Raw genomic sequence first — 230,686 nt, 5'->3', positions numbered from 1 at the left:
AATGACGGCGACACTCGAAAAGTGGAACGCCTGACGGAAGAGCAACGCGCGTGGATTATCGACTACTGCAAATACCGGTTGGGAATCGAAACCGATTTGAAAACCCAGGATGATGTTGAGCGGTGCAGTAAAAAGTAAGTCCCTCACCCCCCACTCCATCATGGAAGCCGGATAACAATGAACAACCTAAAAAGCACAATGATGCTCGGTGGCCTGCTCGCTCTATCGTTTGGCGCTCAAGCCGAGCAATCGCATTTGGACAGCGTCATCCAACAGGGCCAACTGCGCGTGTGCACAACAGGCGACTACAAACCCTATACCGTCAAAGCCGAGGACGGCGAATACTCGGGCATCGACATCGCCATGGCCCGCTCGCTGGCCGACAGCCTGGGCGTCAAGGTCGAGTGGGTGCAGACCACATGGAAAACCCTGATGCCCGACATGCTCGCGGGCAAATGCGACATCGGCGTCGGCGGCATCTCCGTCACGCTGGAGCGCCAGAAAAAGGCCTTCTTCAGCACCACGCTGGACGTCGACGGCAAAATCCCGCTGGTGCGCTGCGAAGATCAGGCGCTGTACCAGACCGTTGAGCAAATCAACCAGCCTTCGGTTCGTTTGGTCGAACCGGCCGGCGGCACCAACGAAGCCTTTGTTCACGCCTTTCTACCCAACGCGCAATTGCGCCTTCACGACAACGTGACCATCTTCCAGGAGCTGCTGGACAAGAAGGCTGACGTGATGATCACCGATGCTTCGGAAGCGCTGTATCAGCAGAAACTCAAACCCGGTCTGTGCGCGGTGAACCCGAAGCAATTCATGCAGTACGGCGAAAAGGCTTACTTGCTGCCGCGTGATGACATGACTTGGAAGTTGTACGTCGATCAGTGGTTGCACTTGGCCAAAGTCACGGGCAACTACCAAAAAGTTCTGGGCCAATGGATAGCGACACCCGAGCCCAAATAACCGCACGTACACCATCCATGTAGCAGTTGGCGAAGCCTGCGTCCGACTGCGCAGCAGTCGCCAACCCAAAGCACACGACACATCAGGCATAACGCAAAACGGCGGAAACACTTCCGCCGTTAATCGTCGTGCAACAACCCCGAACTGTACTCGCCGAAGCTGTTGCCGAGCGCACTGCCATGGAAATTCATCTTATTGGGGTTGTTGGTAGGCCCCGGACCAAAACCGGCAGACGGCAGGGTGGCTTCCGAATATTCGCTATGGGTGCTTGCACCCGAACAGGCGCTCAACAGCAACGCACCACCGATCAGTACGACTTTTAAGAGATTCGAGATCATTTTTCAGTTCCCTGTGGGTTCGAAGCGCGGTGACCTTAGGTCGTCATCCTATGCCGCAAGACCAACAGGAATTATGAAACTTTGCTGGGCGACAGCGTTGGTTCAGGTACTGATTGCTTGAGGCAAAAAAGGGGGCTCCCCAGACAAACTGTTAAAAGAGTAACGTCCTACACGACTCTGGGAATTGTCCGTACACTTGTCCATTGCTGCGCTTTTGTCACGAGGCCTATAGTCCACCCAACGCCAAAATGGCGTGTCGGGTTTGGCGACTCGATGGCAATTGAACTGAAACCTTCGAGCATTTTCGGAGCGTTTCGGAACGCACTTAGCTGCCTGTTTTATGGTGGCTGTGCGCGGGAGACCTTAGGGTCTGCCGGTTTCTCCATTGCCCGGTTCGCCAACCCGCGTACGGCTACCACCCATTCGTTTGGCGACGATTGAGTAGTAGTTCTTCTCGAATTAATGGAGCGTCACATGAAAGAATTTATGGCTTTAACCAGCAACGCCGACGACCTTCCCTCGCTGTATGTAAACACCACCCAACCGCTGCACTCACTGCTAAGCACCGCACGCTACCGAATTGGTGCGGTAACGCAGATTCTGGAGAACCTCGCAATGCGCGGCGACATCACCACGGATTCGGTGATACTCAGCGACTTTGCAATGCTTTGCTGCATACCCTTGCGCGATGGCTGCGATGTTCTAGATGTCGTTGCGCGACGTATGGATGCTGAATCGTCCTGACGTCATAACGAGGCGCCCTCCTCGGACGCCTCGTTGACCCATCTATCTCGTTCCTCGACTTCCTCCACACGCCGCCGTGAAGAACCGCTGCAAGACTCGTCTAAGCCCCCACACCCGCCCCGCTCTCCCAAAAAACCAGGACAGATTTATTTACTCGTAGCGATCCAGTCGATTCCCTCTTATGCCGTTGTTCAGATGCCCTGACAACGGCAGCAAGACTCGCCTAAGCCCCACAACCCCAATCCTGATAAACTCCCCACCTCCCAGCCTCACCCATCTCAGAACCGCCAATGCCCCCAATCACCGCCACACCCGCCTCGCTCTCCCGCCGTTTCTCCGTCGCCCCGATGATGGATTGGACCGATCGCCATTGCCGTTTTTTCCTGCGCCTACTCTCCAAGCACGCCCTCCTCTACACCGAAATGGTCACCACCGGGGCGCTGCTCAACGGCGATCACGACCGTTTCCTGCGTCACAACGAAGCCGAACACCCGCTCGCGCTGCAACTCGGCGGCAGTGTGCCGCTGGACCTGGCGATGTGCGCGCGCATGGCGCAGGAGCATGGTTACGACGAGGTGAATCTGAATGTTGGCTGCCCGAGTGATCGGGTGCAGAACAATATGATCGGTGCCTGCCTGATGGGGCATCCGCAGTTGGTGGCGGATTGTGTGAAGGCGATGCGCGATGCGGTGTCGATTCCGGTGACGGTGAAGCATCGCATCGGGATTAATGGGCGGGACAGTTACGATGAGTTGTGTGATTTCGTCGGCACGGTTCGGGATGCCGGGTGCACGAGCTTTACGGTGCATGCGCGGATTGCGATTCTGGAGGGGTTGTCGCCGAAGGAGAACCGCGACATTCCGCCCCTGCGTTATGACGTGGCGGCGCGGTTGAAGACGGATTTTCCGGAGCTGGAGATTATTCTCAACGGCGGGATCAAGACGCTGGAAGCCTGTCACGAACATTTGCAGACGTTCGACGGCGTGATGCTGGGCCGTGAGGCTTATCACAATCCTTATGTGATGGCTGAGGTGGATCAGCAACTGTTCGGCAGCACCGCGCCGGTGATCAGCCGGGCCGAGGCGCTGGCGCAGTTGCGGCCTTATATAGCGGCGCATATTGATGCGGGCGGCTCGATGCACCACATCACTCGGCATGTGCTGGGGCTGGGCACCGGGTTTCCGGGGGCGCGCAAGTTTCGGCAGTTGTTGTCGGTGGATATTCACAAGGCTAAAGAGCCTTTGGTATTGCTGGATCAGGCGGCGGAGTTGCTTGAGGGGCGTTAACGGTCGCTTGGGTTGAACCTGTGGTCTGATTTGGCATCGTATTTACCGATACCGCGCCCCGCCTTTCAAACAGCCGTTTTCCGGATGTTGCCGCTGGGGCCCTCGATACGTACGCGCACCCTTGAGTGGCTGTCAGCGCTCGGGTAATGTCATTAGACCCATAGGACAGAGCACGCCCATGACTTCCAAGCTGGAACAACTCAAACAAATGACCACCGTGGTTGCCGACACCGGCGACTTCGAAGCTATCGCTCGCGTTAAACCCGTGGACGCTACCACCAACCCTTCCCTGCTGCTCAAAGCGGCGGCCATTCCCGCTTATGCCGAGTTGCTGAACGCTTGCGTCAGCGACTGCAAGGGCGATGTGGGCCTGGCCAGCGACCGTTTTGGCGTTGCGGTAGGGCAAGAAATTCTGAAAGTGATCCCCGGCCGTATTTCCACCGAAGTGGATGCGCGCCTGTCGTTCGACACTGACGCCGTATTGAAGCGTGCGCACCGTCTGATCGAGCTGTACGACAAGGCCGGCATTGGCCGTGACCGCGTGCTGATCAAGATCGCTTCCACTTGGGAAGGCATCCGCGCTGCCGAAATTCTGGAAAAAGAAGGCATTCAGACCAACCTGACGCTACTGTTCTCGTTCGCTCAGGCAGCGGCTTGTGCTGACGCCGGGGTATTCCTGATTTCGCCGTTCGTGGGTCGCATCTACGACTGGTACAAGAAGGCCAACGGCAACGACTACACCGGCGCGGATGATCCGGGCGTGCAGTCGGTGACACGCATCTACAACTACTACAAGGCCAATGACTACAAGACTGTGGTCATGGGTGCGAGCTTCCGTAACCTGAATCAGATCGAGCAGCTGGCCGGTTGCGACCGTCTGACCATCAGCCCGGATCTGATTGACAAGCTGGCGGCGGATACTGGAAAACTGGAACGTAAATTGGCACCGGGTCATGCCGGCGAAGCTCGTTTGAACTTGAATGAAGCGCAGTTCCGTTGGTTGTCCAACGAGGACGCGATGGCGACCGAGAAACTGGCTGAAGGTATTCGTCAGTTCGCTCGCGACCAGGAAAAACTCGAAGCATTGCTGCAAGCCAAGCTCTGATCCAGTAAGAGCAAACGCAAAAAAGGGCGAACCCTCACAGGTTCGCCCTTTTTTGTGCGCGGTCGCTTATGGAATCAGTGACGCTCGAGGGCGTTCACCAGATCATGAAACGCTTCACGATTGGAGTCGTTCAAGCCCATGAGGATCTTGTGTGCTTCGAGCACTTTGATCCGCACCACTTCTTCGGACTGATCCTGGTCCGGCAGGTCGGTCAGGCACTCAGGGCACGGGATCGGGCGGTCAACGATGTTGAACACTTGCTCGAAGCCCATGGACTGCAGCAGACGGGTGATGTCTTCGTGGGTGGTGACGACGGTCGGCAGCAAGCCGACCTTTTGCCGCGACAGGATCGACAGCTTGGCCAAAAGGCCAAGGGTGGTGCTGTCGATGCTGCGGGTTTCGGTCAGGTCGATCACGATTGCGTTGAAGTTCAACGCCGTGAAGATCCGCTCAATAGTCGCATCCAACGCCGAACACAGGGTCAGGCGAACTTCACCGACGAACTTCAGGACGAAGGTGCCATCCTGCTCGGCGAACTGGATTCTACCGGTACTCATTAAAGATTCCTGCTCAACACCAACAGGGCGATATCATCCGGCATCTCCCCTAGCGTGGCCAATCCAAAAACCTGCCGCAGACCATCCAGGCTGCCGCCCGCTGCCTTGACCCTTTGGGGCAAAGCCGCTTCTTTTTCTTTGAGTGTAGGTTCTGGCAAAAGGTCCAGAATGCCATCGGACATCAGCGTCAGGCTGAACGTCGGCGGCAGCTCCAGTACGTGGTCTTCGTAGGTGGCTTCATTGAAGAGGCCCACCGGCAGACCACGCCCTTCCAGATAACGAACACTGTCTGGCGTGTACAACACAGGCAACGGCAAATGACCACCGATGCTATAGGTCAACAAACCTGTCTCCTCGTCGATGACTCCACCGACCATTGTGACGTGTTTACCCAGCTTACAACTGATCAGGCCTCGGTTGATATGACCAAGGACCTCTGAAGGCTTGAATTCCGGCAATGTACCGCTGCGCTTGGATTCAAACAGCAAGCGCGTGGTCATGAACTTCAGCAGCACGGTAACGAAGGCTGAAGAGGCGCCATGACCGGAAACGTCCGCCAGGTAGAAGGCTACCCGACGTTCGTCGACCCGAAAGTAGTCGACGAAATCACCCGACAGGTACAGCGACGGGATGATCTGGTGAGCAAACTGGAACTCGTCGATGGTCCAGGGGCTGACCGGCAGCATGTTCATCTGCACCTGGCGACCGGCGTTCTGGTCTTCCTGGAGCAGGTTCAGGCTGGCGGCGAGCTCGCGGTTGGCCTTTTCCAGCTTCTCGCGGTAGCGCTGGTTTTCCAGCAGCAGGCGCGCACGATCCAGGGCCCGGCGCACAGAGTGCTCGAGCACAGCCAGATCTTCGAGAGGCTTGATCAGGTAGTCCGCCGCGCCCAGGCGCAGGGCCTCGACCGCGTCGTTCATCACGCCGGCGCCCGAAACCACGATCACCGGGGTTTGTGGCGACAGCTCGGTGACCTGGCGAATGAGTTCGAGTCCGCCCATCTGCGGCATGCGCAGATCGCAGATGACCAAGTCGGGCTTGTCTTGCTCGAATACCTGAAGACCCTGCTGGCCATTGCTGGCCTGCAGGACACTGAAACCACTGTCTTCCAAGTAGGCCGCGAGGCTCGCGCGCACTACTTCGTCATCATCGATTATCAGCAGCGTGGCACTGGTTTTTGGCATGTGGGCAAACGGCGCCAGAATTAGGTTGGCGTAGCAGGCAGGGGCTTTGTCCCGGCTCTCACTACTGGATTCGCTTTCTAGCCTCTCTACTGCACTGTTTTCGAGCGTTTGCCCTACACACAGGTACACCAGAGGTGCCCTTCTAAGGCGCAGACGGTACTCCCATCCGCGGGGCGTTTCAAGCTCACGCCGATGGTCGCTTGACGTCTTTCGATTTCAAATCACCGGGAGTTATAAGAACAGGCAAAACCGAAACGTAATGGAAGGTTCAAACCCATGAATCAAACCGGTCCCGGAAGCCAAACGAAAGAAGGCGGCCAACTGGCCGCCTTCTTCGTTTTACCGGTCGAGATCAAAAATCGTCTTCGACCTGGCCGTCTTTGACTTTGAATTCGCGGTTCTGCAAGTACGCATTGCGGATGAAGATGTACTTGTCGCCGCTGATCAGCTTCTCACTCGATAGCAGACTGGCGCGGGTGTCGACGATGTTCAGGCCGAAGATCGAGTTACGCACAGGCACGTCGTTGATGTACCGATACGGACCGGTGTAGCCGTCGACATACTTGGACGGCGCGTCACGCAGAGTGCTTGGACCCAGAAGCGGCAGCATCACGTACGGGCCGCTGCCTACGCCCCAGTAGCCGAGGGTCTGGCCGAAGTCTTCGTCATTGCGTTGCAGGCCCATCTTGGTGCCCACATCGAAGAAACCCAGCAGGCCGAAGGTGGTGTTGAAGATCAAGCGTGCGGTGTCGACGCCAGCGGCGGCCGGTTTGGCCTGCAAGATATCGTTGGCGAGGTTGGTGACATCACCGACGTTGCGGAAGATGTTGTGGATGCCGTCTTCAAGGAACTGCGGCGTCACGAACTTATAGCCCTGGGCCAAAGGCTTCAGCGCATAGGTGTCGAGCACATCGTTGAACTTGTAGATCGGGCGGTTGATGCTTTCCCAAGGATCGTCTTCCGAGGCTGCCTGGGCAACGAACGGAACCAGCAATACGCTGGCAAATACACAAAACTGAGCTAGATGATTGCTCCAGCGCATAGAAAAACTCCTTGGATTGTACTGGCGTGGGCGCTTGGCCCAAGCGTTAAGCGGGCTAGTATAAGACGGAAAAGCCGCTTAAGGCAGCACCGTGCGAGGCAGCCTACGGATCATTCGTGATGATTGTGAGCGATTCACATCAGTGTCACTCAACTGTCACCGTCGCCCCCTAGCCTTGAGGCTATTTCAGGGACGTTGATATGCCGCACGCCGAAACCTTGCCCCACATTGCGCCCAGCCTGACCGCCGTCCTGTTCGGCCTCAGTGGTTGCCTTGTGGATTTCGGTGCCCGCACACGCGCGCACGGCATCCCCTCTGCCATACACGCCGAGGCCACGCCCGGCGCGCTGGATAGCCTGCGCAGCTTGCAACATCAGCAGATTCCCTGTGCCTGGCTCGATGAACTCCCCCCTGCCCTTAGCCATTCCCTGGCCGCTGCCTTGCCTTCATGGATCAAACCCTCGCAACACCGCGAAACAAACAATCCATGGCCGGCACCGCATGCCTGTTGGCAAGCCCTAATGACGTTGAATGTCGAACGACTGGAGGGTTGCGTGCTGGTCAGCGGCGAACCGCGATTGCTGCAAGCGGGGCTCAATGCCGGATTGTGGACGATTGGGCTGGCGTCCTGCGGCTCACTCTGCGGCCTGGCACCCAACGACTGGCAGGCGCTGACTCAGCAGGAGCGGGAATTCAAACGCGGCAAGGCAACGGTGCAACTGTTCGGTCTGGGCGTGCATTCGGTGATCGATCACCTCGGTGAACTCGACACCTGCCTGGCCGACATCAGCCTGCGTCGGCTCAAGGGCGAAAAGCCCTGATCGAGATCATGCAGGTTGCGCGCGAGTGGATTAATCTAAAGGTCAAGCCATAGACCTTTGGCGTGCTGCTGCGGTCTATGCCAGTGCCTATCGATAAAAGGAAGAACGCCATGCCTGCCCGCGAACTGCAACAACAGCTCAATACTCTGCGCGAGCAATTGGAACAGAATCCACCGCTGACCGAAGCCGAGCGCGAAGACCTGCACGCGCTGATGCAACAGATCGAACTGGAACTTGAGCTCGAAACCAAAACCAAGGACTCCAGCCTCTCCGACAATGTGAACCTGGCCGTCGAGCGCTTCGAAATCGAACACCCAACCCTGGCCGGCACCTTGCGCAACATCGTGCAAGCCCTGGCCAATATGGGGATCTGAACCCATCAGATACAAAAAAGCCCCGCTAGTGATAGCGGGGCTTTTTATTGTCTGCGACTTGCAATGCAATCCCCTGTGGGAGCGAGCCTGCTCGCGAATGCGGAGTGTCAGTCACCATTGATGTTGAATGTGCTGACCTCTTCGCGAGCAGGCTCGCTCCCACAGTGGTTCTTTATTGGCGGACCAGACGGTGGTTTGGCAGTTGAACGGTTTCAGTACTGCGATACGGGTTGATGTCCAACCCACCGCGCCGCACATACCGCGCATACACCGTCAATTTCTCCGGTTTCAACAACCGTTGCAGGTCGAGAAAAATCCGCTCCACGCACTGTTCATGAAAGTCCGAGTGCTGACGGAAGCTCACGATGTACTCCAGCAAACTCGCGTGATCCAGCGCCGCGCCACGGTATTCCACCGCCACGCTACCCCAGTCCGGCTGACTGGTGACCGGGCAGTTGGATTTGAGCAAATGGCTGTGCACGCTCTCCTCCACGATGCGCGATTCATCGCAACGCAGCAGTTCCGGGCGCGGGTGCTCGTAGTTGCTGACGCTGATGTCCAGATCATCAATGCACACGCCCGGCAACGCCACAACGCCTTCAGCTTCGACGTCCTTCAGGCTGCGAATCCGCACGCCGACCGGTTTACCGGCAGCGGCCGACAGGTCTTTCGCCAATGTCGATTCAAGGCTCGCGGTGTCGGCAAACGGCGTCTGGTTCAGGGAGTTGAGGTACAGCTTGAACGACTTTGATTCGATGATATTCGGCGAATCCGCCGGGATACTGAATTCGCCAATCGCCACCACTGGCTTGCCGGACGGCAACAGCCACGACAGCTCGAAGCAGTTCCAGAAATCCACGCCCTTGTATGGCAGGGTTTCAGCCGTCAGGCCCAGCTCTGCCCATTTCGCGGTGCGCGGGATCGGGAACAGCAAGGACGGCGTGTAGGTGGCGATGTATTCGCTGGATTTGCCCAGCGGCGAGTGTTCGGCTGCGGGATGCATGGCGGAAACCTGACTGAAGAATCAGCGGATTCTACCAGCCTTTGCTCCCGCCTTTGAGTGCTTACTGACTGACAGTCATCTTGCCGACCATGCCAGCCTGGTAATGACCGGGGATGTTGCAGGCAAATTCCAGGTTGGTGGCCTTGGTGAAGGTCCAAGTCAGCTCGGCGGTTTTACCCGGCTCGACGAGCGCGCTATTGGGGTCGTCGTGCTTCATTCCATGCCCCATACCGGCCATGGCGCCGTGGTCCATTTCCTTCATGCCTGCAGGCATCAGCATTCCGCTCTGCTGCATCTTCATCATTTCCTGCTGATGTTTGGCATGCATTGCCGCGTCACCGAGGTTGAATTCGTGCAACAACTGACCTTTATTCACCAACACAAAACGAACCGTCTCACCGGCCTTGATATCAATCGCCTTGGGCGTGAACGACATGTCGCCCATGACAACTTCAATGCTGCGAATCACCTTGGCCGCCGGGGCCGGCTGGCCGAAGTCGTAGGTATGCGCCGGGGAAGCCCACGCCGGCGAGCTCAGCGCCAGCAAACACACGACGCGCACCAGTGATTCGCGCAAAAACATAGTCGTACTCCAACAAGATGAGATTCAGCCTGTGGAAAACTCTAAACTGCTGCGACTGCCCGCAACCTGACGGTCAGATTACAACTTTGTCAGGTTGACCTGTATTAACGCCGCCCACGGTATAAAGCGTTCGTTCCATTTGCCTCGAGTCGCCCATGAAACTGCTGATCGTCGAAGACCAACCGAAAACTGGCCACTACTTGCGCCAAGGCCTGACCGAAGCCGGTTTCAATACTGAACTGGTGGCGGACGGCAGCACCGGCCAACAATTGGCGCTGACCGGCGATTACGCGCTGTTGATCCTTGATGTGATGCTGCCCGGTCGCGATGGCTGGCAGATTCTGCAAGCGGTGCGCGGTGCCGGCCTCGACACGCCGGTACTGTTTCTGAAGGCGCGAGACGAAATGCTCCTGCGCAGGCAAGGCGAAGTCCTGCCCAAGTCGTTGATCGCGTCCCAAGTCTGGGACATGAATTTCGACAGCGACACCAATGTCATCGAAGTGGCGATCCGTCGTTTGCGCCTGAAGATCGACGATGAATTCCCGAACAAGTTGATTCACACCGTGCGCGGCATGGGTTACGTCCTTGAAGAGCGCCCCGCTTGATGCGCCGACTTTCGTTAAGCAGCCGTCTGGCGCTGCTGTTTGCGGCGTGCACCGCCGTGGTGTCGCTGTTTGCCGGGGTGTTGTTCAGCCGGGCCAGTGAAGCGCATTTCGTTGAACTCGATCAGCAGTTGCTCGACGGCAAGTTGATTGGTTTGCGTCGGGCACTTCATGACATTCAGTCGAGTGAAAGCGAAGTCAAACTGGCCGATGAATTGAGCCGCCAGGCTGATCTGTCGCTGCGGATCACCGGCAGCGACGGCAAGCGCTGGTATGACAGCTCGACGCGCCTGCCCCAGGCATTGCCGACCCAACCGGGCTTGTCCACGGTGAGCAGCGAAGGTACCGACTACCGCGTCCTCAACGCTCCGTTGTTCCTCGACAAACCTGACTCGCCGCAGTTGACCTTGCTGCTGGACATCACCCATCACCAGCACTTTCTGCAACGCATGCAGCACCTGATCTGGCTGACAGTCGGTTTGTCAGCATTGGCCACCGCCCTGCTCGGAGCCTGGGCCGCGCGCAGAGGGTTGCGGCCGTTACGGCGCATGAGTGCGGTTGCCAGCGGCGTTTCAGCGCAATCGCTCAATGCACGCCTGCCCGAAGAAAACATGCCGCCAGAACTCGCGGAAATGGCCCACAACTTCAACGCCATGCTCGGACGCCTCGACGACTCTTTTCAGCGGCTCTCGGCCTTCTCCGCCGACATCGCCCATGAATTGCGCACGCCGCTGTCGAACCTGTTGACCCACACCCAGGTCACCCTCACCCGTCCACGGCCCATTGAGGATTACCGCGAAGCACTGCACAGCAATCTCGAAGAGCTGCAATGGATGGCGCAACTGGTCAACGACATGTTGTACCTGGCCAAGGCTGACCACGGGTTATTGATGCCCAAGCGCGAACCGCTGGAACTGGCGGAAGAAGCGGATCTGTTGCTGGAATTTTTTGCGCCGTTGGCGGAGGACGCTCAGGTCAGGTTGAGTCGTGAAGGCAGTGCTCGCATGGAGGGCGATCGCAGCATGTTGCGTCGGGCGCTCTCCAATTTGCTGGACAATGCGTTGCGGTTTACGCCGGTCGAAGGCGAGGTTCGGGTGCAGATTGTTGATCAACCTAAGGGGTTGAGCCTGACGGTCGAGAATAGCGGCGACGGAATTGACGGGGCGTTGCTGCCGCGTTTATTTGATCGCTTCTACCGGGCTGATCCGGCGCGCCAGGAAGGCAGTAGTGAACATGCGGGATTGGGGTTGGCAATCACTCAGTCAATCATCCGCGCCCATGGCGGGCAGATTCGTTGCGAATCGGAAAACGGGTGGACCAGGTTTGTAATCGAATTGCCGCGAACTTGATCGTTCCCACGCTGCGTGGGAACGATCATAAGTGGCTTACGAATACCGCAACGCGGTAGCCGGCTCGACTTTCGCCGCACGCCATGCAGGGTAAACGGTGGCGAGAAAGCTCAGAATGAACCCGGCAGAGCAGATCAACACCACATCCGCACCCTGCAGTTCGGACGGTAGGTTACTGACGAAGTACACGTCTGAACTGAAGATGTGCTGCCCGCTGACCCGTTCCATCCAGCCCACCAGTTCACTGACGTTCAGCGCCGCAAGCACGCCAAGCACACCACCAATCAACGTACCGACAACCCCGATCACGGTGCCCTGCACCATGAAGATCGCCATGATCTGCCGCGGCGTAGCGCCGATGGTCCGCAGGATCGCGATGTCCGCGCCTTTGTCGTTCACCACCATAATCAGGGTTGCGATGATGTTGAACGCCGCCACGGCGACGATCATCAGCAACAGCAAACCGATCATGGTTTTTTCCATCTTCATTGCACTGAACAGACTGCCCTGTGTGTGAGTCCAGTCATCAGCCTTGTAAGCGGTGCCCAGCCCGCCAGCAATATCGCTGGAAACCTTCGGCGCAGCGTACAAATCCTTCACCGCCAGACGCACGCTTTGCACTTGATTCGGCGCCCAGTGCTGCATCTGCGCGGCATCGGCCACGTGGATCAGCGCCATGGAGCCGTCCAGTTCGGCGCCAACCTTGAACACTCCAACCACGTTCAACCGCTGCATGCGCGGGGTGATGCCGCCCGGTGCAGTGCTGACTTCAGGCACGATCAGGGTGATCTTGTCGCCGACGTTCAAGCGGAAGCGGCGTGCCGTGATCTCGCCGATCACCACGCCGAACTCACCCGGCTTCAAGGCATCGAGACGACCCTGAACAATGTGCTGGGCAACGATCGACACCTTGCCTTCCAGCGCCGGATCAACGCCACTGACCTGGATCGGCTGCATCGTCCCCTTGTAGGACAGCATACCTTCCATCTCGGTGAACGGCACGGCGGCTGTCACTTCGGGATTCTTCATGGCGGCGGCAGCGACGGGCTGCCAATCGTCGATCGGATTGACGCCGACGATAGTCGCGTGAGGCACCATGCCGAGGATGCGGGAGCTCATTTCGCGCTGGAAGCCGTTCATCACCGACAGGACCACGATCATCGCCAGCACGCCCAAGGCGAGGCCGATCATCGAGGTCATCGAGATGAAGGAAACAAAGCGATTGCGGCGCTTGGCGCGGGTATAGCGCGCGCCGATAAAGATCGATAACGGTCTGAACATTCGCTGGGCACCGTATAAAAATAAAAGACCCGACGTACTGTTCAGTACGCCGGGTTTCGGTCAATCAGATGGGCGTCAGGTAACCTTCCTGCAAATGCAGGACGCGATCCATCTGGCGAGCCAGGTTCATGTCGTGAGTCACCACCAGGAACGCCGTGCGCATCGAGGTGCTGAGTTCCAGCATCAAATCCTGAATGCCTTGGGCGGTGTGGGAGTCGAGGTTGCCGGTCGGCTCGTCGAGCATCACCAGGCCTGGCTTGTTCACCAGGGCACGGGCGATGGCCACCCGTTGACGTTCGCCGCCGGACAGTTCGGCCGGCTTGTGTTCCAGGCGATGACCCAGCCCTACCCGCTCCAGCAACGCTGTCGCACGTTGACGCGCTTCCGGGATCGCAGTCTTGCCGATCAGCAGCGGCATGCAGACGTTTTCCAACGCGGTGAATTCGGGCAGCAAATGGTGGAACTGGTAAACGAAACCCAGCGACCGATTGCGCAGCAAACCGCGAGCCTTTTCGTTCAGCGCCGACAGCTCTTCACCAGCCAGCCAGACGCTGCCCTTGGTCGGTGTATCGAGGCCACCCAGCAGGTTGAGCAAGGTACTTTTGCCCGAGCCCGAGGTACCGACAATCGCCACGCGCTCACCCGGATGCAGCTCCAGTTGCAGACCGGCCAGAACCTCTACCGACTCCGGGCCTTCCTCGTAGGATTTGCCCAGGTTGCGGCAGCTCAAGATTGCTTTATCACTCATGCCCAACTCACTCATAACGTAGCGCCTCCGCAGGCTGGGTGCGCGCAGCACGCCAGGCTGGATACAGGGTGGCGAGGAAACTCAGGACCAACGCGGCGGCGCAGACCATCAACACATCCTGGCTCTGCACTTGCGACGGCAGGTAATCGATGAAGTACACGTCGGCGTTGAGGAACTTGTGCCCGATCAGCCCTTCGAGGGCCGAGATCGCGGCGCTGACATTCAGCGCGGCGAAGATCCCGACCACGGCGCCGATCAGCGTCCCGACCACACCAATGACGGTGCCCTGCACCATAAAGATCGCCATGATCGAACCCGGCGTGGCGCCAAGGGTGCGCAGAATCGCGATGTCGCCCTTCTTGTCGTTCACCACCATCACCAACGTGGAAATAATGTTGAACGCAGCAACGGCGACGATCAGCAGCAACAGCAAACCGATCATGGCTTTTTCCATCCGGATCGCCTGATACAGATTGCCGTGGGTGCGCGTCCAGTCGCGGGCATAGAAATGGTCTTCGCCGAGTTGCTGAGCGATGCTCCACGCCACGCGTGGCGCCTGGAACAGGTCGTCGAACTTCAGGCGGATGCCCTGGACCTGATCCGGTTTCCAGCGATTCAGCTTGGCCAGATCCTGCAGATTGGTGATGCCCAGATAGCCGTCCAGTTCACCGGCGCCGACATGGAAGATGCCGACCACGGTAAAGCGTTTCATGCGCGGGAACATCCCGGCCGGGGTCACGGTGACTTCCGGTGCCACAAACGTCAGTTTGTCGCCGATCGCCGCACCCAACTTGGCCGCGGCTTTGTCACCGATGACGATGCCGAAGCTGCCCGGCGCCAGGTCGTCGAGTTTGCCCTGCTGCATGAAGTTATCAATGATCGAGACCTGCCGTTCCAGCGCAGGGTCGATGGCATTGAGCAGGACTTTGGAGACCTTGCCGTTGTTGGTCAGCAAACCCTGCATCTGGGTAAACGGCGCCACGGCCGTCACCTGCGGGTTCTGCTTGACCCTGGCGGCCAGGCTTTGCCAGTCGCTGATCGGTTCACCGGACTCGATGGTCGCGTGGGGCACCATGCCCAGCACGCGGGTGCGCATCTCATGATCGAAGCCGTTCATGACCGACAGCACCACGATCATCACGACCACGCCAAGGGCGAGCCCGATCATCGAGGTCAGGGAAATGAATGACACAAAATGATTGCGACGCTTTGCACGGGTATAACGCGTGCCAATAAATACGAAGAGAGGTCTGAACATGTCGGGGCTTGTTCGGAGGGAAAAGGAACGTCCTTGTGGCGGGGGTCGATAACCAGCTTTACACTCAGACCACCGCCGCTACCATGGGTTCGCCATGTCGACATTAGATGAAGAAGATCGCCGCGAATACTACCGTATCGAGGACACGATCGCACTGGAAATTCGGCCCCTGTCCGCTCCCGAAGCCGCAGGCCAGGAAGTGTTGCAGGATGCTTCCCCTCTGTTCAACTTGCTCAGCGAACTGCACCTGAGCGAATTCGAGTCACAGCACCTGTTGCGCCAGATCAGTGAGCGCGACCGGAACCTCGCCGCATTCCTGAAATCCCAGAATAAACGCATCGATTTGCTCAGCCAGGTGATCGCAATCACTGTGCTCGGGCAGATCGGCGAGCCGCAGCCGGTGATCATTTCCGAAGGCGGGATCGAGTTTCAGCATCCGACGCCCATTGCCGAGGGCGCCCACCTGTCGGTCAAACTAGTGCTAATGCCGCAAGCCCTCGGACTCTTATTGCGAGCTCGCGTCACTCATTGCGATCGCAAAGGCGACGGCTATGACGTCGGTACCGAATTCGAGTACCCGACCGATGCCCAGCGCCAATTGCTGGCTCGCTACATTTTGCAGAAGCAGGCCCAGGAACGACGCCTGGCCCGCGAACAAAACGAATCAGGCATTTAATTTAAGGAAGAACCGTGACTCTCATCTACGGCCATCGCGGCGCCAAGGGCGAAGCACCGGAAAATACGCTGACCAGCTTTCAGCAATGCCTCAAGCACGGCGTGCGCCGCTGCGAACTGGACCTGCACCTGTCCATGGACGGCGAGTTGATGGTTATCCACGACCCGACACTCAAGCGCACCACCGACCGTCGCGGCAAAGTCGTCGAACACACGGCGGCTGAGCTGGTGACCTACGATGCGCGCACCGGCGGACCGGGCTGGATTAAACCGTGCCCGATTCCAACACTGGAAGAACTGTTCGAGAAATGCGATTTCGAGCACTGGCAACTGGAAGTCAAAAGCGCTTCACGCACCCGCGCCGCGACTACGGTGCTGGCGATTCGCGAAATGGCTCAGCGTTTCGGCCTGCTCGACAAGGTCACGATCACCTCGAGTTCACGGGAAGTATTGAAAGCTGCGCTGGACTTCGTGCCGGATGTGTCCCGCGGATTGGTGGCCGAGTACGCCTGGCTTGACCCGTTGAAGGTCGCGCAAAGCTATGGCTGTGAGATTCTGGCGCTGAACTGGACCCTGTGTACGCCGGAACGCCTGCAGAAGGCGCAGCGTCAGGGGCTGCATGTGTCGGTATGGACAGTCAACGAGCCCGCGCTAATGCGCAGACTCGCCGACTTCGGCGTTGACAGCCTGATTACAGACTTTCCCGGTTTGGCCAGCGCCACGCTCGAGAATTGCTGAAATCGGTCTCCCCGGCCGGCTCAGGCCACCGGCCGGAGCCACTCAAAAAAGCCGGTTGAGGCCATCGTACGCCGCTACCCGATAGGCTTCAGCCATGGTCGGGTAGTTGAACGTCGTGTTGACGAAGTACTTCAGCGTGTTCAGTTCGCCCGGCTGGTTCATGATCGCCTGACCAATGTGAACGATCTCCGACGCCTGATAACCGAAGCAGTGAACGCCCAGCACTTCCAGGGTTTCGCGATGGAACAGAATCTTCAGCATGCCCTGAGGCTCGCCGGCGATCTGTGCACGCGCCATGCCCTTGAAGAACGCCTTGCCCACTTCGTACGGCACCTTGGCCTGAGTCAGCTCCTGCTCGTTCTTGCCGATCGAGCTGATCTCCGGAATGGTGTAGATACCGGTTGGCACGTCGTTGACGAAACGCCAGCTATGGTTGTCAACGATGCTGCCAGCGGCCGAACGCCCCTGGTCGTGAGCGGCACTGGCCAGGCTCGGCCAACCAATCACGTCACCGGCGCCGTAGATGTTCGGCTTGCAGGTACGGTAGGCCTCGTCGACTTCGATCTGGCCACGGCTGTTGACCTTCACGCCGACGTTTTCCAGACCCAACTGGTCGGTGTTGCCGGTACGACCGTTGCACCAGAGCAAGGCGTCGGCCTTGATCTTCTTGCCGGACTTCAGGTGCAGGATCACGCCGTTGTCCACGCCTTCGACGCGGTCGTAGTCTTCGTTGTGGCGAACCGTGATGTTGTTGTTGCTGAAGTGATAGCTCAGGGCCTGGGAAATTTCCGAGTCGAGGAAGCTCAGCAACTGACCGCGGTTATCCACCAGTTCAACCAATACACCCAGACCGCTGAAGATCGAAGCGTACTCACAACCGATCACGCCGGCGCCGTAAACAATCAGTTTGCGCGGGGTGTGGCCGAGGCTGAGGATGGTGTCGCTATCGTAGATACGCGGATGGTGGAAATCGATGTCCGCCGGACGATAAGGACGCGAGCCGGTGGCGATGATGATGTGCTTGGCCACCAGTTTTTCGACCACGCCATTGGCGCAAACCACTTCAATGGTTTGCTCGTCGGCGAAGCTGCCGGTGCCGAAGAACACGTCGACGCGGTTACGGGCGTAGTAGCCGGTGCGCGATGCGACTTGTTTGGAGATGACTTTTTCGGCGCTTTTCAAAACGTCCGGGAACGAGAACCAGCGTGGCTCACCAATGGCCCGGAACATCGGGTTGGTGTTGAACTGCATGATCTGCCGGACCGAGTGACGCAGTGCCTTGGACGGGATGGTGCCCAGGTGAGTGCAGTTGCCGCCGACCTGGCGACGGCTATCGACCATCGCCACCTTGCGCCCTGCTTTGGCGGCGTTCATTGCCGCGCCTTCTCCCGCCGGGCCGGAACCCAGCACCACCACGTCGTAGTTGTAGACAGCCATGCATACTCCTCAGAACAGGCCGCGGCGCCCTCGGCACCTGCGGCTAAATCACGCCGATCTGCGGCGTGAAGGAACAATTTGGGGCCAGTGCAGAACCCGGACACAGTCTATATAAGCGTCAACGCCGCGCACATTAACCCTTGGTCGCGTCGTAGGCTAGTTTTGCCTGCACTACAACGCCAGTCTTTGCTGCTTGAATCGCCGTGATCACTCGGTTTTTCCGTCACTCAGGCGTTCAAAAGCCTGCGTGGTTCGTGTGACGAAACCTGTATCGGCACGAATCACAAAGAATGCACCGATGTCATGTTTTTCTGCGTAATCCCAACCCTGTTCAGGCCCCAGAATCAGCAACAGCGTCGATAAGCCATCGGCCATCAACGCTGAAGGATGAATCACCGTGACTGACGCCAGGGTGTGTGAGACCGGCGCCCCGGTGCGGGCATCGAAGGTGTGGGAATAACGCCGACCGTCCTGCTCGAAATAGTTGCGGTAATCGCCGGAAGTGGAAACGCCGTAGCCGTCGACGGCGATGATGCGCTCGGCCACTTGCTGGTCGTCGCGGGGTTCTTCCAGGGCGACGCGCCACGGTGAACCGTCGAGTTTCTTGCCGGCGGCCTTGAGTTCGCCGGTGGCTTCGGCGAGGTAGTTGTGGATGCCCATTGCTTCGAGTTTCGCGGCAATCGTGTCGACTGCGTAGCCAGCGGCGATGCTGTTGAAGTCAACCTCGACCGCGGCGTCCTTGCACAGCTGATCGCCGTCGATACGCAGGTGCTGGTAACCGACTCGCTGCCGCACTTCGGCCAGCGCTTGGGCCGCGGGGATTTTTTCCTCGCGAGCCTGCGGGCCGAAACCCCAGAGGTTAAGCAGCGGTTCCACCGTCAGGTCGAAAGAACCTTCGCTTTGTTCCGACAGACGCTCACCGACGCGCACCAGTTTGAGGATCGGCGGGGGCATTTTCTGACAGCGGTTGGCGGGTAGATCGTTGAAGCGCTCGATGTCGGAGTCGCTGCGGTAAGTCGACATTTGTTGATCGACTTCAGCAAGGATCTTTTCGACCTGAACACGGACCTCGGTCGGGGCGGGAAGCCCGGCATGGCGCAGGTACTTGATCGAATACGTGCTGCCCATGGTCGGGCCGCCGAAGCTTTCCATGGAATCGCCGTTGCCGCAGCCTGAAAGGACGCCGAACAGAAAAATTAAAACGCCTTGCCACCTATTCAACAATCCCCACCCCCCCAGGCATTCCCTGACACAACGCCAAGGCCACCCATTATGCTCCCACAGGTAAAAAAGATCGTTCCTACGCTCTGCGTGAGAACGATCACCGCACAAACAAAAACGCCCCGACCAAAGTCGGGGCGTTTTCATGTGCAGCTAACGCTTAGCGCGGGAATGCAGGCGGGTTTACACCGGCCATGTCTTCCATCACGCGAACCACCTGGCAGCTGTAACCGAATTCGTTGTCGTACCAAACGTACAGAACAACGCGGTTGTCTTGGCTGATGGTTGCTTCAGCATCCACTACGCCTGCGTGGCGCGAGCCAACGAAGTCGGTGGAAACCACTTCCTGCGAATTGACGTAGTCGATTTGCTTATGCAGATCGGAGTGCAGCGCCATGTAGCGCAGGTACTCGTTCATCTCTTCACGGGTGGCGGCTTTCTCAAGGTTCAGGTTGAGAATGGCCATCGACACGTTTGGCGTCGGAACGCGGATCGCGTTACCGGTCAGCTTGCCGGCCAGCTCAGGCAGCGCCTTGGCAGCAGCGGTGGCAGCACCGGTCTCGGTGATCACCATGTTCAACGCGGCGCTACGGCCACGGCGATCGCCTTTGTGGAAGTTGTCGATCAGGTTCTGGTCGTTGGTGTACGAGTGAACCGTTTCAACGTGACCGTTGATGATGCCGAACTTGTCGTTGACGGCTTTGAGCACCGGCACGATGGCGTTGGTGGTGCAGGAAGCCGCGGAAACGATCTTGTCATCAGCGGTGATTTCACCGTGGTTGATGCCGTGAACGATGTTCTTCAGCTTGCCTTTGCCAGGCGCGGTCAGAACAACGCGGTCGATACCCGGGCAAGCCAAGTGCTGGCCCAGACCGTCGGCGTCACGCCATACACCGGTGTTGTCCACCAGCAGCGCGTCTTTGATGCCGTACTGGGTGTAGTCCACTTCAGTCGGGTTTTTCGCGTAGATAACCTGGATCAGGTTGCCGTTGGCAGTAATGGTGTTGTTGGCTTCATCAATGGTGATGGTGCCATCGAACGGACCATGAACCGAGTCACGACGCAGCAGGCTGGCACGTTTGACCAGATCGTTCTCGGCGCCCTTGCGGACAACGATGGCGCGCAGACGCAGGCCGTCGCCACCACCAGTTTTCTCGATCAGGATGCGCGCCAGCAGACGGCCGATACGACCGAAGCCGTACAGAACAACGTCGGTGCCTTTGCGGGCGGAAACATTTTGCTGACCAACGACGTCAGCCAGTTCTTCACGGACGAACTGCTCGGCAGTGCGGCCATTGCCTTCAGCCTTGAACTTGACTGCAAGCTTGCCCAGGTCTACCGAAGCAGCGCCGAGCTTGAGCTCGCTCATTGCCTTGAGCAGCGGGAATGTTTCGTGGACGGACAATTCGCTGTCATCAGACTGACGATGACGAGCAAAGCGGTGAGCTTTGAGAATCGCAATGACTGAACGATTGATCAGGCTGCGGCCATAGATCGAGCTCACCACGTTGTTATTGCGGTAGAGCTGACCGATAAGCGGAATCATCGCTTCTGCGAGTGCTTCACGGTCGATCCATTCACCAAGACACTGGTCGGGCTTCTGAGTCACGGGAACCTTCCACATGTAGGGGCAGAAAAAAGGGGCTACATTATGCCGCCGAGTGCCTCCCGTAGCAATGCGCGCCTGTCGCACGGCCAGTAACAAAATCCTCTTCAAAAAAATCACGCATGGCTCAAACCCAATGAAACCGCGGCCTGCAGCGCAGTCATTTTTTGGTAGACAACACCGTCTTGTCTGTAACCCTCCGTAACACTCGGTCGTTTTGCCACTACATATTCAGTCATTTTTACTAAAAAACGGGCCGATTTTGTCTTTACCACTACATTTTGCCCAACCTGCGTAATAGACACAGTCTGCAACTGACAGGCGGCACCCGGGACCGTTACAATTACCGACTTTGTCGCAACGCTTGGAGCTCAACCTTCCGTGCCCGTTCTGCGTCTACCGCTTCTCCCTGCCGCGGCAGGTAAACAGCACTGGGGCAACCTGCCCGGTGCCGCCCTGAGCCTGGCCATTGCCGAGGCCGCCAGCGCTGCCAAGCGCTTCACCCTGCTACTGACTGCCGACAGCCAAAGTGCCGAACGGCTGGAACAGGAGCTGAGTTTCTTCGCCCCGGATTTGCCAGTGCTGCATTTCCCGGACTGGGAAACGCTGCCCTACGATCTGTTTTCGCCGCATCAGGACATTATTTCCCAGCGAATCTCCGCGTTGTATCGATTGCCGGAGCTGAGTCATGGCGTTTTGGTCGTGCCTATCACGACGGCTCTGCATCGCCTGGCACCGACCAAATTCCTGCTCGGCAGCAGCCTGGTGCTGGACATCGGCCAGAAGCTCGATGTCGAGCAAATGCGCACCCGGCTTGAGGCCAGCGGCTATCGCTACGTCGACACTGTCTATGAGCATGGCGAATTCACCGTGCGTGGCTCGTTGATCGACCTGTTCCCGATGGGCAGCAAACTGCCTTTCCGAATTGACCTGTTCGACGACGAAATCGAGACCCTTCGTACCTTCGATCCGGAAAATCAGCGCTCCATCGACAAGGTTGAAACGGTTCGCCTCCTGCCAGCGAGAGAGTTCCCGCTGCAAAAGGATGCGGTCACCCGCTTCAAGGCGCGCTTCCGCGAGCGTTTCGATGTCGACTTCCGTCGCTGCCCGATCTTTCAGGATTTGAGCAGCGGGATTACACCGGCCGGTATCGAGTACTACCTGCCGCTGTTCTTCGATGAAACCTCCACATTGTTCGATTACTTGCCGCAGGACACGCAAGTGTTTTCCCTGCCCGGCATCGAGCAGGCGGCGGAAAACTTCTGGAACGACGTGCGCAATCGTTATGAAGAGCGCCGCGTCGATCCGGCCCGCCCTTTATTGCCGCCAGCCGAGTTGTTCCTGCCGGTGGAGGATTGCTTCGCTCGCCTGAAGAACTGGCCGCGCGTGGTCGCCAGTCAACAGGACGTGGAAACCGGCGTCGGTCGCGAGCGCTTCCCCGCTCGGGAGCTGCCGAACCTGGCCATCGAAGCCAAGGCGACTCAACCGTTGGCGGCGCTGGCAGGCTTCCTTGATGAGTTCCCCGGTCGCGTGCTGTTTACCGCCGAGTCGGCGGGCCGTCGTGAAGTGCTATTGGAGTTGCTGGAACGCCTGAAGCTGCGACCGAAAACCGTCGACAGCTGGCCGGACTTTGTCGCGAGCAAGGAGCGCCTGGCGATCACCATCGCGCCACTCGACGAAGGATTGGTACTCGACGATCCAGCCTTGGCCCTGGTCGCCGAAAGCCCGTTGTTCGGTCAGCGCGTGATGCAGCGCCGCCGCCGCGAGAAACGCGCCGACGCCAACAACGATGCCGTGATCAAAAACCTCACCGAGCTGCGCGAAGGTGCGCCGGTGGTGCACATCGATCACGGTGTCGGTCGCTATCTCGGGCTGACGATTCTGGAAATCGATAGTCAGGCCGCCGAATTCCTGACCCTCGAATACGCCGAAAACGCCAAGCTTTATGTGCCGGTGGCCAACCTGCATCTGATCGCCCGATACACCGGCAGCGACGATGCCCTGGCCCCGCTGCACCGCCTAGGTTCCGAGACCTGGCAGAAAGCCAAACGCAAAGCCGCCGAACAGGTGCGCGACGTGGCCGCCGAGTTGCTCGACATCTATGCCCGCCGCGCCGCTCGCGAAGGTTATGCGTTCGCCGACCCGAAAGCCGATTACGCGACCTTCAGCGCCGGCTTCCCGTTCGAAGAAACTCCGGACCAGCAAACCACCATCGAAGCCGTGCGCAGCGACATGCTCGCGCCGAAACCGATGGACCGTCTGGTCTGCGGCGACGTCGGTTTCGGCAAGACCGAAGTGGCGATGCGCGCAGCGTTCATCGCGGTACACGGCGGTCGTCAAGTGGCGATTCTGGTGCCGACCACCCTGCTCGCCCAGCAGCATTACAACAGCTTCCGCGACCGCTTCGCCGATTGGCCGGTGAGCGTGGAAGTGATGAGCCGATTCAAGTCGACCAAAGAAATAAATGCTGCAGTCGCGGATCTGGCCGAAGGCAAGATCGACATCGTCATCGGCACTCACAAGCTGCTGCAAGACGACGTAAAAATCAAAAACCTGGGGCTGGTGATCATCGACGAAGAGCACCGTTTCGGTGTCCGTCAGAAGGAACAGCTCAAGGCCCTGCGCAGTGAAGTCGACATCCTTACCCTGACCGCCACGCCGATTCCGCGCACGCTGAACATGGCGGTCTCGGGCATGCGTGACCTGTCGATCATCGCCACGCCGCCGGCCCGTCGACTGTCGGTACGGACGTTCGTCATGGAGCAGAACAAGAGCACGGTCAAAGAGGCCTTGCTCCGTGAGCTGTTGCGTGGCGGTCAGGTCTATTACCTGCACAACGACGTGAAGACCATCGAGAAATGTGCCGCCGACCTCGCCGAACTGGTGCCGGAGGCGCGGATCGGCATTGGCCACGGGCAGATGCGCGAACGCGATCTCGAACAGGTGATGAGCGACTTCTACCACAAGCGCTTCAACGTGCTGATCGCCTCGACCATCATCGAGACCGGCATCGACGTGCCGAGCGCCAACACCATCATCATCGAGCGTGCCGACAAGTTCGGCCTGGCGCAGCTGCACCAGTTGCGCGGCCGGGTCGGTCGCAGTCACCACCAGGCTTACGCTTATTTGCTGACGCCGCCGCGTCAGCAGATCACTCCCGATGCGGAAAAACGTCTGGAAGCGATCGCCAATACACAGGACCTTGGCGCGGGCTTCGTACTCGCCACCAACGACCTGGAAATCCGTGGCGCCGGCGAATTGCTCGGCGATGGTCAGAGCGGGCAGATCCAGGCGGTCGGTTTCACGCTGTACATGGAAATGCTCGAGCGCGCAGTGAAGTCGATCCGCAAGGGCGAACAACCGAACCTCGATCAACCGCTCGGCGGTGGTCCGGAAGTCAATCTGCGGGTACCGGCGTTGATTCCCGAGGACTATCTGCCGGACGTACACGCCCGACTGATTCTCTACAAACGCATCGCCTCGGCCACCGACGAGGAAGGCCTCAAGGACTTGCAGGTGGAGATGATCGATCGTTTCGGCCTGTTGCCGGAACCGACCAAGAACCTGATGCGCATTACCGCGCTGAAATTGCAGGCCGAGCTACTGGGCATCAAGAAAGTCGACGGCGGCCCGCAAGGTGGCCGAATCGAGTTCGCGACGCAAACCCCGGTCGACCCGCTGACGCTGATCAAGCTGATCCAGAGCCAGCCCAAACGCTACAAATTCGAAGGCGCCACGATGTTTAAATTCCAGGTGCCGATGGAGCGCCCGGAAGAGCGCTTTAATACTGTAGAGGCGCTGTTTGAGCACCTCATTCCGAAAACTGCTTGAAGGACGCCGCATGCGCCTGTTTCGCTCACTGATCCTGTTGATGACCCTGGTTGCGCCGACGACGTTTGCCGATGACCTGTACCAGATAGAAATGATTCTGGTCCGCCAAAACGCCGTGCCCGCAATCGTCAGCCGCGCCGCACCGGAAGACTGGGCTGCCGGAGCTCAATCCATCAACCCCGACAGCCTGCGCACACCGAGCCTCAATGCCGAAGTGGAAAAACTCACCGCCAGCAATGAATACACGGTGTTGCTGCACAAGGCCTGGCAACAGACTCTCGGCGAAGAAGCCAGCAAAGTCGCGATCAGCGAGGGCAAAGAACAGTTCGGCCAGTTCCCGATCGAGGGCACGCTGAGCATGAAACTGGGACGTTTCACCGACGTCGACGCCGACTTCTGGGTCAACCAGATCGACGCCAACGGCATGGTCACCGCCAGCGAACGCATGAAACAGGAAAGCCACACCAAGAACGGCCAGCTGAACTTCCTCGACAACGGCCATCTCGGCCTGCTGATCAAGATCACCTCGCTGACTGCCCCTGCGCCTCGGCCAGTCCCCGATGAAATTCCGGACTGATTGAGTCCTTATGTCAGCGACCCTGAGCAAACCCCTGGCACCTTCCTGGGTCAGCCGATTCAAGGAACAGAGCCTGGAGCGTGGCCGCCGCTACGCATTGGAGAACCGCGTCAGGATCGTCGAGGCCGGCGACGCCACGATCATTGCCGCCTGCGAGGGGTCTGGCGGTAACGTTTACCGTCAGACCATTCGCCTGCGCGAGTCAGCCAAAGCCACGTTGCTGATGATCGATGCCACCTGCACCTGCCCGGTGCACAGCAACTGCAAGCACTGCGCGGCGGTGCTGCTGAAAGTTCAGGAAACCCTGGCTTATCCCGCTGCGGCGCAAGACGCCGAGCTACTCGAGAAACTTCAAGCCGTACTGGAAAACCGCAGCCCGAAGGCGCCGCCGCAAGTGCTGGTGGATAACGTGCAACCGGTACCGCGCCTGTGGCTGGCAAGCATCGAGTTCAGCGCCTTCGAACCGCGCAACGGCAAGATGCAGCGTTACATTCAGCATCGTGCGGCATTGTCTTTCAGCTATCTGGATGAATACGTTTCCGGGCAGAAGAACGCTGACATCCTGATTCGTCAGGAGACGCAAACATTACGGATAAAACGTCACCCGGAAGTCGAACAGACCTACAGGGAACAGCTGCGAATCCTCGGCTTCAAGATCGCCACCCGGCAAAGCAAGGCCTTGCCGGAAAGTGCGGGCGAACTTTTCGAGATGGTCAACGACAGCGCCTGGCTGACCTTCACCCTCAATGAACTGCCGAAGCTGCGCATTCAGGGCTGGGAGTTGCAGATCGACGAAGACTTCGGTTTCGACCTGACTGCCGTGGACGATTGGTACGCCACCGTCGAACAAGCGCCGGAGCGTGACTGGTTCGACCTGGAACTGGGGATCATCGTCAACGGCGAGCGGCTGAGTCTGCTGCCGATCCTGTTGAACCTGATGCGCTCCCACACCGAGATCCTCAACCCGGAGCGACTGGCCCGACGTCGCGACGACGAGTTGATCCTGGTGAACATTCCCAACCGCCCGAACTCCGAGTACGGCCCGCTGCAAGTCGCCCTGCCCTTCGGCCGATTGAAACCGGTGCTGGCGACCCTCGGCGAGTTCTACCTGCAAGGGCCCGGCGAAACCACGCTGCGCCTGAGCAAAGCCGATGCCACGCGACTGAATCCGCTGGAAGACTTGCCGTTGCTTTGGGAGGGCGGCGAGCAAATTCGCACCTTTGCCCAGCGGCTGCGGGACATCAAGGACTTCACCGCGACCGCACCGGAAGGCTTGAACGCGACCTTGCGCCCCTATCAGGTGGAAGGCTTGAGCTGGATGCAGTCGTTGCGACAACTGGAAGTCGGCGGGATTCTCGCGGACGACATGGGCCTGGGCAAAACCCTACAGACCCTTGCGCACATTCTCAGTGAGAAGAACGCCGGGCGCCTCGATCGGCCGTGCATGGTGGTGATGCCCACCAGCCTGATCCCCAACTGGCTGGATGAAACAGCGCACTTCACGCCGCAACTCAAAGTGCTGGCGCTGTACGGCGCCAGTCGCAAAAAGCATTTCGACACGCTGGCCGATTACGACCTGATCCTGACCACCTATGCGCTGCTGCCCAAGGATGTCGAACGCCTGGCCGCGCAGCCATTACACATACTGGTTCTGGACGAGGCGCAATACATCAAGAACCCCAACAGCAAGGCCGCCCACGCTGCCCGCGAATTGAATGCCCGTCAGCGTCTGTGCCTGAGCGGCACGCCGCTGGAAAACCACCTCGGTGAACTGTGGTCGCTGTTTCACTTCCTCCTGCCTGGCTGGCTCGGCGACGTGAAAAGCTTCAACCGCGATTACCGCGTGCCGATCGAAAAGCGCGCCAGCGAAGTACGACTTCAGCACCTCAACGGTCGGATAAAACCGTTCCTGCTGCGTCGAACCAAGGAACAAGTGGCGACCGAGTTGCCGCCGAAAACCGAAATCATCCATTGGGTCGAGCTCAACGAAGCCCAGCGCGACGTGTACGAAACCATGCGCCTGGCCATGGACAAGAAAGTCCGCGACGAGATCACCCGCAAGGGCGTGGCGCGCAGCCAGATCATCATTCTTGAGGCGTTGCTGAAACTGCGTCAGGTGTGCTGCGATTTGCGCCTGGTCAACGATGCCACCCTGCCCACTCGCGGCAGCACGTCGGGCAAGCTCGACAGCCTGATGGAAATGCTTGAGGAGTTGTTCGATGAGGGTCGGCGGATTCTGCTGTTCTCGCAGTTCACTTCAATGCTGTCGTTGATTGAAGACGAGCTGAAAAAACGCGGAGTCGATTATGCGCTGCTGACCGGGCAGACCCGCGACCGGCGCACACCGGTCAAAGACTTCCAGAGCGGCAAGCGTCAGATCTTTCTGATCAGCCTGAAGGCGGGTGGCGTCGGCCTGAACCTGACCGAAGCCGACACGGTGATTCACTATGATCCGTGGTGGAATCCGGCGACGGAGAATCAGGCCACTGACCGGGCGTATCGCATTGGTCAGGAGAAACCGGTGTTTGTCTACAAGATGATTGCCAGGGGCACGGTGGAAGAGAAGATTCAGCATCTGCAGAAGGAAAAATCCGACCTGGCGGCTGGCGTGCTGGATGGGCGCAAAACCGGGGACTGGAAGTTGCAGAGTGATGATATTGAAGCGTTGTTTGCGCCGTTGCCGGATAAACTCGAAAAATAGCGGCGACTGTAAGATCGCTATCGCAGGCAAGCCCCCACGGGAAGTCACTGAACCTGTGGGAGCGTGGCTTGCCCGCGATGGGGTCGCCTCGGTTTTCCTGAAAAGACCGGGTATCAGAACTTGGGATCAGGCAATGGCGCAAACAACGCCTCAATATCACTCTGCTCAAGCTTCCATCCACCCGTCGTCCCACCTTCAAGCACCGCCCCGGCCAGCGCCGCCTTCTCCTGCTGCAGCGCCTGTATTTTTTCTTCCACCGTGCCACGCGCAATCATCTTGTAGACGAACACCGGCTTATCCTGACCGATACGATAAGCACGGTCCGTCGCCTGGTTTTCAACGGCAGGATTCCACCAGGGATCGAAGTGGATCACCGTGTCCGCCGCTGTCAGGTTCAGTCCTGTCCCGCCTGCCTTGAGACTGATCAGAAACAACGGCACTTTGCCGCCCTGAAAGTCTTTGACCGGTGTGCGCCGATCCGTCGTTTCACCCGTCAACAATGAATAACCGATCCCTCGCCGCTGCAATTCTTCCTCAATCAATGCAAGCATCGACGTGAACTGCGAGAACAACAAAATCTTGCGGCCTTCGCTGAGCAACTCCTCGAGCATCTCCATCAGGCCGATCAACTTGCCGCTGCCCGCACGAAGTGCTTTCGCCGTCAGGGGCATTTTGATCAGCCGTAGATCGCAGCACACCTGACGCAGCTTGAGCAAGGCGTCGAGAATGATGATCTGGCTACGCGCAACACCGCTTCGGGCAATTTCGTCACGCACCTTCTTGTCCATCGCCACACGCACGGTTTCATAGACATCGCGTTGCCCATCGCTGAGTTCGACCCAATGCACGATCTCGGTTTTTGGCGGCAACTCGGTGGCGACCTGTTCTTTCTTGCGGCGTAGCAGAAAGGGCTTTATCCGGGCTGTCAGGTGCTGCATCCGTTCGCTATTGCCGTGTTTCTCGATCGGCGTGCGGTAGTCGCGATTGAAGGTTTTACTGTCGCCAAGCCAGCCGGGCAACAGGAAGTGAAACAGTGACCATAGCTCGCCGAGGTGATTTTCCAACGGCGTGCCGGACAGGCACAAACGCTGCCGGGCCTCCAGATCACGGGCAGCCTGAGCGGCTTTGCTGAGCGGATTTTTGATGTTCTGCGCTTCATCGAGAATCAGCACGCTCCAGACCTGAGGCTGCAAAACCTCAAGATCACGCGGCAACAACGCATAGGTGGTCAGCACCAAATCGTATTCGGCAAGGTTGCTGAAGTCCTTTTTCCGAGTGGCGCCATGCAGCGCCAAGACTTTCAGCTGCGGGGTGAAGCGTGCCGCTTCGTCGAGCCAGTTGGGAATGAGGCTGGTCGGCATCACAGCGAGTGCCGGAAGATCGAGTCGACCCGACTGCTTTTCCAACAGCAGATGAGCCAGGGTTTGTAGCGTCTTGCCCAAGCCCATGTCGTCGCCGAGGATACCGCCGACCTCCAGCTCACGAAGGGTTTGCATCCAGTTCAGGCCTTCAAGCTGATAAGGCCGCAGTGCGGCGTTGAGGCCTTGAGGAGCAGCAACGTTTTGCTGAGTCGATTCACGCAAGCGTTTTGCGAAACTACGTAAACGCTCGCCGCCCTGCCACACTAATGGCAGGCCTTCAAGCGCACTCAAGCGCGCCGCATCAGGGCCACTCAAGCGCAGCGAATCACCGCTGGTCGCGTTTAAATACAACTCACTGAGCGTAGCCATTAACGGCTTGATCCGTCCGAGGGACAGCGCGACTTTGATGCCAGGTTTGGCACCGAGTTGACCACTATTGAGATCGATCAGCACCTGATCGTCATCGTCGCGCAAGGCCAGGTTACCCGGATCCATCAACTGCGGTTGCCTGCGCAACAGTTGCAACAGAATCGGCAGCAAACTGTGTCGCTCGCCATTGACCACGACACCCAACTGCAGATCAAACCATTCGCGCCCCGGAGATTCCTCGACATCGGCATACCATTCATCTATAGGCTGCAAATTGAAATGAAAGCCCTCGTTGATACGGATCTGCCAATTTGCCTCTCTGAGCGCCGGGACCCCGGACTGCACAAAAACCAGCCAAGCCGAGTCGTCCGGCAAATCGAACATTTCGCCTGCACTATCGGGTAGCGCATCACTTTTACGGGTGGCCTTTTTGAAGCCCTGTTTTTGCAAGGCTTGGCGCAAGGCTTTTTCAGCCACGGGTTTGCGTTGAATGCGCTGGGTTTCGGTGCCGGACAGTATCAGTACTTCTGAGGATTTTTTGTCCGCCGCCATGTGGCCGTTGTAGGTAAACGCCAATGCCGCGCGATGCTCGGGTTCGTACTTCCAGTTCCTGTAACGGTTGGTGCTTGCAAGCGCCAGGAAGGCTTGGGGTTCAACGTCGTCGACGATCCGCTCGGTCAATGCATGCGGTGGAGGCACGACTCGAGTTGCAGTACTCATCCGATGGCTGAACTGCATGGCCTGACGTGCGGGAATGTCAGGGGCCAATGACAGATGACAGGCCAGCTTTTCATCTAGCTCGCTTAGCAGTGGCCCAACCGCCATCCGTTCGCGGTCCAGGTAGTACAAAGGTTCCAGCGCCAGAATCGTTTCCTCAGGCGCTTCGTCACTACGCCATTGAGGACGGAAGCTGCCGCTGGCTTGCTCGGTCCAGGCAAACTGCGCAGACCTGCTCTTTCCAGCTACCAGCGGCTGCAATTGTTCGAAGTCGAGATACAGGCGTGAGGTTTTCAATGCCAATTGAAGAACTTCGGCACCACTGCTGCCTTGCAGGGGATAGCCGCTGTAAAACGAATGATGGGAGTGGACGGCGACCAGCAATCTTGCGATTCGCAGATCAAGCTCCGACAGATAGCCGGGCTCTCGCATCAGTGCGTCTGACGGCGAGTACACAGATTTGATGTCCTGCAAGCGGCCATCCTTGAGCTGACGAGCCTTGTAAATTTCCAGCAACCACTTGCCTGTAGTGGACGTTGCTTTGAGTTTGTAGACCCAGCACGTGCCGGTGCTCTGCGCAGTCCCATCGCGATCCGGAACGTCGCGAGGAATATCATTGAGCCAGCGCTCCAAGTCGCGATTCAGTTGAACCGATGCAGTGCTTTTGAACGAGTCCACGGGGAGTTCTTGCAGGTTGTAAAGCACGGTTGCGCAGTGTTTGCAATTGATCACCACTGGACACGAACAAGAGCAAACCAGCTCAAAATCACCATTCGTGTCTTCAATGAGTTCAATGGCTTGTTCGTAGATGTTCCCTTGGGAACCCTTGCAGATTGCGAGAACCAAAGCGTCCTCGATTTCGCGGATCTGTACCCGGCTTTCTACAGCGTATCTGCGAGCCTTATCCAGAGCGCGATGACTGAACGCCTCCGCCCACGGCAGCTCATGAAGTTGCTCAATAATTGCCGACATAATATCTACGCTTCTGAAAGTGACTGTAGTTCGCAGGTATCAAGACTCAGCCTTTAAGCACCCGAGCCAACGTCGACTTCACCTTGCCCATCCCGTCATGCAGCGCTTGCTCGATCTCGGCCATGGTGATCACTGCCGTCGACTTGCCCGCTGCCGGGTTTACTACCAGCGCCAGACAGGCGTAATCCAGTTCCAGCTCGCGAACCAATGCCGCTTCAGGCATCCCGGTCATGCCGACGATGTCGCATCCGTCGCGCTCCAGTCTCGCGATTTCAGCGACGGTTTCCAGCCGTGGCCCCTGGGTGCAGGCGTACACGCCTTGGCTGGCAAAACCAACGCCTTCAGCCTCCAATGCCGCGATTAGCTGCTGACGCAGGGCTTCGCTGTAGGGATAGCTGAAATCGATGTGGGTAACTTGTTCGAGATTATCGGCGAAATAGGTGTGTTCGCGACCACTGGTGTAGTCGATCAATTGATGCGGTACGCAGAAATATCCGGTGTCCATCACGGCATGAATCCCACCCACGGCGTTGACCGCGAGAATCGCTTCGGCACCGGCCTGCTTCAGCGCCCAGAGGTTGGCGCGGTAGTTCACCTGATGCGGCGGGAAACGGTGAGGATGACCGTGGCGCGCGAGGAACAGCACTTCCTTGCCGGCGTACTCGCCAATCTGCACTTCAGCCGAAGGCGCACCGTAAGGGGTGTCCACCGCCAATGATTGACGAATGCTCAGGCCTTCGAGTTGAGTCAGACCGGTGCCGCCGATAATCGCGTAAACCGTCATAACGAAAAGTCCTCAATCAATCAGTTGAGCTTCTTTGAGCGCGCCGACCGCTGCGAGCCAGCGCGGGTCTTGACGGTATTCAGTGCTGGCGTACGACTGGCCGCGCATCCGCGCAATGCGCTCGGACGGCTTGACCTTCAGACGCTGGGCGGCGCTCAGGGCCAACTCAGCGGCCGCGCGATCGTTGCACACCAGACCCATGTCGCAACCGGCGGTCAGTGCCGCTTCGATACGACTGGCGGCATCACCGACCACGTGGGCGCCTGCCATGGACAGGTCATCGCTGAAGATCACGCCGTCGAATTGCAGCTCGCCACGCAGGATGTCCTGCAACCAGCGGCGGGAGAAGCCGGCAGGCTGGGAATCGATTTGTGGATAGATAACGTGGGCCGGCATGATCGCAGCCAATTGCTTGCTCAGTCGGCTGAACGGCACCAAGTCATTGGCGCGGATTTCGTCGAGGCTGCGCTCATCAACAGGGATCGCAACATGGGAATCGGCCTCGGCCCAGCCGTGACCGGGAAAGTGCTTGCCGGTGGCGGCCATGCCGGCGCTGTTCATGCCGCGAATGAAGGCTCCCGCCAGCAACGCTGCACGCTCGGGATCACCTTCAAATGAACGGGTGCCGACCACAGCACTGCGCTGGAAGTCGAGGTCCAGCACCGGAGCGAAGCTCAGATCGAGGCCGACGGCCAGCACTTCAGTCGCCATGATCCAGCCGCACTGCTCGGCGAGGTACTCGGCATTCGGATTGTCAGCGATGGCGCGCATGGCTGGCAGTCGTACGAAGCCCTGACGCAAACGCTGAACCCGGCCGCCCTCCTGGTCGACTGCCAGCAGCAGATCGGGGCGAATGGCGCGGATTGAGGCGCTCAACTCGCGCACCTGGCGGGGGTGTTCGATATTGCGGGCAAAAATGATCAGCCCGCCCACTTCGGGTTGGCGCAACAATTGGCGATCTTCAGCCGTCAACCAGGTACCGGCGACGTCCACCATCAACGAGCCTTGCAGGCGAGCAGTCATAGAGATTCCTTGATAACGATAAACCCGGTTCGCACGCAATCGCCGCCATGGGCAATGCCCGGCAGGTCGGCGATACAAATGGGGAGCGGGTTCAGAACGAGAGTCGGCATGGGCGGCTAGCTTAGCGGATGTCAGCTGCCGCGCCCACCCGTGTGCGGTTAAACCTTGGCGGCAACCGGGGTTGATTTGCTGCGTGGACGCAACTGCGCGGTGGCCATGGCCGCATCGGTCACGCCGGTTTCGGCGCGCATGCCCGCTGCCAGGAACGGCACCATCAGACGCATGACTTGCTCGATCGAGGTGCTCACACCGAAGTCAGTCTCGGCAATCGCGCGCAAGGCCTTGATGCCGGACATGCTGAACGCAGCGGCGCCGAGCATGAAGTGCACACGCCAGAACAGCTCAATCGGCGGAATACGCGGTGCAGCTTCGTTGACCAACATCATGTAGCGGCGGAACACCTTGCCGTACATGTCTTCCAGATAACGCCGCAAGTGCCCTTGGCTCTGACTGAAAGCCAGACCCAGCAAACGCATGAAAATCGACAGGTCGTTGCCGCTGCGTGGCTGGACCACCAGGGCTTGCTCGACGAGGATTTCCAGCAGCTCTTCAAGCGTCGGCTTGTTCTCCGGCTTGGCTTGACGCCGCTCCAGCTCTTTATCAAGGCTTAAGCAAAACGGCCCGAGAAAGCGCGAAAAAACTGCCTGAATCAGCGCCTTCTTCGAACCGAAGTGATAGTTCACCGCCGCCAGATTCACACCGGCCTTGCTGGTGATCAGACGCAATGAGGTTTCAGCAAAACCTTTTTCCGCGAACAATTGCTCGGCAGCATCAAGAATGCGTTCAACGGTTTCCGACTGGGCCATGGCTACTCCGCCTGACAAACACTTGTTTGAAACATACGTTTCAGCCCAGGCCTTGTCAAGCCTGACGGTTCGTTTTGGGAATGGTCAGTCAGCTATTTAACCATACAACTCGCAAGCGTGAATCAGCAGGCTTATCGACCGTCTGGCGGCCAGCAAAAAAAGGGGCATTGCCAAGACCGTTCCACTGTATATAATCCCAGTCACTGTATAAAAAGACAGAGCGATCAATATGCTAAAGCTGACGCCACGCCAAGCAGAGATTCTGGCCTTCATTAAACGCTGCCTCGAAGACAACGGCTACCCGCCCACCCGCGCGGAAATCGCTCAGGAACTGGGTTTCAAGTCGCCCAATGCGGCGGAAGAACACCTCAAGGCGCTGGCCCGCAAGGGTGCAATCGAGATGACGCCCGGTGCTTCCCGTGGTATTCGCATCCCCGGCTTCGAAGCCAAGGCCGACGAGTCCACCCTGCCGATCATTGGCCGAGTGGCTGCCGGTGCTCCGATCCTCGCCCAGCAGCACATCGAAGAATCTTGCAACATCAACCCGTCGTTCTTCCATCCTCGCGCCGACTATCTACTTCGGGTTCATGGCATGAGCATGAAGGATGTGGGCATTTTCGACGGTGACCTGCTGGCAGTGCACACCACCCGCGAAGCCCGCAACGGCCAGATAGTAGTAGCGCGGATCGGCGACGAAGTGACCGTCAAGCGTTTCAAGCGCGATGGCAGCAAGGTCTGGTTGATTGCCGAAAACCCTGAATTCGCCCCTATCGAAGTGAACCTGAAAGATCAGGAACTGGTGATCGAAGGCTTGAGTGTCGGCGTCATTCGCCGCTAAAGGAGGCTTTATGCAGTTCCCACACACATCACAGCAAGCCCAACTGCCGTTATTCGAGGCTTTCATGGTGCAGCCATTGGCGCCGATCCTGAAAGACGTGGTCGAGTCCCCCTGGAGCGCCGAGCCCGAAGTCTTCAGTGAGCTGTCGCTGCGTGGTGCAGCCGGGAACTGCCTGAACCTTCTTGCACCGATTCTCAGGGAACTGAGCCAGGACCAGGACGCGCGCTGGCTGACGCTAATCGCTCCGCCCGCCAGCCTGACCCAGGCCTGGTTGCGGGACGCCGGCCTTAACCGCGAACGCATCCTGCTGCTGCAACCGCGCGGTACTCAGAGCGCCCAGCAGTTGACCTGCGAGGCCTTGCGCCTGGGCCGCAGCCACACGGTGGTCAGCTGGCTCAACCCATTGAGCACAACTTCACGGCAACAGTTGATCAGCGCCGCCCGGATCGGGGACGCACAAAGCCTGAATATTCGATTGGGTTAACTGACAAACAAAGCGCGCGTTGAACAGCGCGGGGCTTCTCCAAGGATAGAGAAGCCAACCTGTAGCGATATCAGCAAAAACCTGACGGGCGGGATCAATGAAGAACCCGAGACTCCTCATCCGTATTGAAATCGCCTTCAACCAAGCGTCCGGCCATCTGAACGCCGACGCTCAACATCGCCTTGGCGACTTCCACGTGCTGGCCCTGCAGGAACGCTTTGGCATCCTCGGAGAAATCCAAAGTAACCAGAGAACCCTCGTCCTCAGCCCTGCGCAGCTCAATACGGCCGTCTGGTAACTCGACGATTTCTAGAAAGGACGTTGGCATAAAGGTCTGTTCTCCACGAAAGGCGGGGATTATATAGGCATCGGCCAGGCTTCGCTCGGGATCTTGACCAGATGCCATTACAAAGAGAAAGGTCCGACAGTTCTCATCCCTGAACGGACAACCCTCCGGGCCATCCATTATTCCGCTCAATCCTTCAGCACTCGTTCAAACCTTCGCGAAACCGAATCGCCAACCCTTTGAGGTTCTGACGCCAGCTCTCCAGCTCTTCCCGGCTCAGCTCTTGTGGAGCCTCTTCTTCATCCAGGTTAACGGCCAGGATCAGCGGCTGCGTCACGTCACCTTTAGGCTTGTGCGGCGCTCGTGGCGGCTGAAACAGCGCAGCGTGGGCCGCAAGCAGTTTGGCCAGCCAGGTTTCCGAATTATTGGCCAACTCGACCATCTCGGCCATTTCCGGAATCGCGATGGCTTCAAGCACTTCGCGAGTCAGCAGCAACTCTGCCCGAGGCGCATTGGCCTGAGGCAAGCGATAGAAACCGGCGATTTCATGGCACAACCCCAGCAACGCACCGTACAGGTGAAACAAGGCCGACTCGCGTCCGGCCTGGATCAGCGCCAGGGAGTTCATCGCCCGCCCCTCTTCGGCTCTGGCGAGCGCTTCCAGCGACAGGCCGGCGAAGTAAACCTTCTGGTTGGTACGGGTATAGAGTTCGTGGGCCATGACGGCAGCCTCCACAACGAAATAATTGCTTCACGCAGGTCAGACAGTGTCGTGGATCAGCTCCGCTTCCCGCAAGCACAAAACAAAAAGGCCGCATGAAAACCCGAGGGTTGTCATGCGGCCTTTTCAGTACAGCACCTGTTAAGCCTTAGCGGTCTTCGCCGGGCGCTTGTCTTCAACTGTCCACTTGCCGCCGTCGTAGTACGCTTTCCAGCCAGTCGGCTTACCGTCGACTTCAGTCTGTACGTACTGCTCTTTGGTTTTACGGCTGTAACGGATCACAGCAGGCAGGCCGTCTGGATCTTTCTTCGGCGCTTCGCAGAGGAAGTGGTACTTCGGATCGATCTCATCCTTGTGCGGCACAATTTCCATGACCAGCGGAGCACGCGTCTCGCGGTTTTTCGGGAATTGACTGGCCGCCAGGAACAGGCCGGAAGCACCGTCGCGCAGGATGTAGGTGTCGTTGACCTTTTCGCATTTCAGCTCAGGCATCTTCACCGGATCCATCTTCGGCGGCGCTGCATCACCGCTTTTCAGCAGTTTGCGGGTGTTCTTGCACGTTGCATTGGTGCAACCGAAGAACTTGCCGAAACGGCCGGTCTTGAGCTGCATCTCGCTGCCGCACTTGTCGCATTCCAGGCTCGGACCTTCGTAGCCTTTGATGCGATAAGTGCCCTCTTCGATTTCGTAGCCAGAGCAATCCGGGTTGTTACCGCAGATGTGCAGCTTGCGCTTCTCATCCAGCAGGTATGCGTCCATCGCCGTGCTGCAGATCGGGCAGCGATGCTTGCCACGCAGCACCAGCGATTCCGATTCACCCTCGTCGTCCGCCGCGATTTCGTCGCCCGGCACCAGGTTGACCGTGGCCTTGCAGCGCTCTTTCGGCGGCAGGCTATAGCCCGAGCAGCCGAGGAATACGCCGGTCGATGCGGTACGAATCTGCATCGGACGACTGCATAGCACACACGGAATGTCAGTCATCACCGGTTGGTTGGCGCGCATGCCGCCTTCGGCGCTTTCGGCTACTTCAAGTTTCTTCTTGAAATCGCCGTAGAACTCGTCGAGCACGTTTTTCCAATCGCGTTCGCCCTGAGCCACGTCATCGAGGTTCTCTTCCATGCCGGCGGTGAAGCCGTAGTCCATAAGATTGGAGAAGCTTTCGGCCAGACGTTCGGTAACGATGTCGCCCATCTTTTCCGAGTAGAAACGACGGTTGTGCAGCGCTACGTAGCCACGATCCTGGATGGTCGAAATGATCGCCGCGTAGGTCGAAGGACGACCGATGCCGCGTTTTTCCATTTCTTTAACCAGGCTCGCTTCCGAGTAACGCGCCGGCGGCTTGGTGAAGTGCTGGGTCGGATCAAGCTTGATCAGCTTCATCGCGTCGCCCTGAGCCATGTCCGGCAGCACGTCGTCATCGCCAGGCTTGGCAATTTGCGGCATGACGCGGGTGTAACCGTCGAATTTCAGGATGCGCCCCTTGGCGCGCAACTCGAAGTCACCGGCACCGACGGTGACAGTGGTCGACAGGTATTGGGCCGGCAGCATCTGGCAAGCAAGGAACTGGCGCCAGATCAGCTCGTAGAGCCGCTCAGCATCGCGCTCCATGCCCGACAGCTTGCTTGGCTCGGTATTGGCATCGGAGGGACGAATCGCTTCGTGAGCCTCTTGTGCGCCTTCCTTGCTGCTGTAGACGTTCGGGGTTTCCGGCAGGTACTTCTTGCCGAACTCGCCTTCAATATAAGTACGCGCCATCGTCACGGCATCGACCGAGAGGTTGGTGGAATCGGTACGCATGTAAGTGATGTAGCCGGCTTCGTACAGACGCTGGGCCATCATCATGGTTTTCTTCACGCCGAAGCCCAGGCGGTTACTCGCAGCCTGTTGCAGAGTGGACGTGATGAACGGTGCCGACGGCTTACTGCTGGTCGGCTTATCTTCGCGCTTGACGATGCTGTAACTGGAGGCCTTGAGCTTCTCCAGCGCGGTCATGGCCTGGGCTTCGTTGAGCGGTTTGAAGGCTTCGCCTTTCTCGCGAGCTACGTCAAAGCGCACGGTTGCGCCCTTGGCGGTGCCGAGGTCGGCGTGAACTTCCCAGTACTCTTCCGGGTTGAATGCGCGGATTTCACGTTCACGCTCAACGACCAGCTTCACGGCAACCGACTGCACACGACCGGCGGACAGGCCACGTGCCACCTTGGCCCACAGCAGTGGCGAAACCATGTAACCCACCACGCGATCGAGGAAACGACGCGCCTGCTGGGCGTTTACACGGTCGATGTCCAGCTCGCCCGGCTTGGAGAAGGCTTCCTGAATCGCCTTCTTGGTGATTTCGTTGAACACCACGCGCTTGTAGCGGCTGTCATCACCACCGATGGCTTCGCGCAGGTGCCAGGCAATGGCTTCCCCCTCGCGATCCAAGTCGGTTGCGAGATAGATGGTGTCAGCATCTTTGGCGAGCCGGCGTAGCTCTTCGATGACCTTTTCCTTGCCCGGGAGGATCTCGTACTTGGCTTTCCAGCCATGATCGGGATCGACACCCATGCGCGAGACCAGCTGCTTGCGCGCCTTCTCTTTTGGCGTGAGCACCGGACCGTCACCCGCAGCGGCCTTGCCGCGCTTGGCGGCTGGCTCTTTGCTGGCGCTAGCCGAACCGCTGGTGGGCAGGTCTCGGATATGGCCGATACTCGACTTCACCACGTATTGGTTACCCAGATACTTGTTGATGGTCTTGGCCTTAGCCGGGGATTCCACAATGACCAGCGATTTGCCCATGGATCAGAAAATTCCTGAATTCTAGAAGTGAAAGGCGGTTGGCGCCTGACGCGGCACCGCTATATATAGTGGCTACAAGGTGAGGTCAAGCGCAGGCTCTTGCGCGCACTCAGCTTATGGCTTGGAAAAAAGGCTCGGTTCGGCTTGCACCAAAGCAAAGCGGGGCACCTGTTCGCCGTCAACCTCGACCGACTCCAGGAACATGCTCAAGGGACGCACCCAAAAGCCGTAATCGCCATACAGGGCTTGGTAGAAGACCACTTCTTCTTCGGTTTCCGAATGCCGAGCAATACTGAATACACGGTACTGCGGACCTTTGTAATGTTGGTAGAGCCCAGGTTGTATCGGCATGGTTTGGCCCTCGCTCAAATCTTTTCAAAATAAAAACAAAAATAAATTCAGAAAAACAAAAACCGGGGCACTTGGCCCCGGCTTCCTTCAACGAAACGCTTAAACGCGTTCGAAGACGGTGGAGATGCCTTGGCCGAGACCAATGCACATGGTGGCTACCCCGAAGGTGCCGCCATTTTGCTTCATCACGTTCAACAGAGTGCCGGAGATACGTGCACCGGAGCAACCGAATGGGTGACCCAGGGCGATCGCGCCGCCGTGCAGGTTAACCTTCTCGTTCATCTTGTCGAGCACTTTCAAATCTTTCAGCACTGGCAGGGCCTGTGCGGCGAAAGCTTCGTTAAGCTCGAAGAAGTCGATATCGTTAATGCCAAGACCCGCGCGCTTCAGTGCTTTTTGTGTGGCCGGTACTGGACCATAGCCCATGATTGCCGGGTCTACACCTGCCACCGCCATCGAACGAATCACCGCCATAGGCTGAATGCCCAAGTCCTGTGCACGCTGCGCCGACATCACGATCATGCACGAAGCACCATCGGTGATTTGCGACGAAGTACCAGCTGTCACGGTGCCGCCCTTAGGGTTGAACGCTGGCTTCAGAGCCGCCAGGCTTTCAAGGGTAGTTTCCGGACGAATGGTTTCGTCGTAGTCGAACAATTTCAGGAAACCGTTCTCGTCGTAGCCCTGCATCGGGATGATTTCGTCTTTGAACTTGCCTTCCAGTGTCGCCTTGTGAGCGAGCTGGTGGGAGCGCACGCCGAAAGCGTCCTGTTGTTCGCGAGTAATGCCGTGCATTTTACCCAGCATTTCAGCGGTCAAACCCATCATGCCCGAGGCTTTCGCCGCGTACAGCGACATGTGCGGGTTCGGATCGACACCGTGCATCATGCTGACGTGACCCATATGCTCGACGCCGCCAACCACGAACACGTCACCGTTGCCGGTCATGATCGCTTGCGCAGCAGTGTGCAAAGCGCTCATCGACGAACCACACAGACGGCTGACGGTCTGGCCGGCAGCGGTGTGCGGGATCTGAGTCATCAGGGACGCCATGCGGGCGATGTTCCAGCCCTGCTCCAGGGTCTGGTTCACACAGCCCCAGATCACGTCTTCGACTTCGCTCGGATCAACCTTGACGTTGCGTTCCAGCAGTTTACTGATCAGGTGCGCCGACATGTCTTCGGCGCGGGTGTTGCGGTGCATGCCGCCCTTGGAGCGGCCCATCGGAGTACGACCGAAGTCGACAATCACGACGTCTCTAGGATTCAAGCTCATATATTCACTCTCACTCTAGTTGGGGGCGCTTAACCGAAGAACCGCTGGCCGGTTTTGGCCATTTCACGCAGTTTTGCGGTCGGGTGGTACAGCGCGCCCAAATCAGCGTACTGGTCAGCCAGGGCAACGAACTCTGCAACACCGATCGAATCGATGTAGCGCAGCGCACCGCCACGGAATGGAGGGAAACCAATACCATAGACCAGACCCATGTCGGCTTCGGCAGCGGTTTCGACAATGCCGTCTTCCAGGCAACGCACGGTCTCCAGGCACAGCGGGATCATCATCCAATTGATGATGTCTTCGTCGGTGACTTCACGCTGGTCGAAGACGATCGGCTTGAGCACTTCCAGTACCGACGGATCGGCGACTTTCTTCTGCTTGCCGCGCTTGTCGGTCTCGTAGGCGTAGAAGCCCTTGCCGTTCTTCTGGCCCAGGCGCTTGGCTTCGTACAACACGTCGATAGCGGAACGACGATCGTCTTTCATGCGATCCGGGAAGCCTTCAGCCATCACGTCGCGACCGTGGTGGCCGGTGTCGATACCGACCACGTCCATCAGGTACGCCGGGCCCATTGGCCAGCCGAATTTTTCCATGACCTTGTCGATACGGACGAAGTCCACACCGGCGCTGACCAGTTTGGCGAAACCGCCGAAGTACGGGAACAGCACGCGGTTGACCAGGAAGCCCGGGCAGTCGTTGACGACGATCGGGGTCTTGCCCATTTTCTTGGCGTAGGCAACGGTGGTGGCAACTGCCAGCTCGCTGGACTTCTCGCCACGGATCACTTCTACCAACGGCATCATGTGCACCGGGTTGAAGAAGTGCATGCCGACGAAGTTTTCCGGACGCTTGAGGGCTTTGGCCAGCAAGGTGATGGAAATGGTCGAGGTGTTGGACGCGAGGATGGTGTCCTCTTTGACCTTGTCTTCCACTTCAGCCAGAACAGCTTGCTTGACCTTAGGGTTCTCGACGACCGCTTCAACGACCAGGTCGACATGACCGAAATCACCGTAGGACAGGGTCGGACGAATGCCATTGAGCACTTCGGCCATTTTCGCTGGGGTCATGCGACCTTTATCTACGCGGCCCACCAGCAATTTGGCAGCTTCAGCCAGACCTTGCTCGATGCCGTGCTCGTTGATGTCCTTCATCAGGATCGGCGTCCCTTTGGAAGCCGACTGATAAGCGATACCGCCACCCATGATGCCGGCGCCCAAAACGGCAGCCTGCTTCACGTCTTTGGCAATTTCGTCGTAGGCCTTGGCCTTTTTCTTCAGCTCCTGATCGTTCAGGAACAGACCGATCAAGCTCTGCGCGGCAGAGGTCTTGGCCAGTTTGACGAAACCGTTGGCTTCGACTTCCAGCGCCTTGTCGCGACCGAAGTTCGCGGCTTTCTGGATAGTTTTGATCGCTTCGACCGGTGCCGGGTAGTTCGGGCCCGCTTGACCGGCCACGAAACCCTTGGCGGTTTCGAACGACATCATTTGTTCGATGGCGTTGAGCTTGAGCTTTTCAAGCTTCGGCTGACGCTTGGCCTTGTAGTCGAACTCGCCTGAGATGGCGCGCTTGATCAGCTCCAGAGCAGCTTCCTGCAGTTTCTCGGGGGCAACCACTGCGTCGACTGCGCCGACTTTCAGCGCGTCTTCAGGACGGTTTTCCTTGCCGGCGGCAATCCATTCGATGGCGTTGTCGGCACCGATGATGCGCGGCAGGCGCACGGTACCGCCGAAGCCCGGGTAGATGCCCAGCTTGACTTCCGGCAGACCGATCTTGGCCTTGGTGGACATGACGCGGTAGTCCGCCGCCAGGCACATTTCCAGACCGCCACCCAGGGCGATGCCGTTGATCGCGGCGACAGTCGGGACGTTGAGGTCTTCGAAATCGCTGAAAATCTTGTTGGCTTCCAGGTTGCCAGCAACAAGCTCTGCATCCGGCAGCTTGAAGTTTTCGACAAATTCGGTGATGTCGGCGCCGACGATGAACACGTCCTTGCCACTGCTGACGATCACACCCTTGATCGAAGCATCTGCCTTGATGGTGTCTACGGCCTGACGCAGTTCGTTCAGGGTTAGACGGTTGAACTTGTTGACGGACTCACCCTTGAGGTCGAATTTCAATTCGACGATGCCACTTTCAAGAGCCTTAACCGTGATGGCTTTACCTTCGTAAATCATCAACTGATCTCCACGATATGGAAGCTGAACAGTACACGTCGGACGCAGGCGAATGGCTCGGCAAGGACGTTTAAGTCAATGCTACGCCCATCCACCCGGCACACCCGCCAACGCGATAGTCGGGATTCTGTAGGAGCGGTCTGTAATACAAACGCTCAATTCATACGCCCGTTTGATTTGGGTACGTCACCTTCACGGAATTTCCGACAATTGTCAATCGCCCAAAATACTGGTTGAAACGCGACTTTCCGGTCATTTCCGTACCGCGAAGCCCTGCAACACGCGGCTGCATGTGAGGTCATTCATAGGATCAATAGTTAGAAAAGTCGCCCTAATTCGCTGCAGCCTTTGTTTAAAAAGCTACGCTGGCGGGACCTTGAGGAAAAAAACATGAACGCTTTTGGCGAATGCCCAGCGTAAGATCAGCGCCACACAGAATTACCGGCCTGCCTGGCCAACTCCAGCCCGATGATGTCGGGCTTTTTATTGCTTGTTTGCCAGACGTTTCGCGCCATTGCGGCGCGAAATTTCCGCGATTTATGCCAGCGCCTTCAGCACCGCATCAATATCCTCCAAAACCGACGCTTCGCCCTTCTCGCCCCAATACAACGTGATCATCTGCTTGTCTGCTTCGACCTTGTAAACGTTGTCTGGCAACTTTTCGAAATGAATCAACAACGTAGGCTCCTCGCAGACCTCCTGCCATTGATTGACCCACACACCCGGCGCTTTTTGCCAGTAACTCCAGCACGCCGGCCGATTGCCACGCCGCGGTCGATGGTATTGGGCGCAAGGGCTCGGCGGCTCCTTGCTCAGCCAGTGCGGCCAGTCCTGAGGCGCCAGTTGCATCGCCAATCCGATGCGTCGCGCCTCCATGCGCAGGGCCATGCGGCCGCTCTGGTGGCGCGACGGTCGCAACCATGCCAGCGGACTCAGTACCACCAACAGGATTGACACCACTATCCAGACCGTCATATCTGTACTCCCGATTCTTGATGAGCGCATTGAGTCACTTTGAAAACAATGCGCTTGAAACCAGCCATACTTACCAATATTGCAACCCTCAGGAGGAGCACCTCATGCCCTACAACCACATTCTGGTCGCTGTAGATCTAACCGAAGAGTGCGATCCTGTAATCCACCGCGCTCGCGAACTGTCGGTGAGCAACGGGGCAAAATTGTCCTTGGTGCACATTGTCGAGCCAATGGCCATGGCCTTTGGCGGCGACGTGCCCATGGACCTGTCACAACTGCAACAACAGCAGTTCGATCAGGCCAAGGAACGCTTGGATCGGCTGATCGTGAAGTATCCGGAACTCTCCAAAGAATACAGCCACCTGACCTACGGCCAGCCACGCCAGGAGATCCACCACCTGGCCAAGGAACAAACCTGCGACCTGATCGTGGTGGGCAGCCATGGCCGACACGGCCTGGCATTGCTGCTGGGTTCAACCGCCAATGACGTGCTGCACGGTGCGCCCTGTGATGTGCTCGCGGTGCGCCTGATCAAAAGCTAAACCACAGCGCCTACGAAAAGCCCGGCGCTCATCACTGAACGCCGGGCTTTTTTATAGCAGGATCAATCAGGCATCCAGCTCGGCCCAGCGCTCGACCATTACGTCGTGCTCAGCCTGCAACTGCTCCAACTGAGCGATCACTGCAGCGGTCTCGGCAGCAGGACGCTGATAGAAACCGGCATCGGCCATTTGCGCCTCAACGGTAGCGATCTGCTGCTCCATGGCTTCGATCTGACCCGGCAACATTTCCAGCTCACGCTGCAACTTGTAGCTGAGCTTCTTCTTCGCCACCGGCGCTTCGACGACAGCAGCAGCGACTGGCGCCGCTTCGGCCGTCACGACAGCGGAGGTCAGGTCGGCTTTGCCAGACTTGCTCTCGGTCACGCCCAGCAGGCGCGGCGAGCCGCCCTGACGCAGCCAGTCCTGATAACCACCGACGTATTCACGAACCTTGCCTTCACCTTCGAAGACCAGGGTGCTGGTGACCACGTTGTCGAGGAATGCCCGGTCGTGGCTGACCATCAGCACGGTGCCGTTGAAGGTCAGCAAGACCTCCTCCAGCAACTCGAGGGTTTCGACGTCGAGGTCGTTGGTCGGTTCGTCGAGGACCAGCAGGTTCGCTGGTTTGCTGAACAGTTTCGCCAGCAGCAGACGGGCACGCTCACCACCAGACAGCGCCTTCACCGGCGTGCGGGCACGCTGCGGGCTGAACAGGAAATCGCCGAGGTAGCTCAGCACGTGGCGGCTCTGACCATCGATATCGATGAAGTCGCGACCTTCTGCGACGTTGTCGATTACGGTCTTTTCCAGGTCCAGCTGATGGCGCAACTGATCGAAGTAGGCCACGTCGATGCGCGTCCCCTCTTCCACTGTGCCGCTGGTTGGCTGCAGACCGCTGAGCATCAGCTTCAGCAATGTAGTTTTGCCGGTACCGTTGGCGCCGAGCAGACCGATACGGTCGCCGCGCTGCAGGACCATCGAGAAATCCTTGATCAGGAACGGGCCGCCCGGGTGAGCGAAGCTCACGTTATCGAGGACCATTACCTGCTTGCCAGACTTGTCAGCCGTATCCAGCTGAATGTTGGCTTTGCCGGTGCGCTCACGACGCTCGCTACGCTCGTTGCGCAGGGCTTTCAGGGCGCGTACGCGGCCTTCGTTACGGGTCCGGCGAGCCTTGATGCCCTGGCGGATCCAGACTTCTTCCTGGGCCAGTTTTTTGTCGAACAGCGCGTTGGCGGTGTCTTCAGCGGCCAGGGAAGCCTCTTTGTGGACGAGGAAACTGGCGTAGTCGCCGTTCCAGTCGATCAGGCCACCGCGATCCAGTTCGAGAATGCGGGTCGCGAGGTTCTGCAGGAATGAACGGTCGTGCGTAATGAACAGCACGGCGCCCTGGAAATCCTTCAGCGCTTCTTCGAGCCAGGCAATTGCACCGATGTCCAGGTGGTTGGTCGGTTCGTCGAGCAGCAGCAGATCGGGTTCGGAAACCAGAGCCTGAGCCAGCAGGACGCGACGACGCCAGCCGCCGGACAGTTCGGCGAGGGTCTTGTCGGCCGGCAACTGCAGACGGCTCAACGTGCTGTCGACCAATTGCTGCAAACGCCAGCCGTCACGGGCTTCGAGGTCGTGCTGGACGTGCATCAGTTTGTCCAGGTCGGCGTCGGTGACGATGTTCTGGCTGAGGTGGTGATACTGCGCGAGCAGCTCGCCGACACCGTCCAGACCTTCGGCCACCACGTCGAACACGGTCCGCTCGTCGGCTACCGGCAATTCTTGCGGCAATTCGCCAATCTTTAGGCCAGGTGCGCGCCAAACGGAGCCTTCATCAGGCTTCTGGTCGCCCTTGACGAGCTTCATCATGCTGGACTTGCCAGTGCCATTGCGGCCGATGATGCACACCCGCTCACCACGGGCGATCTGCCAGGACACCTTGTCCAACAACGGCATAGCGCCGAAAGCAAGGGACACATCGCTGAATTTGAGCAGGGTCATGAGCTTCTCCAAAAACCGGGCGCGCATTCTACCTGACTTGAGGCTTCAGAAGGCCGGCAATTTCACCTTCGCGACACTCTGCATGACAAATGTTGCGAACTGATGCTGACAGGCCGGCAAAGCTTTCGCCCGCTGCCGGCAAAAGGCTAAGCTACAGACAATTCAGTGCAGGCCATGCTCGCACTTGTCATGATTTCTCTGCCCGGACGTCTCATGCGCAGTCGCCTTTTCAGTCTTTTATCCTGTTTTCTTCTTTCTGCCACTGCCGTTCAAACCGCCCAGGCGGTGGACCTGTCCACCCAACGCCAGTATTACGATGAGGCCAAGCGTGCCCTCGCCAAGGGGGATACCGGTCCTTATTTCCGTTACAGCCAGGCCCTCAGCGATTACCCGCTGGAGCCGTACCTTGCGTATGACGAACTGACCGCTCGCCTTAAAAGCGCTAGCAATGCCGAAATCGAGAAATTCCTCGCCGAGCACGGTGACCTGCCCCAGGCCAACTGGATGAAGTTGCGCTGGTTGCGCTGGCTGTCCGAACGCGGCGACTGGGCGACCTTCGTCAAGTACTACGACCCCAAGCTCAATTTCACCGAACTGGACTGCCTGAACGCGCAGTATCAGATCGGGCATAACCAGAAATCCGAAGGTTACGCCAACGCCAATAAACTCTGGCTGACCGGCAAATCCCAACCCGCCGCGTGCGATGCGCTGTTTGGTATTTGGGCCGCCGAAGGTCAACTGACCGAGCAGAAACGCTGGGAGCGCGCCAAGCTTGCCGCCCAGGCACGCAACTATCCGTTGGCCAACAGCTTGGTCAACGGACTGACCACCCTCGCCCCTCGCGGTCGTTTGCTGGTGGAGGTGGCGCAGAAACCCGAACTGCTCAACGCTCCTTCACGGTTCATTCCGGCCGACGAGCCGATGTCCGACGTGGTCAGCCTTGGCCTGCGCCGTCTGGCGCGGCAGGATCCTGACCGGGCGATGCAGATGCTCGATAGTTATGCCAGCAGCATGCACTTCTCCCGTGACGAAAAAGTGGCGATCGCCCGTGAAATCGGCCTGTCCCTGGCTAAACGGTTCGACAGCCGCGCGCTGGACATGATGACTAAATACGACCCGGAACTGCGTGACAACACGGTGTCCGAATGGCGCTTGCGTCTGCTGCTGCGCCTGGCCCGCTGGGACGATGCCTATCAGTTGACTCGCCGCCTGCCGCCGGATCTGGCGACCACCAACCGCTGGCGCTATTGGCAGGCCCGCAGCCTGGAACTGGCGCAGCCGCAGAACCCGGAAGCGCAGACGCTTTATAAGGACCTCGCCCGCGAGCGTGATTTTTACGGTTTCCTCGCGGCGGATCGCTCGCAGCTGCCCTACTCGTTGAACAACAAACCGCTGGTGCTAAGCCAGGCGCTGATCAACAAGGTCCGCAATACCCCAGGCGTGCGTCGGGCGCTTGAGTTTCATGCTCGCGGACAGATCGTCGATGGTCGCCGCGAGTGGTACCACGTCAGCCGCCACTTCAGCCGCGACGAAATGGTCGCCCAGGCGAAACTGGCCTACGACCTGAAATGGTATTTCCCGGCGATCCGCACCATCAGTCAGGCGAAGTACTGGGACGACCTGGACATCCGCTTCCCGATGGCCCACCGCGAAACCCTGGTGCGCGAAGCCAAGGTTCGCGGCCTGCATTCGAGCTGGGTGTTCGCTATCACCCGCCAGGAAAGTGCCTTCATGGCCGACGCCCGCTCCGGCGTTGGCGCCAGCGGCCTGATGCAACTGATGCCCGGCACCGCCAAGGAAACCGCGCGCAAGTTCAGCATTCCACTGGCCTCGCCGCAGCAAGTGTTCGATCCGGATAAGAACATCCAGCTCGGCGCCGCTTACCTGAGCCAGGTCCACAGCCAGTTCAACGGCAACCGCGTCCTCGCCTCCGCCGCCTACAACGCCGGCCCGGGGCGCGTGCGTCAGTGGCTGCGCGGTGCGGACCACCTGAGTTTTGACGTCTGGGTGGAAAGCATTCCGTTCGACGAAACCCGTCAGTACGTGCAGAACGTGTTGTCGTACTCGGTGATCTACGGCCAGAAGCTCAACTCACCGCAACCGCTGGTGGATTGGCATGAGCGCTACTTTGACGATCAATGAGCCTGCTTTGAAGCGCAGACAAAAATGCCCGCATCGATTGATGCGGGCATTTTTTTTGGGTGCTCTACTTGGTCGATTACTTAGTCGGTTACTTGGTCGGTTGGTACATGGCGCCCATCACTGAACTGCAACGCCGCCAACCGCGCATACAGCGCGTTGCTCGCAATCAATTCCTGATGCGTCCCCACCGCCACCAGTTTCCCTTGGTCCATCACCGCGATCCGGTCAGCGTTTTTCACCGTAGCCAGCCGGTGGGCGATGACCAGCGTCGTGCGGTTTTTCATCAGGCTCGGCAGGGCTTGCTGGATCAGGTGTTCGCTCTGGGCGTCGAGGGCGCTGGTGGCTTCGTCCAGTAGCAGAATCGGCGCGTCCACCAGCAATGCCCGGGCAATGGCCAGGCGTTGGCGTTGACCACCGGACAAACCGAGGCCACCGTCGCCAAGGTGGGTCTGGTAGCCGTTGGGCATTTGCTCGATGAAGTCGTGGGCGTAAGCGATTTTCGCCGCTTCCTGAACCTGGGCCAGGGTTGCCGTCGGGTTGCCGTAGCGGATGTTCTCTTCGATGCTGCCAAAGAACAGCGCCGGGGATTGCGAGACCAGGGCGAAGCAGCGGCGCAGGTCCAACGGATCGAGTTGAGTCAGCGGCACGCCATCGAGCAGGATGCGTCCTTCGGCCGGGTCGTAAAAGCGCAGCAGCAAGTCATACACCGTCGACTTACCGGCACCGGACGGCCCAACCAACGCGAGGGTTTCACCGGCATTGATCGTCAGATTCAAACCATCGACCGCATAGCTTTCGGGACGCGACGGGTAGGAAAAGCGCACGTCTTGCAGCACCAGGTCACCCTTTACCCGTTCAGGCAAGGTCACCAGGTCAGCGGTCGGTGGCCGGATGATGTTTTCCGAACGCAGCAATTCGGCTATCCGCTCGGCGGCGCCGGCGGCACGCTGCAGTTCGCCGATCACTTCGCTCAATGTGCCGAATGCGCTACCAACGATCAGGCTGTAAAACACAAACGCCGCCAGCTCGCCCGCGGAAATTCGCCCGGCGATGACATCCATTCCGCCGACCCAGAGCATCACCCCGACGGCGCCAAGCACCAGCACGATCACCAGGGTAATCAGCCAGGCCCGCTGGAAGATCCGCTTGCGAGCGGTGTTGAAGGCCTCCTCCACCGTTGCGGCAAAGCGCTGCTCATCCTGGACCTGATGGTTGTAGGCCTGCACGGTTTTGATCTGGCCCAGGGTTTCGGAAACGTAGCTGCCGATATCGGCAATCCGGTCCTGGCTCAGGCGCGACAGGCTACGCACCCGACGGCCAAAGATCAGGATCGGCGCGATCACCAACGGCAACGCGACCACCACGATGCTGGTGAGCTTGGGGTTGGTGATGAACAGCAGGACGATCCCGCCGATCACCATCAACAGATTGCGTAAAAACAGCGACAGCGAAGAGCCGATCACCGATTGCAGCAGCGTAGTGTCAGCGGTTAACCGCGACTGAATCTCGGAGCTGCGGTTGTCTTCGTAGAATCCTGGGTGCAGATAAATCAGATGGTTGAACACTTGACGGCGGATGTCCGCGACAACGCGCTCGCCTATCCATGAGACCAGGTAAAAACGCGCGAAGGTGCCAATCGCCAGCCCGACCACCAGCAACATAAACAAGCCGATGGACTGGTTGAGCAAATGCGGCGACTGGGTCATGAAACCCTGATCCACCAGCAGGCGAATCCCCTGCCCCATGGACAAGGTGATGCCCGCCGTGACGATCAATGCGAGCAAGGCACCGACGGCCGGCCAGCGATAAGGCGCGATGAAACGCAGGGCCAGGCGCATGGCGCGCCGTTGACGGGATGAGAGGATGGAGATCATTCGATGGCGCAACCAGTAGGGTTTGACGCGATCAAGCCTACACCGGTCGATGGGATTGAACGCTGTAAATCATAATGAGTCAGGTTAAATATGACCGCAAAGACTAGGTCCTAGACGGTATTGGTCTAAAGTCCGGGTGGCAACACCGCCGGATTTCTGGTGGACTGATGTGACCGCCCTTGGAAAGATCGCAGGGAGTTGTCACAGCCCGGTCACCTGGCGGTTCTACAGTAAGCACACAACCTGATGAGGAGACAGGCCATGTCCTTGCAAAACAGCAGCGAAGACAAGATTGAAGTGATCCGCACACAGCCAGACCAGTCTCTGGGTTGCTCAATTATCGATAAGGATGGGCGCGAAGTACCGATCACTGAAGGCATGATCCAGGACGCTTGCCGCGAACTGGAACAGCGATTGGTCAAGCCTGCCGAACAAAAGTGATATAGCCACCGTCTTCTTGACCCGGCCTCTGATGGCCGGGTTTTTTATGGGTGCCTTTTGAGGGTGCTGCGCACCCAATCGCGGGGTTCAGACAGCCGAAGCACCCAACGCCACCACGATCTTCTGCAATGCCGGCGAATCCCCATCGATCTGCACCGCCAACCCGTCAATCTCACGCCGCAGCGGATAATGCTTGCGCAGTGAATCGAACGCCGCACGCTGTTCGTTCACATTGCCTACAAGGCTGCGACGGAAATCCGCATCGTCGCGGCGCGGGTCGTACACGCCACGGCACAACATGGCCAGCGACCAGGCCGGATCGCTGTTAGCGTTCAAGGTCACTTGCGACAACCAGGGCGTCGGCAGCAAATCACTCAAGCTGACCTGGGCCGGCTGCCCAAGAAAATCGCAATAGGCCTGATAAATCTGCGCTGTCCCACGCTGTCTGCCATCGAGGCTGTAACCGGCAATGTGCGGCGTCGCCAGCACACAGAGTTCGGCCAGTGCCACATCGACCTCAGGCTCGCCTTCCCAGACGTCCAGCACTGCTTGCAGGTCTTCGCGTTGCAGCAGCACCTGGCGCAGCGCGGCATTGTCCACCACCGGGCCACGACTGGCGTTGATCAGCCAGGTACCGGGTTTGAGCTGGCTCAAACGGTTTTTATCGAACAGATGCCAGGTCAACTGGGCGCCATGTTTCTTCAACGGCGTGTGCAGGCTGATGACATCGCACTGCTCGATGATCTGTTCGAGGCTGACGTAATCGCCACCTTCAGCGGCTTGTCTTGGCGGATCACAGACCAGCACGTTCCAGCCCAGACCTTGCAGGACCTTGACCAACCGGCCGCCCACTTCACCGGCACCGACGACGCCGTAGGTGCGTTGAGTCAGGTCGGCGCCTTCGATTTCGGCCAGGGTCAGCAGACTGCCGAGTACGTAGTCGACCACGCCCCGGGCGTTGCAGCCGGGTGCGCTGGACCAGGTGATGCCGGCCCGCTGAAAGTAATCCAGATCCAGGTGATCCGTGCCGATGGTGCAGGTGCCGACAAAGCGTACCTTGCTGCCTTCGAGCAACGCGCGGTTAACGTTGGTCACCGAGCGCACCAGCAGCACATCGGCCTGTTCGACGGTAGCGCGGTCAATGGAACGTCCCGGCACCCGGCGGATTTCACCGAAACCTTCGAAGAAGGCATCGAGCAGCGGGATATTTTCGTCGGCAACAATCAGCATGGCAGGCTCCTTTGGCGGATCGGCAGTGTAGGCGGAGATAGAGGTGATGGGCCACCGGGGATGCAGAAACATTCAAAATCCGATTACAAATCCGCAACACAGGACTTTTCCTGACCACTGCGTCAGGGCGTAGAATGCGCCGCCTTGCGCATCAACATCTTTGGACGTTTCGCCCTTGAATTCCGTGACTGACCGCCCCGCCGCTACTTCCCTAACCCGCCCGGCCCGGGTTCGCCTGGAGCTGAAAAACCTGCTCGGCCTGGCCTTGCCGATCATGATCGCGCAACTGGCGACCACCGCCATGGGCTTCGTCGATGCGGTGATGGCGGGCCGGGTCGGGCCAATGGATCTGGCGGCGGTTGCGCTGGGCAACTCGATCTGGGTGCCGGTGTTTCTGTTGATGACCGGCACTCTGCTGGCTACTACCCCGAAAGTCGCCCAACGTTTCGGCGCTGGCACCCACAGCGAGATCGGCCCGATCGTGCGCCAGGCACTGTGGCTGGCATTGGTGGTGGGCTTGATGGCGACCGGCATGTTGTTCAGCGCCGAACCGATTTTGCACATCATGAAGGTCGATCCCGAATTGATCGGCCCGTGCATGCAGTACCTGCATGGCATCGCCAGCGGTTTGCCCGCCGTCGCGTTCTACCATGTGCTGCGCTGTTTCAGTGATGGCCTGGGGCGCACGCGTCCGGCCATGGTGTTGGGTCTGTGCGGGCTCGCGCTGAACATTCCGCTGAACTACGTCTTCATCTATGGCCACTTCGGTGTGCCGGCCATGGGTGGTGTCGGTTGCGGCTGGGCCACGGGGATCGTGATGTGGGTGATGGCCCTGGGCATGGCCGGGTGGGAGCGCTGGGCCCCGGCGTATCAGTCGAGCCAGTTGTTCAGCCGTTTCGACTGGCCGCAGTGGTCGGTGATCAAACGCCTGCTGGGCATTGGCCTGCCGATCGGCATCGCGGTGTTCGCCGAGTCGAGCATCTTCGCGGTGATTGCGCTGCTGATCGGCAGCCTCGGCGCGACAGTGGTGGCCGGGCATCAGATCGCGCTGAACTTCAGCTCGCTGGTGTTCATGATTCCTTACTCCCTTGGCATGGCAGTGACCGTGCGGGTCGGCCAGGCGCTCGGCCGTCAGGAGCCGCGCCAGGCCCGCTTCGCCGCCGGTGTCGGCATGGGCACGGCGCTGGCCTATGCGTGCATCTCCGCGAGCATGATGCTATTGCTGCGTGAACACATCGCAACGATCTACACGTCTGATCCGACTGTGATTCATGTCGCGGCGATGCTGATTGTGTATTCGGCGCTGTTCCAGTTTTCCGATGCGATCCAGGTGACGGCTGCCGGCGCATTGCGCGGCTATCAGGACACTCGGGTGACGATGATCCTGACGCTGTTCGCTTACTGGGGGATTGGTTTGCCGGTGGGTTACGCGTTGGGCCTGACCGATTGGTTCGGCACGCCGAGCGGCCCGAGCGGGCTGTGGCAGGGATTGATCGTGGGCTTGAGTTGCGCGGCGCTGATGCTGTCGATCCGCCTGACGCGCAGTGCACGCAAGCGGATCCGCATCAGTCAGTCGGCGGGTTAAGCGAGTTTCTTGCGGATCCAGTAGAGGTAGGTGCCTGCCTCTTCGTGCTGCGCCACCAGTTCGTGGTCGAGAAACACGCAGAACTTGGGAATGTCGCGACGGGTCGACGGGTCGGTGGCGATCACCTTGAGCAGGCCGCCGGGCACCAGGTCACGGATGTGCTGGTGCAGCATCATCACCGGCTCCGGGCAGTTGAGGCCGGTGGCGTCGAGGGTGCCGTCAACCGGCGTATCAATCATTTCACTCATGATTCACTCCTGAAACTTGCCGGCATTGTCGCGCATTGCCGGGTGTTCGGTCATCTTTGGCGTTACACCGATCCCTGTGGGAGCGAGCCTGCTCGCGAATGCGGTGTGTCATTCAACATAAATGCCGGCTGATCTATCGCCTTCGCGAGCAGGCTCGCTCCCACATTGGTCCCTGTGTATCAGCGGGATTTCGGTTTCTTTACGTCGATCCGGCGCAGGTGGCAGGTCACTTCTTCGCGGTCGTGATACAGCTGCTTGCAGCCGATCTCGACCCGAATGCCGCGTTCCTTGAACCCGTCGGCAATGCGCTCCAGCAAACGCTTCACTTCGGCGTAACGCTGCTTCATCGGCAGTTTGAGGTTGACCACCGCTTCGCGGCAATGCCCCTCGCCAATCCATTCTTCCAGCATCGCGGCGTTGCGCGCCGGTTTCTCGACGATGTCGCAGACCATCCAGTCCACCGGTTGCTTGGGCTTGAAGGTGAAACCGTCAGCCATCAAGTGTTGCACCAGACCGGTGTCCATCAGGCTTTCGGCCATCGGGCCGTTGTCGATCGCGGTCACCAGCATGCCGCGGTTGACCAGTTGCCAGGTCCAGCCGCCGGGAGCAGCGCCAAGGTCGACGCCAGTCATATCACTGTGCAGACGCTCGTCCCACTGATCGCGAGGGATGAAATGGTGCCACGCCTCTTCCAGTTTCAGCGTCGAACGGCTCGGTGCTTCACGCGGAAACTTCAGCCGCGGAATGCCCATCGGCCACATCGCCGAGTTGTTCGACTCGGCCAGCCCCATGAACACTTCGCGGCCACTTTTGAAGGTCAGCAGCAGGCGCGGTTTATGGGCATCTTCAACCAGTTTGCCAGCGGCCATCAGCGCCTTGCGCAGGTGGCCTTCGAACTTCTTGCAGAAGTTCGACAGTTCCTTGCCATCGTTGGTGTCGACCATTTCCAGCCACAGGCTGCCGCACAGCGGGAAGTCCGCCATGTGCGCGAGGATCACGCTGATGCGGTCGGTTTCCGGCAGATCAATGAAAATCCCGCGAGCCCACTGGCGAGGGAAGATCAGATCGGCGAAACGCTGACCACGCATCAGGCGCTGGGCGCCGTCTTCTTCGGTGCAGATGAATTCGGCGCAGGCGCTGGCAGTCTTGGCCTTGGCATAACCGGCCACGTTCAGCCGCGCGGCGTGTTCGGAAATCTCGGAACAGACTTCGCTTTCGAAGCCCGGCCGGCAATGCATAAAGAGGGTGTTCATTCTTACTCCTGGGCAGATGGCGAGAAATTCAACCACTGCGCGATGCCCAGACTTGCGTTGAAGCAAAGCCTGTCACGAAAACGGGCGCATGATAGCCGAGTTCGGAACCTCGGACTTGTCGATAGAGTCCAGTTATTAGCCAGCTACTTAAAACAGGGCTAGTTTTAATGCTCTGTCCGTCCCCTCAGTCCGTAGCCGTGCGGACTCAAAGGAGTCATTTCAATGCCGTCCCTCGATAGCCTGAAAACCCTTAAAACCTTACAAGTTGACGACAAGACCTATCACTATTTCAGTTTGCCGGATGCCGCCAAGAGCTTGGGCGATCTGGACAAGCTGCCAATGTCGTTGAAAGTGTTGCTGGAAAACCTGCTGCGCTGGGAAGATGAAAAAACCGTCACCGGCGCCGACCTCAGGGCGATTGCCGCCTGGCTCAAGGAACGTCGCTCCGACCGTGAAATTCAGTACCGTCCCGCGCGGGTATTGATGCAAGACTTTACCGGTGTTCCCGCCGTGGTCGACCTCGCCGCCATGCGCGCCGCGATGGCGAAGGCTGGCGGCGACCCGCAGCGAATCAATCCGCTCTCCCCCGTGGATCTGGTCATCGACCACTCGGTGATGGTCGATAAATTCGCCAGCGCCAGCGCCTTCGAACAGAACGTCGACATCGAAATGCAGCGCAATGGTGAACGTTATGCGTTCCTGCGCTGGGGCCAAAGCGCCTTCGATAACTTCAGCGTGGTACCGCCGGGCACCGGCATCTGCCACCAGGTGAATCTGGAATACCTGGGGCGCACGGTCTGGACCAAGGACGAGGACGAGCGCACGTATGCCTTCCCGGACACCCTGGTAGGCACCGACTCCCACACCACCATGATCAACGGCCTCGGCGTACTCGGCTGGGGTGTCGGCGGGATCGAAGCGGAAGCGGCGATGCTCGGCCAACCGGTGTCGATGCTGATCCCGGAAGTGATCGGCTTCAAACTCACCGGCAAGCTCAAGGAAGGCATCACCGCCACCGACCTGGTGCTGACCGTCACCCAGATGCTGCGCAAGAAAGGCGTAGTCGGCAAATTCGTCGAGTTCTACGGCGACGGCCTCGCCGACCTGCCACTGGCCGACCGCGCGACCATCGCCAACATGGCCCCGGAGTACGGCGCCACCTGCGGCTTCTTCCCGGTGGACGATATCACCCTGGACTATCTGCGTTTATCCGGCCGCCCCAGCGAGACCGTGAAACTGGTCGAGGCGTACAGCAAAGCCCAGGGTCTGTGGCGCCTGCCGGGACAGGAACCGGCGTTCACCGACAGTCTGGCGCTGGACATGGGCAGCGTCGAAGCCAGCCTTGCCGGGCCGAAACGCCCACAGGACCGGGTATCGCTGCCGAATGTTGCGCAAGCGTTCAGTGACTTCATCGACCTGCAATTCAAACCCACCAGCAAGGAAGTCGGTCGTCTCGAAAGTGAAGGCGGCGGTGGCGTCGCGGTGGGCAATGCCGATCTGGCCGGTGAAGCCGACTACGAATACGACGGCCAGATTTATCGATTGAAAAACGGCGCGGTGGTCATTGCCGCGATCACCTCCTGCACCAACACCTCCAACCCGAGCGTGATGATGGCCGCCGGCCTGGTGGCGAAGAAAGCCGTCGAAAAAGGCCTCAAGCGCAAACCGTGGGTCAAGAGTTCGCTGGCCCCAGGCTCGAAAGTGGTCACCGACTACTACAAGGCGGCCGGCCTGACCCAGTACCTTGATGAACTGGGTTTTGCCTTGGTCGGCTACGGCTGCACCACGTGCATCGGCAACTCCGGGCCATTGGCGGAGCCGATCGAAAAAGCCATTCAGGCTGCCGACCTAACCGTCGCCTCGGTGCTGTCGGGCAACCGCAACTTTGAAGGTCGCGTGCATCCGCTGGTGAAAACCAACTGGCTGGCCTCCCCGCCGCTGGTCGTCGCCTATGCGCTGGCCGGCACGGTGCGCATCGACATCAGCAGCGAGCCTTTGGGTACCGATAAAGAGGGCAATCTGGTGTATCTGCGGGACATCTGGCCAAGCACCAAAGAGATTGCCGACGCGGTGAACCAGGTCAACACCGCGATGTTCCACAAGGAATACGCCGAAGTGTTTGCCGGCGACGAGCAATGGCAGGCGATTGAAGTGCCGCAAGCGGCGACCTATGTCTGGCAGGACGATTCGACGTACATCCAGCATCCACCGTTCTTCGATGACATCGGCGGGCCGCCGCCGGTGGTCAAGGACGTCGCCGGTGCCAGAGTCCTCGCGCTGCTGGGTGATTCGGTGACCACCGACCACATCTCTCCGGCCGGCAACATCAAGGCTGACAGCCCGGCAGGCCACTACCTGCGCGAGAAAGGTGTGGAACCACGAGACTTCAACTCCTACGGCTCGCGTCGCGGCAACCACGAAGTGATGATGCGCGGCACCTTCGCCAACATCCGCATTCGCAACGAGATGCTCGGTGGCGAAGAAGGCGGCAATACGATTTACATTCCCACCGGGGAGAGGATGCCGATCTACGACGCGGCCATGCGTTATCAAGCCTCGGGCACGCCGCTGGTGGTGATTGCCGGGCAAGAATATGGCACCGGCTCGAGTCGTGACTGGGCGGCCAAGGGCACCAATCTGCTGGGGGTCAAAGCGGTCATTGCGGAAAGTTTCGAACGGATTCACCGCTCCAACCTGGTAGGCATGGGCGTGTTGCCGTTGCAGTTCAAGCTGGATCAAAACCGCAAGAGCCTGAACCTGACCGGCAAGGAGACGCTGGATATTCTGGGTTTGACCGGCGTAGAGCTGACGCCGCGGATGAACCTGACGCTGGTGATCACCCGTGAAAACGGCAGCCGCGAGAAAGTCGAGGTGTTGTGCCGGATCGATACCCTGAATGAGGTGGAGTACTTCAAATCGGGGGGGATTTTGCATTACGTGTTGCGGCAGTTGATTGCCTCGTAACAGCCTGCTGACACAGACACCGCCTTCGGGCGGTGTTTTTGTTTGGGCCGCGAGCGCCCCTATAATCCCGCGCCTCTATGTAGCAGCTGACCAAAAGACCAAGGACCTCACATGATTGCCCTGCCATGGATTTATCTGGCTCTCCTCTCTACTGGCTATGGTCTGGCACTGATCTACGGCCAACTTGGCTGGCTGGCCGGCATCTCCGTTGCTTTGCTGCTGTTCGCCGGCTTCGCAGTTCGCCAACAAAAGCTCTCCATCGCGTGGCACCTCGGTCACGCCTTATTCATTGTCCTGGCCCTGGCACTGGCGATGCACTGGCTTCCCGGTTTCTACAACGGTCGCGCCATCGACCCTCAGCGATTCACCGACGATGCCGTACCGTTTTCCATGTACCTGAATCTGGACAAATCACTAATAGGCTTTTGGCTATTACTGGTCTGCCCGTGGATTGTCGGCCGCCGTTCGCTGCGCCTTTCCATTTATGCCACTGCTATGGCGCTGTCCCTGAGTGCCGTGTTGGCCTTGGGTGGCGCGCTGTTGCTGGGCGTGATCAGTTGGGCACCGAAGTGGCCCCATCAAGCCTGGTTATGGGCGCTGAACAATCTGCTGCTGGTGACCCTGGTCGAGGAAGCACTCTTTCGCGGCTACATCCAGGGCGGTCTGACCCGGCGCTTTAAAAACCTGCCCTACGGTGAAAACCTCGCCCTGCTCCTCGCCTCGCTGCTGTTCGGCCTGGTGCATGTGGGCGCCGGCTGGCAATGGGTGTTGCTGGCGAGTCTGGCGGGTGTCGGCTATGGTCTGGCCTACCGTTTTGGTGGCTTGGGTGCGGCCATCGCCACCCATTTCGGCCTGAACCTGCTGCATTTCGGGCTGTTCACCTATCCGATGCTGGCTGGGTAACAACGCGGGACTAAACAGGCGGGTCTCTGGCTGTACCTACATCCAGGACTGGCTGGACGGATCTCGATGCGCCTCCTTCAACGCCTTCGAAGTATTGGGTGGTCAACAGCATTGCCAGAACGCCGGGACTGGCTTTTGTAAAGCCGGACTAATGCTTCAATCACATATCCTCGTGAAGGGCTGGCTCGCCAACCCTTGGCCAAGCTGTTGCGCGTGGATGCGAAGCTCCGGGACTGCAATTGCCTCCCAATACTTTGCTTTGAGCATCGGGCCGATATAGTGCAGCCCGCGTAACGAATCACCGCCCGCCGTAAGGAGCTGGTAATGCTCATCCACCTCAAGTCCCATTTTCTGTCGATCCTGCTTGATCAAGCCATCATGTAGCAATTGATTGAGAATAGGCTGATCCACCGCTGCAATATCGTAGCTCGGGCCGGTTCCATTAATCAGAGCGCCGACCTCGATGCTACTTACGCCTTGATGACCTCTGAGCGCTACATCGATCCGAAGGCCCGAACAGAATTTCTCTCCCCCCCTTACCCTGCCAGCCAGTTGAACAACCTGCCCCGATTCGATCAGCTGCTTAATGCGGCGCTCGGAGGCTGGTGCCAGGCGGTGGCGGTGGATATCCCAGTACGGCACGACCCTCTGCAGGAATTTGCCCCGCTCTGTGTCTGAAAGGTTTTTCCATATGGTAGCTGTGTGAGGGCGAAGCTCATTAAGCATATCCCGCCAGTCGCCGCCGTCCGCTTCACGAGCCTTTGCTTCTTTGCGCGCAGCACGGGTATAGGCGCGTATGGTCATGGGGAGGGAGGCAAGCCAGGACGGGAATCCGCTGGTGCGTGGCGGCTGGGGATCGAAGCGGTGACCGAAAGGCAAAAGACCACGGCGGGAAATCATGTAGACCTTGCGGCCCGGGTTACAGCTGGTCAGCCTGAACACCGCATCGATAGCGGTATGGCCCATCCCGAGGACAGCCACTGGAGCGTCTCGGTCAAGGGCGTCGATGGCGGCGAAGTCCAAGGCATTTACCACTTGGCTGCTGACTGCGACTTGGATTCCAGCTGGCAGTTTCGGGGCAAAGTGACCTAGCGCCAGCACAACCTTGTCAGCCATCACGTCTTCAGCGTTTTCCAGTTGCAGCCGGTAAGGTTTGCAGTCAGTAGAAAGATGTACGGCATTCACTTGCGCATTCACGATTGAAATGACACCGGGGTACTGATCCATGGCGTCCTTTAACTTCTGCTCCAGATACTCGCCATACAGCCGGCGCGAAATGAATGACTTGGCGTTGAAGGCTGGATCCAGCTCTTCGCAAAACGCGACGAAATCGTTGGGTTCATCAGCAATGGCGCTCATATTGCCTGCTGGAACATTGAGCAGGAGATTATCGTCATCGTAGCGATAGGCAAGGCCACGACACGCCTGACTGGTTTTCTCGATTAGCAGAATGCGCAGCCCCATTGCCGGGTTGGCTCTAAGCGTGTTGATGGCTGTGAGAGTTCCACTGAAACCTGCGCCGACGATGGCGATGCAGCATGCAGGAGAGGTAAAGGCGGTCATAGGTATTGGACATCCGTGTGGGCAAACCAGTCGAGGCACCCGCCAGTGTGCAGGCACCGTCAATCATCCTGGCGTAGAGCTGCAATGTGGGAGCTTTCGAGAGAAAACATGTCGCAGATTGTGATTTAATACAAAAAATAATCAAGCCCAATGATTTAAATAGAATTTTTCATATTCGCCCACATAAATTGCGTATTGCGACAAGGGAAATTGTCCATGTTAAACCCTGATCTTCTTGGATTGGACGCGCCCGTGGTGTGGGATACGCAGCTGGCATTTCTCCATCTGAACCAACTCAATCAAGCCGATACCAAGCGCACAGCCGAACGGCGACTGCACGAACTGGCGCTACTTCCTCCCGAGCTGACCGCGCAAAGCCTCAGCGATGAGTCAGGACGACAGCCGACGCCCTCGGTCCTGGCTTCGGATATGGAAAAGGCGCGCACCAAACGCAAATTGGTGCTTTTCGCCCAACTGCTCCGCACCTCTAACGGTGCGGATTTTTTGCACGCCAACGATGCCCGCGGCGCTCGCTACTGGTTGCCACTTGGCATTCATCCCGTTGACGCGCAACAGCTCACCGATGCGCTGCAACGCCTGCAAGCGCACATCGCCAAGCCCATCACCCTCTTTCCAAGCGGTCGACTGGTTGCAGTGTGCAGACACACACGTGCACCAGCCAATGTCGAGCTGGGACTGTTGAGTTATCCGGCCGTGCAGGATGAAAGCAATCAAACCGGGACTGTCGATTCGCTGACGGTGCGCACACCACACCTCAAGCGCCTTGAAGCTGAAAGCCTGCAGATTATTCGCGAGGCTGTCGCTGAGGCCGAGAATCCCGCCATGCTCTACTCCATGGGCAAAGACAGTGCGGTGATGCTGCACCTCGCCCGCAAAGCCTTTTTCCCGTCGCCACCGCCCTTCCCGCTGCTGCATGTCGATACGCGCTGGAAGTTTCAAGAGATGTACAGGTTTCGCGACTTCATGGCGCGGGAAAGCGGCATGGATCTAATCGTGCACATCAACCCGGACGCCATCAGCAAAGACATCAATCCCTTCGATCATGGCTCGGCACTGCACACCGATATCACCAAGACCGAAGGGCTCAAGCAAGCGCTGGATCAGTACAAGTTTGACGTCGTGTTTGGCGGCGCGCGCCGGGATGAAGAAAAATCCCGGGCAAAGGAACGCATTTTTTCGTTCCGCACCCAAAGCCATCAGTGGGATCCGAAACAGCAACGACCCGAGTTGTGGAATATCTACAACGCACGCAAAAACCAGGGCGAGAGCATTCGCGTCTTCCCGCTCTCCAATTGGACAGAACTCGATATCTGGCAATACATCTACCAGGAAAACATCCCGGTGGTGCCCCTGTACTTCGCCAAAGAAAGGCCCGTCGTCGTGCGCAACGGCATGACACTCATGGTTGACGATGGGCGCATGACCCTACTGCCCGGCGAAAAGATTGAAGTCAGACACATCCGCTTTCGCACCCTTGGCTGCTATCCCCTGACCGGGGCCGTGGAATCGAATGCCACCACCGTCGCCGACATACTGCTGGAGCTGCTCGGTTCCAGCAGTTCCGAGCGACAAGGGCGAGCCATAGACAGTGACAGTTCAGCCAGCATGGAAAAGAAAAAAAAGGAGGGCTATTTCTGATGGCACCTAAAGCTCAAACAACAGCCACCGCCATGCCCTCGACCATTGAGGCCTACCTTGAACAGCAACAAGGTCAGGACTTGCTGCGTTTTATAACCTGCGGCAGCGTGGACGATGGCAAAAGCACCCTGATCGGACGCCTGCTATGGGACGCCCGGCAACTGACTGACGATCAGTTGGCAGCACTGAAAAACGAATCAAAAAAATATGGCACCCAAGGGGCCGAGATCGACTTCGCCTTGCTGGTCGACGGCCTGTCGGCAGAGCGCGAACAGGGCATCACCATCGATGTGGCCTATCGATATTTTGCCACCGCCAAGCGCAAATTCATCGTTGCCGATACGCCGGGCCATGAGCAATACACGCGCAATATGGTCACCGGTGCTTCAACCGCAGACGTGGCCATCATCCTTATCGATGCCAGGCAAGGGGTGCTGACGCAGACGCGGCGGCACGCTTACCTGGCGTCGCTGATGGGCATTCGCCAAGTGGTGCTCGCGATAAACAAAATGGACCTGGTCGGCTTTGACCCCAGCACCTTTCAACACGCCGTCGACACGTTTCAGGCGTTCGCACACACACTGGGCTTTGAAAGAGTCACCCCGATCCCGGTCAGCGCGCTCAAGGGCGACAACATTACGCAGCGCTCGGCCAACACACCATGGTATTCCGGGCCAACACTGATGGGCTGCCTGGAAACGATCGAGGTCAACGCTCCCGAATCCGAGCGTCTGGTGTTTCCGGTGCAGTGGGTCAATCGACCTGATGCTTCGTTCCGCGGGTTCAGCGGCTATGTCGACGAGGGGAAGGTCAGCGTTGGCGATGAGGTTCGCGTCACCCTCTCCGGGCAAACGGCGACCGTGACCGAAATCGTCAGTATGAGCGGCCCGATGCAGGAAGCGCTGTGTGGCGATGCGGTGACCTTGAAACTCAGCAAGGAAATTGACGCCTCCCGGGGCGACATTATTTCCCTGAGCCAACGCCCGCTGGAAACGACCGACCAGTTCGAAGCAACGCTGGTGTGGATGGATGAAGAAGCTGGCCTGCACGGCCGTAATTACGACATAAAATTAGCCACGCAGTGGGCATCTGCATCGATCACGAACATCAAGTATCGGGTAGACATCAATACCCTCGCCCATGATGCCTGCAAGCAGCTGCTACTCAATGACATCAGCGTATGCACGCTGGCGCTCAGTAAACCGCTGGTCTATGACAGCTATCAGCACTCCAGGACCTTAGGCAGCTTTATTCTGGTTGATCGCATCAGCAACGCCACGGTGGCAGCGGGAATGATCACCCACAGCCTGCGGCGTGCGCAGAATGTGCATAAACAAGTGCTGTCGATCACTCGCGAGAACCGCGAAAAACTCAATGGCCACAAGGGCAAGGTCATCTGGTTTACCGGCCTGTCCGGCTCGGGCAAATCGACACTCGCCAATGCACTGGAGGTCGAGTTGCACGCAAGTGGCTATCGAACCTACCTCCTCGACGGTGACAACGTTCGCCAAGGACTCAACAAGGATCTTGGTTTTACTGATGCAGACCGCGTGGAGAATATTCGGCGCATCGCCGAAGTCGCCAAATTGATGATGGATGCCGGGCTGATTGTCATGACCGCGTTTATTTCACCGTTCCGCCGGGAACGGCAAATGGCGCGAGAGCTGATTGGGGAAGAGAACTTTGTGGAGGTGTTTGTCAGCACGCCGTTGGAGGTGTGTGAGGCGCGGGATGTGAAAGGGTTGTACAAGAAGGCGAGATCGGGGCAGTTACCTAATTTGTCGGGGGTGGGGAGTCCGTATGAACCGCCAAGGGAGAAAGACCAAGCGGTCAACATTACGGATCTAGACTTGGGGGAAAGCGTGCAAAAACTGACCCACATAGTGATTGAAGAAAAGCCCCGTTAATGCATTTCTTCAATCACTGATATCAGTACGTCATTGATGGGGGCAGTACTCACGTCAAAGTTAAGTACTGCACCTTTCGTTGTGTAACGTAATGCTTACTTAACAACCAACTTTGTTGGCGTTGCACAAGCAACAGTCGCACCATCGCGATACATGACGACAGATAAAGTATACTCACCAACAGCCAACGAACCGGCATCCGCTAAAAAATCAAATCCCGACATTTCATATTTTGGCTGCTTTTTTTCGGCTGCAACATCTGTTCTCAGCACTCGTTTATCTGTCTTAAATAAAACTTTTGCACCTTTATTATCAACAATATAAACCCCCATCTCCTTCGGGGCCGTCCCTGTAGAACTATCTGCTGCCCAGCCCCTAAGCGAAAGGGAACCTGGTTTAACTGCAACAATAGAGTTCGTATTTTCGTTTATAGCGTCTATCCAGCAATCATTTGAAACCACTAAATTTTTGCTATCTGCCTTGTCCGAGCAGCCTTGCATGCCAGCCACGGCCAATACAGAAACAAAAATCATGCCCGACAGCTTTTTAAAACCCATATATCCCTCAACCTGCATAATTTAATCCTGACCTTCCAATAAAATCGACAAAATTTTCAATCAGATACAAACCGCACCAACTTAAAGCCCCATCCAACGACAAGGAGACCTCGTTATTCTCAAATATTTGACAGAAAAAAAGCAGAATCTTCTTCAGGTAAAAACCTTCTAGAAAATTCAAAGTTCGGCATCAAATAATAATCTTTTACCCGATGTGTTTTTTCTGCATCCATGAGTCTATTAACAGAGTGCCGTTTAAACTTAGATGATATATCAAGTGCCGCCTCCATTATCCTTTCTCTAAGAAATGACTCTGGAGATGTTTGATCTACAGCACATAACAATTGTGTCAACTCCGGAATCAAACTCTGATTTGAAAATTGACGTTCTGGTGACGCTGTATTGATACCCAGTATTTCTTTGATGCCACTAAATGCATCCGTTTTAAGTTGAGGATGGTCATAAGCCCTCGCAACGATAGCCTTCTCCCCAAAAAATACGGCCCATGGACTTACAATTCGATTGTAATCGAAAGATCCTAAGTGAGTTTCAAAAAAGGTATCAAAACTCTCCCCATAAAAATAACCCAGTCGCAGCCAAAGCAGAAAGGTACTTTCAATTTGTGCGATCTGAGCCCTCACATAAATGATAATTTTGACATCATAACCTTTAAGTGCACGAGCAATATTTCTAACAAACTCGCCGTTCGCAAAGCAAAATTTTTCACTGCTTATCAGCATCGTTGGCTTTTGACTTTCCTCAAACTCACGTAAAAGTTGTGAGTACATAGATACAATTTCGGGACTGAACTCATCTTGCCAAAGTACCACAAGGTCTTGATGGCCTGTTTCTTCAAGTCCTGTCAGCGGATACAGGACTCCCTGACTAGCTATCTCCTCCCGGTGAAGCATCATGGAGTCCTGGATAGACGTAGTTCCGGTCTTCCCAACTCCTATATGGATAAATATCTTCTTCATGATTAGACCGTTTCTACGTTGTATTTAGCACTTTTTACTACAGTGCAAATAACCCTTTCAATGCCATGCGCAATTGTTCCGTCGGCCAATCCGTCCTCAAGCTCAAATAATGACTTCTCAATTGAGAGGATAGACTCGAGCGCTTCAGGCTTAAACCAGAACATTGAGCCTGCAGCAAACTCGCCATAGCTAAAATCGAGACCAAGCGCGGATGAGACCGTGGCTACGACTTCACTACTAAACGTCATATTATGATCTGTATGCGGAATCAGATACTTCTCTGCGGCTATCAAACCGAGGGCTGGCTGTTTGCTAAAACGCTCAATAATTTTCGCAGTTATCACACTAGAGCCGAGTAATGCATCCAATAGTTCATGCCGAATTTTATCGCCATCTTCTCTGTACACACTGCGTTTCGAGTGTATCTTGCATACAGCAACATAACCCATATCCTTGATGGTTTTCAAAACCTTCAAGAAGGGCAATATGTCACGCCCACGATTTTCCACCAGTTCTATATGAGCATCCGGGTAGTCTTTAGCCACTTTCAACCCGAAAGCGGATGAAGTAACGGTGACATACAGATCGAAGCCAGTTTCGGCAAGCGAATCAAGGTACCGTTTGATGTCGCCCCACAGTTCTTCATAATGCAGATGGAGAATAACCGCACAATCGTTCTGCCGCGAAGAGCGTTTATAGGCCAACCGCAAAACTTTAGTATGGTCGTACTCTGCCAACACATCGTAAGTAGCTTGAAGGTATCCATAACCAAACTTTCTATCTGGCTCCAGATGAGTCCCCTCTGCCCACTCGTTCCAAGCATTTACAAAAACCAGCTTTTCGTCCTTGGAGTACTTAGAGTTATTGAATACATTATTCGTTATCGATGAAAGCCATTGCTTATATCGAAGAAGACTAAAGCCGTGAAAAATATGGCTATTATTCTGTTTGCGCGCGGTATTATCCCAAGAGAGCATTGCGGCTCTGAAAAGTTTATAGTCCGGCTCTTTAGCGGCTACGGCATTAGCAACAACTTGCTCATAACTGAAAACATTTCCATTAAAATCCGGATTAATCATATTCAGTTCATGTCGAACATCAGTACTACTCACTGTATGAGGAGGAAACTCGACAGATGCATCAAAACCATACTCGTCAGGCGACTTTATGCCAAAGCTTTGAGCGCACACCAGGTACAACCCAGGAAACCCATTCTTCTCAAGCTCTTCACGCCATATCTCGGCTGTCTTCCTCATATTCGGGATAATACTTGCACGATAAATAATCAGTAGCGGTTTACCATCTACCTTTATGTAACGATCATCCTTGAAATACTTTAACAAGTGACGAATAAACTCCAGAGAATCTTCATCGCTGTGGTGCTGCGCAATAAGAATATCGTTTTCCTGCCCATCCCAGCGACGCGACCAGTTTTCATTAGCCCAAGTAAAGCAGAATGGCATGTCAACTTTTGGATTAGCGAGCATCTGCTCCAGTGGTTTATCCATGAGAATCGTTCCGGCAAACCAGTAGAAATAATAACTAAATCCGTGGACACCGTATTCTTTTGCCAAGCGAGCTTGTTCTTCCATCGCTTCAGCCACGCGCAGATCGTAATACCCAGAATGAATAGGATAGTGGGGTTGGTAGTGCTCTACATAATTAGGATAAGCTTTTGTGACATTGGTCCATTCCGTAAACCCCTTCCCCCACCAAGCATCGTTCTCAGGAAATGGGTGAAATTGAGGTAAGTAGAAGGCAATGAGTTTTACAATCGGGTCAATTGTCGGGTTATCACGATGTTCAACAAACTGATTCTGTGTCGAGTCAAACTGAATACGCGGTATCAGGGCTGCAGGTTGCTGAGAAATGCTTAGTGCAGGAGTACTTTGTTTTTGATACTGCAACTCAAGACGAGCTCTTTGCGCATCTAAATAATACTTCCACTGTTGGTATTTTTCTGAATCCTTAAATATAAACGGAAGTGCTTTGTATACTACGCTCTTGTGCGCCAAGCGAGCGTTCGTTGACAGAGGTAATGATCGCCATATACCTCGAGCAACCTTCACGATGGATTTCTTTATAAAAATATACGGCCGGGTCATTAAATTCAACCGGAAAAACCGCAGCGGCGCAGTCAAATACCACGAACTACTATTAAGAATTCTTTCATTATGGAACCGTATTTCTGCGTTTGCATTCTTGAGAGATTCAATTTCCTGCCAAGCACAATAAACCTTGCTTTCAAGATCCGACACTTCATATTTAAGCGCCGCACAAGCGCTCTCTAAATGAGCAACATGTTGCGTCCGAGCAGCCACTTCAACGTTTAACTGCTCATTCAGCATCGATAAATCATTATTGGCTTCAATACTTTTCATATACTCGCGACTGCTTCGCGCCACCGTGGTTTCCAAGATTGCTATTTCCGCCAAATATTTCTCATTGTCCAACTGCATTGATGCCAGTTCAAGCCTCCGCTCTTCGATTTCAGCTAAGAGGTTATCGCGATACGAAAAAGCACTCTTGACGTCCGCGCCCAGCATCAAAACTTGTTGGTTGTAATCGGCGTTTTCGCCTGTAAGTTCCGCTATTCTAATATTCGACGCTTCTAGCTTTTGTTGCGCCTGGAATAAGTTACTTTCCAAAGCTGAACGCTGCATCACTGCTTTCTCAAGAACTGAGCCATTCTGTTTTAAGCTAGACTCCAAGACCGAATTTGCCTCGACGCTCTTCCTCAAAAGCGCTTCTTTCTCATCTAACTCTACTTCACGATCTTCCAATTCTAACTGATGTTTTTTTACTTCTGCGATCACCGATATCAGTTGACTCTCAAGAGCAATTATTTCGTGCTGACTATTTTCACTGGCAACACTTTCGACTGCAACCATCTGACTCAGAGCAACGATTTGTTGATCGCGCTCGGTCACAACCCGATCAAGCTCGCCAATCCGATCGGCACGCTCAATTAATTTATTTTTTAGATTACCGACATCGTCTTCATATAGAGCTACCGCCTCATTAAGACTGGCAATGTGGCTATCACGCTGGGTAACCGCTTGATCAAGGTTATCGATATGAGTATCTCGCTCAGCAACCGTTTGCTGCAAGCTACCCAACTTACCTTCATTTTCATCGACTACCTGACTTAGCGTGGAGAGCGCCGCATCCTTAAAGCTCAGGTACCGTAATAGTTTATGACTTTTTCTTAATGTTTGAGTGAGCTGATCTAGGGTAGACTTGGCTTCAACCGCATCAAAGGTCGACGTATCTTTTGCTAGATTAACAAGTAGTTCATAGAGGTCCACAGTGTCAGACGGTGCGGCCTGCTCCAGCAGTAGATCATCGGCTTGGAACTCTGTATGGCGCAACGAACTGTCCAGGAACTCAGTTTTATACTCTACAAACTCTTGGCTTGATGGATCAAAAGGCAAATTAAAAACGTCAGCTATGCGCTGGAGTTCTGCCTCAGGATTTGCAACCAATCGATCATACTCGACTACAAGTCGTTCGCAGCCATCTGTATTCCCCAAACTGCTGAGCATGTGTTCGCCCCAAAGAAGATAACCTTTTTCAAGGTCAAACCCATCTCGTCTCTGCAGGGATCGTGCAACACTCATTGGGTTCCTGAAAGCAATAATGTAGCTGACTCTCATTTTCAAGTGATTGAAAACAGCCAACCAGAACGGCATCAATTTCGCTATACGGGGGTCTTTCAAACCAAAACACTGCGTGTTTTTTACTTTATTACGCAGTAGCTGGATCGCTTTGAGCTTAAACTCATGAACAACTGGACTATTAAATTCCTCTAACTGAACTGGTTCTATCGAATGCCAATTACGACCTAGCGCTTTAAGAAACTCAACATTAAATTCGTTAACATCGACGTCTTCAAAAAAACCTTTATCATTATTACCGATTATCCCGCCATACAGATTGCTGCCCAGGTCAACCCCTAGCACCTGCAGCCCTCTAGTTAGCAGGCTCGTTCCACTGCGATGCATTCCTAAAACCACGACAATGTGCTTTTGGTTTTCTTTATTTACAGACAACGAATTCATACTGATACCTTACTTAGCTGCTGGTTAGTCACCAACCAACTCGGAACACAATTAAAGTCAATCATACCAGTAGCCAAATTCTCGGCATCAGGCAACACTCGCAACATGCAAGCGTCTAGTACTCGATGAAGATAGATTTGATCAGCATCTGGTGTCCCCTGAACGCCAGCATTAAGGAAATATGTGCCAGCATTCAGTACGCATTTAAATTGAAATTCAACATTAATCTGAGCGCCGAGCTCAACATAGTCGATAGTTTCATTAGCTTTAAGCGCTGAAGCGGCGCCTCCCAATTCTATCCCCATAGCTGATTTAAAGAGCATACCAAACCGAACGCTTGTTACACCGCGCTGAAACTTCACAGCGTAGCAATAGCGGTATGTCTCACCACGCTTTAGGCAGTTAACTTTTTTTCCAGAGAGCGTGAGGATTTTTACGTCATCTATAAGCGCACCTTGAGACTCATAAGCTAATGTGCTTTTTGGCTTAAGATGCGGATCGAAAAATTCTTCTACTTCATTTTTTTTATATTTTGACGGAACAGGGCTGACAACTTCACTTGTTACACATTTACTAAACTCATCTCGAATACCATTACGAACATCCGCCTGCTTATCTCCCGGAGCATAAAGCAGTTTCTGATACTGACCGATAATTGCTTTTGGCGTCCCAGACCCAAGCACTTCGCCACCATCTATTAATATTGCGCGATCACACAACCCTATAACTGCGGCCCCTGAGTGCGAGACAAAAAGAATAGTCGCACCATTTTTCTTTATGGCTTCTATTCGAGAGAAGCATTTGCGCTGGAACAGTTCGTCCCCTACAGACAACGCTTCATCTACAATCAGCACTTCAGGATCTGAGTTGATTGCTACGGCAAATGCCAAACGAACAGCCATACCGCTGGAGTACGTCTTTACGGGTTGATCTATGAATTGGCCAATTTCCGCAAAACTCTCGATTTCAGCATAACGAGCATCAATCTCACTTTTTTTGAGACCTAACACAGCCGCATTCATATAGACATTTTCGCGCCCGGTGAACTCGGGATTAAAACCTGAACCCAACTCCAACAGGGCGGCAATTCGACCATTGATCTGTACATCTCCACCACTGGGATTCAAGGTGCCGCAGATCAGTTGCAACAAAGTGGATTTACCGCTGCCATTACGACCAACGATGCCTACTGTCTCGCCTTTTTTTACTTCAAACGATACACCTTTCAACGCCCAGAATTCGCGATAGTACTTTTTTAAGCCCCGAGTCAGCATTTGCAACAAGCGATCCCTTGGCTTTTCATAAATCTGAAAGCACTTGCTCAGATTTGTTACCCGGATCGCAGTGCTATTATTGATATATTTTTCAGCAGGGCGAATCGATAAATCATCGGATTCAACAGACTCTAACCGCGGCTCTTTAGAGGACATCGGCGAACCCCTTTCGAGTCTTCTGAAACCAGGCAAAGCCAAGGCTTGCAAAAACAAAAGCGCCGCCAAGATAGTTGAGCAACAACAAATAATTCGGCTCCCCCCCCCAAACCAGTACAACTCTTGCCTGTTCGATAATAGGCACAAGTGGGTTCATCTTCATTATTTCCTGATAATCAACAGGCAATGACGACACCGAGTAAAATATTCCCGATAGAAACATTAGCATCGTAATGACCACACCAATGATCTGTGAAATATCACGCAGATACACGCCTAATGACGCAAGCGCCCAGGAAATGCCCATTGAAAACATTAAAAGCGGCAAAATTACCAATGGTAACAGCAGCACAGTTAAAGTAGGAAGACCGATAAAGACACCATAAAATATCAGCCAGACAAGTAGACTGATGAATCCATGAAATAACGCGGCGCCCAGCGAAACCCAAGGTAGAACCTCTAATGGGAACACCACTTTTTTGACGTAGTTAACATTCGACAAAATCAAACTTGGTGCACGCCCAACACAATCTGAAAACAAACTAAATACTATGAGACCAGCAAATAACACCAGAGCATATTCTGTTTTTGAACCCCCTCCCGCCCCCCAGCGGGCATTAAACACCACGCTAAATACAAAGGTATAAACGCCAAGCATCAATATCGGATTAAATAAAGACCACAACATACCAAGAATGGAGCCACGATAGCGCCCTAATATTTCTCGCTTGGTAAGCGCCTTTATAAGGGCACGATTACGCCAAAAACTGGCAACCATTTCTACGGGGCTGGTGGAAAAATCCTGCATCAGCCGAAGACCTCGGCCTGCTCAAGAAAAACCCGCTGTACCTGGTAGTGCAGGCCTCGCTGCACGCCTTTGATTGAGCGCGAGTGATTGTCCTGCACGAACTGCACAGAGCGGCTAATAGCTTCTTCGAAATCGCGATGATTGAAGCGCTCAAAGAAAAAGCCACGCTCATCGCCGAATACCTTGGGCTCAAACAGCACGACGTCAGATATGGCTAATGGTGTAACTTTCATCAGAAAATCGTCTCATGCAGGATGCGTTTGAGGTATTGGCCGTAGCCATTTTTGGTAAGCGGGGCTGCGAGTTTTTCAAGCTGTTCTGCAGAGATCCACTTTTGCCGAAAGGCAATCTCTTCAGGACATGCAACTTTTAGGCCCTGGCGATGTTCCAGCGTGGCGATGAAATGGCTGGCTTCAAGTAATGAATCGTGGGTGCCGGTATCCAGCCAGGCGTAGCCGCGGCCCATGATTTCCACCGACAAGCTACCTTGCTCCAGATAGATGCGGTTGAGGTCGGTAATTTCCAGTTCGCCACGAGGCGACGGCGCGATGCTTTTGGCAATCTCGACGACTTGCTGGTCGTAGAAATACAGACCGGTTACTGCGTAGTTCGACTTCGGCTGAAGTGGTTTCTCTTCCAGGCTGATGGCCTTGCCTTGAGCATCAAACTCAACGACGCCGTAACGTTCCGGGTCATTGACGTGGTAGGCAAAGACGCTGGCGCCCTCTTGCCGCGCCATTGCGTTTTTCAGCAGCTCATTAAAATGGTGGCCGTGATAGATGTTGTCACCGAGCACCAGGGCAGACGGATCATTGCCGATGAAGTCTTCACCAATGATGAAGGCTTGCGCCAGTCCATCCGGAGAGGCCTGCACGGCGTAGGAAATGTTCAATCCCCACCTGGCACCGTCCCCCAGCAACTGCTCAAAACGCGGAGTGTCCTGCGGCGTGGAGATGATCAGGATATCGCGGATGCCCGCCAGCATGAGGGTGGTCAGCGGATAATAGATCATCGGTTTGTCGTAAACCGGCAGCAACTGCTTGGAGATGGCCAATGTTGCAGGGTGCAGACGAGTACCTGAGCCGCCGGCCAGGATGATTCCTTTACGATTGAGCATGCTTATTTCTCTAGTGTTTCGATGAGCATCCGTGCCACACCGGCTTGCCAGTCAGGCAAGCGCAGCTCAAAGGCATTTTGCAGTTTTTGGGTATTGAGTCGGGAGTTGTTCGGTCGCTTGACCGGTGTAGGGTAAGCCTCTGTCGTTATCGCACCGACCATGGTCGGGGTCACTTTAAGGTCCACCCCCGCCACCTGGGCTTGCTCGAGCACAAAGCGGGCGTAGCGACACCAAGTGGTTTCGCCCGCTGCCGCAAAGTGGTAGAGCCCACCCAGCTCCGGTTGTTGACGCAGAGTCCGAATGGCATGAGCAGTAACATCGGCGAGCAAATCAGCGCCCGTCGGGGCGCCAAACTGATCGTCGATCACATTCAAACTGTCGCGTTCCCGAGACAGACGCAGCATGGTTTTGGCGAAGTTGTTGCCTCGCGCGGCATACACCCAACTGGTCCGAAAGATCAGGTGAGAACAGCCAGAAGCCTGAATCGCCTGCTCGCCCTCAAGCTTGCTGGAGCCGTAGACACTCAACGGAGCAACCGGATCATTTTCCAGCCAAGGGGTGTCGCCATTTCCGGCGAACACATAATCGGTGGAGTAATGCACCAGCAAGGCATTCAAGCGTTTTGCCTCCCGGGCCAGCACTGCTGGCGCTTCGGCATTGACCCGGCGCGCCAGTTGCGGCTCGCTTTCGGCCTTGTCGACAGCGGTGTAGGCCGCTGCGTTGACAATAACGTCAGGCGCAAAGCGCCGTACGGTGGCCGACAGCCCCGTCAGATCATTCAGGTCACCGCAGTAATCCTGGCTCCGGGAGTCCAGTGCAAGCAACTCCCCCAGCGGGGCAAGGCTGCGTTGCAACTCCCACCCCACCTGGCCGTTTTTACCGAGTAGCAGGATTTTCATGCAGTGCGCTCGGCGTAATTTTTTTCCACCCACTCACGGTAAGCGCCAGACTGGATATTGCTAACCCAATCCTGGTTATCCAGGTACCACTGAACTGTCTTGCGGATACCGGTTTCGAAGGTTTCTGCCGGCTTCCAACCCAGTTCGCGCTCGAGCTTGCGGGCATCGATGGCGTAACGGCGGTCATGCCCGGGGCGATCTGTCACGTAGGTGATTTGTGCATTGTAAGGCTGGCCATCAGTGCGCGGACGCAACTCATCCAGCAAAGCGCAGACGGTGTGAACGATGTCGAGATTGGGCTTCTCGTTCCAACCACCGACGTTGTAAACCTCTCCGACGCTACCGGCTTCCAGCACGCGGCGAATGGCACTGCAGTGGTCTTTCACATACAGCCAGTCACGAATCTGTTGGCCGTCACCGTACACCGGCAATGCCTTGCCTGACAGGGCGTTGACGATCATCAGCGGAATGAGCTTTTCAGGGAAGTGAAACGGACCGTAGTTATTCGAGCAATTGGTCGTCAGTACCGGCAGGCCATAGGTGTGATGATAAGCCCGGACCAAATGATCGCTGGCAGCCTTGCTGGCAGAATACGGGCTGTTGGGCTCGTACTGATGGCGTTCGCTGAACGCTGGCTCGTCTTTGGCCAGTGAGCCATAGACTTCGTCGGTAGACACATGCAGAAAGCGAAAAGCCTGCTGCGCTTCGGACGCCAGGCCTTTCCAGTAGGCGCGTACGGCCTCCAGCAAACGGAAGGTGCCGACAATATTGGTCTCGATGAAGTCTTCCGGCCCAAGAATGGAGCGATCGACATGAGATTCGGCAGCAAAGTTCAGAATGGCACGAGGCTGATGCTTAGCCAGCAAACGCGCTACCAGGTCGCCGTCGCCAATATCGCCATGCACGAAAACATGCCGCGCATCGCTGGCCAGGCTGTTGAGATTATCGAGGTTGCCTGCGTAGGTCAGTTTGTCCAGATTGATCACTGGTTCATTCGACTGTGCCAGCCAATCCAGCACAAAATTCGCGCCGATAAAACCTGCACCGCCGGTTACTAAGATGGTCATTGAGTTAGATCTTTTTCAGTAAAGTTGCGAAGATCAGTCCCAGATTTCCAAACAAGGTCTGACGGTAAAGACCAGCCCGTTGGAAACCCAGGATCCTTAGAAAAAGTTTTTGCCCGCGAGCAGCTTTGAACTGGGCGAGTTTCGCTTGATGTTCCTGGCTCAAGCGATGGCGCATTATTTCAAGCGCATGAATGTTCTGAGTATTCCACTCGTAAAAGCGCCCTTGAAACGCCATACGTAAACGCTTGAGTCGTGCGAACCAACTGGAGTTGGTACCGACCAGATTTTCGGCGTGCTGGCGGTATAGCACCGTGGGTACAGGATCATAATGGACAAGCCCTCCAGCCCCGGAGACAAGCTGATAAGCCCACCAATCGTGAGAAGGGATAATCAGCTTATCGCCCGCCTCTTGCAGGAGCGCACGTGCCGCCTGGTTAAACACCATGGTGTTACCACCACCAATATTTTGAACCAGTGCATTGGAGAAATTTGGGGCAAGCCTGAACTTGGGCGAATACCCAAAGGACACGCCTGACTCACCAATCAGCTCGGTGCGACCACAATAAAGTGCTGGGATGTGCGCAGGGATAGACTTCAACCATGCTAATGCTTTCTGAAGCTTATCCTCCTTCCAGACATCGTCCTGATCGGCCCACGCATAAAACTCTGCTTTTATATCTGTCTGACAGGTCAACGAGAGAAAATTGGCAACGAAGCCGCGCCGAGGCCCCTCGACGATCTGAAGGCGGCCCAGCTCCCACTGAGCGCTTGACATCTTCAGCAGGTCCAAAGTCCCGTCTTGCGAGCCATCGTCTGAGGCGTAGACCGTCCACGAGCGATAGACTTGTCGCTCAAATGAGGCCAATTGCTCAGCTAGAAATGATTCACCGTTGTAGGTACACATCAATATTGCGACTGTTGCAGTGCGGCACCCGCTCCTATCGGTAACGACGGAACCAGGAGGAGTATCAGAGCCCAAAATACACACGAAACCTCTTCCCTAATACTCGACTACATCCATGAACGAAGACTGCTTTCCGTCGAAACTCAAGGAATCGAAGGCAGAAGACAGCAGACACTGTAATGTTATTTAACATTATATAGCCGCTCCATCTTCCAAAACAATCGGGCGCAGCGACTAATAAAAATTCAATTAGTTCCCAGAGCCACACCTTGATTTCTCGACCAAACTCATGACCTAGCGTACGTAATAACAGGGCAGAAGCGACATAGGCCGAGCCTTTGAAAAAGTCAATCGTGTTAACTCTGATTATTCTAAATAAGCCAGAATTGAAAATTTCTCGAGCCCCACCCTACCCACGCACGGCCCACAACAACACTTTCATACGCCGCCACCTCACATCATCCAGCTGCATCGAAACGCTGAGATCCGAGCTTGGCAACAACAATTTTTCAGGCCCGGCAACGAGTGTTGAAAAAAGTTTTCAATAAATCCCGGCCCTAGCCGACAACCCGACAAAGCCTTGCAAAGTCTTGCGGATTAAAAAACACCATGCGTAATAACCAGCCCAACACACAACGCGAACGGACCTTCCCGGCTCAGCAACGGTTGATTTCCACCACCGATGCCAAGGGCGTGATCACCTACTGCAACGACGCCTTCGTCGAGATCAGTGGGTATTCTCGTGAAGAGCTGATCCGTGCGCCGCATAACCTGGTCCGTCACCCTGACGTCCCGGCCGCGGTATTCGCGCACATGTGGGGCACACTGAAACAAGGCTTGCCATGGATGGGCATTGTCAAGAATCGCTGCAAGACCGGTGATCACTACTGGGTTAACGCCTATGTCACGCCGGTTTTCGAAGGCAATCAGGTGGTCGGTTACGAATCGGTTCGGGTTAAACCCACCGCCGAGCAGATCCGCCGCGCCGAAGCGCTCTACCAACGCATCAACCAGGGCAAGTCGGCGATTCCTTCAACGGACAAATGGCTGCCGGTGCTGCAGGACTGGCTGCCGTTCATCCTCGTCAGCCAGCTGAGCTTCATGATCGGTGCGTCGCTCAATTCCCAATGGGGTTTTGCGTTGGCCGCCTGCCTGTCGGTGCCATTGGGTCTGTTGGGGTTGAGCTGGCAACAACGCGGCCTCAAGCGCCTGCTGCACCTGGCCGGGCAGACAACCTCTGACCCGCTGATCGCGCAGATGTACACCGACAGTCGCGGCGCTCAAGCACGTCTGGAGATGTCGATCCTCAGCCAGGAAGCCCGCCTGAAAACCTGCCTGACCCGTCTGCAGGACACCGCCGAGCACCTGAGCGACCAAGCGAAACAGTCCGACACCCTGGCGCATAACAGCTCCAACGGTCTGGAACGCCAACGCGTCGAAACCGAGCAAGTGGCCACCGCCGTCAATCAGATGGCCGCCACCACTCAGGAAGTCGCCAGCCACGTGCAGCGCACGGCCGATGCGACTCAGGAAGCCAATCGCCTGACTGGTCGCGGCCGCGACATCGCAGGGGAAACCCGCGAAGCCATCCAGCGCCTGTCGGTGGTGGTCGGTGAAACCGGCCGGACCGTGACTCAACTGGCCAAGGACAGCGACGAAATCGGTGGCGTGGTCGATGTGATCAAAGGCATCGCCGACCAGACCAACCTGCTGGCCTTGAACGCCGCCATCGAAGCGGCCCGTGCCGGTGAAATGGGTCGTGGGTTTGCGGTGGTCGCCGACGAAGTTCGTCAACTGGCGCAGCGCACCAGCGAATCCACCGGGCAGATCCATGCTTTGATCGCCAAGCTCCAGCAAACCGCCAGCACGGCGGTGCAAACCATGGAGGCTGGCCATCGCCAGGCCGAAGAAGGTGTGGCGCGGGTTCTGGAAGCGGATCAGGCACTGGTGGGGATCAGCGAAGCGGTGGCCAACATCACCGACATGACCACCCAGATCGCTGCGGCGACTGAAGAGCAAAGCGCTGTCGCCGAAGAGATCAGCCGCAACATCAGCAACATCTCGCAACTGGCGGATCAGACCTCGGAACAGGCTCAACACTCGGCGCTGTTGAGTGAAGAACTGACGAAGACTGCGAATACTCAGTATTCGTTGGTGGAGCGGTTTAACCGCTGATCTCTGCAAGCAGGGCAAAAAACCCGGAAGGTGATACTTCCGGGTTTTTTATTGCGTCATGGAAAGCATTACCGAGACGCACGATTGGACGTAGGCAAGCGTCATACGCATCTAAAACCCGGTGTATAGCTGTCAGGTTTGACAGTAGACGCACCCGCGTGGGCGGGATATCAATCGAGTGCCGAGATACCCGTCGGCATTTGCTTCATTCCCATGTGGACAGAGAAGGATTTCGCCATGAGCACAAAAGATATTTTCATCCCGAAAGGGAACAGTATTCAGGCACCAGGAAACGATTTTCACTGGAACTTCGGAAGTGAAGTGACAAGGGCCGAGAAAACTCTATTTTTCCTACACGAGTTCCCGCCTACCGGCGAACTTAGCTGGGTTATGTCCGGAATCACAGGAACACTCGACGACGAGAACTACTTCAGTTTCAAAGTGTCCGTGCCCTACATCGATGACACTCTGCTGGAGCGGACTTATAAGCTAGGCGATGAGCTGGATGTTTCGCACAGTCACTCGATACCCGCACCGCCTGGTTTCACCGGTTTCCGGTTTGTCGACGCTGACAATGCCGAACTGACTATCAGACTTGACCCGATCAAAGGAACGGTACAAGGCGACTTCAACGCTATTTTCAGAAGCGAAGGCTACCGCTTGAATCCAAACGGCACATTCAAACTGACAAGAGACGATCAATGAAGGATGTCGTCTGCTAAACCGCTATCGCGAGCAGGCTCTCACCCTCAGTCTAATTCCTGCCCAAGACACAAGCGAGCTTGCTCGCGATGAGGTCCTGCCCGACACCGCAAACTTCACTGCAGAAACTCGGACACCTTGCTCGCCACAGCCGCCAGATGCTGTTCATGGGTAAACCCCGAAGCCTTCAACGGCTTCAAATCATGATCCCCCGCTACCATCCAGAAGACCTCGATAGCCGGCGCCAACGTGTAAGCCTCAACGGCCTCGCGATTGCCCAACGCATCCCGTTCACCCTGAACAATCAACGTCCGCGTCTTTAACCCGGCCAAATGCTCAACCCGAGGTTTCTCCGGCTTGCCCACCGCATAGAACGGATAGCCCAGACACAACAACCTGTCGGAGCCCAGCTCATCCGCCAGCAAACTGGCCATGCGCCCGCCCATGGACTTGCCGCCAATGGCCAGGCGCCCAGTGACATGGCGTCGCACCACCGCATAGACCTCACGCCAGCATTCGAGCAGTTTCGGGGTCGGGTTCGGTGGACGTTTGCCGCCATCAACACGTCGTTGCGCCATGTACGGAAACTCGAAGCGCAACACGTTGACCCCAGAAGCAGCAAGGCGTGCAGCCATATCGTTCATCCAGGCGCTGTCCATCGGCGCACCGGCGCCATGGGCGAGGATCAACGTCGCCGATGCCGGCGCTGAGGCGGCATTCCACAACCATCCGTGATCCTGCACACACCGCGCCCATTGATCCCCGTCAATACTGGCCTTGTGCTCTTTGTCCATGCTTGCCTCGCTTTTAGTCTGCCTATAACTCCAGGCGAAGGGAGCGTCTGCCTAGCGCAAACGCCTTCACTTCGGCTGAACCGTGGATGGGGAACCATGAACACTTCTATCAGTACCGCCTACAACTACAAGGTGGTCCGCCAATTCGCCATTATGACGGTGGTGTGGGGCATCGTCGGCATGGGGCTCGGGGTTTTTCTCGCGGCTCAATTGGTCTGGCCTGAACTCAACTTCGATTTACCGTGGACCAGTTTCGGCCGCTTGCGCCCGCTGCACACCAACGCAGTGATCTTCGCCTTCGGCGGTTGCGCCCTGTTCGCCAGTTCGTTCTATTCGGTGCAACGCACCTGCCAGACTCAACTGTTTGCGCCGAAAATTGCCGCGTTCTGCTTCTGGGGCTGGCAAGTCGTGATTCTGCTGGCGGCCATCAGCCTGCCGCTGGGTTACACCAGCTCCAAGGAATACGCCGAACTGGAATGGCCGATCGATATCCTGATCACCATCGTCTGGGTCGCCTACGCCGTGGTGTTCTTCGGCACGCTGGCCAAGCGCAAGACCAAGCACATCTACGTCGGCAACTGGTTCTTCGGTGCGTTCATCATCACCGTGGCGATTCTGCACATCGTCAACAACCTTGAGCTGGCGGTGAGTTTCACCAAGTCCTACTCGGTGTACGCCGGTGCGACCGATGCCATGGTTCAGTGGTGGTACGGCCACAACGCCGTAGGCTTTTTCCTCACCGCCGGTTTCCTCGGGATGATGTACTACTTCGTGCCGAAACAGGCCGAGCGTCCGGTGTATTCCTATCGTTTGTCGATCGTGCACTTCTGGGCGCTGATCACCCTGTACATCTGGGCCGGTCCGCACCACTTGCACTACACCGCGCTGCCGGACTGGGCACAGTCGCTGGGCATGGTGATGTCGCTGATCCTGCTCGCGCCAAGCTGGGGCGGGATGATCAACGGCATGATGACGCTCTCGGGCGCCTGGCATAAGTTGCGCAGCGACCCGATCCTGCGCTTCCTCGTGGTTTCGCTGGCGTTCTACGGCATGTCGACCTTCGAAGGGCCGATGATGGCCATCAAGACGGTCAACGCCCTCTCCCACTACACCGACTGGACCATCGGCCACGTTCACGCCGGCGCCCTCGGTTGGGTCGCGATGATCTCCATCGGCGCGCTCTACCACATGATTCCGAAAATCTTCGGTCGCACGCACATGCACAGCATCGGCCTGATCAACGCGCACTTCTGGCTCGCCACCATCGGCACCGTGCTGTACATCGCTTCGATGTGGGTCAACGGCATCGCCCAGGGCCTCATGTGGCGCGCTGTCAATGAAGACGGCACGCTGACCTACTCCTTCGTCGAAACCCTGGTGGCTAGCCACCCAGGCTTCGTCGTGCGCCTGGTAGGCGGTGCGATTTTCTTCAGCGGCATGCTGCTGATGGCCTACAACACCTGGCGCACCGTGCGGGCCTCGCAGCCTGCCGAAGTCGCCGCTGCCGCGCAGATCGCCTGAGGAGGCCGCCATGAAACACGAAACAATCGAGAAAAACGTCGGCCTGCTGATGTTGTTGATGGTGCTGGCCGTGAGCATTGGCGGTCTGACCCAGATCGTCCCGCTGTTCTTCCAGGACGTGACCAATAAGCCGGTGGAAGGCATGAAGCCCTACACCGCGCTGCAACTGGAAGGTCGCGACATTTACATCCGCGAAGGCTGCGTCGGCTGCCATTCGCAGATGATCCGCCCGTTTCGCGCCGAGACCGAACGCTACGGCCACTACTCGGTGGCCGGTGAAAGTGTGTGGGATCACCCGTTCCTGTGGGGCTCGAAACGTACCGGTCCAGACCTGGCCCGGGTCGGCGGTCGCTACTCCGAAGACTGGCATCGCGCGCATTTGTACAACCCGCGCAACGTGGTGCCGGAATCGAAAATGCCCGGCTATCCGTGGCTCGTGGACAACCAACTCGACAGCAGCCACACCGAAAGCAAGATCAAGGCGATGCGCACCCTCGGCGTGCCGTACACCGACGACGACATCGCAGGCTCAGTCGCCTCGCTCAAGGGCAAGACCGAAATGGACGCACTGGTCGCTTACCTGCAAGTGCTTGGCACATCCATCAAAAGCAAGAGGTGAGCCATGGCCATGTCCTTTGAAATTATTAGCGAAATAAGCAGTGGAATGATCCGCGGCCTGGGCACGGTCGTGGTGTTTGTGGCCTTCGTCGGCCTGACGCTGTGGGTGTTCAACGGCAAGCGCAATCCGGAATTCGCCGAAGCGCGTTTGCTGCCGTTCGCCGATGAACCGCTACCCGATGACGCCACCCAAGAACCTGAAACAAGGAGTACCCGGCCATGACCACCTTCTGGAGTACGTGGATCTGCGTACTGACCATCGGCAGCCTGATCGGCCTGACCTGGCTGCTGATCAGCACCCGCAAGGGCGAAACCAAGGGCAGCGTCGACCAGACCATGGGCCACAGCTTCGACGGGATCGAGGAGTACGACAACCCGCTGCCGCAGTGGTGGTTCATGCTGTTCGCCGGCACGCTGGTGTTTGCCGTGGGCTATCTGGTGCTGTACCCCGGCCTGGGCAACTGGAAAGGCGTTCTGCCGGGTTACGAGGACGGTTGGACCGGGGTCCACGAGTGGGAAAAGGAAATGGCCAAGTCAGATGCGAAGTTCGGACCGATCTTCGCCAAATTCGCGGCGATGCCCGTGGAAGAAGTGGCCGCGGACCCGCTAGCGTTGAAAATGGGCGGTCGCCTGTTTGCCTCCAATTGCGCGGTCTGCCACGGCTCGGATGCCAAGGGCGCCTTTGGCTTCCCCAACCTGGCAGACACCAGCTGGCGCTGGGGCGGCAACGCCGACACCATCAAAACCACGATCATGGGTGGTCGCATGGCCGCGATGCCGGCCTGGGGTGAAATCCTGGGTGATGCCGGGGTGAAGAACGTCGCGGCTTACGTGCGCCACGACCTGGCCGGCCTGTCGTTGCCTGCCGACAGCGGTGCCGACCTGCATGCCGGACAGCAAGCGTTCAGCACGATGTGCGTAGCCTGTCATGGTGCAAACGGCCAGGGCACTGAAGCCATGGGTGCGCCGAATCTGACGCAACCGGCCGGTTTTATCTACGGAACAAGCCTGGCGCAACTGCAACAGACCATTCGTCATGGTCGCCAAGGCCATATGCCGGCGCAGAATGAACTGCTCGGCAACGACAAGGTGCAACTGCTGGCCGCTTACGTTTACAGCTTGTCTCATGGGCTGAACACCGAGCGTTTGCAGGCTGAAGGCAAACACGAATAAATCTCGACCGTTCTGCTGCCGCATTCTCCCGGATGCGGCAGTTCCCTGCCCCTTTGCGACCAAGTGTCGCACCCCTCCGTTAGTCCTCCTTTCGGTTCCCCAGATTCGGGTCTAAGCTTCCCCGATGCGGACTGGCGTGAGCCGGTTCCAGGTCGACCCAACCCGATGTGTTCGACGAATCTGCTCGATGACAAGCCGCAAAGGCTGGTAGATACCGGCTGTCGTGCCAATTGCCATCTGTCACCCGCTCGTTGTGTTTGAACACACCCCGTTACATTCGACCTGACCCCTCACCATTTTCGTCTGCTGCGACATTTTGCCCTTCGGCAGTTTTGTCCTTACGCGGCGCATGGAAAGGCCGCAGAATCAGCTTTTGAAAGCATTGACCCAGGTCATGGCGCGTTGCAATGACCCCCCGCTTTCTCCATACTTGCGGCCGATTTTTACTCCTAATAAAACACCCAAACCGTGGAACCTTAGAATGAGCACAGCAATCAGTCCGACTGCTTATAACTATAAGGTAGTCCGCCAGTTCGCCATCATGACGGTGGTCTGGGGGATCCTTGGCATGGGGCTCGGTGTCTTCATCGCCTCGCAACTGGTCTGGCCGGAGTTGAACTTCGGTCTGGAATGGACGAGCTTTGGACGCCTGCGCCCGTTGCACACCAACCTGGTGATTTTCGCCTTCGGTGGTTGTGCACTGTTTGCCACTTCTTATTACGTCGTGCAGCGAACCTGCCAAACGCGACTGATTTCCGACAGTCTCGCGGCCTTCACCTTTTGGGGTTGGCAAGCGGTGATCGTCGGTGCAGGCATTTCCTTGCCGCTGGGCTACACCACGTCCAAGGAATACGCTGAACTGGAATGGCCTATCGCCATTTTGCTGGCCATTGTCTGGATCACCTACGCTGTGGTGTTCTTTGGCACCATTACCAAGCGCAAAACCAAACATATCTATGTGGGTAACTGGTTCTACGGTGCCTTCATCGTTGTGACGGCGATGCTGCACATCGTCAACCACGCTTCCCTACCGGTCAGCTTGTTCAAGTCCTACTCGGCCTACGCCGGTGCGACTGACGCGATGATCCAGTGGTGGTACGGCCACAACGCGGTCGGTTTCTTCCTGACCACGGGCTTCCTGGGGATGATGTACTACTTCGTTCCCAAGCAAGCCGAGCGTCCGATCTACTCCTATCGTCTGTCGATCGTGCACTTCTGGGCGCTGATCACCCTGTACATCTGGGCCGGTCCGCACCACCTGCACTACACCGCGCTGCCGGACTGGGCTCAGTCGCTGGGCATGGCGATGTCGATCATCCTGCTGGCGCCAAGCTGGGGCGGCATGATCAACGGCATGATGACCCTGTCGGGCGCCTGGCATAAGCTGCGCACCGACCCGATCCTGCGCTTCCTCGTTGTGTCGCTGGCCTTCTACGGCATGTCGACCTTCGAAGGCCCGATGATGGCCATCAAGACCGTCAACTCGCTGTCTCACTACACAGATTGGACCATCGGCCACGTACACGCCGGTGCCTTGGGCTGGGTAGCGATGATCTCGATCGGCGCCATCTACCACATGATCCCGAAACTGTTCGGTCGTGTGCAGATGCACAGCATCGGTCTGATCAACACGCACTTCTGGCTCGCGACCATCGGTACCGTTCTGTACATCGCTTCGATGTGGGTCAACGGCATCACCCAGGGTCTGATGTGGCGTGCAATCAACGACGACGGCACCCTCACCTACTCGTTCGTCGAAGCGCTGCAAGCCAGCCATCCTGGTTTCATCGTTCGCGCCCTGGGCGGTGCGTTCTTCGCCAGCGGCATGCTGTTCATGGCCTACAACGTATGGCGTACCGTACGTGCCTCGAACCCGGCTGAAGCCAAAGCTGCTGAACAGATTGCTGTAGTTGGAGCTCACTGATGAAGCATGAAGCAGTCGAGAAGAACATTGGCCTGCTGGCCTTCTTCATGGTTATCGCCGTCAGCATCGGCGGCCTGACCCAGATCGTTCCGCTGTTTTTCCAGGACGTCACCAACAAGCCGGTCGAAGGCATGAAGCCTCGCACCGCCCTTGAACTGGAAGGCCGCGACATCTACATCGCCAACGGTTGTGTCGGCTGCCACTCGCAGATGATCCGCCCGTTCCGCGCTGAAACCGAACGTTACGGCCACTACTCGGTCGCCGGTGAAAGCGTCTGGGACCACCCGTTCCTGTGGGGTTCCAAGCGTACCGGTCCGGACCTGGCCCGTGTTGGCGGTCGTTACTCCGATGACTGGCAGCGTGCGCATTTGTACAACCCGCGCAACGTTGTGCCTGAGTCGAAAATGCCGGCCTACCCGTTCCTCGTGGAAAACAAGCTCGACGGCAAAGACACCGCCAAGAAAATGGAAGTCTTGCGCACGCTCGGCGTCCCTTACACCGACGAAGACATCGCCGGCGCCAAGGATGCTGTGAAGGGCAAAACCGAAATGGACGCGCTGGTGGCCTATCTGCAAGGCCTGGGCACCATCATCAAAAGCAAACGGTGATTTAGATGGATATCGGGATGATTCGTGGCCTGGGCACCGTTGTTGTGATGGTGGCCTTCATCGGTCTGGCGTTGTGGGTATTCAGCCCCAAGCGCAAGTCGGAGTTTGAAGACGCGACCTTGCTGCCTTTCGCGGATGATCCCGAAGCCATCAAGCACGTCGAGCAAGCTTCTAGGAGTAACAAAGAATGACTACGTTCTGGAGTCTGTACGTCACAGTCCTCAGTCTCGGCACGATCTTCGCCCTGACCTGGCTGCTGCTGTCCACCCGCAAGGGCCAGCGCAGCGAAGCCACCGAAGAAACGGTTGGCCACTCCTTCGACGGGATCGAGGAGTACGACAACCCACTGCCGAAATGGTGGTTCATGCTGTTCGTGGGCACCATCATCTTCGCCCTGGGCTACCTGGTTCTGTACCCGGGCCTGGGTAACTGGAAAGGCCTGCTGCCGGGTTACAACTACCTCGATAACGACAAGCAGACCGCGTTCGCCAACGGCCAGAGCGGCTGGACCGGCGTTCACGAGTGGGAAAAGGAAATGGCCAAGTCGGACGCCAAGTTCGGCCCGATCTTCGCCAAGTTCGCTTCCATGCCGATTGAAGAAGTCGCCAAGGACCCGCAAGCCCTGAAGATGGGTGGCCGCCTGTTCGCCTCCAACTGCTCGGTCTGCCACGGCTCCGATGCCAAGGGCGCTTATGGCTTCCCTAACCTGACCGACGCCGACTGGCGCTGGGGCGGCGAAGCGGAAACCATCAAAACCACCATCATGGGCGGTCGTCACGCTGTGATGCCGGCCTGGGCTGAAGTGATCGGCGAGCAAGGCGTCAGCGATGTTGCCGCATTCGTACTGACCAACCTTGATGGCCGCAAGCTGCCGGAAGGCACCAAGGCTGATCCGGTTGCCGGGCAGAAACTGTTCGCTGCCAACTGCGTGGCGTGCCACGGTCCGGCAGGCAAAGGTACTCCAGCAATGGGCGCACCTGACCTGACTCACCCGGGCGCGTTCATCTACGGTTCGAGCTTCGCTCAACTGCAGCAGACCATCCGTTACGGCCGTCAGGGCCAGATGCCTGCGCAAGAACAGCTGCAAGGCAACGACAAGGTTCACCTGCTGGCCGCTTACGTCTACAGCCTTTCTCACGGTGAGAAAGCGCCAGTGGCGGACGCCCAGTAAGGCAAACGCTTGATGCAACAAAAAACGGCCCCGCCAGTGAGAATTGGCGGGGCCGTTTTGGTTTCAGGATCTGTGCGACTTAGCGCTGAACCGCAATGGTCGACTCAAGCTTGCGACTCGGCCAGTTATTGCCCGTCACGCGGTAGATCATCAACTTGTCCCTTTCCTTGGAGAAGCTCGCAATCAGATACGTTTGCTGGGAAGCGGCCCCACTCAGGAACAATGGCACGTCACCAAACTCGCTGGATGCGCTGTAGTATTGGCCACTAAACCAGTGGTAGTGCCCGGCAAACACCGCAGTCACCTTGTAATCTTTGATCATCTTACTGAAGCGACTCAATTGCTGGTCACTGCCATCCCACTTGGGTTTATGCATATTCAAAATAATGATCTGGCCTCTTTCCCGAGCAGCCTTCAGATCCTTTTCCAACCAGTCAAGTGCGTCCGTCAGGTGATAGCTCTTCGGCACAAGCCAGTCATAAGCGGTGAAGCTGACCGAGTAAGTAGGCTCATTATTTAGCTGCACCATATGAACATCTCCAAAATTCTTGGAGTAAGCCAGACTGCCAGACACTCTTTTCTTTACGGTACCCTCCTCCGTAAGTTGAACATCAATGCTGTCGGCCCTGCCATTCTTACCGGTATAGCGTGCCAGAAAGTCCTCAACGCTCCCTGCGGCACAATTATTAAAAAGGCAATCATCGACATTATTCTCATAGTCGTGATTACCCAGACCATAGTCATACAGGCCGAGCAGTTTACTGTCCAGAATCGGCTTGACCACCGAGCGCTGCCAGCCATGGCCAAAGGCAGTGATATCGCCGTTGATCATCACCGGCACCCGCGCGGCGCCGCCGAAGTTCTGCCTGAAATTGGCAATATCATCATATTGGGTTTCGATCAGCCACTTAGAGCGCGAATCCCGATACGAGTCGGTCTGGGTTTCACCGGCATCGGTTTTCTCAGTCCACGGGTATTGCGGATCGGAGGTAAACACCATATCCATCGGAGATACAGTTGTGGGTGCCGAATGCGCAAAAGGCGTCATGACAGCAAAGGCCAGACACGCCAGCAAACTGCCAGATTTTGATAAGTTCATAGAATTCCATTTCCATCTAACATTAATAATAGAGCGACAGGCAACTTGCCTGAACACGAACATATAACAGACCTCGAACACACACAAACATCCAACACCCGACAATTAATTATCTATATTTCCAACCAACAATTAACGCACCTACAAAACCACCCACAAGCCCCTTATATAAGCACTCCAACAATAACAATACGAAGATTAAAACAACAAACTCATAACAGTCATTGAATCGCGAGGCTGCCCTCAGGCTCGCCGCGACAGGCGGATAGTGTGTGGAAGGCAGGACGCGAAAAAGCCGTCCATACTGAACAAGTCAATTGATCTGCATCACGACTTGTTACATTTGCTACACCATCCACGATTTTTCCCCAACGCGACCAAAGGTCGCACCCTTGACCTAGAGCGACAGGCGTATCATTGCGCCACTGCAACACCTCTTTTTGACCGCGGTCGGCATGTACTGACCGAGGCATTTTTCCACTGCCGTGGGATGCAATGATGAGCAACCAGATTCCGGTACACGACGTCACCCCTGCCAAGAACGCGAACAACAGCGTCGACCTCTACGCCTCTCGAGAAAAAATCTACACCCGCGCCTTCACCGGCCTGTTCCGCAACCTGCGGATGATGGGCGGTGCCGGGTTGTTTCTGCTGTATTTCGGTACGGTCTGGCTGAGTTGGGGTGGCCATCAGGCCGTCTGGTGGAACCTGCCGGAACGCAAATTCTTCATCTTTGGCGCAACCTTCTGGCCTCAGGACTTCATCCTGCTCTCGGGGATCCTGATCGTCAGTGCCTTCGGCCTGTTCTTCATTACCGTGTACGCCGGGCGGGTCTGGTGCGGCTATACCTGCCCACAGAGTGTCTGGACCTGGATTTTCATGTGGTGCGAGAAGGTCACCGAAGGCGACCGCAACCAGCGCATCAAGCTCGACAAAGCGCCCATGAGCGCCAACAAATTCCTGCGCAAACTCAGCAAACACTCGATGTGGTTGTTGATCGGCTTTGTGACCGGCATGACCTTTGTGGGTTACTTCTCGCCCATTCGCGAGCTGACCATCGACTTCTTCACCGGCGAAGCCGACGGCTGGTCGTATTTCTGGGTCGGCTTCTTCACCCTCGCCACCTACGGCAATGCCGGCTGGTTGCGCGAGCAAGTGTGCATTTACATGTGCCCGTACGCGCGCTTCCAGAGCGTGATGTTCGACAAAGACACCCTGATCGTTTCCTACGACCCGCGTCGTGGTGAAAGCCGCGGCCCGCGCAAGAAAGGCGTCGACTACAAGGCCATGGGGCTGGGCGACTGCATCGACTGCACCATGTGCGTCCAGGTCTGCCCGACCGGTATCGACATCCGCGACGGCCTGCAAGTCGAATGCATCGGCTGTGCGGCCTGCATCGATGCCTGCGACAGCATCATGGACAAGATGGATTACCCTCGCGGCCTGATCAGCTACACCACCGAGCACAACCTGTCCGGGCAAAAAACCAATAAACTGCGCCCGCGCCTGATTGGCTATGCCACGGTCCTGCTGGCGATGATCGCTTTGCTGATGACCGCATTCTTCATGCGTTCGCTGGTCGGTTTCGACGTCAGCAAGGACCGCGTACTGTACCGCGAGGACGCCGAAGGCCGGATCGAAAACGTCTACAGCCTGAAGATCATGAACAAGGATCAGCGCGACCACACCTACGTGCTCGAAGCCGTTGGCCTGCCGGACCTCAAGCTGCAAGGCAAGCGCGAGATCAAGGTCGCCGCCGGGGAGATTTTCAGCCAGCCGGTCGAACTGTCCAGCGCACCGGAGAAACTGCCATCGAGCACCAACGAGGTGAAATTCATCCTCAAAGATGCCGATGACGACAGCGTCCACATTGAAGCCAAGAGCCGGTTCATCGGCCCACAAGTTCGTTGAGAGAAGTGATCATGCCCACAGCAACTGCCGCAAGTCCCTGGTACAAGCACCTTTGGCCGTGGATCATCATCGCCATCCTGGCGTGTTCCGTGACCCTGACCTTGTCCATGGTGACGATCGCGGTGAAAAACCCGGACAACCTGGTCAACGACAACTATTACGAGGCCGGCAAAGGCATCAACCGTTCCCTCGACCGTGAGCTGCTGGCGCAGACCCTGCTGCTGCGCGCCAGTGTTCATCTGGACGATGTGACCGGTGAAGTCGACCTGCGCCTGAGCGGCAACAGCCAACCCAAAACCCTGGAGCTGAACCTGATCTCGCCGACCCAGCCGGAGAAGGATCGCAAGATCACCCTGGCGCGCAGCGAAACCGAACAGGGCCGCTACATTGGCCAGTTGAACGACAAGGTCGACGGTCGCCGCTTTGTAGAACTGCTGGGCGTACAGGACGACAAGACCTGGCGCATGTTCGAAGAAGAACAGGTCAGCCATGACAAGGATCTGCTGCTGGGTGATGAACCGCTGCAGGGCGCCGAAGACCTGAAGAAGTAAAAGCCTGCGCTTCGCGCATCGCGAGCAAGCTCGCTCCCACAGGGTTTTGTGAACGCCACAAATCCAATGTGGGAGCGAGCTTGCTCCGGGCGGCGATCCGACGATGAGGCCCTTCCGGACGATATAGACTTCACCTCATGACCACTCCGCTCCCCTGTTACCACTGCGCCCTGCCCGTCCCGGCCGGCAGCCGCTTCACCGCTGCCGTCCTCGGTGAAACCCGCGAGTTCTGCTGCCCGGGTTGTCAGGCTGTGGCCGAAGCCATTGTGGCCGGCGGACTGGAAACCTATTACCAGCATCGCAGCGAGTCATCGGCCAACCCCGAAGCCTTGCCGGTGCAGTTGGTGGATGAGCTGGCGCTGTACGACCGCGCCGACGTGCAAGCGCCCTTCGTCCGCCACGAAGGTGAACTCGCCGAAACCACCCTGTTGATGGAAGGCATCAGTTGCGCCGCCTGCGGCTGGCTGATCGAGAAACACCTGCGTGGCTTGCCGGCGGTGGCCGAAGCGCGCCTGAACCTGTCCAACCATCGCCTGCACGTGCGCTGGGCCGATGCGCAACTGCCTCTGAGCCAGATACTCAGCGAATTGCGCCACATCGGTTACGCCGCGCACCCCTACCAGGCCGATCGCGCCAGTGAACAACTGGCCAGCGAAAACCGCCTGGCCCTGCGTCAACTCGGCGTGGCCGGGCTGCTGTGGTTCCAGGCGATGATGGCGACCATGGCCACCTGGCCGGAATTCAACATCGACCTCAGCCCCGAGCTGCACACCATCCTGCGTTGGGTCGCGCTATTTCTCACCACCCCGATCGTGTTCTACAGCTGCGCGCCATTCTTCAAAGGCGCGATGCGCGACTTGCGCACCCGCCACCTGACCATGGACGTCTCGGTGTCGCTGGCGATTGGCAGTGCCTACATCGCCGGGATCTGGACCTCGATCACCGGCGTCGGTGAGCTGTATTTCGATGCGGTCGGCATGTTCGCGCTGTTCCTGCTGGCCGGCCGTTATCTCGAACGTCGCGCCCGCGAACGCACCGCCGCCGCCACAGCACAACTGGTCAATCTATTGCCCGCCTCGTGTCTGCGCCTGAGTGCCGACGGCCAGAGCGAGCGGATCCTGCTCAGCGAACTGCGTGTGGGTGATCAGGTGCTGGTGCATCCCGGCGCGATCCTCCCGGCTGACGGCAAGATCCTCGAAGGCCAGTCGAGCATCGACGAATCCCTGCTCACCGGCGAATACCTGCCGCAACCGCGCACGCCGGGCGATGCCGTCACCGCTGGCACCCTGAACGTCGAAGGTGCGTTGACCGTGGAAGTCCTGGCCCTCGGCCAGGACACCCGACTGTCCGCCATCGTCCGCCTGCTGGACCGTGCTCAGGCCGAGAAGCCGCGACTGGCGGAAATTGCCGACCGCGCCGCGCAGTGGTTCCTGCTGCTGTCGCTGATTGCCGCTGCCGTCATCGGCCTGATCTGGTGGGAACTGGATTCGTCGCGGGCCTTCTGGATTGTTTTGGCGATGCTCGTTGCAACCTGCCCGTGCGCCCTGTCCCTCGCCACGCCGACCGCACTCACTGCCGCCACCGGCACGCTGCACAAACTGGGCTTGCTGCTGACACGCGGTCATGTGCTGGAAGGTCTGAACCAGATCGACACGGTGATTTTCGACAAGACCGGCACGCTCACCGAAGGGCGACTGGCGTTGCGTTCGATCCGCCCACTCGGCGCGCTCAACAGCGATCAATGCCTGAGCCTCGCCGCTGCACTGGAAAACCGCTCCGAACACCCGATTGCCCGAGCGTTTGGCCGGGCTCCGCTGGCCGCCGAAGAAGTCCACAGCACGCCCGGGCTAGGCCTCGAAGGCTTGGTCGGTGAGCAACGCTTGCGCATCGGCCAACCGGGATTTGTCTGTGAACTCAGTGGCGCTGCCGTGCCATCGATGCCGGATGAAGCCGGCCAATGGCTGTTGCTCGGCGACAGCCGGGGGCCGTTGGCATGGTTTGTTCTCGACGACCGCCTGCGTGCCGATGCACCTGCCCTGCTCGCGGCCTGCAAGGCTCGCGGCTGGCGCACGCTGCTGCTGTCCGGCGACAGCTCGCCGATGGTCGCCAGTGTCGCCGCGGAACTGGGCATCGATGAAGCCCGTGGCGGCTTGCGTCCGGACGATAAATTGCAGGTCTTGCAACAGCTGCACAAGGAAGGCCGCAAGGTGTTGATGCTCGGTGACGGGGTCAACGACGTGCCAGTGCTGGCCGCCGCCGACATCAGCGTGGCCATGGGTTCGGCCACCGACCTGGCGAAAACCAGTGCCGACGCGGTACTGCTGTCGAACCGCCTCGATGCATTGGTCCAAGCCTTTAGCCTGGCTCGACGCACCCGCCGGGTAATCATCGAGAACCTGCTGTGGGCCGGGCTGTACAATGGCCTCATGTTGCCGTTCGCCGCCCTCGGCTGGATCACTCCGGTATGGGCCGCGGTCGGCATGTCCATCAGTTCGTTGACCGTGGTGCTGAACGCTCTGCGCCTGACTCGCATGCCAAAAACGCCTGCGGTCAGCGCCACGCCAGAAACCCGTCCGCTGCCGGCCTGAGCCGCGCGGGCATGGAGTCCAGATGCCAGCTCTCTACGTGATGATCCCGGCCGCGCTGCTGATCGTGGCCATCGCTATTTACATCTTCTTCTGGGCAGTCGACAGCGGTCAGTACGACGACCTCGACGGTCCGGCCCACAGCATTCTGTTTGACGACCAGGACCCGAACCACAAGGCTGCGGTCGACGAAGCCAGCGGCCATCCGGCCAAACCGGACGACAAGGCGCCACCCCATGCTTGAGTTGGCGCCGCTGCTGGTGTCTGCGGTGATTCTCGGTCTGCTCGGTGGCGGGCATTGCCTGGGCATGTGCGGCGGCTTGATGGGCGCGTTGACCCTGGCGATTCCCAAGGAACAACGCAGCCGACGCTTTCGACTGCTGCTGGCCTACAACCTGGGGCGAATTCTCAGCTATGCAACGGCCGGCCTGCTGATCGGCCTGGCCGGTTGGGCGGTGGCCAACAGCCCGGCAGCGATGTTCATGCGCATCATCGCCGGATTGCTGTTGGTCGCCATGGGCCTGTACCTCGCCGGTTGGTGGAGCGGCCTGACCCGCATCGAAAGCCTCGGCCGCGGCCTGTGGCGGCATATCCAGCCGGTTGCCAATAAACTGCTGCCGGTGTCGAGCGTACCCCGTGCGTTGCTGCTGGGCGCGCTTTGGGGCTGGCTGCCGTGCGGGTTGGTTTACAGCACGTTGCTGTGGTCGGCGAGTCAGGGCAATGCGCTGGACAGTGCGCTCTTGATGCTCGCGTTCGGGTTGGGCACCTGGCCGGTATTGCTCGCCACGGGCTTGGCGGCTGAGCGGGTCACGGCGTTGTTGCGCAAACGTAGCGTGCGGATGACGGGGGGATTACTGGTGATCCTGTTCGGCATATGGACCTTGCCGGGGCCACATCAGCATTGGCTCATGGGGCATTAGATCGGCGGCGCAGCCGTCGTAAACCCTGAGTACCAAACTCACCTGAGCACCGCACAGTCTGATTTCACGACGGCTGCGTCCGAACGCGGCCCGCACCGAACGCAGCCTCGCAGGCTCGGCAGCTGCTACAGGGTGATGTTTGGCAATGACACCGTTGATGCAAATCAAGATGCCCCACCGCGACGCCCCCTAGACTCGCTGACACTGCCAGCCTATCCGGGGGAATGCCCGCATGATGCTCGACGCCATTCGTTGGGACACCGATCTGATCCGCCGTTACGACCTGGCGGGACCGCGCTACACCTCCTACCCGACCGCGGTGCAATTCGACGGTCAGGTCGGCACGTTTGACCTGTTCCACGCCCTGCGCGACAGCCGTAAAGCCCTGCGACCGTTATCGCTGTATGTGCACGTGCCGTTCTGCGCGAACATTTGCTACTACTGCGCCTGCAATAAAGTCATCACCAAGGACCGCGGCCGGGCCCAGCCCTATTTGCAGCGACTTGAGCAGGAAATCCAGCTGATTGCCTGCCACCTCGACCCCGCGCAAAAAGTCGAGCAACTGCATTTCGGCGGCGGCACCCCGACCTTTCTCAGTCACGATGAACTGCGCCAGTTGATGGCCCAGTTGCGCAAAAGCTTCAACTTGCTGGACGACAATTCCGGCGACTACGGCATCGAAATCGACCCTCGCGAAGCCGACTGGTCGACCATGGGCCTGCTCCGTGAACTAGGCTTCAATCGGGTCAGTATCGGCCTGCAAGACCTCGATCCGGCAGTGCAACGGGCAGTCAATCGCCTGCAAAGCCTGGAAGACACCCGCGCGGTGATCGACGCTGCCCGCACGCTGCAGTTTCGCTCGATCAACATTGACCTGATCTACGGCTTGCCGAGGCAGACACCCGAGAATTTCGCCCGTACCGTCGATGAAGTGATCAACCTGCAACCGGACCGCCTCTCGGTGTTCAACTACGCGCACCTGCCGGAACGCTTCATGCCGCAACGGCGAATCAACAGCGACGAGCTACCGACACCGGCGCAAAAACTGGAAATGCTCCAGGGCACCATCGAACAGCTGACCCAGGCCGGTTACCGCTACATCGGCATGGACCACTTCGCGCTGCCCGACGATGAACTGGCGATTGCTCAGGAAGAATCGACCCTGCAACGCAACTTCCAGGGCTACACCACCCACGGTCATTGCGACCTGATTGGCCTGGGCGTGTCGGCCATCAGCCAGATCGGCGACTTATATTGCCAGAACAGCAGCGACCTCAATCAGTACCAGAACACGCTGGCCAGCGCGCAGCTGGCCACCAGCCGTGGTCTGCTGTGCAACGCCGATGACCGCCTGCGACGTGCGGTCATCCAACAACTGATCTGTAATTTCAGCCTGGAATTCGCCGAGATCGAACAGGCCTTCAACATCGACTTTCAGGGTTACTTCGGCGAACTCTGGCCACAGTTGCAGGAAATGGGCGAAGACGGCCTGATCGAACTTGATAACGAACGGATCACCGTACTGCCCGCCGGACGATTGCTGGTGCGTTCGGTGTGCATGGTGTTCGACGCATACCTGGAAAAGCAAAATCGCCAGCGGTTTTCGCGTGTGATCTAGCCATCACCTCACTGGCCGGTCTGTGAAACGCTGACTTTACGACCCTGCGACAAAATCGCCGCGTGCCTGAATGTCCTTCCGTGGGTTACCCTTACGGCTTATGTGTGTTTTCCCACAAGGATTGAAGAAATGTCCGAGCCAGTAAAGCTGCGCGCTCATAGTCAGGCCCATTGCAAGGATTGCAGCCTGGCCCCCCTCTGCTTGCCACTTTCTTTGAATCTGGAAGACATGGATGCGCTGGACGAAATCGTTAAACGTGGCCGCCCGCTGAAAAAGGGCGAATTCCTGTTCCGCCAGGGCGACACCTTCGATTCCGTTTATGCAGTACGCTCTGGCGCCCTGAAGACCTTCAGCCTGAGCGATGGCGGCGAAGAACAACTCACCGGTTTCCACCTGCCGAGCGAACTGGTCGGCCTGTCGGGCATGGACACCGAAAAACACCCGGTCTCGGCGCAAGCCATGGAAACCACATCGGTGTGTGAAATCCCTTTCGAACGCCTCGACGAACTGGCGCTGCAACTGCCGCAACTGCGCCGTCAGTTGATGCGCGTGATGAGTCGCGAGATTCGCGACGATCAGCAAATGATGTTGCTGCTGTCGAAGAAAACCGCCGACGAGCGGATCGCCACGTTCCTGGTCAACCTGTCGGCCCGTTTCCGCGCCCGGGGGTTCTCGGCCAACCAGTTCCGACTGAGCATGTCGCGCAACGAAATCGGCAATTACCTGGGCCTGGCGGTGGAAACCGTGTCCCGGGTGTTCACGCGCTTCCAGCAAAACGAACTGATCGCCGCCGAAGGCAAGGAAATCCATATCCTCGACCCGATCCAGCTCTGCGCCCTGGCCGGCGGCTCGCTAGACGGCTGATTTCGGCGATGGCGGCTGAGCGAAACGGTTCAGCCGCCGTTATACTGCGTCGTTTGCAGCCTGCCAGGACACTTCGACGATGGTCTTCGACTCCTTCGACATCAAATCCCTCATCCGCCCTGTGATCGACTTTCCCAAGCCGGGCGTGATCTTTCGCGACATTACCCCGCTGTTCCAGTCGCCCAAGGCCCTGCGCCTGGTGATGGACAGCTTCGCCCACCGTTATGTCGAGGCTGACTTCACCCACATCGGTGCGATGGACGCTCGCGGCTTTCTGATCGGTTCGGTCCTGGCCTATCAGCTGAACAAGCCGCTGGTGCTGTTCCGCAAGCAAGGCAAACTGCCGGCCGACGTGCTGGCCGAGGGTTATGCGACCGAATACGGCGAAGCCTTCCTCGAAGTCCACGCCGACAGCCTGTGCGAGGGCGATTCGGTGGTGATGTTCGATGACCTGATCGCCACGGGCGGGACGCTGATTGCGGCGGCGAACCTGGTTCGACGCATGGGTGCCCGGGTTCATGAAGCGGCGGCGATCATTGATTTGCCAGAGCTGGGCGGATCGCAGCGTCTGGAAGATATGGGGATTCCGACGTTTTGCCTGACGCAGTTTGCGTTGTCTGATAAGTAACGCGGCGTCTGCACCGACGCTATCGCGAGCAGGCTCGCTCCCACAGTTAATCTCTGTCGTGCACAAAACTTGGGTACACAGAAAATCCCCTGTGGGAGCGAGCCTGCTCCGGGCGGCGTTCCGACGATGGCGTCAGCCGCCACACCGCAGATTAGAGCCCCATCTGCTTGCTGATGATCTCGTTCATCACTTCCCGCGTCCCCCCACCGATCGACAAAATCCGGTTATCGCGGTACAGCCGCTCCACCAGGCTCTCGCGCATATAACCGAGGCCACCCAAAATCTGCACCGCATCCGTAGTAATCCGGTCAGCCGTGTCAGTCGCAAAATTCTTGGCCATGGAAATCTCCTTGATCACACTCTGCCCCGCCGCCATTTTCGCCGCCTGGCGGTAGGTGAATTCCCGTGACACCTCCAGCGCCGTGGCCATTTCGGCAAGGCGATGCTTGAGCACCTGAAACTTGCCGATGGGCTTACCGAATGCTTCACGCTGGTGAGCCCATTTCAGGCTTTCTTCCAGCGCCAGTTGCGCGGTCATGTTGGCCATTAGCGCCAGCGCCAGGCGTTCGCTCTGGAAGTTGCCCATGATGCAGGCGAAGCCCATGTTTTCGGCACCAATCAGATTGCCTACCGGCACCCGGCAATCGTCGAAGAACAGCTCGGCGGTGTCCGACGCCCACCAGCCCATTTTCTTCAACTGACGGCCGACGGTAAAACCAGGCGTGCCCTTCTCGATCAACAGCAGGCTGATGCCACCGAACCCCGGCGCACCGGTGCGCACCGCGACGGTGTAGAAATCCGCGCGGACGCCGCTGGTTATAAAGGTTTTACTGCCGCAGACGCGGTAGAAGTCGCCGTCACGCACGGCGCGGGTTTGCAGATTGGCGACGTCGGAGCCACCACTGGGCTCGGTAACGGCCAGGGCGCTGATCTTCTCGCCGGCAAGCACCTGCGGCACAACGCGATCGCGGACTTCAGGCCTGGCCCACTTGAGGATCGGCGGCAGGCCGATGTCCAGCGAGCCGAGCCCCGCCACCACACCGCCGGAGCCACAGCGCATCAGCTCTTCGCTGGCGGCGACCTTGGCGAACAGATCACCTTCGTGGCTGCCGCCCAGGGCTTCGGGATAACCGATCCCCAGAATCCCCGCCGCGCCGGCCTTGAGGTAGAGCTCGCGGGGAAAGCTTTCGGCTTCTTCCCACTGGTCGATGTCCGGCAAGATTTCGCGCTCGACGAAACGTCTGACGCTGTCGCGAACCAATTGGTGGCTGGGGTCGAAGTATTCCTGAAAGGCAGGCATCGGCGATCTCCACTGAAGGTTCAGCGAAGTTAACCGAGCGCTTGCTTGGTTTTCAACAGGATTGTGTGAATCAGATAAACCCAGGCGCGTCCTTCGCGAGCAGGCTCGCTCCCACAGGGGTTTTGTGAACACCACAAATCCAATGTGGGAGCGACGGTGCGACGATTCGACCTGCTCGCGAAGGCGCCAATTCAAACGCTACAAAACGATCGGCTTACGCCCGGCAAACGAATGCGCCAACGTCCCGCCATCCACCAATTCCAGCTCGCCACCCAACGGCACACCATGAGCGATGCGCGAGGCGATCAGGCCTTTGTTGCTGAGCAATTGGGCAATGTAATGCGCTGTCGCCTCGCCTTCCACGGTCGGGTTTGTCGCCAGAATGACTTCAGTGAACGTGCCCGCCTCTTCGATCCGCGCCAGCAGTTGCGGAATACCGATAGCTTCCGGCCCAAGTCCGTCGAGTGGCGACAGATGGCCCTTGAGCACAAAGTAGCGACCACGAAAACCGGTCTGCTCCACCGCGTAAACGTCCATCGGCCCTTCCACCACGCAGAGCAAGGTGTCGTCGCGACGGGTATCGGCGCATTGCGGGCAGAGGTCGTCTTCGGTCAGGGTGCGACACAACCGGCAATGGCCCACCCCTTCCATGGCCTGGCTCAGCGCCAGCGCCAGGCGAGAGCCGCCGCTGCGATCACGCTCGAGCAGCTGCAACGCCATGCGTTGGGCAGTTTTCTGACCCACACCTGGCAAAATTCGCAGGGCGTCGATCAGTTGGCGAATCAAAGGGCTGAAGCTCATGGGGAAAAGTCCGACAAAACAACGAGACGCGGTTTATACCCGCGCCTCTGTTTAGCGTCAATTACTCAGTCCTGGGCGACCCGCACAACCAGTTTGCCGAAGTTGCGTCCTTCCAGCAGACCGATGAACGCTTCAGGTGCCTGCTCCAGGCCGTCGACCATGTCTTCGCGGAACTTCACCTTGCCGTCGCGCACCCACGGCGCCATGGCGCTGACGAATTCCGGCTGACGATCACCGTAGTCGTCGAACACGATGAAGCCCTGGATTCGCACACGTTTGGTCAGTAGCGTGCGCTGCAATTGCGGCAGACGATCCGCCCCGGTCGGTGCTTCGTGAGCGTTGTAGGACGCGATCAGGCCGCAGAGTGGAATTCGCGCCTTGGGCTTGAGCAGTGGCAGCACGGCATCGAACACCTTGCCGCCGACGTTTTCGTAATAGATGTCGATGCCCTCGGAGCACGCCTTGGCCAATTCATCGGCGAAGTTCGGGCTCTTGTGATCGATGCAGGCATCAAAACCCAGCTCATCGACCACATAACGGCACTTGTCCGCGCCACCGGCCACGCCAACCACGCGCAAGCCCTTGATCTTCGCCACCTGGCCGACCACCGAACCCACGGCGCCGGATGCAGCCGCAACCACCAGGGTTTCACCGGCCGTGGGCTGGCCGATGTCCATCAGGCCCATGTAAGCGGTCATTCCGGGCATGCCCAACACGCCCAACGCCATTGACGGGCTCGGCAGCCCGGACGGCACCGGAATGATGTCGCGACCGTCGCTGATGCTGTGGCTCTGCCAACCGGTAGAACCGACCACCAGATCACCTTCGTGGAATTTCGGATTCAGCGAGCGCTCGACCCGGCTGACAGCGCCACCGGTCATCACCTCGCCGATTTCAACCGGTGCCGCGTAGGACGGCGCGTCGCTCATACGCCCGCGCATGTAGGGATCGAGTGACAGATAAAGAGTCTTGAGCAGCACCTGACCGTCGGCGAGGTCCGGCAGCGCAACGCGCTCCAGACGGAAATTCTCCGGCGTCGGTGCGCCTACCGGGCGGGACGCCAGGACGATACGTTGGTTGAGGGTCAATGCGTCTGGCATGTGAGCGTCTCCTTTGATCGATGAATTCGACGGTATAGGGGAGCAGACCGTTGTGGCGGTTTCGCGTTCGATGTTTCTGGTCCCGATCGTTCCAACGCTCTGCGTATGGCAGAAACAAAAATGCCAGGCGCAATGCCTGGCATTTTTTTGTAGCCCATCCGACGCGCTTTGGCGAATCAGAATGGCAGTTTCATACCCGGTGGCAGTTGCATGCCAGCGGTCATGCCGGACATTTTGTCCTGGCTGTTGGCTTCGATCTTGCGCACGGCATCGTTGACGGCGGCGGCGAACACGGCCTCCAGCATCTCTTTGTCGTCTTCGCTCAAGCCTTCGACCAGGCTTGGATCGATGGTCACGCGCTTGACGTCGTGACGACCGGTCATCACCACGGTGACCATATCGCCACCGGCTTTACCGGTGACTTCGGCGTTGGCCAGCTCTTCCTGCATCTTGGCCATTTTTTCCTGCATCTGCTGTGCCTGCTTCATCAGGCCGGCCATGCCACCTTTCATCATGGGAATCACCTCAAAAGTACTTGGATAAATACAGCGCCCGGCCCTTTCGGCCGAACACCTTCAGTTACTAGCCCTGAGTGACCAGGGTCTCGACAGGTTCAATAGTATCGTTACGGACCACCGCACCGAACTGCTGCATCATTTGCTGGATGAACGGATCACCGTGGATCGACTCTTCGGCCTCGCGCTGACGGTTCGCACGGCGACGGGACGCAGCCTGGGCCGGGGTTTCCTGCTCGGGCTTGATCAACTCCATGCGCAGGGTCAGCGTACGCCCGTGAAACTGGTTCAACGCATCGTTCAAGCGACGCTGCTGAGTCGCGTTGAACAACGCGCTGTGGGCCGGGTCCAGGTGCATCAGCCAATTGTCACCCTCGACAGCGATCAGCGTGCAGTTGGCGGCGATGCTGCCGGTCATGCCGGAGATCGGCAGTTTCGGGAACAACTCCAGCCATTGCAGCGCCAGACCGGTGGCCGGCATGGCGGCCGGTTCAGGCTCGGCTTCCGGCGCTGGCTCGGCGGTGTGTTCGCTGGCCAGTTCATCGAGGTAGCTGTAGGCCGATTCCATATCCGGCTCGATGTAGTCCTCGTCCAGCGGCGGCTCGTCGTCCAGGTCCATGCCCGGCGTCGCGGCATCGACTTCGGCCACCGACGGCTCCGGAATCGGCGCAGCGGCCCACTCCGGTGCGTCCGGCACCACGCTGTCGGGGGTCGGCAACGGCATCGGCGCCAATTCGGGTTGTTCGCTGGCAGTTTCCAGCACCGGCTCGACGGCGGGTTGCTGAACGACTTCGGGCTCTATCGGGTCGTTCCACGGCAGATCGACGACGGCTTCGACCGCTGCTGGCTCAACGACAGGCTCGGGCGCGACGACGGGCGCAACCGGCTCAGGCTCGGGCGCTTGCACTGGAGCAACCACCGCCGCCACCGGCGCAGGTGCGACGGGGGCAACTGCCGCAGCGACTACCGGCGCAACCACGGGCGCGGCAGCCACTGAATTTGTGGAATCAACTGTGGCTTGGCTGATCCCCACTGGCTTTAGCGGTTGCCTCGGAGCGTCCGAGGTGTCTGCCGGGCGGAACGCGAGCATTCGCAGCAGGACCATTTCGAAGCCACCGCGCGGGTCGGGCGCCAGCGGCAAGTCGCGGCGACCGATCAGGCCCATCTGATAATAAAACTGCACGTCTTCGGCTGGCAGAGCCTGAGCCAGTGCCAGCACCCGGTCACGGTCGCCATGACCGTTGTCGACGCCTTCAGGCAGGGCCTGGGCGATGGCGACACGGTGCAGCACGTTGAGAATTTCCGAGAGCACGCCGTTCCAGTCCGGGCCTTGTTCGGCCAGGTGACGAACGGCTTCGAGCAAGGCCTTGGCGTCGCCTTCGATCAGCGCGTGCAAAACGTCGTAGACCTGACCGTGATCGAGCGTGCCGAGCATCGCCCGTACGTCGGCGGCCATGACTTTGCCTTCACCGAAGGCGATGGCCTGGTCGGTCAGGCTCATGGCGTCGCGCATCGAACCGTCGGCAGCACGGCCCAGCAGCCACAGCGCGTCGTCTTCGAACGGCACGTTCTCAACGCCCAGCACGTGGGTCAAATGCTCGACCACCCGCTCCGGCGTCATGTTCTTCAGAGAGAACTGCAGGCACCGCGAAAGAATGGTTGCAGGAAGTTTCTGCGGATCGGTGGTCGCCAGGATGAACTTGACGTAGGGCGGCGGCTCTTCAAGGGTTTTCAACAGCGCATTGAAGGAATGGCTGGAGAGCATGTGCACTTCGTCGATCAGGTAGACCTTGAAGCGCCCGCGGCTCGGCGCGTACTGCACGTTGTCGAGCAGTTCGCGGGTATCCTCGACCTTGGTCCGGCTCGCGGCGTCGATCTCGATCAGGTCGACAAAGCGACCTTCATCAATCTCGCGGCACACCGAGCACTCGCCGCAAGGCGTTGAAGTGATACCTGTTTCACAGTTCAGGCATTTGGCGATGATCCGCGCGATGGTGGTCTTGCCGACCCCGCGGGTACCGGTAAACAGATAGGCGTGGTGCAGCCGCTGGCTGTCCAAGGCATTGATCAGAGCCTTGAGCACATGGGTCTGGCCGACCATTTCGCGGAACGAGCGCGGACGCCATTTACGTGCAAGAACCTGATAACTCATCGAAAACCGTCGCAACGAAGGAACAGAAGCGGCTAATGCTATCGGAGCAAGGCCAAAATTGCATCCGGTGCGCTCGTCTAATCTGGCTAAGATGGTCTTTGGGGGGCTTCTATCGGCTCGGGTTTTATCAGCACCGGAGCGTTTATGCGGCGGGTCTTGGGGGCACTGCTGATGATCAGCCTGAATGTCGCTGGCGCCGAGCCGCCATTGCGCTTTGTGGTGCCCGACAGTTGGACGATGCCGATGGTGCAACTGGAACGCGGCCACCCCACCCAAGGCATCCTGCACGACGTGATGGTCAGCCTAGCAACCCAGGTCGGCGTGCCGGCCCAATTTCACGTGCTGCCTCGCACGCGAGTGCAAAACGCCATGGAGCACGGCGAAGTCGATATCCGCTGCTATGCGGCGCAGTCCTGGCAGCCGAATCAGTCCGGGGATTACATCTGGAGCATTCCACTTTGGTTTCAGCGCGACATGCTGATCAGCCGGCCAGATCCGCTGACCTCAGTGACGCCTGCGGACTTGTCGCGACAATCCATCGGCGCGGTACTCGGCTACAGCTACCCGACCCTGCTACCGCTGTTCGACGCCGACCGACTGCATCGCGAAGACGCGCGCAACCAGGAACAGGTGCTGGAAAAACTCCTGGCCGGACGCTATCACTACGCCGTGAGCAATCAATGGACGCTGGACTGGTTCAATCAGCGCCTGCTGCCTGGCCGGCAACTGCAAGGCGTGGCGGTTTTGCAGGAACAGAGTGTCGGTTGTTATGTTCGCAACGATCCCAAGGTGCCTGTGCAGCGCATTTTGCGCACCTTGGTGCGAATGAAAATGTCCGGGGAAATCGACGACATTATCCGGCTCTACATTGGTGGCGAGCCACTCAAGGCGCCCAATGGCAAGCCCTAGCCTGCCTGCTCCAGCACCTGCCATTGCGTGGGTGCGACAAAACCCTCGACCCAGCCCGCCACCTCTGCGGGCGGCATCGGCCGGGCAATGAAGTAGCCTTGAGCAACTTCGCAGCCCAGGCGCAGCAGCAATTCACCGTGCTCGATACTTTCCAGCCCTTCGGCGATCACCTGCCGGCCAAAGGCCCGAGCCAGGCCAATGACCGCCATGGTCAGGGCCAGATCATCACGATCATTAACGATGTCGCGCACGAACGACTTGTCGATCTTGATGGTTTGGGTTTGCAAACGCTTGAGGTAGCTCAGGGACGAATAACCGGTGCCGAAGTCCCCCAATGAAAACTGCACCCCCAGCGCCTGACAGGCCTGTAAACAGGCACTGACATGCTGGATGTTTTCGATCGCCACCGACTCGACGATTTCCAGATCGAGCATGTGCGGAGCCACCTGGCTATGCCGGGCGAGCACGTGCTTGAGCCGGTCGACGAAATCCGCGCGCTGGAAATGTCGTGCCGCAATATTAATGCTGACTGGCCAGCCCTGCCCCGCTTGCTGCCAATGGTGCAACTGCGACAGGACCTGATCCATTACCCACTCACCAATATCGATGATCAGGTCCGTTTCTTCCACCAGCGGCAAAAACTCCCGGGTCGGCATCAAGCCGTGTTGCGGATGCTCCCAACGTAACAACGCCTCGAAGCCGACAACCTCGCCACGACGCATGTTCACCTTGGGCTGAAAATGCACACGCAACTCACCGGCAGCCAGCGCCTGGCGCACTCGCGCGACCGTCTGGTGAGTGGCCTTGACCTCCTGATCCCGGGACACGTCGAACAAATGAAAGCGATTGCGACCGCGTTGTTTCGCCACGTACATGGCCTGATCGGCATGACGCAACAGGGTTTCGGCGTCTTCATTGTCGTCGGGGAACAAGGTAACGCCGATACTGGCAAACACATTGACGCTCTTGCCATGCAGCGAGTACGGAGCCGAAATAGCGCCGAGCACCCGGTTCAACGCCGCACGCAGTTCCGCCAGATCTCGCACGTATCGCAACACCAGCACAAACTCGTCACCGGCCAACCGTGCCACCACATCTTCGCCGCGAACAATGGCGCGCAAACGCTTGGCCACCTCGACCAACAGCAGATCGCCACTGGCATGCCCGTAGCCATCATTGACCGCTTTGAAGCCGTCGAGATCGAGCATGCATACCGCCAGCGGGATGTTTTCGTGACGAGAGAACTCCAGCGCCTGATCCAGCAAATCCGAGAGGAACGCGCGATTCGGCAGCCCGGTCAGCACGTCATGCCCCACCCGCCATTGCAGTGAATGCAGCAACTGGTGTTTTTCGCTGATGTCGAAACGAATCGAAAGATAACGGTCAACCCGCCCGGTAGCGTCATCGAGCACCGGCACCATGGTGCTGTCGACCCAATACAGGCTGCCGTCCTTGGCGCGATTACAAATCTCGCCTTTCCAGACCTTGCCCAAGGCGATGGTGCGCCACATCGCCGCGAAGAATTCGGCGGAGTGCAGACCCGAGTTGAGGAGACGATGGTTCTGTCCGAGCAGTTCTTCGCGACTGTAGCCGGACACGGCACAGAACCGATCGTTGACGTGGGTGATCCGGCCGCACAAATCGGTCTCGGAAAAAATCGCGGCGGCATCCACGGCCCTGCGGTATTTCTCATCCATGAGTCAGGCTCGCTGTGGCTAGCGGTGATACCGCTCGACCCGTGCAGGATGCCCGGAAGAGGTGTTTTTATAGGTAATGCGCAGCAACACGATATCACTCCATGAACAGTGTTTGATGGCCTCCTGACAGCAGAGATCAACTAACCTTAAAGGCCCAAAATACCTATTTTGAGCGGCGATTCTACGAAACGCATCACATTTTGCAAAGCAAGGTGATGGATCATGCAGTTGTCTAATGCAAAAATCTATCGTTAAGTTCTTGATTCTAAATGGGAATTAAGCGATGCAAATTTCAAGTTTGGGTGCGGCCATTCGGCGCTACCGCAAGGTCGCTGGGCTTACTCAGGCTGAACTCGGCGAAAAAACCGGTTTTGACCCCAAAACCATCAGCCGCTTCGAAACCGGCACCTACACCCCCAGCGTGGAAGCTTTGTTCCTGCTTGCCGATGTGTTGGGCGTGAAGCTGAAAGCCTTTTTCGCAGATTTAGGCGATGAAGATGAACAGCGGGCGTATCTGTTCGGTGTCATACATAAAGCCACCCCGAAGGATCTGGGAAAGCTGATTGCAGCGGTTGACCAGGCCTTGTCCAAGCCTTAGAGCCAGAAATAAAAAAGGAGGCCGAGCTGTCGCATTCGACAGCCCGGCCTCCTTTTATGTGTTCGCTCTGAAAACCGGAAACGAAAAAACACCGCCCAGGACAAGATCCGTGGCAGAGCAACAAGAATGTATTTTTAGACAGATAACGCGAGAGAGGACTCGCGGTGCGTTATGGAGGCAACCCCACCAGCCACACCCCGGCACACAATGTTCCCGCTGTGGCTGCTTCCTTCCGGATCTGACCAGGTTCACGGGTAATCGTTGCGGGGGGACCGATGGGGTCACCATAACGACGCTCACCTGACGGCGAGCCGCGCCATTGTACCTATCTGAGACGAAGTTACAACCGTTCGGGGGGATTAAAAAATATGTGCTGCTTCAAGGACATGCGCAACCCCTGAAAAGATCGCAGCCTGCGGCAGCTCCTACCCCTGCAACACCTCATCCGCCCGGCCGCCCTCCTGCTGGATCACCAGGTGGATGAAGTGCAGCTTGGCGATTACTGCCGGCGGCAGGACGAATGGATAGAAATCCGGCTGGCCCATGCTGCGTGACAGTTCATTGAGCATGCCCGCCAGTTCGATCCATGCATTGACGAATGACAGGAACGCCGCGCCACCGGGATGCTGTGGATCGTAGAGGGTGCTGGGGGGAAATGGCTGATAGTCGAAGTCCATCTCCCTGGCACTCATTCCGAAACCCAGCGCCGTATCCACCGCGTCCATCATGTGCAGGTAGTGAGCCCAGGTTTCGGCCCAGTCCTCCCACGGATGCATGGTCGCGTAGGCGCTGACGTAATGTTGCTGCCAGTCGAGCGGCGCACCTTGCTGGTAATGCCGTTCGAGGGCGTCGGCATAGCTGGCGCGTTCGTCGCCGAACAGGCCGCGAAACGGTTCCAGCCAATGACTGTTGGCGATCAACCGATCCCAGTAGTAATGCCCGACTTCATGCCGAAAATGCCCGAGCAGCGTGCGGTAAGGTTCGTGCATCTGCACCCGAAGCTGCTCGCGATGGGCGTCGTCGGCTTCTTTGATATCGAGGGTGATCAGACCGTTGGCGTGACCGGTGGTTGGCGGCTTGCCTTCGAGGTCGACACCAATAAAATCGAAAGCCAGCCCCGTCTCTTCGTCCACGGTTTTGGGAATCACCTGCAAACCCAAGCTGACCAACTGTGCGACCAGACGCCGCTTGGCCGTTTCGACCTTGCGCCAGCGTTCGTGGTTTTCGGCAATCGACAGGTCGGGGATGGTGTGGTTCAGGCTACAGGCGATGCATAACGCATCGTGGTCATTGGCGGGCAACAACCAATTGCACGCGGCCGGGGAATCGAGGTTGGCGCAGCGGCGCAAGACACCGGCTTCGGGATCGGCGTCGAGCAACCAGGTATCTGCCTGCAAGCCGGGCTGCAGCGACGATAGGCGACTCTGCTCCGGTTGATAACCCAACGCCGCCGAACACGCCAGACACTGGCTGTTGCGAAAAAACAGCGGCTGCCCGCAGCGACACTGCCAGACCTTGCTGTTGCGCGAGCTTTCGCCGATGAAGGGCGCGGCGATGCGTGTACTGAGCTGTTCGAAGAAGCGGTACATGGCGATCTCTCCCTGGGGCTTGCCAAGACTAGATCATTGCCGCGCGAAGATCGTTCCCACGCTCTGCGTGGTAACGATCAACTAAACCGCAATACCGTGCTTGCCGAGAAACTTGACAAACGCTTCTTCATCCAGAACCTTCAACCCCAACTCATTGGCCTTCGCCAACTTCGAGCCGGCACCCGGCCCAGCGACCACACAATGAGTCTTGGCCGATACCGAGCCCGCCACCTTGGCACCGAGACTTTCAAGTTTGTCCTTGGCGATGTCGCGGCTCATCAACTCCAGCGAACCGGTCAGCACCCAGGTCTGCCCGGCCAACGGCAAGCCTTCAACGACTTTCTTCTCGCTCTGCCAGTGCATGCCGAAATCACGCAGCTGTTTCTCGGCGGCTTCAGCAATTTGGCGATTTTGCGCAACTGCAAAGAACTCCCGAACCGAAGTGGCCTGTTTCTCCGGCAGCGCCTGACGCATATCCAGCCAGTCGGCGCTGAAAACCCCTTCAAGCGAACCAAACTTGTCCGCCAATTTCTGCGCCCCACCCGGCCCCACCGAAGGTATGTGCAACTTGTCGAGGAAACCGCCCAACGTAGTGCTGGCAGCAAACTCGGCGCCCAGCTCACCCTGATCCTGAATCTGCAGGCCATGCTTGAGCAGATCCTTGATCACCTGCTGGTTATGCGCATCTTCAAAGAAGCTGTGAATCTCATAAGCCACTTCCAGGCCCACGTCCGGCAAGTACGTGAGCACTTGCGGCAAGGCTTGCTGAACCCGCTCCAGCGAGCCGAGAGAACGCGCCAGCACCTTGGCCGTCTCTTCGCCGACATCGGGAATCCCGAGGGCGTAGATGAAGCGTGCCAGGCTCGGCTTCTTGCTGTCTTCGATGGCGCTGAGCAGGTTCTTGCTCGACAGTTCGGCAAAGCCTTCCAGATCGACGATTTGCTCGAACGTCAGCGCGTACAAATCGGCCGGCGAATTCACCAGTCCTTCATCTACTAACTGCTCGACGCTCTTCTCTCCCAGACCTTCGATGTCCATCGCGCGACGGGAGACGAAGTGAATGATTGCCTGCTTGAGTTGCGCACCGCAGGCCAGACGACCGACGCAGCGGTACACCGCGCCTTCGCTGACGGTCTCGCGACCTTTGCTGCGCTTGACCAGTTGCGTGCGCTCGACATGCGAGCCACAGACCGGGCACTTCTCAGGAATCTGCACGGCTCGCGCGGTTTCCGGGCGACGCTCCATGACCACCTGCACCACCTGCGGAATCACATCGCCTGCGCGGCGGATGATCACGGTGTCGCCAATCATCAGGCCCAGACGCGCCACTTCGTCCATGTTGTGCAGCGTTGCGTTGGCCACGGTCACACCGGCGACCTTGACCGGCTTCAAGCGCGCCACCGGCGTCACCGCGCCGGTGCGACCGACCTGGAATTCCACGTCGAGCAATTCAGTGAGCTCTTCCATGGCCGGGAATTTGTGCGCGATCGCCCAGCGCGGTTCACGAGCACGGAAGCCCAGCTCACGCTGAGAGGCAATGCTGTTGACCTTGAACACCACGCCGTCGATTTCGTAGGGCAGCGAATTTCGGCGCTCGCCGATGTCACGGTAGTAATCCAGGCATTCATCAATACCCTGAGCCAGTTTCAACTCATGACTGATCGGCATGCCCCAAGCCTTGAGCTGCTGCAGATTGCCAATGTGCGTATCAGCAATATCAGCCGAAATCTGGCCGATGCCATAGCAACAGAACTCCAGCGGACGGTTGGCCGTGATCTTCGAATCGAGCTGACGCAAGCTGCCAGCCGCCGCGTTGCGCGGATTGGCGAAGGTCTTGCCGCCGACTTCCAGCTGCGTGGCGTTGAGGCGTTCGAAACCGGCCTTGGACATGAACACTTCACCGCGCACTTCCAGGGTCGCCGGCCAGCCAGTACCGTGCAGCTTGAGCGGAATGTTGCGCACGGTACGGACGTTGACGCTGATGTCTTCGCCGGTGGTGCCATCGCCTCTAGTCGCACCGCGCACCAGCACGCCGTCCTGATACAACAAGCTGACTGCCAGGCCATCGAGTTTGGGTTCACAGCTGTATTCCACCGCCGCGCCGCCGCCGAACAAGTCGCCAACCGGCAGGTCGAGACCTTCAGTCACCCGACGATCGAACTCGCGCATGTCGGTTTCTTCGAAGGCGTTACCGAGGCTGAGCATCGGTACTTCGTGGCGAACCTGAGTGAACGCCGACAGCGCCGCACTGCCGACACGTTGGGTCGGCGAGTCGCTGGTGATCAGTTCGGGATGCGCCGCTTCGAGGGCCTTGAGCTCGTGGAACAACCGGTCGTATTCGGCGTCCGGAATGCTCGGCTCGTCCAGCACGTGGTAGCGATAGTTATGCTGATCCAGCTCAGCACGCAGCTCTAGAATGCGGTTTTTGGCGGCGGTCATGGGTGTTCTCTCATAAAGCAAAAGAGCAGCCGAGGCTGCTCAATCTATTTTGCTGATCGTCCCGCGCGCGGCGCGGGAACAACCTTTTGAATCAACGCTTCTGGGTCAGGGCGCGACGTTCGAATTCAACGATGCGCTGACGGTAATGCTCGATCGTCTGGGCAGTCAGCACGCTGCGCTGATCGTCTTTCAGTTCGCCGTTCAGCTCCTGAGACAGTTTGCGCGCCGCGGCCACCATCACGTCGAAGGCTTGCTTCGGATGACGCGGGCCTGGCAGACCGAGGAAGAAGCTCACTGCCGGTGTGCTGAAGTGGTCGATGTCGTCCAGATCGAAAACACCCGGCTTGACCGCATTGGCCATCGAGAACAGGACCTCGCCATTGCCGGCCATGCTTTCGTGGCGGTGGAAGATGTCCATCTCGCCGAAACGCAGACCGCTTTCCAGAATGTTCTGCAACAGCGCCGGGCCTTTGAAGCCGGCGGCGTCACGGCAAATCACGCTGATCACCAGCACTTCTTCGGCTTGCGGTTGTTCCTTGTCGCTGGCCGAACTCGAAGCCTTGGTGTCATCCGGGAAATCGTCGTCACGGCTGCTGAAGCTCGGGCCGCCGTCCAGATCCAGACTGAGGTTCATGTCGCCCTGGGAAGGCTCGCCATGGCCACGCTTGCCGCGCTTGGAACCCGACTCACGCGGTTCACGGGCAGGCATGCTCACCGACGGCAGATCGTGCTCGTCCAGTTGCGGCTCTTTATGCGTATCCAGCACACGGGGCGGGCCCAACAGCTCGGCGCTGGTGTCCTCGTCCTGCAAGTTGGACAAACTTCGGTCGAGACGGAATTTCAGTTTCCCCTTGCCGCCGCGCATGCGACGCCAGCCATCGAAAAGAATACCGGCAATGACAATAATGCCGATGACGATCAGCCACTCGCGCAGACCGATTTCCATGTAATCCCGTGCCTCTATAAAAAATGCTGAAAAATAAGAGGTTTACAACTCGTAAACCGCTTTAAAACGTGGCGCCAACTCTATGTTCTGACAGGCGTTTTGCCCACGTATACGAAAAATTGACATTAAACTAGCACGACCAAAGGCAACTTTACACCGTCTGTCACAACGGCTTGCGCGATTATGTCGATTGGCCAGCAAGTCAGGGCAGGTAAATAAGTCCTACAACTCAAAAATACCTCTCCTACAAGCGCCGACTCAGGCATCCACCATCGCCATCGCCTCCTCGACATCCACTGCCACCAGACGCGAACAACCCGGCTCGTGCATCGTCACCCCCATCAGTTGCTCGGCCATTTCCATGGCGATCTTGTTGTGGGTGATATAGATGAACTGCACCGTCTGCGACATCTCTTTGACCAGCCGTGCGTAGCGTCCAACGTTAGCGTCATCCAATGGCGCGTCAACTTCATCGAGCATGCAGAACGGCGCCGGATTCAACTTGAAGATGGCAAAAACCAGAGCCAGGGCAGTCAGGGCTTTTTCGCCACCGGAGAGCAAATGGATGGTGCTGTTCTTCTTTCCTGGCGGCTGCGCCATGATCGTTACCCCTGTATCGAGTAGATCTTCGCCCGTCAGTTCCAAATACGCGCGGCCTCCCCCGAAAACTTTTGGGAAAAGGGCCTGTAAACCGCCATTGATCTGATCAAAGGTATCTTTGAAGCGGTTTCGGGTTTCCTTGTCGATCTTGCGAATCACGTTTTCGAGCGTATCCAGCGCCTCGACCAGATCGTCGTTCTGCGCATCCAGATAACGTTTACGCTCGGATTGTTGCTGGTATTCGTCGATGGCCGCCAGGTTGATCGCACCGAGACGCTGAATGCGCGCGGCAATGCGTTCGAGTTCTTCTTCCGCGTCTTTCTCGTTGGCGTCGGCCACCAGGGTGGCGAGCACGCCGTGGAGGTCGTAACCGTCTTCCAGCAACTGATCTTCCAAGGTCTTGCGGCGCACGGTCAGGGCCTGCCATTCCATGCGTTGTGTTTCCATCTGCCCCCGAATCAACTGCGATTGCTGCTCGGCCTGGTTGCGACGTTTTTCCGCATCACGCAATTCACGGTCAGCGTCTTCCAGAGCGATCTGCGCAGTCTTTAGTTCTTCGTCGACGGTCATGCGTTTGTCGAGCAGCTCTTCAAGCTTCAGGCGCAATTCCTCCAGCGGCGCTTCGCCCTCCTCCAGGTTGAGACTCAGCTGTTCGCGCTTCTCGGTCAGGCGCTCGGATTGCATCTCCAGACGTTCCAGCGCCTGACGCGTCGAGTCGTGTTGTGCCTTGAGCGAACCCAGACGCACCGCCAGTTGATGGGCGTGATCCTTGTGCTGCCGGGCTTCCTGCCGCACCCGATCGAGTCGCTCGCGCAAGCTGTCGCGCTGAGCCAGCAGCAACTCGCGCTGCTCGGTGTCCAGCGCCATGCTGTCGAGGGCTTCCTGCAATTGCAGACGCGCTTCGCCGATATTTTCGTGCTCCAGAGCGCGTTGCTCAGCCAATTCGGTGAGTTCTTCGTCCAGGCGTGTACGACGCAGGGTCAGTTGTTCGGCCTTGGCTTTGCCGGCGGACAACTGGGCTTTAAATTCACCTTGCTGACGGGCTTCGTCTTGCAGCAGACGGCGCAGATGTTCGCGACCGTTTTCCTGCTGACGCTGTTGCGCCCTGAGATTCTGAAGTTGGGTTTCCAGGGTTTCGACCGTGGCTTCGCGCTCATCGCGCTCGAGGCCCAGACGCTGGATTTCCTGACCTCGAGCCAGTACACCGCTTTCCGCTTCGCTGGCCCGACGTACGCGCAAAAAGTGTCGACCGACCCAGTATCCGTCGCGGCTGATCAGACTCTGGCCGGCGGTCAATTGATTGCGCAGGGCCAACGCCTGTTCGAGGCTGTCGACCGGTTTAACCTGCCCCAACCATGGCGCCAGATCGATCTGCGCTTCCACTTTATCGAGCAAGCTGCCGGGCACGCGCACGCCATCACTGGCGGGGCTGAGCAAACGCAAATCGCCCTGGGCAAAACCGGCCAGATCGAAGTCACCGAAGTCATCTACCAGCACCGCTTGCAGGTCGGCGCCGAGCACGGTTTCCACCGCCAGCTCCCAACCGGCTTCGACTTTCAGGCCTTCGGCCAGACGCGGACGGTCCGCCAAATGTTGTTCGCGCAGCCATTCTGCGGTACCGGTGCCGGGATCGAGCGCGGCTTGCTGCAAGGCCTCAAGGGAGGCAAGGCGACCGTTCAGACGCTGCAAGTCGCCCTGAGCCTGTTGCTGATTTTGCAGCGCTAATTGCAATTCCTGACGCAGTTGCTCAAGGCGTTCGACCTGGGCTTCTTCGCTGGCCTGTAAATCTTCAAGCGTTGCTTCGCTGGCGGTGAGTTGCTCGCTGAGTTCCATGATCGCCGCCTCTTCCGGGTCTGCCGAGAGCAAGGCGCGCTCTTCGCCGAGACGCTTCTGACGATCGGCCAGGCGCTCCATGCTGGTTTCCAGCTGCTGGATCCGCGACTGCTGAACTTCGGATTGGCGGCGCGGTTCGGCGGCCGTCAGGTTGAAGGTGTCCCACTGTTCCTGCCAGGCGTGCATGGTGGTTTCGGATTCTTCCAGCGCGGCGGCGGCTTCTTCGGCGGCGGCGCTGGTGACTTCCTGTTCGGGGGTGAGCACGTCCAGCTCTTCGCCCAGCGTTAGCAGCAAGGTGCGGTCGTGGCCCAAGTGAGACTCGGTTTCCAGACGCGCGCGCTCGGCTTCTTTCAGGTCGTCCTGCAATTGGCGCAAACGCTGCTGACCGTGCTGGATGCTCTGCTCGACCCGGGCGATGTCGCCGCCGACCGAATAGAAGCGCCCCTGCACCAGATTGAAGCGCTCGGACAAGTCGTGGTGACCGTCGCGCAGGCGTTCAATGGCCGCGTCGGCATTGCGCTGCTCCGCAACCAGGGCTTCGAACGTGACTTCCTGATTGCCGATGATCGCTTCGCGCTGACCAACCTGTTCATTCAACGCCTGCCAGCGCAAGGCCGACAGTTGGGCCTTGAGCTGACGCTCCTCGCCCTTGTATTCCTGATACTTCTTGGCGGCCTCGGCCTGGCGGTACAAGCGTTCAAGCTGACGCTCGAGTTCTTCGCGCAGGTCGGTCAGGCGGGCCAGGTTCTCGTGGGTGCGGCGGATGCGGTTTTCAGTCTCGCGCCGGCGCTCCTTATACTTGGAAATGCCCGCCGCTTCTTCAATAAAGTTGCGCAGGTCTTCGGGCTTGGACTCGATCAGCTTGGAGATCATCCCCTGCTCGATAATCGAGTAGCTGCGCGGGCCGAGGCCGGTGCCGAGGAAGATATCCGTGATATCGCGACGACGGCATTTGGTGCCGTTGAGGTAGTAAGTGGTCTGGCTGTCGCGCGTCACTTTGCGGCGAATGGAAATTTCCGCGTAGGCCGCGTATTCGCCGAGCAGGGTGCCGTCGGAGTTATCGAACACCAGCTCGATGCTGGCCTGGCTCACCGGTTTACGGCTGGTTGAGCCGTTGAAGATGACGTCGGTCATCGACTCGCCGCGCAGGTTCTTGGCCGAACTCTCGCCCATCACCCAACGCACGGCGTCGATGATGTTCGACTTGCCGCAACCATTGGGCCCGACCACCGCCGCCATGTTACTGGGGAAGTTCACCGTGGTCGGGTCGACGAAGGATTTGAACCCCGCCAGTTTGATGCACTTTAGCCGCACGCTTAAGCGTCCGTCAGGGCGGAGACCACCAGATCACTGCTGCGCTGGGCATACGCCGTCAGCACAATGCGGATCTGCGGAAAATCACGGGCCAGCACGGCGGCGAGCAAGCGTTCGAACAGTTCGAGGAACTCGCTCATCGAGGCCTTGCGCTGTTCCAGGGCGAGGAAATACGCGCGGCTCATGGCCGGCTGCAGATTCTCGACGGTTTCCTGCAAGTACGGGTTGTTGGCGAACGGATACGCGGCGCGCATCACACTGAAGCTGTCGTCGACAAAGGTGCGAATGTCCTGGCGCTCGTAGCTGGCGGTCAGACGCTGCTGGATTTGCACGAACGGCGCCATGTCGGTCTGGACTTGCCAGCCGCTGGCCACTGCATTGCCGAGCAAGATGTAAAGCTCGCTCATCAGCGTGCACAGGCTTCGGACCTTGTGAACCGTCAGCTCGGTCACGTGGGCGCCGCGTCGCGGCAGGATCGCGATCAGGTGGCGGCGCTCGAGGATCAGCAAGGCTTCACGGACCGAACCGCGGCTGACATTGAGGGCCAGCGTGACCTTCTGTTCCTGGATGCGCTCCCCGGGCTTCATTTCGCCACGAATGATGCGTTCGGCGAGGTGGTGAGCAATTTGCTCGGCGAGGCTGTCCGGCGCCTTGAACGTCATGGTTGTCCTTCAAACTCTTCGATCTGCACAAGCGGCGCAGTGTAGCGCACATGAAGGGTCATGGCGGAGTGCCCACTGGGCGGTTTTTGGCACGATTCAAGCAAAAAGCAGGCTATCCCGTGAGGGTCAATAATAAAGGAACGAGTCGTTTATCGACAAAATGCTATTTCCTGACCTTTAAGTCAGAAAATCATTGACCGGAAAGTCAGACCTGATAAATTCGGTTCAAGTCGGTTAACAACAATAATGAGTCTGCGAGGCCTTCCGTGATCCAGTTTTTACTTAACCAGGAACTCCGTAGCGAGCACGCCCTGGACCCAAACCTGACCGTGCTCAATTATCTGCGCGACCATGTGGGCAAACCCGGCACCAAAGAAGGCTGCGCCAGCGGTGACTGCGGCGCGTGCACCGTGGTGGTCGGCGAGCTGCAAACGGATGACGATGGCCGCGAACACATTCGCTATCGCAGCCTCAACTCGTGTCTGACGTTCGTTTCGTCACTGCACGGCAAACAATTGATCAGCGTTGAAGACCTCAAGCACCAAGGCGAGCTGCACAGCGTGCAAAAAGCCATGGTCGAGTGCCACGGCTCGCAATGCGGCTTCTGCACACCGGGCTTCGTGATGTCGCTGTTCGCGCTGCAAAAGAACAGCGATCAACCGGATGCGCATAAAGCCCACGAAGCGCTGGCCGGCAACCTTTGCCGCTGCACTGGCTATCGGCCGATTCTGGCTGCCGCCGAACAATCCTGCTGCGGCAAGCAAACGGACCAGTTCGATGCGCGTGAGGCCGACACCATCGCTCGCCTCAAAGCCATCGCCCCTACCGATATTGGCGAACTCAACAGTGGCGACAAGCGCTGCCTGGTGCCGCTGACCGTCGCCGATCTGGCTGACCTCTATGACGCTTATCCACAGGCTCGCCTGCTGGCTGGCGGCACGGATCTGGCGCTGGAAGTCACGCAGTTCCACCGCACCTTGCCAGTGATGATTTACGTCGGCAACGTCGCCGAGATGAAGCGCATCGAGCGTTTCGACGATCGCCTGGAAATCGGCGCCGCCACCGCCCTCTCCGATTGCTATGAAGCCTTGAAAGCCGAGTACCCGGATTTCGGCGAATTGCTGCAACGCTTCGCTTCCCTGCAGATCCGCAACCAGGGCACCCTCGGCGGCAACATCGGCAACGCCTCGCCGATCGGTGACTCCCCGCCCCTGTTGATTGCACTCGGCGCGCAGATTGTCCTGTGCAAAGGCGAAGTCCGCCGCACGATGGCGCTGGAAGATTACTTCATCGATTACCGGGTCACCGCGCGCCAGGAAAGCGAGTTCATCGAAAAGATCATCGTGCCGCGTGCCAGCGCCGAACAACTGTTCCGCGCCTACAAAGTCTCCAAGCGTCTGGACGATGACATTTCCGCTGTCTGTGCCGCCTTCAACCTGCGCATCGACAACGGCATGATCGCCGACGCCCGCGTCGCCTTCGGCGGCATGGCGGCCACACCAAAACGCGCCAAAAGCTGCGAAGCCGTATTGCTCGGCGCCACCTGGAACAACGACACCGTCGAACGCGCCTGCGCTGCGCTGGCCGAAGATTTCACGCCGCTCTCGGACTTCCGTGCCAGCAAGGAATACCGCCTGCTCAGCGCCCAGAACCTGTTGCGTAAGTACTTCATCGAACTGCAAACACCGCACATCGAGACTCGGGTGACCGCTTATGTCTAATCATCACGCCGTAGAGAAGACCCAGGCCGAATTGGCTGAACTGTTCGCCAAGGACCTGACCACCGGTGTCGGCCGCAGCGTCAAGCACGACAGCGCCACCAAACACGTGTCCGGTGAAGCGCAGTACATCGACGACCGGCTGGAATTTCCGAACCAGTTACATGTTTACGCACGCCTGTCGGACCGCGCCCACGCGAAAATTATCAGCATCGACACCCAGCCTTGCTACGCCTTCGAAGGCGTGCGCATCGCTATCACCCACAAAGACGTACCAGGCCTGAAAGACATCGGCCCATTGCTGCCAGGTGACCCATTGCTGGCTATCGACGACGTGCAATTCGTCGGTCAAGTGGTGCTCGCCGTTGCGGCGAAGGACCTGGAAACCGCACGCAAAGCCGCCATGGCCGCGATCATCGAATACGAAGATCTGGAGCCGGTGCTGGACGTGGTTGAAGCGCTGCGCAAACGCCACTTTGTGCTCGACAGCCACACGCATCAACGCGGTGATTCGGCCGGCGCTTTGGCCACTGCCGAACACCGCATTCAAGGCACACTGCACATCGGCGGCCAGGAACACTTCTATCTCGAAACCCAGATCTCTTCGGTGATGCCGACCGAAGACGGCGGCATGATTGTCTACTGCTCGACGCAGAACCCCACCGAAGTACAGAAGCTTGTAGCCGAAGTGCTGGACGTATCGATGAACAAGATCGTCGTCGACATGCGCCGCATGGGCGGTGGTTTCGGCGGCAAGGAAACCCAGGCCGCGAGCCCTGCGTGCCTCTGTGCAGTTGTTGCACACCTCACCGGCCAGCCGACCAAAATGCGCCTGCCGCGGGTCGAAGACATGCTGATGACCGGCAAGCGTCACCCGTTCTACGTCGAGTACGACGTGGGCTTCGACAGCACTGGCCGGCTGCACGGCATTGCCCTGGAACTGGCCGGTAACTGCGGTTGCTCGCCGGACCTCTCGGCGTCGATTGTCGACCGTGCAATGTTCCACGCCGACAACTCGTACTACCTGGGCGACGCGACCATCAACGGTCACCGCTGCAAGACCAACACCGCGTCGAACACCGCTTACCGTGGCTTCGGCGGCCCGCAAGGCATGGTCGCCATCGAAGAAGTGATGGACGCGATTGCCCGCCACCTGGCCCTCGATCCGCTGGCGGTGCGCAAGGCCAACTACTACGGCAAGACCGAGCGCAACGTCACCCATTACTACCAGACCGTCGAGCACAACATGCTCGAGGAAATGACCGCCGAACTCGAAGAAAGCAGCCAGTACGCCGAGCGCCGCGAAGCGATTCGTCGCTACAACGCCAACAGCCCGATCCTGAAAAAAGGCCTGGCGCTGACCCCGGTAAAATTCGGTATTTCCTTCACTGCCAGCTTCCTCAACCAGGCCGGTGCGCTGATCCATATCTACACCGATGGCAGCATCCACCTCAACCATGGCGGCACCGAAATGGGCCAGGGCCTGAACACCAAAGTCGCGCAGGTCGTGGCTGAAGTGTTCCAGGTGGAAATGGACCGCGTGCAGATCACCGCAACCAACACTGACAAGGTGCCGAACACCTCGCCGACCGCCGCTTCCAGTGGCGCCGACCTGAACGGTAAAGCCGCACAGAATGCAGCTGAGATCATCAAAAAGCGCCTGGTTGAATTCGCCGCGCGCCAATACAAGGTCAGCGAAGAAGACGTGGAGTTCCACAACGGTCACGTGCGGGTTCGCGATCATATTCTGACGTTTGAATCGCTGATCCAGCAGGCGTATTTCGCTCAGGTGTCGCTGTCGAGCACCGGGTTCTACAAGACCCCGAAAATCTTCTACGACCGTAGCCAGGCGCGGGGCCGGCCGTTCTATTACTACGCCTTCGGCGCAGCGTGCTGCGAGGTGATCATCGACACCTTGACCGGCGAGTACAAAATGCTGCGCACCGACATTTTGCATGACGTCGGCGACTCGCTGAACCCGGCCATCGACATCGGCCAGGTCGAGGGCGGTTTCATCCAGGGCATGGGCTGGCTGACCATGGAAGAACTGGTGTGGAACAACAAAGGCAAACTGATGACCAACGGCCCGGCCAGCTACAAGATCCCGGCCGTGGCCGACATGCCGTTGGACCTGCGGGTGAAGCTGGTGGAAAACCGCAAGAACCCGGAAGACACGGTGTTCCATTCCAAGGCCGTGGGCGAGCCGCCGTTCATGCTGGGTATTGCGTCGTGGTGTGCGATCAAGGACGCCGTTGCCAGCCTGGGCGACTACAAGCATCAACCGAAAATCGACGCACCGGCGACGCCGGAGCGGGTGTTGTGGGGCTGTGAGCAGATGCGCCAGTTGAAGGCGGCGAAAGCCGTGGAAGCTGAAACCGAGCTGGCTTCGCTCTAGACCGAGGCGCGGCCTTCGCGGGCAAGCCTCGCTCCTACAGGTTTGCGGTGATCATTCGAACATCACCATTCCCGTAGGAGCGAGGCTTGCCCGCGAAGAGGCCCGAACAGACAACAGAGATGTTGAGGTGAAACATGTACAACTGGATCGATGCCCTCGCCGACCTGCAATCCCAGGGTGAACCCTGCGTGTTGGTCACGATAATCGAAGAACTCGGCTCGACGCCGCGTAACGCCGGCTCGAAGATGGTCATCAGCGCCAGCCAGACCTTCGACACCATCGGTGGCGGGCATCTGGAATACAAGGCCATGCAAATCGGCCGCGAAATGCTGGCCAGCGGTAAGCAGGACACGCACCTTGAGCGCTTCAGCCTCGGCGCCAGCCTGGGTCAGTGCTGTGGTGGCGTGACGGTGTTGCTGTTCGAACCGATGGGCCAGGTCCAGGCGCAGATCGCCGTATTCGGTGCCGGCCACGTCGGCCGGGCGCTGGTGCCGCTGCTCGCCAGCCTGCCCTGCCGGGTGCGCTGGATCGATTCGCGGGACGCCGAATTCCCGGAACAGATCCCCCATGGCGTACGCAAAATCGTCGCCGAAGAACCGGTGGACGAAATCGATGACCTGCCCGCCGGCAGCTATTGCATCGTCATGACCCACAACCACCAGCTCGACCTCGAACTCACCGCCGCGATCCTCAAGCGCAACGACTTCGCCTACTTCGGCCTGATCGGTTCGAAGACCAAACGGGTGAAATTCGAACACCGCTTGCGTGACCGTGGTTTCGACAGCGCCGTGCTGCAACGCATGCGCTGTCCGATGGGCATCGGCGAAGTCAAAGGCAAGTTGCCTGTGGAAATCGCCATCTCCATCGCCGGCGAAATCATCGCCACCTATAACGCCAATTTCGGCCAGCACACCGCCAGCGCCGGATCATCGATCGCCAAACTGCTGCCTGCTTCACGCCGCAGCCAAGCCACGAATTGAGAAATTTTATGCCTCTGACTCGCAAAGCCTACCGCGCCGCCATTCTGCACAGCATCGCCGATCCTGCCGAAGTCGGTATCGAAGCCTCTTACGAGTATTTCGAAGATGGCCTGCTGGTGGTCGATAACGGCCAGATCAGCGCCCTTGGTCACGCCAGCGACTTGCTGCCGACCCTGCCGGCCGACATCGAGATCACCCATTATCAGGACGCGCTGATCACCCCTGGCTTCATCGACACCCACATTCACTTGCCGCAAACCGGCATGGTCGGTGCCTACGGCGAGCAACTGCTGGACTGGCTCAACACTTACACCTTCCCGTGCGAAAGCCAGTTCGCCGACAAGGCTCACGCCGACGAGGTCGCGGGCATTTTCATCAAGGAACTGCTGCGCAACGGCACCACTACGGCGCTGGTGTTCGGCAGCGTGCATCCACAATCAGTGAACTCGTTCTTCGAGGCCGCCGAACAGCTGGACCTGCGGATGATTGCCGGCAAGGTGATGATGGACCGCAACGCGCCGGACTACCTGACCGACACCGCCGAATCCAGCTACGTCGAAAGCAAGGCGCTGATCGAGCGCTGGCACGGCAAGGGTCGCCTGCACTACGCGGTCACCCCGCGGTTCGCCCCGACCAGCACCCCGGAACAGCTGACCCTCGCCGGCCAGTTGCTCAGCGAATTCCCAGACCTGTACATGCAGACTCACATCAGCGAAAACCTCAAGGAAGTCGAGTGGGTCAAGGAGCTGTTCCCGGAGCGCAAGGGCTACCTGGACGTCTACGACCATTACAAGCTGCTCGGCGAGCGCTCGGTATTCGCCCACGGCGTACACCTGTGCGACGATGAATGCGCACGACTGGCGGAAACCGGCTCGGCAATCGCCTTCTGCCCGACCTCGAACTTCTTCCTCGGCAGCGGCCTGTTCAACCTGCCGATGGCCGAGAAGCACAAATTGAATGTTGGTTTGGGCACAGACGTCGGTGGCGGCACCAGTTTCTCACTGCTGCAGACCCTGAACGAAGCCTACAAGGTCATGCAGATGCAAGGTGCGCGACTGAGCCCGTTCAAGTCGCTGTACCTGGCGACCCTCGGCGGCGCCCGCGCGTTGCGCCTGGAAGACAAGATTGGCACCCTGCAACCGGGCACCGACGCCGACTTCCTGGTACTGGACTACAACGCCACACCGCTGCTGAGCTATCGCTTGAAGCAGGCCAATAACATTGCCGAAACGTTGTTTGTATTGATGACGCTGGGGGATGACCGGACGGTGTTGCAGACATATGCGGCGGGGAATCAGGTGCATCAGCGCTAAGATCTTCCGGGCATAAAAAATCCCCCGTCGCCGTACAGCCCGGGGGATTTTTATTGCCTGTCAGATCGCCTTCGCGAGCAGGCTCGCTTGTATGTTTAGACTTGAAGGGGTGGGCGGGACTAAAAGCTCGATTCTGACTCTGACCAGTACAGACCGTGGGAGACTTCTCATCCCGCCCCTTCTACCCAAAGCGCCGATAAGGAATTCATCGGTAAAACCGACGATAGAGGCAAGCCAGCGCAACGGTAGACCCCGACAAGCTCTTAAACCCTAGCTCCGAGGATTCGTCATGACAATCCTTACTTCGCAGACGGTGGTTGGCGTCGATATCGCCAAGACCGAAATAGTTGTCTATCGCTCCGACCGGCTAACCACTGACACCATCAAGAACGATCGAACAGCCCTCAAACGCTGGCTTAAAACATTGCCCGCCCAAAGCGCTATCGCCGTTGAAGCCACCAACATCTACCACCTGGACACCGTCGAGCTGGCCCATGCGATGGGGCACCAGGTCTATGTCGTGGATGCTTATCGGGTGAGCAACTATCGCCGCGGCATCGGCCAACGAGCCAAGAACGATCCCTGCGATGCCCGTCTGCTGGCGCGTTATTTGACGAACGAACAAGACGGACTGCGGATCTGGAGCCCACCACCCAAGGCCTACACCTCGCTGAAAAGCCTGCTCCACAGACGTGCAACGCTGATCCAGAACCATGCCGGTCTGATGCTGAGCTGGGCCAATGAACCCTTGTTGAAGAAAGTACAGAGCGCCCAGCAAAAGGCCTTCAAGCAAGCGGATCAGGCCATTCAGAAACTGCTGCGCAAGGTCAGCAAAGAGGCGGGTATTGAAGAGAATATCGACCGCTGCAAAGCCATCGAAGGGGTTGGCGAACTGACTGCAACCGGGTTGGCGACGACCTTTATGCGCGGTGATTTTGCCAATAGTGATGCGTTCATCGCGTTTCTAGGGATGGACCTTACGGTCGATGACTCCGGGAAGAAGAACGGCCCCCGGCACCTGACAAAAAAAGGGGATCCGGAAGTCCGCCGGTTGGCTTACAACGCCGCAATGGCAGCCTGTCGCTCAGCTAAATGGAAACCGTTTTACGAGTCGTATTTGGCAAGAGGCTTCTCGAAAACCCAGGCCTTGGTGGCCCTTGCCCGGAAACTCTGCCGGGTGGCATTTGCCCTGATGAAAAATCAGAGCGAATACCACCCGGCCTGAGGTTGCGGGGTTGCCCTGCAACATAGAATCTCCCACAGTTGATCTTCAGTGGTTACAAGATTTGCATTCAATACAAAACCTTGTGGGAGCGAGCCTGCTCGCGATGGACGCGACGCGGTGTCAGAGTTTGACCGCTGGCCGCCCTGGTTTCTTGGTCTGCAACAAATGCGAGAACACCGCATGCAAATCATCCGACGCGCTTTCTTCGTCGAGGTTGAGTTTGCTGTCGATGTGATCCATGTGATGCATCATCAGGTCCACCGCCAGCTCAGCGTTGCGCGCTTCGATGGCGTCGATCAGCTGGGTGTGCTCGTCGTAGGAACAGTGGGAGCGATTGCCGCTTTCATACTGGGCAATGATCAACGACGTCTGGGACACCAGGCTGCGCTGGAAGCTGATCAGCGGAGCATTTTTCGCCGCTTCAGCCAGTTTCAAGTGGAACTCGCCCGACAGACGAATACCGGCGCCGCGATCGCCACGGGAGAAGCTGTCGCGCTCGTCGTTGACCATCTGGCGCAACTCGGCAATCTGCTCGGCAGTGGCGTGCTGCACCGCCAATTCAGTGATCGCTCGCTCCACCAGACGCCGGGCCATGAACACCTGGCGAGCCTCTTCGACACTCGGGCTGGCGACGACAGCGCCACGGTTCGGACGCAGGAGCACGACGCCTTCATGGGCCAGGCGCGAGAGCGCGCGGCGAATGATGGTGCGACTGACCCCGAAAATTTCCCCCAGCGCTTCTTCGCTCAACTTGGTACCGGGCGCCAGACGCTGTTCGAGGATGGCCTCGAAGATATGCGCGTAGACAATATCGTCCTGGGTACCGCTGCGGCCGGCTTTGCCTGCTCGCGGTTGTTTCTTTAGGGGTTGCAACTGTTCGTTCATGGGCACTCGAGTCGGAAAAACTGCGGCGAATTGACCGTGACTGTAATACGGCACAGTGGGTCGCTGGCAAGTATCGCGTAAAAAACACCGCGATTGTACACAATGGAGGGTGGCAACACGACTGTACGGCTGTTTGTCGCCTCGGCTGTATTGCAACGCCTGGTTACTTTTGAGTTTAGGCTTGAACCTGGGTTTTACCTTTCAAAAGTATAAGGAATACCGCTGTCATGAACGACGCCACACATACGCAGCTCCGCCCTTTGGCCGACACGTCACCCTCGGCGATCGTCGCCGGCTTCATCGCGATGATGACCGGTTACACCAGCTCGCTGGTCCTGATGTTCCAGGCTGGGCAAGCGGCAGGTCTGACCAGCGGGCAGATTTCGTCGTGGATCTGGGCGATCTCCATTGGCATGGCGGTGTGCTCGATTGGCCTGTCTTTGCGCTACCGCACCCCCATCACGATCGCCTGGTCGACCCCCGGCGCGGCGTTGCTGATCACCAGTCTGGGCGGCGTGACGTACGGTGAAGCCATCGGTGCTTACATTACCTGCGCGGTGCTGGTGACCCTTTGTGGCCTGACCGGCAGCTTCGAACGGCTGGTGAAAAAGATTCCAGCGTCATTGGCCGCAGCTTTGCTGGCGGGAATTCTGTTCAAGATCGGGAGCGAAATCTTCGTCGCCGCCCAGCATCGCACTGCTCTGGTACTGGGGATGTTCTTCACTTATCTGGTGGTCAAACGCCTGTCGCCACGTTATGCCGTGCTGGCCGCGCTGTTGATCGGCACGACGCTGTCGGGGTTCATGGGGCTGCTGGATTTCAGCGGTTTCCATCTGGAAGTGGCGACGCCGGTCTGGACCACGCCGCACTTCTCCCTGGCCGCGACCATCAGCATCGGCATCCCGCTGTTTGTCGTGGCAATGACGTCGCAGAACATGCCGGGCATCGCCGTGCTGCGCGCTGACGGTTACACCGTGCCGGCTTCGCCGCTGATCACCACGACCGGCATCGCCTCATTACTGCTTGCGCCGTTCGGTTCCCACGGGATCAACCTCGCGGCCATCAGTGCGGCGATTTGCACCGGGCCGCATGCCCATGAGGATCGTAACAAGCGCTACACGGCGGCCGTCTGGTGCGGGATTTTCTACGGGATCGCCGGGGTGTTCGGCGCGACGTTGGCGGCGCTGTTTGCCGCGCTGCCGAAAGAGCTGGTGCTGTCGATTGCGGCGCTGGCGTTGTTCGGCTCGATCATCAATGGCTTGAGCATCGCCATGAATGAAGTGAAGGAACGTGAAGCGGCGCTGATTACCTTTATGGTGACGGCGTCGGGGTTGACGCTGTTTTCCATCGGTTCGGCGTTCTGGGGGATTGTGGCGGGGGTGTTGACGTTGGTGATTCTGAACTGGCGTAAAAGCTAAAAGCTCGCAGCCTCGTTTCACTCGACAGCTGCTACAGGGATTGCATTGCCCTGTAGCAGCTGTCGAGTGAAACGAGGCTGCGATCCTTTGATCGTCACAAAAAAAAACGGCGACCCTTGGGTCGCCGTTTTTTATGACATCAAGCTACCGGATTGATCGGCTTTTCCGGGTACCAGACGTCGATCAGCGGGCTGACAGTCGCTTCAGTCAGTTCGCTGCGGCCTTTGAGCCAGGCTTCAACAGCGGCGCGCTGCTCTTCGGACACCGAGCCACGCTTCTGCAGGCAAACCAGACCGAAGTCGTCGCCGCCAACATAGCCCAGACCGTTGGCTTCCATGGCTTCTTTCAGGAACGCGTCGAGGAAAGCATCAATGGCTTCATCAGCCAAATCTTCTTTAAAATCCAGGTTCAGTTCGAAACCCAGCTCTTGAAATTCATCGACGCACAGTTTTTTGCGCAGACGCTGGGAACGGTTAGTCGCCATTGGAACAATCCTCATAAGTAATAACGGGCGGCACTTTAGCAGTTTAAGGCGCCGATTGCCCGTCTCTCTGGGTTGCAAGCCCTACCGTCGGTAAAAAATAGCGGATTAGAAGGCCAGGGCACGGCACAAGCCGCTACACCTTGGGGCATAATGCCGACACTTTCATGACCAATGAGGGAATTTATCTTCATGCCCTCGTCTTTTTCCCCCTCGGCTGTAGGGTTTTATTTCACATGATCAAATCTTTGCGTCCATTGTTACTGGCCGGTTTTCTGCTCCCTCTGGCCTTCTCTGTTTCCGCCGCCTCGATCAACACCGCGCTATCGCCCAACGTTGAAAAAGCCCTCAAGGCCAGCAAGATGCAGGACAACGCCCTGTCGCTGGTGATGATCCCGCTCAACGGCCCTGGCACCCCGACGATTTTCAACGCTGACGTCTCCGTCAATCCGGCCTCGACCATGAAACTGGTCACCACTTACGCGGCGCTGGAAATGCTCGGCCCGAACCACCAGTGGAAAACCGAGTTCTACACCGACGGCACGCTCAGCGGCGGCATCCTCAACGGTAACCTCTACCTCAAGGGTGGCGGCGATCCGAAGCTAAACATGGAAAAACTCTGGTTGCTGATGCGTGACCTGCGCGCCAACGGTGTGACGCAAATCACCGGCGATCTGGTGCTGGACCGCAATTTCTTCGTACAACCGCAATTACCGCAGTTCAACGACGACGGCAATGACGATAACAAGCCGTTCCTGGTCAAACCTGACGCGCTGATGGTCAACCTCAAGGCCCTGCGCTTCGTGGCGCGTAACGACAACGGCCGGGTGCTGGTGTCGGTGGAGCCGCCGATTGCCACCATTCGCATCGAAAATCAGGTCAAAGCCGTCAACTCCAAGCAATGCACCGGTGGCGTGCGTTACAACCCGGTGCCCCAGGCCGATGGCAGCGTGACCGTGACGGTCGGCGGCCAGTTGGGCGAGGGCTGCAGCTCCCAGACTTACCTGTCGCTGCTCGACCACGCGACCTACACCGCGGGTGCCGTGCGAGCGATCTGGAAGGAACTGGGCGGCAGCATTCAGGGCGTGGACCGTCTGGCGCCAACGCCTAAAAATGCCAAGGTCCTGGCTCGGGCCTTCTCGCCGGACCTGGCGGAAATCATCCGCGACATCAACAAATACAGTAACAACACCATGGCCCAGCAGCTGTTCCTGAGCCTGGGCGCGCAGTTCCGCACCGAGGCCGACGGTGACGATGCCAAGGCTGCACAGCGTGTCGTGCGTCAGTGGCTGGCGAAGAAAGGCATCACCGCGCCGCACCTGGTGATGGAAAACGGCTCCGGTCTGTCCCGTGCCGAACGTGTGAGTGCGCGTGAATTGGCTGGCATGCTGCAAGCCGCCTGGAGAAGTCCGTACGCGGCCGAGTTCATCAGTTCGATGCCGATTGCCGGCACCGATGGCACTATGCGCAAACGCCTGAAGACCACTGCGATGCGCGGTGAAGCCCACGTCAAGACCGGCACCCTGAATACCGTGCGGGCGATTGCCGGTTTCAGCCGCGACATCAACGGCAATACCTGGGCTGTGGTGGCGATCCTCAACGACAAGGCACCGTTTGGCGCGTCGTCGGTGCTGGATCAGGTGCTGCTGGACCTGTATCGCCAGCCGAAACTGCCGGAAACGGCTTCGGTGCTCTAACCCGATCTACCAGACACCTTAGATCCAATATGGGAGCGAGCCTGCTCGCGAAGACGGCGTCACATCCAGCAACGATGTGATTGACAGACCGCTTTCGCGAGCAGGCTCGCTCCCACAGGGTATTGCGTAGCCGGACCTAACTCATCTCTTCTTCTACCCGATCCCGCCCGGCCTGTTTCGCCGCGTACACCCCCGAATCCGCCCGCAGCAGCAGCGCATCCGCGCCCTCCCCGACTCGCCAACTGGCAATCCCGAAACTGGCGGTCACTGTCCCGACGCCTTCGATCGGCGAACTGCGCAACCCTTGCCATAGCTGCAAGGCCAGGACATGGGCATGCTCGCCGTTGATGTCCGGGCAAAGCACCATGAACTCCTCACCACCCAGGCGACAGAACACGTCGGTGCGGCGCAGCCGATGGCCGATGCGTTCGCACACGATCTGCAACACCCTATCGCCGACCGCGTGGCCATGCTGGTCATTGATACGCTTGAAGTGGTCGATATCGAGCATGATCACCGATAGTTCGCCGCCACCGCGCTCGACCCGGGCCATTTCGGTGGTCAGGCGTTCCTGGAAATAGCGGCGGTTGTGGATCCCGGTCAGCGAGTCAGTGATCGACAGCGCGCGCAATTCTTCTTGCACCCGCTTGAGGTCGGAGATGTCCGAGACGTAGCCATGCCAGAGCACGCCACCACCGGGCAGTTCCTCCGGCGTCGCCTCGCCACGAACCCAGCGCAGGCCGCGCAGGGGCAGCAGCACGCGGTATTCCTCGCGCCAAGGGCTGAGGGTGTCCGCCGATGCCCGGATCGAGGCGCGGACTCGGGTGGTGTCCTGCGGATGAATCCGCGTGAAAATCGCTTCGGCGTTGAGCAACAGCACATCCGGCTCAAGTTCGTAGATCTCGCGAATACCGTCGCTGGCGTAGATCACGCTGAAGCGCCCATCGAACTCCATTTTGAACTGGTAGATCCCGCCGGGCAGATGAGCGCTGAGTTTCTTCAACAACAGGTCCCGTGCCGCCAGGGCCTCGTGGACGCGCTTGCGCTCGGTGATGTCGATACAGATCGCCAAGTGCCCGACCCACAGGCCTTGCTCGTCGAGTACCGGGGTCGCGAGCATGTTCACCGTCAAATGGCTGCCGTCGCTACGCAGCAGCGTCCATTCCCGCGCTTCGTGACCGCCCTCCTCGCCGCCCTCGACCAACATCGCCTGGCAGGTCGGAATCGGTTTGCCATAGCGCGCACTCAACTCCGCCGAGCGGGCGAGAAGCTCCCGGGGCAGGTGCAAGTTTTCCAGGGTCATGTGGCCCACCACCTCTGCGCTGGTGTAGCCGAGCATTTGCTCTGCACCGGCATTAAAGGTGCTGATGATCCCGCGTAAGTCAGTGGCGATGATCGCCACCTGGGTCGCGGCATTCAGCACGCCGCGCAACTGGCCATGGGTGCCGCGCAACTCCTGCTCGCGGGCGCGCAGTTCCTGGGTCCGTTGCTCGACCATTTTCAGCGCCCGTTGACGCTGACTGACCAGCACATAGAGCAAGGCACTGAGCAACAGACTGAGTAAACCACCCAGCACTATCAGGCTGGTCACAGAAGAGTGGTTGGCTTTCAGGAAGGCATCGCTGGGCTGAATGTCGACTTGATAGTCATGGTCGGCGAGCCGCAGCAGCCGGGTCGCGGCCAATTCACTGGGGGCTGGGGTGTTGGGAGACTCATAAAGCACTTCGTGCTGATCATCTGTGGATAAGTCGAGGATGCGCACCGAAAGGTAGTCACGGCCCGCCTCCGGCAGCCCGTCCGCCAGCAACTGGCGCATGCTGATCACGGCCATAACATAACCGAACGGTTTCAACCCCGCCGTGGTCGGGCTATTGCGCAGCAGCACCGGCGCGACCAGCAGCACGCCGCGTGCATAGGCCGGCTCGATACTGGCCAGATGCATCGGCTGCGATACCGCCATGCCGCCGTGCTGATCGGCCCGTTCAAGGGTGGAACGGCGCAAGGGTTGAGCCAACAAGTCGTAGCCCAGGGGCGAGCCAAGCGTGCTTTGGGTCTGGCTGTAAAGCACCGCCACGTACTCCTCCCGTTCGGCCGCCAGTTGCAGTTGGCCGTCGGCATTGAGTTCGCGCAGGGTGAACTCGGGTAAACCCTCTGCACGCACCTGGCGTTCAAATTCCGCTCGTTCGGCACCGGTTACCCGCTTGGCGAAGGAATAGGCCTGAGTCCGGTGCAGCAGCGGTTGGGTGTAACCGTCGAACTCCGCGCGGGAGACCGAATCGGAATTGGCAAAGAACCGGCGCAGGCCATCGAGGCGCTGCTCCTGATCTTCGAAGCGTTCTTCGATACGGCTGTAACGTTCACTGGCCAGCAGTTGGAAACGTTGCCGCAGTTGATGGTGGAACAGATTCAGCGTCGACCACGCCAGCAATCCCGTGAGAATTGCGCCGACGAGCAATACCAGCAGCGCGACCAGCCAGGCCGAGGCATCTTCACTGATAAAACCCAGGATCTTGGGGCGCACGGCGTGCAACGACATAGACGCAACTCAAAACGCCAGGTGCGGGAAAGCCCATTGGCCATGCGTTGAGTTATAGCTATTAGCCATCAATTTGACCAGCACAGAAAGAAGCCAAGAGCCTTTAAAAATCAAGGCTCTGTGGATCCAATCCCTTCAAGTGTCAACGAGCCGTGATTTTCCAGGCACGGTGGATTTTGCCATTACGGGCGAAATCCGGATCGATGGTCTGGGCGGTGATTTCCTCGACCGCATAACGCTCGGTGAGGTTTTCCTCGAGCTGGAACTTGCGGAAGTTGTTGGAGAAGTACAACACGCCGCCCGGGGCCAGACGCGCCATGGCCAGGTCGATCAATTGCACCTGGTCACGCTGCACGTCGAAGATCCCTTCCATGCGCTTGGAGTTGGAGAACGTCGGCGGATCGATGAAGATCAGGTCGTATTCGTCACGGCAGGCGTCGAGCCAGGCCATCACGTCGCCCTGCTCCAGACGGTTCTTGTCGGAGAAACCGTTCAGCGACAAGTTGCGACGCGCCCAGTCCAGATAGGTTTTCGACAGGTCGACGCTGGTGGTGCTGCGCGCGCCGCCCTTGGCTGCGTGAACACTGGCGGTTGCGGTGTAGCTATACAGATTGAGGAAACGTTTGCCGGCCGCCTCTTTCTGAATCCGCATGCGCATTGGCCGGTGATCGAGAAACAGCCCGGTGTCGAGGTAGTCAGTGAGGTTGACCAGCAGCTTCACGCCGCCTTCGTTGACCTCGACGAACTTGCCCTGTGCCGCTTGGCGTTCGTACTGCTTGGTGCCGCTCTGACGCTCGCGACGTTTAACCACCACGCGGCTCTTGTCGATGTTCAGGGCCTGCGGAATGGCGGCCAGGGCATCGAACATGCGCGCCGAGGCTTTTTCCGGATCGATGGACTTCGGCGCGGCGTATTCCTGGACGTGGACCCAATCCTGATACAGGTCGATGGCCATGGAGTATTCCGGCATGTCGGCATCGTAGACGCGGTAGCAGTCGATGCCTTCACGCTTGACCCACTTGCCAAGGGCCTTGAGGTTCTTTTGCAGACGGTTGGCAAACATCTGTCCGCCTTCGCTCAAGCGCGGCTGCTCGATCACCACCGGTGCCGGTTTGATCGGGTTGCCATTCTTGTTGTACTTCTCGTACTTGCCGGGTGCTACGTCGTTGTCTGCGACTTCGACTTCGGCTTGAACTTGTTCACGCTCGACCTGACGCTGTTCCGGAGTGCGACGTTCGCCGGTAACGAACTGGTCCGGAGTGACTTTGATCAGCAGCAACTTGCACGGCAACGCGCCGTTCCAGAACGAATACTGTTTGTGGCTGCGGATGCCCATGCGCTTGCCCAGGTCCGGGGCGCCGGTGAATACCGCGGCTTCCCAGTTCAAGCAGGCCTGACGCAGACGTTCGCCGAGGTTCTGGTAGAGATAGAGCAAGCTCGCTTCATCACCCAGACGTTCGCCGTACGGTGGGTTGCAAATCACCAGGCCTTTCTGGTTCTGGTCTGGACGCGGCTCGAACGTCCCGACTTCGCCCTGGTAGATCTTGATCCACTCGCTCAGGCCGGCACGTTCAACGTTATTGCGGCCCGGTTGAATCAGGCGCGGATCGGCTTCGTAACCGCGAATCCACAGCGGGGGCTTGGCCAGACCGGCCGCGCAACGCTCAGTGGCTTCTTCGTGAAGCTTTTTCCACAGCGCCGGGACGTGACCGAGCCAGGCCGTGAAACCCCACTGCTCGCGACGCAGGTTCGGCGCCATGTCGGCGGCGATCATCGCGGCTTCGACGAGGAACGTACCGACACCGCACATCGGGTCAGCCAGCGCGCCGCCATCGGCCGCAATGCGTGGCCAGCCGGAACGGATCAGGATTGCGGCCGCGAGGTTTTCCTTCAGCGGCGCCGCGCCCTGCTGCAAGCGATAGCCGCGCTGGTGCAGGCTGTGGCCCGAGAGGTCGAGGGACAGGATCGCTTCACCACGGTCCAGGCGCAGGTGAATGCGCAGGTCCGGATTGAGTTTGTCGATGGACGGACGATCGCCCTGCGGCGTGCGCAGTTTGTCGACGATGGCGTCCTTGACCTTCAAGGCGCCGAAGTGGGTGTTGTCGATGCCCGAGCCGTGACCGCTGAACTCAACGGCCAGGGTGCCATCGTTGAGCATGTGGTCTTGCCACTCGATATCCAGCACGCCGTGATAAAGATCTTCGGCGTCCTTCATCGGGAAACGCTTGAGCACCAGCAGCACCCGGTTCGCCAGACGCGACCACAGGCACAGGCGATAAGCGGTTTCCATGGTTGCCATGCCACGCACGGCAGAGGTGTGCTCACGCGCTTCTTCAAGGCCAAGCCCGACGGCTTCCTCGATGAGCAGGCCTTCAAGGCCTTTTGGGCAAGTGAGGAAGATTTCGAATTGATCGGACATTGGAATTTCAGAGCCTTTGGCTTAGTGAACCGACAACGCATTGCCGGCCCGGTTTTCAATCAGGCGCTTTTCTAAAAGAGCGCCCGCGTGGCACGAAGGTGTGCCGTTCCACCCTTGCTGCTCGGGTTAAAAGAGCTTAGATGCAAAGACAGATAAAAAAGTTGATGCAACAAAATGTCATAAGTCGACCCTTCGTCGAATAGTCCCCCTGCTCAACAGGAGGCGTTCTCACTTAGGGATTCAATCCATCATGCAGCGCAGGGCCGATCATACCGGGGTTTTGCCAATAAACACGGGACAACATCGTGTTACTTATGGCCATACCACCTTAATAGTTACGTCCTTATGACAAAACGATCATTCCCTCGATGTGACGCATTGGTTAGAACTCAACACAGGTTGACGCCGCAATGACGTCAACACCTTGGCTCGCGACGCCGGCAGCGAGCCCCAACGGCAGGAGTTTTTCTGCCAGACCTCAATTGAGGTCGACGCGATAAATACAGTCAACAAGTGAGGGCAACACCCTATGAGAAGACTTAAGCGTGATCCGTTGGAAAGAGCATTTTTGCGCGGATATCAATATGGAGTTGGTGGCAAATCCCGTGAGCTTTGCCCATTTACTCTACCGTCGGTACGCCAAGCCTGGATTAACGGCTGGCGAGAAGGACGCGGCGACAACTGGGACGGTATGACCGGCACTGCGGGAATCCATAGACTCAACGAACTTCACGCCGTCGGCTAACACAGGGCACACACTCCGACACGACAATTTGATTACGTAACGACTTACCACGCACGCCCCATCCGGGCGGCGGGCTTCGGCCCAGGGGCTCCTTCGAGGAGCCCTTTTTTATGCCTGCTTTTCGCCAAAATACAATTCCCTTGTAGCAGCTACCGAGCACCGCGAGGCTGCGTTCGGCGGCAGAGCCGTCGTGAAACCTGAAAGCACGGTGTACCTGTAAGACCGCGGTGTCTGATTCTACGACTGCTGCGCAGCCGAACGCAGCCTCGCAGGCTCGGCAGTTGCTACAAGGTCAGCGCAAGGCGGCGATGGCGTCTACAGATTCACGAATCAGCGCCGGACCTTTATAGATGAAGCCGGAATAGAGCTGCACCAGGCTGGCACCCGCAGCGATTTTCTCAGCCGCGTGCTTGCCTTCGGTGATGCCGCCCACGGCGATGATCGGCAAGCGACCGGCCAACTCGGCCGCCAGCACCTTCACGGTGTGGGTGCTCTTGTCGCGAACCGGTGCGCCGGACAAACCGCCCGCCTCGTCACCATGCTCCATGCCTTCTACACCGACGCGACTGAGGGTGGTGTTGGTGGCGATCACCGCGTCCATCCCGGTTTCGATCAGCGCTTGCGCGACCTGAGCGGTTTCTTCGTCGGTCATGTCCGGCGCAATCTTGATCGCCAGTGGTACATGTTTGCCGTGGCGCAGCGCCAGTTCTGCGCGGCGCGTTGCCAGGTCGGCCAACAACTGCTTCAGCGAATCGCCGAATTGCAGGCTGCGCAGGCCCGGGGTGTTCGGCGAACTGACATTGACCGTCACATAGCTGGCGTGGGCGTAGACCTTGTCCAGGCAGATCAGGTAGTCGTCGACCGCCCGCTCAACCGGGGTATCGAAGTTTTTGCCGATATTGATGCCCAGCACGCCCTTGAACTTGGCCGCCGCCACTCGCGCCAGCAGGTGATCAACGCCGAGGTTGTTGAACCCCATGCGATTGATGATCGCCTCGGCTTCCGGCAGACGGAAAATCCGTGGCTTCGGATTGCCCGGCTGCGGGCGCGGCGTGATGGTGCCGATTTCGACAAAACCAAAACCCAGTTGCGCAAAACCGTCGATGGCCGCGCCGTTCTTGTCCAGACCGGCCGCCAGACCCACCGGGTTCGGGAAGTCGAGGCCCATGACGGTCACCGGCATTTTCGCCGGTGCCTTGCACAGCAAGCCGTTGAGGCCCAAACGCCCGCCCGCGCCGATCAGGTCCAGGGACAGATCGTGGGAGGTTTCCGGGGAAAGTTTGAACAACAGCTGACGGGCCAGGGTGTACATGGGCGGGTTTGACTCTGGGCTACGAAAAGTGGCGGCGATTATAGCCGGGCATCGGGGTTGCAGGCGAGGCGCGCGACAAAATCAGCGTGCGATGGCATATGCCTTGCACCGTCACTGACATCAGCACTCATGCCAACGGCGGGATGAGTCGAAAGACAACGGCGTCGTCACTTGGCCTTGCCCTGGCAAGCAGCCCGGTCCGGCGCTTTTTTATGGAAGGTGTTTACTGATGATTGAAGTTCCAGCCAACCCCCTGGCCTGGGTCAACGGCAGCGATGCCCCGGAAAAGACCGAAATCAGCCTCGGCTTCATGGCCCTGAGCGACTGCGCCTCGGTAGTGGTCGCGGCCACGCAGGGCTTTGCCCAACCTTATGGCCTGACCCTGAACCTCAAGCGCCAGTCGTCCTGGGCCAACCTGCGGGACAAACTGGTCAGTGGCGAACTCGACGCCGCCCACAGCCTGTACGGTTTGATCTACGCCGTGCATTTGGGCATCGGCGGTGTCGCATCGACCGACATGGCGGTGCTCATGGGCCTGAATCAGAATGGCCAGAGCATCAACCTCTCCCATGGCTTGCAGGCGCTGGGCGTGACCAGTCCTGAAGCACTGGAACGGCACGTGCACCAAAGTCGCCCAAAACTCACCTTCGCCCAGACATTTCCTACGGGCACCCACGCCATGTGGCTGTATTACTGGCTCGCGAGTCAGGGCATCCACCCGTTGCAGGACGTCGACAGCGTGGTGGTGCCGCCGCCGCAAATGGTCGCGCACCTGCAAGCCGGGCGCATCGACGGCTTCTGCGTCGGCGAGCCATGGTCCGCCAGCGCGGTGCAGCAAAGTCTGGGGTTCACGATGGCAACCACCCAGACCATCTGGCCCGATCATCCGGAAAAAGTCCTCGGTTGCACCCGCGCCTTTGTCGAGCAATACCCCAACACCGCAAGGGCGCTGGTGATGGCGATTCTGGAGGCCAGCCGCTTCATCGAAGAAAGCACCGAGAATCGCCGCAGCACCGCGAAGCTGTTGAGTGCCCCGCAATACCTCGACGCACCGCTCGACTGCATCGAACCGCGATTGCTCGGTGACTACGCCGATGGCCTGGGTCATCGCTGGCAAGACCCGCACGCGCTGCGCTTCCATGGTGATGGCGAGGTCAATCTGCCGTATCTGTCCGATGGCATGTGGTTCATGACTCAGTTCCGCCGTTGGGGTTTGTTGCGCGACGACCCGGACTACCTCGGCGTGGCCCGTCAGGTCCAGCAACTAGACTTGTATCGAGAGGCCGCCACCACCGTAGGTGTGGCCGTGAGTGATCAGCCAATGCGCAGCAGCCAGTTGATCGACGGCAAGGTCTGGGATGGCCTGGACCCCGCCGGCTATGCCCGCAGTTTCAAGCTGCACGCCATGAGCGACAGCTCGCCCCTTCTCGCCAGCCGCTGACAGGAGACTACGAATATGTTGCGTATCCTGCTGATCAACGACACCGCGAAGAAAGTCGGTCGCCTGAAGGCGGCCCTGACCGAAGCCGGGTTCGAGGTGATCGACGAGTCGGGCCTGACCATCGACTTGCCCGCGCGCGTCGAAACGGTGCGTCCGGACGTGATTTTGATCGATACCGAGTCACCGAGCCGCGATGTGATGGAACAAGTGGTGCTGGTGAGCCGCGACCAACCGCGGCCGATCGTGATGTTTACCGATGAACATGACCCCGATGTGATGCGTCAGGCGATCAAGTCCGGCGTCAGTGCCTACATCGTCGAAGGCATCCACGCACAGCGCTTGCAGCCGATTCTCGACGTGGCCATGGCGCGTTTTGAAAGCGACCAGGCCTTGCGCGCCCAGCTCAACGCCCGCGACCAGCAACTTGCCGAGCGCAAGCGCATCGAGCTGGCCAAAGGGCTGCTGATGAAAATGAAGGACTGCAACGAGGAAGAGGCCTACACCCTGATGCGCCGCCAGGCCATGAGCCGGCAGCAGAAGCTGATTCAGGTGGCGGAGCAGATCATCGCCATGAGTGAGTTGCTCGGCTGAAGCTCTGTAGTGCCTGAAAGGACCCCATCGTCGGAACGCCGCCCGGAGCAAGCTCACTCCCACAGTTGATTTGTGTACGGCGCAATTCCCTGTGGGAGTGAGCCTGCTCGCGAATGGCGGCGACTCGGTTTCACCTGTTGGCACAGATCTCGCTAGGTAATCGCCACAGGTAACCAACGGCGGTTGCCCCACCTACGACAAAGACGTCGCTCACCTCATTTGCCCTTTGGCGAATCCGGTGGCGGCGTTTTTTTGTTTTGGCCCCACAGACCGGGGCCGGTGGTGCGGCCGATGCGGCGCCCCACCTGCAAGCTCATGACTCCTTCTCGAGACTCCTAACAGCTGAGGTGCGCGATGAATTCAAGCTTCTGGAAATCCGGCCATACCCCGACACTGTTCGCGGCCTTCCTCTATTTCGACCTGAGTTTCATGGTCTGGTACCTGCTCGGTCCAATGGCGGTGCAGATCGCCGCCGATCTGCAGCTGACCACCCAACAGCGCGGACTGATGGTGGCCACGCCGATTCTGGCCGGGGCGGTATTGCGCTTTGTGATGGGCTTGCTGGCTGATCGCCTGTCGCCGAAAACCGCCGGGCTGATTGGACAGGTGATCGTCATCTGCGCCCTGTTCGGCGCCTGGAAACTCGGCATCCACAGTTATGAACAAGCGCTGGTGCTGGGCCTGTTCCTCGGCATGGCCGGCGCATCCTTCGCCGTCGCTCTGCCGCTGGCGTCGCAATGGTATCCGCCACAACACCAAGGCAAAGCCATGGGCATCGCCGGTGCCGGTAACTCGGGCACAGTGCTCGCTGCACTGATCGCCCCGGTGCTGGCCGCTGCATTTGGCTGGAGCAACGTGTTCGGCTTCGCCCTGATCCCGCTGATCCTGACCCTCATCGTCTTCGCCTGGCTGGCCAAAAACGCGCCTGAACGGCCAAAAGCCAAATCGATGTCCGACTACTTCAAGGCCTTGGGCGACCGCGACAGCTGGTGGTTCATGTTTTTCTACAGCGTGACCTTCGGCGGCTTCATCGGCCTCGCCAGCGCCCTGCCCGGCTATTTCAACGACCAATATGGCCTGAGCCCGGTGACTGCCGGTTACTACACCGCAGCCTGCGTGTTCGGTGGCAGCTTGATGCGTCCGTTGGGCGGCGCTCTGGCCGACCGTTTCGGTGGCATTCGCACCCTCTTGGGGATGTACACGGTGGCGGCGGTCTGCATCGCAGCGGTGGGTTTCAATCTGCCGAGTTCCTACGCGGCACTGGCACTTTTCGTCTGCACCATGCTCGGTTTGGGCGCAGGTAACGGCGCCGTTTTCCAATTGGTGCCGCAGCGCTTTCGTCGCGAGATCGGTGTGATGACCGGTTTGATCGGCATGGCCGGCGGTATTGGTGGATTTGCACTGGCAGCGGGCATGGGCGCGATCAAACAAAGCACCGGCAGCTATCAACTGGCCTTGTGGTTGTTCGCCAGCCTTGGCGTTCTGGCCTGGTTCGGTCTGCACGGCGTGAAACGTCGCTGGAGAACCACTTGGGGTTCGGCAGCCGTGACCGCTGCTCGGGTCTGAAGCCTTAATGAGCCTGCAACTGAGTTTTGCCGAAGCGAGCGCCATCGGCCCTCGCGAGGAGAATCAGGACGCCCTGCGCCTGGTGACTCCGGCCCCGGCGCTGGCGGCGAGCAAGGGTTACCTGTTCGCCATCGCCGATGGCGTCAGCCAGTGCGCCGATGGTGGCCTCGCCGCCCGCTCGACGTTGCAGGCTTTGGCGCTGGATTACTACGCCACACCGGAAACCTGGGGTGTCGCACAGGCATTGGATCGTCTGCTACTGGCCCAAAATCGCTGGTTGCAGGCCAATGGCGGTGGGCAACCGTTGCTCACCACGGTCAGTGCTTTGGTGATGCGCGGTAGGCGTTTTACCTTGGCCCATGTCGGAGATTGCCGGGTTTATCGCTGGCACGCCGACACCTTGCAGCGGGTCAGCGAGGATCACGTCTGGGACCAGCCCGGCATGCAGCATGTGCTCAAACGGGCCCTTGGGCTCGATCAGCATTTGGTGCTGGATTTTCTCGATGGCGAACTGCGGTTGAACGAAAGTTTCGTACTGCTCAGCGACGGCATTTGGGCCGTGCTGGGTGACACCGCGATTGCGGCAATTCTGCGCGATCAACCGGATCTGAACAGCGCCGCGCAGACCTTGGTCAACGCGGCGCATCTGGCCGGCAGCCAGGACAATGCCAGCGCCTTGCTGGTGCGGGTCGATGCCCTCGGTGAAACGAGCATCGGCGATGCGTTGATTCATTTGCAGCAATGGCCGCTGCCGCCAGCCTTGAAAGCTGGCCAGACTTTCGAGGGCTGGCAGATTGAGGGATTACTCGGCCAGAGCCAGCAGTCGCTGCTCTATCGGGTACGCGATGGGCAACAACAACCCTGGCTGCTGAAAACCTTGCCCGGTGCACTGCGCGACGATCACTTGGCCGGGCAGGCGTTGCTGTCGGAAGAATGGTTTCTCAAGCGCGTGGCCGGGCGGCATTTCCCTGAAGTCCACGCCGCCAGTCAGCGTCAGCATTTGTACTACGTGATGCGGGAATATTCCGGATCTACCTTGGCGGAGTTGCACGCCGATGTCGGACCGCTGCCTCTGCCCCAATGGCAGGATTTGGCCGAACGCCTGCTGCGCGCCGTTGGCATGCTGCATCGACGGCAGATTCTCCATCGCGATATCAAACCGGAGAACCTGCTGCTGGGGGACGACGGCGAATTACGCCTGCTGGACTTTGGTCTCGCCTACTGCCCGGGCCTTTCCGAAGATCAGCCTTCTGCCCTGCCCGGAACACCCAGTTACATCGCGCCGGAAGCCTTTCGCGGGGAAGCACCGACACCGCAACAGGACCTGTATGCCGTCGGCGTGACCTTGTATTTCCTGCTCACCGGGCATTATCCCTACGGCGAAATCGAAGCCTTCCAGCGCCCACGGTTCGGGGTTCCTGTCAGCGCCAGTCGCTATCGACCCGACCTGCCGGAATGGATTACGCAAAGTCTGGAGCACGCCGTGGCGGCGGATCCGGATCAACGCTTTGAAACGGCGGAAGAATGGTTGCTGCTGCTGGAACAGGGCGAGCGGCGCAGTTTGAGCGTGCGACCCAGACCGCTGCTGGAGCGCGAACCGTTGAAGGTCTGGCGGACCTTGGCGCTGGTGTCGTTGCTGGTGAACCTGGTGTTGCTGGTTTTGATATTTCACGGCTAACACCGATCCCCTGTAGCAGCCGAACGCAGGCTTCGCCAGTTGCTACAGACCGCTCCAATTGCGGGCAACGTGCAATGTTTCAGTGCAAAAACATCCAAATCAAATGCCGAGTCCGCGACCAACCCCAGTAAATCCGGGTACCTGAAGAACTTGGCACAACCACTGCATTACCTCTCTCACCATACATAAAGCCCAGCCTTCAACGATGAAGGATGCGCTGCCCGAGAGAACGGGACCAGGACAAAGGCGTCCTCGCTAGGCAACTAGCGGGACGCCTTTTTTTGTTTGCGCAAATTTTGTCGAGCAAGACCTGAAAGCCCTGATGAGGCGGGTCCGAGCTCCCCGGAGAACCTGATGAAAAAACTAAAACTGGTGATGATCGGCAACGGCATGGCCGGGGTTCGCACCCTGGAAGAACTGCTCAAGTTGAGCAATGAGCTGTACGACATCACGGTCTTCGGCGCCGAACCTCATACCAACTACAACCGCATCCTGCTGTCGCCCGTGCTGGCCGGCGAACAAACCTTCGAAGAGATCGTGCTGAACGATCTGGACTGGTACCTGGACAACAACATCAAGCTGCTGCTCAACCGCAAAGTGGTGGAGATCGACCGGGTCAAACGCCGGGTTATCGCCGAAGACGGCAGCGAGGCCGAATACGATCGCCTGCTGATCGCCACCGGCTCGACTCCGTTCATCCTGCCGATCCCCGGCAACACCTTGGACGGCGTGATCGGCTACCGCGACATCGCCGACACCCAAGCAATGATCGACACCGCGAAAACCCACAAGCACGCCGTTGTGATCGGTGGCGGCCTGCTCGGCCTGGAAGCCGCCAACGGCCTGATGCTGCGCGGCATGCACGTCACCGTGGTGCACATCGGTGAATGGCTGCTGGAACGGCAACTGGACAAAACCAGCGGTCAGTTGCTGCAAACCGCCCTGGAAGCCCGCGGCCTGCACTTTCGTCTTTGCGAGCAAACCCAGGCCCTGCACGATGCCGGCAATGGCCGGGTCGGCTCGGTTGAGTTCAAGAATGGCGACATCATCCCCGCCGACCTGGTGGTGATGGCCGCCGGTATTCGACCCAACACCGAACTCGCGGAAAAATCCGGTATTCCCTGCAACCGCGGGATTCTGGTCAACGACACCCTGCAAACCTACGACCCACGCATCTACGCCATCGGCGAATGCGCCAGTCACCGCGGCATCGCTTACGGCCTGGTGGCGCCGCTGTTCGAACAGGCCAAGGTCTGCGCCAACCACCTCGCCCAATTGGGCTTCGCCACCTACAAGGGCTCGGTGACGTCGACCAAATTGAAAGTCACCGGCATCGACCTGTTCTCCGCCGGCGACTTCATGGGCGGCGAAGGCACCGAAACCATCACCCTTTCCGACCCTATCGGCGGGGTCTACAAAAAACTGGTGATCAAGGATGACGTGCTGGTCGGGGCCTGTCTGTACGGCGATACGGCAGACGGTGGCTGGTATTTCCGGCAGATCCGTGAGAATCACGCCATCGACGAGATCCGCGATCACCTGATGTTCGGTGAAAACGCTTTAGGCGATGTAGGACATCAAGGCCAGGACAAAGCCATGAGCATGGCCGACACCGCCGAAGTCTGCGGCTGCAACGGCGTGTGCAAAGGCACCATCGTCAAGGCGATTCAGGAGCACGGGTTGTTCAGCGTCGACGACGTCAAGAAACACACCAAGGCTGCCAGCTCCTGCGGCTCCTGCGCCGGGTTGGTGGAACAGATCCTGATCAACACCGTGGGCGGCGCAGCGGACGTCAAACCGAAAAGCGAAAAAGCCATTTGCGGTTGCAGCGACTTGAACCACGGGCAAATCCGCCAGGCCATCCGCGAGCAGCATCTGCTGACCATCTCCGGCACCCTGAGCTATTTGAACTGGCGCACGCCGAACGGCTGCGCCACGTGCCGGCCGGCGCTCAACTACTACCTGATTTCCACCTGGCCTGGCGAAGCCAAGGACGACCCGCAATCGCGCCTGATCAACGAACGGGCCCACGCCAACATTCAGAAAGACGGCACTTACTCTGTAGTCCCGCGGATGTGGGGCGGTGTGACCAATCCTTCGGAGCTGCGGCGCATTGCCGACGTGGCCGACAAATACAACGTGCCAATGATCAAGGTGACCGGCGGCCAGCGTATCGATTTGCTGGGGATCAAGAAGCAGGACCTGCCGGGCGTCTGGAAGGACCTCGACATGCCGTCCGGCCACGCCTACGGCAAATCCATCCGCACCGTGAAAACCTGCGTCGGCAGTGAGTTCTGCCGCTTCGGTACCCAGAACTCCACGCAACTGGGCATCGAGCTTGAGCACGACCTGTTCAACATGTGGTCGCCGCACAAAGTGAAACTGGCCGTCTCCGGTTGCCCTCGCAACTGTTCGGAAGCAGGCATCAAGGACGTCGGAATTATCGGCGTGGATTCGGGCTGGGAGATGTACATCGGTGGCAACGGCGGGATCAAAACCGAAGTCGCGGAATTCTTCGTCAAGCTCAAGACCGCCGAGGAAGTGCGCGAATACAACGGCGCGTTCCTGCAGCTCTATCGCGAAGAAGCTTTCTACCTCGAACGCACCGTGCACTACCTGCAACGGGTCGGCATGGAACACATCAAGAAAGCCGTGCTGGAAGACCCGGAGCGGCGCAAGGCACTCAACGATCGCTTGCAATTCTCCTTGTCGTTCGAACAGGACCCGTGGAAGGAACGCCTGGAACAGCCGCTGCTGAAGAAAGAATTCGACGTCATCACGGTGAAGAATCTGGAGGTGCCGGCATGAACTGGCTGGATATCTGCGCACTGGAAGAAATCAATGCCCTGGGCTCGCGGATCATTGCCGGCCCGAAAGGCGACATCGCGATTTTTCGTACCAGCGACAATGAGGTTTTCGCACTCGATGACCGCTGCCCGCACAAGGGCGGGCCACTGTCCCAAGGTTTGATCTACGGCAAACGGGTCGCCTGCCCGCTGCATAACTGGCAGATCGACCTGGAAACCGGCGAAGCACAGGCCCCGGACATCGGTTGCGCTCACCACCATTCAGCACGGGTCGAGAATGGCCGGGTGTTTCTGGCCCTGCGGGAAGCAAGCTGATGAACCAGATCACCGCTTCCACCTGCTGCTATTGCGGGGTCGGCTGCGGCGTGCTGATCGAGCATGACGGCGAGCGCATTCTCGGCGTCAGCGGCGATCCGACCCACCCGGCCAACTTCGGCAAACTGTGCAGTAAAGGCTCTACCTTGCACCTGACCGGCGACCTCGCGGCCCGGGCGTTGTATCCCGAACTGCGCCTGGGAAAAGGCCTGGCACGCAGCCGCACTGACTGGGATACCGCCCTCGATCACGCCGCCAGCGTTTTTGCCGAAACCATCGCCGAACACGGCCCGGACAGCGTGGCGTTCTACATTTCCGGGCAATTGCTGACCGAGGATTACTACGCCTTCAACAAACTGGCGCGAGCGCTGGTGGGCACCAACAACATCGACAGCAATTCGCGCCTGTGCATGTCTTCGGCAGTGGTCGGCTACAAGCGCAGCCTGGGCGCCGACGCACCGCCATGCAGCTACGAAGACCTGGAATTGAGCGACTGCGTGATGATCGTCGGCAGCAACATGGCCTACGCCCACCCGATACTTTTCCGTCGCCTGGAGGAAGCGAAATCCCGCCGGCCGCAGATGAAAGTCATCGTCATCGACCCGCGTCGTACCGACACCTGCGATTTGGCTGACCTGCACCTGGCGATTCTGCCGGGCACCGATGTCGCGTTGTTCCATGGGATTTTGCACCTGCTGTTGTGGGAAGACTGGGTCGACCGCGACTTCATCAAGGCCCACACCGAAGGCTTGGCCGAACTGAAAAACCTGGTGCGCGATTACACGCCGCAGATGGTTTCGCAGCTCTGCGGGATCAGCGTCGAGCAACTGCAGCAATGCGCCGAATGGGTTGGCACTTCACCGAGCTTCCTGTCGCTGTGGTGCATGGGCTTGAACCAGTCCACCGCCGGCAGCGCGAAAAACAGTGCGCTGATCAACCTGCACCTGGCCACCGGACAAATCGGCCGCCCCGGTGCAGGACCGTTCTCCCTGACCGGTCAGCCAAACGCCATGGGTGGTCGCGAAACCGGCAGCTTGTCGAACCTGCTGCCCGGCCATCGCGAGGCCGCCAATGCCGAAGATCGCGCGGAAGTGGCAGCGTATTGGGGCGTGGATCAACTGCCTGCAAACACCGGGCTCACCGCTATCGAGTTGTTTGAGCAGATGCGCAGCGGAAAAATCAAGGCACTGTGGATCGCCTGCACCAACCCTGCGCAATCAATGCCGGATCAAACCGCCGTGCGCGCGGCACTGCAAGCCTGCCCGTTCGTGGTATTGCAGGAGGCCTTTCGCACCACCGAAACCGCAGCCTTCGCAGACCTGTTGTTGCCCGCCGCCAGTTGGGGCGAAAAGGACGGTACGGTGACCAACTCCGAACGGCGCATTTCCCACGTTCGTCGAGCCATCGTCGCACCCGGCGAAGCCCGCTCTGACTGGGCGATCACCGTTGATTTCGCACAGCGCCTGGAAAAATATCTACGTCCCGATCAAACCAGCCTGTTTGCCTTTGAAAACCCGGCGCAGGTCTTCGACGAGTACAAGCAATTGACGCGCGGGCGTGATCTGGACTTGTCCGGCATCAGTCATGCACTGATCGACCACCTCGGCCCGCAGCAATGGCCCTTCCCCACTGGCGCCAGCGAAGGTACGGCGCGGCTGTACCTGGACGGAATTTTCCCGACGGCCAGTGGACGTGCGCAATTCGTGGCTGACCCGTATCGCGCCGCCAAGGAACAACGCGACGCGCGCTTCCCGCTGACCCTGATCACCGGCCGCCTGCGGGATCAATGGCACGGCATGAGCCGCACCGGCACCGCCGCACAACTATTCGGCCACGTCAGCGAAGCCGTGTTGAGTTTGCACCCGGATGAACTACGCCGGCATCGGCTGCAATCGGGCGACCTGGTCAGCCTGAAAAGTCGCCGTGGCGCGTTGATTGTCGCCGTCGGCGGTGACGACAGCGTGCGACCCGGCCAGGCCTTTCTGCCAATGCATTGGGGTGATCGCTTCCTCAAGGGCGGCGTAAATACCCTCACTCTTCCCGCCTTCGACCCGCTATCGAAACAGCCCGAACTCAAACACAGCGGCGTGCGCCTGGAACCGGTGGAACTGCCGTGGAACCTGTTCGCCCTGATCGAGGGCGATGTTCAACAGCATTTTGAGACGCTACGGCCGCTCTGTGAGGCGCTTTCCTACGTCAGCCTCAGCCTGGCCGGCCGCGAACGCCCCGCGCTGCTGGTACGCGCGGCCAGCGCCGTCGCGCCCGATCCGCAATTGCTGCGTGATATCGATCAATGCCTGGGACTCAACGATGGCCCGGTTTTGGCCTACGACGACCCACGGCGCTCCATCGGTAAACGGGTGCGGATCGAGAACGGCCGGATCACTGCCATTCGCCTGGCCGGTGAAACCCTTGCCCAACACTGGCTGCAAAGCCTGTGGCTGGAAGGTCGCGCTGACGAACAGCTGCGGCGCTGGCTGCTGGCACCGCTGAGCGCACCACCGGGCAACACCCGTACGCCGGCCATCGGTAACAAAACCCTGTGCAACTGCAAAAACGTCAGCCAAAGCGCGGTCTGCGCCGGCATTAGCCGCGGCCTGGACCTGCAGGGCTTGAAACAAGAATTGGGCTGCGGCACGCAATGCGGCTCCTGCGTCCCGGAAATCAAGCGTCTGCTGGCCGCCACTGCGCAGCCGGTCGCCGTCACCTCGTGAGGAAAACACTATGAGCGCAAAAGTCTGGCTGGTGGGTGCGGGTCCTGGCGATCCGGAACTGTTGACCCTCAAGGCCGTGCGGGCGTTGAGCGAAGCGGATGTGGTGCTGATCGATGACCTGGTCAACGACGCGGTGCTGGAGCATTGCCCGCAGGCGCGGATCATTCCCGTGGGCAAGCGCGGCGGCTGTCGCTCCACACCTCAGGCATTCATTCATCGCCTGATGCTTCGTTATGCCCGCCACGGTAAATGCGTGGTGCGGCTCAAGGGTGGCGACCCGTGCATTTTTGGCCGGGGCGGCGAAGAGGCGCAGTGGCTGCGTGAGCATGGGGTCGAAGTGGAACTGGTCAACGGCATCACTGCCGGGCTTGCCGGCGCAACGCAATGCGATATTCCGTTGACCCTGCGGGGTGTTGCGCGCGGCGTGACGCTGGTCACCGCCCACACTCAGGATGGCAGCAGTCTGAACTGGCAAGCCCTGGCCCAAGGTGGCACGACGCTGGTGGTGTATATGGGTGTCGCAAAACTGAGCGAGATTCGTGAGCAGTTGCTCGCCGGAGGAATGGCGGCGGATACACCGGTGGCGATGATTGAAAACGCTTCCCTGCCACACCAACGTGAATGTCGGAGCGATCTGACAGCGATGGAAGAAGATGCCCACGCCTTTGAGTTGAAAAGCCCAGCAATCCTGGTCATCGGCGCGGTTGCGGCCTGTGCAGAAGTACCCCTGTCGGTATCTGATTTTCCCGCGAATGCAGTCAATCTGTCAGCCTGACTCTCCCTGCTTCAACCCTGCCCTCACCAAATCGCAGACAAAGAAAAGCCCGGCCTAAGCCGGGCTTTTCAGAGCTGCGCGCTAATTACTTAGCGTTAGCTTCAACCTGCGCTTCTACGCGACGGTTTACAGCTTGGCCAGCTTTAGTCGCGTTGTCAGCAACTGGGCGGGATTCGCCGTAGCCAACAGACTGAACGCGGGACGATTCAACACCGTACTGGTTGGTCAGAACTTGCTTAACGGCGTTTGCACGGCGCTCAGACAGTTTCTGGTTGTAAGCGTCAGGACCGACGGAGTCAGTGTGACCTTCAACAGTAGTGCTGGTGGATGGGTACTGCTTCATGAAGTCAGCGAGGTTTTTGATGTCGCCGTAGCTGTTAGGCTTGACTACCGACTTGTCGAAGTCGAATTTCACGTCCAGCTCAACACGAACAACTTCAGCAACTGCTGGGCAGCCATCAGCGTCAACAGTTACGTTGGCTGGGGTGTCCGGGCACTTGTCAACGTTGTCGCAAACGCCATCGTTGTCGCTGTCGGAGCAGACTTCAGCTGGTGCTGGAACTGGAGCAGCAGCAGGCTTGGAGCCGCCACCGAAGTTCACACCGATACCGACGCTTGGAGCCCACTCGGTGTCGCCCTGGTCGATGTTGTATTGAGCTTCAACGCCAGCACGGGCGTAGAAGTTCTCGGTGAAGTACAGCTTGGCACCGCCGCCAACGTTGGCGAAAGTGGAACGGTTACGACCGCCGGAGCCATTCTGACCGATGCTTTGATCGGAGAAGCCAGCCGATACGTACGGACGCAACATGTCGCCCGGGTTGTTGAAGTGGTACAGAGCGTCCAGAGCGGTGTTAGCGCCCTTGATGTTACGACCGTCGTCGGAACGCACGTTGTGCACTTCGTCGTAAGCCAGACGCAGTTCAACGTCGTCGGTCAGGAAGTAGCCGATCGAACCGCCGAACAGGTTGCCGTTGTTCTTGAAGTTACGAGCGCTGTCGAATTGTTCTTTCTTGGCGAAGCCTTCGATTTCAACTGCGCCTTGGCCTTGTGCCAGAGCGCCGAACGAAGTGGCGGCAATCAAAGAACCAATGGCCAAGCCCAAGGTGTTTTTCAGTTTCATCCGTTAAATCCCCATCTGGTGATTGTGAAGCAGTCCCGCAAACCGGGGGACAACTCGGCGGCAAGTCTATCAGAACTTGCCTACACGTAAGAGATATTTGCGCCGAACTAAGTTTCAGCAATGCCTGCAAATTTCTCACGCAATTTATCTAGAGCACGTTTGTAACGCATTTTTGTCGCACTCAAACCCATGTGCATGATATCCGCGATCTCTTGAAATTCCAGCTCTGCGACAAATCGTAGCACCAGAATTTCACGGTCAATCGGGTTCACATACACTAACCAGCGATCGAGTCCACCCTTGTCCTCGGGTTTCGGCGCCTTTTCTTCAGACGCTTCCTCAAGGGGGTCCAGACTCAAAGCATCCATCAAGCGACGCTTTCGCCGTTCTTTCCGATACTGCGTGATGCACTCGTTGTACGTGATGCTATATAGCCATGTCTTGAACTTCGATTTGCCCTCGAAGTTCTTCAGGCCATACAGCACCTTCAACATCACTTCCTGACAGACATCGTCTGCGTCACGATCGTTCCCAAGATACCGTGCACAGACGTTAAATAATGTTCGCTGGTAACGCCGCATCAGTTCTTCATAGGCGCGCGTTACGTGAAACAGCTCGGTATGCGAGCGCGCGACCAACTCCTCATCAGAGAGCTCGCGGGGGTCGTAGCGCGTGGACAGCGATTGAGCTTTATTCAAAACAAGTCGGGCCGACAGTCAGGTCAATGTCCGCCGCAACCCTTTTCAGGGCATTTTTGCGGCGGCATACATTAGCAGGGTTTGCCGGGTTAGCGGCTACTCACATGCTGTTCCAAGAGAATCCGATTGGAAAGAGAGACTAGCTCACCCTCATCGGTCAGCAATGTGGTTTTAACCGTGCCGATCTCTTCGATCTGACCTTCGACCTCGCCAACACGCACTTGTTGCCCAACCTGATACAACTCACGCACATAGATTCCCGCAAGAATCTGACCGGCAATTTCCCGGCTTCCCAACCCCATGGCCAGCGCAACCGCCAGACCAACGGTAATCAATACAATCACAATCACGTGGTTGAGCAGGTCAGTTTTGACCTCCAACTGGCTGATTGCGACCGAAATACTGATGATAATCACCAGGCCCTGGGCAATTCGCCCCAGGCCCGCAGCGTAGTCCAGCCCTACGCCCTCTGCCGCCCCCCGCACCAGCCCATTGGCCAATTGCGCGAGCAAAACACCCACCAGCAGCACCAGCGCGGCGCCAAATACTTTCGGCAAATACAGCGCAAGCATATCAAGCGTAGCCGAAACTCGCTCAAGTCCAAGGGATTCTGCGGCCGAAACCAGAAAAATCAGCAGAACGAACCAATAGACGATCTTTCCGATCAAGGTCGAGATCGGCACTTGAAGGCCGGCCCGAGACAGCAATTTGGTCAGTCCAGTGCCGCCCATCAGGCGATCGAGCCCCAGCTTGGCGAGCAACTTCGACAGCAAAGTGTCCAAAAGTTTCGCAACGACGAAACCCAACAGCAACACAACCAGTGCGCCGAACAGGTTCGGGATGAAATTTGCAACCTTGGTCCATAACGCAGTCATTGCAGTGACGAGGCTCTGAGTCCAGAGATCAAGTTCCATATTCAATCAGCCTTATCAGCAGTGCGAACGGTAGGTTTACGGTGACGGGAAACCGGAGCGACATGGGCCGATCCATTATTCAAGGCAATCATCAGCGCGGGCAACCAGCGGCCCAGCAGGCTGAACAGATCACCGGCGCCGACCTGGCGGTTGGCGGTTTTCAGTACACGCCCAAGGCACGCATCATCGTCCCGGGTGGACGGTGATGCCTTGAGCATGTCACGCAAAGACTGTTCAAACGGATCGTGCATACGCACCTCTCGTGATGTCTGTGAAAGACGCGGTCAAATTTGCTCGGGTCACATGGCTCACCCTCAGACCCAGCGCAAACGTCGGAACAACCACCACTGCCCTAGCGCCACCGAGACCATCATCAGACACGCGATCAGGAAGCCATAGGGGCTTGCAGAGAACGGAATCCCGCCGACATTGATACCTAAAAGCCCCGCCAGAAAACTCATCGGCAAAAAGATCCCGGTGATGATCCCGAAGCGGTACATCGTGCGGTTCATTCGCACGCTCAAACGTCTATCTTCAGCCTCGAGGACCAACCCCACCCGCTCCCGAGTCAATTCCAGCTCCTCGAGATACCGAGTCAGGCTGTTGTTCAATTCGTTCCAGTAATCACCGTCGTCTTCGACGAACCAAGGCAGTTTTATCCGTGTCAGCTGCCCGAATATTTCCCGCTGCGGTGCAAGAAAACGTTTCAGCGCAGCGGCCCTTCGACGGATCTGCAAAACGGCACCGTGCTCGGGCGTGTACCGTTCGTCGGCATCCAGCTTTTCTTCTTCCTCATCGACCACTTCCGAGAGGCAACTGACCAGATCCTGCACCTTGTTGGTGAGGTATTGCGCCATATAAAGGATGAGTTCTGACGCCGTTTTCGGTCCTTTGCCTTCGGCGAGCTGCACCAGCAACTCATCGGTGGCGCGCAACGGACGCAAACGCAGAGAAATAACCCGCTGGGCTGACGCGAAAATCCGCACCGAGACCATGTCTTCCGGCTCGGCACCCGGGTTCAGGTTGACCCCACGCAAAAATAGCAGCAGTTCGCTGTCCGAAAGCTGTAAAAGACGCGGCCGGGTGTTTTCTTCAAGTAAAAGATCACAGCTGAATTCGCTCAGACCGCTGGATTTTCGCAACCAGGTCCGGGTTTGCGGATGACTGCGATCCCAGTGCAGCCACAGGCTTTCATGGGCCTGTAGCTGCAAGTCATCGAGTTCAGTCCGGGCTATCGAACGCGCACCGCCTTTACCGTCCAGCACCAGGGCATGCACCAGCCCCCACTGCGCGTTTTCTTCCTCGAACATCCTCACCCCTTTGTTGGTGTAGCGCTTTATTCAGGCATCTTCAGCGGACTTGGCGAGATGATCACGCCATTGTTATCCGCGTAGATGTAATGGCCTGGATGGAACGTCACGCCAGCAAAGGTCACGGCTACGTTGAGATCGCCGATGCCGCGTTTGTCGGTTTTCATCGGGTGGCTGGCCAGCGCCTGAACACCTAGATCGGTTTGCGCAATGACGTCGACGTCACGGATGCAACCGTAGATCACCAGCCCTTCCCAACCGTTTTTCGCGGCTTTCTCGGCAATCAAGTCGCCCAGCAGCGCACGACGCAGGGAACCGCCACCGTCGACCACCAACACCTTGCCATTGCCCTTGAGCTCGGCTTGTTCCTTGACCAGCGAGTTGTCTTCGAAGCATTTGATGGTCACGATTTCGCCGCCGAAAGAATCACGGCCACCGAAATTGCTGAACATCGGTTCCAGCACCTGCACCAGCTCCGGATAGGCGTCGCACAGGTCAGGCGTGAGGTAATGATTCATCGAGAAACTCCTGTAAAGAGGAAGACAATCGAGGGTGTCGAAACGTGACCAGAACAGCTCAATGCGTCATATCTTAGCCGCAAGCCGAACAGAGCGAAATGCCCTTGTTAGAGCATCAGGCTCAGACCTTCGCAGCCAGATCCGGTTTTTCACCCAGCAATGGCGTTTGCTGATCTGCCAACCAGCGCGCCACCAGCGGCCAGACTTCAGTCTGGGCGGCTTTGCTGACGAGCATCTCCACATGACCGAAATTATCGCCAAAGCCCTGTTCGCGACCCAGGTTGATGAATTGCTTATGCTCGGAACCCACCTGATCGAACAGCTTGCGACAAGCCCAGCTCGGGTCCTGATGGTCACCTGCGGCACTCACGGCCAATACCGGTAACTGAACGTCGGCCAATCCGGCCCACCAATCCTTATCGGCATCGCCAAAGCGCCCGAACAGGCCATACCAGCGCATGCTTTCCAGGGCCAGGCCAATGGGCTCGTCCTCCGGGCCGCGCTTGAGCCGTGAACCGGACAGCTGGGCAAAACGTTTGAGAATGAAGCGCCCGCTCCACTCCACCGGCGGAATCTTCAACGGCCAGTAGGTGCGGCTGATTTGCGTACCAAAAAACGCCGCGGAAGCCACCACCGGCTCGCCGATGTACTCCCCACCCAGTCCAGCCGCCAGCGTAATCCCGCCCAGCGAGTGACCGATCCAGTGCGGGACCTGGCCGCTCTGCTCCCGCACGAACGCGCCAATGGCCGGCAAATCGTAACGGGCGTAGTCGGCAACGCGGTTCTTGCGGTAGTTCTGGTTACGCTGGGACAGGCCGTGGCCACGCATTTCGGGAATCCATACATCGAATCCCAGACGCGTCAGATAGGCACCCAGTCCAAGCCCCTTCGGGGAAAACCAGAACCGGCGATTGGAAAAGCTGCCGTGAAGCAAAATAACCGGAACGCCACGCGCGCCTGAGCCATCCGCCATGCCCAGGCGCGTCACAGCCAGCTCGACGGTGCCGTCAGGGCTGTTACCGGGTTTCAGACGATAGACGTCTTCGCTCAGATCGCCGCGCCGCTCGGCGCTGATCAGGGCGACAGGAAATAGGTTGCTGCTGCTTTGCATAATGCTCTTGCACAAAAAAGGGCGGCTTCCAGAGGAGCCCGCCCTACTTGAATCTTAAAGGCAGCGTTCACCGACCACGCTGCCAATCATTGTAGGATCGAGCCTGCTCGCGATGGTCGCCAACGATAACGCGTTCATGCTGAAAAAACGCGGCGTTCTGCAGTCCATCGCGAGCAGGCTCGCTCCTACAGGGTCAAGCCTGCGCCTGACCTTCAGCCAGGAAGAACCAGGTTTCCAGTACGGAATCGGGGTTCAACGAAACGCTTTCGATGCCCTGCTCCATCAGCCATTTGGCCAGATCAGGGTGGTCCGAAGGGCCCTGACCGCAAATGCCGATGTACTTGCCAGCCTTGTTGCAGGCCTGAATCGCGTTAGCCAGCAGCTTCTTGACCGCCGGATTACGCTCGTCAAACAGGTGCGCGATGATCCCGGAGTCACGATCCAGGCCCAGGGTCAGCTGGGTCAGGTCGTTGGAGCCGATGGAGAAGCCGTCAAAGAACTCGAGGAATTCTTCCGCGAGGATCGCGTTGGACGGCAGTTCGCACATCATGATGATGCGCAGACCATTCTCACCGCGGGCTAGGCCATTTTCGGCCAACAGATCGATCACTTGGCTAGCTTCGCCCAGGGTACGGACGAACGGCACCATGATTTCAACGTTGGTCAGGCCCATCTCGTTGCGCACACGCTTGAGGGCGCGGCACTCGAGTTCGAAGCAGTCACGGAACGCTTCGCTGATGTAACGCGAAGCACCGCGGAAGCCCAGCATCGGGTTTTCTTCCTCCGGCTCGTAGAGCTTGCCGCCGATCAGGTTGGCGTATTCGTTGGACTTAAAGTCCGACAGGCGCACGATGACCTTTTTCGGGGTGAACGCGGCGGCCAGGGTGCTGATGCCTTCAACCAGTTTGTCGACATAGAAGCCAACCGGATCGTCGTAACCGGCGATGCGCTTGTCGACGCTGTCCTTGATGTCCTGCGGCAGGCCGTCGTAGTTCAACAGCGCTTTCGGGTGAACACCGATCATGCGGTTGATGATGAACTCCAGACGGGCCAGGCCCACACCGGCGTTCGGCAGCTGAGCGAAATCGAAGGCGCGGTCCGGGTTGCCGACGTTCATCATGATCTTGAACGGCAGATCAGGCATGGCATCGACGGAGTTTTTCTTGATGTCGAAGCCCAGTTCGCCTTCGAAGATGTAACCGGTGTCGCCTTCAGCGCAGGAAACGGTCACGCCCTGGCCGTCTTTCAACAGCTGGGTGGCGTTGCCGCAACCGACTACAGCAGGAATGCCCAACTCGCGAGCGATGATCGCCGCGTGGCAGGTACGACCGCCACGGTTGGTGACGATGGCGCTGGCGCGCTTCATGACCGGCTCCCAGTCCGGGTCGGTCATGTCGGAGACCAGTACGTCGCCTGGCTGGACTTTGTCCATCTCGGACACGTCCTTGATGATGCGCACCTTGCCGGCGCCGATGCGCTGACCGATGGCGCGACCTTCAACCAGCACGGTGCCGGTTTCTTTCAACAGGTAGCGTTCCATGACGTTCGCCGAGGTACGGCTCTTCACGGTTTCAGGACGGGCCTGAACGATGTAGAGCTTGCCGTCGTCGCCGTCTTTGGCCCATTCGATGTCCATCGGGCACTTGTAGTGCTTCTCGATGATCATCGCTTGCTTGGCCAACTCGCTGACCTCGGCGTCGCTCAGGCAGAAACGTGCGCGATCAGCCTTGTCGACGTCGATGGTCTTGACCGACTTACCGGCCGTGGCGATTTCGCCGTAGATCATCTTGATGGCTTTGCTGCCCAGGTTGCGACGCAGGATGGCCGGACGACCGGCTGCCAGCGTGCCTTTGTGGACGTAGAACTCATCCGGGTTCACCGCGCCTTGTACGACGGTTTCACCCAGGCCGTAGGCGCCGGTGATGAACACCACGTCACGGAAGCCCGATTCGGTATCGAGGGTGAACATCACGCCGGCGGTGCCGGTTTCGGAGCGGACCATGCGCTGCACGCCAGCCGACAGGGCTACCAGCTTGTGGTCGAAGCCCTGGTGGACGCGGTAAGAAATCGCGCGGTCGTTAAACAGAGAAGCGAACACCTCTTTGGCGGCGCGAATAACGTTTTCGACACCACGGATGTTCAGGAAGGTTTCCTGCTGACCGGCAAAGGAAGCGTCCGGCAGGTCTTCGGCGGTAGCGGAAGAGCGCACGGCCACGGCCATGTCAGGGTTGCCGGCCGACAGCGTAGCGAACGCAGTGCGGATCTCGGCGTTGAGCTTCTCGGGGAATTCGGCTTCCATGATCCATTGACGGATCTGGGCGCCGGTCTTGGCCAGGGCATTGACATCGTCGACGTCCAGGGCGTCGAGGGCAGCGTGGATCTGATCGTTCAGGCCGCTCAGCTCGAGAAAATCACGATAAGCCTGAGCTGTCGTGGCGAAGCCACCGGGCACCGATACACCGGCACCTGCAAGGTTACTGATCATCTCGCCCAGGGATGCGTTCTTGCCCCCTACGTGCTCTACATCATGGACGCCGAGCTTATCGAGGGAAACTACGTACTCTACCAAGGTGATCTCTCCACTAACTGTGTTGGAAAAGCTCAGAAGCCGGCTGCTACAGGGAGCGTTTGCCAGCTGTATGGCCTGGACCTGGAAAATAAGTGAGAATGCGGGCCACTGGCGGCCGGCAAATCGCGCCTATCATATCCAAGATTCGTCACAAGTGTCCTGTGATACAGGACACTCACTTAAGGCCCAAGGTGCAAATGAAACGATCTGCTTTCTTTATCTCCGATGGCACCGGCATCACAGCCGAAACCCTGGGTCAAAGCCTCCTGGCGCAGTTCGAAAACATTACCTTCAGCAAATTCACGAAGCCGTACATCGACAACGCTGATAAAGCGCGGGTCATGGTACAACAAATCAACAAAGCCGCTGAAAACGATGGTTTTCGGCCGATCATCTTCGACACCATTGTCAATCAGGACATCCGTGAGATCCTCGCAACGTCCAATGGTTTCATGATCGACATTTTCTCGACCTTTCTGGCGCCTCTTGAACAGGAACTGACCGAGCATTCTTCCTACACCGTCGGCAAATCCCACTCGATTGGCAGCAACTCCAATTACATGGAGCGGATCGAGGCGGTGAACTTCGCCCTCGACAACGACGATGGCGCGCGCACGCATTATTACGACAAGGCGGACCTGATCCTAGTGGGCGTGTCGCGTTGTGGTAAGACGCCGACGTGTCTGTACATGGCCATGCAATTTGGCATCCGCGCGGCCAACTACCCGCTGACCGAAGACGACATGGAACGCCTGCAACTGCCAGGCACCCTGCGTGCCCACCAGCACAAACTGTTCGGCCTGACCATCGACCCGGACCGCCTCACCGCGATTCGCAACGAGCGCAAGCCCAACAGCCGCTATTCGAGCTACGCACAGTGCGAATTCGAAGTGCGTGAGGTGGAGAATCTGTTCCGCCGCGAGAACATTCCGCACATCAATTCCACGCATTTTTCGGTGGAAGAGATTTCGGCGAAGATTCTGGTGGAGAAAGGCGTCGAACGGCGGTTCAAGTAGATTTTTCGGCGACAGTTACATCGCTATCGCGAGCAGGCTCGCTCCCACAGTGGATCTCTGTCGTACACAAACGCTGTGTCCACTGGAGATCAACTGTGGGAGCGAGCCTGCTCCGGGCGGCGTTCCGACGATGAACGATTACACGGACTCTGTTAATGCCCCCACCAGCGCATCAAATCCTTGCAGCAACAACCGATCATCCCCCGCCGAATTACAAACACTCGCCCTGATGAACTGCGGTACCGCCCCATGCCCGACCGCAAACGCTTCAGCGGTGGCGATCAGATAATTATTCACCTTGAGTTCCTCAGCAATCTGCGAGGCCCGCCACGGCTCGGGCACTTCGACCCAGAAGTGCGGGCTATGGGGATGGGTTTTGTACGCCAAGCCCTCCAGCACACCACTCACCAACGCCTTGCGCCGACCGATCTCGGCAATCTGCTGGCCCAGCAACTGCTCGGCAATGCCGTTTTCTATCCACAGACTCGCCACCTCCAGCGACAACGGGCTGGCCATCCAGCACGTCCCGCGCACAGCGGCGCTCAAGCGTCCGATCAACGGTTGCGGCGCATGCAGGTAACCGACTCGCAAACCCGCCGAAACCGCCTTGCTCAGGCTGCCGATCAGCACCGAACGCTCCGGGGCGAAATGGCTCAAGGGCAACGGTCGCTGTTGAGCTAATACCGCGTGGGCTTCGTCTTCAAAGATCAACAGATTGTGCTGCCGACAGACCTCTGCAATCGCCTCGCGCCGTGCGACGGACATCACTGCAGCCGTAGGATTCTGGATCGTCGGCGTGCAATACAGCGCCGAGACACGATGGTTGCGGCAAACCTCCTCCAGGGCATCGGGCATCAGCCCTTCATCATCCATCCCGACACCGATGAGTTTTATCCCGAGCTGGCGTGCGACGCTGATCAACCCCGGGTAGGTCAGGTGCTCCGTCACCAACGTATCGCCTGCCTTGAGCAACCCCATCAAGGCACACAACAGGCCGTGCTGGCCGCCGTTCACGCAAACGATCTGCTCGGTGTTCGGGACAAACTCTTTATGCCTGAGCCAGTGCGCGCCCGCCGCACGATAGCGTGGCAAACCGACATCGGCGGTGTAGCCACTGATGTGTTGCAACGCCTCAGGATCAAGGGACAACGCTTGCAGGCTCTGACTCAAAAAAAGCGCTTCCTGCCCCGGAATCGGTTGATTGCGGCTCATGTCAAAAAACGCCCGCGGTTCATCACTGACATTGCGAAAGCCACGGTCCCGCGATCGTTCCATTCCGCGCTGACGCACATACGTGCCGTCCCCCACCCGCGCGACCACCAATCCCACACGTTCGAGTTCACCGTAAGCGCGGCTGATGGTACCGATAGTCACGCCGAGGCTATCCGCCAGCAACCGATGAGGCGGCAATTTGCTGGCGGGCTCGATCAGCCCTTCAGCGATGCCTTTTTCGATCGCGTCGGCGAGGCGTTTGTATTTCACCCCCAGACCATTGGCGAGGCCGTCGCGCAGGATTGACACCATGGCAATACTTGTTTTGACAGTCATTCCAGCCCCGAATAGCGTGCTTGAAACAGGTTCAATCAGGGATAGACCTTTTGCAGATGAAGGTCAATTCCGACGACAAAAGGAGTTCGATCATGTCCATCGCCATCAGCGTACCTTCACGTACTGCCAAACCCTGGCTGGCCGCCCTGATCACCAGCGTGTTGTTCCTGATCGTGTGCCTGAGTTGGGGCACCACGTGGCTCGGGATCAAGATTGCCGTTGAAAGCGTGCCGCCACTAATTGCTGCCGGCCTGCGGTTCCTGATCGCTTTTCCGTTATTTCTTGGCTTCGCCCTGATACGTCGTGAGCCGCTGCTGTTTCCCAAGGAAAGCCGCTGGTTTTTTGTCTTCGTCACGCTGTCGTATTTCAGCCTGCCGTATTACTTGCTCAATTACGGCGAGATGCACGTTTCGTCCGGCCTGACGGCACTGCTGTTCAGCTGCATGCCGGTGTTCATCCTGCTGTTTTCCGCGCTGTTTCTGCGGGAGAAAATCTACCCCTCGCAAGTGCTCGGCATCGCTATCGGTTTCGGCAGCCTGTTCATGATCATCCGCAGCCAAGGGCTGTATCTGGACCATGCCGAATTGCTCGGGGTGTTGGCGATTCTCTGCGCCGCGGTGATGCATGCGCTGTGTTACGTGGTGACGAAAAAACACGGTACGGCGATTAGCGTCATCACCTACAACACGCTGCCCATTGGCATCGCCGGGCTGATGCTGTTTGTCGCCGGATTGAGTGTCGAAGCACCGGTGTTCGATGCCATCACCGCGCGTTCGTGGAGCGCCCTGTTCTATCTGGGACTGGTGGCGTCGGTGGGCGGGTTTATCGTTTACTTCCTGCTGCTCAAGCGACTGAGCCCGATCATTCTGTCGTTTGTGTTCATCATTTTTCCGGTGTTCGCGGTGATCATCGGTGCCTGGTACGAGGGGCAAGCCTTGTCCCGGGAACTGATGATGTACTCGGCGATTTTGCTGACGGGGTTTGCGATCACCAAATTACCTGTGGAAAAGTGGCTCATCGGCAAAAAAGCAAACCCCTAGGCGACGGTCAGATCACAAACAAATCCACAAACCGATTCACCGGTGTCGCCTCAAGCGCAGCCTGATCCTTGCACAATGCAAAGATCTCGGCGCTGCGCTGGGCCGTGAAGCGCGTAGTCAGGTTGGCCTTGAACTTCTCTTCCAGCAGCGGAATGCCGTCGGTGCGGCGACGGCGATGGCCGATCGGGTACTCCACCAATACGTTTTCGGTGCTGGAGCCGTCCTTGAAGAACACCTGTATCGCATTGGCGATGGAGCGTTTGTCGGCCTCCAGGTATTCGCGGGTGTAGCGTGGGTCTTCGACGATGACCATTTTTTCGCGCAGCACGTCGATGATCGGATGCGCCGCGTGGAAGTCGTCTTCGTACTGCTCGGCCACCAGATTGCCGAACGCCAGCGGCACGGCGGTCATGTACTGAAGGCAATGGTCACGGTCCGCAGCGTTGGCCAGCGGGCCGACCTTGGAGATGATGCGGATCGCCGATTCGTGGGTGGTGATGACGATTTTGTCGATTTCGTGCAGGCGATTTCTGACTTGCGGATGCAACGTAACGGCGGCTTCGCACGCCGTTTGCGCGTGGAACTCGGCCGGGAAGCTGATTTTGAACAGCACGTTTTCCATCACGTAGCTGCCGTACGGCCGGGAGAAGCTGAACGCGCGTTTGTCTTCAGGCTTGAGCGCCAGGTCGTTGTTGGTGTGGCTGAACAGCACGTCGTAGAAGCCCCATTGTTTGGCGGTCAGTACGCCGGGGATGCCCATTTCGCCACGCATTGCGATGTCCGCAAGCCGCACGCCGCGACTGGACGCATCGCCGGCCGCCCAGGATTTACGCGATCCGGCATTCGGCGCATGACGGTAAGTGCGCAGCGCCTGTCCGTCGGCGAAGGCGTGAGACAACGCCGACAGCAACTGCTCGCGATTGGCGCCCATCAGCTTGGCGGTCACAGCGGTCGAGGCGACTTTCACCAGAATGACGTGATCCAGGCCTACGCGATTGAAGGAGTTTTCCAGCGCGATCACCCCCTGGATTTCGTGAGCCATGATCATGGCTTCGAGCACCACGCGAATGGTCAGCGGCGCATCGCCATTGGCGAGGCGTTTTTGCGACAAGTGGTCCGCCACCGCGAGAATGCCGCCGAGGTTATCGGACGGATGGCCCCACTCGGCCGCGAGCCAGGTGTCGTTGTAGTCGAGCCAGCGGACGATGCAGCCGATATCCCACGCTGCTTTGACCGGGTCGAGGCGATAACTGGTGCCGGGGACGCGAGCGCCGAACGGGACGACGGTGCCTTCGACGATCGGGCCAAGGTGTTTGGTGCACTCGGGGAAGCGCAGGGCCAGCAGGCCGCAGCCCAACGTATCCATCAGGCAATTGCGGGCGGTGTCGAGGGCTTCGGCGGATTGGATCTTGAAGTTGAGGACGTAGTCGGCAATGTCCTGCAGGACCGTGTCGTAGTCGGGGCGGTTGTTCTGGTCGACGTTGGTGCTCATGTTCGATTCACTCTTGAAGTGGTTCGTTGAGGGGACCTCGGTTCAGGGATCAATCTCGATTAGCTACAGCATTCTTATTGTTGAAATGCAGTCCCTGTGGGAGCGAGCCTGCTCGCGAAAGCGGTGTATCAGTTGACATCAATTCTGGATGTCAGTCCGTCTTCGCGAGCAGGCTCGCTCCCACATTGGTTCGGTGTCCGGTTTAGAAACAGTCGCCCGGCACCCGCACGAAGCCTTCCATCAACACCCGCGCACTGCGGCTCATAATGGCTTTGTTTACAGTCCATTCACCGTTCACCTGGCTCGCCTCAGCACCCACGCGCAAGGTGCCGGACGGATGCCCAAAGCGCACGGCATTGCGTTCGATACCGCCCGCTGCGAGGTTCACCAGCGTGCCGGAAATCGCCGCTGCCGTACCAATCGCCACCGCCGCCGTGCCCATCATCGCGTGGTGCAATTTGCCCATGGACAGCGCCCGCACCAACAGATCGATATCGCCCGCCGCAATTGCTTTTCCACTCGAAGCAACGTAGTCCGCAGGCTTGGCCACGAAAGCAACCTTAGGCGTGTGCTGACGCTTGGCCGCTTCGTCCAGATCCTTGATCAAGCCCATGCGCAATGCGCCGTAAGCCCGAATGGTTTCAAACATCAGCAACGCTTTCGGATCACTGTTGATCGCGCCTTGCAACTCGGTGCCGGTGTAACCGATGTCTTCGGCATTGACGAAAATCGTCGGAATACCGGCATTGATCATGGTCGCCTTGAAGGTTCCGACGCCAGGCACTTCGAGGTCATCGACCAGGTTGCCGGTAGGAAACATCGAACCGCCGCCGCCCTCTTCTTCCGCTGCCGGGTCCATGAATTCGACCTGCACTTCAGCAGCCGGAAAGGTCACGCCGTCGAGTTCAAAATCGCCGGTTTCTTGCACTTCACCGTTGGTAATAGGCACGTGGGCGATGATGGTCTTGCCGATGTTGGCCTGCCACACGCGAACCACGGCAACGCCGTTCTGCGGAATGCGGCTAGCGTCCACCAAACCATTGCTGATAGCAAACGAACCGACCGCTGCCGACAGGTTGCCGCAGTTGCCGCTCCAATCGACGAAAGGCTTATCGATGGACACCTGACCGAATAGATAGTCGACGTCGTGATCGGCCTTGATGCTTTTCGACAGGATCACGGTTTTGCTGGTGCTGGAGGTCGCGCCGCCCATGCCGTCGATTTGCTTGTCGTACGGGTCGGGGCTGCCGATCACGCGCAGCAACAAGGCATCGCGAGCAGGCCCTGGAATCTGTGCCGCTTCGGGCAGGTCTTTCAGGCTGAAGAACACGCCTTTGCTGGTGCCGCCACGCATGTAGGTGGCGGGGATTTTGATCTGGGGTGCGTGAGCCATGATGTTCCTTTTAGGATCGAGCGGGACCGCATGGCCCCGCCCGAACTCATCGTGTTAAACGGCAACCGCCGATTCTTCGAGGAAGTCCTGAGCGAAGCGTTGCAGCACGCCGCCCGCCTCATAGATCGACACTTCTTCGGCGGTGTCGAGGCGGCAGGTCACCGGCACTTCGACGCGTTCGCCGTTCTTGCGGTTGATCACCAGCGTCAGCTCGGCACGCGGGGTGCGCTCACCGATCACATCGTAGGTTTCGCTGCCATCGATGCCCAATGTCTTGCGGTCGGTGCCCGGTTTGAATTCCAGCGGCAACACGCCCATGCCCACCAGGTTGGTGCGGTGAATGCGCTCGAAGCCTTCGGCCGCAATCGCTTCCACACCCGCCAGACGCACACCTTTGGCTGCCCAGTCGCGGGACGAACCCTGACCGTAGTCGGCGCCGGCGATGATGATCAGCGGCTGCTTGCGTTCCATGTAGGTTTCGATGGCTTCCCACATGCGCATGACCTGGCCTTCCGGCTCGACGCGAGTCAGCGAACCCTGTTTGACCTTGCCGTTTTCCTGAACCATTTCATTGAACAGTTTCGGGTTGGCGAAGGTCGCGCGTTGCGCGGTCAAGTGGTCACCGCGGTGCGTTGCATAAGAGTTGAAGTCCTCTTCCGGCAAGCCCATTTTCGCCAGGTATTCACCGGCGGCGCTGTCGAGCATGATCGCATTCGAAGGCGACAGGTGATCGGTGGTGATGTTGTCCGGCAGCACCGCCAGCGGGCGCATGCCCTTCAGCGGACGAGCCCCGGCCAGCGCGCCTTCCCAATACGGCGGACGGCGGATGTAGGTGCTCATCTCGCGCCAGTCGTACAGCGGCGTCACTTTCGGGCCGGTGTCTTCGTGGATGGCGAACATCGGAATGTAGACCTGACGGAACTGCTCCGGCTTGACCGACGCCTTGACCACCGCGTCGATTTCTTCGTCGCTCGGCCAGATGTCTTTCAGGCGGATTTCCTTGCCCTCGGCGTCCAGGCCCAGCACATCTTTTTCGATGTCGAAACGGATGGTGCCGGCGATGGCGTAAGCCACGACCAATGGCGGCGACGCAAGGAAGGCGTTCTTGGCGTACGGGTGGATCCGGCCGTCGAAGTTGCGGTTACCGGACAACACAGCAGTGGCGTACAGGTCGCGGTCGATGATCTCTTGCTGGATCACCGGATCCAGCGCGCCGGACATGCCGTTGCAGGTGGTGCAAGCGAAGGCGACGATGCCGAAACCGAGTTGTTCCAGCTCGCTGGTCAGGCCGGCCTCGTCGAGGTACAGCGCCACGGTTTTCGAACCCGGCGCCAGGGACGATTTGACCCACGGCTTGCGGGTCAACCCGAGCTTGTTGGCATTGCGCGCCAGCAGGCCGGCGGCAATGACGTTGCGCGGGTTGCTGGTGTTGGTGCAACTGGTGATGGCGGCGATGATCACCGCGCCGTCCGGCATCTGGCCTGGAACGTCGTCCCACTGGCCGGAGATGCCTTGAGCCGCGAGGTCCGAGGTGGCGACGCGGGCGTGCGGGTTGCTCGGGCCAGCCATATTGCGCACTACCGAGGACAGGTTGAAGGTCAACCCGCGCTCGTATTGCGCGCCTTTCAGACTGTCAGCCCACAGGCCTGTGGTCTTGGCGTAGCTCTCGACCAACTGCACCTGCTCGTCTTCACGGCCGGTGAGTTTCAGGTAGTCGATGGTCTGCTGGTCGATGTAGAACATCGCCGCAGTTGCACCGTACTCCGGGGCCATGTTGGAAATGGTTGCGCGGTCACCGAGGGTCAGCGCCGAGGCGCCTTCGCCGAAGAATTCCAGCCACGCGCCGACGACTTTTTGCTGACGCAGGAACTCTGTCAGCGCCAGCACCATGTCGGTGGCGGTGATGCCCGGTTGCAGCTTGCCGGTCAGTTCAACGCCAACGCTTTCCGGCAGACGCATCCAGGACGCGCGGCCGAGCATCACGCTTTCAGCTTCCAGACCGCCGACACCGATGGCGATCACGCCCAGTGCATCGACGTGCGGAGTGTGGCTGTCGGTGCCGACGCAAGTGTCGGGGAACGCCACGCCGTCGCGCACCTGGATCACCGGAGACATTTTCTCCAGGTTGATCTGGTGCATGATCCCGTTGCCAGGCGGGATCACATCAACGTTCTTGAAGGCCTTTTTGGTCCAGTTGATGAAGTGGAAACGGTCTTCGTTGCGACGGTCTTCGATGGCGCGGTTCTTCTCGAACGCCTCCGGATCGAAGCCACCGCGCTCGACGGCCAGGGAGTGGTCGACGATCAATTGCGTCGGCACCACCGGGTTCACTTGCGCCGGATCGCCACCTTGCAGGGCGATGGCGTCACGCAGGCCGGCGAGGTCCACCAGCGCGGTCTGACCGAGAATGTCGTGGCACACCACGCGGGCCGGGAACCACGGGAAGTCGAGGTCGCGTTTGCGCTCGATGAATTGCTTCAGGGATTCGGTGAGCGTGGCCGGGTCACAGCGACGCACCAGGTTTTCCGCCAGCACGCGGGAGGTGTACGGCAGGGTGTCGTAGGCGCCAGGCTGGATAGCCTCGACAGCTGCGCGGACGTCGAAGTAATCCAGATGGCTGCCGGGCAGCGGTTTACGGAATTCAGTGTTCATCGTCAGGACTCGGTCACGGTAGTTGCGAAAGTGGGTGCCTGGCGCTAGCCCTGAAAGTCACACGATCCAATGTGGGAGCGAGCCTGCTCGCGAAAGCGGTATTTCAGTCGACATCATTGTTGGATGTCAGTCCGTCTTCGCGAGCAGGCTCGCTCCCACAGGGTTCCCGGTTCCTTCAGTTAGCTGCCTCAGCCTCCACCATTCAGCGTTGTTCGATTGGCACGAACTTGCGCTGTTCGACGCCGACGTACTCGGCGCTCGGGCGGATGATGCGGTTGTTGGCACGTTGTTCGAACACGTGCGCCGCCCAGCCGGTCAGGCGCGAGCAGACGAAAATCGGTGTGAACAACTTGGTCGGGATGCCCATGAAGTGGTACGTCGACGCATGGTAGAAGTCGGCGTTCGGGAACAGTTTCTTCTGTTCCCACATGGTCTTGTCGATGGCTTCGGAAACCGGGAACAACACGGTGTCGCCCACTTCGTCAGCGAGTTTTTTCGACCAGCCCTTGATCACCTCGTTGCGCGGATCGTTGTCCTTATAGATCGCGTGACCGAAGCCCATGATCTTGTCCTTGCGCTCGAGCATGCCGAGGGTGCCTTTGATCGCCTCTTCCGGCGAGCTGAAGCGCTCGATCATTTCCATCGCCGCTTCGTTGGCGCCGCCATGCAGCGGACCACGCAGCGAGCCAATGGCGGCCGTGACGCAGGAGTACATGTCCGACAGCGTCGATGCACAAACCCGTGCGGTGAAGGTCGAGGCGTTGAACTCGTGTTCCGCGTAGAGAATCAGCGAAACGTTCATCACTTTGACGTGCAACTCGCTCGGCTTCTTGTCGTGCAGCAGGTGCAGGAAGTGGCCGCCGATGGATTGTTCGTCGCTCACGCAGCTGATGCGTTTGCCGTCATGGCTGAAGCGATACCAGTAGCACATGATCGCCGGGAACGCGGCCAGCAGGCGGTCGGTCACGTCGTGTTGTTCGGAGAAGTCCTTCTCCGGCTCGATGTTGCCCAGGAACGAGCAACCGGTGCGCATCACGTCCATCGGGTGGGCGTCGGCGGGGATGCGTTCCAGCACTTCTTTCAGCGCTTGCGGCAGGTCGCGCAGCTTGCTCAGTTTGCTGATGTAAGCGGCGAGTTGTGTTTTGGTCGGCAGTTCGCCGTAAAGCAGCAGGTAGGCCACTTCTTCGAATTGTGCGTCAGCCGCCAGTTCGCGAACGTCGTAGCCACGATAGGTCAGGCCTGCGCCCGACTGGCCCACGGTGGACAGTGCGGTTTGCCCGGCAACCTGGCCACGGAGCCCGGCGCCACTGAGTACTTTTGCTTCGGCCATTGCTGTCTCCAATCTTGAATTTGTTAGGGAATCTGCAATTTCTACACGGTTACATTCTTTTCGTAGCAGCTGTCGAGCCTGCGAGGCTGCGTCCTCTCGTAGCAGCTGTCGAGCAGCGCGAGGCTGCGTTCGGCTGCGAAGCAGTCGTAAAACCTGTAAGCACGGTTGCCCGGCTTGGCGAGTCCTTCGGCCTCGAACGCAGCCTCGCGCTGCTCGGCAGCTGCTACAGAGGTGCGTTCGTCATTACTTCTTCGCGGCGAACAACGCATCGAGCTTCTGCTCGAAGGTGTGGTAGTCGATGCGATCGTAAAGCTCCATGCGCGTCTGCATGGTGTCGATGACGTTCTGTTGCGTGCCGTCGCGGCGGATCGCGGTGTAGACGTTTTCTGCAGCTTTGTTCATCGCGCGGAACGCCGACAGCGGGTACAGCACCAGCGACACATCGGCAGCAGCGAGTTGCTCGGTGGTGTACAGCGGCGTCGCGCCGAATTCGGTGATGTTGGCCAGGATCGGCGCTTTCACGCGGTTGGCGAACAGCTTGTACATGTCCAGTTCGGTGATGGCTTCCGGGAAGATCATGTCAGCGCCGGCCTCGATGCACGCCGCGGCACGATCCAGTGCAGATTCCAGGCCTTCCACCGCAAGGGCGTCGGTGCGGGCCATGATCACGAAGCTGTCATCGGTGCGGGCATCGACAGCAGCCTTGATGCGATCGACCATTTCCTGCAGCGACACGATCTCTTTATTAGGACGGTGCCCGCAGCGCTTGGCGCCGACCTGGTCTTCGATGTGAATCGCCGCCGCGCCGAACTTGATCATCGACTTGACGGTGCGCGCGACGTTGAACGCCGAAGAACCGAAACCGGTGTCCACGTCCACCAGCAGCGGCAGGTCGCAGACGTCAGTGATGCGACGTACGTCAGTCAGCACATCGTCCAGACCGGTGATACCCAAGTCCGGCACGCCGAGGGAGCCGGCAGCCACCCCGCCACCCGACAGATAAATAGCCTTGAAACCGGCGCGCTTGGCCAGCAGCGCGTGATTGGCGTTGATCGCGCCGACCACTTGCAGCGGATGTTCGCTGGCGACCGCATCGCGGAAACGCTGGCCTGGAGTGCTCTTGTTGGAACTCATGACTCACCTCGTTCAGTGGCTGTCTGGTTTGCGCCGTCCTGGTAGTGACGAGCGATATTGCGTTTGGAGGCGCCGATATGGCGGCGCATCAACAACTCGGCCAGCTCACCGTCACGGTCGGCGATGGCGTCGAGAATTCGGTGGTGCTCGGCAAAGGCCTGACGCGGGCGATTGGGCGTGGTGGAAAACTGGATGCGGTACATGCGCACCAGTTGATAGAGCTCGCCGCAGAGCATCTGCGTCAGGGTGCGGTTGCCGCTGCCCTGGATGATTCGGTAGTGGAAGTCGAAATCGCCTTCCTGCTGGTAGTAGCCGACACCGGCCTGAAACGCCGCATCGCGCTCGTGGGTTTCGAGGACCCGGCGCAGTTCGTCGATTTCTTCGAGGGTCATGCGCTCGGCCGCCAGACGGCAGGCCATGCCTTCGAGGGATTCGCGGATTTCGTAGAGTTCCAGCAGCTCGGCATGGCTCAACGAAACCACCCGCGCCCCGACGTGCGGCACGCGAACCAGCAGGCGCTGGCCTTCCAGACGGTGGATCGCCTCACGCAGCGGCCCGCGGCTGATGCCATAGGTGCGCGCCAGTTCCGGCTCGGAGATCTTGCTGCCCGGGGCGATCTCACCCTTGACGATGGCCGCCTGAATGCGCCGGAAGACGTTCTCGGAAAGTGTCTCGGAATCGTCTTGGGCAATGACCGGGGGATCGAGTTGATCCAGCATATTGTCGACACCTTGAAAGCTGATGCCGCAAAAACTAGCTAATACAGACCTTTTAGTCAAAGGATAAATAGGTATTGTCGACAATCGTCTAATAACCGACTGCACCTTAACGAAGCAGTCCCTCTGTTTATAGCCGCCTCCCGGCGCTGGCGCCATAAAACCACCGTGCTAGAATGCCGGCCGCATTTGTTTGTGACATCTGCACTGCTTGTCATAAACAGTTGATAGGCATACGAGGGAGCTTGCGCAGCAATGCCAGGGCCTTGAATCGAAGTACGGACCGCTGCGCACCAGGATTTATGAGACTCAAGCCCTTCCCCACCTTCCTTTATCTTCTTTGCCTGCCCGGTTTCGCCGCGGCGGGGGAAAAGACTGTTTACGGCCTCAACGAGTACGCCTCCCTGGACGGCATCGACCTGGAAGTCGCCGCCAAACTCGACACCGGGGCGAAAACCGCGTCCCTGAGTGCCCGAGACATCAAACGCTTCAAACGCAATGGCGAATCCTGGGTGCGCTTCTATCTGGCGATCGACGCTGCGCACTCGCACCCGATCGAACGGCCACTGGCCCGCGTCAGCAAGATCAAGCGCAGGGCCGGCGACTACGACCCGGAAGAAGGCAAGAAGTACACCGCCCGTCCGGTGATCGAGCTGAATATCTGCATGGGTTCGGCTTTACGCAGCATCGAAGTGAACTTGACCGACCGCAGCGCTTTCCAATACCCGCTCCTGATCGGCTCCGAAGCACTGAAACGCTTCGATGCGCTGGTCGACCCCAGTCTTAAATACGCTGCTGGCAAACCCGCCTGCGCCACCGACGCTCATACCGCAGAGTAATTCCAATGCGCTCTCTTACCCTTCACCTGAAATTCCTGATCGCCATCCTGGTGGTGCTGGGTATTTCAGTCACGGCCTATCAGATCTTCGTGCTCGGCATCCCCGTGACCGAAGACGCCACCGACGACTTGTGGAACATCGACGCCAAAGTCGAGTTCGTCGCCAGTACCAAGGACCCGGTCAAGATCCAGATGTTCGTGCCGCCGCTGAGCCGCGATTACGTCAGCCTCAACGAGAGCTTCATTTCCAATAACTACGGCGTGGCCGTGAACCGTGCCGACGGCAACCGCAAAGTCACCTGGTCGGCACGTCGGGCCAAGGGGAATCAAACGCTTTATTACCGCCTGGTGCTGACCAAGCGCTACACCGGTGAAAAATCCAAGATCAAAGGCCCGACCTTCCGCGACAGCATCGCCGTCGAAGGCGCGGAAAAAGTCGCCGCCGAAGCCCTGCTCGCACCGATTCGCCAACACTCGGCCGACGTCGAAACCTTCATCGGCGAAGCCATCAAGCGGGTTAATAACCTCAACGACGACAACGTTAAACTGCTGCTGGGCGGCGATCCATCCGCGGGCCACAAGGCGAAAATCGTCGAGCTGGTGCTGTCCATCGCCCACGTGCCGGTGGAAAAGGTCCACACCATTCGTCTGGTGGCCGACCAGCCGCAAATGCCGGAACTCTGGCTGCGCAGTTTCAACGGCACCGACTGGCTGTATTTCAACCCGGAAACCGGTGAACAGGGCCTGCCGACCGACCGCCTGCTGTGGTGGACCGGTGACGAAAACCTGATCACTGTCGATGGTGGCAAGAAAGCCAACGTTACCTTCAGCCTGAACAACAGCGAGATGAATGCGATCCGCCTGGCCAAGCTGACCGACGAAAACACCGACGCCAACTTTCTCGAATACTCGCTGTACGGTTTGCCGCTGCAAACCCAGCAGACGTTCATGATCATGGTGATGATCCCGATCGGTGTGCTGGTGATTTTGATCCTGCGCAACCTGATCGGCATTCAAACCCTCGGCACCTTTACTCCCGTGCTGATCGCCCTCGCCTTCAGGGAAACCCAGCTCGGCTTCGGTATCGTGCTGTTTACCATCATCACGGCGCTGGGCCTGTCGCTGCGCTCCTACCTTGAACACTTGAAGCTGCAAATGCTGCCGAGGCTGTCGGTGGTGCTGACTTTCGTGGTGGTGCTGATCGCGGCGATCAGCCTGCTCAGCCATAAACTCGGCCTGGAACGCGGGTTGTCGGTGGCGCTGTTCCCGATGGTGATTCTGACCATGACCATCGAACGCCTGTCGATTACCTGGGAAGAACGCGGCTCCGGCCACGCCATGAAAGTGGCGATCGGTACGCTGTTCGCCGCGTCGCTGTCGCACCTGATCATGAGCGTTCCGGAACTGGTTTACTTCGTGTTCACCTTCCCGGCGATCCTGTTGATCCTGGTGGGCTTCATGCTGGCGATGGGGCGTTATCGCGGCTACCGCCTGACCGAACTGGTGCGTTTCAAGGCCTTCCTGAAGAAGGCTGACGCCTGATGTTCGGCTTCTGGAAGACCTGGAAGGCCCTGGAAGCCCGGGGCATCATGGGGATCAATCGGCGTAACGCAGACTACGTGCTCAAGTACAACAAGCGCAGTCTGTACCCGATCGTCGATGACAAGATCATCACCAAGGAACGCGCCATCGCCGCCGGCATTCATGTGCCGGAACTGTATGGCGTGATTTCCACCGAAAAAGAAATCGACAACCTCAACGACATCATCGGCGGGCGCAACGACTTCGTGATCAAACCGGCCCAGGGCGCGGGCGGTGACGGCATCATTGTGATTGCCGACCGTTTTGAGGGCCGCTATCGCACGGTGTCCGGCAAGATCATCAGCCATGAGGAAATCGAGCACCATATCTCCAGCATCCTGACCGGCCTCTACTCCTTGGGCGGTCACCGGGATCGGGCGCTGATCGAGTACCGCGTGACCCCGGACCAGATCTTCAAGAGCATCAGCTATGAAGGCGTGCCGGACATTCGGATCATCGTGCTGATGGGCTATCCGGTGATGGCCATGCTGCGGCTGCCCACCCGCCAGTCCGGCGGCAAGGCCAACCTGCACCAGGGCGCCATCGGTGTCGGTGTCGACTTGGCCACCGGCCTGACCCTGCGCGGCACCTGGCTGAATAACATCATCACCAAACACCCGGACACCACCAACGCAGTGGATGGCGTGCAACTGCCCTACTGGGACGGTTTCATGAAACTTGCCGCGGGCTGCTATGAGCTGTGCGGGCTGGGTTATATCGGTGTCGACATGGTGCTGGACCAGGAGAAAGGGCCGCTGATTCTTGAGCTCAACGCACGGCCTGGGTTGAATATTCAGATTGCTAATGATTGTGGGCTGACGTTGCGTACCCATGCGGTCGAGGCGCGAATTGAAGAGTTGAAGGCTCGCGGGGTTGTTGAGACGGTGCAGGAGCGGGTTGAGTTTGTTCAGGAAATGTTTGGGCATATTCCTGCGGTTGAGGGCTGAAATCGCCCCTCACCCTAACCCTCTCCCAGAGGTAGAGGGGACTGACCGAGGTGTTCTTGGAGCTGCGTCGACCTGAAAGCCCGAGCCGAACTCAGGTTTTGAAAAGCCCCCAATCTGCTCCCTTTCCCCCTCTCCCCACTGGGGCGGTCCGACGTTTCGGGAGGGCTGGGGTGAGGGGTGGCTTTTGAATCCGACACAAATCCTGAACCTCCACCAACCTGCCAATCCCCGACATCCCCTCTAGGAGCAATTCCCCGAGGAGACTACAATCGCCACCCTCGCCTCGTTGGCTGATCTGCCCCGCCCATGTTGACCTGTTCCGTACACCCGCTCCCCTATCGCGCCAACCCCGCCGAGTATTTCGCGGCGATTCGTCATGCCCCCGGTGCCGTGCTGCTCGACAGTGGCCGACCGAGTGCCGAGCGTGGACGTTATGACCTGCTCAGTGCCTGGCCGCTGGAGCAAATAGCAGTATTGCCTGACGAAAGTGGCAGCGATTTCCTGCAACGCATTCGCGATAATCTGACACGACTCGGTGAAGCGGCTGCTCCTTACGATTTGCCCTTCGCTGGCGGCCTCATCGGTTACCTGAGCTACGACTTCGGTCGGCATCTGGAAAACCTGCCGAGTCAGGCGCAGGACGATCTGCAACTGCCCGATGCACGCTTTGGGCTGTATGACTGGGCGCTGATCAGCGATCACCAACTGAGTACAAGTCAGTTGGTCTTCCACCCGTCGCTGATCGACAGCGAACGTCAGCGTCTGATCACGCTATTCAGTAAGCCTACGGCTGAAGCAGTCGAGCCTTTCAAGTTGAAAGCCCCGATGAAGGCCGACCTTAGCGCTGACGAGTATCGCCACGCGCTCGAACGCATTCAGCAATACATCCAGGCCGGCGACTGTTACCAGGTCAACTTCGCCCAGCGTTTCCGCGCGCAGTGCCAGGGTGATCCTTGGGCCGCGTATTGCGCGCTGCGGGCGGCGTGCCCGACGCCATTTTCCGGTTTTCAGAGCTTGCCTGACGGCGGTGCGGTACTGAGTCTGTCGCCAGAACGCTTCGTCAAAGTCAGCGAACGCCATGTGGAAACCCGCCCGATCAAAGGCACCCGCCCTCGCGGACTGACCGCTGCCGAAGATGCGGCAAACGCCGCTGAACTGCTGGCCAGCCCCAAGGACCGCGCAGAAAACCTGATGATCGTCGACCTGCTGCGCAATGACCTCGGCCGGACTTGCCGTATCGGTTCGGTGCGGGTCCCGGAGTTGTTCATCCTGGAAAGCTACCCGAACGTGCATCACCTGGTGAGCAGCGTCACCGGAGAGCTGGCGGATGACCGGGATGCGCTGGACCTGATCGCCGGCAGCTTCCCTGGCGGCTCGATTACCGGTGCACCGAAAATTCGCGCGATGCAGATCATCGACGAACTGGAGCCGACGCGTCGTGGGTTGTACTGCGGATCTTTGCTCTATCTGGACGTGCGCGGCGAGATGGACAGCTCGATCGCGATTCGCAGTTTGCTGGTCAAGGATGGGCAGGTGTGTTGCTGGGGCGGTGGCGGAATCGTCGCGGATTCTGAGTGGCAGGCTGAGTATCAGGAGTCGATAACCAAGGTGAAGGTATTGCTCGACACCCTGAAAAACCTTTAAAAGCTTCGCGGGCAAGCCTCGCTCCTACTGTGACCGGTGATCACCTGTAGGAACGAGGCTTGCCCGCGAAGGCGTCCTTGAAAACAACTACAAACTCAACGCCCGATTCGAAGCCTTGATGAACTCCTGCTTCAGCGCTTCAAAGCTGTGCACCGCCGGGAACTGCGGAAACTCGCGAATCACATTGTCCGGCGCATGAAACAGAATCCCCACATCCGCCTCACCCAGCATCGTAGTGTCGTTGTAGGAATCCCCCGCCGCGATCACCCGGTAGTAAAGGCTCTTGAAGGCCAAAACCGACTGGCGCTTGGGATCTTTCTGACGCAATTGATAGCTCGTCACCCGACCGGAATCGTCAGTAATCAGGCGATGGCAGAGCAATGTCGGAAAGCCCAGTTGACGCATCAACGGCTGGGAGAACTCGTAGAACGTGTCCGACAGAATCACCACCTGAAAGCGCTCACGCAGCCAGTTGACGAACTCGATGGCGCCATCCAGTGGCTTGAGCGTGGCGATCACTTCCTGAATATCAGCGAGTTTCAAGCCGTGCTCGTCGAGGATCCGCAGGCGCTGCTTCATCAGCACGTCGTAGTCGGGGATGTCCCGGGTGGTAGCCCTGAGGGATTCAATCCCGGTTTTTTCGGCGAAGGCGATCCAGATTTCCGGGACCAGTACACCTTCAAGATCCAGACAGGCAATTTCCACAAGACACTCCCATTTGTATTGATTATTGAGTCGAGCGAGCAAAAGGACTGCCGAACTCTAGCGACTCAGGCTGGCGGGTGCAACGCAGAGGGCGCGCCAGCAGCAGCAGGATTTTGTTACCATCAGCCCCATATAGAGCGCCCAGCGCCACCGACCTGTAGGAAGCCGCCCTGATGAGCCCAACGTTCGACGTCGTGGAACTCGCCACGACCTATGCCAACAAATCCGCACAGGACATCCTGAAACTCGCGTTCGCTGAGTTTGGCGATGACCTGTGGATATCTTTCAGCGGCGCCGAAGACGTGGTGCTGGTGGACATGGCCTGGAAGCTGAACAAGAACGTCAAAGTGTTCAGCCTCGACACCGGCCGCTTGCACCCCGAGACCTACCGCTTCATCGATCAGGTGCGCGAGCACTACAAGATCGACATCGAACTGGTGTCGCCGGACTACACCAAGCTCGAACCTTTCGTGAAGGAAAAAGGCCTGTTCAGTTTCTACAAGGACGGCCATGGCGAATGCTGCGGCATCCGCAAGATCGAGCCGCTACGTCGCAAGCTCTCGGGAGTGACGGCCTGGGCCACCGGGCAGCGTCGTGATCAGAGCCCTGGAACTCGCAGCGCCGTCGCGGTGCTGGAAATTGATACCGCGTTCTCTACTCCAGAACGCACCCTGTACAAATTCAACCCACTGGCGCAAATGACCAGTGAAGAGATCTGGGGTTACATCCGTATGCTGGAGCTGCCGTACAACAGCCTGCACGAACGCGGGTTCATCAGCATCGGCTGCGAGCCCTGCACCCGTCCGGTGTTGCCGAACCAGCACGAGCGCGAAGGTCGTTGGTGGTGGGAAGAAGCGACGCAGAAGGAATGCGGTCTGCATGCGGGCAACATCATCAGCAAATCCAAGGCTTGAAAACCGCCTCAATAAATGTGTACACACGAATGTCACCATAGGTGCCATTTGTGTGTGCACTTTTCATTTCAGCGCCCCAAAAAGTTACACGCCCCTCTTCAGACTTCCTCAGTCGACCTTTCGTACACATCCCACTGAAAAATAAATACCTGTTCAAACAGTCAATTTTTATCGCCTTTATTTCAGATACTTATCGCAAACAGATAACAAAACGAAATTAACGGTGAAATTCATAGATCGCTGACTGGCATGGATCTGGCTTAAGTGCATACATGTTTTGTATACAATCACATCAAAACATACACACATTTTAGATCCGCAAGCCTGAAGCGCCCTATCCCGTACAGGCTGCAGATGCCCCGTAACCAATGATGCTGACTGCCCGCGACGAAGATTTGTCGAGCCAACGCTCATGCACAGTCATCGCGACGCCAAGCTCGGAGCCTGCCGGAATGCGTACTAGCCTCTCCAACAACAACATCGCGCTGGATCTGCCCCCCTTCCCACCCACTTCAACCCCTCACGACCAAACGTTTCAAGAACCCGTCGTACTCAGCCCCCGCCTGCACAACAAGGACCTGGCGCCGACCAAAGCCGAAGGTCGACGTTGGGGCCGCTACAGCATTTTCGCCCTGTGGACCAACGACGTTCATAACATCGCCAATTACTCATTCGCCATCGGGCTGTATGCGCTCGGACTGGGCGGCTGGCAAATCCTGCTGTCCCTGGGGATCGGCGCGGCGTTGGTGTATTGCTTCATGAACCTCTCGGGTTACATGGGGCAAAAAACCGGCGTGCCGTTTCCTGTCATCAGCCGGATCAGTTTCGGCATTCACGGGGCGCAGATTCCTGCGTTGATTCGTGCCGTTATCGCCATCGCCTGGTTCGGAATTCAGACGTACCTGGCCTCGGTGGTCTTTCGGGTACTGCTGACAGCGGTTCATCCAGGTTTCGCTGACTACGACCACAACTCAATCCTCGGCCTATCAAGCCTGGGCTGGGTGTGCTTCGTGGCGATCTGGTTCGTGCAACTGGCGATTCTCGCCTATGGCATGGAAATGGTGCGGCGCTACGAAGCGTTCGCCGGGCCAGTGATTCTGCTGACCGTCGCCGCTCTTGCCGGGTGGATGTACTTTCAGGCCAACGCGACCATCGCCTGGTCGATCCGCGAACCGCTGACCGGCGGCGAGATGTGGCGCAACATCTTTGCCGGTGGTGCGTTGTGGCTGTCGATCTACGGCACGCTGATCCTCAACTTCTGCGACTTCGCTCGCTCGTCACCGTGCCGCAAGACCATCAAGGTCGGCAATTTCTGGGGCCTGCCGGTAAATATTCTGGTGTTCGCCTGCATCACAGTCCTGCTCTGCGGCGCGCAATTTCAGATCAATGGACGGATCATCGAAAGCCCGACGGAAATTATTGCCTCGATCCCCAACACCTTCTTTCTGGTGCTCGGCTGCCTGGCGTTCCTGATCGTCACCGTGGCGGTGAACATCATGGCCAACTTCGTCGCTCCGGCCTTCGTGCTGAGCAATCTGGCGCCCAAATACCTGACGTTCCGCCGCGCCGGGCTGATCAGCGCGACCATCGCGGTGCTGATCCTGCCGTGGAACCTCTACAACAGCCCGCTGGTGATCGTGTATTTCCTGTCCGGCCTTGGCGCCCTGCTCGGCCCGTTGTACGGGGTGATCATGGTCGACTACTGGCTCGTACGAAAAGGTCAGGTCAACGTGCCGCAGTTGTACAGCGAAGACCCCAACGGCGCTTATTACTACAGCCGCGGAGTCAATTTACGCGCCGTCGCGGCGTTCATTCCTGCCGCGCTGATCGCCATCGTCCTGGCGCTGGTCCCGGGCTTCGACAGCGTATCGCCCTTCTCCTGGCTGATTGGGGCCGGGATTGCCGGGATGCTCTACCTGATCATCGCCAAACGGCAGCCCCATTACGCAGACGTCAGCGGCGAAGCCATCGCCGTCGATAACGTCAGTCATTAACCCCTTGGCGGCCCGGCACCTTGGGGCCGCAGAACCACCTGTTATAAGGACTTCCCATGCGAATTCTCGTGGTCAACGTCAACACCACCGAGTCCATTACCCAGGCCATCGCACGCTCGGCTCAGTCCGTGGCCGCGCCCGGCACAGAAATCATCGGCCTGACGCCCTACTTCGGTGCTGACTCCATCGAAGGCAATTTCGAAAGTTATCTGGCTGCTATCGCGGTGATGGACCGGGTGATGTCCTACGACCAACCCTTCGATGCCGTGATCCAGGCCGGTTACGGCGAGCACGGCCGCGAGGGTTTGCAGGAGTTGCTCAACGTGCCGGTGGTGGACATCACCGATGCGGCGGCCAGTACCGCCATGTTCCTCGGCCATGCCTACTCGGTGGTCACCACGCTGGACCGCACCGTCCCATTGATCGTGGATCGCCTCAAACTGTCCGGACTCTGGGACCGTTGCGCGTCGGTGCGGGCCAGTGGTTTGGCGGTGCTGGAACTGGAATCCGATCCCGAGCGTGCGCTGGAGGCAATTATTCGTCAGGCGGAATTGGCCGTGCTTGAAGACAAGGCCGAGGTGATTTGCCTGGGCTGCGGCGGCATGGCCGGGCTGGATGAACAGATTCGTCAGCGCACTGGCGTGCCGGTGGTGGATGGTGTGACGGCGGCGGTGACGATTGCCGAGTCGTTGGTGCGATTGGGATTGTCGACGTCGAAAGTGCGGACTTATGCGACGCCGCGGCCGAAGAAAATTATTGGCTGGCCTGGGCGGTTTGGCAGGTAGACCGCGTCATCGTTCATCGCGAGCAAGCTCGGCTCCCACATTGGATCTGCGGCGTTCACAAATCCGCTGTGGGAGCCGAGCTTGCTCGCGATGGCCGCGCCTCGGTTTTGAAGCCGGCTCATAGTGCACTGAACCGCTGCCCCAACCCCTGCTCCGCAAACTGCTCAATGACGAAATCCACAAACGCCCGGGTCTTGCCGGGCAGCAGTTTGTGCTCCGCGTAATAAATCGAAATGTTGCCATCGTCGACATACCAGTCCGGCAGCACCCGCTGCAAGGTCCCGGCCTCCAGGTAGCCCACGGCAAACGGCATGCTCACCAGCGCAATGCCCAACCCTTGGGCGGCCGTGGCGCAGGCCGCCTCCGAATCACTCATGGTCATCCGCGCCTTGAGCGTCAGCGGGCTGTGTTGCTGGGTGCGACTGGTCAATTGCCAGGAACGCACACGACCGGTCTGCGGCGATCGAATCAGGATGCCATCGTGATGCTTCAGATCATCGGGCTCGGCAATCACCTCACGCCCTGCAAGATAGTCGGCTGATGCTACCAACACCCGATGCGCCGGCGTCAGCTTACGCGCCACCACCCCCTGCGGCAGCTCGAATCCCCCACCAATCGCCGCATCGAACCCCTGAGCAATCAGATCGACCTGACGATTATCGAAATGCCAGTCCGGGTTGATCGCCGGAAAGCGTCGCAGAAACTCCCCGAGCAACGGCACGATGTACAAACGCCCGAACACGGTACCCATGCTGACCTTCAACGTCCCCGCAGGTAGCCCCTCGGCGCTGGCCAGATTGGCCACGGCATTCTGGATCGTGTGAAGACTGGAACTCACTTCACCGAGAAACCGATGACCCGCTTCAGTGAGCGTCAGGCTGCGAGTGCTGCGCTGAAACAGCCGCACACCCAGTCGCGCCTCAAGTTTGGCGACGCTCTTACCCACCGCCGCCGGGGTCAGACTCAGGCGGCGCGCGGCTTCGGCGAAGCTGCCGACCTCGGCACTGCGCACGAAGCATTCGATACTGCTGAAGGTTTCCATAAGCACCACTATAAACTTCTGGTTTACACAGACTATCGCAATTACCGTCTACACAGCCGGTAATCCTGAATCGATACTAGGCTCCATCAACCGAGACATCTCGCCTCGGGACTCTGGAGATCGATATGACTACTCAGAACCTCAGCGGCAAAGTGGCTTTGATTCAAGGCGGATCCCGCGGTATCGGCGCCGCCATTGTCAAACGCCTGGCCGCTGAAGGCGCGACAGTGGCCTTCACCTACGTCAGCTCCACGGCCAAAGCCGAAGAATTGCAAAACAGCATCACCGGTGACGGCGGCAAAGCCCTCGCCATCAAGGCTGACAGCGCCGACGCCGAGGCCATCCGCAACGCCGTGACCGCCACCGTAAAAGCCTTTGGCCGCCTGGACATTCTGGTCAACAACGCAGGCGTGCTGGCCGTTGCACCGCTGGAAGATTTCAAACTCGAAGACTTCGACCAGACCCTCGCGATCAACGTGCGCAGCGTATTCATCGCCACCCAGGCCGCAGCCAAACACATGACCGAAGGCGGTCGCATCATCAACATCGGCAGCACCAACGCCGACCGCATGCCGTTCGCCGGAGGTGGCCCTTACGCCATGAGCAAGTCGGCGCTGGTCGGCCTGACCAAAGGCCTGGCGCGTGACCTCGGCCCGCGCGGCATCACCATCAACAACGTGCAGCCGGGCCCGGTTGACACTGACATGAACCCCGCCAGTGGTGACTTCGCCGAAAGCCTGATCCCATTGATGGCGGTGGGTCGTTATGGCAAAGCGGAAGAAATCGCCAGTTTCGTCGCCTACCTCGTGGGTCCCGAAGCCGGCTACATCACCGGTGCCAGCCTGACCATCGACGGTGGTTTCGGCGCCTGATGTTCTGAATCACGCATAAAAAAACGCTGGCAACCCTGACCAGGTTGCCGGCGTTTTCATGTACGCAGCTTTAAGCCCATTCGAGCGCTGGCAAACCGCAAGCGCTCGGATTGAACGCTTTCAGCGTACGAAGAATGCCATCGGCGTGTGCGTATTTTTCGTCAGCCATCGCCGCATCCGGGATCGCAATCGCGGTCATCCCCGCCGCTTTCGCCGCCGTGACACCGAACGGTGAATCCTCGAACACCAGGCAATCTTCAGGCGCTACACCCAGGCGCCGCGCCGCCGTGAGGAAGATGTCCGGTGCCGGTTTGGCCGCGCCGACTTCAGGATCATCGGCCGTCACGATGAAATCGAACAGCGCGAACCAGTCGCGGTGCAACGTGGTTTTCTGGCCGAACGACTGACGCGACGAACTGGTGCCCACCGCGATCGGAATGTTGTTGGCCTTCAAATGCCGAACCAGCTCCTGCGCGCCAGGCATCGCCAGCGCTGTAGGAAAACGCTCACGCATCAGCGGTTCGCGGATCACCAGGAACTCTTCGGCGGTGATCGGCAGGTCCAGCGCCTCGACCACATAACGCGCCAGATCACCCGCGCCACGGCCGATGATGTGCTGTTTGACGCTCCAATCGAAGACCCGACCGTAACGCGCGGCAATCATGGACGTGACCTCGGTGTAAATGCCCTCGGTGTCCAGCAACAAGCCGTCCATATCGAAAATCACGGCCTTGATCGGGCCGAATTCATTCAGCGGTGCATTCATCGCATCTGATCCGTTTTCTATGACATCCCAGAGGCGGCTCAGGTACGGCCGGGTCCGCGATCGATTAAAGGATTCAGCAGCATAGCGACCGCGACTGGCATAGGGCAACGGGCAATGCCTGAGTGGTACTAAAACCTGCGCCGAAGTGCTCTCCGTCATTTAGCGATTTCCCCTACACCAAACACTTACTTTCCCGACTTCTTTCCCCGCCGATCCCCCGCAAAGTCTCGCGCTCTGAATTGATCCGCGCGAGGGACTGCGAATGTTCATACCTGACAACCTCCTGGCCTTGAACAATACCATCGGGCTGCTGGTGGTCGCCGCCATGGACCCTGAGCACCCGGATGTCGAAGCGCTGCTCGATGACTTTCGGCTCTGCCTCAATGACTACGATGCCTGGGCTGAAAATTTCTGGACCGGCAAGGCCCTGGATGTCGAGCAAGTATTCAAGGTCGGCAATGAAGTCCGTCTAAGCGCGCCGAAGAATTCGACCACGCCTGTCAGTGCGACTGTCGCCGCGTGCCAGGCCAGCGGTCCGTTGACCCTGGTGCATATGTTTGAGGCAGCGCGTTTCGTGCCGATCGGCAATACGCCGGTGATGCTTGAACCTTTGCTTTCCGATGTGGCGGGTGAACAGACGTTCGGCGAGCCGATCTACGACGAGATCGGCCCCAGCGGCATCCTGGAAATCCGCGATTGCCAGCGCGGCCAGCGTTATCGCATCACCTTCTTTCCCGATGTATCCGCTGATCACGTCAAAGCACTTTACGCCTCCTATCAGGGCGTCATCGGCGAGCTGGAACGCTGGTTGCGCAACGAATGGACGACCGAGTTCGAACCAGCGTGGGCCGGGTTCTCCCAGGTCGGTTTCATCAAGCGCTACGGCATGCTGCAACAAGCCGATTGGCGCGGCTTCGAGAACTCGCTGAACGGTTTGTGGGATGACGTGAAACAGATTTACGCCCTGATCGCGGACCTGCAAGCCAACAGCGAAAAACTCCTCGAATACCTGACCCGATCCGAGCTTGAAACGCTGCTGAACGCTTCGGCGGAGTCCATCGCCAAGGTGTTGCTGATGCTGAGCGACGAGCCGTTGATGTTCATTCATCTCGCGGCGTTCACCAGTTGGCTGAGGATGCTGCCGCCGCAGTACATCGCCGAAGTCGTGGCGGAAATTCGTACGGAGATATTAATCAGTTTCCTGCTCGTGTGCCTTACCGGTCCTGCGGGACTGGAGTTGCGCCTGAGTGAGAAGGTGCTGTCCGGGATCAAGTCCCCGCAGACCCGGCAATGGCTGGCGGCCGCCAGTTTGCGATTGGCTGAGCTCACCGCCAAGTCCGACCTGACAGCCCACGCTGGCGCGCTCAAACCGCTGATGGTCAATGCCCGGAATGCACCGATCAAACCTGCGCCCGCCGTGTCGTTGCAAATCACCGCGGGGATTGCGCCGGTTTTGTTGGTGAAGAATCCGCTGGCCATTGCTCGCGACAAGTCTGAAGCCATGACCAGGATTGGCAGGCAGGAACATCGCAACGATGCCCCGGATCAAGCGAAAAACCCCAACGGTGACAGCGCCGATTGCGGACCGTTGACCTGTACCAATGGCTGTCCGGTATCGATGGTCACGGGCGAAGAACTGCTCACCCTAACCGATGGTTCGCTGGACGGGATTTTGCCGTTCGACTTCACCCGGCTCTATCGCACCAGTGCGGTGGAGATCGATTGCGGGCTCGGATTCGGCTGGAGTCACTCCCTCGCGCATCACCTGGAAATCGATGGCGACACCGTCATCTGGATCGACCACGAAAACCGCCGCACGACCTTTCCGCTACCGAATATCGAGCGCCCGACGATTCACAATAGCCTGTCGCGGGCGGCGATTTATCTCGGCGATGAACCCGAAGAATTGATCCTCGCGCAAGCTGGCGAAAAAGCGCGTTATTTCCACTTTCGTGCAGGGCGTCTGACGGCCATTAGCGATGCCTACGGCAATCGGCTGACGGTGCAGCGGGACTCTTCTGACAGGATCAAGCGCCTCGATAACGGCGCAGGGCGCTCCCTTCTGTTGCGCTATGAGCGCCGGCACATCGTCGCCGTCGAGTATCAGCGTTTTCATCCGGCCGACACCCTGGAAGACGCCTGGCGTACCGAGCAAACACGGGTTGCCTACCGCTATGACGCTCGTCATCGCTTGATCGAAGCGACCAATGCCGCCGGCGAAAGCGAACGCTACGACTACGACGATCAGCAGGTGATTCTGCAGCGGCAGTTGGCCGGTGGGGCGAGTTTCTACTGGGAGTGGGAGCGTGCCGGGAAGGCGGCCCGGTGCGTGCGGCATTGGGCGACTTTTTCGCAGATGGACACGCGTTATGTCTGGGACGACAACGGCAGTGTGCGGGTTAAAAACGCCGACGGTAGCGAAGAGATTTACGAGCACGACGACCGCGCGCGGCTGGTGCGCAAGGTCGAGCTGGACGGCGGCGAACACCTCAAGGCCTACGACGATCAAGGTCGGTTGCTTGCTGAGCAGAATCCGCTCGGCGCCGTCACCGAATACCGTTATGACGAAGTCGGACGGCTTATCGCGCTGATTCCGCCGGAAGACGAGCCGACGACCTACGAGTACCGCAACGGTTTCCTGCATGCGCGGTACCGCGGTAAAGCGGTGTGGAAATATCAGCGTAATGCGCACGGTGACGTCACCGAAGCGACCGACCCTGACGGCCATGTCAGTCACTTTCACTACGACGAAAAAGGGCAGCTGCTGTCGATCCGTTACCCGGACAACAGTCGGCATGTGTTCGTTTGGAATGGCTTGGGGCAGTTGGTTGAAGAAACGCTGCCGGACGGTGGTGTGCGGCGGTTTTCTTACGATGCGTTGGGGCGGCAGATTACCCGACAGGATGAACACGGCGCCGTTACCCACTACCAATGGGATGCCGTTGGACGACTGATCCAGACGACGCTTCCTACAGGCGCGAGCCGCGCCTTCAGCTACAACGCCTACGGAAAAATCACCGCCGAACGCGATGAACTGGGCCGCGTCACCCGCTACGAATACATCGACGACCTGCACCTGGTCAGCCGCCGCATCAATGCCGACGGCACCCAACTGAAGTACCGCTACGACAACGCCCAGCTGTTGCTCACGGAAATCGAAAACGAGTCCGGCGAAAAATATCTGCTGGACTACACGCCCAATGGCTTGATCCGACAGGAAACCGGATTCGACGGCCAACGCACGGCGTACGCGTACGACCTCAACGGCCATCTGCTGGAGAAAACCGAGTTCGGCGAGGACGGTTCGCAGCTGGTGACGGCTTATCAGCGGGATTCGGCCGGACGCCTGCTGGTCAAAACCCTGCCCGACGGTATCAAAGTTGAATACCGCTACGACAGCCTCGGCCGACTGGTCAGCGTCGACGACGGCCACGATCACCCGCTGGAGTTCGAATACGACCAGCAAGACCGGCTGATCAGCGAACACCAAGGTTGGGGCACCTTGCATTATGGCTACGACGCCTGCGGTCAGCTGAATCGCCTGCGCCTGCCGGACAACAGCAAACTCCACTACCACCACGCCAAAGGCGGCGCGCTGACGGCCATCGACCTCAACGGCACCCGACTGACGTCGCATACCTTCTTCGCCGGGCGCGAACTAAACCGCCAACAAGGCCTGTTGCTCAGCGATTATCAGTATGACGATCAGGGCCGTTTGAAAGCCCACGCTGTCAGCCAACACCTCCAACCGCTGTATCGCCGCGACTATGCCTACAGCGCCAACGGCAATCTCGACAGCATCGCCGACACCCGTCACGGCCAACGCAACTACCAATACGACCCGCTCAACCGCCTGACCCGCGTCCGCCACACTCGCGACGACCCACCGGAAACCTTCGCCCACGACCCGGCGGGCAACCTGCTGATGCAGGACCGCCCCGGCGCCGCGATCGTCAAAGGCAATCGTCTGCTGATGCAAGGCGACCGCCATTACGACTACGACGCCTTTGGCAACCTGATCCGCGAGCGCCGCGGCACCGGGCAAAATCTCGTCACCGAGTACCGCTACGACTGCCAACATCGGCTGATCGGCGCCACCCTGCCCAACGGCAGCCATGCGACCTACCGCTACGACGCCTTCGGCCGCCGCATCAGCAAAACCGTCGACGGCAAAACCACCGAGTTCTTCTGGCAGGGCGACCACCTCGTCGCCGAAAGCTGCGGCGAGCATTACCGCAGCTACGTCTACGAACCGGGCAGCTTCCGCCCGCTGGCCATGCTCGACGGCAAAGGCCCACATCAGGCCTGCCCGTTCTACTACCAACTCGACCACCTCGGCACACCGCAAGAACTCACCGATTACAGCGGCGACATCATCTGGGCCGCCCGATACACAGCCTATGGCCGCCTGACTCGCCTCAACCGCGACACTCATCAGGTGCTTGATCAGCCGTTGAGGTTTCAGGGGCAGTATTTCGATGCGGAGACCGGCCTGCATTACAACCGGCATCGCTACTACAATCCGGATGTTGGACGGTATTTGACGCCGGATCCGAGTAGGTTGGCGGGTGGGATTAACGGGTATCGGTACACGCGGAACCCGACGGGGTGGGTTGATCCGCTGGGGTTGAGTGAGAATTGCCCACAGGCGGGAACAGGAAATTGCCTACCTCCGGATGAGACAGGCAACACTAAAATAAATGATGGAGAGCCTGACCTCCCCTATTCAGGAACCATCTCAGCCGCAATGCAGAAAAAGATTCTGTACGGGATTCGGAGCCCTAGGCATAACAGCCCTATTGGTGGGCACTCCGCAAAAGTACTTAACTCCCCGGAGTATCAAGTGGACGTACTTCAGACGAATAGAGATGGCACCATCAGCGCAAAAAATTTCAAGATGATTCTGGAGCGTAAAGATGGAACAGTAGGCTGGTCGGCCGCTAAATCACCTAATCGACATACGTTTGCGCCGGAGAACTGGAGTGACGAAAAGATCCTAAGAGCTACAGATGAGGTGGCACGTGCGCCAGGTGCAATCATTCGCGATGAGGCTGGAATGAAAATCACCCAACACACAAAAGTCATTGATGGCGTCGAATGGCAAGTGATTAAAGAAAACGATCAGATCACCTCATCCTATCCAACGGGAGGTAAGCCGTGAGGCCAGAAGATAAGAATGACATTTTTCAAAAGTTTGAGACTTGGATGGGTGATTCAGAAAACTCCAACTGGACTGCCTATTCCAGCGAGCTTGTGGCCAAAGTGGTGTTGTGTGATTTTGCAGCCGAGGATTGGATAAAACTTGCAGCAACAGTGTTAAGCAAAGCTGAATACTGGCAGCAGCGTTGTATCGTTTCCTTAGGAGAAAACCGCTCACCAGAAGCGATTGAAATAATGAAACTTGTCCTCATGGATTCTTCATATATTGACGCCCGCACAATCGCAATTTACGAATTGGACTGGGCCGAGGTCGCAATAGAAAGCAAATATGCGTCTGCGATAATTGAGATCATAAACTCAACCCCACACGAAGAGGTTGAACCTGAGCTCAAATCGCTATTAGCGAAATCTCAAGCTTCAACGGATTAGGGTGAGCCAAAAATGCCCAGCAGTTTACTGGGCATTCAGTTGCAAATATTGAGTTACTTAATCACCCGAACCTCTCGTACTCCCACCAGCACCACCCGCGCCTCCTCCCGCAGACCCAGAACTCCCACCGCTCCCGCTTCCACTCATCCCGGAACTACCGGATCCTCCAGACCCACTCCCAGAACCGCTCCCACTCGAACCTCCACCACTCATCGCCCCGTTTCCCTTCTCCGGGCTGGTGCTACTCCCGTTTGCATCACCACCATCCCCACCCTCAATGGTGCCAGGCGGCAACGCCTTCCCGTCCGAGGAGCCCGCATTCATTTCGGAGTACGGTGGCCTCCCGCCCTTATCCACAGGTGCATCGCTGCCGGAGGACTGAGCAAACGCCGACATTGAACCGGCCGACAACACGCCGATCACCGTCAGGGCCGTCAATTTTGACCTGATCATGGTGTATCTCCTTTAAAAGGTGCGTACCTGATTTCTGGCAGCCATCGCTTTTCAAAGGTGCCGCACCATCGACGAGCGGCGCAGAGCCACAGCGTAAATTCAGCTCGATTCGTTTGAACCGTCGTCACCGGCAATGTCCGGGTCGTCAGGGTGAGCTTCAACATCTCCGCGCTTCACTTCATCAGACGGCAACTGCTCTACAGCGGTGTCGTCATCAGGCGGACGTTGATCACGACTCAGGGAATCGGTCGGTGAAGGCAGCGGATATTCGGGGGTATCGTCGATGTCGGAGACTTTCGGATCAGCGTTCATAAAGCACCTCTCGTGGGGCCTGAAAAGCAGGCCCTGAGGTTTCGAGGATCGCGCCCTGCATTGCGTTCGATCAGAGAGACGATCGGTCGAACCCGTCGCACAGCAGGGTCAATCTTCGTCCTCATCCTCTTCCTCGTCTTCGAACTCGATATTTCCGACGTCGCCCGCATCATCGGAATCATTGAGCGGCACCGTTGCGTCATCCATCAGGGAGCCTGGGTCTTCGTTACCAGGATCGTTAATAAACGGAAGCCCGCTCGGGCCTTTTTCTTCCTTGCCTTCGGTTTCAGGAGTCATGGCACGCCTCACAACATTCTGGGGTGTATGAAGTTCGAGGCGGCCCACGACCAAACGTTCCAGAGTCCTACTACCAGAAATGAAAAACCCGGCGCTAGGCCGGGTTTCTGGTGTAGTTCGATGTCGAATCAGTGATGTTTGTTCTTGTGCTTGTTTTTATGCTTATGCTTGTGGCCGCTACCGGAGTGCGAACTGCCGCTATCGTTACCCAAGTTGTTGCCTACCGCCCCACCCGCTGCGCCGCCCAGACCTGCACCAATGGTCGAACCGGTAGAACCACCCAGGCTATTGCCGATCACCGAGCCACCGGCCGACCCCAGACCACCACCAATAGCCGCTTCTGTGCGACTGCCTTTGTTCGCGCCGACCGCGCTACCTGCCGCGCCGCCTACACCGGCGCCAATCGCGGCACCCGTGCTGCCGCCCATTTGCCGGCCGACCACGTCACCTAGCGCACCGCCAATACCACCGCCAACTGCAGCGGTGCCGTCACCGGCGGCCATTGCACCTTGAGCGACCAAAAGTCCCAGAACCAACGTGGACAATGTCAAACGCATGATATGAACCTCTAAATTCCGTATCGGGGGTAAGAGAACGCGTTACGGATGGCGTGAGTTTAGCTTTTTCATCACGCCAGCGCTGATCGTTGGACAGCTGTAAATTCGAAGAGCGCGAATAAGAAATATCCAGATACAAAAAGCCCGGCATCAAGCCCAATGCTGTTCACTTAAGCGGAGCAGCCTTGCGGTTAACCGGATACCGGGTTTTTGACATCTTCACCGCCCTAGGCCTCGCAGGCCTGGGGCGTTTTGCTATGAAGAGCACACCAATGCTGCCGCGAAGCTCGTCCAGGCGTCTTGGCGTGTGTGAGGGCGAGACCGCTCCGGCCATGACCACCAGATGGCTGGCGATGTGCTGACAGGCAAACTTGAAACTCACCTCGCTGGGAGCCCGCTTATGAGCTACAGCCGCCTGACTGGCTTCTCGACGCACTACGTTATAAGCCAGTAACAGCCCCCATAATTCTTGATACACCAGGTCTACAGTCTTGCTGCGAAGGGTCAAGGCATTGTCTTGCATTGAGCTTTTGATATCCCTGAAACCCAGTTCGATTTCCCATCGCTCGTGATAAAGGGTGGCGACCTGCTCAGCGCTAAAGTGCGAGGCTGGCAGGGAGGTGAAGACGGTTTTTTCTTTCCCGGCGACCTCGTAGGTGACCGCCCGTACTTGCCAGTACTCAGGCAACAGTGGGTTCTTTTTACGCGCTTGCTGCGAGACCTTCATCTGGACTAGGTAATCACCATCGCCGTAGTGTTCAATTTCCGTGCGAACAGTACCCTTACGCTCCGGGATCATCCAATGCCGGTTTTTTTCAGTACTTTGGATACTCAACAATAGGTCCGCACTGAAAAACCCTTTGTCCAGCAGGGTCACTGAGTGGTTGGGTATGCTCTCGATGAAGTCCTTGGCCAGCGGGATCTCCCCTTTGCGGTAAGGGCTGATGGCCGCGTTGGCGATGATATGAGAACGGGCGTTCATCAACGCAACAAGGCGCAGCACCGGATAAGGGGTTTGACGATCGGAGGAGGTATTGCCGGAGCCAAAATGGTCCCGCAATGACGACGTTTCCGGGGTTCGAAACAAGGCACCGTCGACGGCAAAGACTTGAAGACCGTGCCAGTCATCTTGCGGGTAGCGCTCGTATCCCCAGACATTGGCGCACTGTTGAAATAACCAAGCGACAGGCTGATTCCCCAGACGCTGGCGCGCCTGCGACAACCCGCTTTTGGCTAACAGCACCTCATTAGCAAGACCGTCGGCACAAATATTCAGTCGGCGAGCGACCTCGACTATTGGCTCACCTCTGAAAAGTGCCATCCCGACTACCAGCCAAAGGACTATGTCCGAAGGCAAGCGCCGACGTCGGATCGTGGCTTTATCCGCCAGAGCGGCCGCTGCGGTGATCCAATCATGAGGAATATGATCGGTGAACACCTCAAGGCGAGAGAGCGGTTGCTTAGCAAAATCCAAAACCGCGCTTAAATCCTGAGCAACAGACATAAAAAATCCGGAATCCTTATCAGATTCCGGATTTTCCGGCTGCCTGAGGATTAGTCAACAATCCTTAAGTGAACAGCATTGCGGCATCAAGCCGGGCTTTTTGAGCTGATCAATCAGGATCAGTGACGCTTGTGACCTTTGGCCAGGTTGCTGCCCACGCCGCCGCCCAATGCGCCGCCCAAGCCTGCGCCAATGGTGGAACCGGTCTTGCCGCCCAAGCTATTGCCGATCACCGAACCGCCGGCCGCGCCGACACCACCACCAATGGCTGCCTTAGTGCGGCTGCCTTTACGTGCTGCGACGGCACTGCCGGCCGCGCCCGCTACACCAGCACCAATCGCTGCACCGGTGCTGCCGCCCATGCTCTGGCCGACCACATTACCCAGCGCGCCACCCAAACCACCACCGATGGCGGCAGTGCCATCACCCGCGGCCATCGCACCTTGAGCAACCAAAAGCCCCAGAACCAAAGCAGGCAGTGTTAAACGCATGACAAGAACCTCAAAAAAAGGGGTAACCGAAAGGGGCGAGATTGAATGCTTTAGAGGAGACAAAGTCCAGACACGCACGGGTGCAACGTCGCAATAGGCGACGGATGGACAGCGTTTTTAGAAAAGGTTTTATGACAGGCAAAAAAAAGCCCGCTGGGGGAACGGGCCAGGTACTGCTTTCTAACGGATGAGTTGAGCCTACGTAGGTAGGTGTGAAAAGTTTGTGAAAAAAAACACCAACTGCGGGTTGTGTATCTGTAGTCCAAATCTCAACAGCCGAACTTGTGAAAATGAAAACCCCGCTCAATGGCGGGGGCTGTCCGGTTGACGGCTACTTCCTGGAAGGCGGCATCCTCTTGGGCAAGAAATTCGCCTTTTCGGTTCGGGGCACCTTGTATTTCACTTTGGCGACCTGGTCCCGGTCTTCTCCAAAGCCCGATACATACTCCGCTTGACCACACTGCATGCAATTGTTGATCGGAAACTCAGATCCGTCGTCTTCGATATACGAATCAGCCATACCTTTCCCCTCTCAAAAAAGGGTCGACACCGGCAAGCCCTATTTGCCTGAAAAATATCGACCTTCAACGCTTCTGAGACTAGCCAGTCATTACTGGACTTGTAGTTCAGATTATTGCATCCCCGACGAACGGCCTCGTGACACATTCACCTCAACTTGACCGCCGTTCCGGTCACGAACACCACCACCATCCCGCCCTTCCCGGCCGGCATGCTGATCTCATAATCAAGCCCCACCACCGCATCAGCTTGAAGTGCCCGCGCCCGTTCCTTCAACTCGTCGGTTGCCTGAATCCGTGCTTCCTTCAACGCCCGCTCCAATGTCTGAGAGCGCCCACCGAAAAAATCCCGCATCCCGGCGAACATATCGCGGATAACGTTGACACCCTGCACCGACTCGGCGCTGACAATGTCCAGATAGGCGGTGATTTGTCGGCCTTCGATGGTGTGGGTTGTGGTGGTGATCATTAAATTTCCTTCTTCAGGGTCCGGGGATAATTACTCAAGGCAACCTGGACAGATGTTGAGCCAACGCATCAAACGCCGGCAAGGTAACCGGATTGTTAGCCGAGTTACTGGCGACCGGATGGGAGGCGTAGCGAACAATCACCATCTCGGCTTTCGGGTCGACATAGATGCGTTGCCCATGGACCCCGCGCGCCATGAAGGCTCCACCTTCTTTGTTGGTCACCCACCACATTGAACAGTAGCTCCACCCCTTCAACAAATAGTACCCCGCCAGGGCGAATGCCTGCTTGTCACCGCCGCGACGTATGGTCGTCGACCACCGCTTGGGGCACGATTTGCTGACCGTTGAACTGGCCGTCATTACGAAACATCTCGCCAAACCGTGCGATGCATCACCACAATCCCGTCGGTGTAGGTGGCCGCGAGGGATTGATCCCAGGTCATCGGAGCCTTCGCGCCAAGCGGGACGAAGCTGATCGTATCGATGTCTTTGCGCAGCGCAGATACCAATGAAACCGGTGCACCGAGCCCCCGTAAAATGTTGATCGTAGGCATCAGTTGACGGAAGTTCGAGACACTCCAACGCATCGCCGGGAACTGGAAATAGCTGCCGTCTTCGAAGCGCACGGTACGATCTGCATTTGGTGGCGAGCCGACCATCCAGCCTAGTTTTGCGGGGTCGCTGGCTTCAGCATCGGGGAAAGTCTTAGTCGTGGATGCAGTGGCGAATAAGGAGACGGTACTCATCAACACGGCGGAGAGGGAAATAGCAATGCGGCGGGAAGCGGCTGTTGTCGGTTTAACAGAAATCCCGTTTACACAAAATCTGGGACACCCTCGAAGACCGTGCTTGCAAAGTCGTCTAACAGAGCTCACGCCCGTTGCACAGCCGTGATGCGGAGCGCCTTGTTCATCTGCTACTGCCAAGGTACTAGAGCAGCTTGACCAACACAGTTGTGACAGTGGCCACCGTGCCAATCAACCCAGTCGCTACAGCCACCGGATACCAAAAAGCTTCACGGGTCATCTTCCCCGCCTCGGCGTTCAGCTTGCGCTGCTCAGCCATCAGCTTGACGATCTCCACGTGAACCTTTTCCAGTTCGGCCTGTTCCATGGTGAACTTCCTGCATAACGTGCGTTCGTCCTTCCAGATAACAGGCCGCGTCATGTGCCTTGCCGTTGATTCATTTTGTCCCCTAAAGGCGCAAAGCGAATACCCCTCACGAAACGGCTCGTGTCAGGCGCTGAAACTATGAAAGCGCCCAACTACCTGGCTTTCCATCATTACTTCCCACATGCCTATCCCCCGTCCTACATGAATTTCGGAAGCGCCTTCGCCGATGGTCTTGGGTCAATAACATTGCCATCCACAAAATCCAGACGCCAGAAACAACAAAACCCCTGACTTCTCTCGAAATCAGGGGTTTTGGTTACATCGAATTTGGCGGTGAAGGAGAGATTCGAACTCTCGATACAATTTCTTGTATACACACTTTCCAGGCGTGCTCCTTAAGCCACTCGGACACTTCACCGTATCTCGTCAAACATGTTCTGTCTGTCGAGGCGCGCTAATGTAGTCGAAAGCTTTTCCGATGGCAAACTTTTTTTGCAGAATTTTCATGCGCTTAGCGTTTTAGTCGTTCGAGCAGGTTCCAATCCATGGCAAACCCGCCAATCTCCGGCTTCGCGCCCTCCTCTATATAGAGGGGAATGCGCGGCTGGTGCGGCGGGCGACGCTTGCCGGGCGGGGAATGGGTGACTGGGTGGTCAGTCACGGCGCTTTACCTGGCCTGCGGCGGTGGGTAACGTCTGCCCTACTTTATTGAAAGGAATAGCGTCATGAGTGAGTTGATTTCCTACCATCTCGAAGACGGTATCGCGACCCTGACCTTGAGCAATGGCAAGGTCAATGCCATCTCTCCAGACGTGATTGCTGCGTTTAACGCCGCGCTGGATCAGGCGGTGACTGATCGTGCGGTGGTGATCATTACCGGTACACCCGGGATTCTGTCGGGCGGTTATGACTTGAAGGTGATGACCTCCGGTCCTAAAGAAGCCGTGGCGCTGGTGACTGCCGGTTCGACGCTGGCCCGTCGTCTGTTGGCGCACCCGTTCCCGGTGATCGTGGCATGCCCTGGGCATGCGGTGGCCAAGGGCGCGTTCCTGCTGTTGTCGGTGGATTACCGCATTGGTGTCGACGGCCCGTTCAGCATTGGTCTGAACGAAGTGCAGATCGGCATGACCATGCACCACGCCGGTATTGAGTTGGCCCGTGATCGTCTGCGCAAGTCGGCGTTCCACCGCTCTGTCATCAATGGCGAGATGTTTAATCCGCAAAGCGCCGTGGATGCCGGTTTCCTCGACGTGGTGGTGTCGGCTGAAGAGCTGCAAGGCGCGGCACTGGCGGCGGCTCGTCAGTTGAAGAAGATCAACATGACCGCTCACAAGAACACCAAGCTCAAAGTGCGCAAGGCGCTGCTGGAGACGCTGGACAACGCGATCATCCAGGATCAGGAGATTTTGGTTTAAAGCCAAACGTGCCGCACCGAAAAGCCCGACCGTCGTGTCGGGCTTTTTCTTACGCACTCCGTTGAAAAGCCTAAAACCGCTCTAGATCGCGTCTGACCCACAAGTCGGAAACATGCGCTCAAACATCGCCTATCTCCCACCTCTATAGCGACAATTGCCGAAAACAGTGCACATCCGTACACTGCGCCACCTTTTGTCCCGGTGGGGCCTGTAAATGCTGTTTGTGTTTCGTATGTTACTGATGGGCCTGCACTTTATTCTGGCTGGTGTGCTCGGAGTGATTCTCGGCCTGTGCCGACCGTTCAATCCGGACAACAGCCGTTTGTGCGCGCGTCTTTATGCATGGCCGGCGATGTGCATTTTGCGTCTGCGGGTGAAGGCCGACGTCGGACCGCTGATGGATAAACCCGACAGCTGCGTGATCATCGCCAACCACCAGTCCAACTACGATCTGTTCGTGTTCGGCAACGTGGTGCCCCGCCGCACCGTGTGTATCGGCAAGAAGAGTCTGAAGTGGGTGCCGCTGTTTGGTCAGTTGTTCTGGCTGGCAGGCAATGTGCTGATCGATCGCGGCAATGCGCAGAAAGCGCGCCAGTCGATGCTCACCACTACTCACACGCTACAGAATGAAGACACTTCGATCTGGGTCTTCCCGGAAGGCACGCGCAACCTGGGCGAAGAGTTGCTGCCGTTCAAGAAAGGCGCCTTTCAAATGGCCATTGCCGCCGGGGTGCCGATTGTTCCGGTGTGTGTCAGCAGTTACGTTAAACACATGCGATTGAACCGTTGGCGCAGTGGGAAGATTCTGATCCGCTCGTTACCGGCGATTCCTACGGCTGGATTGAGCCTGGATGACATGCCGCTGCTGATTGCCCAGTGCCGCGAGCAGATGCGCGAGTGCATCGCTTCAATGGATCGGCAACTTCAAGCCGCGTAAAAGAGACCCGCCTTGTGCGGGTTTTCTTTCGTCTGCGAGCTATTGCCTGCGAACTCAGTAGATTTCATTGACTCTCAAGCAGCAGACAAGGCTAAGCTGGACACTGCCTGCCACTGCCATCTTTGCTTATAGAAAGCTGCCAATAAGAAGTGAATTACTATCATGGGTAGAGTTGTTGCTGCTGCGGTTTACAGCGCTGGTAAGAAAGTCACCAATATCACCCTCGACGAAGGCGCCGCCTGGGCGGCAAAGCCCGACCACTTTGTCTGGATCGGCCTCGAAGAGCCGAACGCTCAGGAGCTGTTCAATCTACAACGCCAGTTCAACCTGCACGAACTGGCCATCGAAGACGCCCTGGAAAAACACAGTCGACCGAAACTGGAAACCTTCGGCGACGCACTGTTCATCGTCACGTATTCGCCGATCCGGAATGAAGGCAAACTGCAGTTCATCGAGACTCACATCTTTGCCGGCAACGGCTACATCATTACCGCACGCAATGGTCATTCAGCGTCCTACGCCTATGTCCGACAGCGTTGTGAGGCGCGTCCGTTGTTGCTGGAGCACGGGGAAGATTTCGTACTCTATGCCATCCTCGATTTCGTGATTGAAAACTACCAGCCCGTGGGTGAAGCGATCCATGCCGAGATCGATGAGCTGGAGAGCAACGTAATGTGTGGGCATCTAAATGAACATGACATCCAGAAGCTCCACAGCCTGCGCCGCGATGTATTGCGCTTGCGTCGGTATGCGGCACCGATGGTAGAAATCGGTGAGGAATTGCAGAAGCTGAGCTTTCCATTCATAGACAAGAATATGCGGCCGTACTTTCGCGATGTCCAGATTCATGTCACGCGACAGATGGAAGACCTGACGACCCTGGCAGACATTGCGAGCCAGACCATCGAGGTCGGGGTGTTGCTGGAGGCATCACGCCAAAGCGTGGTGCAGCGCAAGTTTGCGGCGTGGGCGGCGATTCTGGCGTTCCCGACGGCGGTGGCCGGGATCTACGGGATGAACTTCGAGAACATGCCGGAGTTGACGTGGCAATACGGGTATTTCGGGGTGGTGGGGTTTATTACGGTGGGTTGTGTGGGTTTGTGGGCGAGCTTCAAAAAATCAGGTTGGCTTTAACAAGCTATTGTAGCGAGGGGACAAGCCCCCTCGTCACAGGTTCGTTGTCAGCTCATTGAACCGATCCAGCTTCAGGCTTGTGCGCCACAAACCGCATCATCCACTCCGCAACGGTAGTGCCGTGATGGTCGCGCTCAAGGCTCGCCATACCTTTCGAATAAATCTGTTCGCCCAGCGCTTCCTGACGAATGTCCAACAGCGCGCGCGAGTAATCGTGAATGAATTCCGGATGCCCCTGGAAGCACAGCACCTGATCGTTGATGTGGTACGCGGCGAACGGGCAGAAATCGCTGGAAGCAATGACCGTGGCGTTTTCCGGGAGCGCGGTGACCTGGTCCTGATGGCTGATCAACAAGGTCAGCTCTTCCCTCACCGGGCTCATCCATGGTGCCTTGGCGGCGAGTTTGTAGTTGTGGGTGCCGACGCCCCAGCCTTGGGTCGCACGTTCGCTCTTGCCACCCAGCAGCAGCGCTAACAGTTGATGACCGAAGCACACGCCCAGCAGTTTGTCACCGCGCTCGTAGCGGGTCAGCAGATAAGTCCTGAGGGTTTCAATCCACGGGTCGGTGCCGAAGGAATCGGCCTTGCTGCCGGTGACCAGGTAGGCATCGAACGTCAGCTCATCGCCGGGATACTCGCCCTGCATCACGTTGTACACGGTGAACTCGGCAGCGATGGGTTGCTGCGAAAACAGACGCTGGAACATCTGCCCGTAACCCTGATATTGATCGACCAGTTCCGGACGCAGGATGTCGGTTTCCAGAATGCAGATGCGTAACGACATAAAAAATACCTGACACGTGATGGGAATAATGCACACCCCTGAGCCTGCCTTGAAACACAGTGGCAAGGCAAGCCCCGGAATGCGTTACCCGTCCCCTAGAACGCCTCCTCTTTGGCAGCTTTTTCCAGCAATAGCGCAGGGGGTGCGAATCGCTCGCCATACTGCTCCGCCAGGTACTGGGCGCGGGCGACGAAATCTTTCACGCCGTACTGATTGATGAACTGCAGCGCGCCGCCGGTCCAGGCGGCGAAGCCGATGCCGAAGATCGAGCCGACGTTGGCATCCGCCGTCGAGGTCAACACCCCCTCCTCCACACAGCGCACGGTTTCGATGGCTTGCACGAACAGCAGTCGATCACGCACGTCCTTCGGCGAAATCTGCCCGTCAGCCTTCTCAAAACGGCGTTGCAGCTCTGGCCACAGATGCTTCTGCCCACGGGCAGGATAATCGTAGAAACCACCACCCGCAGCCTTGCCCGGACGTTTGTATTCGTTGAGTAGCAAGTCAATCACGGCGAACGCCGGGTGCTCAATCAGCGGTTTCCCTTCTGCTTGCAGGTCTTTGGCGGTTTGCTGGCGGATATGGCTCATCAGGCTGAGGGAAACTTCGTCGGAGATCGCCAGAGGTCCGATCGGCATGCCCGCCTTGCGCGCTTCGGTCTCGATCATCGGCGCGCTCACGCCTTCGCCCAGCATGGCGATGCCTTCGTTGGTGAACGTGCCGAACACCCGCGAGGTGAAGAAACCGCGACTGTCGTTGACCACAATCGGCGTTTTCTTGATTTGCAGGACGAAATCGAACCCGCGAGCGAGGGTTTCGTTGCTGGTGTGGGCGCCTTTGATGATTTCCACCAAGGGCATTTTCTCCACGGGGCTGAAGAAATGCAGGCCGAGGAACTTGCTCTGATCCGGCACGGCGGTCGCGAGGCCGCTGATTGGCAAGGTCGACGTGTTGGAAGCAATCACCGCATCCGGGCCAACGACTTTTTGCGCCGCCGAAGAGACCTTGGCTTTCAAATCGCGATCTTCAAACACCGCTTCAATGATCAGATCACAACCGGCCAGGTCGGCATCGCTTTCAGTGGGGTGAATTCGCGCCAGCGTTGCATCGCGCTGATCGGCACTCAATTGGCCACGCGCAACCTTCTTGTCCAGCAGCGCCGCCGAATGAGCCTTGCCCTTCTGTGCAGCCGCAAGGTTGATGTCCTTGAGCACCACGTCGATGCCGGCCGACGCGCTGACAAAGGCGATTCCGGCGCCCATCATGCCTGCGCCCAGCACGCCCACGCGACGAGTCACGTAGGGCGAAAACCCCCGAGGCCGCGAGCTGCCGGCATTGATTTCGTTGAGCTGGAACCAGAACGTGCCAATCAGGTTTTTCGACACCTGGCCGGTGGTCAATTCGGTGAAGTAACGGGTTTCGATCAAGTGCGCGGTGTCGAAATCCACCTGAGCGCCTTCCACCGCGGCGCAGAGGATTTTCTCTGGCGCCGGCAGGCAGCCCTGGGTTTTGCTGCGCAGGATCGACGGCGCGATGGCCAGCATCTGCGCGACTTTCGGGTTCGACGGCGTACCACCGGGAATCTGGTAACCCTTCACGTCCCAGCGCTGCACAGCTGAAGGATGGGCAATAATCCAGGCGCGAGCCTTAGCCAGCAGTTCATCACGATCCGCCGCCAACTCATCAATCAAACCTGCCCGCAACGCCTGCTGCGGCCGGACTTTCTTGCCTTCGAGCAGATAGGGCAAGGCTTTTTCAATACCGAGCATCCGCACCATGCGCACCACTCCGCCGCCCCCCGGCAACAAGCCGAGGGTCACTTCCGGCAAGCCGAGTTGCACCGAAGAATCGTCCAGCGCAATCCGGTGATGACACGCCAGGCAGATTTCCCAACCGCCGCCCAACGCGGCGCCGTTGATCGCGGCGACCACCGGTTTGCCGAGGGTTTCCAGGGTTCGCAGCTGCCCTTTGAGCGTCAGCACCATGTCATAGAAGGCTTTGGCTTCAGGCTTGCCGACCTTGATCAGTTCGTTGAGGTCGCCGCCGGCGAAAAAAGTTTTCTTGGCCGAGGTGATGATCACGCCAGCGATGGTGTCTTTGTCGGCAACGAGTCTGGCAACACAGGCGGCCATGGCTTCGCGGTAGACCGCGTTCATGGTGTTGGCGCTCTGGCCCGGCATGTCGATGGTCAGGACGACGATCTGGTCCTGACCTTTTTCGTAACGGATGGCTTCGGTCATGAAAGGATTTCCTTGAAGTCGGTCGGGGCTCAGAGGCGTTCGATGATGGTGGCAATGCCCATGCCGCCGCCGACACACAGCGTCGCGAGGCCATAACGCAGGCGCCGGGTTTCCAATTCGTCGAGCAGCGTGCCGAGGATCGCGCAGCCAGTGGCACCCAGCGGGTGGCCCATGGCGATGGAGCCGCCGTTGACGTTGACCTTGTCCGGGTCGATCGCCATGTCCTTGATGAATTTCAGCACCACCGAGGCGAAGGCTTCGTTAACCTCGAACAAGTCGATGTCTTCAACCCGTAGACCGGCCTTGGCCAGAGCCTTGCGGGTGGCCGGCGCGGGACCGGTGAGCATGATGGTCGGGTCGGTGCTGGTGACGGCGGTGGCGACGATTCGCGCCCGCGGTTGCAAACCCAGCGCCCGGCCCTTGGCTTCGGAGCCGATCAGCATCAGCGCCGCGCCATCGACGATCCCGGAACTGTTACCCGCCGTGTGCACGTGGTTGATCCGCTCAACATGGCTGAAGACCCGAAGCGCGGTGGCATCGAAGCCCATTTGCCCGACCATCTCGAAGCTCGGCTTGAGCTTGCCCAAGCCCTCCATGGTCGATTCGGCGCGGATGAATTCATCGTGATCGAGCAGGATGATGCCGTTCTGGTCCTGCACCGGCACCAGCGATTTGTTGAACGAACCGTCGGCCCTTGCCCGCGCAGCCTTTTGCTGGGAGTGCAGCGCATAGGCATCGACGTCCTGACGGCTAAAGCCTTCGATCGTGGCGATCAGGTCAGCGCCCACGCCTTGAGGGGCAAAATGGTTGTGAAAATTGGTCTCCGGGTCCAGCGCCCAGGCGCCGCCATCGCTGCCCATCGGCACGCGGGACATGGACTCGACGCCGCCGACCACCACCAGGTCTTCGAAGCCGGAACGCACCTTCATCGCCCCAAGGTTCACCGCCTCCAGCCCCGAGGCGCAAAAGCGGTTGATCTGCAAACCCGCCACGCTGACGTCCCAATCCGCCACCTGAGTCGCGGTTTTGGCGATGTCGGAACCCTGGTCGCCGATGGGCGTCACGCAGCCCAGTACCACATCGTCGACCTGACTGGTGTCGAGGGACGTGCGCTGTTGCAGCGCCGTTAGCAGCCCGGCTACCAGGTTCACCGGTTTGACGCTGTGCAAGGCGCCATTGGCCTTGCCTTTGCCGCGGGGCGTGCGTAACGCGTCGAAAATCAAAGCTTGGGTCATGACGTCCTCGAACCTGAGCGGGGAGTAAATGCAGTCCCCACTCTTAGGCCGAGCGGCCCTGGATTCAATGACCGCAGTGCTCACAGACGTTGACGGTCACGCTCAGACGGACGGTAGGCAACCACCGGATTAACCGATTCAGGACACCAAGCTGTCTAGCAAACGGGCGCCCAAGAAGCTGGCATTAGGCCTCATGCCTTTTTAAGAGCAATTTATGTGAGGCCCATACGAAATGGATCTAAACCAAGCGTGACGCGGGCTCTAAGGTGAACTTGTACGAAGTTGTCGTCGGGTTTTGCCGAGGCGCTCGTCAAACAGGAAGTGCAACGCTCTGCCGTCATGGAGAAATGCAGGCAGGCATCAGGAAATAACAATAAAGGCGGTCAAGCCATGTTCAAACAATCGAAAGTACGTCAAGCCGGGCTCATTCTTTTCGCCACTACGCTGTTGTTGATTTTGCCGAACCTGACCAAGGTGATCGGCTAGTCGGTCAATAAAAAATACGGCGCCAGGTTTTATATCGCCCTCTAAAAATGTGACTGGCTCGCTACCCGGGCCAGCGTGGGTGTGCCAACCTTTACGGCACTTCCACGACATGGACGGCGATCACTTGAAAACGCTCATTCTTTTCGGGGCCTTGCTGCTCAGCACGGCTCTGTCTGCCGCACAACTGAACCTTGAGCTGGGCGCGAGCAGTCGCACCTGGCAAACCGAGGAGTTGCTTAAGCATCCTCAGGTTCAGACCCTCACTATCAGCAACGACGTTTCCTACAAACGGGACATGAGCTATCGCGCTGTTCCGTTGGCTGCGTTGTTGACGGGCATCAAACCTGAAGACCACTTACAGGCTGTAGCCCTGGATGGTTTCGCCGCAGAACTGTCAGCCGCGCCGTTGCTCAATACACAGGGTGCGCGCGCATGGTTGGCGATTGAAGAACCCGCCAAGCCGTGGCCACCGCTGTCGGAAGGCAAATCCGGCGCCGGGCCATTCTATCTGGTCTGGACCGATCCGCAGGCGGGCGACATCAGCCCCGAGCAATGGCCCTTTCAAGTGGCGAGCATCAAGCGCTTGGCACCGGTGGTCGAGCGCTTCCCTGCCCTGCTGCCCGATCCGGCGTTGAAGGCTGACGATCCGGTGAACAAGGGCTTTGCGCTGTTTCAGAAGAATTGCCTGGCGTGCCATCGATTGAACGGCGCCGGGGATGCGCAGTTTGGGCCGGACCTGAATATTCCGTTTAACCCGACCGAGTACTTCGGCGCGGATTTCCTCAAGCGCTACATTCGTGATCCGCAGAGCTTGCGCCAATGGCCACAGGCGAAGATGCCCGGATTCTCGGCGACGGTGTTGCCGGACGGGGATCTGGAGGGGTTGGTGGGGTATTTGAAGCACATGGCTGGGCGAAAAGTTAAACCCTGACACCATCCCCCTGTGGGAGCAAGCTCGCTTGTATGTTTAGACTTGAAGGGGTGGGCGGGACTAAAAGCTCGATTCTGACCAGTACAGACCGTGGGAGACTTCTCATCCCGCCCCTTCTACCCAAAGCGCCGATAAGGAATTCATCGGTAAAACCGACGATAGAGGCAAGCCAGCGCAACGGTAGACCCCGACAAGCTCTTAAACCCTAGCTCCGAGGATTCGTCATGACAATCCTTACTTCGCAGACGGTGGTTGGCGTCGATATCGCCAAGACCGAAATAGTTGTCTATCGCTCCGACCGGCTAACCACTGACACCATCAAGAACGATCGAACAGCCCTCAAACGCTGGCTTAAAACATTGCCCGCCCAAAGCGCTATCGCCGTTGAAGCCACCAACATCTACCACCTGGACACCGTCGAGCTGGCCCATGCGATGGGGCACCAGGTCTATGTCGTGGATGCTTATCGGGTGAGCAACTATCGCCGCGGCATCGGCCAACGAGCCAAGAACGATCCCTGCGATGCCCGTCTGCTGGCGCGTTATTTGACGAACGAACAAGACGGACTGCGGATCTGGAGCCCACCACCCAAGGCCTACACCTCGCTGAAAAGCCTGCTCCACAGACGTGCAACGCTGATCCAGAACCATGCCGGTCTGATGCTGAGCTGGGCCAATGAACCCTTGTTGAAGAAAGTACAGAGCGCCCAGCAAAAGGCCTTCAAGCAAGCGGATCAGGCCATTCAGAAACTGCTGCGCAAGGTCAGCAAAGAGGCGGGTATTGAAGAGAATATCGACCGCTGCAAAGCCATCGAAGGGGTTGGCGAACTGACTGCAACCGGGTTGGCGACGACCTTTATGCGCGGTGATTTTGCCAATAGTGATGCGTTCATCGCGTTTCTAGGGATGGACCTTACGGTCGATGACTCCGGGAAGAAGAACGGCCCCCGGCACCTGACAAAAAAAGGGGATCCGGAAGTCCGCCGGTTGGCTTACAACGCCGCAATGGCAGCCTGTCGCTCAGCTAAATGGAAACCGTTTTACGAGTCGTATTTGGCAAGAGGCTTCTCGAAAACCCAGGCCTTGGTGGCCCTTGCCCGGAAACTCTGCCGGGTGGCATTTGCCCTGATGAAAAATCAGAGCGAATACCACCCGGCCTGAGGTTGCGGGGTTGCCCTGCAACATAGAATCTCCCACAGGGGATTCGTGGTGTTCCGGATTATTGCTGTTGGACTGAGATAATCGGCATCGGTGTCGGTGACACAAACACCTTCGCATGCATCTGCTCGCAACCACCGCCACGCCGCATGCCTCGCACCGGGCAGGCATCCAGGTAGTCCAGGCCCACCGCCAGTTTCAAATGACGCTCAGGCCGCGCCAATTCATTGGTCACGTCGAAGCTGTACCAGGCGTCATCGAGCCAGGCTTCCGCCCAGGCGTGACTGGCCAGGTGTTCGCTGTTCTCGCTGTACAAATAGCCCGACACATAACGCGAAGGGATGCCCAGGCTGCGAGCGCAGGCGAGAAAGGCGTGGGTGTGGTCCTGGCAGACGCCCGAACGCCCGGCGAAGGCCTGGGCGGCGCTGGTGTCCACTTCGGTGGAGCCCGGCGTGTAGGTCATGTGCTGGTTCAGGCCATGCATCAAGTCGATCAGCGCCGTGCGATCCCGGCGCTGCTTGCATTCTTTCTCGGCGAACGCACGCAGGGCTTCGTCGGCTTCGGTCAGGCGCGTGAAACGCAGGAACGGCAGCGCCGACTGGCTTTCATGCTCCGCCTCACGCAATTCGTCAATGTCCACCTGCCCACGAGCGCCGATGATGATCGCCTCATGAGGCTCGTCCATGGTCAGCACGTGCAAGATATTGCCGAACGGATCGAGTTGCGCACGCACCGGGCGTGGCAAGTCGAGCTGCCAGCTGAGCACATGCTGGCGCTCGCTGTCGTGGGGTGTCAGTCGCAGGTACTGGATGCTCGCCCGCACCTGATCTTCGTAGTGATAGGTGGTCTCGTGGCTAATGGAAAGTCTCATGCAGCCTCCAGGTAGGAACTGTGTATGGCGTTACCCAACTGGCGCACCAGCGGGATGAACTCGGTCAGCCAGGCGTGCAGGCCTTCGTCGAGAATTTCGGTGATGCCGGTGTAGCGCAGGCGTGCATCCATTTCCGCTGCCAGGCGTTGCGCGGGACGGCCGTTGGCCCCCGGCAGCTGGGCAAGGATCTGGTCGATTTCTTCAGTGCAGGCGCGCAATGAACGCGGCACGTCAGCGCGCAGCAACAGCAACTCAGCCACATGCCGGGCGCCGGGCGCATCGCGGTAGATTTCGGTATAGGCCTCGAACGAGGACAACGCCCGCAGTAAAGCACTCCACTGGTAATACGCGTGAGCGGTGCCATCGCTGACCGCCTCTGCCTGATCGCCAGCCATTTCGTAGCGGGCGTCGAGCAGGCGCAACGTGTTGTCGGCCCTTTCGATAAACGTCCCCAGACGAATAAAGCGGAACGCATCGTTACGCATGATCGTGCCGTAGGACGCGCCGCGGAACAGGTGGGAACGTTCCTTGATCCACTCGCAGAATCGGCTCATGCCGTAGCGACTCAAGCCTTGATCAGCTATCCCGCGAATTTCCAGCCAGGTGGCATTGATGTTTTCCCACATATCGGCGGTGATTCGCCCACGCACCGCATGGGCACTGGCCCGCGCGGCGCCGAGGCAGCTGTAGATGCTCGCCGGATTGGCCGCGTCCAGGGCGAAGAAATGCAGCAGCCGTTCAGCGTGCAATTCACCGTGGCGCTCCAGGTAATCGTCCAGGGTGCCGGTGATCAACAGCGGCATGGCGAGTTCATGCAGGCCGTCACCACGGCCATCCTGCGGCATCAGCGACAGCGAATAACTGATGTCGAGCATCCGTGCGAGGTTTTCCGCCCGCTCCAGGTAACGCGACATCCAATACAAATCCGAGGCAGTTCTACTTAACATGGCAGGCTTCCTTCAATCCTCGACCACCCAGGTGTCCTTGGTTCCACCGCCCTGGGATGAATTCACCACCAGGGAGCCTTCGCGCAGGGCGACACGGGTCAAACCGCCGGGCACAACCCGGGTTTCGCGGCCAGACAATACAAACGGACGCAGGTCGATGTGGCGTGGAGCGATGCCGTTTTCGACAAAGGTCGGACAGGTCGACAGGGACAACGTCGGTTGCGCGATGTACGCATGGGGCTTTGCTTTGATCCGCGCGCGGAAAGACTCGATTTCCGCCGCCGTCGCCGCCGGCCCTACCAGCATTCCGTAACCGCCGGAGCCCTGGGTTTCCTTGACCACCAGTTCTGGAAGATTGGCCAGTACATGGGACAGTTCAGAGGGATTACGACACTGCCACGTCGGCACATTCTTCAGAATCGGCTCTTCATCCAGATAGAAACGGATCATGTCCGTGACGAATGGATACACCGACTTATCGTCCGCGACCCCGGTGCCGATGGCATTTGCCAGCACCACGTTGCCGGAGCGATACGACGACAGCAGCCCTGGAACGCCGAGCATCGAGTCCGGGTTGAACGCCAGCGGATCGAGGAACGCATCGTCGAGGCGACGGTAGATCACGTCGACGGCTTTCGGTCCGTCCGTGGTGCGCATGAACACCTTGTCATCCCGCACGAACAGGTCCGCGCCTTCCACCAGCTCAACGCCCATTTCCCGCGCCAGAAACGCATGTTCAAAGAACGCGCTGTTGAAACGACCCGGCGTCAGCACCACCACGCTCGGGTTATCGATCGGGCTGGAGCTTTTCAAGGTGTCGAGCAACAGGTTCGGATAGTGGTCGATAGGGGCAATGCGCTGGGCCGCGAACAACTCGGGGAACAACCGCATCATCATCTTGCGGTCTTCCAGCATGTAGCTGACGCCGCTCGGTGTACGAAGGTTGTCTTCAAGCACGTAGTACGTGCCGTCGCCATCGCGCACCAGATCGACCCCGGAGATGTGGGAATAGATATCGCGGTGCAAATCCAGCCCTTGCATCGCCAACTGGTATTGCTCGTTGGCCAGCACTTGCTCGGCCGGAATGATGCCGGCCTTGATAATGCGCTGCTCGTGATAGAGGTCGGTGAGGAACATTTTCAACGCCTTGACCCGCTGAATGCAGCCGCGCTCGACGACTCGCCATTCACTGGCGGGGATGCTGCGGGGGATGGTGTCGAAGGGAATCAGGCGCTCTGTCCCTTGCTCATCACCATAGAGCGTGAACGTAATCCCGGCGCGATGAAATAACAGATCGGCCTCGCGTCGCCGTGGTGCCAAAAGCTCGTCAGGCGTTTCGGACAGCCAACGGGCAAACTCCCGATAATGCGGGCGGACCTGGCCGCCGGCATCGTACATCTCATCAAAATAGGTGCGGATCATGCCGTACTCCTTGTCACCCGGACATCTGGGCTTCGCAAAGCCCGTGCCATCGGCATAAACGCTTTGATATCAATCAGTTGGATAATCGCATTGCACGAACCGCACCAATCCTGTGCGGTAAATGCCCCCACCTGATCGCCCCCGCTTCATTGCGAAGCAATGTTGTCGCCTATCACCAGCATAGCCAGAGTTGATTTCACTGCCCGGGAGTCGATGCGGATAATCCGCGCATTCGCTGAAAATCTTGACGAATTTCCCTTTAGCCGCTTGTTTAGGCGGCTTTTTTTTGCGTTTTTGAAACGTTATGAATCAAAAACACGATTTCCAAACCCGACAAACGAAAACGGCCAACCCTGAGGTCAGCCGTTGCTGAGTGTTGTCACTGTTCATAAGTTATGCGAGTCGCCCTCGTACCTCCTGCTTGACGCCCCATCCTTCGATGATGCCGCCCAAAGGCTCGACCACCGCCTCGAAATCCTGCTCAAAATCGCCGATGCCGTCATAAGTGGCGTACATCACTTTGCTCAGTTCCAGGTACCACGCGCCGTCGTCGCGCACGCTGATTTGTGCATTCAAGGATTCACCGCAGTAATGCCCTGCCGCCCTGCGCGCCCGCTCCTCGTCCGGGAAAATGGCGTAGAACTCGATGGGATGGAATCGTGAAAAGTCGAAGCCGCCTTCTTTCATACGGCGCAAGACGCTGGTGCTGATGTCTTCTTGATAGGCTGTGCTCATGAAACGTCCCCCTCAGACTGATGGATAGACTTTCCGTATTCCCGGCACTCGCAACCGAATGGGGCGAGTGATGCGGCAACAACGTTGCCGGTGGGAAGCAAGCATGTAGCTGACAAGACCAGACCTTAGCGATCCGTTCGCTGATCTCGATTGCAGAGTAGCCTCAAGATAGAGCCGCTGCCAAGGCCTGGTTAGGAATGTGACAGGAGATGTTCAGATTGGCGTGATGCTGAGGATTTCAATGCTGTACTGGGACTTCAGACTTTTGACAGTCGGATCATCGGTGCGCCCTTCCAGATCGTTGAGGTCCAGTTCGGCAGCCACAGGCAGACACCGGGCGCGAATGAGCTTCGCGGCTTGTTCGTTGTTCGGGCATTCATCGCTCTCGAACACCTCGTCAGCTTGTTCACCGTGATCATCAACGAAAGTGACTTTCCACTTTTGCATCAGGTGCCTCCTCGATAAAACCCATGGATGGGCTTACATGTATCTCGACATTCTTCCCCGGCCAATCGTTCAACCGGACCTTCTATAAGTGAAGCATGAAAAAAGGGCCGACTGCGGTGTGTTTTCACACAACCTGAGAGGGCCCTTTCTGGCTTGCTCGATATCAGTCGTTGCTAGGTTTGTTCACAGCCTGCAGGACGTATTGCGGCAAGGCGAACGCGCCGATGTGGATTTCCGGGTTGTAGTAGCGGGTGATGATGCCGCTACCGGCGAAGCGCTGCTGCAGGGTTTCGCGGGACAATTTGCGATAAGCGGTATTGGTCGCGCCCCAGGCGAAGGTCATGGCACCGCCGATGTAAGTCGGCACGGCCGCCTGATAGAAGTGCCAGTCCGGGAACAGGCTGCGCAGGCGCCCGGCGGTGGTTTTGACTTCTTCGATTTGCATGAACGGCGTACCGTTCTGGGTCACCAGGATGCCGCCTTCGTTCAGGCAGCGACGGCAGGCCTGGTAGAAGTTTTCCGAGAACAGCACTTCGCCCGGGCCGATCGGGTCGGTGGAATCGGAAATGATCACGTCGAATTTTTCGGTGGTGGTGGCGACGAAACGCATGCCGTCGTCGATCACCAGGTTCAGGCGTGGATCAGCGAACGCACCCTTGGAGTGGTTCGGCAGGAATTCCTTGCACATGTCGACCACGGCGCCGTCAATCTCGACCATGGTGATGTGCTCGATGCTGCGGTGCTTGGCCACTTCACGCAGCATGCCGCCGTCGCCGCCACCGATGATCAGTACGCGCTTGGCGGTGCCATGCGCCAGGATCGGCACGTGGGTCAACATCTCGTGGTAGATGAATTCGTCGGCTTCGGTGGTCTGGATCACGCCGTCCAGCGCCATGACGCGGCCCATGCGCGGGTTCTCGAAAATCACCAGGTGTTGGTGTTCGGTGCGCACTTCGTGCAGCAGTTTTTCCATGCGAAAACGCTGGCCGTAACCTTCGTAGAGAGTTTCCAGATACTCGCTGGGCGGGGTGTTGCTCATGGGAAGTGCTCCGATGAATGCGGGTGGCAACGGACGGTTACCCGCCCATGATGGCCAATCGATCAGCTCGATTGCCCCGGGAAAGGCTCAAATTCTACGTTGCGGAACATGACAGGTCGAACCGTCCAGCGGACTGTCAGATCCTTACATTGCCTCGTGGCCCGGCGATGGCCCAGATGATCAGACCCAGCACCGGCAGCAGCAGGATCAGCAGCACCCAGATGATTTTCATCCCTGTGTCGGCACCACTTTTGAGCACGTTGATGATTGCCCAGATATCCAAGGCAAGAATAATCAGGCCAATCAGACCGTTGAACGTGGAACCCATGGTGTTGCTCCCTAAGAGTGGTTTGCACTCTTAGGATAGCCGGGCCTTGCGAGGGTTCCGCTTTTTAAACGTGGATGGCAATTTTGAGGGCTTCCAGCGAGGGTGCGGCAGCGATGCCGACTTTGGCGCACAACTCGAGTACGCGCGGCACGTCGTTGCCGTAGACCAGCACCACTTGCAGTTCGTCGTCAAGCAACTGACTGAAGTTCATCAGCGTGTAACCGCCGTTTTCCTTGTTCATGCTGCCCATCTGCACCTGAATGCGATTGAGTGCGGTGAGGGCTTCAGTCTTGGCCAGTTGCTTGGGTTTGATATTGAAATCAACGCCGGGCCCGAACGAGGAAACGATCTGGGCGAACAGGTCCATGTAGGTGTCGGCCTGGAACAGCACGGTTTCCGGAAGACTGCCGACGACGACCCACTCGCCCAGCGGAATCGGAAACGTGTCGTCGTAGTTGATATCCGGATTGGCCGTCAGAAAAGCCTCGGGATCGGCGTAGGCCTGGGCCGCTTCGTCAGCGACTTTCAGGATTTCGTCATCGCTCATGCACCCGGAGCTTATTTTGCTGATGAGTTCGACGAGTGCGGCTTTCATGGGGCGGAATCCTGTAGCGAGGGAATTTTGAAGGCGCGAAGGATAGCGCATTACGCCCCGCAATTCCTGTGCGCGAGCATGGCCGGGAATGTTGACACACATCAAGATCCGGCGCCCTGAGTAGCGGCACAATACTGGCACCTTGCCGAAACTGTTTCCGCTATCAGAGAAGACCTCCATGGGTGCCTGGCTTAGCAATATCTCGCTGAAATACAAATTCTGGGCGGTCAATGCCGTCGCCTTCGTCACGACCTTGTTGCTGGTGTTGTATGCCGTACAGCTCGAACAACAGGCCCGCAGCCATGCTTATCAGGCATCGGCACAAGCCCAGGCGCGACTGCTCAACGCCTGGCCTGCCGGGCAACCGCTCCCCAAAGCCGAAAACGTGCTGACTTTCAGTCGCGGGCAGGCACCGTTGCTGAACGGGCAGCCGGTTCTGGAACTGGCCGATACCAACGGCTGGGTCGGAATCAATGCCATGCCGCTGTTCGGCGACAACCCGTTGATGGGCGCCGAAGTGTTTACGCGCACGGATGGCAACCAGGTCGCAGTGATTGCCCATGGCCCGAGCCTGACCCAGGTCTTTGGCGAGCGTTTTCCCAACTATGCGGTGGCGGTGGCGATCCTGATGCTGGCGATGCTCGGCGCTTCGCAATTGTTGATCCGCTTCCTGCTCAGCCAGCTCAATACGCTGAAGGACGTGATGCTTCACGTCGAGAAAACCGGTGACCTGTCAGCCCGTGTGCCGCTGGCCTGCACGGATGAAGTCGGGCAGATGGCCAATGCCTTCAACGCCATGCAGGCCGGTTACCAGCGAGTGGTCAACACCGTTGCCAGCACCGCCCGGCAACTGGATGTCGGCGCGGCACGGCTGGCGTCGAGCATGAACGAGGTGCGTCACGGCATGCTCGGCCAGCAAAGCGAAACCGATCAGGCCGCCACGGCGATCAACGAAATGACTGCCACGGTCTATCACATAGCCCAGCACGCCGGCGCCACCCGCGACCTCTCGCAAACCGCCGACACCCTGGCCGGCAGCGGGCAGGAAGTGGTCAGTCGGGTGCAGAAGTCGATTGCCGGTTTGTCCAGCGGGGTGCAGCAGACTGCCGAGATGATTCAGCGTCTGGCCGAGGACAGTCAGAAGATCAACGGCGTAGTCAGTGTGATTCACAGCATCGCCGAGCAGACCAATCTGCTGGCGCTGAACGCAGCGATTGAAGCGGCCCGTGCCGGTGAAATGGGGCGCGGGTTTGCGGTGGTCGCCGATGAAGTGCGCAACCTGGCCAAACGTGTCCAGACCTCCACTGACGAGATCACAATCATGGTTTCCGCGTTGCAGGCCGGTACTCGGGACGCGGTGGATTTCATGCAGGAAAGCTCGTTCAAGGCCGACGATTGCGTGCAGCAAGCTCAGGAGGCCGGCGCATCCTTGGCGGAAATCACCAGCGCAGTGGCGCAGATGCGGGAAAGCAACACACAGATCGCCGTGGCGGCCGAGCAGCAGAGCCACGTGGCGGAAGAGATGAATCGGGCGGTGGTGAGTATTCGCGACGTCACCGAGACCACCGTGCAGCAGACGGTGGATTCGGCGACCACCAGCCATGAACTGGCAGCGTTGGCGGGGGAATTGAGCAAGGCTATCGGTCAGCTCAAACTGTAAGGACCCCTTCGCGAGCAGGCTCGCTCCCACATGTGATCCTCAGTGACCATTAATTTTTGGTACAAACGAGATCCACTGTGGGAGCGAGCCTGCTCGCGAAGGCGTCAGCCCGTTCAACATCAATTCCAAACATGACACCTATCGCTTCGATAGCCAGCCTTGATTCGCCGACTGGTTTGGCCCGGCCTATTCTTTGTTCAAGAGCCTCAACGAACAAGGATTACCATCATGGGCAAACGTCACCCCAACCTGCCCGCCTGGCAATGGCGAGCGCCCCCGAACAATCACCAGCACCCGACCAATCTGGTGCTGCACCTGATTGCCGTGCCACTGTTCATCGTGGCGTTTCTGCTGATTGTCTCGGGGGTATTCAGTCTGAGCTTCGCAAATGTCGCGATCGGTGTGATCGGCCTGCTCGCAGCGCTCGGCCTGCAACGCCACGGTCACCGTGAGCGCCACCGTCGTCACTGATCAGGCGAAAATCGTCACCGTCTGCCGGCTCATGGCAATCAACTGACCGTCCGCGCTCCACAACTTCGCGGCCGCATGGCCGTAGCCGTCAGCGGCATGCTCGATCTCGACGAGGTATTTGCACCAGTCCAGCGTGCTCAGCTCAAGCAACGGCTGGACGAATTCAATGGTCCAGGTCAGCGTGCTGCCCATCGCCGGTTTTTTCAGGTGCGGCAACAGCGCCGGTGGCCAGGCGTCGACCAGCGCCAGGATATGCGACTCGCTGACTGCCTCTTCCTTCACGTCCCCACGCAAGCGCACCCAGCCGCCCATCTCGCGGGATTTGTTGCCGGTGAACGGCAGACCGCCGACACTCCAGCGCATCGCCAGATGCCGCATGAACTCCGGAGTCACTCCTTTGATGTAAGGCAGTTCCTGACAGTCGTCCCAGTGCTTCATCTCGGGCGCCGGTTCGGCGATCACCGCCACTTCCGACGGTCGCGAGGCGCCGAAGCTGCCCTGGACCAATGTCACCACCTGGCCCTTCTGCATCGCCCGGCCCAGCACCTGGCTGACCGCTTTGCCTTCGCGCAACACATCGACTTCAAAACTGACCGGCACTTCAGGCTCGACCGGGCCGACAAAGGTGATCGCCAGCGAGCGCACCGGACGATCCGCCGGGACTTTTGCGCGCATGGCTTCGTACTGCAAGGCGGCCACCAGGCCACCGAAACTGGCACGCCCCTGAGCCCATTCGGCCGGGATAGACAGCTCCAGCGGCTGGCTGCGGACAGCGTCGAGCAGATCGGAAAAGCGCATGGAAACCTCGGTGCGGGAAAAGGATGAAGGGATCTTAACCAGCCCGCGAGGATGGCACAGCGCTTATTCCGGCCAAAAGCACTGACAGATGAGCCGGATAGTACCGCCATCCCTGTAGCAACTGCCGAAGGCTGCGTTCGGCTGCGAAGCAGTCGTAAAACCTGCATGCGATTTTACAGCTATCACCGAGATAACCAGATTAGCGACTGCTGCGCAGCCGAACGCAGCCTTCGGCAGCTGCTACATAGATCTGTCTTGTGGTGGTTTCAGGATTTGAAGCAAGCAGCGCTGAATTTGTCGAGGACGCGGTCGGCGCGGCCTTCGGCCTTGGCCATGGCGGTTTTCCAGGCCGCGACGCAGGGCTGCAAATCGGTTTCCTTCTCAGCTATGGCCAGCCATTGCAAGCAATCGTGCCAATCGCCCAATGCACCTTGCGCGGATTTCAAGCACGGCATCGCCGCTTTCGGCAGTCGATCCAGTTCGGGATAGGCTTCGATGCCATAGCGCACACGCTTGATCAACAGGCGCAAACGGTGGCGATCATGCGCTGGATCGTGCAGGGCTTTGTCGAGTTTTTTCCACTGTTTGGCCAAACGTTGTTCGATGCTTTGACGCAAGCCCTTGAGCAAGCCCTGACGCTGGGAGGCCCGCAGAAAACGCGGGAAGGCGTCGAGGATCATCAGCAACTGCGCCACTTCAGGACTCGTCGCGACCGCCGGGTAAGCCTCGGCCATTTGCGCCATACGCCGATGGGCAGCCTCGGGTTGATCATGCTCGAGCAGGTAGGCCGCCAGCACTTCGCGATCGCGCAACGGTGTGGTCAAGTCGCCGACCCGGGACGCCGCCGCTTCCAGCTGTTCGACCCCGGGCAAACCGCGCAATGGCCGCAGCAGACTGCGCAAGCGGCGAACCGTGGTACGCAGATCGTGCAGCGCTTCAGGGTCGGTGCGCGCACTCAAGCGTGCCTGACAGGCCAGCAAACGGACTTCCAGGCCCAGTACATGAGCCACCAACCGGTTAATCATGGGGTATTACTCCGTAAACAGCTGCAAGCCGTCAGCCGAAATCCGGGGCGACCGACTTATTGCTTGCAGCTTAGAGCTTAGAGCTGCTTTCAGCGCCCCGCGCGCGATTCACGAATATAAAAACGCGCCTTCTCGGCCTTCTTGGTGCAGCCTTCGAACGCTTCGAATTGCTGCTGAGTCTTGGCGCCGGTCAGCAGCGACAGGGCCTTGGAATAGCTGACAGTTCCGGCAAAACCTTCAGCCTTCGCCAGATCCAGTTCACGCCACGCAGCATCGATCCCGCTACCGCAGCTGTCACGGTAAGCGGTTTTGCCGGCACAACCGGCAAGTGCCAGGGCAATCAAAGGCACACAGATCCAGGCTTTCATTATTCACACCTCAAAGATAGGTAAACAGTCGTGCAGTTAAGACGGTCTGGCGCGTGAAAAGTGCCTTGCTCCCGCCTCGGAAACTCTAGCGCTCGCGAGAATACCCATCTGCCGCCAAAGAGTGTCGAAAAAACGACGCCCTCGCCTCGCGGAACGACCTTAGCGATTGAAGCGCGCCCCTCGATGGGTGCATTGTTGAACCTTGTCAGACGAGGGCGATTCATGAAAAAGCGTGTCGCGCTGGTGCTGGGCTCAGGTGGGGCCCGGGGCTACGCCCATATCGGGGTCATTGAAGAGATCGAACGGCGTGGCTATGACATCGCCTGCATCGCCGGATGCTCCATGGGCGCGGTGGTCGGCGGGATCTATGCCGCCGGCAAACTCGACGAATATCGCAACTGGATCGAAAGCCTGGATTACCTCGACGTCTTGCGTCTGGTGGACGTCAGTTTTCGTCTGGGCGCGATTCGCGGAGAGAAGGTTTTCGGGCAGATCCGCAAGATCGTCGGCGAGATCAATATCGAGGACCTGCGCATCCCCTACACGGCGGTGGCCACTGACCTGACCAACCAACAGGAAATCTGGTTCCAGGAAGGCTGCCTGCACCAAGCCATGCGCGCCTCGGCGGCGATTCCCAGCCTGTTCACCCCGGTGATGCAAGGCAACCGCATGCTGGTGGACGGCGGCATCCTCAACCCTTTACCGATCGTGCCGGTGGTGTCGAGTCATTGCGACCTGATCATCGCGGTCAACCTCAACTCCACCAACCAGCGCCACTATCAATTGCCGGTGATCCAGCGCCCGGCGGCGTTCAAGAGCCGTTTCGACAGCCTGATCAACTCGCTCGGTTCAAAATTGCCATTTCGCCGCAAACAGGCGGAACAATTGCTGCTGCTGGAAAAGGAAGCGTTGATGGCAGAAGCGGCCGAGATCAACCCGTGGATCGAATCCGCCGAACCCAAAGCCCAGCAGCCGGCCGCCGCCCCTGAACGCGACGGCGCGCCGAAGTCCGCCACCGGTTCGTTCATCATCGACAACGTCGGACCGGCGTCTTTGCTGGACCTGATCAACCAGAGTTTCGAGGTGATGCAAACCTCATTGTCGCAGTACAAGATCGCCGGTTATCCGCCGGATATTTTGATCAACGTGCCAAAGCGAGTGTGCCGGTTTTTCGAGTTTTACAAGGCGCCGGAATTGATCGCGCTGGGGCGGGAGATTGCGCGGGATACGCTCGATCGGTATGAGAGTGAGCGGGATTCCTGAGATTCTCGAATGAATGATCCGGCCCCATCGCGAGCTTGCTCGCGATGGGGCCGGATCATTCAATACAAAACTAAAGATTGTCCTCACTCAACAACCGATACCCGACCCCCGCCTCGGTGACGATAAACCGAGGCTGCGTCGGATCATCCGTCAGTTTCTGGCGCAAATGCCCGACCACAATCCGCAGGTAGTGACTGTCTTCGGTATGAGTCGGCCCCCAAATATCCTTGAGCAATTGCTGCTGGGTGATGACCCGTCCCGGATGTCGCGCCAGTTGCGCCAGTACCGCGTATTCCTTGCGGGTCAGCGCGACTTCGGTGCCGTCGAGCGACACCCGGCGATAAGCCAGATCCACGGTCAACGGGCCGAACGTCAGTGCCGCTTGTTGCGCTTCTCCCGCCGGAGCCTGACGCAACAAGGCACGCACCCGCGCAAGAAACTCCTGAATGCCAAACGGCTTGGTCACGTAGTCGTTGGCGCCGTAGTCGAGCGCTTCGACTTTCTGCCCTTCACTGGCGCGCACCGAGAGCACCAGCACCGGCACCGTCGACCACTCGCGAAACTCGCGTAGCACCTGCTGGCCGTCCATGTCCGGCAGGCCGAGGTCGAGTACCAGCAAGTCCGGTTTATTCAGTGCCGCCTGGGCCAGGCCCTCGGTGCCAGTGCCGGCCTCCAGCACTTTGTAGCCCTGGGAAACAAGGCTGATGCGCAGAAATTTACGGATCTGCGGTTCGTCGTCGATGACCAAAATGGTCGCGGTCTGGCTCATGAATTCACATCAACATAAAGAAGTGGCAAGAGAGTAACGCAAGCGGGATCAAGCTTCACTTTCGGCTCTTAATTTTCAAAGGCCGGCTGAGTTTGCAACGGCAGGTGCAAGGTGATGCAGGTGCCGCGCCCCTCGATGCCATCGGCGACGCTGATCCGCCCGCCATGGGCACCGACCATGCCCTGACAGATCGCCAACCCCAGACCGGTCCCCTGCCCGCCACGATCACCGCGCGCGGCGGTGTAGAACATGTCGAAAATCTTCGCCCGCTCTTCCTGCGGAATCCCCGGCCCTTCATCGCTCACCGAAAAAAACAGCTCGCTGTCGTCGGCTCCGGCGCGCAATTGCAGGCGACCGTGAGACGGTGAAAACCGCGCGGCATTTTCCAGCACGTTGACCAGCGCCTGTTCGATCAGCGCGGCGTGGACATACAGCAGCGGCAACTGCGGCGGCACTTCGGTGCTCACCTGCAACGGCGCCAGCACGGCGCGCAGACGATTGAGCGAACTGCCGACGATGTCGGCCGGCGACACCCAGTCCCGCGCCAGCTTCAGCGCGCCGTGCCCGAGGCGGGTCATGTCCAGCAGATTTTGGATGTAGCGATCGAGGCGCTCGGCTTCATCGCGCGTGCCTTCGAGCAGTTCGCGGCGATCTTCCAGCGGGATCGCTTCACCGAGGGCCAACAGGCTATCGATGCTGCCGCGCATGGAGGTCAGCGGCGTGCGCAAATCGTGGGACACCGAGGCCAGCAAGGCACTGCGCAGTTGCTCGGTTTCGCCGTGCAGGCGGGCGGCTTCCAGGTCCTCGGCCAATTGCGCACGGGCCAGTGCCTGAGCCAGCGGCTGGCTCAGCGCGGTCAACAAACGCCGACGCTGACCGCTCAAGCTCTGGCCCTCTTTGGCACACACGCCGAGCAGCGCCAGCGGCCCGTCTTCCACTGACAACGGCCACCACCACCAACGTCCGAACGGCAACGTGCCGGTGCCCGCGCCCGCCGGTTGATCGTGTTGCCAGGCCCAATCGGCGGCAGCGCGCTCGGCTTCGGAAAACTCCAGCGGGCCACCGGTTTCGACTTTCCAGCCGCCCTGCCCGTCTTGATTGAGCAGGCACAGTTGCAGGTCACTCCAGCCGTTGAGGTGCTGGGCCGCTGCGCTGACCACCGCCTGACGGTCGGTGGCGGCCGTGAGTTTGCGTGACAAGTCGAGCAGTTCGGTGGTCTCTTCCTGAGTGTCGCGCAGGGCTTGTAACTGCCGCCGCTGTCGGGCCGCGAGGTTACCGGTGAGCGCCGCCATCAGCAGGAAGAACAGCAACGTCAGCACGTCTTCTTCGCGCTGGATTCTGAAAGAGAAAGTCGGCGGAATGAACAAAAAGTCGTAGGTCAGAAACGACAACACCGCACAGGCCAGCGCCGGGCCGAGGCTGCTGCGCACCGCCACCAGCAACACTGCAACGAGGAACACCAGCGAGATATTGGGCAGCGGCAAGACACTTGCCACCGCCCAGGCCAACGCACTGGCGAGCACCGTCGCCACCAACGCCAGCGCGTAGTCGAACCACACCAGTGCCTGCGCCGAACGCTGACGCGGCTGATGCTGTTCGTGATCGCTGTCGAGGACGTTGATTTCCAGCCCGCGCGCATCGCGCAGCAAACGCGACGCCAGTCCGCCGCCGAACAAGCGCCGACGCAATCGTTGCCGGGATTGCCCCACCAACACAAGACTGGCGCGACGTTCGGCGGCGTGCTGGATCAGGGTTTTCGCCACCTCACCAGCCCGCAACAACACCACTTCGCCGCCGAGGCGTTCGGCCAATTGCTGGGCACTTTGCAGACGCAAGCGCGACTGCTCGTCACGCACACTGCCGTTGTCCACATGCACCAGGCTCCACGGCAAATGCCGACGCTGGGCAACGCGACTGGCGTGACGCACCAGACGCTCGGCCTGTGCATCGCCATCGACGCCAACCAACAGGCGACCGCGTACCGCCGGCGCCGCTTGGCCGAGCTGGCGATAGCCCTGGGCCAAATCATCATCGACCTGAGCGGCAGCGGTTTGCATCGCCAGTTCCCGCAGGGCCGTGAGGTTGGTCTGGGTGAAGAAAGCGTCGATGGCCGCCCTCGCCTGCTCCGGCACGTAGACCTTGCCATCGCGCAGACGCTCGAGCAGCTCGCGCGGCGGCAGGTCGATCAGCAGCAGTTCGTAGGCCTCTTGCAGCACCCAGTCCGGCAGGGTTTCGCGGACCTGCACGCCCGTGATGCCACGCACTTTGTCGTTCAGACTTTCCAGGTGCTGGACGTTGACCGTGGTGTACACGTCGATGCCTGCAGCGAGCAGTTCCTGAATGTCTTGCCAGCGTTTGGCGTGACGACTGCCGGGCGCGTTGCTGTGGGCCAGTTCGTCCACCAGCACCAGTTTCGGTTTGGCGGCGAGCAAGCTGTCGAGGTCCATTTCTTCGAGCATCACACCACGGTATTCCGAGCGCACCAACGGCTGCTGCGGCAAGCCGCCGAGCAGCGCTTCGGTCTCGGCACGACCGTGGGTTTCGACCACGCCGGCAATGACTTTCACGCCCTGGCGCAGTTGGGTGTGGGCCGCTTGCAGCATGGCGTAGGTCTTGCCGACACCGGGTGCGGCGCCGAGAAAAACCTTGAGCCGGCCACGGCCGTCGCGGGGCAGGTCTGCTAACAGCGCGTCGGCGCGGCCGGAATCACTCATGCTTGAAGTTCTCTTCTTTCAGGTATTGATATGGTGATTTTTCGGCCGTCTTCGCGAGCAGGCTCGCTCCCACATTGGAATGCATTCTCCTGTGGGAGCGAGCCTGCTCGCGATTAGGGGCGCCACCGATTTACAGGTTTTCCAGCGCCATATTCAGCGCCAACACGTTCACCACTGGCGGCCCCACCAATGGCTGCTCGATATTCGCATCCATCAACTGCTGGAGCGTAGACACCGGCAAATTGCGCGCCGCCGCAACACGCGCAAGTTGATAGGTAATTGCGGCCGGTGGCAAGTGTGGATCGAGGCCGCTGCCGGAGGTGGTGACCATCGCCAATGGCACCGGACCCTGGCCCGACACTAGCAGCTTGTGGGCATCATCGGTCACCCGAGTGGCCAGGGCCGGGTTGCTTGGCGAAAGGTTGCTGGCACCGCTCGACACGGTGGCAAATGCACCGGCCGATGGCCGTGGATGGAACCAGGCGTCGCCGACGAAATCTTGCGCAATCAGCGACGAGCCGCGGACCTTGCCATCCGCGTCGTGGACCAGACTGCCATTGGCTTGATCCGGGAATGCGACCTGGGCGACACCGGTGACCACCAGTGGATAGGCAACGCCGGTGATCAGGGTCATCAGGACGAGCAGGCTCAGGGCCGGGCGTATCATTGTGGACATTTCAGAATCCTCGAAATTGGAGAAGTTGTGGGGTGTCAGGGAAATCCACCCCTCACCCCAGCCCTCTCCCCATAGGGGAGAGGGGAAAGGGAGCAGATCTTCAAGTTTTTCAAAACTTGAGTTCGACTCGGTCTTTCAGGTCTGCACACCTCGTAAAAACACCTCGGTCAGTCCCCTCGCCCCCCTGGGGAGAGGGTTAGGGTGAGGGGGTCGATTTCAGCCTCAAACCAAATGCAACGCCGTCAACAGCATGTCGATCGCCTTGATCCCCACAAACGGCACCACAAGCCCGCCCAATCCATAGATCAGCAGATTGCGTCGCAACAACGCCGATGCACTCGCCGCCTGCACGCGCACGCCGCGCAATGCCAATGGAATCAGCACCACGATGATCAAGGCGTTGAACACAATCGCCGAGAGAATCGCGCTCTGCGGACTGCTCAGGTGCATGACGTTCAGCACGCCCAGTTGCGGGTAGATCGAGGCGAACAGCGCCGGCAAAATCGCGAAGTATTTGGCCACGTCGTTGGCGATGGAAAACGTCGTCAACGCACCGCGGGTCACCAGCAGTTCCTTACCGATCTGCACCACGTCCAGCAGTTTGGTCGGATCGCTGTCGAGGTCGACCATGTTCGCCGCCTCGCGCGCCGCTTGCGTCCCGTCGTTCATCGCCATGCCCACGTCCGCCTGGGCCAGGGCCGGGGCGTCGTTGGCGCCGTCGCCGCACATGGCGACCAGGCGACCGTCGTTCTGCTCGTGGCGAATGCGCGCCAGTTTTTTCTCCGGTGTGGCTTCGGCCAGCACGTCATCGACGCCCGCCTCGGCCGCAATCGCCGCGGCGGTCAGCGGGTTGTCGCCGGTCACCATGACGGTGCGAATCCCCAGTTTGCGCAGTTCGGCGAAACGCTCGCGAATGCCGGGTTTGACCACGTCCTTGAGGTGAATCGCGCCGAGCAATTTACCGTCGGCGCAAACCAGCAACGGGGTCCCGCCGCTCTGGGCGATCTTGTCGATTTCCCGGGACAGCGGCGCGGCCAGATCGGCACGTTTCAGGCCAACGAAGGCCAGCAACGAATCCACCGCGCCTTTGCGATACACGCGGCCCTGATAGTCGACACCGGACAGACGAGTTTCAGCACTGAACGGCACCACGGTCAGCAACTCGGTGGCTGGCTCTGGCTGTGGATGAATCCCGCGCAGGTACTCGACGATGGATTTACCTTCGGCCGTGTCATCGGCCAGCGAGGCGAACAACGCACCTTCGGCCAGCTCTTTGCTGCTCACACCCGGCGCGGCATAGACCGCGGTGCAACGACGGTTACCGAAGGTGATGGTGCCGGTCTTGTCCAGCAACAGGACGTGTACGTCCCCCGCCGCTTCCACGGCGCGACCGGATTTGGCGATCACATTCAGGCGCACCAGACGGTCCATCCCGGCGATACCGATGGCGGACAACAGACCGCCAATGGTGGTCGGAATCAGCGTGACCAACAACGCCACCAGGAACACCAGCGGCAGGCTGCCGTTGGCGAAGTGGGCGAACGGCTGCAGGGTGACGACCACCAGCAGGAAGATCAGGGTCAGGCCGATCAGCAGGATATCGAGCGCCACTTCGTTCGGGGTTTTCTGGCGTTTGGCGCCTTCGACCAGGGCGATCATGCGATCGAGTGTCGACTCACCCGGGTTGGCGGTGATGCGCACCAACAGCCAGTCGGACACCAGTCGGGTGTTGCCGGTGACGGCCGAACGGTCGCCGCCGGATTCGCGAATCACCGGCGCGGATTCACCGGTAATCGCCGCTTCGTTGACCGCCGCGATACCTTCAATCACCTCGCCGTCACCGGGGATCATTTCCCCCGATTCAACGCGGACCACATCACCCTTGCGCAGGCTGGTGGCCGGCACGACTTGAAAGGCGCCGTTGCCGGTTTTGCGCCGAGCACTCAGGCCTTCGCTACCGGCCTTGAGGCTGTCAGCGCGAGCCTTGCCGCGACCTTCGGCCAGTGCTTCGGCGAAGTTGGCAAACAGCACGGTGAACCATAACCACAAGGCGATTTGCGCGGCGACAAAAGTCGGCACGCTGCTGTCAGGAATGAAGCACAGCACGGTGGTCAGGATCGCGGTCAGTTCGACCACCAGCATCACTGGCGCACGCTGCAATTGCCGAGGGTCGAGCTTGACGAAGGCTTGCACCAGCGCCGGACGCCAGAGGGCCGAGATCGCGGTTTTCGGTTGTTCCGGCGCCTTGACGGTGGCGGCTTTAGTTGCGGGCATATTCATCATTGACTCCTTAGAAGCCCAGGCTCAGATGTTCAGCAATAGGACCCAGCGCCAATGTCGGCAGGAAGGTCAAACCACCCACCAGCAAAATGGTCACGGTCAGCAAGGTCACGAACAGCGGGCCATGAGTCGGGAAGCTGTTCTGGCCGATCGGTGCGGTTTTCTTCATCGCCAGGCTGCCGGCCAGAGCCAGTACCGGGAGGATGTAACCGAAGCGACCGATCAACATGCCCAGGCCCAGCATCAGGTTGTGGAACGCGGTGTTGGCACCGAAGCCGCCGAATGCAGAACCGTTGTTGGCGCTGGCCGAGGTGTAGTTGTAGAGCAATTGGCTGAAACCGTGGGCGCCGGGGTTGCTCACCGAGGCCACCGGGCCTGGCAGGCTCGCGGCAATCGCGCCAAGTACCAGCACGCCGACCGGCATCACCAGCAAGGTCACAACCAACAACTGGACTTCCTTCGCTTGCAGTTTCTTGCCGAGGTATTCCGGGGTGCGGCCGATCATCAGGCCGGCGAGGAACACCGCGATCAACACGTTCAGCAACATGCCGTAGAGCCCGGCACCGACGCCGCCGAAGATCACTTCGCCGACCATCATGTTGACCAGCACGACCATGCCGCTCAGCGGGTTAAGGCTGTCGTGCATGCCGTTGACCGAACCGTTGGATGCCGCAGTGGTGGTCACCGACCACAGCACCGTGGCGGTCGTGCCGAAGCGTGCTTCCTTGCCTTCCAGTGGCGCTGTCTGCTCGACAGCGACGTTGTTCAGGGTCGGGTTCGGTTGGTATTCAGCCCACAACGAGGTGGCGCCGCCGATCAGGAACAGCGCCAGCATGCAGGCGATGATCGCCCGGCTCTGACGCAGGTCTTTCACGTAATGGCCAAAAGTGAACACCAGCGCGACCGGGATCAGAATGATCGAGGTCATCTCGAACAGGTTGCTCCAGGCTGTCGGGTTCTCGAACGGATGTGCCGAGTTGACGCCGAAGAAGCCACCACCGTTGGTGCCCAGTTGCTTGATCGCAATCTGGCTGGCCGCAGGGCCGAGCGGGATCACTTGATCAACACCCTGCATCGTCACGGCATTCACGTACTGCGCGAAGGTTTGCGGCACGCCCTGCCAGACCAGATACAGCGCCAGCAGCAGGCACAGCGGCAACAAGCCGTAGAGGGTGGCGCGGGTCATGTCGACCCAGAAGTTGCCGAGGGTCTTGCTCGACTTGCGGCCGATCCCGCGACACAGGGCAACCAACACGGCGAGGCCGGTGGCGGCGCTGACAAAGTTCTGCACGGTGAGGCCGACCATCTGACTCAGGTAGCTCAGGGTCGCTTCGCCACTGTAGGACTGCCAGTTGGTATTGGTCATAAAGCTGACGGCGGTATTGAACGCTTGCGTCCACTCTTGACCCGGCAGGTTCTGCGGGTTCAGTGGCAAGTGGTCTTGGAACAACAGGATCGCGAACAACAGCAAAAAGCCCGCGAGGTTGAAGGCGAGCAAGGCCAGGGTGTACTTCTGCCAGCTCTGTTCGGCCTGCGGATCTACGCCGGCCACCCGATAACACCCGCGCTCTACCGGGCCGAGGATCGGAGTCAGCCAAGTGCGCTGACCTTCCATCACCTTGTAGTAGAAGCGCCCCAGAAACGGTGCCGGAATCAGCACCAGGGCGAAGAAGGCGAGGATCAGCCAATAGTCATAACTGTGCATAGCCGCTCCTAGTTCCGGTCCGCGCGCAATAGCGCAACCAACAGATAAATGAACAGCCCCACTGCCAGTAGCAGTGACACCCCGTCCAGAACGCTCATGGAAGTTCTCCGTGTTACGGCGTATTGCCGCGTGTGGAGTCATTGTCGGTAGGGAGGCTGTAAACGAACGAGAGCGAGGGGTGTGGCGGGGCATAAAAAAAGCGTAAAGAGTGGGTTTACGCTAGGGTTACGGTGGTGTCTGGGGGCATACAACACCGTTCCGGATTTATCAGGCATCTCTATCGTCCTGCATCGATAGTTAAGACTCCCCAAAACCAAAGTGGGATGAACAACCTATTGCACCACCCCGCCCCTGCCGACAAGATATGACCGTTTGCGTTTTCGACTACTGAAAAAGGCTGGCCAACATGCGTATCCTCATCACCGGCGGTGCCGGTTTCATTGGCTCTGCCTTGATTCGCGAGCTGATTCGACACACCGAGCATGAAGTGCTCAACCTGGACAAGCTGACCTACGCCGGCAATCTCGAATCGCTGACCGGCATTGCCAACGACACTCGCTACGAGTTCGTTCAAGCCGATATCGTTGATCAGGCGACCGTCAGCGCGGTGCTGACACGTTTCCAGCCGCAGGCGATCATGCACCTGGCAGCGGAATCCCACGTCGACCGTTCCATCGACGGACCTTCGGATTTCATCCAGACCAACATCGTCGGCACCTACAGCCTGCTGGAGGCCACCCGCGCATATTGGCAAACCCTCGCCGAGCCGAAAAAAAGCGCCTTCCGTTTCCACCATATCTCCACTGACGAGGTCTATGGTGACCTGCATGGTGCCGATGATCTGTTTACGGAAACGACGCCCTACGCCCCGAGTTCACCGTACTCCGCCAGCAAAGCGGCGTCCGACCACCTGGTCCGTGCCTGGCAGCGCACCTATGGCCTGCCGGTGCTGTTGACCAACTGCTCGAACAATTACGGTCCGTTCCACTTTCCCGAAAAATTGATTCCGCTGGTCATCCTCAATGCCTTGGCCGGCAAGCCGCTGCCGGTGTACGGCGACGGCCTGCAAATCCGCGACTGGCTGTTCGTCGAAGATCACGCCCGGGCGCTGCTCAAAGTGGTGACCACCGGTATCGTCGGCGAGACCTACAACATCGGCGGGCACAACGAACAAAAGAATATCGACGTGGTGCGTGGCCTCTGCGCCCTGCTTGAAGAACTGGCACCGCACAAGCCAGTGGGGGTCGCGCACTACGCCGACTTGATCACGTTCGTACAGGATCGTCCTGGCCATGACCTGCGCTACGCGATCGATGCCAGCAAGATCGAACACGAACTGGGCTGGGTACCCGAAGAGACCTTCGAAACCGGCCTTCGCAAAACCGTTCAGTGGTACTTGAACAACCTTGAGTGGTGCCGTCGCGTTCAGGATGGCAGCTACCAGGGTGAACGCCTTGGTGCCATCAATCCCCAGGAGCTTCATGCATGATGAAAGGTATCGTTTTGGCAGGCGGCTCGGGCACACGCCTGCATCCGATCACGCTCGGGGTGTCCAAACAGCTGTTGCCGGTCTACGACAAACCGATGATCTATTACCCGATTTCGGTCCTGATGCTGGCCGGCATCAAAGACATTTTAGTGATCTCTACTCCCCAGGATCTGCCCCAGTACCGCAATCTGCTGGGTGATGGCAGTCAGTTCGGGGTCAATTTCAGCTATGCCGAGCAGCCGTCGCCGGATGGACTGGCCCAGGCTTTTCTGATTGGCGAAAGCTTCATTGGCAATGATCCAGTGTGCCTGATCCTCGGCGACAACATTTTCCATGGTCAACACTTTGGCGAGCAGTTGCAAAACGCGGCAACACGCACTTCTGGCGCTACCGTGTTCGGCTATTGGGTCAAAGACCCGGAGCGATTCGGCGTGATTGATTTGGACAGCCAGGGCCGTGCGCTGTCGATCGAAGAAAAGCCGAAAACACCGAAATCCAGCTATGCCGTCACCGGCCTGTATTTTTACGACAACGATGTAATCAGGATCGCCAAAGCGGTAAAGCCTTCGCCTCGCGGCGAGCTGGAAATCACCGACGTCAACAATGCGTATCTCAAACGGGGAGACCTGCAGGTCGAGCGCTTCGGCCGTGGTTTCGCCTGGCTCGACACCGGCACCCACGACAGCTTGCTCGATGCCTCTCAGTACGTGCAGACCATCGAACGTCGACAAGGCTTGAAAGTCGCCTGCCTCGAAGAGATCGCTTATGAAAAGAACTGGATCAACCGCGAACAGCTGCTGGAGCGTGCCCGCTACTTCGGCAAGACCGGGTATGGCCAGTACCTGGCCAAGCTCGCAGGGGATGAACAATGGGTGTGAATGAAACCGGTCTGCGCGGCGAAGTGATCATCGGTAAAAGCCTGCAATTGGCTGATCTGCTCCCATGAGAGTTCTCATCAGCGGCCAGCATGGTCAGGTCTCACGCGAACTGCAGCGTCGACTGGGGGGGGTCGGCGAGTTGATCGTGCTGGGTCGCGATCAACTCGATCTGGCACAACCCCAGCAGATTCGCCAACAGGTACAAAAGGTTCGTCCGGATCTGATCATCAATGCGGCGGCCCACACAGCGGTCGATCTGGCTGAAAGCGAGCCGGAAACAGCCTTTGCCATCAACGCCGTGGCCCCTGGCATCTTTGCCGAAGAAGCACTGAAGCTTGGCATCCCGCTGATTCACTACTCCACCGATTATGTATTCGACGGCATGAAGGTCGGGACTTATAACGAAGACGACACGCCAAACCCTCTCGGGGTTTACGGCAAGAGCAAACTGGCCGGTGAACGGGCGATCACTGACGTGCAAGGCAAACATCTTATCCTGCGTACCAGCTGGGTCTATTCGACCCATGGCCGCAATTTCCTGCTGACGATGCAACGCCTGCTGCAAGAGAGACCGGAAGTACGCATTGTCGCCGATCAGATCGGCGCACCTACCTGGGCAGGCACAATTGCCAATAGCACCCTTGCCCTGATCGAACGCTGGCAGGCAGGTGAGGCCGCTACTTGGGGGACATATCATCTGACCGCTCAGGGAGAAACCTCCTGGTTCGGCTTCGCCCAGGCCATTGGCGAAGCGTTACGGCAACAAGGAAAGCCCTGCGCAAACCTGCTGCCGATTCCCTCCAGCGATTACCCGACACCGGCGGCCCGACCGCTCAACTCATGCCTTGATTGCAGTCGCCTGCAACGTGAATGGGGCATCAGCCAACCAGACTGGCAACTTGCGCTGCGCGAATGTCTTGCCGAGCAAGGCTAAACCTACAAGCAGGACTTGCCCACGAAGACGGCAAAACCGCCACCAGCGCCCCCAACTGGCGCACCCATTTGCGCGCATCGAGCGGCAAACATCCCCGATACGACAGCTTTCGGCGCTTTACGACGCGTCAACACACAATGGCACGCCCACTGCAAACGCCCTCCCTGAGCTTTCCAAACCGTTCAGGGAGCAACGCATGAACACACAACTCAAACCCACACTGGGCACGCTGCACCTGTGGGGCATTGCGGTCGGGCTGGTGATTTCCGGTGAATACTTCGGCTGGAGTTATGGCTGGGGCGTGGCAGGCACACTCGGTTTTCTGGTGACGTCCTTTATGGTCGCCACGATGTACACCTGCTTCATCTTCAGTTTCACCGAGTTGACCACCGCGATTCCTCACGCTGGTGGTCCCTTTGCCTACAGCCGCCGCGCCTTTGGCGAGAAAGGCGGATTGATCGCGGGGCTGGCGACACTGATTGAATTTGTCTTCGCCCCGCCAGCCATCGCTCTGGCGATCGGTGCGTATCTGAACGTTCAGTTTCCAGCGCTTGATCCGAAACACGCCGCGGTCGGCGCCTACATCGTGTTCATGGGCCTGAACATCCTCGGGGTGAAACTGGCCGCAACCTTCGAACTGGTGGTCTGCGTTCTCGCAGTGGCCGAACTGCTGGTGTTCATGGGCGTGGTCGCCCCGGCGTTCAGCTTCAGCAATTTCGCACTCAATGGCTGGGCCGGTTCCGATGTGTTCGGCGCGCCGGCGATTGCCGGGATGTTCGCGGCGATACCCTTCGCCATCTGGTTCTTCCTGGCCATCGAAGGCGCGGCCATGGCCGCCGAAGAAGCCAAGGACCCGAAACGCACCATTCCGAAGGCTTACATCAGCGGCATTCTGACGCTGGTTTTGCTGGCGATGGGCGTGATGTTCTTTGCCGGCGGCGTCGGTGACTGGCGCACCTTGTCGAACATCAACGACCCGCTGCCGCAAGCGATGAAAACCGTGGTGGGTGAAAGTTCGGGCTGGTTGCACATGCTGGTGTGGATCGGCCTGTTCGGCCTGGTGGCGAGTTTCCACGGAATCATCCTCGGCTACTCGCGGCAGTTCTTCGCCCTCGCCCGGGCCGGTTACCTGCCGGCGTCTCTGGCCAAATTGTCACGCTTTCAGACACCGCACCGGGCAATCATCGCCGGTGGCGTGATCGGCATTGCCGCGATCTACAGTGATGGTTTGATCAACCTGGGCGGCATGACGCTGACGGCGGCGATGATCACGATGGCGGTCTTCGGGGCAATCGTGATGTACATCATGAGCATGCTCAGCCTGTTCAAACTGCGCAAAACCGAACCGAATCTGGAGCGCACCTTTCGCGCGCCGTGTTATCCGTTGGTGCCGTTCATTGCGCTGGTGCTAGCGGTGGTCTGCCTGGTGGCAATGGCCTGGTTCAACACGCTGATCGGGTTGATCTTCCTGGGCTTCATGGCGGTTGGGTTCGTGTACTTTATGCTGACGGCGCAACTGCGTGCCGATGCGCCGGCGGACGCGATGCTGACCGGGCTCTAAACAGGCGAAGTGTTGCTGTCAGAACAGGCATAGAATGGAGCGACTGCGATGGAACCAGTGCGAAAATCCATCGCTCAAAGTGGTATGCACGATCGGTTGGCAAAACCCGCCAATCGGCCTGCCCTCAAGGAGAGCCCTATGCCCTGGTATGCCTGGTTGATTCTGATCGTTGCAATCGGCTCGATCGTTGGTGGTTTGATGATGTTGCGTGACACCGCCAACAAGGTCGAACTGACCGAGGAGCAACGCAAACGCGTCGCTGAACGCAACGCGGAAGCGGATGCCAAGGATGCGCAGGACCGCTAACTAAACAGACCCCGTCATTCTCATCAAATGACGGGGTTTTGCGTTTCTATTTCTCCCAATCGGCCTTGGCGATGTGCAGGCCATGCAGCCCTTTGTATGCCGCGCGTTCCGGCTGGCTCCAGCCCTCAAGCAACGAATCCTCCAACTGATAAACCTCTACCCCGAGCGGACGACACACGCTTAGCGGATCCTGTGCATCCGGCCCCCACATGGCAAGCGACAGATCGCCACCCGGGCAGGTCGAGAGGGCGCAGAGCAGATCGATTTCGGCAAAGAATTCCAGGTAATCGCCCTTCTGTGCCGGACAGGCTTTCATGAAATACATGTCATCGTGGTTCAGGCCCGTGCACTGGAAAATGTTCAGCACGTCATGCACGTCGAATTCGGTCAGCCCATGAGGCAGGACCGCGCGGGTCAGGTTCGAGTGGCAGTGATGGTGAAAGTCTTCGCCGGTGAGCATTTTGTTCACGTAAGGGTCGCAACGGGTGCCGAGCAAATCGTGCAAGCGACCGCCATGTTCGTCGATGCCGTAACCGGCCAGGCTGTCATCAGTGATGGTCACCAGCGGCCGCAGAAAAGGCAGATTCGACCAGAGCCGGTCATGGGTGCTGACGTGTGCGCCCTGTAATTGCCGGGTCCGTGCCGCCCACAAACGCTCCCGTGGATCGTTGGCATTCCAGACGTTGAAATCCCCGACTTGGGGCCCGACGGGGGTGGTCACGCGAAACACATGCCCGGCTGGCACCTTCCAGGCGCGACCGGTGCGGATCGGCACCTCGAATGCCTCGATTAGGGTGCGCCCCTCCTTTGCATCGCGAATCCGTTCGTAGAAGGCTTTGTCCACCTGCAAGGCTGAGCCTTTGCTGACTTGATAGGCCGCCGGATAGTCTTTGTACATGGCACGAATCCTCGATCAGTGATGGGAAACTGGGGCAAGCATTTGCAAAAGGAGGTGTTCGGAATCGTCGAGATACAGGCTCATGGCGTCCTCGGCCGCGCGCTTGTCGCCCTCGGCCAACAACTCATGGATCTGCCGGTCGCGCGCCAGCCAGGGCGCCTGAAAACGTGATTCGTCGGGAGCGGTGCAAAACACCAGGCGCAATTGCGCGACGACGTTGGTGAAGAACTCATCGAACAACGGACTGCGCAGCAATCCAACGATGTGTTGATGAAAGGCCAGACTGTGGGTGCCGACAGCGCGCCAGTCCTCGCGCTCCCGGGCAAGCTCGGTGGCTTCCAGGGCTTCGAGCATCCGGTCGGATTGATAGTCGCGCAGCGGCTGACTCGCGCTGATGGCCTGCAGCTCCAGGGTGCGCCTGACCTTGAACAGATCCCGCACGTCCTCGACGCCCAGCCTGCGCACCATCACGCCCTTGTTGCGCACATAACGGGTCAGACCTTCCTGCCCCAAGCGATGCAGCGCTTCGCGAATGGTATTGCGGGATGCGTTGTAGGCAGACACCAGATCGTTTTCCACCAATGCCATGCCGGGTAGCAAACGGCCGCCAATGATGTCGGCGCGCAACTCAAGGGTGATGTGGTCGGCCAGGGACAGTCCGCTGTTCATACTCATTGCCTCGTGATTGTTCAACAATCGTCAGTTAACGAGTAATCACTATTCGTGCCAGTTAGCTCAAGACAGCAGGACGGAGTTGGACGCATCTGCATGCTTTTTAGAAGTAGAAGTACAATCACCATCCCATTTTCATTGGTTAATATGGCGCATTGTTGCGGAGATACCCGATGCGTTACTCGCAGGACCATAAAGCCCAGACCCACCAACGCATCATCAAGGAAGCGTCAGCGCGCTTTCGCCGCGATGGCATTGGCGCGACAGGTCTGCAACCGCTGATGAAAGCACTGGGCCTGACTCACGGTGGTTTCTACTCGCATTTCAAGTCCAAAGACGAACTGGTGGAAAAGGCTTTGCAAGCCGCGGGCGAGCAGGTCGATGTCATTTGCGCCGAACTGTTCGCTCAAGATCGTCCGCTGGAAGCGTTCATCGACGCCTATTTGTCCGAATGGCACCAGACTTCACCCGATGAGGGTTGCCCGTTGCCGACCATGTCATCGGAACTCGGCCTGCGCGGGCAGCAAAGCCCGACCACTGACGTGGTGCTCAACGCACGACTCGAACAAGTGCAAGGCACTCTTGAAGACGAGAACGCCGCCGACCAAAGCATCGTCATCATGTCGACACTGGTCGGGGCTTTACTGCTGTCACGCAGTGTCAAGAATCCCGAGCTGGCGCAGCGGATTCTCGACGTGACTCGCGCCTATCTCAAACAGCCCCGGGACTAGCCCTCCCAGCGCTTGAACAGCACGCTGGCATTCACCCCACCAAACCCGAAGCCATTGGACAGCGCATATTCGATTGCCATCGGCCGCGCCTGGCCGTGGACAATGTCCACGCCTTGGGCGGCGGGGTCCGGGTTATCGAAGTTGAGGGTGGCCGGCACGACCTGATCGCGAATCGCCAACAGCGTGAAGATCGCCTCGATACCGCCCGCTGCACCGAGCAAATGCCCGGTGGCCGATTTGGTCGATGTCACGGCGATTTTGTTATCCGTGCCGAACAACGCCTTGATGGCAGCCAACTCCCCCAGATCGCCGACCGGCGTCGAGGTTGCGTGAGCATTGAGATGTTGCACCTGCGCCGGCGAAATGCCCGCCTGGGCCAACGCCAGCGACATCGCCCGTTGCGCACCGCTGCCATCCTCGGGCCCCGCCGTCAGGTGATAGGCATCGGCACTGGTGCCGTAACCGACCAGTTCCGCCAGCGGCTGAGCACCGCGGGCCAAGGCATGTTCCAGGGATTCAATCACCAGAAGGCCAGCGCCCTCCCCCATGACGAAGCCATCGCGGTCACTGTCGAACGGCCGCGAGGCACGCTCCGGGGTGTCGTTGTATCCGCTGGACAAGGCGCGAGCAGCGGCAAACCCGGCGAGACTGACGCGATCGATCGCCGCTTCCGCGCCGCCACATACCGCAATGTCAGCTTCGCCACAACGAATCAACCGCGCCGCATCACCAATCGCCTGCACCCCGGCCGCGCAAGCCGTCACCGGAGCACCCAATGGGCCCTTGAAACCGTGCTGGATCGACACATGACCCGCGGCGAGGTTGACCAGAAATGAAGGAATGGTGAACGGCGACAGGCGTCGCGGTCCACGGCTGTCCGTTGTGCGCACCGCATCGGCAATCGCACCGAAACCACCCACGCCGGAACCGATAATGGTTGCCGTACGCTCCTGGGCATTGGCGTCCGCCGCTTGCCAACCGGCCTGCTCCAGCGCCTGACGCGCCGCTTCCATGGCGAACATAATGAAGCGGTCCATCTTCTTCTGCTCTTTGGGCGCCGTCGCCCGGTCCGGGTCAAATCCCGCCTCGGGATCGTCAGCCAGCGTCGGCACTGCGCCACCGACCTTGGCCGGCAAATCGGCAACCACCTCATCCGGCAAATTGCGTAACCCGGAACGCCCGGCCAACAGACGCGACCAAACGGCTTCGACGCCAGAACCCAATGGCGACACCAAACCCATGCCCGTTACAACCACTCGACGATCACTCATACCGCAAATACCTCAAGCCGATTCATGACGCCTCACGTGTAACGCGCGGCAGCCTTATTTTTGGAAAGATTCGGTGCCAATACATGACGCGCCGCAATGAAGGCATCCCAGTCGGCCGCATCCGGCAACGAAGGAATGGTGATCAACTCACCCTGGTCCAGACCCGACAACGCCGCATTAACCATATCCCCGGCTTCCATGACCATATCCGCCGGAATCTGGGTCGCGTCGATACCGGAGCGCTCCCAGATTTCGGTACGTGTTACGCCTGGCAACACGGCCTGCACCTTGACCCCAGTGCCCTCCAGTTCAGCGTTCAACGACTGCGTCAGACTTAACACATAGGCCTTGCTGGCACTGTAAGTCGCGTTGAAGCGCTCCGGAAACAAGGCGACTACTGACCCGATATTGATGATCATCCCCCGACCCGCCTTGGCAAAACTGGCGGCCGCTGCCGATGCCAACCGCGTGACCGTTGTCACGTTCAGTTGAATCAAACGCTCCAGTTGATCCATGTCGGAATTGGCCAACAAACCATCCGCTGCAACACCGGCGTTGTTCAGTAACAGGCTGATACTCGAATCGCTGCGAAGACGCTGCTCAAGCTTCAGCACCTCATCCTTTTGCGTCAGATCCGCCTTGAGCACCTCGACCTGAACGCCATGCTCGGCGCGCAACCTGGTAGCCGCTGCTTCCAGCCGCTCTTGATCACGGGCGACCAATAACAAATCAAAACCACGCGCCGCCAACCGCTCGGCGTAAATCGCACCGATACCGGAAGAAGCACCGGTGACGAGGGCCGTACCTTGGGACTGGACAGAGTTCATGACTGTGCTCCTGGGAGATGCCTAAGGGAAAGACAAGCGCCTGAGGCTCAAAACGCTTGGCGGAAACCCATTTATTATAGGCATAATCTGAACCGCATATGATAGACGTAATTTTTCCAACATCGACGAAATGACTGCCCTTGTAGGAGCTGCCGAAGGCTGCGATCTCTTGATCTTCTGATGAATTCATCTCGTCAGAAATGAAAAAAAAGGCCGATCAATGACCGCAATGCTGTTCACTTAAGGATTGTTGACTAATCCTCAGGCAGCCGGAAAATCCGGAATCTGATA

Annotated in this window: 190 protein-coding genes, 1 tRNA gene, 1 other RNA gene and 4 pseudogenes (1 of these 196 running past the window's edge); 86 read left to right on the top strand and 110 right to left on the bottom strand. The window is 58.5% G+C overall.

Annotated elements, in window-relative coordinates:
* Positions 1-138, top strand: partial view of a hypothetical protein gene (locus QFX16_RS10190; RefSeq protein WP_283183812.1) — the final stretch only. It extends 150 nt beyond the left edge of the window; only the last 138 of its 288 coding nucleotides appear in the window; its start codon lies off the left edge, out of view; it ends in the stop codon at positions 136-138.
* A gap of 39 nt (positions 139-177) precedes the next feature.
* Complete coding sequence (locus tag QFX16_RS10185) at positions 178-963, top strand: transporter substrate-binding domain-containing protein (RefSeq protein ID WP_283183811.1); 786 nt, start codon at positions 178-180, stop codon at positions 961-963.
* Positions 964-1,082: 119 nt separating this feature from the next.
* On the opposite strand, the gene QFX16_RS10180 is transcribed toward QFX16_RS10185, so the two are convergent.
* Entirely contained in the window at positions 1,083-1,301 is a 219-nt protein-coding gene (locus QFX16_RS10180) for a hypothetical protein (RefSeq protein ID WP_283183810.1), read from the bottom strand.
* Positions 1,302-1,775: 474 nt separating this feature from the next.
* Here QFX16_RS10180 and QFX16_RS10175 point away from each other — a divergent pair, with 474 nt between their 5' ends.
* The 3 genes from QFX16_RS10175 to tal all read left to right on the top strand — a co-directional run bounded on the left by QFX16_RS10175 (position 1,776) and on the right by tal (position 4,436).
* On the top strand, positions 1,776-2,045 hold the full coding sequence (locus QFX16_RS10175; RefSeq protein ID WP_283183809.1) for a short-chain dehydrogenase: 270 nt from the start codon (positions 1,776-1,778) through the stop codon (positions 2,043-2,045).
* A gap of 290 nt (positions 2,046-2,335) precedes the next feature.
* A complete protein-coding gene (dusA, locus tag QFX16_RS10170) occupies positions 2,336-3,331 on the top strand; it encodes a tRNA dihydrouridine(20/20a) synthase DusA (protein ID WP_283183808.1) in 996 nt (331 codons plus the stop codon).
* Positions 3,332-3,509: 178 nt separating this feature from the next.
* Positions 3,510-4,436, top strand: a complete 927-nt coding sequence (gene tal / locus QFX16_RS10165; protein WP_283183807.1) for a transaldolase — start codon at positions 3,510-3,512, stop codon at positions 4,434-4,436.
* Positions 4,437-4,510: 74 nt separating this feature from the next.
* Here tal and rssC read toward each other — a convergent pair whose 3' ends face one another.
* The 3 genes from rssC to QFX16_RS10150 all read right to left on the bottom strand — a co-directional run bounded on the left by rssC (position 4,511) and on the right by QFX16_RS10150 (position 7,216).
* Positions 4,511-4,993 carry an anti-sigma factor antagonist RssC gene (gene rssC / locus QFX16_RS10160; protein ID WP_007935262.1) on the bottom strand — a complete coding sequence of 161 codons (483 nt, stop codon included), beginning with the start codon at positions 4,991-4,993 and terminating at the stop codon, positions 4,511-4,513.
* Entirely contained in the window at positions 4,993-6,174 is a 1,182-nt protein-coding gene (rssB, locus tag QFX16_RS10155; protein WP_010456296.1) for a two-component system response regulator RssB, read from the bottom strand. Before rssB ends, rssC begins: the two co-directional genes overlap by 1 nt.
* A 352-nt stretch (positions 6,175-6,526) precedes the next feature.
* On the bottom strand, positions 6,527-7,216 hold the full coding sequence (locus QFX16_RS10150) for an MlaA family lipoprotein (RefSeq protein ID WP_283183806.1): 690 nt from the start codon (positions 7,214-7,216) through the stop codon (positions 6,527-6,529).
* Between the two features lie 200 nt (positions 7,217-7,416).
* Between QFX16_RS10150 and pcrP the strand changes: the two genes are divergently transcribed.
* Positions 7,417-8,037, top strand: a complete 621-nt coding sequence (gene pcrP, locus QFX16_RS10145) for an HAD superfamily inactivated hydrolase PcrP (RefSeq protein WP_283183805.1) — start codon at positions 7,417-7,419, stop codon at positions 8,035-8,037.
* Between the two features lie 110 nt (positions 8,038-8,147).
* On the top strand, positions 8,148-8,411 hold the full coding sequence (locus QFX16_RS10140; RefSeq protein ID WP_283183804.1) for a DUF4404 family protein: 264 nt from the start codon (positions 8,148-8,150) through the stop codon (positions 8,409-8,411).
* A gap of 172 nt (positions 8,412-8,583) precedes the next feature.
* On the opposite strand, the gene queF is transcribed toward QFX16_RS10140, so the two are convergent.
* Together queF and copI are read right to left on the bottom strand one after the other, a co-directional pair.
* Entirely contained in the window at positions 8,584-9,414 is an 831-nt protein-coding gene (queF, locus tag QFX16_RS10130) for an NADPH-dependent 7-cyano-7-deazaguanine reductase QueF (protein ID WP_283183803.1), read from the bottom strand.
* A gap of 61 nt (positions 9,415-9,475) precedes the next feature.
* Positions 9,476-9,997, bottom strand: coding sequence for a copper-resistant cuproprotein CopI (gene copI / locus QFX16_RS10125; RefSeq protein WP_283183802.1), 522 nt, complete (start codon positions 9,995-9,997; stop codon positions 9,476-9,478).
* Positions 9,998-10,152: 155 nt separating this feature from the next.
* Here copI and QFX16_RS10120 point away from each other — a divergent pair, with 155 nt between their 5' ends.
* Both QFX16_RS10120 and QFX16_RS10115 read left to right on the top strand, forming a co-directional pair.
* Entirely contained in the window at positions 10,153-10,602 is a 450-nt protein-coding gene (locus QFX16_RS10120) for a winged helix-turn-helix domain-containing protein (RefSeq protein WP_283183801.1), read from the top strand.
* Positions 10,602-11,948: a heavy metal sensor histidine kinase gene (locus QFX16_RS10115; RefSeq protein WP_283183800.1), complete on the top strand. Its 1,347-nt coding sequence runs from the start codon at positions 10,602-10,604 to the stop codon at positions 11,946-11,948. The genes QFX16_RS10120 and QFX16_RS10115 overlap by 1 nt, the downstream gene beginning before the upstream one ends.
* 36 nt (positions 11,949-11,984) lie before the next feature.
* Here the strand turns inward: QFX16_RS10115 and QFX16_RS10110 are convergent, their stop codons facing one another.
* From QFX16_RS10110 to QFX16_RS10100, 3 genes are all read right to left on the bottom strand, one after another.
* On the bottom strand, positions 11,985-13,229 hold the full coding sequence (locus tag QFX16_RS10110) for a lipoprotein-releasing ABC transporter permease subunit (protein WP_283183799.1): 1,245 nt from the start codon (positions 13,227-13,229) through the stop codon (positions 11,985-11,987).
* A gap of 64 nt (positions 13,230-13,293) precedes the next feature.
* Positions 13,294-13,977, bottom strand: a complete 684-nt coding sequence (lolD, locus tag QFX16_RS10105) for a lipoprotein-releasing ABC transporter ATP-binding protein LolD (protein WP_185753189.1) — start codon at positions 13,975-13,977, stop codon at positions 13,294-13,296.
* Positions 13,978-13,984: 7 nt separating this feature from the next.
* Positions 13,985-15,235 (bottom strand): lipoprotein-releasing ABC transporter permease subunit, encoded by a 1,251-nt coding sequence (locus tag QFX16_RS10100; RefSeq protein ID WP_283183798.1) that lies wholly within the window; start codon positions 15,233-15,235, stop codon positions 13,985-13,987.
* Between the two features lie 94 nt (positions 15,236-15,329).
* Between QFX16_RS10100 and QFX16_RS10095 the strand changes: the two genes are divergently transcribed.
* Together QFX16_RS10095 and QFX16_RS10090 are read left to right on the top strand one after the other, a co-directional pair.
* Entirely contained in the window at positions 15,330-15,911 is a 582-nt protein-coding gene (locus QFX16_RS10095) for a PilZ domain-containing protein (RefSeq protein ID WP_046047829.1), read from the top strand.
* 14 nt (positions 15,912-15,925) lie between these two features.
* Positions 15,926-16,648: a glycerophosphodiester phosphodiesterase gene (locus QFX16_RS10090; RefSeq protein ID WP_056744312.1), complete on the top strand. Its 723-nt coding sequence runs from the start codon at positions 15,926-15,928 to the stop codon at positions 16,646-16,648.
* Positions 16,649-16,690: 42 nt separating this feature from the next.
* Here the strand turns inward: QFX16_RS10090 and sthA are convergent, their stop codons facing one another.
* The 3 genes from sthA to QFX16_RS10075 all read right to left on the bottom strand — a co-directional run bounded on the left by sthA (position 16,691) and on the right by QFX16_RS10075 (position 20,930).
* A complete protein-coding gene (gene sthA / locus QFX16_RS10085) occupies positions 16,691-18,085 on the bottom strand; it encodes a Si-specific NAD(P)(+) transhydrogenase (RefSeq protein WP_283183797.1) in 1,395 nt (464 codons plus the stop codon).
* 207 nt (positions 18,086-18,292) lie between these two features.
* Positions 18,293-19,237, bottom strand: coding sequence for an FAD:protein FMN transferase (locus QFX16_RS10080; RefSeq protein ID WP_283183796.1), 945 nt, complete (start codon positions 19,235-19,237; stop codon positions 18,293-18,295).
* A gap of 229 nt (positions 19,238-19,466) precedes the next feature.
* Positions 19,467-20,930, bottom strand: a complete 1,464-nt coding sequence (locus tag QFX16_RS10075; RefSeq protein WP_192407181.1) for a glyceraldehyde-3-phosphate dehydrogenase — start codon at positions 20,928-20,930, stop codon at positions 19,467-19,469.
* Positions 20,931-21,293: 363 nt separating this feature from the next.
* Here QFX16_RS10075 and mfd point away from each other — a divergent pair, with 363 nt between their 5' ends.
* From mfd to QFX16_RS10060, 3 genes are read left to right on the top strand one after another with little or no spacing between them, the layout of a single operon-like run.
* Positions 21,294-24,743, top strand: a complete 3,450-nt coding sequence (mfd, locus tag QFX16_RS10070; RefSeq protein ID WP_283183795.1) for a transcription-repair coupling factor — start codon at positions 21,294-21,296, stop codon at positions 24,741-24,743.
* A 10-nt stretch (positions 24,744-24,753) separates the two neighbouring features.
* Positions 24,754-25,320 carry a CsiV family protein gene (locus QFX16_RS10065; RefSeq protein ID WP_283183794.1) on the top strand — a complete coding sequence of 189 codons (567 nt, stop codon included), beginning with the start codon at positions 24,754-24,756 and terminating at the stop codon, positions 25,318-25,320.
* Positions 25,321-25,330: 10 nt separating this feature from the next.
* On the top strand, positions 25,331-28,021 hold the full coding sequence (locus QFX16_RS10060) for a DEAD/DEAH box helicase (RefSeq protein ID WP_283183793.1): 2,691 nt from the start codon (positions 25,331-25,333) through the stop codon (positions 28,019-28,021).
* 113 nt (positions 28,022-28,134) lie between these two features.
* On the opposite strand, the gene QFX16_RS10055 is transcribed toward QFX16_RS10060, so the two are convergent.
* From QFX16_RS10055 to QFX16_RS10040, 4 genes are all read right to left on the bottom strand, one after another.
* Positions 28,135-31,440 carry a DEAD/DEAH box helicase gene (locus QFX16_RS10055; protein WP_283183792.1) on the bottom strand — a complete coding sequence of 1,102 codons (3,306 nt, stop codon included), beginning with the start codon at positions 31,438-31,440 and terminating at the stop codon, positions 28,135-28,137.
* 46 nt (positions 31,441-31,486) lie between these two features.
* Positions 31,487-32,224 (bottom strand): S-methyl-5'-thioinosine phosphorylase, encoded by a 738-nt coding sequence (locus QFX16_RS10050; RefSeq protein ID WP_283183791.1) that lies wholly within the window; start codon positions 32,222-32,224, stop codon positions 31,487-31,489.
* A gap of 12 nt (positions 32,225-32,236) precedes the next feature.
* Positions 32,237-33,235 (bottom strand): beta-N-acetylhexosaminidase, encoded by a 999-nt coding sequence (gene nagZ, locus QFX16_RS10045; protein ID WP_283184544.1) that lies wholly within the window; start codon positions 33,233-33,235, stop codon positions 32,237-32,239.
* 170 nt (positions 33,236-33,405) lie between these two features.
* Positions 33,406-34,113, bottom strand: coding sequence for a TetR/AcrR family transcriptional regulator (locus QFX16_RS10040; protein ID WP_283183790.1), 708 nt, complete (start codon positions 34,111-34,113; stop codon positions 33,406-33,408).
* A 229-nt stretch (positions 34,114-34,342) separates the two neighbouring features.
* On the opposite strand from QFX16_RS10040, the gene lexA reads away from it, so the two are divergent.
* Both lexA and sulA read left to right on the top strand, forming a co-directional pair.
* Complete coding sequence (gene lexA, locus QFX16_RS10035; RefSeq protein WP_007933171.1) at positions 34,343-34,951, top strand: transcriptional repressor LexA; 609 nt, start codon at positions 34,343-34,345, stop codon at positions 34,949-34,951.
* A 10-nt stretch (positions 34,952-34,961) separates the two neighbouring features.
* Positions 34,962-35,435, top strand: a complete 474-nt coding sequence (gene sulA / locus QFX16_RS10030; protein WP_008151409.1) for an SOS-induced cell division inhibitor SulA — start codon at positions 34,962-34,964, stop codon at positions 35,433-35,435.
* A 94-nt stretch (positions 35,436-35,529) separates the two neighbouring features.
* Here sulA and QFX16_RS10025 read toward each other — a convergent pair whose 3' ends face one another.
* The 7 genes from QFX16_RS10025 to QFX16_RS09995 all read right to left on the bottom strand — a co-directional run bounded on the left by QFX16_RS10025 (position 35,530) and on the right by QFX16_RS09995 (position 43,995).
* On the bottom strand, positions 35,530-35,763 hold the full coding sequence (locus QFX16_RS10025; protein WP_283184543.1) for a hypothetical protein: 234 nt from the start codon (positions 35,761-35,763) through the stop codon (positions 35,530-35,532).
* A gap of 154 nt (positions 35,764-35,917) precedes the next feature.
* A complete protein-coding gene (locus QFX16_RS10020) occupies positions 35,918-36,442 on the bottom strand; it encodes a DUF6586 family protein (protein WP_283183789.1) in 525 nt (174 codons plus the stop codon).
* Between the two features lie 141 nt (positions 36,443-36,583).
* Positions 36,584-39,217 carry a type I DNA topoisomerase gene (gene topA / locus QFX16_RS10015; RefSeq protein ID WP_283183788.1) on the bottom strand — a complete coding sequence of 878 codons (2,634 nt, stop codon included), beginning with the start codon at positions 39,215-39,217 and terminating at the stop codon, positions 36,584-36,586.
* Between the two features lie 114 nt (positions 39,218-39,331).
* A complete protein-coding gene (locus QFX16_RS10010; RefSeq protein WP_046047845.1) occupies positions 39,332-39,568 on the bottom strand; it encodes a DUF1653 domain-containing protein in 237 nt (78 codons plus the stop codon).
* Positions 39,569-39,667: 99 nt separating this feature from the next.
* The gene (fadA, locus tag QFX16_RS10005; RefSeq protein ID WP_008007076.1) at positions 39,668-40,843 is read right to left on the bottom strand and encodes an acetyl-CoA C-acyltransferase FadA; all 1,176 of its coding nucleotides are present in this window, start codon (positions 40,841-40,843) and stop codon (positions 39,668-39,670) included.
* A 29-nt stretch (positions 40,844-40,872) separates the two neighbouring features.
* A complete protein-coding gene (gene fadB, locus QFX16_RS10000) occupies positions 40,873-43,020 on the bottom strand; it encodes a fatty acid oxidation complex subunit alpha FadB (protein WP_283183787.1) in 2,148 nt (715 codons plus the stop codon).
* A gap of 537 nt (positions 43,021-43,557) precedes the next feature.
* The gene (locus tag QFX16_RS09995) at positions 43,558-43,995 is read right to left on the bottom strand and encodes a hypothetical protein (RefSeq protein WP_283183786.1); all 438 of its coding nucleotides are present in this window, start codon (positions 43,993-43,995) and stop codon (positions 43,558-43,560) included.
* A gap of 104 nt (positions 43,996-44,099) precedes the next feature.
* On the opposite strand from QFX16_RS09995, the gene QFX16_RS09990 reads away from it, so the two are divergent.
* Positions 44,100-44,537 carry a universal stress protein gene (locus tag QFX16_RS09990; protein ID WP_008151425.1) on the top strand — a complete coding sequence of 146 codons (438 nt, stop codon included), beginning with the start codon at positions 44,100-44,102 and terminating at the stop codon, positions 44,535-44,537.
* Positions 44,538-44,603: 66 nt separating this feature from the next.
* On the opposite strand, the gene QFX16_RS09985 is transcribed toward QFX16_RS09990, so the two are convergent.
* Entirely contained in the window at positions 44,604-46,526 is a 1,923-nt protein-coding gene (locus tag QFX16_RS09985) for an ATP-binding cassette domain-containing protein (protein ID WP_283183785.1), read from the bottom strand.
* Between the two features lie 213 nt (positions 46,527-46,739).
* On the opposite strand from QFX16_RS09985, the gene QFX16_RS09980 reads away from it, so the two are divergent.
* Positions 46,740-48,668 carry a transglycosylase SLT domain-containing protein gene (locus tag QFX16_RS09980; protein ID WP_283183784.1) on the top strand — a complete coding sequence of 643 codons (1,929 nt, stop codon included), beginning with the start codon at positions 46,740-46,742 and terminating at the stop codon, positions 48,666-48,668.
* A gap of 80 nt (positions 48,669-48,748) precedes the next feature.
* On the opposite strand, the gene QFX16_RS09975 is transcribed toward QFX16_RS09980, so the two are convergent.
* Positions 48,749-50,542: an ABC transporter transmembrane domain-containing protein gene (locus tag QFX16_RS09975; RefSeq protein ID WP_283183783.1), complete on the bottom strand. Its 1,794-nt coding sequence runs from the start codon at positions 50,540-50,542 to the stop codon at positions 48,749-48,751.
* Positions 50,543-50,803: 261 nt separating this feature from the next.
* Here QFX16_RS09975 and QFX16_RS09970 point away from each other — a divergent pair, with 261 nt between their 5' ends.
* Positions 50,804-50,983 carry a PA1571 family protein gene (locus tag QFX16_RS09970; protein WP_283183782.1) on the top strand — a complete coding sequence of 60 codons (180 nt, stop codon included), beginning with the start codon at positions 50,804-50,806 and terminating at the stop codon, positions 50,981-50,983.
* Positions 50,984-51,070: 87 nt separating this feature from the next.
* Here the strand turns inward: QFX16_RS09970 and pdxB are convergent, their stop codons facing one another.
* The gene (pdxB, locus tag QFX16_RS09965; RefSeq protein ID WP_283183781.1) at positions 51,071-52,213 is read right to left on the bottom strand and encodes a 4-phosphoerythronate dehydrogenase PdxB; all 1,143 of its coding nucleotides are present in this window, start codon (positions 52,211-52,213) and stop codon (positions 51,071-51,073) included.
* A gap of 175 nt (positions 52,214-52,388) precedes the next feature.
* Here pdxB and QFX16_RS09960 point away from each other — a divergent pair, with 175 nt between their 5' ends.
* On the top strand, positions 52,389-53,798 hold the full coding sequence (locus QFX16_RS09960) for an MATE family efflux transporter (RefSeq protein WP_283183780.1): 1,410 nt from the start codon (positions 52,389-52,391) through the stop codon (positions 53,796-53,798).
* On the opposite strand, the gene tusA is transcribed toward QFX16_RS09960, so the two are convergent.
* Both tusA and rlmM read right to left on the bottom strand, forming a co-directional pair.
* A complete protein-coding gene (gene tusA, locus QFX16_RS09955; RefSeq protein ID WP_007907805.1) occupies positions 53,795-54,046 on the bottom strand; it encodes a sulfurtransferase TusA in 252 nt (83 codons plus the stop codon). The genes QFX16_RS09960 and tusA overlap by 4 nt on opposite strands.
* A gap of 179 nt (positions 54,047-54,225) precedes the next feature.
* Positions 54,226-55,299 (bottom strand): 23S rRNA (cytidine(2498)-2'-O)-methyltransferase RlmM, encoded by a 1,074-nt coding sequence (gene rlmM / locus QFX16_RS09950; RefSeq protein WP_283183779.1) that lies wholly within the window; start codon positions 55,297-55,299, stop codon positions 54,226-54,228.
* A gap of 222 nt (positions 55,300-55,521) precedes the next feature.
* On the opposite strand from rlmM, the gene acnA reads away from it, so the two are divergent.
* The gene (gene acnA / locus QFX16_RS09945) at positions 55,522-58,263 is read left to right on the top strand and encodes an aconitate hydratase AcnA (RefSeq protein ID WP_283183778.1); all 2,742 of its coding nucleotides are present in this window, start codon (positions 55,522-55,524) and stop codon (positions 58,261-58,263) included.
* A 111-nt stretch (positions 58,264-58,374) separates the two neighbouring features.
* Positions 58,375-59,166 carry a CPBP family intramembrane glutamic endopeptidase gene (locus QFX16_RS09940; RefSeq protein WP_283183777.1) on the top strand — a complete coding sequence of 264 codons (792 nt, stop codon included), beginning with the start codon at positions 58,375-58,377 and terminating at the stop codon, positions 59,164-59,166.
* A 156-nt stretch (positions 59,167-59,322) separates the two neighbouring features.
* Here QFX16_RS09940 and QFX16_RS09935 read toward each other — a convergent pair whose 3' ends face one another.
* Positions 59,323-60,729, bottom strand: a complete 1,407-nt coding sequence (locus QFX16_RS09935) for an FAD/NAD(P)-binding protein (RefSeq protein ID WP_283183776.1) — start codon at positions 60,727-60,729, stop codon at positions 59,323-59,325.
* Between the two features lie 216 nt (positions 60,730-60,945).
* Here QFX16_RS09935 and cysD point away from each other — a divergent pair, with 216 nt between their 5' ends.
* Positions 60,946-62,388: a sulfate adenylyltransferase subunit CysD gene (cysD, locus tag QFX16_RS09930; RefSeq protein WP_283183775.1), complete on the top strand. Its 1,443-nt coding sequence runs from the start codon at positions 60,946-60,948 to the stop codon at positions 62,386-62,388.
* Entirely contained in the window at positions 62,388-64,295 is a 1,908-nt protein-coding gene (gene cysN, locus QFX16_RS09925; protein ID WP_283183774.1) for a sulfate adenylyltransferase subunit CysN, read from the top strand. Before cysD ends, cysN begins: the two co-directional genes overlap by 1 nt.
* A gap of 95 nt (positions 64,296-64,390) precedes the next feature.
* On the opposite strand, the gene QFX16_RS09920 is transcribed toward cysN, so the two are convergent.
* The 10 genes and pseudogenes from QFX16_RS09920 to QFX16_RS09875 form a co-directional block, all read right to left on the bottom strand.
* On the bottom strand, positions 64,391-64,870 hold the full coding sequence (locus QFX16_RS09920) for a hypothetical protein (protein WP_283183773.1): 480 nt from the start codon (positions 64,868-64,870) through the stop codon (positions 64,391-64,393).
* A 101-nt stretch (positions 64,871-64,971) separates the two neighbouring features.
* Positions 64,972-65,829 carry a hypothetical protein gene (locus tag QFX16_RS09915; protein ID WP_283183772.1) on the bottom strand — a complete coding sequence of 286 codons (858 nt, stop codon included), beginning with the start codon at positions 65,827-65,829 and terminating at the stop codon, positions 64,972-64,974.
* A gap of 2 nt (positions 65,830-65,831) precedes the next feature.
* Positions 65,832-69,890 (bottom strand): glycoside hydrolase family 99-like domain-containing protein, encoded by a 4,059-nt coding sequence (locus QFX16_RS09910; RefSeq protein WP_283183771.1) that lies wholly within the window; start codon positions 69,888-69,890, stop codon positions 65,832-65,834.
* Positions 69,887-71,320 carry an ABC transporter ATP-binding protein gene (locus tag QFX16_RS09905; RefSeq protein WP_439900112.1) on the bottom strand — a complete coding sequence of 478 codons (1,434 nt, stop codon included), beginning with the start codon at positions 71,318-71,320 and terminating at the stop codon, positions 69,887-69,889. Before QFX16_RS09905 ends, QFX16_RS09910 begins: the two co-directional genes overlap by 4 nt.
* Positions 71,310-72,128, bottom strand: coding sequence for an ABC transporter permease (locus tag QFX16_RS09900; RefSeq protein ID WP_283183770.1), 819 nt, complete (start codon positions 72,126-72,128; stop codon positions 71,310-71,312). The genes QFX16_RS09905 and QFX16_RS09900 overlap by 11 nt, the downstream gene beginning before the upstream one ends.
* A gap of 32 nt (positions 72,129-72,160) precedes the next feature.
* Positions 72,161-72,361, bottom strand: a pseudogene (locus QFX16_RS09895) (dTDP-4-dehydrorhamnose 3,5-epimerase family protein); the annotation flags it as partial.
* The gene (rfbA, locus tag QFX16_RS09890; protein WP_283183769.1) at positions 72,361-73,245 is read right to left on the bottom strand and encodes a glucose-1-phosphate thymidylyltransferase RfbA; all 885 of its coding nucleotides are present in this window, start codon (positions 73,243-73,245) and stop codon (positions 72,361-72,363) included. The pseudogene QFX16_RS09895 and the gene rfbA (QFX16_RS09890), both read right to left, overlap by 1 nt.
* Before the next feature lie 2 nt (positions 73,246-73,247).
* Positions 73,248-74,144, bottom strand: a complete 897-nt coding sequence (gene rfbD / locus QFX16_RS09885) for a dTDP-4-dehydrorhamnose reductase (RefSeq protein ID WP_283183768.1) — start codon at positions 74,142-74,144, stop codon at positions 73,248-73,250.
* Positions 74,141-75,211, bottom strand: a complete 1,071-nt coding sequence (rfbB, locus tag QFX16_RS09880; protein ID WP_283183767.1) for a dTDP-glucose 4,6-dehydratase — start codon at positions 75,209-75,211, stop codon at positions 74,141-74,143. The genes rfbD (QFX16_RS09885) and rfbB (QFX16_RS09880) overlap by 4 nt, the downstream gene beginning before the upstream one ends.
* A gap of 4 nt (positions 75,212-75,215) precedes the next feature.
* The gene (locus QFX16_RS09875; protein ID WP_283183766.1) at positions 75,216-76,115 is read right to left on the bottom strand and encodes a glycosyltransferase family 2 protein; all 900 of its coding nucleotides are present in this window, start codon (positions 76,113-76,115) and stop codon (positions 75,216-75,218) included.
* Between the two features lie 609 nt (positions 76,116-76,724).
* Here QFX16_RS09875 and QFX16_RS09870 point away from each other — a divergent pair.
* Entirely contained in the window at positions 76,725-78,290 is a 1,566-nt protein-coding gene (locus tag QFX16_RS09870) for a methyl-accepting chemotaxis protein (protein ID WP_283183765.1), read from the top strand.
* A gap of 237 nt (positions 78,291-78,527) precedes the next feature.
* A complete protein-coding gene (locus tag QFX16_RS09865) occupies positions 78,528-78,995 on the top strand; it encodes a hypothetical protein (RefSeq protein ID WP_283183764.1) in 468 nt (155 codons plus the stop codon).
* Positions 78,996-79,108: 113 nt separating this feature from the next.
* Here the strand turns inward: QFX16_RS09865 and QFX16_RS09860 are convergent, their stop codons facing one another.
* Positions 79,109-79,786 carry an alpha/beta family hydrolase gene (locus tag QFX16_RS09860; protein WP_283183763.1) on the bottom strand — a complete coding sequence of 226 codons (678 nt, stop codon included), beginning with the start codon at positions 79,784-79,786 and terminating at the stop codon, positions 79,109-79,111.
* A 96-nt stretch (positions 79,787-79,882) separates the two neighbouring features.
* Here QFX16_RS09860 and ccoN (QFX16_RS09855) point away from each other — a divergent pair, with 96 nt between their 5' ends.
* The 8 genes from ccoN (QFX16_RS09855) to ccoP (QFX16_RS09820) all read left to right on the top strand — a co-directional run bounded on the left by ccoN (QFX16_RS09855) (position 79,883) and on the right by ccoP (QFX16_RS09820) (position 86,801).
* A complete protein-coding gene (ccoN, locus tag QFX16_RS09855) occupies positions 79,883-81,307 on the top strand; it encodes a cytochrome-c oxidase, cbb3-type subunit I (protein ID WP_283183762.1) in 1,425 nt (474 codons plus the stop codon).
* A gap of 10 nt (positions 81,308-81,317) precedes the next feature.
* Positions 81,318-81,926 carry a cytochrome-c oxidase, cbb3-type subunit II gene (gene ccoO, locus QFX16_RS09850; RefSeq protein WP_283183761.1) on the top strand — a complete coding sequence of 203 codons (609 nt, stop codon included), beginning with the start codon at positions 81,318-81,320 and terminating at the stop codon, positions 81,924-81,926.
* 3 nt (positions 81,927-81,929) lie between these two features.
* Entirely contained in the window at positions 81,930-82,148 is a 219-nt protein-coding gene (locus QFX16_RS09845; protein ID WP_439900111.1) for a cbb3-type cytochrome oxidase subunit 3, read from the top strand.
* Positions 82,145-83,098 carry a cytochrome-c oxidase, cbb3-type subunit III gene (gene ccoP / locus QFX16_RS09840; protein WP_283183760.1) on the top strand — a complete coding sequence of 318 codons (954 nt, stop codon included), beginning with the start codon at positions 82,145-82,147 and terminating at the stop codon, positions 83,096-83,098. The genes QFX16_RS09845 and ccoP (QFX16_RS09840) overlap by 4 nt, the downstream gene beginning before the upstream one ends.
* Before the next feature lie 481 nt (positions 83,099-83,579).
* On the top strand, positions 83,580-85,022 hold the full coding sequence (gene ccoN / locus QFX16_RS09835) for a cytochrome-c oxidase, cbb3-type subunit I (RefSeq protein ID WP_283183759.1): 1,443 nt from the start codon (positions 83,580-83,582) through the stop codon (positions 85,020-85,022).
* A complete protein-coding gene (gene ccoO, locus QFX16_RS09830) occupies positions 85,022-85,630 on the top strand; it encodes a cytochrome-c oxidase, cbb3-type subunit II (RefSeq protein WP_018925301.1) in 609 nt (202 codons plus the stop codon). The genes ccoN (QFX16_RS09835) and ccoO (QFX16_RS09830) overlap by 1 nt, the downstream gene beginning before the upstream one ends.
* A 5-nt stretch (positions 85,631-85,635) precedes the next feature.
* A complete protein-coding gene (locus tag QFX16_RS09825) occupies positions 85,636-85,821 on the top strand; it encodes a CcoQ/FixQ family Cbb3-type cytochrome c oxidase assembly chaperone (RefSeq protein ID WP_003175465.1) in 186 nt (61 codons plus the stop codon).
* Complete coding sequence (gene ccoP, locus QFX16_RS09820) at positions 85,818-86,801, top strand: cytochrome-c oxidase, cbb3-type subunit III (RefSeq protein WP_283183758.1); 984 nt, start codon at positions 85,818-85,820, stop codon at positions 86,799-86,801. Before QFX16_RS09825 ends, ccoP (QFX16_RS09820) begins: the two co-directional genes overlap by 4 nt.
* Positions 86,802-86,880: 79 nt before the next feature.
* Here ccoP (QFX16_RS09820) and QFX16_RS09815 read toward each other — a convergent pair whose 3' ends face one another.
* Positions 86,881-87,900, bottom strand: a complete 1,020-nt coding sequence (locus QFX16_RS09815; RefSeq protein WP_283183757.1) for a metallophosphoesterase family protein — start codon at positions 87,898-87,900, stop codon at positions 86,881-86,883.
* A 498-nt stretch (positions 87,901-88,398) separates the two neighbouring features.
* Here QFX16_RS09815 and ccoG point away from each other — a divergent pair, with 498 nt between their 5' ends.
* The 8 genes from ccoG to QFX16_RS09775 all read left to right on the top strand — a co-directional run bounded on the left by ccoG (position 88,399) and on the right by QFX16_RS09775 (position 96,977).
* Positions 88,399-89,811: a cytochrome c oxidase accessory protein CcoG gene (ccoG, locus tag QFX16_RS09810; RefSeq protein WP_283183756.1), complete on the top strand. Its 1,413-nt coding sequence runs from the start codon at positions 88,399-88,401 to the stop codon at positions 89,809-89,811.
* Between the two features lie 11 nt (positions 89,812-89,822).
* Positions 89,823-90,362, top strand: coding sequence for a FixH family protein (locus QFX16_RS09805; protein ID WP_283183755.1), 540 nt, complete (start codon positions 89,823-89,825; stop codon positions 90,360-90,362).
* Positions 90,363-90,499: 137 nt separating this feature from the next.
* Positions 90,500-92,950: a heavy metal translocating P-type ATPase gene (locus QFX16_RS09800; RefSeq protein ID WP_283183754.1), complete on the top strand. Its 2,451-nt coding sequence runs from the start codon at positions 90,500-90,502 to the stop codon at positions 92,948-92,950.
* Positions 92,951-92,972: 22 nt separating this feature from the next.
* Complete coding sequence (gene ccoS / locus QFX16_RS09795; protein ID WP_007905420.1) at positions 92,973-93,191, top strand: cbb3-type cytochrome oxidase assembly protein CcoS; 219 nt, start codon at positions 92,973-92,975, stop codon at positions 93,189-93,191.
* Positions 93,184-93,867: a sulfite exporter TauE/SafE family protein gene (locus QFX16_RS09790; protein WP_283183753.1), complete on the top strand. Its 684-nt coding sequence runs from the start codon at positions 93,184-93,186 to the stop codon at positions 93,865-93,867. The genes ccoS and QFX16_RS09790 overlap by 8 nt, the downstream gene beginning before the upstream one ends.
* 235 nt (positions 93,868-94,102) lie before the next feature.
* Positions 94,103-95,485, top strand: a complete 1,383-nt coding sequence (gene hemN, locus QFX16_RS09785; protein ID WP_283184540.1) for an oxygen-independent coproporphyrinogen III oxidase — start codon at positions 94,103-94,105, stop codon at positions 95,483-95,485.
* 129 nt (positions 95,486-95,614) lie between these two features.
* Entirely contained in the window at positions 95,615-96,349 is a 735-nt protein-coding gene (fnr, locus tag QFX16_RS09780; protein WP_046047868.1) for a fumarate/nitrate reduction transcriptional regulator Fnr, read from the top strand.
* 79 nt (positions 96,350-96,428) lie between these two features.
* Positions 96,429-96,977 carry an adenine phosphoribosyltransferase gene (locus QFX16_RS09775; RefSeq protein ID WP_283183752.1) on the top strand — a complete coding sequence of 183 codons (549 nt, stop codon included), beginning with the start codon at positions 96,429-96,431 and terminating at the stop codon, positions 96,975-96,977.
* Positions 96,978-97,128: 151 nt separating this feature from the next.
* Here the strand turns inward: QFX16_RS09775 and QFX16_RS09770 are convergent, their stop codons facing one another.
* The 5 genes from QFX16_RS09770 to dnaX form a co-directional block, all read right to left on the bottom strand.
* Positions 97,129-98,277 (bottom strand): acyl-CoA dehydrogenase family protein, encoded by a 1,149-nt coding sequence (locus QFX16_RS09770; protein WP_283183751.1) that lies wholly within the window; start codon positions 98,275-98,277, stop codon positions 97,129-97,131.
* 198 nt (positions 98,278-98,475) lie between these two features.
* Positions 98,476-99,078 (bottom strand): recombination mediator RecR, encoded by a 603-nt coding sequence (recR, locus tag QFX16_RS09765; RefSeq protein WP_046047871.1) that lies wholly within the window; start codon positions 99,076-99,078, stop codon positions 98,476-98,478.
* Positions 99,079-99,143: 65 nt separating this feature from the next.
* Entirely contained in the window at positions 99,144-100,178 is a 1,035-nt protein-coding gene (gene curA / locus QFX16_RS09760; protein ID WP_283183750.1) for an NADPH-dependent curcumin/dihydrocurcumin reductase, read from the bottom strand.
* Between the two features lie 176 nt (positions 100,179-100,354).
* Complete coding sequence (locus tag QFX16_RS09755) at positions 100,355-100,693, bottom strand: YbaB/EbfC family nucleoid-associated protein (protein ID WP_008028561.1); 339 nt, start codon at positions 100,691-100,693, stop codon at positions 100,355-100,357.
* A gap of 67 nt (positions 100,694-100,760) precedes the next feature.
* Positions 100,761-102,845, bottom strand: a complete 2,085-nt coding sequence (gene dnaX, locus QFX16_RS09750; protein ID WP_283183749.1) for a DNA polymerase III subunit gamma/tau — start codon at positions 102,843-102,845, stop codon at positions 100,761-100,763.
* 144 nt (positions 102,846-102,989) lie between these two features.
* Between dnaX and QFX16_RS09745 the strand changes: the two genes are divergently transcribed.
* Positions 102,990-103,754 (top strand): substrate-binding periplasmic protein, encoded by a 765-nt coding sequence (locus QFX16_RS09745; RefSeq protein ID WP_283183748.1) that lies wholly within the window; start codon positions 102,990-102,992, stop codon positions 103,752-103,754.
* On the opposite strand, the gene QFX16_RS09740 is transcribed toward QFX16_RS09745, so the two are convergent.
* Positions 103,751-105,451, bottom strand: a complete 1,701-nt coding sequence (locus QFX16_RS09740; protein WP_283183747.1) for a putative bifunctional diguanylate cyclase/phosphodiesterase — start codon at positions 105,449-105,451, stop codon at positions 103,751-103,753. The genes QFX16_RS09745 and QFX16_RS09740 overlap by 4 nt on opposite strands.
* Before the next feature lie 283 nt (positions 105,452-105,734).
* On the opposite strand from QFX16_RS09740, the gene QFX16_RS09735 reads away from it, so the two are divergent.
* Positions 105,735-106,049 (top strand): helix-turn-helix domain-containing protein, encoded by a 315-nt coding sequence (locus tag QFX16_RS09735; protein WP_283183746.1) that lies wholly within the window; start codon positions 105,735-105,737, stop codon positions 106,047-106,049.
* A 181-nt stretch (positions 106,050-106,230) separates the two neighbouring features.
* Here QFX16_RS09735 and ffs read toward each other — a convergent pair.
* From ffs to QFX16_RS09705, 6 genes are all read right to left on the bottom strand, one after another.
* Positions 106,231-106,327: signal recognition particle sRNA small type (gene ffs, locus QFX16_RS09730), an RNA gene on the bottom strand.
* Positions 106,328-106,474: 147 nt separating this feature from the next.
* The gene (locus tag QFX16_RS09725) at positions 106,475-107,638 is read right to left on the bottom strand and encodes a zinc-binding metallopeptidase family protein (protein ID WP_283183745.1); all 1,164 of its coding nucleotides are present in this window, start codon (positions 107,636-107,638) and stop codon (positions 106,475-106,477) included.
* Between the two features lie 81 nt (positions 107,639-107,719).
* Positions 107,720-110,077: an NAD-dependent DNA ligase LigA gene (ligA, locus tag QFX16_RS09720; protein ID WP_283183744.1), complete on the bottom strand. Its 2,358-nt coding sequence runs from the start codon at positions 110,075-110,077 to the stop codon at positions 107,720-107,722.
* Positions 110,078-110,168: 91 nt separating this feature from the next.
* Positions 110,169-111,023 carry a cell division protein ZipA gene (gene zipA, locus QFX16_RS09715; RefSeq protein WP_283183743.1) on the bottom strand — a complete coding sequence of 285 codons (855 nt, stop codon included), beginning with the start codon at positions 111,021-111,023 and terminating at the stop codon, positions 110,169-110,171.
* Positions 111,024-111,281: 258 nt separating this feature from the next.
* A complete protein-coding gene (gene smc, locus QFX16_RS09710) occupies positions 111,282-114,770 on the bottom strand; it encodes a chromosome segregation protein SMC (RefSeq protein ID WP_283183742.1) in 3,489 nt (1,162 codons plus the stop codon).
* A gap of 2 nt (positions 114,771-114,772) precedes the next feature.
* The gene (locus QFX16_RS09705; protein ID WP_283183741.1) at positions 114,773-115,432 is read right to left on the bottom strand and encodes a GntR family transcriptional regulator; all 660 of its coding nucleotides are present in this window, start codon (positions 115,430-115,432) and stop codon (positions 114,773-114,775) included.
* A gap of 266 nt (positions 115,433-115,698) precedes the next feature.
* Here QFX16_RS09705 and xdhA point away from each other — a divergent pair, with 266 nt between their 5' ends.
* From xdhA to QFX16_RS09680, 5 genes are all read left to right on the top strand, one after another.
* Positions 115,699-117,153, top strand: a complete 1,455-nt coding sequence (gene xdhA, locus QFX16_RS09700; RefSeq protein WP_283183740.1) for a xanthine dehydrogenase small subunit — start codon at positions 115,699-115,701, stop codon at positions 117,151-117,153.
* Positions 117,146-119,545, top strand: a complete 2,400-nt coding sequence (gene xdhB / locus QFX16_RS09695; protein ID WP_283183739.1) for a xanthine dehydrogenase molybdopterin binding subunit — start codon at positions 117,146-117,148, stop codon at positions 119,543-119,545. The genes xdhA and xdhB overlap by 8 nt, the downstream gene beginning before the upstream one ends.
* A 134-nt stretch (positions 119,546-119,679) precedes the next feature.
* The gene (gene xdhC, locus QFX16_RS09690) at positions 119,680-120,525 is read left to right on the top strand and encodes a xanthine dehydrogenase accessory protein XdhC (protein ID WP_283183738.1); all 846 of its coding nucleotides are present in this window, start codon (positions 119,680-119,682) and stop codon (positions 120,523-120,525) included.
* 8 nt (positions 120,526-120,533) lie between these two features.
* On the top strand, positions 120,534-121,838 hold the full coding sequence (gene guaD, locus QFX16_RS09685) for a guanine deaminase (RefSeq protein ID WP_095128784.1): 1,305 nt from the start codon (positions 120,534-120,536) through the stop codon (positions 121,836-121,838).
* A gap of 289 nt (positions 121,839-122,127) precedes the next feature.
* Positions 122,128-123,063 carry an IS110 family RNA-guided transposase gene (locus QFX16_RS09680; protein WP_283180612.1) on the top strand — a complete coding sequence of 312 codons (936 nt, stop codon included), beginning with the start codon at positions 122,128-122,130 and terminating at the stop codon, positions 123,061-123,063.
* A 120-nt stretch (positions 123,064-123,183) separates the two neighbouring features.
* Here QFX16_RS09680 and QFX16_RS09675 read toward each other — a convergent pair whose 3' ends face one another.
* Positions 123,184-123,948 (bottom strand): GntR family transcriptional regulator, encoded by a 765-nt coding sequence (locus QFX16_RS09675; protein ID WP_129442830.1) that lies wholly within the window; start codon positions 123,946-123,948, stop codon positions 123,184-123,186.
* A gap of 227 nt (positions 123,949-124,175) precedes the next feature.
* Between QFX16_RS09675 and QFX16_RS09670 the strand changes: the two genes are divergently transcribed.
* Positions 124,176-125,366 (top strand): benzoate/H(+) symporter BenE family transporter, encoded by a 1,191-nt coding sequence (locus QFX16_RS09670; RefSeq protein WP_283183737.1) that lies wholly within the window; start codon positions 124,176-124,178, stop codon positions 125,364-125,366.
* Positions 125,367-125,505: 139 nt separating this feature from the next.
* Here QFX16_RS09670 and QFX16_RS09665 read toward each other — a convergent pair whose 3' ends face one another.
* On the bottom strand, positions 125,506-125,850 hold the full coding sequence (locus tag QFX16_RS09665; RefSeq protein ID WP_007896965.1) for a YggL family protein: 345 nt from the start codon (positions 125,848-125,850) through the stop codon (positions 125,506-125,508).
* A 233-nt stretch (positions 125,851-126,083) separates the two neighbouring features.
* On the opposite strand from QFX16_RS09665, the gene dacB reads away from it, so the two are divergent.
* Complete coding sequence (gene dacB, locus QFX16_RS09660; RefSeq protein ID WP_283183736.1) at positions 126,084-127,544, top strand: D-alanyl-D-alanine carboxypeptidase/D-alanyl-D-alanine endopeptidase; 1,461 nt, start codon at positions 126,084-126,086, stop codon at positions 127,542-127,544.
* 136 nt (positions 127,545-127,680) lie between these two features.
* Here the strand turns inward: dacB and QFX16_RS09655 are convergent, their stop codons facing one another.
* The gene (locus QFX16_RS09655) at positions 127,681-130,080 is read right to left on the bottom strand and encodes a sensor domain-containing diguanylate cyclase (RefSeq protein ID WP_283183735.1); all 2,400 of its coding nucleotides are present in this window, start codon (positions 130,078-130,080) and stop codon (positions 127,681-127,683) included.
* Between the two features lie 142 nt (positions 130,081-130,222).
* Positions 130,223-132,499 carry a bifunctional 23S rRNA (guanine(2069)-N(7))-methyltransferase RlmK/23S rRNA (guanine(2445)-N(2))-methyltransferase RlmL gene (gene rlmKL, locus QFX16_RS09650; protein ID WP_140893630.1) on the bottom strand — a complete coding sequence of 759 codons (2,277 nt, stop codon included), beginning with the start codon at positions 132,497-132,499 and terminating at the stop codon, positions 130,223-130,225.
* A 529-nt stretch (positions 132,500-133,028) separates the two neighbouring features.
* Between rlmKL and rmf the strand changes: the two genes are divergently transcribed.
* Positions 133,029-133,244 (top strand): ribosome modulation factor, encoded by a 216-nt coding sequence (rmf, locus tag QFX16_RS09645; RefSeq protein WP_003223300.1) that lies wholly within the window; start codon positions 133,029-133,031, stop codon positions 133,242-133,244.
* A 292-nt stretch (positions 133,245-133,536) separates the two neighbouring features.
* Here rmf and QFX16_RS09640 read toward each other — a convergent pair whose 3' ends face one another.
* Positions 133,537-134,556 (bottom strand): quinone-dependent dihydroorotate dehydrogenase, encoded by a 1,020-nt coding sequence (locus tag QFX16_RS09640; RefSeq protein ID WP_134421785.1) that lies wholly within the window; start codon positions 134,554-134,556, stop codon positions 133,537-133,539.
* A gap of 229 nt (positions 134,557-134,785) precedes the next feature.
* On the opposite strand from QFX16_RS09640, the gene QFX16_RS09635 reads away from it, so the two are divergent.
* Both QFX16_RS09635 and QFX16_RS09630 read left to right on the top strand, forming a co-directional pair.
* Complete coding sequence (locus QFX16_RS09635; RefSeq protein ID WP_283183734.1) at positions 134,786-135,997, top strand: CmpA/NrtA family ABC transporter substrate-binding protein; 1,212 nt, start codon at positions 134,786-134,788, stop codon at positions 135,995-135,997.
* Positions 135,998-136,012: 15 nt separating this feature from the next.
* Entirely contained in the window at positions 136,013-136,588 is a 576-nt protein-coding gene (locus QFX16_RS09630; protein WP_008146285.1) for an ANTAR domain-containing response regulator, read from the top strand.
* Positions 136,589-136,718: 130 nt separating this feature from the next.
* On the opposite strand, the pseudogene QFX16_RS29535 reads toward QFX16_RS09630, so the two are convergent.
* Positions 136,719-136,905, bottom strand: a pseudogene (locus QFX16_RS29535) (hypothetical protein).
* A 37-nt stretch (positions 136,906-136,942) separates the two neighbouring features.
* Between QFX16_RS29535 and QFX16_RS09625 the strand changes: the two are divergent.
* From QFX16_RS09625 to cobA, 6 genes are all read left to right on the top strand, one after another.
* Positions 136,943-138,154 carry a nitrate/nitrite transporter gene (locus QFX16_RS09625; protein WP_283183733.1) on the top strand — a complete coding sequence of 404 codons (1,212 nt, stop codon included), beginning with the start codon at positions 136,943-136,945 and terminating at the stop codon, positions 138,152-138,154.
* A 7-nt stretch (positions 138,155-138,161) separates the two neighbouring features.
* On the top strand, positions 138,162-139,832 hold the full coding sequence (locus QFX16_RS09620; RefSeq protein ID WP_283183732.1) for a bifunctional protein-serine/threonine kinase/phosphatase: 1,671 nt from the start codon (positions 138,162-138,164) through the stop codon (positions 139,830-139,832).
* Between the two features lie 354 nt (positions 139,833-140,186).
* The gene (gene nirB, locus QFX16_RS09615; RefSeq protein ID WP_283183731.1) at positions 140,187-142,640 is read left to right on the top strand and encodes a nitrite reductase large subunit NirB; all 2,454 of its coding nucleotides are present in this window, start codon (positions 140,187-140,189) and stop codon (positions 142,638-142,640) included.
* The gene (nirD, locus tag QFX16_RS09610) at positions 142,637-142,954 is read left to right on the top strand and encodes a nitrite reductase small subunit NirD (protein ID WP_283183730.1); all 318 of its coding nucleotides are present in this window, start codon (positions 142,637-142,639) and stop codon (positions 142,952-142,954) included. The genes nirB and nirD overlap by 4 nt, the downstream gene beginning before the upstream one ends.
* Entirely contained in the window at positions 142,954-145,668 is a 2,715-nt protein-coding gene (locus tag QFX16_RS09605) for a nitrate reductase (protein WP_283183729.1), read from the top strand. Before nirD ends, QFX16_RS09605 begins: the two co-directional genes overlap by 1 nt.
* Before the next feature lie 10 nt (positions 145,669-145,678).
* Positions 145,679-146,443: a uroporphyrinogen-III C-methyltransferase gene (cobA, locus tag QFX16_RS09600; RefSeq protein WP_283183728.1), complete on the top strand. Its 765-nt coding sequence runs from the start codon at positions 145,679-145,681 to the stop codon at positions 146,441-146,443.
* Positions 146,444-146,528: 85 nt separating this feature from the next.
* On the opposite strand, the gene QFX16_RS09595 is transcribed toward cobA, so the two are convergent.
* The 8 genes from QFX16_RS09595 to ppsA all read right to left on the bottom strand — a co-directional run bounded on the left by QFX16_RS09595 (position 146,529) and on the right by ppsA (position 154,683).
* Positions 146,529-147,563, bottom strand: a complete 1,035-nt coding sequence (locus QFX16_RS09595) for an OmpA family protein (protein ID WP_283183727.1) — start codon at positions 147,561-147,563, stop codon at positions 146,529-146,531.
* Between the two features lie 107 nt (positions 147,564-147,670).
* Positions 147,671-148,261, bottom strand: coding sequence for an RNA polymerase sigma factor SigX (gene sigX / locus QFX16_RS09590; RefSeq protein WP_008146300.1), 591 nt, complete (start codon positions 148,259-148,261; stop codon positions 147,671-147,673).
* Positions 148,262-148,350: 89 nt separating this feature from the next.
* Complete coding sequence (locus QFX16_RS09585) at positions 148,351-149,175, bottom strand: mechanosensitive ion channel family protein (protein WP_008027407.1); 825 nt, start codon at positions 149,173-149,175, stop codon at positions 148,351-148,353.
* 2 nt (positions 149,176-149,177) lie between these two features.
* Positions 149,178-149,426, bottom strand: a complete 249-nt coding sequence (locus tag QFX16_RS09580; RefSeq protein ID WP_008146303.1) for a hypothetical protein — start codon at positions 149,424-149,426, stop codon at positions 149,178-149,180.
* A 63-nt stretch (positions 149,427-149,489) separates the two neighbouring features.
* Positions 149,490-150,485 carry a divalent cation transporter CmaX gene (cmaX, locus tag QFX16_RS09575; RefSeq protein WP_283183726.1) on the bottom strand — a complete coding sequence of 332 codons (996 nt, stop codon included), beginning with the start codon at positions 150,483-150,485 and terminating at the stop codon, positions 149,490-149,492.
* A gap of 26 nt (positions 150,486-150,511) precedes the next feature.
* Positions 150,512-151,003: a ribonuclease E activity regulator RraA gene (gene rraA / locus QFX16_RS09570; protein ID WP_150655274.1), complete on the bottom strand. Its 492-nt coding sequence runs from the start codon at positions 151,001-151,003 to the stop codon at positions 150,512-150,514.
* Positions 151,004-151,124: 121 nt separating this feature from the next.
* Complete coding sequence (locus QFX16_RS09565; protein ID WP_283183725.1) at positions 151,125-152,114, bottom strand: alpha/beta fold hydrolase; 990 nt, start codon at positions 152,112-152,114, stop codon at positions 151,125-151,127.
* A 193-nt stretch (positions 152,115-152,307) separates the two neighbouring features.
* Positions 152,308-154,683, bottom strand: a complete 2,376-nt coding sequence (gene ppsA, locus QFX16_RS09560) for a phosphoenolpyruvate synthase (RefSeq protein WP_283183724.1) — start codon at positions 154,681-154,683, stop codon at positions 152,308-152,310.
* 197 nt (positions 154,684-154,880) lie between these two features.
* Here ppsA and ppsR point away from each other — a divergent pair, with 197 nt between their 5' ends.
* Positions 154,881-155,699: a posphoenolpyruvate synthetase regulatory kinase/phosphorylase PpsR gene (gene ppsR, locus QFX16_RS09555; protein WP_046047904.1), complete on the top strand. Its 819-nt coding sequence runs from the start codon at positions 154,881-154,883 to the stop codon at positions 155,697-155,699.
* A 138-nt stretch (positions 155,700-155,837) separates the two neighbouring features.
* Here the strand turns inward: ppsR and QFX16_RS09550 are convergent, their stop codons facing one another.
* Positions 155,838-157,247, bottom strand: a complete 1,410-nt coding sequence (locus QFX16_RS09550; RefSeq protein ID WP_283183723.1) for an aminotransferase-like domain-containing protein — start codon at positions 157,245-157,247, stop codon at positions 155,838-155,840.
* Positions 157,248-157,384: 137 nt separating this feature from the next.
* On the opposite strand from QFX16_RS09550, the gene QFX16_RS09545 reads away from it, so the two are divergent.
* Positions 157,385-158,287 carry a DMT family transporter gene (locus QFX16_RS09545; protein ID WP_283184539.1) on the top strand — a complete coding sequence of 301 codons (903 nt, stop codon included), beginning with the start codon at positions 157,385-157,387 and terminating at the stop codon, positions 158,285-158,287.
* A 7-nt stretch (positions 158,288-158,294) separates the two neighbouring features.
* Here QFX16_RS09545 and prpD read toward each other — a convergent pair whose 3' ends face one another.
* From prpD to QFX16_RS09515, 6 genes are all read right to left on the bottom strand, one after another.
* Positions 158,295-159,779, bottom strand: coding sequence for a 2-methylcitrate dehydratase (gene prpD, locus QFX16_RS09540; protein WP_283183722.1), 1,485 nt, complete (start codon positions 159,777-159,779; stop codon positions 158,295-158,297).
* Positions 159,780-159,981: 202 nt separating this feature from the next.
* Complete coding sequence (gene prpF, locus QFX16_RS09535) at positions 159,982-161,172, bottom strand: 2-methylaconitate cis-trans isomerase PrpF (RefSeq protein WP_283183721.1); 1,191 nt, start codon at positions 161,170-161,172, stop codon at positions 159,982-159,984.
* Positions 161,173-161,226: 54 nt separating this feature from the next.
* On the bottom strand, positions 161,227-163,824 hold the full coding sequence (gene acnD, locus QFX16_RS09530; protein ID WP_283183720.1) for a Fe/S-dependent 2-methylisocitrate dehydratase AcnD: 2,598 nt from the start codon (positions 163,822-163,824) through the stop codon (positions 161,227-161,229).
* A gap of 202 nt (positions 163,825-164,026) precedes the next feature.
* Positions 164,027-165,154, bottom strand: coding sequence for a bifunctional 2-methylcitrate synthase/citrate synthase (prpC, locus tag QFX16_RS09525; protein ID WP_095128807.1), 1,128 nt, complete (start codon positions 165,152-165,154; stop codon positions 164,027-164,029).
* Positions 165,155-165,397: 243 nt separating this feature from the next.
* The gene (gene prpB / locus QFX16_RS09520) at positions 165,398-166,288 is read right to left on the bottom strand and encodes a methylisocitrate lyase (protein WP_010456549.1); all 891 of its coding nucleotides are present in this window, start codon (positions 166,286-166,288) and stop codon (positions 165,398-165,400) included.
* Positions 166,285-167,004, bottom strand: a complete 720-nt coding sequence (locus QFX16_RS09515; protein WP_177327884.1) for a GntR family transcriptional regulator — start codon at positions 167,002-167,004, stop codon at positions 166,285-166,287. Before QFX16_RS09515 ends, prpB begins: the two co-directional genes overlap by 4 nt.
* Positions 167,005-167,306: 302 nt before the next feature.
* On the opposite strand from QFX16_RS09515, the gene rloA reads away from it, so the two are divergent.
* From rloA to pabB, 4 genes are all read left to right on the top strand, one after another.
* Positions 167,307-167,843, top strand: a complete 537-nt coding sequence (gene rloA / locus QFX16_RS09510; protein WP_008146333.1) for a retropepsin-like aspartic peptidase RloA — start codon at positions 167,307-167,309, stop codon at positions 167,841-167,843.
* Positions 167,844-167,848: 5 nt separating this feature from the next.
* Entirely contained in the window at positions 167,849-169,384 is a 1,536-nt protein-coding gene (rloB, locus tag QFX16_RS09505; protein ID WP_283183719.1) for an osmotic stress tolerance membrane protein RloB, read from the top strand.
* A complete protein-coding gene (locus QFX16_RS09500) occupies positions 169,384-170,370 on the top strand; it encodes an alpha-L-glutamate ligase-like protein (RefSeq protein WP_283183718.1) in 987 nt (328 codons plus the stop codon). The genes rloB and QFX16_RS09500 overlap by 1 nt, the downstream gene beginning before the upstream one ends.
* 306 nt (positions 170,371-170,676) lie before the next feature.
* Positions 170,677-172,014, top strand: a complete 1,338-nt coding sequence (gene pabB / locus QFX16_RS09495; RefSeq protein ID WP_283183717.1) for an aminodeoxychorismate synthase component I — start codon at positions 170,677-170,679, stop codon at positions 172,012-172,014.
* 87 nt (positions 172,015-172,101) lie between these two features.
* Here pabB and thrH read toward each other — a convergent pair whose 3' ends face one another.
* Positions 172,102-172,719 (bottom strand): bifunctional phosphoserine phosphatase/homoserine phosphotransferase ThrH, encoded by a 618-nt coding sequence (gene thrH / locus QFX16_RS09490; protein WP_283183716.1) that lies wholly within the window; start codon positions 172,717-172,719, stop codon positions 172,102-172,104.
* A gap of 173 nt (positions 172,720-172,892) precedes the next feature.
* On the opposite strand from thrH, the gene QFX16_RS09485 reads away from it, so the two are divergent.
* The 3 genes from QFX16_RS09485 to QFX16_RS09475 all read left to right on the top strand — a co-directional run bounded on the left by QFX16_RS09485 (position 172,893) and on the right by QFX16_RS09475 (position 176,412).
* A complete protein-coding gene (locus tag QFX16_RS09485; protein WP_008027340.1) occupies positions 172,893-173,633 on the top strand; it encodes a phosphoadenylyl-sulfate reductase in 741 nt (246 codons plus the stop codon).
* Between the two features lie 452 nt (positions 173,634-174,085).
* Positions 174,086-175,627, top strand: a complete 1,542-nt coding sequence (locus QFX16_RS09480) for an NCS1 family nucleobase:cation symporter-1 (protein WP_283183715.1) — start codon at positions 174,086-174,088, stop codon at positions 175,625-175,627.
* A gap of 56 nt (positions 175,628-175,683) precedes the next feature.
* Entirely contained in the window at positions 175,684-176,412 is a 729-nt protein-coding gene (locus QFX16_RS09475; RefSeq protein WP_283183714.1) for an aspartate/glutamate racemase family protein, read from the top strand.
* Between the two features lie 118 nt (positions 176,413-176,530).
* On the opposite strand, the gene QFX16_RS09470 is transcribed toward QFX16_RS09475, so the two are convergent.
* A complete protein-coding gene (locus tag QFX16_RS09470; protein ID WP_283183713.1) occupies positions 176,531-177,454 on the bottom strand; it encodes a LysR family transcriptional regulator in 924 nt (307 codons plus the stop codon).
* A gap of 125 nt (positions 177,455-177,579) precedes the next feature.
* Between QFX16_RS09470 and QFX16_RS09465 the strand changes: the two genes are divergently transcribed.
* Positions 177,580-178,326, top strand: coding sequence for a 3-oxoacyl-ACP reductase family protein (locus QFX16_RS09465; RefSeq protein ID WP_283183712.1), 747 nt, complete (start codon positions 177,580-177,582; stop codon positions 178,324-178,326).
* Between the two features lie 70 nt (positions 178,327-178,396).
* On the opposite strand, the gene QFX16_RS09460 is transcribed toward QFX16_RS09465, so the two are convergent.
* Positions 178,397-179,092 (bottom strand): HAD-IA family hydrolase, encoded by a 696-nt coding sequence (locus QFX16_RS09460; protein ID WP_283183711.1) that lies wholly within the window; start codon positions 179,090-179,092, stop codon positions 178,397-178,399.
* 262 nt (positions 179,093-179,354) lie between these two features.
* Between QFX16_RS09460 and QFX16_RS09455 the strand changes: the two genes are divergently transcribed.
* Positions 179,355-184,253 (top strand): RHS repeat-associated core domain-containing protein, encoded by a 4,899-nt coding sequence (locus QFX16_RS09455; RefSeq protein ID WP_283183710.1) that lies wholly within the window; start codon positions 179,355-179,357, stop codon positions 184,251-184,253.
* Positions 184,250-184,681: a HEAT repeat domain-containing protein gene (locus QFX16_RS09450; RefSeq protein WP_283183709.1), complete on the top strand. Its 432-nt coding sequence runs from the start codon at positions 184,250-184,252 to the stop codon at positions 184,679-184,681. The genes QFX16_RS09455 and QFX16_RS09450 overlap by 4 nt, the downstream gene beginning before the upstream one ends.
* A gap of 552 nt (positions 184,682-185,233) precedes the next feature.
* Here QFX16_RS09450 and QFX16_RS09440 read toward each other — a convergent pair.
* From QFX16_RS09440 to QFX16_RS09395, 9 genes and pseudogenes are all read right to left on the bottom strand, one after another.
* Positions 185,234-185,446 carry a hypothetical protein gene (locus tag QFX16_RS09440; RefSeq protein WP_283183707.1) on the bottom strand — a complete coding sequence of 71 codons (213 nt, stop codon included), beginning with the start codon at positions 185,444-185,446 and terminating at the stop codon, positions 185,234-185,236.
* A gap of 108 nt (positions 185,447-185,554) precedes the next feature.
* Complete coding sequence (locus tag QFX16_RS09435; RefSeq protein ID WP_046047922.1) at positions 185,555-185,743, bottom strand: hypothetical protein; 189 nt, start codon at positions 185,741-185,743, stop codon at positions 185,555-185,557.
* 128 nt (positions 185,744-185,871) lie between these two features.
* Positions 185,872-186,300 carry a glycine zipper domain-containing protein gene (locus QFX16_RS09430; RefSeq protein ID WP_283183706.1) on the bottom strand — a complete coding sequence of 143 codons (429 nt, stop codon included), beginning with the start codon at positions 186,298-186,300 and terminating at the stop codon, positions 185,872-185,874.
* 166 nt (positions 186,301-186,466) lie between these two features.
* Positions 186,467-187,804 carry an IS4 family transposase gene (locus QFX16_RS09425; protein ID WP_283180397.1) on the bottom strand — a complete coding sequence of 446 codons (1,338 nt, stop codon included), beginning with the start codon at positions 187,802-187,804 and terminating at the stop codon, positions 186,467-186,469.
* A gap of 119 nt (positions 187,805-187,923) precedes the next feature.
* Positions 187,924-188,295: a hypothetical protein gene (locus QFX16_RS09420; protein WP_059404653.1), complete on the bottom strand. Its 372-nt coding sequence runs from the start codon at positions 188,293-188,295 to the stop codon at positions 187,924-187,926.
* 666 nt (positions 188,296-188,961) lie between these two features.
* The gene (locus tag QFX16_RS09410) at positions 188,962-189,282 is read right to left on the bottom strand and encodes a YbjQ family protein (RefSeq protein WP_095130296.1); all 321 of its coding nucleotides are present in this window, start codon (positions 189,280-189,282) and stop codon (positions 188,962-188,964) included.
* 34 nt (positions 189,283-189,316) lie between these two features.
* Positions 189,317-190,029 (bottom strand): annotated as a pseudogene (locus QFX16_RS09405) (hypothetical protein).
* A 184-nt stretch (positions 190,030-190,213) separates the two neighbouring features.
* Positions 190,214-190,396 (bottom strand): hypothetical protein, encoded by a 183-nt coding sequence (locus tag QFX16_RS09400; RefSeq protein WP_283183704.1) that lies wholly within the window; start codon positions 190,394-190,396, stop codon positions 190,214-190,216.
* Positions 190,397-190,724: 328 nt separating this feature from the next.
* A tRNA-Ser gene (locus QFX16_RS09395) sits at positions 190,725-190,814 on the bottom strand.
* Positions 190,815-191,121: 307 nt separating this feature from the next.
* Between QFX16_RS09395 and QFX16_RS09390 the strand changes: the two genes are divergently transcribed.
* From QFX16_RS09390 to QFX16_RS09380, 3 genes are all read left to right on the top strand, one after another.
* Positions 191,122-191,811: a crotonase/enoyl-CoA hydratase family protein gene (locus QFX16_RS09390; RefSeq protein ID WP_283183703.1), complete on the top strand. Its 690-nt coding sequence runs from the start codon at positions 191,122-191,124 to the stop codon at positions 191,809-191,811.
* Between the two features lie 214 nt (positions 191,812-192,025).
* Positions 192,026-192,748: a 1-acylglycerol-3-phosphate O-acyltransferase gene (locus tag QFX16_RS09385; protein WP_056744165.1), complete on the top strand. Its 723-nt coding sequence runs from the start codon at positions 192,026-192,028 to the stop codon at positions 192,746-192,748.
* 162 nt (positions 192,749-192,910) lie between these two features.
* Positions 192,911-193,882 (top strand): magnesium and cobalt transport protein CorA, encoded by a 972-nt coding sequence (locus QFX16_RS09380; protein WP_283183702.1) that lies wholly within the window; start codon positions 192,911-192,913, stop codon positions 193,880-193,882.
* 52 nt (positions 193,883-193,934) lie between these two features.
* Here the strand turns inward: QFX16_RS09380 and QFX16_RS09375 are convergent, their stop codons facing one another.
* The 3 genes from QFX16_RS09375 to QFX16_RS09365 all read right to left on the bottom strand — a co-directional run bounded on the left by QFX16_RS09375 (position 193,935) and on the right by QFX16_RS09365 (position 198,141).
* A complete protein-coding gene (locus tag QFX16_RS09375; RefSeq protein ID WP_283183701.1) occupies positions 193,935-194,666 on the bottom strand; it encodes an amidotransferase in 732 nt (243 codons plus the stop codon).
* Between the two features lie 95 nt (positions 194,667-194,761).
* On the bottom strand, positions 194,762-196,906 hold the full coding sequence (locus tag QFX16_RS09370) for a 3-hydroxyacyl-CoA dehydrogenase NAD-binding domain-containing protein (RefSeq protein WP_283183700.1): 2,145 nt from the start codon (positions 196,904-196,906) through the stop codon (positions 194,762-194,764).
* A 29-nt stretch (positions 196,907-196,935) separates the two neighbouring features.
* Complete coding sequence (locus QFX16_RS09365) at positions 196,936-198,141, bottom strand: acetyl-CoA C-acetyltransferase (RefSeq protein ID WP_283183699.1); 1,206 nt, start codon at positions 198,139-198,141, stop codon at positions 196,936-196,938.
* Positions 198,142-198,736: 595 nt separating this feature from the next.
* Between QFX16_RS09365 and QFX16_RS09360 the strand changes: the two genes are divergently transcribed.
* Together QFX16_RS09360 and QFX16_RS09355 are read left to right on the top strand one after the other, a co-directional pair.
* Entirely contained in the window at positions 198,737-199,558 is an 822-nt protein-coding gene (locus QFX16_RS09360; RefSeq protein ID WP_283183698.1) for a c-type cytochrome, read from the top strand.
* Positions 199,559-199,782: 224 nt separating this feature from the next.
* Positions 199,783-200,718: an IS110 family RNA-guided transposase gene (locus QFX16_RS09355; RefSeq protein WP_283180612.1), complete on the top strand. Its 936-nt coding sequence runs from the start codon at positions 199,783-199,785 to the stop codon at positions 200,716-200,718.
* Between the two features lie 58 nt (positions 200,719-200,776).
* Here QFX16_RS09355 and QFX16_RS09350 read toward each other — a convergent pair whose 3' ends face one another.
* The 8 genes from QFX16_RS09350 to QFX16_RS09315 form a co-directional block, all read right to left on the bottom strand.
* The gene (locus QFX16_RS09350) at positions 200,777-201,586 is read right to left on the bottom strand and encodes a transglutaminase family protein (RefSeq protein WP_283183697.1); all 810 of its coding nucleotides are present in this window, start codon (positions 201,584-201,586) and stop codon (positions 200,777-200,779) included.
* On the bottom strand, positions 201,583-202,533 hold the full coding sequence (locus QFX16_RS09345) for an alpha-E domain-containing protein (RefSeq protein WP_008148807.1): 951 nt from the start codon (positions 202,531-202,533) through the stop codon (positions 201,583-201,585). The genes QFX16_RS09350 and QFX16_RS09345 overlap by 4 nt, the downstream gene beginning before the upstream one ends.
* Positions 202,534-202,545: 12 nt before the next feature.
* Positions 202,546-203,955: a circularly permuted type 2 ATP-grasp protein gene (locus QFX16_RS09340; RefSeq protein WP_283183696.1), complete on the bottom strand. Its 1,410-nt coding sequence runs from the start codon at positions 203,953-203,955 to the stop codon at positions 202,546-202,548.
* A 393-nt stretch (positions 203,956-204,348) separates the two neighbouring features.
* On the bottom strand, positions 204,349-204,690 hold the full coding sequence (locus tag QFX16_RS09335) for a ribonuclease E inhibitor RraB (protein WP_008148805.1): 342 nt from the start codon (positions 204,688-204,690) through the stop codon (positions 204,349-204,351).
* A 213-nt stretch (positions 204,691-204,903) separates the two neighbouring features.
* Positions 204,904-205,137: a hypothetical protein gene (locus QFX16_RS09330; protein WP_283183695.1), complete on the bottom strand. Its 234-nt coding sequence runs from the start codon at positions 205,135-205,137 to the stop codon at positions 204,904-204,906.
* 163 nt (positions 205,138-205,300) lie between these two features.
* A complete protein-coding gene (speE, locus tag QFX16_RS09325; RefSeq protein ID WP_283183694.1) occupies positions 205,301-206,176 on the bottom strand; it encodes a polyamine aminopropyltransferase in 876 nt (291 codons plus the stop codon).
* A 136-nt stretch (positions 206,177-206,312) separates the two neighbouring features.
* Positions 206,313-206,504: a PLDc N-terminal domain-containing protein gene (locus QFX16_RS09320; protein WP_008148797.1), complete on the bottom strand. Its 192-nt coding sequence runs from the start codon at positions 206,502-206,504 to the stop codon at positions 206,313-206,315.
* Between the two features lie 64 nt (positions 206,505-206,568).
* Complete coding sequence (locus QFX16_RS09315) at positions 206,569-207,099, bottom strand: hypothetical protein (protein ID WP_283183693.1); 531 nt, start codon at positions 207,097-207,099, stop codon at positions 206,569-206,571.
* Positions 207,100-207,277: 178 nt separating this feature from the next.
* Here QFX16_RS09315 and QFX16_RS09310 point away from each other — a divergent pair, with 178 nt between their 5' ends.
* Together QFX16_RS09310 and QFX16_RS09305 are read left to right on the top strand one after the other, a co-directional pair.
* Positions 207,278-208,759: a methyl-accepting chemotaxis protein gene (locus tag QFX16_RS09310; RefSeq protein WP_283183692.1), complete on the top strand. Its 1,482-nt coding sequence runs from the start codon at positions 207,278-207,280 to the stop codon at positions 208,757-208,759.
* Between the two features lie 228 nt (positions 208,760-208,987).
* Positions 208,988-209,206, top strand: a pseudogene (locus tag QFX16_RS09305) (terminase); the annotation flags it as partial.
* A 24-nt stretch (positions 209,207-209,230) separates the two neighbouring features.
* Here QFX16_RS09305 and QFX16_RS09300 read toward each other — a convergent pair.
* The 3 genes from QFX16_RS09300 to QFX16_RS09290 all read right to left on the bottom strand — a co-directional run bounded on the left by QFX16_RS09300 (position 209,231) and on the right by QFX16_RS09290 (position 211,421).
* Positions 209,231-210,028, bottom strand: a complete 798-nt coding sequence (locus tag QFX16_RS09300) for an acyl-CoA thioesterase (protein ID WP_283183691.1) — start codon at positions 210,026-210,028, stop codon at positions 209,231-209,233.
* A 266-nt stretch (positions 210,029-210,294) separates the two neighbouring features.
* Complete coding sequence (locus tag QFX16_RS09295) at positions 210,295-211,053, bottom strand: CHAD domain-containing protein (protein WP_283183690.1); 759 nt, start codon at positions 211,051-211,053, stop codon at positions 210,295-210,297.
* An 89-nt stretch (positions 211,054-211,142) separates the two neighbouring features.
* The gene (locus tag QFX16_RS09290; protein ID WP_017337340.1) at positions 211,143-211,421 is read right to left on the bottom strand and encodes a hypothetical protein; all 279 of its coding nucleotides are present in this window, start codon (positions 211,419-211,421) and stop codon (positions 211,143-211,145) included.
* Positions 211,422-211,643: 222 nt separating this feature from the next.
* Between QFX16_RS09290 and QFX16_RS09285 the strand changes: the two genes are divergently transcribed.
* Positions 211,644-212,684 carry a patatin-like phospholipase family protein gene (locus QFX16_RS09285; protein WP_283183689.1) on the top strand — a complete coding sequence of 347 codons (1,041 nt, stop codon included), beginning with the start codon at positions 211,644-211,646 and terminating at the stop codon, positions 212,682-212,684.
* Between the two features lie 70 nt (positions 212,685-212,754).
* Here QFX16_RS09285 and QFX16_RS09280 read toward each other — a convergent pair whose 3' ends face one another.
* The 6 genes from QFX16_RS09280 to kdpF all read right to left on the bottom strand — a co-directional run bounded on the left by QFX16_RS09280 (position 212,755) and on the right by kdpF (position 220,926).
* Entirely contained in the window at positions 212,755-213,453 is a 699-nt protein-coding gene (locus QFX16_RS09280) for a response regulator (protein ID WP_283183688.1), read from the bottom strand.
* Positions 213,454-213,521: 68 nt separating this feature from the next.
* Positions 213,522-216,167, bottom strand: coding sequence for a DUF4118 domain-containing protein (locus QFX16_RS09275; RefSeq protein ID WP_283183687.1), 2,646 nt, complete (start codon positions 216,165-216,167; stop codon positions 213,522-213,524).
* Between the two features lie 130 nt (positions 216,168-216,297).
* The gene (gene kdpC, locus QFX16_RS09270; protein WP_283183686.1) at positions 216,298-216,843 is read right to left on the bottom strand and encodes a potassium-transporting ATPase subunit KdpC; all 546 of its coding nucleotides are present in this window, start codon (positions 216,841-216,843) and stop codon (positions 216,298-216,300) included.
* A gap of 222 nt (positions 216,844-217,065) precedes the next feature.
* A complete protein-coding gene (kdpB, locus tag QFX16_RS09265; RefSeq protein ID WP_283183685.1) occupies positions 217,066-219,123 on the bottom strand; it encodes a potassium-transporting ATPase subunit KdpB in 2,058 nt (685 codons plus the stop codon).
* A gap of 10 nt (positions 219,124-219,133) precedes the next feature.
* Positions 219,134-220,828, bottom strand: a complete 1,695-nt coding sequence (kdpA, locus tag QFX16_RS09260) for a potassium-transporting ATPase subunit KdpA (protein ID WP_283183684.1) — start codon at positions 220,826-220,828, stop codon at positions 219,134-219,136.
* Between the two features lie 8 nt (positions 220,829-220,836).
* On the bottom strand, positions 220,837-220,926 hold the full coding sequence (gene kdpF / locus QFX16_RS09255) for a K(+)-transporting ATPase subunit F (protein WP_007899818.1): 90 nt from the start codon (positions 220,924-220,926) through the stop codon (positions 220,837-220,839).
* 308 nt (positions 220,927-221,234) lie between these two features.
* Between kdpF and rfbB (QFX16_RS09250) the strand changes: the two genes are divergently transcribed.
* The 5 genes from rfbB (QFX16_RS09250) (at position 221,235) to QFX16_RS09230 (ending at position 225,996) form a co-directional block, all read left to right on the top strand.
* Positions 221,235-222,317, top strand: coding sequence for a dTDP-glucose 4,6-dehydratase (rfbB, locus tag QFX16_RS09250; RefSeq protein ID WP_283183683.1), 1,083 nt, complete (start codon positions 221,235-221,237; stop codon positions 222,315-222,317).
* The gene (gene rfbA / locus QFX16_RS09245; RefSeq protein ID WP_283183682.1) at positions 222,314-223,195 is read left to right on the top strand and encodes a glucose-1-phosphate thymidylyltransferase RfbA; all 882 of its coding nucleotides are present in this window, start codon (positions 222,314-222,316) and stop codon (positions 223,193-223,195) included. Before rfbB (QFX16_RS09250) ends, rfbA (QFX16_RS09245) begins: the two co-directional genes overlap by 4 nt.
* Positions 223,196-223,259: 64 nt before the next feature.
* Positions 223,260-224,129, top strand: coding sequence for a dTDP-4-dehydrorhamnose reductase (rfbD, locus tag QFX16_RS09240; RefSeq protein ID WP_283183681.1), 870 nt, complete (start codon positions 223,260-223,262; stop codon positions 224,127-224,129).
* A 196-nt stretch (positions 224,130-224,325) separates the two neighbouring features.
* Positions 224,326-225,690, top strand: coding sequence for an ethanolamine permease (eat, locus tag QFX16_RS09235; protein WP_033055766.1), 1,365 nt, complete (start codon positions 224,326-224,328; stop codon positions 225,688-225,690).
* 138 nt (positions 225,691-225,828) lie between these two features.
* Entirely contained in the window at positions 225,829-225,996 is a 168-nt protein-coding gene (locus tag QFX16_RS09230) for a DUF2897 family protein (protein ID WP_008006000.1), read from the top strand.
* A 46-nt stretch (positions 225,997-226,042) separates the two neighbouring features.
* Here the strand turns inward: QFX16_RS09230 and QFX16_RS09225 are convergent, their stop codons facing one another.
* Together QFX16_RS09225 and QFX16_RS09220 are read right to left on the bottom strand one after the other, a co-directional pair.
* Positions 226,043-226,894: an urea carboxylase-associated family protein gene (locus QFX16_RS09225; RefSeq protein WP_283183680.1), complete on the bottom strand. Its 852-nt coding sequence runs from the start codon at positions 226,892-226,894 to the stop codon at positions 226,043-226,045.
* Positions 226,895-226,909: 15 nt separating this feature from the next.
* Positions 226,910-227,563, bottom strand: coding sequence for a GntR family transcriptional regulator (locus tag QFX16_RS09220; protein ID WP_046057107.1), 654 nt, complete (start codon positions 227,561-227,563; stop codon positions 226,910-226,912).
* Between the two features lie 176 nt (positions 227,564-227,739).
* Between QFX16_RS09220 and QFX16_RS09215 the strand changes: the two genes are divergently transcribed.
* Entirely contained in the window at positions 227,740-228,297 is a 558-nt protein-coding gene (locus tag QFX16_RS09215) for a TetR/AcrR family transcriptional regulator (RefSeq protein WP_283183679.1), read from the top strand.
* Here the strand turns inward: QFX16_RS09215 and fabF are convergent.
* Complete coding sequence (gene fabF, locus QFX16_RS09210; protein ID WP_283183678.1) at positions 228,294-229,568, bottom strand: beta-ketoacyl-ACP synthase II; 1,275 nt, start codon at positions 229,566-229,568, stop codon at positions 228,294-228,296. The genes QFX16_RS09215 and fabF overlap by 4 nt on opposite strands.
* Positions 229,569-229,600: 32 nt before the next feature.
* On the bottom strand, positions 229,601-230,395 hold the full coding sequence (locus tag QFX16_RS09205) for an SDR family NAD(P)-dependent oxidoreductase (RefSeq protein WP_283183677.1): 795 nt from the start codon (positions 230,393-230,395) through the stop codon (positions 229,601-229,603).
* Positions 230,396-230,686: the final 291 nt, after the last annotated feature.

This window comes from Pseudomonas svalbardensis (genome assembly GCF_030053115.1).
GTDB lineage: Bacteria > Pseudomonadota > Gammaproteobacteria > Pseudomonadales > Pseudomonadaceae > Aquipseudomonas > Aquipseudomonas svalbardensis.
The sequence above is the reverse complement of the archived record's forward strand: the minus strand, read 5'-3'. Positions and strand labels throughout refer to the sequence as shown.

Bases quoted from the DNA above. Each gene is read 5' to 3' on its own strand.
- fnr (WP_046047868.1), top strand. From the start codon at position 95,615: ATGTCCGAGCCAGTAAAGCTGCGCGCTCATAGTCAGGCCCATTGCAAG.
- QFX16_RS09665 (WP_007896965.1), bottom strand. From the start codon at position 125,850: ATGGCGACTAACCGTTCCCAGCGTCTGCGCAAAAAACTGTGCGTCGAT.
- QFX16_RS09480 (WP_283183715.1), top strand. From the start codon at position 174,086: ATGCGTACTAGCCTCTCCAACAACAACATCGCGCTGGATCTGCCCCCC.
- QFX16_RS10075 (WP_192407181.1), bottom strand. From the start codon at position 20,930: ATGTGGAAGGTTCCCGTGACTCAGAAGCCCGACCAGTGTCTTGGTGAA.
- queF (WP_283183803.1), bottom strand. From the start codon at position 9,414: ATGCATCCCGCAGCCGAACACTCGCCGCTGGGCAAATCCAGCGAATAC.
- QFX16_RS09230 (WP_008006000.1), top strand. From the start codon at position 225,829: ATGCCCTGGTATGCCTGGTTGATTCTGATCGTTGCAATCGGCTCGATC.
- QFX16_RS10185 (WP_283183811.1), top strand. From the start codon at position 178: ATGAACAACCTAAAAAGCACAATGATGCTCGGTGGCCTGCTCGCTCTA.
- QFX16_RS09800 (WP_283183754.1), top strand. From the start codon at position 90,500: ATGACCACTCCGCTCCCCTGTTACCACTGCGCCCTGCCCGTCCCGGCC.
- rssC (WP_007935262.1), bottom strand. From the start codon at position 4,993: ATGAGTACCGGTAGAATCCAGTTCGCCGAGCAGGATGGCACCTTCGTC.
- QFX16_RS09470 (WP_283183713.1), bottom strand. From the start codon at position 177,454: ATGGAAACCTTCAGCAGTATCGAATGCTTCGTGCGCAGTGCCGAGGTC.
- ccoP (WP_283183758.1), top strand. From the start codon at position 85,818: ATGACTACGTTCTGGAGTCTGTACGTCACAGTCCTCAGTCTCGGCACG.
- ccoP (WP_283183760.1), top strand. From the start codon at position 82,145: ATGACCACCTTCTGGAGTACGTGGATCTGCGTACTGACCATCGGCAGC.
- QFX16_RS10065 (WP_283183794.1), top strand. From the start codon at position 24,754: ATGCGCCTGTTTCGCTCACTGATCCTGTTGATGACCCTGGTTGCGCCG.
- rfbA (WP_283183769.1), bottom strand. From the start codon at position 73,245: ATGCTCAATCGTAAAGGAATCATCCTGGCCGGCGGCTCAGGTACTCGT.
- QFX16_RS09400 (WP_283183704.1), bottom strand. From the start codon at position 190,396: ATGGAACAGGCCGAACTGGAAAAGGTTCACGTGGAGATCGTCAAGCTG.
- QFX16_RS09875 (WP_283183766.1), bottom strand. From the start codon at position 76,115: ATGTGTACCTACAACGGTGAATCATTTCTAGCTGAGCAATTGGCCTCA.
- QFX16_RS09435 (WP_046047922.1), bottom strand. From the start codon at position 185,743: ATGACTCCTGAAACCGAAGGCAAGGAAGAAAAAGGCCCGAGCGGGCTT.
- QFX16_RS09630 (WP_008146285.1), top strand. From the start codon at position 136,013: ATGTTGCGTATCCTGCTGATCAACGACACCGCGAAGAAAGTCGGTCGC.
- xdhC (WP_283183738.1), top strand. From the start codon at position 119,680: ATGTACAACTGGATCGATGCCCTCGCCGACCTGCAATCCCAGGGTGAA.
- QFX16_RS09670 (WP_283183737.1), top strand. From the start codon at position 124,176: ATGAACGACGCCACACATACGCAGCTCCGCCCTTTGGCCGACACGTCA.
- QFX16_RS10050 (WP_283183791.1), bottom strand. From the start codon at position 32,224: ATGACGGTTTACGCGATTATCGGCGGCACCGGTCTGACTCAACTCGAA.
- kdpB (WP_283183685.1), bottom strand. From the start codon at position 219,123: ATGAATATGCCCGCAACTAAAGCCGCCACCGTCAAGGCGCCGGAACAA.
- hemN (WP_283184540.1), top strand. From the start codon at position 94,103: ATGCTCGACGCCATTCGTTGGGACACCGATCTGATCCGCCGTTACGAC.
- cysD (WP_283183775.1), top strand. From the start codon at position 60,946: ATGTTAAACCCTGATCTTCTTGGATTGGACGCGCCCGTGGTGTGGGAT.
- QFX16_RS10055 (WP_283183792.1), bottom strand. From the start codon at position 31,440: ATGTCGGCAATTATTGAGCAACTTCATGAGCTGCCGTGGGCGGAGGCG.
- prpB (WP_010456549.1), bottom strand. From the start codon at position 166,288: ATGAGTTCCAACAAGAGCACTCCAGGCCAGCGTTTCCGCGATGCGGTC.
- QFX16_RS09425 (WP_283180397.1), bottom strand. From the start codon at position 187,804: ATGTCTGTTGCTCAGGATTTAAGCGCGGTTTTGGATTTTGCTAAGCAA.
- ppsR (WP_046047904.1), top strand. From the start codon at position 154,881: ATGAAACGATCTGCTTTCTTTATCTCCGATGGCACCGGCATCACAGCC.
- rfbD (WP_283183681.1), top strand. From the start codon at position 223,260: ATGAGAGTTCTCATCAGCGGCCAGCATGGTCAGGTCTCACGCGAACTG.
- nirB (WP_283183731.1), top strand. From the start codon at position 140,187: ATGAAAAAACTAAAACTGGTGATGATCGGCAACGGCATGGCCGGGGTT.
- QFX16_RS10100 (WP_283183798.1), bottom strand. From the start codon at position 15,235: ATGTTCAGACCTCTCTTCGTATTTATTGGCACGCGTTATACCCGTGCA.
- tusA (WP_007907805.1), bottom strand. From the start codon at position 54,046: ATGAGTGAAATGATTGATACGCCGGTTGACGGCACCCTCGACGCCACC.
- QFX16_RS09770 (WP_283183751.1), bottom strand. From the start codon at position 98,277: ATGCCTGCCTTTCAGGAATACTTCGACCCCAGCCACCAATTGGTTCGC.
- recR (WP_046047871.1), bottom strand. From the start codon at position 99,078: ATGAGCTTCAGCCCTTTGATTCGCCAACTGATCGACGCCCTGCGAATT.
- QFX16_RS09825 (WP_003175465.1), top strand. From the start codon at position 85,636: ATGGATATCGGGATGATTCGTGGCCTGGGCACCGTTGTTGTGATGGTG.
- QFX16_RS10110 (WP_283183799.1), bottom strand. From the start codon at position 13,229: ATGTTCAGACCGTTATCGATCTTTATCGGCGCGCGCTATACCCGCGCC.
- QFX16_RS10175 (WP_283183809.1), top strand. From the start codon at position 1,776: ATGAAAGAATTTATGGCTTTAACCAGCAACGCCGACGACCTTCCCTCG.
- fadB (WP_283183787.1), bottom strand. From the start codon at position 43,020: ATGATTTACGAAGGTAAAGCCATCACGGTTAAGGCTCTTGAAAGTGGC.
- QFX16_RS09905 (WP_439900112.1), bottom strand. From the start codon at position 71,320: ATGTCCTCTAAAGAGCCGCGGTTAGAGTCTGTTGAATCCGATGATTTA.
- QFX16_RS09605 (WP_283183729.1), top strand. From the start codon at position 142,954: ATGAACCAGATCACCGCTTCCACCTGCTGCTATTGCGGGGTCGGCTGC.
- lolD (WP_185753189.1), bottom strand. From the start codon at position 13,977: ATGAGTGATAAAGCAATCTTGAGCTGCCGCAACCTGGGCAAATCCTAC.
- QFX16_RS09355 (WP_283180612.1), top strand. From the start codon at position 199,783: ATGACAATCCTTACTTCGCAGACGGTGGTTGGCGTCGATATCGCCAAG.
- QFX16_RS09220 (WP_046057107.1), bottom strand. From the start codon at position 227,563: ATGAACAGCGGACTGTCCCTGGCCGACCACATCACCCTTGAGTTGCGC.
- rfbB (WP_283183767.1), bottom strand. From the start codon at position 75,211: ATGACCATCTTAGTAACCGGCGGTGCAGGTTTTATCGGCGCGAATTTT.
- QFX16_RS10120 (WP_283183801.1), top strand. From the start codon at position 10,153: ATGAAACTGCTGATCGTCGAAGACCAACCGAAAACTGGCCACTACTTG.
- QFX16_RS09360 (WP_283183698.1), top strand. From the start codon at position 198,737: ATGGACGGCGATCACTTGAAAACGCTCATTCTTTTCGGGGCCTTGCTG.
- QFX16_RS09550 (WP_283183723.1), bottom strand. From the start codon at position 157,247: ATGACTGTCAAAACAAGTATTGCCATGGTGTCAATCCTGCGCGACGGC.
- QFX16_RS09970 (WP_283183782.1), top strand. From the start codon at position 50,804: ATGTCCTTGCAAAACAGCAGCGAAGACAAGATTGAAGTGATCCGCACA.
- acnA (WP_283183778.1), top strand. From the start codon at position 55,522: ATGCCGTCCCTCGATAGCCTGAAAACCCTTAAAACCTTACAAGTTGAC.
- QFX16_RS09845 (WP_439900111.1), top strand. From the start codon at position 81,930: ATGGCCATGTCCTTTGAAATTATTAGCGAAATAAGCAGTGGAATGATC.
- pabB (WP_283183717.1), top strand. From the start codon at position 170,677: ATGTTGACCTGTTCCGTACACCCGCTCCCCTATCGCGCCAACCCCGCC.
- rssB (WP_010456296.1), bottom strand. From the start codon at position 6,174: ATGCCAAAAACCAGTGCCACGCTGCTGATAATCGATGATGACGAAGTA.
- tal (WP_283183807.1), top strand. From the start codon at position 3,510: ATGACTTCCAAGCTGGAACAACTCAAACAAATGACCACCGTGGTTGCC.
- QFX16_RS09755 (WP_008028561.1), bottom strand. From the start codon at position 100,693: ATGATGAAAGGTGGCATGGCCGGCCTGATGAAGCAGGCACAGCAGATG.
- QFX16_RS09430 (WP_283183706.1), bottom strand. From the start codon at position 186,300: ATGCGTTTGACATTGTCCACGTTGGTTCTGGGACTTTTGGTCGCTCAA.
- QFX16_RS09870 (WP_283183765.1), top strand. From the start codon at position 76,725: ATGCGTAATAACCAGCCCAACACACAACGCGAACGGACCTTCCCGGCT.
- ligA (WP_283183744.1), bottom strand. From the start codon at position 110,077: ATGACCGCCGCCAAAAACCGCATTCTAGAGCTGCGTGCTGAGCTGGAT.
- QFX16_RS09285 (WP_283183689.1), top strand. From the start codon at position 211,644: ATGAAAAAGCGTGTCGCGCTGGTGCTGGGCTCAGGTGGGGCCCGGGGC.
- QFX16_RS09390 (WP_283183703.1), top strand. From the start codon at position 191,122: ATGAGTGAGTTGATTTCCTACCATCTCGAAGACGGTATCGCGACCCTG.
- rloA (WP_008146333.1), top strand. From the start codon at position 167,307: ATGAGACTCAAGCCCTTCCCCACCTTCCTTTATCTTCTTTGCCTGCCC.
- topA (WP_283183788.1), bottom strand. From the start codon at position 39,217: ATGGGCAAATCGCTGGTCATTGTGGAATCCCCGGCTAAGGCCAAGACC.
- QFX16_RS09915 (WP_283183772.1), bottom strand. From the start codon at position 65,829: ATGAAGAAGATATTTATCCATATAGGAGTTGGGAAGACCGGAACTACG.
- rfbD (WP_283183768.1), bottom strand. From the start codon at position 74,144: ATGAAAATCCTGCTACTCGGTAAAAACGGCCAGGTGGGGTGGGAGTTG.
- QFX16_RS09995 (WP_283183786.1), bottom strand. From the start codon at position 43,995: ATGACGGTCTGGATAGTGGTGTCAATCCTGTTGGTGGTACTGAGTCCG.
- QFX16_RS09410 (WP_095130296.1), bottom strand. From the start codon at position 189,282: ATGATCACCACCACAACCCACACCATCGAAGGCCGACAAATCACCGCC.
- prpC (WP_095128807.1), bottom strand. From the start codon at position 165,154: ATGGCCGAAGCAAAAGTACTCAGTGGCGCCGGGCTCCGTGGCCAGGTT.
- acnD (WP_283183720.1), bottom strand. From the start codon at position 163,824: ATGAACACTGAATTCCGTAAACCGCTGCCCGGCAGCCATCTGGATTAC.
- QFX16_RS09865 (WP_283183764.1), top strand. From the start codon at position 78,528: ATGAGCACAAAAGATATTTTCATCCCGAAAGGGAACAGTATTCAGGCA.
- ccoO (WP_018925301.1), top strand. From the start codon at position 85,022: ATGAAGCATGAAGCAGTCGAGAAGAACATTGGCCTGCTGGCCTTCTTC.
- QFX16_RS09290 (WP_017337340.1), bottom strand. From the start codon at position 211,421: ATGAAAGCCTGGATCTGTGTGCCTTTGATTGCCCTGGCACTTGCCGGT.
- QFX16_RS09725 (WP_283183745.1), bottom strand. From the start codon at position 107,638: ATGTACCGCTTCTTCGAACAGCTCAGTACACGCATCGCCGCGCCCTTC.
- QFX16_RS09275 (WP_283183687.1), bottom strand. From the start codon at position 216,167: ATGAGTGATTCCGGCCGCGCCGACGCGCTGTTAGCAGACCTGCCCCGC.
- QFX16_RS09215 (WP_283183679.1), top strand. From the start codon at position 227,740: ATGCGTTACTCGCAGGACCATAAAGCCCAGACCCACCAACGCATCATC.
- kdpF (WP_007899818.1), bottom strand. From the start codon at position 220,926: ATGAGCGTTCTGGACGGGGTGTCACTGCTACTGGCAGTGGGGCTGTTC.
- QFX16_RS10060 (WP_283183793.1), top strand. From the start codon at position 25,331: ATGTCAGCGACCCTGAGCAAACCCCTGGCACCTTCCTGGGTCAGCCGA.
- rlmKL (WP_140893630.1), bottom strand. From the start codon at position 132,499: ATGTCCGATCAATTCGAAATCTTCCTCACTTGCCCAAAAGGCCTTGAA.
- QFX16_RS09620 (WP_283183732.1), top strand. From the start codon at position 138,162: ATGAGCCTGCAACTGAGTTTTGCCGAAGCGAGCGCCATCGGCCCTCGC.
- xdhB (WP_283183739.1), top strand. From the start codon at position 117,146: ATGTCTAATCATCACGCCGTAGAGAAGACCCAGGCCGAATTGGCTGAA.
- QFX16_RS09640 (WP_134421785.1), bottom strand. From the start codon at position 134,556: ATGTACACCCTGGCCCGTCAGCTGTTGTTCAAACTTTCCCCGGAAACC.
- rloB (WP_283183719.1), top strand. From the start codon at position 167,849: ATGCGCTCTCTTACCCTTCACCTGAAATTCCTGATCGCCATCCTGGTG.
- copI (WP_283183802.1), bottom strand. From the start codon at position 9,997: ATGTTTTTGCGCGAATCACTGGTGCGCGTCGTGTGTTTGCTGGCGCTG.
- QFX16_RS09990 (WP_008151425.1), top strand. From the start codon at position 44,100: ATGCCCTACAACCACATTCTGGTCGCTGTAGATCTAACCGAAGAGTGC.
- QFX16_RS09300 (WP_283183691.1), bottom strand. From the start codon at position 210,028: ATGCGCTTTTCCGATCTGCTCGACGCTGTCCGCAGCCAGCCGCTGGAG.
- QFX16_RS09320 (WP_008148797.1), bottom strand. From the start codon at position 206,504: ATGGGTTCCACGTTCAACGGTCTGATTGGCCTGATTATTCTTGCCTTG.
- QFX16_RS09860 (WP_283183763.1), bottom strand. From the start codon at position 79,786: ATGGACAAAGAGCACAAGGCCAGTATTGACGGGGATCAATGGGCGCGG.
- sulA (WP_008151409.1), top strand. From the start codon at position 34,962: ATGCAGTTCCCACACACATCACAGCAAGCCCAACTGCCGTTATTCGAG.
- QFX16_RS09420 (WP_059404653.1), bottom strand. From the start codon at position 188,295: ATGCGTTTAACACTGCCTGCTTTGGTTCTGGGGCTTTTGGTTGCTCAA.
- QFX16_RS09205 (WP_283183677.1), bottom strand. From the start codon at position 230,395: ATGAACTCTGTCCAGTCCCAAGGTACGGCCCTCGTCACCGGTGCTTCT.
- QFX16_RS09340 (WP_283183696.1), bottom strand. From the start codon at position 203,955: ATGATCCGCACCTATTTTGATGAGATGTACGATGCCGGCGGCCAGGTC.
- QFX16_RS09365 (WP_283183699.1), bottom strand. From the start codon at position 198,141: ATGACCCAAGCTTTGATTTTCGACGCGTTACGCACGCCCCGCGGCAAA.
- QFX16_RS10080 (WP_283183796.1), bottom strand. From the start codon at position 19,237: ATGGAAAGCTTCGGCGGCCCGACCATGGGCAGCACGTATTCGATCAAG.
- lexA (WP_007933171.1), top strand. From the start codon at position 34,343: ATGCTAAAGCTGACGCCACGCCAAGCAGAGATTCTGGCCTTCATTAAA.
- QFX16_RS09380 (WP_283183702.1), top strand. From the start codon at position 192,911: ATGGGTAGAGTTGTTGCTGCTGCGGTTTACAGCGCTGGTAAGAAAGTC.
- QFX16_RS09815 (WP_283183757.1), bottom strand. From the start codon at position 87,900: ATGAACTTATCAAAATCTGGCAGTTTGCTGGCGTGTCTGGCCTTTGCT.
- QFX16_RS09585 (WP_008027407.1), bottom strand. From the start codon at position 149,175: ATGGAACTTGATCTCTGGACTCAGAGCCTCGTCACTGCAATGACTGCG.
- rfbB (WP_283183683.1), top strand. From the start codon at position 221,235: ATGCGTATCCTCATCACCGGCGGTGCCGGTTTCATTGGCTCTGCCTTG.
- prpD (WP_283183722.1), bottom strand. From the start codon at position 159,779: ATGAGCACCAACGTCGACCAGAACAACCGCCCCGACTACGACACGGTC.
- QFX16_RS10010 (WP_046047845.1), bottom strand. From the start codon at position 39,568: ATGCCGATACAACCTGGGCTCTACCAACATTACAAAGGTCCGCAGTAC.
- QFX16_RS09465 (WP_283183712.1), top strand. From the start codon at position 177,580: ATGACTACTCAGAACCTCAGCGGCAAAGTGGCTTTGATTCAAGGCGGA.
- QFX16_RS10150 (WP_283183806.1), bottom strand. From the start codon at position 7,216: ATGCGCTGGAGCAATCATCTAGCTCAGTTTTGTGTATTTGCCAGCGTA.
- QFX16_RS09900 (WP_283183770.1), bottom strand. From the start codon at position 72,128: ATGCAGGATTTTTCCACCAGCCCCGTAGAAATGGTTGCCAGTTTTTGG.
- pdxB (WP_283183781.1), bottom strand. From the start codon at position 52,213: ATGCTGATTGTTGCCGACGAAAATATCCCGCTGCTCGATGCCTTCTTC.
- QFX16_RS10040 (WP_283183790.1), bottom strand. From the start codon at position 34,113: ATGGCCCAGTCGGAAACCGTTGAACGCATTCTTGATGCTGCCGAGCAA.
- curA (WP_283183750.1), bottom strand. From the start codon at position 100,178: ATGCCAGACGCATTGACCCTCAACCAACGTATCGTCCTGGCGTCCCGC.
- kdpC (WP_283183686.1), bottom strand. From the start codon at position 216,843: ATGTCCACAATGATACGCCCGGCCCTGAGCCTGCTCGTCCTGATGACC.
- cysN (WP_283183774.1), top strand. From the start codon at position 62,388: ATGGCACCTAAAGCTCAAACAACAGCCACCGCCATGCCCTCGACCATT.
- QFX16_RS09805 (WP_283183755.1), top strand. From the start codon at position 89,823: ATGCCCACAGCAACTGCCGCAAGTCCCTGGTACAAGCACCTTTGGCCG.
- rfbA (WP_283183682.1), top strand. From the start codon at position 222,314: ATGATGAAAGGTATCGTTTTGGCAGGCGGCTCGGGCACACGCCTGCAT.
- fabF (WP_283183678.1), bottom strand. From the start codon at position 229,568: ATGAGTGATCGTCGAGTGGTTGTAACGGGCATGGGTTTGGTGTCGCCA.
- QFX16_RS09975 (WP_283183783.1), bottom strand. From the start codon at position 50,542: ATGATCTCCATCCTCTCATCCCGTCAACGGCGCGCCATGCGCCTGGCC.
- dusA (WP_283183808.1), top strand. From the start codon at position 2,336: ATGCCCCCAATCACCGCCACACCCGCCTCGCTCTCCCGCCGTTTCTCC.
- QFX16_RS09635 (WP_283183734.1), top strand. From the start codon at position 134,786: ATGATTGAAGTTCCAGCCAACCCCCTGGCCTGGGTCAACGGCAGCGAT.
- dacB (WP_283183736.1), top strand. From the start codon at position 126,084: ATGATCAAATCTTTGCGTCCATTGTTACTGGCCGGTTTTCTGCTCCCT.
- QFX16_RS09655 (WP_283183735.1), bottom strand. From the start codon at position 130,080: ATGTCGTTGCACGCCGTGCGCCCCAAGATCCTGGGTTTTATCAGTGAA.
- QFX16_RS09775 (WP_283183752.1), top strand. From the start codon at position 96,429: ATGGTCTTCGACTCCTTCGACATCAAATCCCTCATCCGCCCTGTGATC.
- guaD (WP_095128784.1), top strand. From the start codon at position 120,534: ATGCCTCTGACTCGCAAAGCCTACCGCGCCGCCATTCTGCACAGCATC.
- QFX16_RS10020 (WP_283183789.1), bottom strand. From the start codon at position 36,442: ATGGCCCACGAACTCTATACCCGTACCAACCAGAAGGTTTACTTCGCC.
- kdpA (WP_283183684.1), bottom strand. From the start codon at position 220,828: ATGCACAGTTATGACTATTGGCTGATCCTCGCCTTCTTCGCCCTGGTG.
- ccoN (WP_283183759.1), top strand. From the start codon at position 83,580: ATGAGCACAGCAATCAGTCCGACTGCTTATAACTATAAGGTAGTCCGC.
- QFX16_RS09745 (WP_283183748.1), top strand. From the start codon at position 102,990: ATGCGGCGGGTCTTGGGGGCACTGCTGATGATCAGCCTGAATGTCGCT.
- rlmM (WP_283183779.1), bottom strand. From the start codon at position 55,299: ATGAACACCCTCTTTATGCATTGCCGGCCGGGCTTCGAAAGCGAAGTC.
- QFX16_RS09345 (WP_008148807.1), bottom strand. From the start codon at position 202,533: ATGTTAAGTAGAACTGCCTCGGATTTGTATTGGATGTCGCGTTACCTG.
- QFX16_RS09675 (WP_129442830.1), bottom strand. From the start codon at position 123,948: ATGAACGAACAGTTGCAACCCCTAAAGAAACAACCGCGAGCAGGCAAA.
- QFX16_RS09580 (WP_008146303.1), bottom strand. From the start codon at position 149,426: ATGCACGATCCGTTTGAACAGTCTTTGCGTGACATGCTCAAGGCATCA.
- sthA (WP_283183797.1), bottom strand. From the start codon at position 18,085: ATGGCTGTCTACAACTACGACGTGGTGGTGCTGGGTTCCGGCCCGGCG.
- zipA (WP_283183743.1), bottom strand. From the start codon at position 111,023: ATGGAAATCGGTCTGCGCGAGTGGCTGATCGTCATCGGCATTATTGTC.
- QFX16_RS09935 (WP_283183776.1), bottom strand. From the start codon at position 60,729: ATGACCGCCTTTACCTCTCCTGCATGCTGCATCGCCATCGTCGGCGCA.
- QFX16_RS09385 (WP_056744165.1), top strand. From the start codon at position 192,026: ATGCTGTTTGTGTTTCGTATGTTACTGATGGGCCTGCACTTTATTCTG.
- QFX16_RS09740 (WP_283183747.1), bottom strand. From the start codon at position 105,451: ATGGATGAGAAATACCGCAGGGCCGTGGATGCCGCCGCGATTTTTTCC.
- QFX16_RS09595 (WP_283183727.1), bottom strand. From the start codon at position 147,563: ATGAAACTGAAAAACACCTTGGGCTTGGCCATTGGTTCTTTGATTGCC.
- nirD (WP_283183730.1), top strand. From the start codon at position 142,637: ATGAACTGGCTGGATATCTGCGCACTGGAAGAAATCAATGCCCTGGGC.
- QFX16_RS09790 (WP_283183753.1), top strand. From the start codon at position 93,184: ATGCTTGAGTTGGCGCCGCTGCTGGTGTCTGCGGTGATTCTCGGTCTG.
- ccoS (WP_007905420.1), top strand. From the start codon at position 92,973: ATGCCAGCTCTCTACGTGATGATCCCGGCCGCGCTGCTGATCGTGGCC.
- rmf (WP_003223300.1), top strand. From the start codon at position 133,029: ATGAGAAGACTTAAGCGTGATCCGTTGGAAAGAGCATTTTTGCGCGGA.
- speE (WP_283183694.1), bottom strand. From the start codon at position 206,176: ATGAGCAACACCCCGCCCAGCGAGTATCTGGAAACTCTCTACGAAGGT.
- QFX16_RS09565 (WP_283183725.1), bottom strand. From the start codon at position 152,114: ATGCAAAGCAGCAGCAACCTATTTCCTGTCGCCCTGATCAGCGCCGAG.
- prpF (WP_283183721.1), bottom strand. From the start codon at position 161,172: ATGGCTCACGCACCCCAGATCAAAATCCCCGCCACCTACATGCGTGGC.
- QFX16_RS09920 (WP_283183773.1), bottom strand. From the start codon at position 64,870: ATGCAGGTTGAGGGATATATGGGTTTTAAAAAGCTGTCGGGCATGATT.
- QFX16_RS09335 (WP_008148805.1), bottom strand. From the start codon at position 204,690: ATGAGCACAGCCTATCAAGAAGACATCAGCACCAGCGTCTTGCGCCGT.
- QFX16_RS10115 (WP_283183800.1), top strand. From the start codon at position 10,602: ATGCGCCGACTTTCGTTAAGCAGCCGTCTGGCGCTGCTGTTTGCGGCG.
- QFX16_RS09225 (WP_283183680.1), bottom strand. From the start codon at position 226,894: ATGTACAAAGACTATCCGGCGGCCTATCAAGTCAGCAAAGGCTCAGCC.
- QFX16_RS09350 (WP_283183697.1), bottom strand. From the start codon at position 201,586: ATGAGACTTTCCATTAGCCACGAGACCACCTATCACTACGAAGATCAG.
- cobA (WP_283183728.1), top strand. From the start codon at position 145,679: ATGAGCGCAAAAGTCTGGCTGGTGGGTGCGGGTCCTGGCGATCCGGAA.
- QFX16_RS09455 (WP_283183710.1), top strand. From the start codon at position 179,355: ATGTTCATACCTGACAACCTCCTGGCCTTGAACAATACCATCGGGCTG.
- QFX16_RS09375 (WP_283183701.1), bottom strand. From the start codon at position 194,666: ATGTCGTTACGCATCTGCATTCTGGAAACCGACATCCTGCGTCCGGAA.
- QFX16_RS10180 (WP_283183810.1), bottom strand. From the start codon at position 1,301: ATGATCTCGAATCTCTTAAAAGTCGTACTGATCGGTGGTGCGTTGCTG.
- ccoO (WP_283183761.1), top strand. From the start codon at position 81,318: ATGAAACACGAAACAATCGAGAAAAACGTCGGCCTGCTGATGTTGTTG.
- QFX16_RS09315 (WP_283183693.1), bottom strand. From the start codon at position 207,099: ATGAAAGCCGCACTCGTCGAACTCATCAGCAAAATAAGCTCCGGGTGC.
- QFX16_RS09940 (WP_283183777.1), top strand. From the start codon at position 58,375: ATGATTGCCCTGCCATGGATTTATCTGGCTCTCCTCTCTACTGGCTAT.
- QFX16_RS09485 (WP_008027340.1), top strand. From the start codon at position 172,893: ATGAGCCCAACGTTCGACGTCGTGGAACTCGCCACGACCTATGCCAAC.
- rraA (WP_150655274.1), bottom strand. From the start codon at position 151,003: ATGAATCATTACCTCACGCCTGACCTGTGCGACGCCTATCCGGAGCTG.
- QFX16_RS09705 (WP_283183741.1), bottom strand. From the start codon at position 115,432: ATGACGTTCAAGGCGCCGGACAGCCTCGCCGAGCAAATTGCTCACCAC.
- cmaX (WP_283183726.1), bottom strand. From the start codon at position 150,485: ATGTTCGAGGAAGAAAACGCGCAGTGGGGGCTGGTGCATGCCCTGGTG.
- QFX16_RS09330 (WP_283183695.1), bottom strand. From the start codon at position 205,137: ATGCAAAAGTGGAAAGTCACTTTCGTTGATGATCACGGTGAACAAGCT.
- QFX16_RS10095 (WP_046047829.1), top strand. From the start codon at position 15,330: ATGTCGACATTAGATGAAGAAGATCGCCGCGAATACTACCGTATCGAG.
- QFX16_RS09310 (WP_283183692.1), top strand. From the start codon at position 207,278: ATGGGTGCCTGGCTTAGCAATATCTCGCTGAAATACAAATTCTGGGCG.
- ccoG (WP_283183756.1), top strand. From the start codon at position 88,399: ATGAGCAACCAGATTCCGGTACACGACGTCACCCCTGCCAAGAACGCG.
- QFX16_RS09680 (WP_283180612.1), top strand. From the start codon at position 122,128: ATGACAATCCTTACTTCGCAGACGGTGGTTGGCGTCGATATCGCCAAG.
- eat (WP_033055766.1), top strand. From the start codon at position 224,326: ATGAACACACAACTCAAACCCACACTGGGCACGCTGCACCTGTGGGGC.
- ccoN (WP_283183762.1), top strand. From the start codon at position 79,883: ATGAACACTTCTATCAGTACCGCCTACAACTACAAGGTGGTCCGCCAA.
- pcrP (WP_283183805.1), top strand. From the start codon at position 7,417: ATGCCGCACGCCGAAACCTTGCCCCACATTGCGCCCAGCCTGACCGCC.
- QFX16_RS09625 (WP_283183733.1), top strand. From the start codon at position 136,943: ATGAATTCAAGCTTCTGGAAATCCGGCCATACCCCGACACTGTTCGCG.
- QFX16_RS09910 (WP_283183771.1), bottom strand. From the start codon at position 69,890: ATGAATTCGTTGTCTGTAAATAAAGAAAACCAAAAGCACATTGTCGTG.
- QFX16_RS09475 (WP_283183714.1), top strand. From the start codon at position 175,684: ATGCGAATTCTCGTGGTCAACGTCAACACCACCGAGTCCATTACCCAG.
- QFX16_RS09440 (WP_283183707.1), bottom strand. From the start codon at position 185,446: ATGAACGCTGATCCGAAAGTCTCCGACATCGACGATACCCCCGAATAT.
- QFX16_RS09280 (WP_283183688.1), bottom strand. From the start codon at position 213,453: ATGAGCCAGACCGCGACCATTTTGGTCATCGACGACGAACCGCAGATC.
- QFX16_RS09370 (WP_283183700.1), bottom strand. From the start codon at position 196,906: ATGACCGAAGCCATCCGTTACGAAAAAGGTCAGGACCAGATCGTCGTC.
- QFX16_RS10025 (WP_283184543.1), bottom strand. From the start codon at position 35,763: ATGCCAACGTCCTTTCTAGAAATCGTCGAGTTACCAGACGGCCGTATT.
- QFX16_RS09980 (WP_283183784.1), top strand. From the start codon at position 46,740: ATGCGCAGTCGCCTTTTCAGTCTTTTATCCTGTTTTCTTCTTTCTGCC.
- QFX16_RS10140 (WP_283183804.1), top strand. From the start codon at position 8,148: ATGCCTGCCCGCGAACTGCAACAACAGCTCAATACTCTGCGCGAGCAA.
- fadA (WP_008007076.1), bottom strand. From the start codon at position 40,843: ATGAGCTTGAATCCTAGAGACGTCGTGATTGTCGACTTCGGTCGTACT.
- QFX16_RS09295 (WP_283183690.1), bottom strand. From the start codon at position 211,053: ATGATTAACCGGTTGGTGGCTCATGTACTGGGCCTGGAAGTCCGTTTG.
- QFX16_RS09735 (WP_283183746.1), top strand. From the start codon at position 105,735: ATGCAAATTTCAAGTTTGGGTGCGGCCATTCGGCGCTACCGCAAGGTC.
- QFX16_RS09460 (WP_283183711.1), bottom strand. From the start codon at position 179,092: ATGAATGCACCGCTGAATGAATTCGGCCCGATCAAGGCCGTGATTTTC.
- dnaX (WP_283183749.1), bottom strand. From the start codon at position 102,845: ATGAGTTATCAGGTTCTTGCACGTAAATGGCGTCCGCGCTCGTTCCGC.
- QFX16_RS09985 (WP_283183785.1), bottom strand. From the start codon at position 46,526: ATGACCCTGCTCAAATTCAGCGATGTGTCCCTTGCTTTCGGCGCTATG.
- QFX16_RS09500 (WP_283183718.1), top strand. From the start codon at position 169,384: ATGTTCGGCTTCTGGAAGACCTGGAAGGCCCTGGAAGCCCGGGGCATC.